This window comes from Pseudooceanicola sp. DL12 (genome assembly GCF_056270665.1).
In genome coordinates this window covers 4149534-4374765 of the sequence record NZ_CM149884.1, presented here as the reverse complement: position 1 = coordinate 4374765, position 225232 = coordinate 4149534, and the positions used below count along the sequence as shown (strand labels likewise).

213 protein-coding genes and 3 tRNA genes (2 of these 216 only partly in view) are annotated in these 225232 nt (G+C 65.3%); 108 read left to right on the top strand and 108 right to left on the bottom strand.

The features are described 5' to 3' along the window. From folD to AC0WR5_RS20465, 3 genes are all read right to left on the bottom strand, one after another. Window positions 1–467 carry the 5' portion of a bifunctional methylenetetrahydrofolate dehydrogenase/methenyltetrahydrofolate cyclohydrolase FolD gene (folD, locus tag AC0WR5_RS20475; protein ID WP_475869085.1) on the bottom strand. Its footprint begins 433 nt before the window's first position, so 467 of the gene's 900 nt are visible here — the first part of the coding sequence; it begins with the start codon at window positions 465–467; the stop codon falls past the left edge of the window. Window positions 468–683: 216 nt separating this feature from the next. Further along, complete coding sequence (locus tag AC0WR5_RS20470) at window positions 684–1460, bottom strand: PhzF family phenazine biosynthesis protein (protein WP_475865778.1); 777 nt, start codon at window positions 1458–1460, stop codon at window positions 684–686. 54 nt (window positions 1461–1514) lie between these two features. Beyond that, a complete protein-coding gene (locus AC0WR5_RS20465; RefSeq protein ID WP_475865776.1) occupies window positions 1515–2666 on the bottom strand; it encodes a CaiB/BaiF CoA transferase family protein in 1152 nt (383 codons plus the stop codon). Window positions 2667–3050: 384 nt separating this feature from the next. On the opposite strand from AC0WR5_RS20465, the gene AC0WR5_RS20460 reads away from it, so the two are divergent. After that, window positions 3051–4295, top strand: coding sequence for an MFS transporter (locus AC0WR5_RS20460; RefSeq protein ID WP_475865774.1), 1245 nt, complete (start codon window positions 3051–3053; stop codon window positions 4293–4295). Window positions 4296–4623: 328 nt separating this feature from the next. Further along, window positions 4624–5625, top strand: coding sequence for an Ldh family oxidoreductase (locus AC0WR5_RS20455; RefSeq protein WP_475865772.1), 1002 nt, complete (start codon window positions 4624–4626; stop codon window positions 5623–5625). Here AC0WR5_RS20455 and AC0WR5_RS20450 read toward each other — a convergent pair. From AC0WR5_RS20450 to AC0WR5_RS20440, 3 genes are read right to left on the bottom strand one after another with little or no spacing between them, the layout of a single operon-like run. After that, a complete protein-coding gene (locus AC0WR5_RS20450) occupies window positions 5622–6383 on the bottom strand; it encodes a sulfite exporter TauE/SafE family protein (protein WP_475865770.1) in 762 nt (253 codons plus the stop codon). The genes AC0WR5_RS20455 and AC0WR5_RS20450 overlap by 4 nt on opposite strands. After that, window positions 6380–7357, bottom strand: coding sequence for a D-2-hydroxyacid dehydrogenase family protein (locus tag AC0WR5_RS20445; protein ID WP_475865768.1), 978 nt, complete (start codon window positions 7355–7357; stop codon window positions 6380–6382). The genes AC0WR5_RS20450 and AC0WR5_RS20445 overlap by 4 nt, the downstream gene beginning before the upstream one ends. A gap of 12 nt (window positions 7358–7369) precedes the next feature. After that, the gene (locus AC0WR5_RS20440; RefSeq protein ID WP_475865766.1) at window positions 7370–8464 is read right to left on the bottom strand and encodes an AbrB family transcriptional regulator; all 1095 of its coding nucleotides are present in this window, start codon (window positions 8462–8464) and stop codon (window positions 7370–7372) included. A 67-nt stretch (window positions 8465–8531) separates the two neighbouring features. Here AC0WR5_RS20440 and AC0WR5_RS20435 point away from each other — a divergent pair, with 67 nt between their 5' ends. Beyond that, window positions 8532–9203: a GntR family transcriptional regulator gene (locus AC0WR5_RS20435; RefSeq protein WP_475865764.1), complete on the top strand. Its 672-nt coding sequence runs from the start codon at window positions 8532–8534 to the stop codon at window positions 9201–9203. Here AC0WR5_RS20435 and AC0WR5_RS20430 read toward each other — a convergent pair. From AC0WR5_RS20430 to AC0WR5_RS20410, 5 genes are all read right to left on the bottom strand, one after another. Beyond that, the gene (locus AC0WR5_RS20430; RefSeq protein WP_475865762.1) at window positions 9194–10063 is read right to left on the bottom strand and encodes an NAD(P)-dependent oxidoreductase; all 870 of its coding nucleotides are present in this window, start codon (window positions 10061–10063) and stop codon (window positions 9194–9196) included. The two genes, AC0WR5_RS20435 and AC0WR5_RS20430, sit on opposite strands and share 10 nt — an antisense overlap. Before the next feature lie 4 nt (window positions 10064–10067). Next, complete coding sequence (locus tag AC0WR5_RS20425) at window positions 10068–11126, bottom strand: 4-oxalomesaconate tautomerase (protein WP_475865760.1); 1059 nt, start codon at window positions 11124–11126, stop codon at window positions 10068–10070. Between the two features lie 98 nt (window positions 11127–11224). Beyond that, window positions 11225–11899: a 4-carboxy-4-hydroxy-2-oxoadipate aldolase/oxaloacetate decarboxylase gene (locus AC0WR5_RS20420; RefSeq protein WP_475865758.1), complete on the bottom strand. Its 675-nt coding sequence runs from the start codon at window positions 11897–11899 to the stop codon at window positions 11225–11227. Between the two features lie 12 nt (window positions 11900–11911). Then, a complete protein-coding gene (locus tag AC0WR5_RS20415) occupies window positions 11912–12865 on the bottom strand; it encodes a VOC family protein (RefSeq protein WP_475865756.1) in 954 nt (317 codons plus the stop codon). An 89-nt stretch (window positions 12866–12954) separates the two neighbouring features. Then, window positions 12955–13686: a PIG-L deacetylase family protein gene (locus AC0WR5_RS20410; RefSeq protein ID WP_475865755.1), complete on the bottom strand. Its 732-nt coding sequence runs from the start codon at window positions 13684–13686 to the stop codon at window positions 12955–12957. A gap of 300 nt (window positions 13687–13986) precedes the next feature. On the opposite strand from AC0WR5_RS20410, the gene AC0WR5_RS20405 reads away from it, so the two are divergent. Together AC0WR5_RS20405 and AC0WR5_RS20400 are read left to right on the top strand one after the other, a co-directional pair. Then, window positions 13987–15165, top strand: coding sequence for a LysR family transcriptional regulator (locus AC0WR5_RS20405; protein ID WP_475865753.1), 1179 nt, complete (start codon window positions 13987–13989; stop codon window positions 15163–15165). A gap of 168 nt (window positions 15166–15333) precedes the next feature. Then, complete coding sequence (locus AC0WR5_RS20400; RefSeq protein ID WP_475865751.1) at window positions 15334–15822, top strand: MarR family winged helix-turn-helix transcriptional regulator; 489 nt, start codon at window positions 15334–15336, stop codon at window positions 15820–15822. A 148-nt stretch (window positions 15823–15970) separates the two neighbouring features. On the opposite strand, the gene AC0WR5_RS20395 is transcribed toward AC0WR5_RS20400, so the two are convergent. The 6 genes from AC0WR5_RS20395 to AC0WR5_RS20370 all read right to left on the bottom strand — a co-directional run bounded on the left by AC0WR5_RS20395 (window position 15971) and on the right by AC0WR5_RS20370 (window position 24013). Next, a complete protein-coding gene (locus AC0WR5_RS20395) occupies window positions 15971–18415 on the bottom strand; it encodes a GcvT family protein (RefSeq protein WP_475865749.1) in 2445 nt (814 codons plus the stop codon). Between the two features lie 62 nt (window positions 18416–18477). Further along, window positions 18478–19476, bottom strand: a complete 999-nt coding sequence (locus AC0WR5_RS20390; protein ID WP_475865748.1) for an ABC transporter ATP-binding protein — start codon at window positions 19474–19476, stop codon at window positions 18478–18480. Further along, window positions 19473–20471 (bottom strand): ABC transporter ATP-binding protein, encoded by a 999-nt coding sequence (locus AC0WR5_RS20385; protein WP_475865746.1) that lies wholly within the window; start codon window positions 20469–20471, stop codon window positions 19473–19475. Before AC0WR5_RS20385 ends, AC0WR5_RS20390 begins: the two co-directional genes overlap by 4 nt. Then, the gene (locus tag AC0WR5_RS20380) at window positions 20471–21352 is read right to left on the bottom strand and encodes an ABC transporter permease (protein ID WP_475865744.1); all 882 of its coding nucleotides are present in this window, start codon (window positions 21350–21352) and stop codon (window positions 20471–20473) included. Before AC0WR5_RS20380 ends, AC0WR5_RS20385 begins: the two co-directional genes overlap by 1 nt. After that, window positions 21349–22353 (bottom strand): ABC transporter permease, encoded by a 1005-nt coding sequence (locus AC0WR5_RS20375; protein ID WP_475865742.1) that lies wholly within the window; start codon window positions 22351–22353, stop codon window positions 21349–21351. The genes AC0WR5_RS20380 and AC0WR5_RS20375 overlap by 4 nt, the downstream gene beginning before the upstream one ends. A 58-nt stretch (window positions 22354–22411) precedes the next feature. After that, window positions 22412–24013: an ABC transporter substrate-binding protein gene (locus AC0WR5_RS20370; RefSeq protein WP_475865741.1), complete on the bottom strand. Its 1602-nt coding sequence runs from the start codon at window positions 24011–24013 to the stop codon at window positions 22412–22414. 138 nt (window positions 24014–24151) lie between these two features. Between AC0WR5_RS20370 and AC0WR5_RS20365 the strand changes: the two genes are divergently transcribed. The 3 genes from AC0WR5_RS20365 to AC0WR5_RS20355 are packed head-to-tail and all read left to right on the top strand — an operon-like array spanning window position 24152 to window position 27354. Then, window positions 24152–24778: a helix-turn-helix domain-containing protein gene (locus AC0WR5_RS20365; protein ID WP_475865739.1), complete on the top strand. Its 627-nt coding sequence runs from the start codon at window positions 24152–24154 to the stop codon at window positions 24776–24778. A gap of 15 nt (window positions 24779–24793) precedes the next feature. After that, window positions 24794–26446 (top strand): amidohydrolase, encoded by a 1653-nt coding sequence (locus tag AC0WR5_RS20360; RefSeq protein ID WP_475865738.1) that lies wholly within the window; start codon window positions 24794–24796, stop codon window positions 26444–26446. Then, the gene (locus tag AC0WR5_RS20355; protein ID WP_475865736.1) at window positions 26443–27354 is read left to right on the top strand and encodes a CobW family GTP-binding protein; all 912 of its coding nucleotides are present in this window, start codon (window positions 26443–26445) and stop codon (window positions 27352–27354) included. Before AC0WR5_RS20360 ends, AC0WR5_RS20355 begins: the two co-directional genes overlap by 4 nt. A 56-nt stretch (window positions 27355–27410) precedes the next feature. On the opposite strand, the gene AC0WR5_RS20350 is transcribed toward AC0WR5_RS20355, so the two are convergent. From AC0WR5_RS20350 to AC0WR5_RS20335, 4 genes are all read right to left on the bottom strand, one after another. Next, window positions 27411–27486 (bottom strand) — tRNA-Thr (locus AC0WR5_RS20350). Between the two features lie 81 nt (window positions 27487–27567). Beyond that, window positions 27568–29229: a heme biosynthesis HemY N-terminal domain-containing protein gene (locus tag AC0WR5_RS20345; protein ID WP_475865734.1), complete on the bottom strand. Its 1662-nt coding sequence runs from the start codon at window positions 29227–29229 to the stop codon at window positions 27568–27570. A gap of 12 nt (window positions 29230–29241) precedes the next feature. Continuing rightward, the gene (locus tag AC0WR5_RS20340; RefSeq protein WP_475865732.1) at window positions 29242–30654 is read right to left on the bottom strand and encodes a COG4223 family protein; all 1413 of its coding nucleotides are present in this window, start codon (window positions 30652–30654) and stop codon (window positions 29242–29244) included. 49 nt (window positions 30655–30703) lie between these two features. Beyond that, window positions 30704–31429: a uroporphyrinogen-III synthase gene (locus tag AC0WR5_RS20335; protein ID WP_475865730.1), complete on the bottom strand. Its 726-nt coding sequence runs from the start codon at window positions 31427–31429 to the stop codon at window positions 30704–30706. Between the two features lie 121 nt (window positions 31430–31550). Here AC0WR5_RS20335 and tsaD point away from each other — a divergent pair, with 121 nt between their 5' ends. The 7 genes from tsaD (at window position 31551) to AC0WR5_RS20300 (ending at window position 37419) form a co-directional block, all read left to right on the top strand. Further along, the gene (tsaD, locus tag AC0WR5_RS20330) at window positions 31551–32657 is read left to right on the top strand and encodes a tRNA (adenosine(37)-N6)-threonylcarbamoyltransferase complex transferase subunit TsaD (RefSeq protein ID WP_475865728.1); all 1107 of its coding nucleotides are present in this window, start codon (window positions 31551–31553) and stop codon (window positions 32655–32657) included. Next, window positions 32654–33613 (top strand): NAD(P)H-dependent glycerol-3-phosphate dehydrogenase, encoded by a 960-nt coding sequence (locus AC0WR5_RS20325; protein ID WP_475865727.1) that lies wholly within the window; start codon window positions 32654–32656, stop codon window positions 33611–33613. The genes tsaD and AC0WR5_RS20325 overlap by 4 nt, the downstream gene beginning before the upstream one ends. A gap of 4 nt (window positions 33614–33617) precedes the next feature. Next, entirely contained in the window at window positions 33618–33890 is a 273-nt protein-coding gene (locus AC0WR5_RS20320; protein ID WP_475865725.1) for a YciI family protein, read from the top strand. Then, entirely contained in the window at window positions 33890–34312 is a 423-nt protein-coding gene (locus tag AC0WR5_RS20315; RefSeq protein WP_475865723.1) for an EVE domain-containing protein, read from the top strand. The genes AC0WR5_RS20320 and AC0WR5_RS20315 overlap by 1 nt, the downstream gene beginning before the upstream one ends. Window positions 34313–34899: 587 nt before the next feature. Beyond that, a complete protein-coding gene (locus AC0WR5_RS20310) occupies window positions 34900–35337 on the top strand; it encodes a universal stress protein (RefSeq protein WP_475865721.1) in 438 nt (145 codons plus the stop codon). 17 nt (window positions 35338–35354) lie between these two features. Next, entirely contained in the window at window positions 35355–36926 is a 1572-nt protein-coding gene (locus AC0WR5_RS20305; protein ID WP_475865719.1) for an alanine/glycine:cation symporter family protein, read from the top strand. Between the two features lie 145 nt (window positions 36927–37071). Beyond that, entirely contained in the window at window positions 37072–37419 is a 348-nt protein-coding gene (locus AC0WR5_RS20300; protein WP_475865718.1) for a hypothetical protein, read from the top strand. Between the two features lie 13 nt (window positions 37420–37432). Here AC0WR5_RS20300 and AC0WR5_RS20295 read toward each other — a convergent pair whose 3' ends face one another. Both AC0WR5_RS20295 and AC0WR5_RS20290 read right to left on the bottom strand, forming a co-directional pair. Beyond that, window positions 37433–37702 carry a DksA/TraR family C4-type zinc finger protein gene (locus AC0WR5_RS20295; RefSeq protein ID WP_475865716.1) on the bottom strand — a complete coding sequence of 90 codons (270 nt, stop codon included), beginning with the start codon at window positions 37700–37702 and terminating at the stop codon, window positions 37433–37435. A gap of 83 nt (window positions 37703–37785) precedes the next feature. Next, the gene (locus AC0WR5_RS20290; RefSeq protein WP_475865714.1) at window positions 37786–38100 is read right to left on the bottom strand and encodes a hypothetical protein; all 315 of its coding nucleotides are present in this window, start codon (window positions 38098–38100) and stop codon (window positions 37786–37788) included. 214 nt (window positions 38101–38314) lie between these two features. Between AC0WR5_RS20290 and AC0WR5_RS20285 the strand changes: the two genes are divergently transcribed. Next, the gene (locus AC0WR5_RS20285) at window positions 38315–38788 is read left to right on the top strand and encodes a GNAT family N-acetyltransferase (protein ID WP_475865712.1); all 474 of its coding nucleotides are present in this window, start codon (window positions 38315–38317) and stop codon (window positions 38786–38788) included. A gap of 17 nt (window positions 38789–38805) precedes the next feature. Here the strand turns inward: AC0WR5_RS20285 and AC0WR5_RS20280 are convergent, their stop codons facing one another. After that, window positions 38806–39672: an SAM-dependent methyltransferase gene (locus AC0WR5_RS20280; RefSeq protein ID WP_475865710.1), complete on the bottom strand. Its 867-nt coding sequence runs from the start codon at window positions 39670–39672 to the stop codon at window positions 38806–38808. Between the two features lie 149 nt (window positions 39673–39821). Between AC0WR5_RS20280 and AC0WR5_RS20275 the strand changes: the two genes are divergently transcribed. Further along, a complete protein-coding gene (locus AC0WR5_RS20275) occupies window positions 39822–40835 on the top strand; it encodes an alpha/beta hydrolase family protein (RefSeq protein WP_475865709.1) in 1014 nt (337 codons plus the stop codon). 130 nt (window positions 40836–40965) lie between these two features. Here AC0WR5_RS20275 and ahcY read toward each other — a convergent pair whose 3' ends face one another. Then, window positions 40966–42360 (bottom strand): adenosylhomocysteinase, encoded by a 1395-nt coding sequence (ahcY, locus tag AC0WR5_RS20270; RefSeq protein WP_475865708.1) that lies wholly within the window; start codon window positions 42358–42360, stop codon window positions 40966–40968. Window positions 42361–42469: 109 nt separating this feature from the next. Between ahcY and AC0WR5_RS20265 the strand changes: the two genes are divergently transcribed. Together AC0WR5_RS20265 and AC0WR5_RS20260 are read left to right on the top strand one after the other, a co-directional pair. Continuing rightward, window positions 42470–43063: a hypothetical protein gene (locus tag AC0WR5_RS20265; RefSeq protein ID WP_475865706.1), complete on the top strand. Its 594-nt coding sequence runs from the start codon at window positions 42470–42472 to the stop codon at window positions 43061–43063. After that, window positions 43063–43557 (top strand): N-acetyltransferase family protein, encoded by a 495-nt coding sequence (locus tag AC0WR5_RS20260; RefSeq protein WP_475869083.1) that lies wholly within the window; start codon window positions 43063–43065, stop codon window positions 43555–43557. The genes AC0WR5_RS20265 and AC0WR5_RS20260 overlap by 1 nt, the downstream gene beginning before the upstream one ends. On the opposite strand, the gene AC0WR5_RS20255 is transcribed toward AC0WR5_RS20260, so the two are convergent. Together AC0WR5_RS20255 and AC0WR5_RS20250 are read right to left on the bottom strand one after the other, a co-directional pair. After that, window positions 43554–43703 (bottom strand): hypothetical protein, encoded by a 150-nt coding sequence (locus AC0WR5_RS20255; RefSeq protein ID WP_475865704.1) that lies wholly within the window; start codon window positions 43701–43703, stop codon window positions 43554–43556. The two genes, AC0WR5_RS20260 and AC0WR5_RS20255, sit on opposite strands and share 4 nt — an antisense overlap. 102 nt (window positions 43704–43805) lie before the next feature. Continuing rightward, window positions 43806–44750 carry a LysR family transcriptional regulator gene (locus AC0WR5_RS20250; RefSeq protein ID WP_475865703.1) on the bottom strand — a complete coding sequence of 315 codons (945 nt, stop codon included), beginning with the start codon at window positions 44748–44750 and terminating at the stop codon, window positions 43806–43808. 136 nt (window positions 44751–44886) lie between these two features. Between AC0WR5_RS20250 and AC0WR5_RS20245 the strand changes: the two genes are divergently transcribed. Then, window positions 44887–45888 (top strand): aldo/keto reductase, encoded by a 1002-nt coding sequence (locus AC0WR5_RS20245; protein WP_475865702.1) that lies wholly within the window; start codon window positions 44887–44889, stop codon window positions 45886–45888. Window positions 45889–46110: 222 nt separating this feature from the next. Here AC0WR5_RS20245 and AC0WR5_RS20240 read toward each other — a convergent pair whose 3' ends face one another. After that, window positions 46111–46659, bottom strand: a complete 549-nt coding sequence (locus AC0WR5_RS20240) for an ActR/PrrA/RegA family redox response regulator transcription factor (protein ID WP_475865700.1) — start codon at window positions 46657–46659, stop codon at window positions 46111–46113. Window positions 46660–46759: 100 nt separating this feature from the next. Then, window positions 46760–47389, bottom strand: coding sequence for an SCO family protein (locus AC0WR5_RS20235; protein WP_475865698.1), 630 nt, complete (start codon window positions 47387–47389; stop codon window positions 46760–46762). Between the two features lie 123 nt (window positions 47390–47512). Here AC0WR5_RS20235 and regB point away from each other — a divergent pair, with 123 nt between their 5' ends. From regB to trxA, 8 genes are all read left to right on the top strand, one after another. After that, the gene (gene regB / locus AC0WR5_RS20230; protein WP_475865696.1) at window positions 47513–48907 is read left to right on the top strand and encodes a sensor histidine kinase RegB; all 1395 of its coding nucleotides are present in this window, start codon (window positions 47513–47515) and stop codon (window positions 48905–48907) included. A 118-nt stretch (window positions 48908–49025) separates the two neighbouring features. Then, window positions 49026–50600: a PAS-domain containing protein gene (locus AC0WR5_RS20225; RefSeq protein ID WP_475865694.1), complete on the top strand. Its 1575-nt coding sequence runs from the start codon at window positions 49026–49028 to the stop codon at window positions 50598–50600. A 70-nt stretch (window positions 50601–50670) separates the two neighbouring features. Next, window positions 50671–51159: a tRNA (adenosine(37)-N6)-threonylcarbamoyltransferase complex ATPase subunit type 1 TsaE gene (gene tsaE / locus AC0WR5_RS20220; protein WP_475865693.1), complete on the top strand. Its 489-nt coding sequence runs from the start codon at window positions 50671–50673 to the stop codon at window positions 51157–51159. Next, a complete protein-coding gene (locus AC0WR5_RS20215; RefSeq protein WP_475865692.1) occupies window positions 51146–52165 on the top strand; it encodes an aminoglycoside phosphotransferase family protein in 1020 nt (339 codons plus the stop codon). Before tsaE ends, AC0WR5_RS20215 begins: the two co-directional genes overlap by 14 nt. After that, on the top strand, window positions 52141–52827 hold the full coding sequence (locus tag AC0WR5_RS20210; protein WP_475865691.1) for a nucleotidyltransferase family protein: 687 nt from the start codon (window positions 52141–52143) through the stop codon (window positions 52825–52827). The genes AC0WR5_RS20215 and AC0WR5_RS20210 overlap by 25 nt, the downstream gene beginning before the upstream one ends. Further along, window positions 52787–55750 carry a double-strand break repair protein AddB gene (gene addB / locus AC0WR5_RS20205; protein WP_475865689.1) on the top strand — a complete coding sequence of 988 codons (2964 nt, stop codon included), beginning with the start codon at window positions 52787–52789 and terminating at the stop codon, window positions 55748–55750. Before AC0WR5_RS20210 ends, addB begins: the two co-directional genes overlap by 41 nt. Beyond that, entirely contained in the window at window positions 55747–59130 is a 3384-nt protein-coding gene (gene addA, locus AC0WR5_RS20200) for a double-strand break repair helicase AddA (RefSeq protein WP_475865687.1), read from the top strand. The genes addB and addA overlap by 4 nt, the downstream gene beginning before the upstream one ends. 60 nt (window positions 59131–59190) lie before the next feature. Further along, entirely contained in the window at window positions 59191–59511 is a 321-nt protein-coding gene (gene trxA, locus AC0WR5_RS20195) for a thioredoxin (RefSeq protein ID WP_475865686.1), read from the top strand. A 63-nt stretch (window positions 59512–59574) separates the two neighbouring features. Here trxA and AC0WR5_RS20190 read toward each other — a convergent pair whose 3' ends face one another. Then, window positions 59575–60540: a phosphotransferase gene (locus tag AC0WR5_RS20190; protein WP_475865684.1), complete on the bottom strand. Its 966-nt coding sequence runs from the start codon at window positions 60538–60540 to the stop codon at window positions 59575–59577. Between the two features lie 65 nt (window positions 60541–60605). Here AC0WR5_RS20190 and hslV point away from each other — a divergent pair, with 65 nt between their 5' ends. Together hslV and hslU are read left to right on the top strand one after the other, a co-directional pair. Beyond that, a complete protein-coding gene (gene hslV / locus AC0WR5_RS20185; RefSeq protein ID WP_475865683.1) occupies window positions 60606–61163 on the top strand; it encodes an ATP-dependent protease subunit HslV in 558 nt (185 codons plus the stop codon). 24 nt (window positions 61164–61187) lie between these two features. Next, window positions 61188–62495: an ATP-dependent protease ATPase subunit HslU gene (gene hslU / locus AC0WR5_RS20180; RefSeq protein WP_475865681.1), complete on the top strand. Its 1308-nt coding sequence runs from the start codon at window positions 61188–61190 to the stop codon at window positions 62493–62495. A 59-nt stretch (window positions 62496–62554) separates the two neighbouring features. Here the strand turns inward: hslU and AC0WR5_RS20175 are convergent, their stop codons facing one another. The 4 genes from AC0WR5_RS20175 to AC0WR5_RS20160 all read right to left on the bottom strand — a co-directional run bounded on the left by AC0WR5_RS20175 (window position 62555) and on the right by AC0WR5_RS20160 (window position 66003). Further along, on the bottom strand, window positions 62555–63445 hold the full coding sequence (locus AC0WR5_RS20175) for an NAD-dependent epimerase/dehydratase family protein (protein ID WP_475865679.1): 891 nt from the start codon (window positions 63443–63445) through the stop codon (window positions 62555–62557). Window positions 63446–63515: 70 nt separating this feature from the next. Then, window positions 63516–64124, bottom strand: a complete 609-nt coding sequence (locus AC0WR5_RS20170; protein WP_475865677.1) for a Smr/MutS family protein — start codon at window positions 64122–64124, stop codon at window positions 63516–63518. After that, a complete protein-coding gene (mltA, locus tag AC0WR5_RS20165; protein WP_475869081.1) occupies window positions 64121–65152 on the bottom strand; it encodes a murein transglycosylase A in 1032 nt (343 codons plus the stop codon). Before mltA ends, AC0WR5_RS20170 begins: the two co-directional genes overlap by 4 nt. Window positions 65153–65343: 191 nt before the next feature. After that, on the bottom strand, window positions 65344–66003 hold the full coding sequence (locus AC0WR5_RS20160) for a Tim44/TimA family putative adaptor protein (RefSeq protein WP_475865675.1): 660 nt from the start codon (window positions 66001–66003) through the stop codon (window positions 65344–65346). Between the two features lie 104 nt (window positions 66004–66107). Here AC0WR5_RS20160 and AC0WR5_RS20155 point away from each other — a divergent pair, with 104 nt between their 5' ends. Both AC0WR5_RS20155 and secB read left to right on the top strand, forming a co-directional pair. Then, window positions 66108–66590 carry an FxsA family protein gene (locus AC0WR5_RS20155; RefSeq protein WP_475865673.1) on the top strand — a complete coding sequence of 161 codons (483 nt, stop codon included), beginning with the start codon at window positions 66108–66110 and terminating at the stop codon, window positions 66588–66590. 138 nt (window positions 66591–66728) lie between these two features. After that, complete coding sequence (secB, locus tag AC0WR5_RS20150; RefSeq protein WP_475865672.1) at window positions 66729–67226, top strand: protein-export chaperone SecB; 498 nt, start codon at window positions 66729–66731, stop codon at window positions 67224–67226. Between the two features lie 22 nt (window positions 67227–67248). Here secB and dnaQ read toward each other — a convergent pair whose 3' ends face one another. The 4 genes from dnaQ to AC0WR5_RS20130 are packed head-to-tail and all read right to left on the bottom strand — an operon-like array spanning window position 67249 to window position 69968. After that, window positions 67249–67941: a DNA polymerase III subunit epsilon gene (dnaQ, locus tag AC0WR5_RS20145; protein WP_475865670.1), complete on the bottom strand. Its 693-nt coding sequence runs from the start codon at window positions 67939–67941 to the stop codon at window positions 67249–67251. Continuing rightward, window positions 67934–68527, bottom strand: coding sequence for a dephospho-CoA kinase (gene coaE, locus AC0WR5_RS20140; protein ID WP_475865668.1), 594 nt, complete (start codon window positions 68525–68527; stop codon window positions 67934–67936). The genes dnaQ and coaE overlap by 8 nt, the downstream gene beginning before the upstream one ends. Next, window positions 68524–69372, bottom strand: coding sequence for a shikimate dehydrogenase (locus AC0WR5_RS20135; protein WP_475865667.1), 849 nt, complete (start codon window positions 69370–69372; stop codon window positions 68524–68526). Before AC0WR5_RS20135 ends, coaE begins: the two co-directional genes overlap by 4 nt. Continuing rightward, the gene (locus AC0WR5_RS20130; protein ID WP_475865666.1) at window positions 69369–69968 is read right to left on the bottom strand and encodes a Maf family protein; all 600 of its coding nucleotides are present in this window, start codon (window positions 69966–69968) and stop codon (window positions 69369–69371) included. Before AC0WR5_RS20130 ends, AC0WR5_RS20135 begins: the two co-directional genes overlap by 4 nt. Before the next feature lie 433 nt (window positions 69969–70401). On the opposite strand from AC0WR5_RS20130, the gene hemJ reads away from it, so the two are divergent. The 7 genes from hemJ (at window position 70402) to AC0WR5_RS20095 (ending at window position 77785) form a co-directional block, all read left to right on the top strand. Further along, window positions 70402–70848: a protoporphyrinogen oxidase HemJ gene (hemJ, locus tag AC0WR5_RS20125; protein WP_475865664.1), complete on the top strand. Its 447-nt coding sequence runs from the start codon at window positions 70402–70404 to the stop codon at window positions 70846–70848. 126 nt (window positions 70849–70974) lie between these two features. Beyond that, window positions 70975–72246: a transcription termination factor Rho gene (gene rho / locus AC0WR5_RS20120; protein WP_475865663.1), complete on the top strand. Its 1272-nt coding sequence runs from the start codon at window positions 70975–70977 to the stop codon at window positions 72244–72246. A 45-nt stretch (window positions 72247–72291) separates the two neighbouring features. Beyond that, window positions 72292–73575: a tRNA uridine-5-carboxymethylaminomethyl(34) synthesis GTPase MnmE gene (mnmE, locus tag AC0WR5_RS20115; RefSeq protein WP_475865661.1), complete on the top strand. Its 1284-nt coding sequence runs from the start codon at window positions 72292–72294 to the stop codon at window positions 73573–73575. A gap of 12 nt (window positions 73576–73587) precedes the next feature. Next, window positions 73588–75456, top strand: coding sequence for a tRNA uridine-5-carboxymethylaminomethyl(34) synthesis enzyme MnmG (mnmG, locus tag AC0WR5_RS20110; RefSeq protein WP_475865659.1), 1869 nt, complete (start codon window positions 73588–73590; stop codon window positions 75454–75456). Beyond that, window positions 75453–76076: a 16S rRNA (guanine(527)-N(7))-methyltransferase RsmG gene (gene rsmG, locus AC0WR5_RS20105; RefSeq protein ID WP_475865657.1), complete on the top strand. Its 624-nt coding sequence runs from the start codon at window positions 75453–75455 to the stop codon at window positions 76074–76076. Before mnmG ends, rsmG begins: the two co-directional genes overlap by 4 nt. A 1-nt stretch (window position 76077) precedes the next feature. Next, on the top strand, window positions 76078–76869 hold the full coding sequence (locus tag AC0WR5_RS20100; RefSeq protein WP_475869080.1) for a ParA family protein: 792 nt from the start codon (window positions 76078–76080) through the stop codon (window positions 76867–76869). A 16-nt stretch (window positions 76870–76885) separates the two neighbouring features. After that, window positions 76886–77785 carry a ParB/RepB/Spo0J family partition protein gene (locus AC0WR5_RS20095; protein ID WP_475865655.1) on the top strand — a complete coding sequence of 300 codons (900 nt, stop codon included), beginning with the start codon at window positions 76886–76888 and terminating at the stop codon, window positions 77783–77785. Here the strand turns inward: AC0WR5_RS20095 and AC0WR5_RS20090 are convergent. The 4 genes from AC0WR5_RS20090 to rph are packed head-to-tail and all read right to left on the bottom strand — an operon-like array spanning window position 77769 to window position 80611. Next, the gene (locus tag AC0WR5_RS20090; protein ID WP_475865653.1) at window positions 77769–78128 is read right to left on the bottom strand and encodes a YbaN family protein; all 360 of its coding nucleotides are present in this window, start codon (window positions 78126–78128) and stop codon (window positions 77769–77771) included. The genes AC0WR5_RS20095 and AC0WR5_RS20090 overlap by 17 nt on opposite strands. 3 nt (window positions 78129–78131) lie before the next feature. Further along, complete coding sequence (gene hemW / locus AC0WR5_RS20085; protein WP_475865650.1) at window positions 78132–79304, bottom strand: radical SAM family heme chaperone HemW; 1173 nt, start codon at window positions 79302–79304, stop codon at window positions 78132–78134. Next, window positions 79297–79902: an RdgB/HAM1 family non-canonical purine NTP pyrophosphatase gene (rdgB, locus tag AC0WR5_RS20080; protein ID WP_475865648.1), complete on the bottom strand. Its 606-nt coding sequence runs from the start codon at window positions 79900–79902 to the stop codon at window positions 79297–79299. The genes hemW and rdgB overlap by 8 nt, the downstream gene beginning before the upstream one ends. Further along, window positions 79895–80611 (bottom strand): ribonuclease PH, encoded by a 717-nt coding sequence (gene rph / locus AC0WR5_RS20075; protein WP_475865647.1) that lies wholly within the window; start codon window positions 80609–80611, stop codon window positions 79895–79897. The genes rdgB and rph overlap by 8 nt, the downstream gene beginning before the upstream one ends. A gap of 112 nt (window positions 80612–80723) precedes the next feature. Between rph and hrcA the strand changes: the two genes are divergently transcribed. Together hrcA and AC0WR5_RS20065 are read left to right on the top strand one after the other, a co-directional pair. After that, window positions 80724–81785 (top strand): heat-inducible transcriptional repressor HrcA, encoded by a 1062-nt coding sequence (gene hrcA, locus AC0WR5_RS20070; protein ID WP_475865645.1) that lies wholly within the window; start codon window positions 80724–80726, stop codon window positions 81783–81785. A 20-nt stretch (window positions 81786–81805) separates the two neighbouring features. Further along, window positions 81806–82363 carry a nucleotide exchange factor GrpE gene (locus AC0WR5_RS20065; RefSeq protein WP_475865644.1) on the top strand — a complete coding sequence of 186 codons (558 nt, stop codon included), beginning with the start codon at window positions 81806–81808 and terminating at the stop codon, window positions 82361–82363. 126 nt (window positions 82364–82489) lie between these two features. Here the strand turns inward: AC0WR5_RS20065 and mutS are convergent, their stop codons facing one another. Then, window positions 82490–85150 (bottom strand): DNA mismatch repair protein MutS, encoded by a 2661-nt coding sequence (mutS, locus tag AC0WR5_RS20060; protein ID WP_475865643.1) that lies wholly within the window; start codon window positions 85148–85150, stop codon window positions 82490–82492. A gap of 135 nt (window positions 85151–85285) precedes the next feature. Here mutS and AC0WR5_RS20055 point away from each other — a divergent pair, with 135 nt between their 5' ends. The 3 genes from AC0WR5_RS20055 to AC0WR5_RS20045 all read left to right on the top strand — a co-directional run bounded on the left by AC0WR5_RS20055 (window position 85286) and on the right by AC0WR5_RS20045 (window position 88948). After that, a complete protein-coding gene (locus tag AC0WR5_RS20055) occupies window positions 85286–87541 on the top strand; it encodes an NADP-dependent malic enzyme (protein ID WP_475865642.1) in 2256 nt (751 codons plus the stop codon). Window position 87542: 1 nt separating this feature from the next. Then, window positions 87543–88400, top strand: coding sequence for a ribokinase (locus AC0WR5_RS20050; protein WP_475865640.1), 858 nt, complete (start codon window positions 87543–87545; stop codon window positions 88398–88400). A 134-nt stretch (window positions 88401–88534) separates the two neighbouring features. Then, window positions 88535–88948: a DUF7282 domain-containing protein gene (locus AC0WR5_RS20045; RefSeq protein WP_475865639.1), complete on the top strand. Its 414-nt coding sequence runs from the start codon at window positions 88535–88537 to the stop codon at window positions 88946–88948. A 606-nt stretch (window positions 88949–89554) separates the two neighbouring features. On the opposite strand, the gene AC0WR5_RS20040 is transcribed toward AC0WR5_RS20045, so the two are convergent. Together AC0WR5_RS20040 and AC0WR5_RS20035 are read right to left on the bottom strand one after the other, a co-directional pair. Next, complete coding sequence (locus AC0WR5_RS20040) at window positions 89555–90157, bottom strand: SAM-dependent methyltransferase (protein ID WP_475865638.1); 603 nt, start codon at window positions 90155–90157, stop codon at window positions 89555–89557. Window positions 90158–90820: 663 nt separating this feature from the next. Then, on the bottom strand, window positions 90821–92047 hold the full coding sequence (locus tag AC0WR5_RS20035) for an argininosuccinate synthase (protein ID WP_475865636.1): 1227 nt from the start codon (window positions 92045–92047) through the stop codon (window positions 90821–90823). A gap of 146 nt (window positions 92048–92193) precedes the next feature. Between AC0WR5_RS20035 and AC0WR5_RS20030 the strand changes: the two genes are divergently transcribed. Both AC0WR5_RS20030 and ilvA read left to right on the top strand, forming a co-directional pair. Beyond that, window positions 92194–92955, top strand: a complete 762-nt coding sequence (locus AC0WR5_RS20030; RefSeq protein WP_475865635.1) for a hypothetical protein — start codon at window positions 92194–92196, stop codon at window positions 92953–92955. A 54-nt stretch (window positions 92956–93009) separates the two neighbouring features. Then, the gene (ilvA, locus tag AC0WR5_RS20025) at window positions 93010–94248 is read left to right on the top strand and encodes a threonine ammonia-lyase IlvA (RefSeq protein WP_475865633.1); all 1239 of its coding nucleotides are present in this window, start codon (window positions 93010–93012) and stop codon (window positions 94246–94248) included. On the opposite strand, the gene AC0WR5_RS20020 is transcribed toward ilvA, so the two are convergent. After that, complete coding sequence (locus tag AC0WR5_RS20020) at window positions 94249–94572, bottom strand: Hpt domain-containing protein (RefSeq protein ID WP_475865631.1); 324 nt, start codon at window positions 94570–94572, stop codon at window positions 94249–94251. A 193-nt stretch (window positions 94573–94765) separates the two neighbouring features. Here AC0WR5_RS20020 and AC0WR5_RS20015 point away from each other — a divergent pair, with 193 nt between their 5' ends. Continuing rightward, the gene (locus tag AC0WR5_RS20015) at window positions 94766–96043 is read left to right on the top strand and encodes a PP2C family protein-serine/threonine phosphatase (protein ID WP_475865630.1); all 1278 of its coding nucleotides are present in this window, start codon (window positions 94766–94768) and stop codon (window positions 96041–96043) included. A gap of 4 nt (window positions 96044–96047) precedes the next feature. Here AC0WR5_RS20015 and AC0WR5_RS20010 read toward each other — a convergent pair whose 3' ends face one another. Further along, window positions 96048–96482 carry an NUDIX hydrolase gene (locus AC0WR5_RS20010; protein WP_475865628.1) on the bottom strand — a complete coding sequence of 145 codons (435 nt, stop codon included), beginning with the start codon at window positions 96480–96482 and terminating at the stop codon, window positions 96048–96050. 79 nt (window positions 96483–96561) lie between these two features. On the opposite strand from AC0WR5_RS20010, the gene hslO reads away from it, so the two are divergent. From hslO to AC0WR5_RS19980, 6 genes are all read left to right on the top strand, one after another. After that, a complete protein-coding gene (gene hslO / locus AC0WR5_RS20005) occupies window positions 96562–97563 on the top strand; it encodes an Hsp33 family molecular chaperone HslO (RefSeq protein WP_475865626.1) in 1002 nt (333 codons plus the stop codon). Beyond that, a complete protein-coding gene (locus AC0WR5_RS20000; protein WP_475865624.1) occupies window positions 97553–98161 on the top strand; it encodes a CoA pyrophosphatase in 609 nt (202 codons plus the stop codon). The genes hslO and AC0WR5_RS20000 overlap by 11 nt, the downstream gene beginning before the upstream one ends. Further along, window positions 98158–99315: a CCA tRNA nucleotidyltransferase gene (locus AC0WR5_RS19995; RefSeq protein WP_475865622.1), complete on the top strand. Its 1158-nt coding sequence runs from the start codon at window positions 98158–98160 to the stop codon at window positions 99313–99315. Before AC0WR5_RS20000 ends, AC0WR5_RS19995 begins: the two co-directional genes overlap by 4 nt. Window positions 99316–99393: 78 nt before the next feature. Next, window positions 99394–101250, top strand: coding sequence for an ABC transporter ATP-binding protein (locus AC0WR5_RS19990; RefSeq protein WP_475865620.1), 1857 nt, complete (start codon window positions 99394–99396; stop codon window positions 101248–101250). 38 nt (window positions 101251–101288) lie between these two features. Beyond that, on the top strand, window positions 101289–102515 hold the full coding sequence (locus tag AC0WR5_RS19985) for a class I SAM-dependent RNA methyltransferase (protein ID WP_475865618.1): 1227 nt from the start codon (window positions 101289–101291) through the stop codon (window positions 102513–102515). A gap of 86 nt (window positions 102516–102601) precedes the next feature. Further along, window positions 102602–103087 carry a L,D-transpeptidase family protein gene (locus AC0WR5_RS19980; protein WP_475865617.1) on the top strand — a complete coding sequence of 162 codons (486 nt, stop codon included), beginning with the start codon at window positions 102602–102604 and terminating at the stop codon, window positions 103085–103087. A gap of 79 nt (window positions 103088–103166) precedes the next feature. Here AC0WR5_RS19980 and dalA read toward each other — a convergent pair whose 3' ends face one another. After that, window positions 103167–103709: a divisome-associated lipoprotein DalA gene (gene dalA / locus AC0WR5_RS19975; protein ID WP_475865616.1), complete on the bottom strand. Its 543-nt coding sequence runs from the start codon at window positions 103707–103709 to the stop codon at window positions 103167–103169. Between the two features lie 169 nt (window positions 103710–103878). Here dalA and AC0WR5_RS19970 point away from each other — a divergent pair, with 169 nt between their 5' ends. Together AC0WR5_RS19970 and AC0WR5_RS19965 are read left to right on the top strand one after the other, a co-directional pair. Further along, complete coding sequence (locus tag AC0WR5_RS19970) at window positions 103879–104502, top strand: L,D-transpeptidase (protein WP_475865614.1); 624 nt, start codon at window positions 103879–103881, stop codon at window positions 104500–104502. Window positions 104503–104647: 145 nt separating this feature from the next. Then, window positions 104648–104827, top strand: coding sequence for a hypothetical protein (locus tag AC0WR5_RS19965; protein ID WP_475865612.1), 180 nt, complete (start codon window positions 104648–104650; stop codon window positions 104825–104827). 84 nt (window positions 104828–104911) lie between these two features. Here the strand turns inward: AC0WR5_RS19965 and hemH are convergent, their stop codons facing one another. Both hemH and AC0WR5_RS19955 read right to left on the bottom strand, forming a co-directional pair. Further along, window positions 104912–105961: a ferrochelatase gene (hemH, locus tag AC0WR5_RS19960; RefSeq protein WP_475865611.1), complete on the bottom strand. Its 1050-nt coding sequence runs from the start codon at window positions 105959–105961 to the stop codon at window positions 104912–104914. A gap of 83 nt (window positions 105962–106044) precedes the next feature. Beyond that, on the bottom strand, window positions 106045–106872 hold the full coding sequence (locus AC0WR5_RS19955) for a methyltransferase domain-containing protein (RefSeq protein WP_475865610.1): 828 nt from the start codon (window positions 106870–106872) through the stop codon (window positions 106045–106047). Between the two features lie 19 nt (window positions 106873–106891). Here AC0WR5_RS19955 and AC0WR5_RS19950 point away from each other — a divergent pair, with 19 nt between their 5' ends. From AC0WR5_RS19950 to AC0WR5_RS19935, 4 genes are read left to right on the top strand one after another with little or no spacing between them, the layout of a single operon-like run. After that, the gene (locus tag AC0WR5_RS19950; protein ID WP_475865609.1) at window positions 106892–107629 is read left to right on the top strand and encodes a ComF family protein; all 738 of its coding nucleotides are present in this window, start codon (window positions 106892–106894) and stop codon (window positions 107627–107629) included. 33 nt (window positions 107630–107662) lie between these two features. Continuing rightward, window positions 107663–107923: a glutaredoxin 3 gene (grxC, locus tag AC0WR5_RS19945; protein ID WP_475865607.1), complete on the top strand. Its 261-nt coding sequence runs from the start codon at window positions 107663–107665 to the stop codon at window positions 107921–107923. Beyond that, window positions 107920–108753 carry a carbon-nitrogen hydrolase family protein gene (locus AC0WR5_RS19940; protein ID WP_475865605.1) on the top strand — a complete coding sequence of 278 codons (834 nt, stop codon included), beginning with the start codon at window positions 107920–107922 and terminating at the stop codon, window positions 108751–108753. Before grxC ends, AC0WR5_RS19940 begins: the two co-directional genes overlap by 4 nt. Further along, the gene (locus AC0WR5_RS19935; RefSeq protein WP_475865604.1) at window positions 108750–109193 is read left to right on the top strand and encodes a MarR family winged helix-turn-helix transcriptional regulator; all 444 of its coding nucleotides are present in this window, start codon (window positions 108750–108752) and stop codon (window positions 109191–109193) included. Before AC0WR5_RS19940 ends, AC0WR5_RS19935 begins: the two co-directional genes overlap by 4 nt. Before the next feature lie 6 nt (window positions 109194–109199). Here the strand turns inward: AC0WR5_RS19935 and ubiG are convergent, their stop codons facing one another. Continuing rightward, the gene (gene ubiG / locus AC0WR5_RS19930; protein ID WP_475865603.1) at window positions 109200–109946 is read right to left on the bottom strand and encodes a bifunctional 2-polyprenyl-6-hydroxyphenol methylase/3-demethylubiquinol 3-O-methyltransferase UbiG; all 747 of its coding nucleotides are present in this window, start codon (window positions 109944–109946) and stop codon (window positions 109200–109202) included. Window positions 109947–110014: 68 nt separating this feature from the next. Between ubiG and pip the strand changes: the two genes are divergently transcribed. From pip to infB, 5 genes are all read left to right on the top strand, one after another. After that, window positions 110015–110983, top strand: a complete 969-nt coding sequence (pip, locus tag AC0WR5_RS19925) for a prolyl aminopeptidase (RefSeq protein WP_475869078.1) — start codon at window positions 110015–110017, stop codon at window positions 110981–110983. A 168-nt stretch (window positions 110984–111151) separates the two neighbouring features. After that, entirely contained in the window at window positions 111152–111736 is a 585-nt protein-coding gene (gene rimP / locus AC0WR5_RS19920) for a ribosome maturation factor RimP (protein ID WP_475865601.1), read from the top strand. A 4-nt stretch (window positions 111737–111740) separates the two neighbouring features. Continuing rightward, on the top strand, window positions 111741–113372 hold the full coding sequence (nusA, locus tag AC0WR5_RS19915; RefSeq protein ID WP_475865600.1) for a transcription termination factor NusA: 1632 nt from the start codon (window positions 111741–111743) through the stop codon (window positions 113370–113372). A gap of 23 nt (window positions 113373–113395) precedes the next feature. Then, entirely contained in the window at window positions 113396–113986 is a 591-nt protein-coding gene (locus AC0WR5_RS19910) for an RNA-binding protein (protein WP_475865598.1), read from the top strand. A 46-nt stretch (window positions 113987–114032) separates the two neighbouring features. Next, window positions 114033–116540: a translation initiation factor IF-2 gene (gene infB, locus AC0WR5_RS19905; protein ID WP_475865596.1), complete on the top strand. Its 2508-nt coding sequence runs from the start codon at window positions 114033–114035 to the stop codon at window positions 116538–116540. A gap of 161 nt (window positions 116541–116701) precedes the next feature. Here infB and AC0WR5_RS19900 read toward each other — a convergent pair whose 3' ends face one another. The 4 genes from AC0WR5_RS19900 to AC0WR5_RS19885 form a co-directional block, all read right to left on the bottom strand. Continuing rightward, on the bottom strand, window positions 116702–116842 hold the full coding sequence (locus AC0WR5_RS19900; RefSeq protein WP_475865595.1) for a hypothetical protein: 141 nt from the start codon (window positions 116840–116842) through the stop codon (window positions 116702–116704). 290 nt (window positions 116843–117132) lie between these two features. Further along, the gene (locus AC0WR5_RS19895; RefSeq protein WP_475865593.1) at window positions 117133–117537 is read right to left on the bottom strand and encodes a (deoxy)nucleoside triphosphate pyrophosphohydrolase; all 405 of its coding nucleotides are present in this window, start codon (window positions 117535–117537) and stop codon (window positions 117133–117135) included. Beyond that, entirely contained in the window at window positions 117534–118763 is a 1230-nt protein-coding gene (gene argJ / locus AC0WR5_RS19890) for a bifunctional glutamate N-acetyltransferase/amino-acid acetyltransferase ArgJ (protein WP_475865591.1), read from the bottom strand. The genes AC0WR5_RS19895 and argJ overlap by 4 nt, the downstream gene beginning before the upstream one ends. A 5-nt stretch (window positions 118764–118768) precedes the next feature. Beyond that, complete coding sequence (locus tag AC0WR5_RS19885) at window positions 118769–119671, bottom strand: peptidylprolyl isomerase (protein WP_475865590.1); 903 nt, start codon at window positions 119669–119671, stop codon at window positions 118769–118771. A 175-nt stretch (window positions 119672–119846) separates the two neighbouring features. Here AC0WR5_RS19885 and secA point away from each other — a divergent pair, with 175 nt between their 5' ends. Further along, the gene (gene secA / locus AC0WR5_RS19880) at window positions 119847–122570 is read left to right on the top strand and encodes a preprotein translocase subunit SecA (RefSeq protein ID WP_475865588.1); all 2724 of its coding nucleotides are present in this window, start codon (window positions 119847–119849) and stop codon (window positions 122568–122570) included. A 151-nt stretch (window positions 122571–122721) separates the two neighbouring features. Then, window positions 122722–124281 (top strand): phosphate ABC transporter substrate-binding/OmpA family protein, encoded by a 1560-nt coding sequence (locus tag AC0WR5_RS19875; RefSeq protein ID WP_475865586.1) that lies wholly within the window; start codon window positions 122722–122724, stop codon window positions 124279–124281. On the opposite strand, the gene AC0WR5_RS19870 is transcribed toward AC0WR5_RS19875, so the two are convergent. Further along, window positions 124278–125060 (bottom strand): IclR family transcriptional regulator, encoded by a 783-nt coding sequence (locus AC0WR5_RS19870; protein ID WP_475865584.1) that lies wholly within the window; start codon window positions 125058–125060, stop codon window positions 124278–124280. The genes AC0WR5_RS19875 and AC0WR5_RS19870 overlap by 4 nt on opposite strands. Before the next feature lie 115 nt (window positions 125061–125175). Between AC0WR5_RS19870 and AC0WR5_RS19865 the strand changes: the two genes are divergently transcribed. After that, a complete protein-coding gene (locus AC0WR5_RS19865; protein ID WP_475865583.1) occupies window positions 125176–127329 on the top strand; it encodes a malate synthase G in 2154 nt (717 codons plus the stop codon). After that, window positions 127326–127754, top strand: a complete 429-nt coding sequence (locus AC0WR5_RS19860; RefSeq protein WP_475865581.1) for a GlcG/HbpS family heme-binding protein — start codon at window positions 127326–127328, stop codon at window positions 127752–127754. The genes AC0WR5_RS19865 and AC0WR5_RS19860 overlap by 4 nt, the downstream gene beginning before the upstream one ends. Here the strand turns inward: AC0WR5_RS19860 and radC are convergent. The 4 genes from radC to AC0WR5_RS19840 all read right to left on the bottom strand — a co-directional run bounded on the left by radC (window position 127751) and on the right by AC0WR5_RS19840 (window position 133434). After that, on the bottom strand, window positions 127751–128512 hold the full coding sequence (gene radC / locus AC0WR5_RS19855; RefSeq protein WP_475865579.1) for a RadC family protein: 762 nt from the start codon (window positions 128510–128512) through the stop codon (window positions 127751–127753). The genes AC0WR5_RS19860 and radC overlap by 4 nt on opposite strands. Before the next feature lie 421 nt (window positions 128513–128933). Beyond that, window positions 128934–130076, bottom strand: a complete 1143-nt coding sequence (dnaJ, locus tag AC0WR5_RS19850; RefSeq protein ID WP_475865576.1) for a molecular chaperone DnaJ — start codon at window positions 130074–130076, stop codon at window positions 128934–128936. A gap of 86 nt (window positions 130077–130162) precedes the next feature. Further along, window positions 130163–132082, bottom strand: a complete 1920-nt coding sequence (dnaK, locus tag AC0WR5_RS19845) for a molecular chaperone DnaK (protein WP_475865575.1) — start codon at window positions 132080–132082, stop codon at window positions 130163–130165. Between the two features lie 350 nt (window positions 132083–132432). Beyond that, window positions 132433–133434: an SDR family NAD(P)-dependent oxidoreductase gene (locus AC0WR5_RS19840; protein WP_475865573.1), complete on the bottom strand. Its 1002-nt coding sequence runs from the start codon at window positions 133432–133434 to the stop codon at window positions 132433–132435. A gap of 111 nt (window positions 133435–133545) precedes the next feature. On the opposite strand from AC0WR5_RS19840, the gene AC0WR5_RS19835 reads away from it, so the two are divergent. Both AC0WR5_RS19835 and AC0WR5_RS19830 read left to right on the top strand, forming a co-directional pair. Further along, window positions 133546–134160, top strand: a complete 615-nt coding sequence (locus tag AC0WR5_RS19835) for a TetR/AcrR family transcriptional regulator (RefSeq protein ID WP_475865571.1) — start codon at window positions 133546–133548, stop codon at window positions 134158–134160. Next, a complete protein-coding gene (locus tag AC0WR5_RS19830) occupies window positions 134157–134762 on the top strand; it encodes an alpha-ketoglutarate-dependent dioxygenase AlkB family protein (RefSeq protein ID WP_475865569.1) in 606 nt (201 codons plus the stop codon). Before AC0WR5_RS19835 ends, AC0WR5_RS19830 begins: the two co-directional genes overlap by 4 nt. Before the next feature lie 15 nt (window positions 134763–134777). Here AC0WR5_RS19830 and AC0WR5_RS19825 read toward each other — a convergent pair whose 3' ends face one another. Further along, on the bottom strand, window positions 134778–135599 hold the full coding sequence (locus tag AC0WR5_RS19825) for an ABC transporter permease (protein WP_475865568.1): 822 nt from the start codon (window positions 135597–135599) through the stop codon (window positions 134778–134780). Between the two features lie 581 nt (window positions 135600–136180). On the opposite strand from AC0WR5_RS19825, the gene galU reads away from it, so the two are divergent. The 5 genes from galU (at window position 136181) to AC0WR5_RS19800 (ending at window position 142630) form a co-directional block, all read left to right on the top strand. Next, the gene (galU, locus tag AC0WR5_RS19820) at window positions 136181–137074 is read left to right on the top strand and encodes a UTP--glucose-1-phosphate uridylyltransferase GalU (protein WP_475865566.1); all 894 of its coding nucleotides are present in this window, start codon (window positions 136181–136183) and stop codon (window positions 137072–137074) included. A 174-nt stretch (window positions 137075–137248) separates the two neighbouring features. Continuing rightward, complete coding sequence (locus AC0WR5_RS19815; protein WP_475865564.1) at window positions 137249–138298, top strand: glycosyltransferase family 2 protein; 1050 nt, start codon at window positions 137249–137251, stop codon at window positions 138296–138298. Between the two features lie 200 nt (window positions 138299–138498). Continuing rightward, window positions 138499–139485 carry a glycosyltransferase family 2 protein gene (locus AC0WR5_RS19810; protein WP_475869077.1) on the top strand — a complete coding sequence of 329 codons (987 nt, stop codon included), beginning with the start codon at window positions 138499–138501 and terminating at the stop codon, window positions 139483–139485. Between the two features lie 12 nt (window positions 139486–139497). Then, window positions 139498–141201, top strand: coding sequence for a DUF5927 domain-containing protein (locus AC0WR5_RS19805; protein WP_475865562.1), 1704 nt, complete (start codon window positions 139498–139500; stop codon window positions 141199–141201). Window positions 141202–141226: 25 nt separating this feature from the next. Further along, entirely contained in the window at window positions 141227–142630 is a 1404-nt protein-coding gene (locus tag AC0WR5_RS19800; protein WP_475865560.1) for a nodulation protein NodH, read from the top strand. Here the strand turns inward: AC0WR5_RS19800 and AC0WR5_RS19795 are convergent. The 17 genes from AC0WR5_RS19795 to AC0WR5_RS19715 form a co-directional block, all read right to left on the bottom strand. Continuing rightward, a complete protein-coding gene (locus AC0WR5_RS19795; RefSeq protein WP_475865558.1) occupies window positions 142597–143271 on the bottom strand; it encodes a DUF2268 domain-containing putative Zn-dependent protease in 675 nt (224 codons plus the stop codon). The genes AC0WR5_RS19800 and AC0WR5_RS19795 overlap by 34 nt on opposite strands. 67 nt (window positions 143272–143338) lie before the next feature. Continuing rightward, on the bottom strand, window positions 143339–143803 hold the full coding sequence (locus AC0WR5_RS19790) for a PTS sugar transporter subunit IIA (RefSeq protein ID WP_475865557.1): 465 nt from the start codon (window positions 143801–143803) through the stop codon (window positions 143339–143341). Window positions 143804–143853: 50 nt separating this feature from the next. After that, window positions 143854–144423 (bottom strand): ribosome hibernation-promoting factor, HPF/YfiA family, encoded by a 570-nt coding sequence (gene hpf, locus AC0WR5_RS19785; protein ID WP_475865555.1) that lies wholly within the window; start codon window positions 144421–144423, stop codon window positions 143854–143856. 378 nt (window positions 144424–144801) lie between these two features. Then, window positions 144802–145572 carry an LPS export ABC transporter ATP-binding protein gene (gene lptB / locus AC0WR5_RS19780; protein ID WP_475865553.1) on the bottom strand — a complete coding sequence of 257 codons (771 nt, stop codon included), beginning with the start codon at window positions 145570–145572 and terminating at the stop codon, window positions 144802–144804. A gap of 5 nt (window positions 145573–145577) precedes the next feature. Continuing rightward, on the bottom strand, window positions 145578–146081 hold the full coding sequence (locus tag AC0WR5_RS19775) for an LptA/OstA family protein (protein WP_475865551.1): 504 nt from the start codon (window positions 146079–146081) through the stop codon (window positions 145578–145580). A 6-nt stretch (window positions 146082–146087) separates the two neighbouring features. Next, window positions 146088–146696 carry an LPS export ABC transporter periplasmic protein LptC gene (gene lptC / locus AC0WR5_RS19770; protein WP_475865550.1) on the bottom strand — a complete coding sequence of 203 codons (609 nt, stop codon included), beginning with the start codon at window positions 146694–146696 and terminating at the stop codon, window positions 146088–146090. Between the two features lie 10 nt (window positions 146697–146706). Beyond that, window positions 146707–147321 (bottom strand): ribonuclease D, encoded by a 615-nt coding sequence (locus AC0WR5_RS19765; protein WP_475865548.1) that lies wholly within the window; start codon window positions 147319–147321, stop codon window positions 146707–146709. Between the two features lie 193 nt (window positions 147322–147514). Then, on the bottom strand, window positions 147515–148507 hold the full coding sequence (locus AC0WR5_RS19760) for an ABC transporter ATP-binding protein (protein ID WP_475865546.1): 993 nt from the start codon (window positions 148505–148507) through the stop codon (window positions 147515–147517). Beyond that, on the bottom strand, window positions 148504–149532 hold the full coding sequence (locus tag AC0WR5_RS19755; RefSeq protein ID WP_475865545.1) for an ABC transporter ATP-binding protein: 1029 nt from the start codon (window positions 149530–149532) through the stop codon (window positions 148504–148506). Before AC0WR5_RS19755 ends, AC0WR5_RS19760 begins: the two co-directional genes overlap by 4 nt. Before the next feature lies 1 nt (window position 149533). Continuing rightward, entirely contained in the window at window positions 149534–150439 is a 906-nt protein-coding gene (locus tag AC0WR5_RS19750) for an ABC transporter permease (RefSeq protein WP_475865543.1), read from the bottom strand. Further along, window positions 150436–151446 carry an ABC transporter permease gene (locus tag AC0WR5_RS19745; RefSeq protein ID WP_475865542.1) on the bottom strand — a complete coding sequence of 337 codons (1011 nt, stop codon included), beginning with the start codon at window positions 151444–151446 and terminating at the stop codon, window positions 150436–150438. Before AC0WR5_RS19745 ends, AC0WR5_RS19750 begins: the two co-directional genes overlap by 4 nt. Before the next feature lie 93 nt (window positions 151447–151539). After that, a complete protein-coding gene (locus tag AC0WR5_RS19740; RefSeq protein ID WP_475865541.1) occupies window positions 151540–153105 on the bottom strand; it encodes an ABC transporter substrate-binding protein in 1566 nt (521 codons plus the stop codon). A 40-nt stretch (window positions 153106–153145) separates the two neighbouring features. After that, entirely contained in the window at window positions 153146–153874 is a 729-nt protein-coding gene (locus AC0WR5_RS19735; RefSeq protein ID WP_475865539.1) for a sulfite exporter TauE/SafE family protein, read from the bottom strand. Further along, window positions 153875–155365: an aldehyde dehydrogenase family protein gene (locus AC0WR5_RS19730; protein WP_475865537.1), complete on the bottom strand. Its 1491-nt coding sequence runs from the start codon at window positions 155363–155365 to the stop codon at window positions 153875–153877. A 90-nt stretch (window positions 155366–155455) separates the two neighbouring features. Next, on the bottom strand, window positions 155456–156361 hold the full coding sequence (locus tag AC0WR5_RS19725) for a CobW family GTP-binding protein (protein ID WP_475865536.1): 906 nt from the start codon (window positions 156359–156361) through the stop codon (window positions 155456–155458). After that, window positions 156358–158061 (bottom strand): amidohydrolase, encoded by a 1704-nt coding sequence (locus AC0WR5_RS19720; protein ID WP_475865535.1) that lies wholly within the window; start codon window positions 158059–158061, stop codon window positions 156358–156360. The genes AC0WR5_RS19725 and AC0WR5_RS19720 overlap by 4 nt, the downstream gene beginning before the upstream one ends. Before the next feature lie 133 nt (window positions 158062–158194). Beyond that, on the bottom strand, window positions 158195–159640 hold the full coding sequence (locus AC0WR5_RS19715) for an aminotransferase-like domain-containing protein (protein WP_475865533.1): 1446 nt from the start codon (window positions 159638–159640) through the stop codon (window positions 158195–158197). A 213-nt stretch (window positions 159641–159853) separates the two neighbouring features. Here AC0WR5_RS19715 and AC0WR5_RS19710 point away from each other — a divergent pair, with 213 nt between their 5' ends. Then, the gene (locus tag AC0WR5_RS19710) at window positions 159854–161227 is read left to right on the top strand and encodes an aminotransferase family protein (RefSeq protein WP_475865532.1); all 1374 of its coding nucleotides are present in this window, start codon (window positions 159854–159856) and stop codon (window positions 161225–161227) included. Between the two features lie 387 nt (window positions 161228–161614). Here the strand turns inward: AC0WR5_RS19710 and AC0WR5_RS19705 are convergent, their stop codons facing one another. Then, complete coding sequence (locus tag AC0WR5_RS19705) at window positions 161615–163153, bottom strand: bifunctional aminoglycoside phosphotransferase/ATP-binding protein (protein WP_475865530.1); 1539 nt, start codon at window positions 163151–163153, stop codon at window positions 161615–161617. A gap of 165 nt (window positions 163154–163318) precedes the next feature. Here AC0WR5_RS19705 and AC0WR5_RS19700 point away from each other — a divergent pair, with 165 nt between their 5' ends. The 7 genes from AC0WR5_RS19700 to AC0WR5_RS19670 all read left to right on the top strand — a co-directional run bounded on the left by AC0WR5_RS19700 (window position 163319) and on the right by AC0WR5_RS19670 (window position 172606). Beyond that, complete coding sequence (locus tag AC0WR5_RS19700; protein ID WP_475865529.1) at window positions 163319–164074, top strand: SDR family NAD(P)-dependent oxidoreductase; 756 nt, start codon at window positions 163319–163321, stop codon at window positions 164072–164074. A 142-nt stretch (window positions 164075–164216) separates the two neighbouring features. Beyond that, window positions 164217–165983: an ABC transporter ATP-binding protein/permease gene (locus tag AC0WR5_RS19695; RefSeq protein WP_475865528.1), complete on the top strand. Its 1767-nt coding sequence runs from the start codon at window positions 164217–164219 to the stop codon at window positions 165981–165983. Continuing rightward, window positions 165980–167692: an amino acid ABC transporter ATP-binding/permease protein gene (locus AC0WR5_RS19690; protein WP_475865527.1), complete on the top strand. Its 1713-nt coding sequence runs from the start codon at window positions 165980–165982 to the stop codon at window positions 167690–167692. Before AC0WR5_RS19695 ends, AC0WR5_RS19690 begins: the two co-directional genes overlap by 4 nt. A gap of 12 nt (window positions 167693–167704) precedes the next feature. Next, a complete protein-coding gene (locus AC0WR5_RS19685; RefSeq protein ID WP_475865525.1) occupies window positions 167705–169324 on the top strand; it encodes a cytochrome ubiquinol oxidase subunit I in 1620 nt (539 codons plus the stop codon). Window positions 169325–169330: 6 nt separating this feature from the next. Next, the gene (gene cydB, locus AC0WR5_RS19680) at window positions 169331–170491 is read left to right on the top strand and encodes a cytochrome d ubiquinol oxidase subunit II (protein WP_475865523.1); all 1161 of its coding nucleotides are present in this window, start codon (window positions 169331–169333) and stop codon (window positions 170489–170491) included. Between the two features lie 12 nt (window positions 170492–170503). Next, a complete protein-coding gene (gene cydX, locus AC0WR5_RS19675; protein WP_475865522.1) occupies window positions 170504–170626 on the top strand; it encodes a cytochrome bd-I oxidase subunit CydX in 123 nt (40 codons plus the stop codon). Window positions 170627–170878: 252 nt separating this feature from the next. Beyond that, window positions 170879–172606, top strand: a complete 1728-nt coding sequence (locus AC0WR5_RS19670; protein ID WP_475865520.1) for a PHA/PHB synthase family protein — start codon at window positions 170879–170881, stop codon at window positions 172604–172606. 21 nt (window positions 172607–172627) lie between these two features. Here the strand turns inward: AC0WR5_RS19670 and AC0WR5_RS19665 are convergent, their stop codons facing one another. From AC0WR5_RS19665 to atpD, 10 genes are all read right to left on the bottom strand, one after another. Further along, window positions 172628–173476, bottom strand: coding sequence for a hypothetical protein (locus AC0WR5_RS19665; RefSeq protein WP_475865519.1), 849 nt, complete (start codon window positions 173474–173476; stop codon window positions 172628–172630). Window positions 173477–173569: 93 nt separating this feature from the next. Continuing rightward, the gene (locus AC0WR5_RS19660; protein ID WP_475865517.1) at window positions 173570–174400 is read right to left on the bottom strand and encodes a F0F1 ATP synthase subunit gamma; all 831 of its coding nucleotides are present in this window, start codon (window positions 174398–174400) and stop codon (window positions 173570–173572) included. Continuing rightward, a complete protein-coding gene (locus AC0WR5_RS19655) occupies window positions 174397–175962 on the bottom strand; it encodes a F0F1 ATP synthase subunit alpha (RefSeq protein WP_475865515.1) in 1566 nt (521 codons plus the stop codon). The genes AC0WR5_RS19660 and AC0WR5_RS19655 overlap by 4 nt, the downstream gene beginning before the upstream one ends. Further along, window positions 175943–176680 (bottom strand): F0F1 ATP synthase subunit delta, encoded by a 738-nt coding sequence (locus tag AC0WR5_RS19650; RefSeq protein ID WP_475865514.1) that lies wholly within the window; start codon window positions 176678–176680, stop codon window positions 175943–175945. Before AC0WR5_RS19650 ends, AC0WR5_RS19655 begins: the two co-directional genes overlap by 20 nt. A 4-nt stretch (window positions 176681–176684) precedes the next feature. Then, window positions 176685–176927, bottom strand: a complete 243-nt coding sequence (locus AC0WR5_RS19645) for a F0F1 ATP synthase subunit C (RefSeq protein WP_475865512.1) — start codon at window positions 176925–176927, stop codon at window positions 176685–176687. A 12-nt stretch (window positions 176928–176939) separates the two neighbouring features. Next, window positions 176940–177671 carry a F0F1 ATP synthase subunit A gene (locus AC0WR5_RS19640; protein WP_475865510.1) on the bottom strand — a complete coding sequence of 244 codons (732 nt, stop codon included), beginning with the start codon at window positions 177669–177671 and terminating at the stop codon, window positions 176940–176942. Continuing rightward, a complete protein-coding gene (locus tag AC0WR5_RS19635; protein WP_475865508.1) occupies window positions 177671–177964 on the bottom strand; it encodes an N-ATPase subunit AtpR in 294 nt (97 codons plus the stop codon). Before AC0WR5_RS19635 ends, AC0WR5_RS19640 begins: the two co-directional genes overlap by 1 nt. Further along, the gene (locus AC0WR5_RS19630) at window positions 177961–178251 is read right to left on the bottom strand and encodes an AtpZ/AtpI family protein (protein ID WP_475865507.1); all 291 of its coding nucleotides are present in this window, start codon (window positions 178249–178251) and stop codon (window positions 177961–177963) included. Before AC0WR5_RS19630 ends, AC0WR5_RS19635 begins: the two co-directional genes overlap by 4 nt. Beyond that, window positions 178248–178667: a F0F1 ATP synthase subunit epsilon gene (locus AC0WR5_RS19625; RefSeq protein ID WP_475865506.1), complete on the bottom strand. Its 420-nt coding sequence runs from the start codon at window positions 178665–178667 to the stop codon at window positions 178248–178250. Before AC0WR5_RS19625 ends, AC0WR5_RS19630 begins: the two co-directional genes overlap by 4 nt. Continuing rightward, window positions 178664–180112, bottom strand: coding sequence for a F0F1 ATP synthase subunit beta (gene atpD, locus AC0WR5_RS19620; RefSeq protein ID WP_475865504.1), 1449 nt, complete (start codon window positions 180110–180112; stop codon window positions 178664–178666). Before atpD ends, AC0WR5_RS19625 begins: the two co-directional genes overlap by 4 nt. 442 nt (window positions 180113–180554) lie before the next feature. Between atpD and AC0WR5_RS19615 the strand changes: the two genes are divergently transcribed. After that, window positions 180555–181049 (top strand): acyl-CoA thioesterase, encoded by a 495-nt coding sequence (locus AC0WR5_RS19615; protein WP_475865502.1) that lies wholly within the window; start codon window positions 180555–180557, stop codon window positions 181047–181049. A gap of 65 nt (window positions 181050–181114) precedes the next feature. Here AC0WR5_RS19615 and AC0WR5_RS19610 read toward each other — a convergent pair whose 3' ends face one another. Both AC0WR5_RS19610 and AC0WR5_RS19605 read right to left on the bottom strand, forming a co-directional pair. Further along, on the bottom strand, window positions 181115–182026 hold the full coding sequence (locus AC0WR5_RS19610; protein WP_475865500.1) for a nucleoside hydrolase: 912 nt from the start codon (window positions 182024–182026) through the stop codon (window positions 181115–181117). A 266-nt stretch (window positions 182027–182292) separates the two neighbouring features. Continuing rightward, window positions 182293–182378: transfer RNA gene (locus AC0WR5_RS19605), tRNA-Leu, on the bottom strand. Window positions 182379–182535: 157 nt separating this feature from the next. Here AC0WR5_RS19605 and AC0WR5_RS19600 point away from each other — a divergent pair. Then, window positions 182536–183486: a complex I NDUFA9 subunit family protein gene (locus AC0WR5_RS19600; protein WP_475865499.1), complete on the top strand. Its 951-nt coding sequence runs from the start codon at window positions 182536–182538 to the stop codon at window positions 183484–183486. Between the two features lie 128 nt (window positions 183487–183614). On the opposite strand, the gene AC0WR5_RS19595 is transcribed toward AC0WR5_RS19600, so the two are convergent. Then, window positions 183615–184442 carry an undecaprenyl-diphosphate phosphatase gene (locus AC0WR5_RS19595; RefSeq protein ID WP_475865497.1) on the bottom strand — a complete coding sequence of 276 codons (828 nt, stop codon included), beginning with the start codon at window positions 184440–184442 and terminating at the stop codon, window positions 183615–183617. Window positions 184443–184673: 231 nt separating this feature from the next. On the opposite strand from AC0WR5_RS19595, the gene AC0WR5_RS19590 reads away from it, so the two are divergent. The 4 genes from AC0WR5_RS19590 (at window position 184674) to AC0WR5_RS19575 (ending at window position 192375) form a co-directional block, all read left to right on the top strand. Then, window positions 184674–186146, top strand: coding sequence for an NAD(P)-dependent oxidoreductase (locus AC0WR5_RS19590; protein ID WP_475865495.1), 1473 nt, complete (start codon window positions 184674–184676; stop codon window positions 186144–186146). A gap of 216 nt (window positions 186147–186362) precedes the next feature. Further along, window positions 186363–186809: a GFA family protein gene (locus tag AC0WR5_RS19585; protein ID WP_475865494.1), complete on the top strand. Its 447-nt coding sequence runs from the start codon at window positions 186363–186365 to the stop codon at window positions 186807–186809. A gap of 23 nt (window positions 186810–186832) precedes the next feature. Next, entirely contained in the window at window positions 186833–191371 is a 4539-nt protein-coding gene (gene gltB, locus AC0WR5_RS19580) for a glutamate synthase large subunit (protein WP_475865492.1), read from the top strand. Between the two features lie 383 nt (window positions 191372–191754). Then, window positions 191755–192375, top strand: coding sequence for a class I SAM-dependent DNA methyltransferase (locus tag AC0WR5_RS19575; RefSeq protein ID WP_475865490.1), 621 nt, complete (start codon window positions 191755–191757; stop codon window positions 192373–192375). Window positions 192376–192418: 43 nt separating this feature from the next. Here AC0WR5_RS19575 and AC0WR5_RS19570 read toward each other — a convergent pair whose 3' ends face one another. Both AC0WR5_RS19570 and AC0WR5_RS19565 read right to left on the bottom strand, forming a co-directional pair. Beyond that, complete coding sequence (locus tag AC0WR5_RS19570; RefSeq protein ID WP_475865489.1) at window positions 192419–192670, bottom strand: hypothetical protein; 252 nt, start codon at window positions 192668–192670, stop codon at window positions 192419–192421. 42 nt (window positions 192671–192712) lie between these two features. Continuing rightward, on the bottom strand, window positions 192713–193054 hold the full coding sequence (locus tag AC0WR5_RS19565; RefSeq protein WP_475865487.1) for a DUF4342 domain-containing protein: 342 nt from the start codon (window positions 193052–193054) through the stop codon (window positions 192713–192715). Window positions 193055–193179: 125 nt separating this feature from the next. Here AC0WR5_RS19565 and mtgA point away from each other — a divergent pair, with 125 nt between their 5' ends. The 6 genes from mtgA (at window position 193180) to queG (ending at window position 197974) form a co-directional block, all read left to right on the top strand. After that, window positions 193180–193929 (top strand): monofunctional biosynthetic peptidoglycan transglycosylase, encoded by a 750-nt coding sequence (gene mtgA / locus AC0WR5_RS19560; RefSeq protein ID WP_475865486.1) that lies wholly within the window; start codon window positions 193180–193182, stop codon window positions 193927–193929. Window positions 193930–193979: 50 nt separating this feature from the next. Further along, on the top strand, window positions 193980–194651 hold the full coding sequence (gene fzlA / locus AC0WR5_RS19555; RefSeq protein WP_475865484.1) for an FtsZ-binding protein FzlA: 672 nt from the start codon (window positions 193980–193982) through the stop codon (window positions 194649–194651). A gap of 247 nt (window positions 194652–194898) precedes the next feature. Continuing rightward, window positions 194899–194974, top strand: a tRNA-Lys gene (locus AC0WR5_RS19550). A 267-nt stretch (window positions 194975–195241) separates the two neighbouring features. Continuing rightward, window positions 195242–195439: a heavy-metal-associated domain-containing protein gene (locus tag AC0WR5_RS19545; RefSeq protein WP_475865483.1), complete on the top strand. Its 198-nt coding sequence runs from the start codon at window positions 195242–195244 to the stop codon at window positions 195437–195439. Between the two features lie 213 nt (window positions 195440–195652). Continuing rightward, on the top strand, window positions 195653–196888 hold the full coding sequence (gene sbmA, locus AC0WR5_RS19540) for a peptide antibiotic transporter SbmA (protein WP_475865481.1): 1236 nt from the start codon (window positions 195653–195655) through the stop codon (window positions 196886–196888). 39 nt (window positions 196889–196927) lie between these two features. Continuing rightward, window positions 196928–197974 (top strand): tRNA epoxyqueuosine(34) reductase QueG, encoded by a 1047-nt coding sequence (queG, locus tag AC0WR5_RS19535; protein WP_475865480.1) that lies wholly within the window; start codon window positions 196928–196930, stop codon window positions 197972–197974. Window positions 197975–198005: 31 nt separating this feature from the next. On the opposite strand, the gene AC0WR5_RS19530 is transcribed toward queG, so the two are convergent. Further along, entirely contained in the window at window positions 198006–198548 is a 543-nt protein-coding gene (locus AC0WR5_RS19530; protein ID WP_475865478.1) for a hypothetical protein, read from the bottom strand. A gap of 313 nt (window positions 198549–198861) precedes the next feature. On the opposite strand from AC0WR5_RS19530, the gene msrB reads away from it, so the two are divergent. After that, the gene (gene msrB / locus AC0WR5_RS19525) at window positions 198862–199311 is read left to right on the top strand and encodes a peptide-methionine (R)-S-oxide reductase MsrB (RefSeq protein WP_475865476.1); all 450 of its coding nucleotides are present in this window, start codon (window positions 198862–198864) and stop codon (window positions 199309–199311) included. After that, a complete protein-coding gene (msrA, locus tag AC0WR5_RS19520) occupies window positions 199308–199817 on the top strand; it encodes a peptide-methionine (S)-S-oxide reductase MsrA (protein ID WP_475865475.1) in 510 nt (169 codons plus the stop codon). The genes msrB and msrA overlap by 4 nt, the downstream gene beginning before the upstream one ends. A 58-nt stretch (window positions 199818–199875) precedes the next feature. On the opposite strand, the gene AC0WR5_RS19515 is transcribed toward msrA, so the two are convergent. Then, window positions 199876–200502: a hypothetical protein gene (locus AC0WR5_RS19515; protein ID WP_475865473.1), complete on the bottom strand. Its 627-nt coding sequence runs from the start codon at window positions 200500–200502 to the stop codon at window positions 199876–199878. 4 nt (window positions 200503–200506) lie between these two features. Continuing rightward, window positions 200507–201097, bottom strand: coding sequence for a HupE/UreJ family protein (locus tag AC0WR5_RS19510; RefSeq protein ID WP_475865472.1), 591 nt, complete (start codon window positions 201095–201097; stop codon window positions 200507–200509). Window positions 201098–201427: 330 nt separating this feature from the next. Here AC0WR5_RS19510 and AC0WR5_RS19505 point away from each other — a divergent pair, with 330 nt between their 5' ends. Then, window positions 201428–202351, top strand: coding sequence for a DMT family transporter (locus AC0WR5_RS19505; RefSeq protein ID WP_475865470.1), 924 nt, complete (start codon window positions 201428–201430; stop codon window positions 202349–202351). Window positions 202352–202496: 145 nt separating this feature from the next. On the opposite strand, the gene AC0WR5_RS19500 is transcribed toward AC0WR5_RS19505, so the two are convergent. The 5 genes from AC0WR5_RS19500 to AC0WR5_RS19480 all read right to left on the bottom strand — a co-directional run bounded on the left by AC0WR5_RS19500 (window position 202497) and on the right by AC0WR5_RS19480 (window position 208093). Beyond that, window positions 202497–203867, bottom strand: a complete 1371-nt coding sequence (locus AC0WR5_RS19500) for an NAD(P)/FAD-dependent oxidoreductase (RefSeq protein WP_475865469.1) — start codon at window positions 203865–203867, stop codon at window positions 202497–202499. A 40-nt stretch (window positions 203868–203907) separates the two neighbouring features. Next, window positions 203908–204723: an ABC transporter permease gene (locus AC0WR5_RS19495; RefSeq protein ID WP_475865467.1), complete on the bottom strand. Its 816-nt coding sequence runs from the start codon at window positions 204721–204723 to the stop codon at window positions 203908–203910. After that, complete coding sequence (locus tag AC0WR5_RS19490) at window positions 204720–205610, bottom strand: ABC transporter permease subunit (RefSeq protein WP_475865466.1); 891 nt, start codon at window positions 205608–205610, stop codon at window positions 204720–204722. The genes AC0WR5_RS19495 and AC0WR5_RS19490 overlap by 4 nt, the downstream gene beginning before the upstream one ends. 179 nt (window positions 205611–205789) lie before the next feature. After that, the gene (locus AC0WR5_RS19485) at window positions 205790–206911 is read right to left on the bottom strand and encodes an ABC transporter ATP-binding protein (protein WP_475865465.1); all 1122 of its coding nucleotides are present in this window, start codon (window positions 206909–206911) and stop codon (window positions 205790–205792) included. 96 nt (window positions 206912–207007) lie between these two features. Then, window positions 207008–208093, bottom strand: a complete 1086-nt coding sequence (locus AC0WR5_RS19480; RefSeq protein ID WP_475869075.1) for a polyamine ABC transporter substrate-binding protein — start codon at window positions 208091–208093, stop codon at window positions 207008–207010. A 146-nt stretch (window positions 208094–208239) separates the two neighbouring features. On the opposite strand from AC0WR5_RS19480, the gene AC0WR5_RS19475 reads away from it, so the two are divergent. Together AC0WR5_RS19475 and AC0WR5_RS19470 are read left to right on the top strand one after the other, a co-directional pair. Then, a complete protein-coding gene (locus tag AC0WR5_RS19475) occupies window positions 208240–208932 on the top strand; it encodes a GntR family transcriptional regulator (protein WP_475869073.1) in 693 nt (230 codons plus the stop codon). Between the two features lie 100 nt (window positions 208933–209032). Beyond that, entirely contained in the window at window positions 209033–210424 is a 1392-nt protein-coding gene (locus AC0WR5_RS19470) for an aspartate aminotransferase family protein (RefSeq protein ID WP_475865464.1), read from the top strand. An 88-nt stretch (window positions 210425–210512) separates the two neighbouring features. Here the strand turns inward: AC0WR5_RS19470 and AC0WR5_RS19465 are convergent, their stop codons facing one another. The 3 genes from AC0WR5_RS19465 to AC0WR5_RS19455 form a co-directional block, all read right to left on the bottom strand. Next, on the bottom strand, window positions 210513–211913 hold the full coding sequence (locus AC0WR5_RS19465) for an NHL repeat-containing protein (protein ID WP_475865463.1): 1401 nt from the start codon (window positions 211911–211913) through the stop codon (window positions 210513–210515). A gap of 435 nt (window positions 211914–212348) precedes the next feature. Continuing rightward, window positions 212349–213908 (bottom strand): alkaline phosphatase D family protein, encoded by a 1560-nt coding sequence (locus AC0WR5_RS19460; RefSeq protein ID WP_475865462.1) that lies wholly within the window; start codon window positions 213906–213908, stop codon window positions 212349–212351. A 216-nt stretch (window positions 213909–214124) separates the two neighbouring features. Next, window positions 214125–214991: a branched-chain amino acid aminotransferase gene (locus tag AC0WR5_RS19455; RefSeq protein ID WP_475865461.1), complete on the bottom strand. Its 867-nt coding sequence runs from the start codon at window positions 214989–214991 to the stop codon at window positions 214125–214127. A gap of 216 nt (window positions 214992–215207) precedes the next feature. Between AC0WR5_RS19455 and AC0WR5_RS19450 the strand changes: the two genes are divergently transcribed. After that, window positions 215208–215705, top strand: a complete 498-nt coding sequence (locus tag AC0WR5_RS19450; protein WP_475865460.1) for a MarR family winged helix-turn-helix transcriptional regulator — start codon at window positions 215208–215210, stop codon at window positions 215703–215705. Next, a complete protein-coding gene (locus AC0WR5_RS19445; protein WP_475865459.1) occupies window positions 215702–216415 on the top strand; it encodes a response regulator in 714 nt (237 codons plus the stop codon). The genes AC0WR5_RS19450 and AC0WR5_RS19445 overlap by 4 nt, the downstream gene beginning before the upstream one ends. On the opposite strand, the gene AC0WR5_RS19440 is transcribed toward AC0WR5_RS19445, so the two are convergent. After that, window positions 216412–217467 (bottom strand): phosphotransferase family protein, encoded by a 1056-nt coding sequence (locus tag AC0WR5_RS19440; protein WP_475865458.1) that lies wholly within the window; start codon window positions 217465–217467, stop codon window positions 216412–216414. The genes AC0WR5_RS19445 and AC0WR5_RS19440 overlap by 4 nt on opposite strands. Window positions 217468–217567: 100 nt before the next feature. Between AC0WR5_RS19440 and AC0WR5_RS19435 the strand changes: the two genes are divergently transcribed. From AC0WR5_RS19435 to dxs, 3 genes are read left to right on the top strand one after another with little or no spacing between them, the layout of a single operon-like run. Continuing rightward, window positions 217568–217810 (top strand): exodeoxyribonuclease VII small subunit, encoded by a 243-nt coding sequence (locus AC0WR5_RS19435; RefSeq protein ID WP_475865457.1) that lies wholly within the window; start codon window positions 217568–217570, stop codon window positions 217808–217810. A gap of 51 nt (window positions 217811–217861) precedes the next feature. Continuing rightward, window positions 217862–218671, top strand: coding sequence for a polyprenyl synthetase family protein (locus AC0WR5_RS19430; protein WP_475869071.1), 810 nt, complete (start codon window positions 217862–217864; stop codon window positions 218669–218671). Between the two features lie 35 nt (window positions 218672–218706). Further along, window positions 218707–220635 carry a 1-deoxy-D-xylulose-5-phosphate synthase gene (dxs, locus tag AC0WR5_RS19425; RefSeq protein ID WP_475865456.1) on the top strand — a complete coding sequence of 643 codons (1929 nt, stop codon included), beginning with the start codon at window positions 218707–218709 and terminating at the stop codon, window positions 220633–220635. A 12-nt stretch (window positions 220636–220647) separates the two neighbouring features. Here the strand turns inward: dxs and AC0WR5_RS19420 are convergent, their stop codons facing one another. Both AC0WR5_RS19420 and AC0WR5_RS19415 read right to left on the bottom strand, forming a co-directional pair. Beyond that, window positions 220648–221268 (bottom strand): exopolysaccharide biosynthesis protein, encoded by a 621-nt coding sequence (locus AC0WR5_RS19420; RefSeq protein ID WP_475865455.1) that lies wholly within the window; start codon window positions 221266–221268, stop codon window positions 220648–220650. A 45-nt stretch (window positions 221269–221313) separates the two neighbouring features. Continuing rightward, a complete protein-coding gene (locus AC0WR5_RS19415; protein ID WP_475865454.1) occupies window positions 221314–222180 on the bottom strand; it encodes an SDR family oxidoreductase in 867 nt (288 codons plus the stop codon). Window positions 222181–222293: 113 nt separating this feature from the next. Here AC0WR5_RS19415 and AC0WR5_RS19410 point away from each other — a divergent pair, with 113 nt between their 5' ends. The 3 genes from AC0WR5_RS19410 to AC0WR5_RS19400 all read left to right on the top strand — a co-directional run. Next, the gene (locus AC0WR5_RS19410; RefSeq protein ID WP_475865453.1) at window positions 222294–223763 is read left to right on the top strand and encodes an AMP nucleosidase; all 1470 of its coding nucleotides are present in this window, start codon (window positions 222294–222296) and stop codon (window positions 223761–223763) included. Between the two features lie 141 nt (window positions 223764–223904). Continuing rightward, entirely contained in the window at window positions 223905–224192 is a 288-nt protein-coding gene (locus AC0WR5_RS19405; RefSeq protein WP_475865452.1) for an HU family DNA-binding protein, read from the top strand. Between the two features lie 186 nt (window positions 224193–224378). After that, window positions 224379–225232 carry the 5' portion of a DMT family transporter gene (locus AC0WR5_RS19400; RefSeq protein ID WP_475865451.1) on the top strand. The gene runs 19 nt beyond the window's last position, so the window shows 854 of its 873 coding nt (coding positions 1–854); the start codon lies at window positions 224379–224381; the stop codon falls past the right edge of the window.

Below are 225232 nucleotides of genomic sequence, written 5' to 3'. Positions count from 1 at the left end.
AGGCTGCCCAGCTGGTCGCGCAGCATCATCAGGCAGCCCAGCGGCGTGCAGGGCACCATGGCCTTCTGCCCCGTGGCCAGCAGCCCGACGTTGGAAATGTGAAACCCGTCGACATCCTTGGCCGGATCGATCGCGGCCAGCACCTTGTCCTCGTCGATGTGATCGGGCAGCGGCAGCTGCACAAGGATGCCATGCACCGCCGGGTCGGCATTCAGCTTCGCCACCAGCGCCAGCAGATCGGCTTCGGGCGTCGCCACATCCAGCTTGTGCTCGAAGCTGTTCATCCCCGCCTCGACGGTCTGCTTGCCCTTGTTGCGCACATAGACCTGGCTGGCGGGATCCTCGCCCACCAGCACCACGGCAAGGCCGGGGGTGATGCCAGCCGCCTTCACGCGGGCCACCTCTTCGGCCACGCGGGCCCGTACATTGGCTGCGAATGCCTTGCCGTCGATGATCGTTGCGCTCATGTCGTCCTCGGGGTCCTGTTCCACTCGCGTCTCGGGTAGCGGAAATTCACTCCGGAAAACAGGGGCACGCACGGCCATGCACGACACCTTGACGCTCTGAAACGGCGTTCGGCGGAACGGCTGGTTCCGTTAAGGGGCTTTGTTTCCGATAGGAGACCCGGCGTTCCCCCGGCCGATGCAGCCCGAACCTGAGCCCGGCCCCGCGCCCGCCCCCGCCTAGACCCGGATCGTCGCGGCCATATAGGTCACCGCCTGGCCGAAGAGGATCACGTTCTCCTCCGTCAGCTCGCAGCCAAGCACCCCGCCCCGCGCCGAAACCTGCCGCGCCTGCAGCACGTTGCGGCCCAGCCGCCCGGCCCACCAGGGCACCAGCGTGGCGTGGTTCGAGCCGGTCACCGGGTCCTCGTCGATCCCCGCGCCCGGCGCGAAGTAGCGCGAGACGAAATCGCATTCCACGCCCTTTGCCGTGATGCAGAGCCCCTCGCGGCCCAGTGTCGCGATGGCGCCCAGGTCGGGCACGAACTCGCGCACCTCGGCCTCGCTCTCCAGCTCGACGAAGATGTTCCCTAAGCTGCGGAACACCGGCGCCCCCACCGGCAGCATGGCCGCGATCGCCTCGGGCGCGCGCGCCATGGGTTCGGGCAGCAGCACCGGCAGCTCCATGCGGTAATGGTCGCCCTCGCGGCTCACCCGCAGCTCGCCCACCTCGCGGGTGGCAAAGCGCATCTCGCCGCGAAACCCGTATTCCGTCGTCAGCACATGCGCCGTGGCCAGCGTCGCATGGCCGCAAAAGGCCACCTCCACCGCCGGCGTGAACCAGCGCAGGGCGAAACTGTCGCCCTCCACCTTGCAAAACGCCGTCTCGGCCAGGTTGTTCTCCAGGGCGATCTGCTGCATTCGCGCCTCGGGCAGCCAGTCCTCCAGAACCAGCACCGCCGCCGGATTGCCGCAGAACAGCACATCCGTAAAGGCATCGACCTGAAACATCTTCATCCGGCACACTCCGCTTGGATCCGGCACAGGATTTTCACGTCCCAGGCCGAATGTCTATTCGTCGCGCCATCCCCAGGTGCCATTGCCCAGCGCCGGCCCCGCGCGGTCCAGGCTCAGCGGCGAGCGGCTGAACTGCACCGGGGTGCGCAGCCCGGCAATGCCCTCGGGTTCGATCACCATGCCCCGCGCGGCGATCTGCGGCTCGTCCAGCGCCTCTGCCACCGTGTTGATCGGCCCGCCCGGCACGCCCGCGCGCTCCAGCCCGGCAATCAGATCGGCCTTGCTCATCGCGCCGGTCTTCTCCGCGATCATGGCACAGAGCCCCTCGCGGTGCGCCACCCGCGCCGGGTTGGTGCCATAGCGCGCGTCATCGGCCAGCCCCTCCAGGCCCAGCATCCCGCAGAGCGCGCGGAACTGCCGGTCATTGCCGCAGGCCACGATCAGGTGGCCGTCGCTGGCCGGAAACACCTGATAGGGCACGATATTCGGATGCGCATTGCCAAGGCGCGTCGGCGTCACGCCGCCCAGCAGCTGGTTCATCGCCTGGTTGGCCAGCACCCCCACCCCGGTATCCAGCAGCGACAGGTCCACGTGCTGGCCACGGCCAGAGCGCTCGCGCTCGGCCAGCGCCGCCTGCACCCCGATCACCCCGTATAGCCCGGTAAAGATGTCGATCCAGGCCACCCCGATCTTCTGCGGTTCGCCTTGCGGGTCACCGGTCAGGTCCATGATCCCGCACATCCCCTGGATCAGGAAATCATAGCCCGGCTGCGCCGCCCGCGGCCCGGTCTGGCCAAAGCCCGTGACGCTGGCATAGACCAGCCGAGGGTTCAGCTCGGCCAGCGTCTCGTAGTCGAGGCCGAACTTCTTCAGCCCGCCGAGCTTGAAATTCTCCACCAGCACGTCGGCCCCGGCGATCAGCTCGCGCAGCCTTGCCATGTCCTCAGGGTCGGCGAAATCGCAGGTCACGCTGGTCTTGCCGCGGTTGGCGGCGTGAAAGTAGGCCGCCACCGTCTCGGTGCCGCCCCGGCCGTCATCACGCTCGATGAAGGGCGGGCCCCAGCGGCGGGTATCGTCGCCGCCCGGCGCCTCCACCTTGATCACCTCGGCCCCCAGGTCTGCCAGCGTCTGGCCGATCCAGGGCCCGGCCAGGATCCGCGCCAGTTCGACCACCTTCAGCCCCTTCAGGGGTGCCTGCTCCGCCATCTTCCGCCCTTTCCTCACCTCCGGTGCACCCGCCGCCCAGCGCCGGCCACACCATGACATCGCCGCATATCTACCCAGTGCGCAGCACCGTTTGAAACGAGGAATTGTCATCGGGTCATGCGCAAAACGCATCAACTGCCTGCGTCAGGCCAATCCCGCATTGGGCGCAGACCCGTCCCGAGGCCCACGCAGAGACCCGCTTGTCGCCCTGGCTGTGCCGAAAAAACATGCGTCAGCTCCACAGATGTCGATCTCCAGACACGCCGCGCAGGAAACATGCACATCGCGCACATGCCCATGCAGAATTGCCACAAGGCCGGACATCTCCCTGTTCGTATTGCAGAAAGTCATGATTCCAACCCGGATCCCCCCTAGAGCGAGCGCATGATCACGATCATCAAAAAACAGGACATCCGGCCCCTGGGCACCCTTGCGCTGACCCGGACCGCCGGCTGGGGCATGCTCTGCTTCACCCCCGTGCTCGGCCCGGCGATGGCCGCCGACCTGGGCCTCTCGCTGCCGCTAGTCTTTGCCGGGATCAGCCTGCTCTTCATCACCATCGCGCTGGCCACCTCGGCGGCCGGACGCCTGATCGCCCGTCATGGGCCGCGCGCGGTGATGCTGCGCGCCGCGCCGGTGAGCGCCGCCGGCCTCGCCCTGATCGCCGTCAGCCACGGCGCCACGGCCCTCTTCACGGGATGGGGGCTCTGCGGCCTGGGCGCCGCCGGGCTGCTGACCACCGCCGCCCGGGATTACCTCTCCCGCATGGCGGGCCCGCGGGCGCCCGGCCTGGGCCGGCTGCTGACCCTGGTCGCGGGCCTCTCCACACCGCTCTTCTTCGTCATCTCGGCCCTGCTCGGGCAATGGCTCGGCTGGCGGCTCACCCTGCTCTGCTACGCCTGCGCATACGCCTGCGTGCTGCCCCCGATCCTGTTCCTCGGCCTGCGGCCCCTGCCGCACCGTCCTGCCGCCCCGCCACAGCTGCCGCTGCCCTGGCACCACCTGCCGAGCGACAGCCCGGCCATCGCGCCACCTGCCATGGCCTGCGCCCCGCTTGCCCGAAGCCCGCTCTTCTGGACCTTCACCCTGGTCATCGCGCTCAACGCCTTCATCACCCTCGGGGTCAGCGCCCTTGCCATCCCGCTCTTTCTCGCCATGGGCAGCGCCCCGCAGATGGCCGTGGCCGCCGGTGCCGCGCTCGGGCTCTTCAAGATCGGCGGCCGGCTGCTCGACCCGCTCGGCCTGCATGCCTGGGGCGGGCTCTCGGCGGCACTGACCGCGGCGGCGATGATGCCCTGCGGCCTGGCGCTGCTGCTGCTCTGCGGCAACACGCTGCCCGGGGCCGGCGCCTTCCTGCTGTTCTTCGGCCTCGGCAGCGGCGGCTTCGCCGTGGCCCGCGCCGGCCTGCCCGGCCTCTGTCAGCTGCACGGCCAGGATCCCTCCGCGGCCCGCACCATCGCCCTGCCACTGACCCTGGGCAATGCCCTCGCACCACCCCTCCTGGCCCGGCTCCTCGTCACCAGCGGCCCGCTGCCGCTGCTGATGACCCTCACCGGGCTCAGCCTCGTCAGTTTCCTCATCCTCCTCGCCCTCGGCCGCGCCATCACCCCGGGCCTTGCACGCGGGTAAAGGTGCAGGGGGCTCTGCCCCCTCGGGCCCCTGGCCCTCCCCCCGGGATATTTATGGCCAGATGACAAGGGAGCCTCCGCGCTCTTTCATCTGGCCATAAACATCCCCGCCGGAGGCTTCGGGGCGCGCCCGCGCGGCCCGAAATGGCACCGTCGCAATACCGACGCGATACCGACGTAATACCGACGTTGGAATCCGGCCTTTTCAGCCACTTGCAGATATTCCGGAAATGGAATTCCATAGCCCGATTTTCCCTTGCTGCGGCCTTGACCTTCCCGGGTCTCTCCTGTCCTCTGCGCGGGTCGATTTCCCCTGAAAGGTAGCCCGGATGAGCGTTTCCCACCTGTCCCTCGACGCGGCGCGCAGCCTCGTGACCGAGACCCTGATCCGTTGCGGCACCAGTGCTGAAAACGCCGATTGCGTGGCCAGCGGCCTGATCGATGCCGAGCTCGCCGGCCAGTTCGGCCATGGCCTCCGCCGCATCCCGCCCTATGCAAAACACGTGCTCGTCGGCAAGGTCGACGGTCAGGCGCGCCCCCGCGCCGAGCAGGTCCGGCCCGGCGTCCTGGCCGTGGATGCCGCCGGCGGTTTCGCCTTTCCGGCCATCGACATGGCCATCGACTGGCTGCCCGGCGCGGCCAGGAAGCAGGGTATCGCCATGGCCGGCATCTATCGCTCGCATCATTGCGGCGTCGCCGGCGTGCCGGTGGAAAAGCTGGCAAATCAGGGACTTCTGGCCATCATGGTGGCCAATGCCGCGGCCTCCATGGCGCCCTGGGGCGGGCGCGAGGCCACCTTCGGCACCGACCCCCTGGCCTTTGCCGCACCGGTCGAGGGCGCCGAGCCCGTGGTTGTCGACATCTCGCTCTCCAAGGTCGCCAAGGGCAAGATCATGGCCGCCGCGCAGAAGGGCGAGGAGATCCCCGAGGGCTGGGCCGTGGACGCCGATGGCAAGCCCACCACCGATCCACGCGCCGCGCTGAAGGGCAACATGCTGCCCATGGGCGATGCCAAGGGCACCGCCCTGGCCCTCATGGTCGAGATGCTCTGTGCCGGGCTGACCGGCGCGAACTACGGCTATGAATGCGGCACCTTCTTCGAGGGCGACGAGAAGCCCATCGGCTCGGGGCACACGATCATCGCCATCGATGCCACGGCCTTCCACCCCGCCGCCGCCGCCCGTTTCGCCGACATGGCCACCCGGATCGAGGGCATGGAGGGCGCCCGCCTTCCCGGCCGCCGGCGTCAGCAGATCCGCGAGGACGTTCTGAAGACCGGCATCGAGGTCGACGAGAAACTGTTGAAAAGCATCGACAAACTGGGGCGCTAGCCGAAGAGCGCCCAGCCGCCGATCAGGATCAGCCGCAGGGCGATCAGCACCAGCACGACGTCCAGGATGCGCTTGAAGTTGCGGTCGCTCAGCCGCTCCAGCAGGGCGCGGCCGGTCACTGTGCCCAGGAATCCGCAGGCGATCATCGCCAGGATGAACCCGGCCCAGGGCGCAAAGGCAAAGCCCAGCGTGCCGAAGGCCAGCACCTTGAGCAGGTGCTGCATGGTCATCAGCACTGCGTTGGTGGCCACGTATTGCTGGCGTTTCAGGTCCAGCGCGCGGGTGTAGCTGGCCACGAAGGGGCCGGTGGCACCGAAGAACATCGTCAGGAAGCTGGAGACGAGCCCGGTAAGTGCCGGCCAGCGGGTCAGCCATTTCGGCGGCCTTGCCAGCACCGACCAGAGCACGAAGAGCCCCACGCCCACCATCAGCAGCGCCGGCGGCAGGTTCACCGCAACGCTGCCCCCGATCAGCACCCCGGCGACGGAGCCCGCCAGGAAGGCCGCGAAGGGCTTCCACCAGACGTGTTTCAGCATCAGAGCCGCGCGAAAGAAGTTCGACCCGAGCTGCACCACTCCGTGCACCGGGATCAGTGCCAGCGGCGGCATGGCATTGGCCATGAGCGCCAGGAGCAGCACCCCGCCGCCGATCCCGAGAGAGGCCGTCAGCATCGAGCAGAAGAAGCTGCTCGCCATGAGGAACAGGCCCTCGCCCGGGCTCAGCGTGTTGAAGAGAAAAGGGAAAATCTCTCCTGTCACGCGCCGCTGCCGACCTCCGGATTGACCGCATAATGCGGATCGCCGGCGACGAAGGCATTGATCTGGTCATAGATCGCGGTGAACTGCCGCGACAGTTCCTCCTCGGTGACAAAGCCGATGTGCGGCGTCGCCGTAACCGCGGGATGCGAGATCACCGGGTCGTTCGGATCCACCACGGGCTCCTCGTCGAAGACGTCGAGGGCGAACTTGCCAGGCCGCCCCACCTCCAGCGCCCTGAGCAGCGCGCCGGGCTCCAGGATCGCCGCGCGGGAGGTGTTCACGAAATGCGCCCAGGGCCGCATCGCCAGCAGGTCATCGGCGGTGATCACGCCACGGGTTTCCGGCACAAGCCGCACGTGAACCGAGACGATGTCGCTCTCGGCAAAGAACTGGCGCCGGCTCAGCGCCACGGCTTCGTCCTCGCGCTCGGCACGCGCGCGGCCCTCCTCGCTGCCCCACCACCAGACCTGCATGTCGAAGGCGCGGGCATAGCGGGCCACCTGCCGCGCGATCCGGCCATAGCCATACAGGCCCAGCCGCCGCCCCTCCAGCGCCTGGCCGACGCCGGTCTGCCAATTGCCGGCCTTCAGGCTCGCCATCTGCTGCGGTATCTGCCGGGTCGAGGCCAGGATAAGGCCAAAGGCCAGTTCCGCCGTGGCATTCGGGGGCGTTCCGCCGCTGGGCTTGGAACAGAACATCACGCCGTGCCGGGTACAGGCCTCGACGTCCACGTGCGGATAGGGGCCGTGCATGCTGATCAGCTTCAGCTTCGGCAGCCGTTGCAACAGCGCCTCGGTGATGGCGGTGCGTTCCCTGAACAGCACAAGCGCCTCGGCCTCGGCCAGGCGCTCGGCGAGAATGTCGACATCCTCGCTGTGATCCGTCCAGATGGTGACGTCGTGGTCCTTCAGCCGGGCATAGCCGGGCAGGTTGCGCAGGGTGTCGAACCAGTCATCGAGGATATGGACCTTCATTATGGGGAGCTCCTATAAGTCCTTGCCCGTCCCCGTTTTCTTCCTGTCCAAGCGGACGTCCTCGCGGGCCATGATCTTGCCCGCCAGCGGCGCGCAGGTGATCACCAGGAAGACGCGAACGAGGTGATGTACCACGACAAAGCCCAGATCCGCGCCGGAGACAATGGCCAGAACCGTCATTTCCGCCTGTCCACCGGGTGCAAATGACAGAAGTGCCTCCACCGGGTTGGCAAAGCCGAGCTCGACCACGAGCACCGTCATCAGCACCGACATCACCGCCAGGATCAGCACGAACATCACCCCGGCCAGCACGTCCTTGCGCAGCTCGTGCAGCGTCACGCCCACATAGCCCACGCCGATCCCGGTGCCGATCATGAACTGCGCCAGCAGGATCGCCTCGGCCGGCGGCCGGTGATGGATCAGCCCGGTCAGGCTCAGGATCGCCGTCACGACCATGGGCCCGATGATCGTCGCCCCGAAGAGCCCGATCTTCTCGCCGCCCTTCCAGCCGATCCAGGCCGCCGCGATCATCAGCACGATCTCCCGCAGCGGCAGGGCGCTGGCCGGTTCGCCGATCGGATTGTCCAGCTGGGCCCCAAAGCCCCAATGCAGGATCATCGGCGCCACGGTCACGATGATCGCCACCCGCGTGGCATGGATCAGCGACAGCGCCCGCGGGTCGCCCCCCGCCTCGGTGCCGAAAATCACCATGTCCTGCAGCCCGCCGGGCATAGAGGCATACCAGGAGGTCGCCCTGTCGAACCCCGCAAAGCGATGAAAATAGGGCATGCCCACCAGGCCGATGGACAGGATATAGAAGGGGATGAAAATCAGAGACCCCGCCATCTGCGGCAGCTGATGCGCGACCTCGGGCGTCAGGGTCGCACCGACCGCCACGCCAAGGATCGTCCGGGCCGCCTTCGACACTTCGCCAAAGGCCAGCAGGGGCCGCCGCGCCAGCGCCGCGACCAGGCTGGCCAGCAAGGGCCCGAACAGGAAGGGCAACGGCAGGTTCAAGAGCCAGAAGGCCGCCGTGCCCATCGCTGCGATGGCCAGGGTTTCCAGGCGGCGCGACAGCAGCGAGCGGGGTTCGAGACGGTTTGGCATGCATCGGTCCTAGCGGGATTGCATCCGATTGTATACGCGTGTATCCAATAAGCAAAGGAGGGTTTGCATGACCCGAGAGCCAAGGCCGGAAAAATCCGATCTGCCGCAGGGGCAGGATGCCTATCGCCGGATCATCACCGAGATCCGCGCCGGCAAGCTGCGCCCCGGCGACCGCCTGACGGAAACCGACCTTGCCGCCCGCTTCGGCATCTCGCGCACCCCCGTGCGCGAGGCGATCCGTCAGTTGGAAAGCGACGGCCTCGTGGCCCATGTGCCGCGTGTCGGCGCCACCATCCGCAAGCTCGATTACGCCGAGATTTCAGAACTCTACGACATGCGCACGGTGCTTGAGGGCACCGCGGCCCGTTTTGCCGCCCGTGCCTCCAGCGCGGTCGAGCTCGACGAGCTGGATGACCTCAACGCCGCCCTTGCCCGGGTCGGCTCGGGCCGTCAGGCCTTCGAGCTGAATACCCAGTTTCACCAGGCCGTGCTGCATGCCGCCCGCAACCGCTTCCTGATCAAGGCCGTCAGCGCGATCAACACCACCATGCTGATCCTCGGCCCTTCGACCCTGCTCGAGGAGGCCCGCGCCGGGGCCGCCGTGCGCGAGCACGAGGAGCTGATCGCCGCCCTGCGCGCCCGCGATGAACAGGCCGCCGAAAAGGTCATGCAGCGCCATATCGAGGGTGGTCAGAAGGCCCGCCTGCGGCTGCTCCGCGGCACCGATCTTCAGTCCTGATCGCGCCGGAGCGCGGGCATCAGCGCCTCGGCAAAGGCGTGGTAATCCGCCCCCTCCGGCACCTCGGCCCCGCTTGCCGCAATCGCCCGCTGCCAGGTGACCGTGGCCGCTGCCATCCCGTTGGGCAGGCCAAGGTCGGCCAGGGTTCGGGCCACTTCCTCCATCTCCGCCGCGCGCCGTGTGCCATGCACCAGAGACCGCTCGAAGTTGTAGGCCGCCCGCGCCGCCACATCGAGCTTCGGATGCCCCTCCTTCAGCGAGGGCAGTACCTCCTCGTCGACGCCCGCCGCCACGGCGGCCATGACGCATTCCGCCGTCAGCGCCTCCAGGCCCTTCACCATGACGGACCGGATCATCTTGATCGCGCTGGCGCGCCCCACCGGCCCCTCTACCACCCGCGGCGCCATGGGCAGGGCCTCAAGCACCGGGGCAATTTCCGCGGCATGGGGCCCCGAGATCAACAGCGGCACCATGTTCCGTTTCGGATGAACCGGCGCCATCACGGCCACGTCCACGTAACGCCCGCCCGCCGCCTCTATCACCCCGGCAGAGCGCAGCTTCGACGAGGGCGCACAGCTGTTGAGGTCAAGCCATGTGGTGCCCTGGTCCAGCAGCGGCGCTGCGGTCTCGGCCGCGGCCACCGCCTGGTCGGCAGTCACCGTGCAAAACACCAGGTCCACCCCCTCCAGCGCCGCCTCCAGGCTCTCGCAGCAGGTCACCCCCAGCGCCGCACAGCGCGCCCGGATCGCCTCCGCCCCGGCGCCGTGGATCTTGATGTCATAGGCCCGGATGTCCGCCCCGGTCCAGCCAGAGGCCAACGCCGGCCCCGCCTCGCCAAATCCGATGAAACTGATCCGCATGGTGCTACCTGTCGAAAACCAGGCCATCGAAGAGCTTGCGCGCCGTGCGCAGCGTGCCGGCCCCGGTGACCTCGCCCGCGTCATCCACCTCGATCAACACCTCGGCCGCTCCCGAAGGGTGTTCGATCACGAAACGCCCGTCCTCCGGCAGCACCGCCAGCGCCGCCGCGGGGCTGCCCTCCACCAGGCAGGCCGAGGCCACGGTCACCGCGGCGAACACCCCGATCGAGGCATGACACCGATGGGGGATGAAACTCCGCGTCGAGATCACGCCCCCCGACTTCGGCGCCGAGACCAGCGTCATCTTGGGCACCGATTTCTCCGTCACGTCGCCCAGGTTCATCAGCGGCCCTGCCTGCAGCCGGATCGCCTCGATGCGCGCCTTCAGGGCTTCATCCGCCTCCAGATCCTCGCGGCTCTCCTCGCCGGTCGCGCCCAGGTCGCTCGCCCGCAGGATCACGCAGGGCATGCCGTTGTCGATCAGCGTGCAGGCCACGCCGTCGATCACGTCCACGCCCCGTCCGGTGGGCAGCATCACTCCGCCGCCGGTCATCGATCCGGCGATGCCGGTGAACATCAGCGGCACCGGCGCATGGGTGCCGGGCACCCCGTCGATCGCCGCATCCCCGGCATAGCTCACGCGCCCGCCGGGCGTCTGCACCCGGGCCACCGCCACCTCGCCGGTGTTCAGCATGTGGATCCGCACCCGCGTCTCCTCGCCGGCCACCGGCACCAGACCGCGTTCGATGGCCGCCGGCCCCACGCCGGCCAGGATATTGCCGCAGGCCTGCGCCCCGCTCACCAGTGGCTGACCCACGAAGACCTGCAGGAACAGGTAATCGACATCCGCATCCTCCCGGCTCGGCGGGCCCAGCACCGCCACCTTCGAGGTCAGCGGATCCGCCCCGCCGATGCCGTCGATCTGCCGCACGTCCGGACTGCCCATCAGCCGCAGCAGCAACGCATCCCGCTCGGCCTCCTCCGCCGGCAGGTCCGATTTCAGGAAATACGCCCCCTTCGACGTGCCGCCGCGCATCCAAAGGCAGGGAATACCATCACTCATCTCGCGCGCCCTTCCATTTCATCTTTCCACAAATATGGCGGGGGAATCGGCCGCAGGCCGATGGGGGCAGCGCCCCCGCCCCACCCGCGTCAGGCGCGTCAGATGTACTTCAGCCCCTTCGCCTCGAGCCGCGGCCGCATCTCGTAGATGTCGAGGCCCAGCTCACCATTCGCCAGTCGCACCCGCTTGGCCTCCTCCAGCTCGAGCCGCTTCTCGGCCGCTTTCAGCACCTCTTCCGCATCGCCGCTCTTCACCACGCAGACGCCGTCGTCATCGGCCACGATCACGTCACCCGCCTCGATATGGGCCCCGGCGCAAACCACCGGTACGTTCACCGAGCCGAGCGTTTCTTTCACCGTGCCCTGGGCGTGGATGGCCCTGGCCCAGACGGGAAAGCCCATCTGCTCCAGGTCCCGGGTGTCGCGCACGCCTCCGCCTGTGATCAGCCCCCGGCAGCCCCGCGCCAGCGCCGAAGTCGCCAGCAGGTCACCGAAATAGCCGTCTTCGCAGGGCGAGGTCGGCGCCAGCACCAGCATGTCGCCCGGCTTCACCTGCTCGATGGCCACATGCAGCATCCAGTTGTCGCCCGGCGGTGCACTGATGGTCACGGCACTGCCTGCCACCTGCGCGCCGCGGTATATCGGCCGCATGTAGCTCGCCAGCAGGCCGATGCGACCCTGCGCCTCGTGCACCGTGGCCACGCCCGCCCGGCCCAGCGCCTCGATCACCGCCGGATCGGCCCGGGGAATGTTCTGTACGACGACGTTCTTCATGACGCTCTCCTGTTATTTCCCTACCGGCGGCGTGCCGTGGGTGTGGAAGCTTTCGATGGTCTTCAGCCCCCAGGCCTGGCCTTTCCGGCGGTCCGCCTCTGTCCAGACGATCGGCTCCCAGTCGGGCGCCAGGATCAGCCGCGCCCCGGCATTGGCCAGCTCCACGCGGTTGCCGGCGGGCTCCCAGACATAGAGGAAAAAGGTGTTCTGGATCGCGTGCTTGTGCGGCCCGGTCTCGATATGCACGCCGTTTTCGAGGAAGATATCGGCGGCCCGCAGGATGTCCTCGCGCTGGTCGCAGGCATAGGTCACGTGGTGGAACCGCCCGTGCCCGCCGCCGTGCTCCTCGGTGCAGGCCAGGTCATAGCCCTTGTTGTTCACAGTGAACCAGCAACCGCCCAACCGACCGTTGTCGAGGCGGATCATCTCCGTCACCGCCGATCCGAGGCATGTCTCCATGAAGCGGCGAAACTCGGTCACGTCCTCCGACAGCAGGTTCAGGTGATCCAGCCGCCGCGGCGCCGCCCCGGTGTGATGGAACCGGCTCGCGTTGTTCTTCAGCGCCGGCTTGTCGGCCTCGCCATGCTGGTATTTCACCGTGTCGAAATAGATCTCGAAGACATGGCCAAAGGGATCCTCGAAGCGAAAGGCGCGCCCGTGGCTCATGTCGCCCTCGGTCCAGCCGATCACCTTGAAATCGCTCTCCTCGATGATCTTCACCCGCCGCTCCAGCGCCTCGGCGCTGGTGGCGCGATAGCCGATATGGCCCACGCCGGTGGTCTCGCTCCGGGTCAGTTTCAGGGTGCAGAACTCGTAATCGTCCCAGGCCCTCAGATAGGCGCTGGTCTCGTCCTGCCCGCTGATCGTCAGGCCATAGACACGGGTAAAGAAATCGAGGCTCTCGTCGAACCTGTCGGTCAGCATCTCGACATGGCCGAGGTGGGCGATATCACCGGAACCGGGCATCTGGGTCTTCCTTCTCTCGTTCCCGGGCACGCGGTCCCGGGCATTCTTTCTGGGGCGGGCCGGCGGCGTCCCGGCGGCCCGTCAACAGGTCACAATTCGTCGACGGTGCGCGGAAAGATCGATTGGAAGCCTTCCGCGTACCTGCAATCGCGCCCGCCGGACATGCCGCCCGAGTTGCGCTTGAAATGGTTCGCCCGTTGCTGTGCGACGCGGGTGTAATAATCCCACAGGTGCACCTGGCCGTTCATGCATTCCATCGCGGCGCGCTTCTTCTCCCAGACCGGGGTGATGTCGAGGAAGACATCGGGCTTCCATCCCATCTGCTCGGTCTGATGCGGCTCGAAGAGGTAGAGCTGCGGCGCGCCCAGCACCTTTTCACCGGGGTTGTGCCCCCAGGCCTGCGCGATCATCCGCGCCTCCAGGGCCACCTGCGTCATGTACATGTGGTCGGTGTTGTAGGGGTCGTACTGACTGTGGCTCATCATGAACTTCGGCTGAACCTTGCGGATCAGGTCGACCAGCTTGAACTTGTCGTCCCTCTCCAGGTGCAGCGGGTAATCCCCCAGGTCGAAGCATTCGAGCTGCGCCACGCCCAGCGCCTCGGCGGCGGCCTCGGCCTCGCCGCGGCGGATGTCCTTGACCTCCTGCAGGCTTCGGCCTTCCTTCCACAGCCGGGCGCTCTCGCCACGCTCGCCAAAGGACAGGCAGGCCACCGTCACGTCATAGCCCATCTCGGCATGCAGGGCGATCGCCCCGCCACAGCGCCAGACAAAGTCGGCCGCATGGGCGGAAATCACGAGGGCGGTGGGTTTGTCGGACATCGCAGGGCTCCTTTGCGCTTTGCCCGCACCATGCGTCTCCCCGCCCCGATTGCCAAATTTGAACCCTGCAAGGTCATATAAGTTTTTGCTATAGTGGTTTCTCATATCGCGGATTGTGCCGGCCCTGGGACGGCGCTTTCCCGCCGGAAATCCGGTATTTCCGGGTCTTTTCCGCCGCCGCTCTCTCCGCGCCCTAGCGCCGGAAGAAAAAGACACTAGCTGCCGGGAAGGCCCATCCGAGGGCCACCATCGCACAGGAGCCGCCACCATGATCGACCGCGACAGCACGAGGCCCGCGCCGTGAAGTGGAACCTCCGCCACCTGCGTGTCTTCCTCTCGGTGGCGCGTCATTCCTCCGTGTCCCGCGCCGCCGAAGAATGCCACCTGTCCCAGCCCGCCGTGACCCAGGCCATTGCCAAGCTCGAGCGTGCGCTCGGTCAGCCGCTCTTCCTGCACCAGTCGCAGGGGCTCTTTGCCACCCCGGCCGGCACCGCTCTCGCCCGCCGGGTCCAGCGGGCGCTCGAGCGCCTGGACGAAGCCGCAGAGCCGCTGTCCCAACGCCTGGCGCTCAATGCCACCGCGGCGCAGCTCGAAGCCCTGATCGCCGTGCGCGAGACCGAGAACTTCACCCTGGCCGCCCGGCGCCTCGGGCTTGCACAGCCCACGGTGCACCGTGCCGTCTCCCACCTCGAATCCGAGAGCCGACGCCCCCTCTTCGAACGTGGCGCCGCCGGCATCCGAGCCACCCGCCCCTGCCAGCAGCTTGCCGATGCCGCACGCCTGGCCTTTGCCGAACTCGATCAGGCCGTCATGGAGCTTGCCGAACTGGCCGGCACCGAGACCGGCGAGATCGTCGTGGGCGCCATGCCGCTCTCGCGCTCCTACATGCTCTCCGATGCCATCGTCGCCTTTCGACAGGCGCATCCGCGCGTGCTGCTCCGGATTGAGGAGGGCCCCTATCCGGATCTGCTCTCGGGATTGCGGCACGGCGAGATCGACTTTCTGATCGGCGCCCTGCGCGACCCGCTGCCGGTACCCGACATCAGCCAGCGGGCGCTCTTCTCCGACGACCTGATCCCGGTGACCGGGCCCGACCACCCGCTGGCGCATCGCACCGGGCTGACCACCGCGGACCTCGCCGGCTATCCCTGGGTGCTGGCCCGCAAGGGAAGCCCGGCGCGGCAGATCTTCGACCGGCTGCTCTCCGAAACCATCCGCCCCGACAGCCTCGTCGAGACCGGGTCGATGATCCTTATGCGTCAGCTCCTGATGAAGTCCGACCACATCGGGTTCATCTCCCGATTGCAGGCCGCCGCCGAGATCGAGCTTCGCCTGATGGTCCCGCTTCGCATCGACCTGGGCGATACCGCGCGCCCCATCGGCATTACCACCCGTGCGGGCTGGTTCCCGACCGCCGGACAGCAGGCGCTGATCGATGCTGTTGAAAATGCCATCGACAACGCAGCGTCATTCCGCTGAACAGAATATTTTGAGGGCGTACAGAACAACTAAAGGTTGATATGTGTTCGTAGCCCGATGTAAGAAAAATGTCAGAAATCACCCGGCGGGGAGACTTCGGTTGCAGGTTGGTTGGCCTGGGCCGTTGTCTGACGCTTTAACTCAACCACAAAAAAATGGTGTGATCTCATGACCCTGGAAGCCACAATGACTGACCGCAAAGAACTAGACCGACAGATCGCCGCGGTCGCCAAGGAAATTACGTTGCTCGACACCCTGTCGCATCTCCTCCGGCGATCGCATTTCCACTCTGAGGCGATTTTCACCAGCATGTACGGCGACATGGATCTGACGTCCCGTCAGATGTCTCTGCTGGTGGCCATCGCCCAGAACCCCGAGGCCTCGCAAAAGGTGATCGGTGATGCCGTCGCGCTCGACGTCAACACCGTCAGCGACACGCTGCGCCGGATGGAGCGCAAGCACCTCGTGGAACGCAACGCATCGGCCTCGGATGGCCGTTCCGTCTCGGTTCGATTGTCGGAGCTGGGCTACGAGGTCCTGCGCAAGGCCGCCGAGAACAACGCCCGCCTTCAGAGTCGCGTCGCCGGACGCCTGACTCAGGAAGAAACGGGCGAGCTCAAGCGCCTCGTGCGCAAGCTTCTCGGTCTCGTGAACTGACCGTCGGAAGCGACGCGGCGGACCGCCTCGCAGTCCGCGCCTGAAAACAGCGCCGTGTCGGGGGGCACGGCATCCTGGCCCCGCCAGCCGGCCGCGACAGCGGCCATTCAAACCGGCGAACGTTTCACGTCACCTGCATCACCGGGCCTCAGGCCTTCACCCGTGCCGACATCGGATCGTAGATCGGCCGGACCGATGCGCGCGCCGCCACCCGTGCGCCCGCCACCTCGATCTCATAGCTCGAGGCCAGCACCTCCTTCACGCTCTCGCCGCGGCACGGCACGTATCCCATGCCCACCGCACCGCCCAGGCTGTGTCCGTAGGCGCCCGAGGTCAGGTGCCCTACCACCTCGCCGTTCCGCAGCACCGGCTCGCCGTGATAGAGCATCGGCTCGGGATCGCTCAGCAGGAATTGCACCATCCGCCGGTCCAGCCCCGCCTCGCGCTTGCGCAGCACCGCGGCGCGGCCGATGAAATCGCCCTTGTCCAGCTTCACCGCAAAACCCAGCCCCGCCTCAAGCACGTGATCCTCACAGCTGATGTCGTGCCCGAAGTGGCGAAATCCCTTCTCGATGCGGCAGCTGTCCATGGCGTGCAGCCCGCAGAGCCGCGCGCCCATTCCCGCCCCGGCCGCCTGCAGCACCTCGAAGACATGCGCCGCCATGTCGGTCTGCACGTAGATCTCCCAGCCGAGCTCGCCGACATAGGTCACCCGGTGCGCCCGGGCCACCGCCATGCCGATCTCGATCTCGCGCATCGTGCCGAACGGATGCGTAGCGTTGCCGAAGTCATCGGGCGAGATCGCCTGCATCAGGCGCCGCGCCTCCGGGCCCATGACGCAGATCACGGCCTCGCCGGCGGTCACATCCGTCACCACCACCCGCGCATCACCGATCTCTCGCTGCAGGCGGGTCATGTCGGCCAACCGTGTCGCCGCCGGCGTCACCATCAGATAGGCCGTCTCCGACAGGCGCGTCACCGTCACGTCCGCCTCGATCCCGCCCCGGCTGTTCAGCATCTGGCTATAGGTGATCTTTCCCACCGGCCCGGAAAAATCACCCCCCGCCACGCGGTTCAGAAAGGCCTCGGCCTCCGGTCCCTCGATCCGCAGCTTGCCAAAGGACGACATGTCGTAGATCCCCACGCCCTCTCGGATCGCCATGTGCTCCCGCGCGCTGTTCCCGAACCAGTTCTGCCGCTTCCAGCTATAGTCGTACCGCGGCGCCTGCCCCGGATCGGCAAACCAGTTCGCCCGCTCCCAGCCCGCGAACTCGCCCATCACCGCGCCGCCCTTCAGCAGCGCCCCATGCAGGGCCGAGCGCCGGATGCCCCGCGCCGTGGCCTTCTGGCGATAGGGGAAGTGATCGGCAAAAAGCAGGCCCAGCGTCTCCTTCGAGCGTTCGAAGAGATAGTGCCGGTTGCCCTGAAACGGCTCCATCCGCGCGATGTCCACATCGCCCAGGTCAAAGGGTTTCTCGCCCTTGTCCATCCATTCGGCCAACGCCATGCCGGCACCGCCCGCCGACTGGATCCCGATGGAGTTGAAGCCTGCGGCGACCCAGACGTTGTCCATCTCCGGCGCCTGGCCCAGGTGATAGGCATCGTCGGGGGTAAAGCTCTCGGGCCCGTTGAAGAAGGTATGGATGCCCGTCTTGGCCAGCATCGGCATGCGGTTCACCGCCGCCTCCAGGATCGGTTCGAAATGGTCGAAATCCTCGGGTAGCTGATCGAACTCGAAATCCTCGGGGATCCCCGCCATGCCCCAGGGCTTGGCCTGCGGCTCGAAGGCGCCCAGCAGGATCTTGCCCGCGTCCTCCTTGTAATAGGCGCATTCATCCGGCACCCGCAGCGTCGGCAGCTGGGTCAGCCCGGGCACCGTGTCGGTGACGATATAGAAGTGCTCGCAGGCATGCAGGGGCACGTTCACACCCATCTGCCGGCCCACCTCGCGGCCCCACATGCCGGCGCAGTTCACCACATGATCGCATTCGGTCACGCCGGTCTCCGCACCCGCCTGCCATTCCACCGCCGTCACCCGCCGCCCGGTCCTGCGATAGCCGGTCACCTTGACCCGCTCCAGCACCTGCGCCCCCCGCATCCGTGCACCCTTTGCCATGGCCAGCGCGATATTGGCCGGGTCGCCCTGCCCGTCCTTTGGCAGCCAGACACCCGCCGTCACGCCCTCGATGTTCACATGCGGATAGCGCGCCTGCACCTCTTCGGCCGTGATCTCCTCCACCTCGACACCAAAGGCCCGCGCCATCGAGGACTGGCGAAAGATCTCCTCGCGGCGCTCCCCGGTCAGCGCCACGGTGATCGAACCATTGCGGCGAAACCCGGTGGCCACGCCCGTCTCCTCCTCCAGGCTGCCATAGAGCTCCTGGCTGTATTTCGCGAGGCGGGTCATGTTCTGGCTCGCCCGCAGCTGGGCGATCAGCCCCGCCGCATGCCAGGTGGTGCCCGATGTCAGCTGCCTGCGCTCCAGCAGCACAACGTCCTGCCAGCCGAGTTTCGTCAGGTGATAGGCCAGCGAGCAGCCGATGACGCCACCGCCGACGATGACGACGCGGGCCTTGGAGGGAGGGGTAGCCATTCAGGAGGTCCTTCTAGTCGCGCGCATGCGGCGCGCCGGATCGTTCGGGGATCGTTCGGGGATCAGAGAGAGGCGGCCAGGGCCTGCCGCGCGGCCTCCAGCTCGGGATCGTCGGCGCGGTGACAGGCCACCGCATGCCCCCCGCCCATGTCGCGCAATGCGGGCGGCACGGCACGGCACTGATCGGTGGCGAACATGCAGCGCCCGGCAAACCGGCAGCCCTCGGGCGGAGAGATCGGACTCGGCGGGTCGCCCTGCAGCCGGATGCGCCCGTCGCCGCCCAGGTCGGCCTCGGGCACCGGCACCGCCGAAATCAGCGCCATCGTGTAGGGGTGCAGTGGCCGGCTGAAGATGTCGCGCCGCGCACCCGTCTCCACGATCTGGCCCAGGTACATCACCCCGATGTGGTCACACAGATGCTGCACCACCGCCAGGTCATGGCTGATGAACAGGTACGACAGCCCCAGCTCCGCCTTCAGCCGCGCCAGAAGGTTCAGGATCTGCGCCTGGATCGCCACGTCCAGCGCGCTGACCGGCTCGTCGCAGACAAGCAGTTTCGGCCGCGTCGCCAGCGCCCGTGCAATCCCGATCCGCTGCCGCTGCCCGCCGGAAAACTGATGCGGAAACAGGGCTTTCTGCTCCGGGCGCAGGCCCACGGTGGCAAACAGCTCGTCCACCCGCGCCTCGCGCTCGGCGGCGCTCCCGATCCCCATCAGGTCGAGCGGCCGGCGCACGATGGCCCCCGCCCGCTCGCGCGGGTTCAGCGAGGCATAGGGATCCTGGAAGACCACCTGCACCGCCCGCCGGGCCTTCCGCATGGCATCGCCCTTCAGCGCCGTGATGTCCTGCCCCGACAGGCGGATCGCCCCGGCGGTCACCTCGGTCAGCCGGGCACAGGCCATGGCGGCGGTGGTCTTGCCCGAGCCGCTCTCGCCGACCAGGCCATAGGCCACGCCTTCGGGAATCTCGAGGCTGACACCGTCGACCGCATGCACCACCTGCCCCTTGCCGGCGGAGAAATGCACCTTCAGCCCGGTGACGGAGAGCGCGGGTGCGTTCATGCCGCAGCCTCCTCTGCCTGCAGCCAGCAGGCCACGGCCCGGCCGCCGCCGAGCGGCGTCAGAACGGGATCGGCCTCCCGGCAGCGGCCCATGGCCCGGGCGCAGCGGGGCGCAAAGGCACAACCCGCCGCCGAAAGCTCCTTCGGCGAGGGGACAACGCCCGGGATCTCGAAAAGCGGCTGCGGCGCCGCATCGGGGTTCATCGACAGCCGCGGGATGCAGCTGATCAGCCCCCGCGTATAGGGATGGCGCGGATCGCGGATGAAACTCTTCACCGGCCCCTCCTCGATCTTGCGCCCGGCGTACATGACCATCACCCGGTCGGTCATCTGGGCAACCACGCCGATGTCATGGGTGATCATGATGATCGCCGCGCCGATCCGCTCCTGCAGCTCTGCGAACAGGTCGAAGATCTGCGCCTGCACCGTCACGTCGAGCGCCGTGGTCGGCTCATCCGCGATCAGCACCTTCGGCTCGCAGACCAGCGCGATGGCGATCATCACCCGCTGCCGCATCCCGCCAGAGAGCTGGTGCGGGTAATTGTGCGCGCGCTTCTCCGGCGAGGGGATCCCCACCAGCTTCAGCATCTCCACCGCCCGGTCCCAGGCCTCGGCCTTCGAGGCGCCGAAATGCACCCGCGCGGTCTCGGCGATCTGTTCGCCCACGGTATAGACCGGGTTGAGCGAGGTCATCGGCTCCTGGAACACCATCGAGATCTCGTTGCCGCGCACCTGGTTCAGCCGCTGCTCGCCGGCCTGCACCAGGTCCTCGCCGTTCAGCAGGATCTGCCCGGCCGAGATCCGGCCCGGCGGGTTCGGCACCAGTCCGATCAGCGACAGCGCGGTGATCGACTTGCCGCAGCCGCTCTCGCCCACGATGCCCAGCGTCTCGCCGGCCTCGAGGTCAAAGGACAGGTCGCGCACCACGGGCACCTCGGCCCCCTTCATGCGAAACGAGATCTCCAGGTTGCGAACGGAAAGAAGGGGAGCCGTCATCAGCGCTGCCTCAGCTTCGGGTTGATTGCATCGTTCAGGCCGTCGCCCACCAGGCTGATCGCCAGCACCGTCAGAAAGATCGCCAGCCCCGGCAGGGTCACGCCCCAGGCGCTATCGAGGATGTAGGGGCGGTTGTCGCCGATCATCCGGCCCCAGCTCGTGACGTTCGGGTCCGACAGCCCGAGAAAGGACAGCCCCGCCTCGAAGAGGATCGCCGTGCCGATGGACAGCGCCGCCACCACCACCAGCGGCGGCGCCGCGTTGGGCAGGATCACCAGCCAGATCAGCCGGCCATTGCCCGCCCCGATCGAGCGCTCGGCCTTGATGTAGTCCATCTCGCGGATCCGCATGAACTCGGCCCGTGCCAGCCGCGCGGTCGAGGTCCAGCTGACCACCCCGATGGCGATGGAGATATTCACCAGCGACGGGCCAAACAGCATCACCACCACCATGGCGAACAGCAGGTTGGGCAGCACCTGGAAGAACTCCGTGACCCGCATCAGCAGGGTGTCGACCCAACCGCCGAAGAACCCGGCCAATGCCCCCACGGTGATGCCGATCAGGATGGTCAGCGCCGCGGCGGCAAAGCCCACGGTGATCGTCACCCGCCCGCCGCCGATCAGCCCGGCCAGCAGGTCGCGCCCCATGTAATCGGTGCCAAGGACATACTCCGACTGCCCCGGCGGGGTCAGCGGCATCCAGACCATCTCGCGCGGGTCGACCCGGTACAGCATCGGCCCGAGAACCGAGATCACGATGATCATCAGCAGGATGCCGAGGCCGATCATCGCCGCATGGTCGCGGCGGAACATCTGCCAGGCCTGCCGGGCGGGAGAGAGCGGCTGTTCAACTGCCCCGCCTGTTTCCGAAATCATGCTCATGCGGCTTTGATCCTCGGGTCGATGCGGCGATAGAGGATGTCGGTGAGGATGTTCATCACCACCACCATCAGCGCCGAGAAGAACAGGATGCCCAGCAGCGTGGGCGTGTCGCGCCGCAGGATGGAATCATAGGCCAGCGTCCCGAGGCCCGGCCAGGCAAAGACCGTCTCGACCAGCACCGCGCCCGAGATCACCTGCCCGAACTGCAGCCCGGCAAATGTCACCACCGGCAGCACTGCGTTGCGCAGCGCATGCTTGTAGATCACCAGCCGCTTCGGCAGCCCCTTGGCCCGCGCCGTGCGCACGTAATCGGTCTCCAGAACCTCCAGCATGCTGGTGCGCGACAGCCGGCTGTAGAAGGCCAGGTAGATCACCCCCAGCGTCAGGGCCGGCAACACCAGGTGCCAGGCCACGTCGAGCCAGTGCCCCACGCCATGGGCCGGCGCATCGGAACTGGTCATCCCCGAGATCGGGAACATCGGGATATCCACCGCAAAGACCAGGATCAGCATGATCCCCACCCAGAAGACCGGCGCCGAGAACCCGGCAAGCGAGATCACCGTCACCAGGTGGCTCAGCCAGGAGTTCCGCCGCTGCGCCGAGAAGACGCCCAGCACCGTGCCCACCACGATCGCCGCCACCAGCGCCGTGACCACCAGGAGCAGCGTCGGCCCGACCCGTTCCGCGATCAACTGCGTCACCGGCTGGTCGTAATAGATCGAATAGCCCAGGTCGCCGGTCGCCACGTTGCCCAGGTATGTGCCGATCTGGTGATAGAGCGGCTGGTTCAGCCCCATGTTCTCGCGCAGCTGTTCCACCAGCTCGGGCGTGGCACCGCCCATCTCGCCCACCAGCGATTCCACCGGGTCGCCCGGCGCCGCGTGGATCAGCGCGAAATTCAGGCCCAGGATGGCGATCAGCAGGATCACCACGTTGATGGCCTTTTTCAACAGTCCCGTCATGTCGGTGAAATCTCCGAAGTCCGTTGCGGGGCCGGTCATCCGGATCCGGCCCCGCCTGAATGCCTGGCCCGGGGGATGCCGGGCCCTGTGACAGGCTTCAGTTCTTGATGTAGACGTCGTCAAAGGGCGCCAGCGCGCCAAAGGGCGATGCCGGCAGCCCGCCCACCCGATCGCTGTAGACCGTGGCCGAGAAATCCTGCGGCATGTAGATAAAGACCTCGTCCTCGTCGATCTTCTGCTGCAGCTCGGCATAGAGCGCCGCGCGCTTCTCGAAATCGGGCTCCACCGCGGCCTGGTCCAGCAGGGCATCGACCTCGGAATTGCAATAACCCTCGGTGTTCGACCAGATCACGTTCTTGATGTTGTCGCAGTCGAAATGGCGATGCACGCCGATGGTCGGGTCGGGATAGTTGAAGGATCCGTTCATCGTCGCGTCGTAGTCCCAGCTCGCGATGCGCTGCACCCAGGTGCCGAAATCGGGCGCCCGGCGCAGCTCCACCGGTATGTCCAGCTTGGCCAGCTGGGCCTGGATGTATTCCGCCATGGGCACATGGGCCGCCGGCGCCCAGCTCGGCACGTCGAGGGTAAAGGAAAAGCGCGTGCCGTCCTCGCCCACCGGATAGCCGGCCTCGTCCAGCATCTTCGCCGCCAGGTCCATGTCCGGCGCATAGGTCGGCACGTCAGCGGTATAGAAGGGGTTGCCGGTGTGCAGCGGCCCGGTGCCCGGCTGCGTCCGCCCGCCAAAGATCACCTTGGACAGGAACCCGGTGTCGATGGCATGGGCCAGCGCCTTGCGCACCTCCGGCTTGCTGAAGGGCTCTTCGCGCAGGTTCATTTCCAGGTAGTGCACATAGCCGATGGCGTCATAGCCGTTGCCCGTCACCTCGACCCCATCGGCCTTTTCCAGCCGCGCGGCATCGTTCGGCCGTATCCCGGCAAAGGGCGCATAGTCGATGTCGCCCTTCTCCAGCATCAGCACCCGGGTCAGCGGATCCTTGACCACCGGATAGACGATCTTGTCCAGGTAGGGATGCCCCTCGATGAAGAAGTTCTCGTTCTTCACGAGGGTCAGCCGCTCGGCCGGGTTGTTCTCTTCCACCTTGAAGGGGCCGGAGCCGACAACGTCTTCCATGTTGCGCGGGTGGGTCTTCAGGTCCTGCCCGTCGCCATAGACATGCTCGGGCATCACCGGCATCAGCAGCGGCTGCAGCGACAGCAACAGCCCCGGCACCGGCTGATCGAGGTGCAGCACCACGGTGGTTTCGTCGGGCGTGTCGATGCTGGCCACGTGGCCGAACATCGCCGGGCCGAAGGGGTGGTTCGCCCGCACCGCCTCGATAGAGAATTTCACGTCCTCGCTGGTGATCGGCGTGTCGTCATGGAATGTCGCGCCCGGCACCAGGTCAAAGGTCACCGTCAGCTGATCCTCCGAGACCTGCCAGTCGCTGGCCAGGTAGGGTTCGATCTCGTAATCGGGGCCCACCTTGACCAGCCCGGCAAAGATCTGCGATCCCGGCCCGCCGGTGGCGGCGCCGGACTGCACCGCCGGATTCAGCGTGCGATAGCCCGAGGTGAATGTCTTCAGCGTGCCGCCCGGCACGGGGGCGTCCTCGGCCAGTGCAGCCCCCGCGCCAATGGTCAGGACGGCCAGCGCCACCGGCAGGATGCGGGGCAGCGATTTCGTGTGGTTCCGGTTCATGGTTTTTCCCTGTCGAGCTGCGGGCGCAATTTATTGGGGAGCGCCTCTTTGAAGTCACACCAGCAAGTGTTGCGTTGAGTCTGAAAAAATGCAACGATTTTTTCAGATCACCGAAATTGACGTCTGGAGAATTCAGGTTTGGCCAAGATTTCTGCAAGCATTCAGGGAACTTCCGCGCCCGTCGGCGCCGGTTTCGACAACAGCCCGAACAAGCCGGTCGGCCGCCAGATCCGCGAATTGCGCCGCGCCAGCGGCCTCACCCTCTCCGAGCTGGCCGGTGACATCGGCCGCTCCGTCGGCCACCTGTCGGAACTGGAACGCGGCGTCAGCCCGATCACCCTCGACACCCTCGACAAGATCGCCCGCCGCCTCGATGTCTCGATCAGCTGGTTCTTTTCCAGCCCCGATCCCGAGACCACCCCGGAGAGCGCCTATGTGGTGCGCGCCGACACCCGGCGAGAGATCAACCTCTCGCAATCGGGCGTCCGCGAACAGCTCCTCTCGCCGCATCTCTCCGGTCAGCTCGAGATGGTCATGACCACCTTCGCCCCCGGCGCCGGCACCGGCGAGGAAGGTCGCCAGCGCAAGGGCGACGAGGGCGGCTACATCGTCTCCGGTCAGCTCGAGATCGTGATCGACGGGCTCACCATGCTGCTGACGCCCGGCGACAGTTTCCAGCTGCCCGGCAGCGGCCGCCACTGGTGCCGCAACCCCGGCCCCACCGATGCCGTGATCGTCTGGGCCTTCGCCCAGGCCACCTTCTGACACCCGGAGCGCACCATGTCCGAGCTGACCGTCTTCACCGCCCGCAAGATCCGCACCATGACCTCCGCCATGCCCGAGGCCACCGCCGTGGCCGTCCGCGACGGCCGCATCATCGAGGTCGGCAGCCTCGAGACCCTGCGCCCCTGGCTCGCCGCCCACCCCCACCGCATCGACCGGCAGTTCGAGAACCACGTGCTGATGCCCGGCTTCATCGACCCGCACCTGCACCCGACCCTCGGCGCGCTGCTGCTGCCCTGCCATTTCATCACCGCCATGGAATGGACCCTGCCGGATCGCACCTGCCCCGCCGTCACCAGCCACGCGGCCTATGTCGAGCGCCTGTCGCAGATCGTCGCCACCGAGAGCCCCGACGAGGAGATCATCGTCACCTGGGGCTTCCACCGCATATGGCACGGCAATGTCGACCGCAGCGTGCTCAATGCCATCTCCGCCACCCGCCCGATCTTCGTCTGGCAGCGCTCCTTCCACGAGATCATCTGCAACGATGCGGCGCTCGACTGGATGGGCACCGCCCGCGAGGATCTCGAACGCCACCCTCAGATCGACCTCGCCGCCGGCCGCTTCTTCGAGACCGGCATGACGCTGGCCGCCCAGGCGATGAACCGGGTGCTGCTCGCGCCGAAACGCTTCCTCAGGGGCCTGGAGCTGGTCCGGCAGACGGTGCATCTCGGCGGCCATACCACCATCGGCGAGCTGGCCTATCCGATGATGAACGATGCCGTGGAATGGCAGATGCTGAAATCCAGCCTCGAGCAGGACAGCGTGCCCTTCCGCATGAAGCTGATCCCCCGCGGCCTGCAGCGCGGCAATTTCGAGGGCGGCGATCCCGCCGAGGATCTCGCCCGCATCGCCGAATACGAGACCCGCGGCACCCACCGGCTGTTCTTCGGCAACGCGGTGAAACTCTTTACCGACGGCGGCTTCTTTGCCGAGCTGATGCAGATGCGAGAGCCGGGCTTCATCGACGGGCACCATGGCGAATGGCTCATGGCCCCCGAGAGCTTCGAGGCCCAAGCCCGCGCCTTCTGGATGGCCGGCAAGCAGATCCACGTCCATTGCACCGGTGACATGGGCGTCGAACTGGCCCTCGACACCCTGGAGAAGCTCCAGGCCGAGAAGCCCCGCTTCAACCACCGTTTCACCATCGAGCATTTCGGCGTCTCGAACGAAGAGCAGGTCCGCCGGATCAAGGATCTCGGCGCCCTGGTCTCGGCGAATGTCTATTACCTGCACGAGCTGGGCGAGGCCTACTGGCAGGCCTCCATCGGCCACGAACGCGCCTCGCAGATGGCCCGCATGGGGTCGCTGGAGCGCGCCGGCATCCCCTTTGCGCTGCATTCCGATTTCACCATGGCGCCGGCCCTGCCGCTCAATTCCGCCTGGGTCGCGGTGAACCGCATCGCGGAATCGGGCGCCGTGCTCTGCCCCGAGGAGCGCTGTTCCCTCGACGCCGCCATGCGCGCCATCACCATCGACGCTGCCTACATCCTCGGGATGGAGGATCAGATCGGCTCGATCCGCGCCGGGAAAAAGGCCGACTTCACCGTGCTGGAGCAAGACCCCTGGGAGGTTGCCCCCGAGGCGCTCCGCGACATCCCGCTCTGGGGCACCGTCTTCGAGGGGCAGCCGTTTCCGATGCCGTCATGAGCCGGATCCCGATCACCCTGCTCACCGGCTACCTTGGAGCCGGCAAGACGACGGTGCTCAACCGCCTGCTGGCCGGGGCACTGGGGCTGCGCCTCGGCGTGCTGGTCAATGATTTCGGCGCCGTCAACATCGACGCCGCCCTGATCCGGCAGCGCGACGAGACCGCGGTCGAGCTCTCCAACGGCTGTGTCTGCTGCTCCGTGGGCGATGACCTGGGCGCGGCGCTCACCGCCATGGCCATGCGCCCCCGCCCGCCCGAGCGCATCGTGATGGAGGCCAGCGGCGTTGCCGATCCCGGCCGCCTTGCCATGAGCGTCGGCCACTGGCCGGGGTTCGAGCTCGACGCCGTGATCACCGTGGTCGATGCCCTCTCGATCCGCCAGCGCGCGCAGGACAAGTTCGTGGGACAGCTCGTGCGCAGCCAGCTCCGGCAGGGCGACATCCTCGCCCTCACCCACACCGATCTCATGCCCCCCCGGGCCCTCTCCGACACCCGCGACTGGCTCCGCGGCCTGCGCCCCGGTGTCCGCCTCCTCGATGCACCGCAGGGGCGCCTGCCGGCCCAGATCCTGCTCGGCCCCTCGGGCGCCATCGGCCCGCGCCTGCCCTCGCGGCCGCATGATCCCTTCCGCAGCCTGCTCTGGCGCCCCGAAGGCCCCGTCGACCGCAGCGCGCTGCACCGCGCGCTCTCCGCCCTGCCAGAGACGGTGCACCGCGCCAAGGGCACCCTCGCCGATACCTCGGGCCAGGGCGTCATGGTTCAGCTCGCCGGCAGCCGCCTCACCCTTGCCGGGGCCGCCCTGCCCGCGGATACGGTGCTGGTCCTGATCTCCGCCGATCCGGCCTTCGACCCGGCGCCGGTCCTCTCCGCCCTGCAGGCCTGCTGCCCGGCCATGACGCCCCGCTGAGGGCCGCCCCAAACGAAAAAGGCCGCCCCGAAGGGCGGCCATTTTCTTGCGGGAGGTGGTGCCGGTGAAGGGACTCGAACCCCCGACCCCATCATTACGAATGACGTGCTCTACCAGCTGAGCTACACCGGCACTTCCCGTGCGCGGCCCCGCATCACGGGGCCTCGTGGGCCGGGGCTATAGCACCCCCCGGCGCCTTGGGAAAGCGGTAATTTACCCCGCCTTCCCCGGTTCCTCGCTGACCACCTCGGCATCCGCAACCGGGGCGCCGGGGCGGGCATTGGGCCGGGCCTGCGGCGTGCGCTGCAGCTTCGAGGGCGGCACGGTCGCGGCCGGCGCGGCCGCCGCATCGGGCTCCACCACGAAGGGCGAAGCCTCGACCTCGGCTTTCGGCTTGGCCACTGCCGCTGCCGGGGCCGCCTCTGCCGGGGCCGCTGCGGGCTTCGGGGCATCCGGCGCCGCGGCATCGCCTGCCATGGGCATGTTCACCGCATCGTCGATCCGCCCCACGATCAGCGGCAGCATCAGCTGGCTCATCGGTGCGGTGTATTCCGCCGCCGGCGCCTCTTTCCAGGCCAGCGTGTCAAAGGCCCCGCAGCTGTCGCAGACCGGCACCCACTCCGCGTGCACATGGCCGCAGTTCTCGCAGGTCCACTGCGGGCCGCGCGGCGCGCTGACCGCCCGCGTCAGCCAGCCCTTGACGATGGCGTCCGGGCTGCCCTCGCCGCGCTCGATGGCGGCCATGATGGTCAGGGCGCGGGCATCGGGCTTTTCCGTCGCCAGCTCGCCCAGCACCCGGCGCGCCTCGGGGAAATCCCCCGCACCGATCAGCAGCTCGGCCAGCAGCAGCCGGGTCTCGCGGTGCTCCGGCTTGATCTTGGTCAGCATCCTGAAGCGTTTCAGGCGCTCCTCCGGGGTCTCGTCGGGCTCCAGCGCGGCAAAGGCCACCGCCAGGTCGGGGTGCGGTTCCGCCTCCCAGGCCTTCTTCAGCACCCGCATGGCATACTTGTTCTTGCCCTGCTCGTGATAGGCGCGCGCCGCGAAACAGGCCGCCGGGATCAGGTCGGGCGACAGGCGGTTGGCCTCGATCGCGGCCTCGCGCGCCTCGATGGTGCTGTCCTCGGCGATCACCACCTTGGCCTCGCTCAGGGCCAGAACGGCGTCGCGGCGCTTGTGCACGTCCTTGGGCAGGCTGCCGGTGCGCAGCTTGGTCTTCAGCGTGGCGCGGGCGCCCTGCCAGTCCTTCTTGCCGGCCTGCAGCTGCAACAGCGTGTCCTGCACCTGAACGTTGGCAGGCTTCAGCGCCAGCGCCTTCTCGGCCAGCTTCATCGCCGTCTCGGTATCGCCGTCTTCCAGCTTCTCGATCATCAAGCCACGGATGCCCACGAACCGCGTGGCGTCATTGCTCAGCAGCCGCTTGTAGGCCTCCTCGCGCTTGGCCTTGTCGCCAGAGAGCTCGGCCGCCTGCGCGGTGACAAGGTTCGTCAGCTCGGGCCGGTCGAGGTACTTCTCGGCCTTGGCGGCCTTGGCCATGGCCAGCCGCCCCTCGCCCGAGGCCAGCGCCACGAGGCTCTCGCTCAGGGCCTGCAGGCCCTTCTTGTTGCGATTGCGGTCGAAATACCGGCTGATGGCGGTCTCGTCACCGTTGATGAACTTCAGCGTGGCGATCAGCAGCCCGGCCAGTTTCAGCAACAGCCAGATGGCAAGGGCCAGCAGGATCAGCCCGATCGCGGTCTTGATCGGGGTCAGGTTGAACTCGTAGGCGCCGAAGGCGATCCGCACACCGCCGTCCAGGTCCATCAGATAGCTGGCCCCCATGGTGGCAGCCGTGACCAGGACGACAAAGAGGACGATTTTGAAAAGCGACCATAGCATACGGGATAATCCTTAGTTCGACTGGTTCGCGGACTGCATGTCATGCAGCCCCGCAACGGCCTTGGCCCGGGCAACGGCCTGGGTCAGCCAGGGTTCGATTTCCGCCTGCGCGGCCTCCGGCAGCGCCTGCAGCTCGTCCAGCGCCGCCTGCAGCTGACCCTTGCGCAGGTCATCCTCGGCACGGCTCAGCACGGCATCCGGATCGTCCCCCTCCCGCGGGGTCAGCGACCGCGCGCCCAGCTGGTTCTTCAGGAAACTGGTAAAGCTGCTGGTATCGCCAGTATCACGCGTCGCGTTCAGGGCGTCACGGGCATAATCGGGAAAATCGGCCCGAAGCTGCGCCATCGTGGCCACGCCGCTCGCCGCCGCCTGTTGCAGCGCCTCCGGGATCTGCAGGCCCAGCGCCATCAGCGCCTCGATCTGGCTGCTGAACGGGTCGCCGGAATCCAGCGCCGTGGCGATCTGCGTCAGGTTCGCCCGGATCGTCGTGTCGCGCGCCGTGGCCGCGGCATCCGCCTTCATCTGCTGGCTCTGATCGATCATGCTCTCGATCTCGGCGCGCTGGTTGGCCATGGTCTCCTGCAGCTTGCCCAGTGCGGTCTCATAGGCCTGCTGCGCCTGGGCCGAGACATTGTCCGCGATCCCCGAGGCCGAGACCTCTTCCAGCCGCGACCGCAGGTTCGACAGGTCGGCGGTGTTGCGGTCCAGCGTGTCCAGCGCCTGCTTCACGCTGTCGGTCACCTGTGTCACCTGCGTCTTCAGCGCGTCCAGCGCCGGCGTCGCACTGGCCTCGGCCAGGTCCGCCTTCAGCGCCTCGATCTCGGATTTCTGCGCGTCCAGCTGCTGTTGCAGCGCCGCGGTCATGTCTTCCTTCTTCGAAAACGGCGTGCCGTCCGGATAGAGCCAGACCGCCAGGCCAAAGCCGATCGCCGCCGCGGCCACGCCACCCAGAAGCGCGGCGCCAAAGCCGCCCTTCTTCTGTACCACGACCTCCTTCGGCGGGCTCGCCGGGGGTGTCGCAGGATGTGTCGGGGCCCGCGCCTCTTCGGGATCGGTCGCCGCCGCCGCGGGCATGTCCTCGGAGACGTCGGGCGCGGTATAGGGCTTGTCGTCACCCGCGTCCGCCGGGGTGGCGGCCCCCGCCATCAGCACCGCCTCGTCCACGCCGGTCACCGCTTCGGCCTCGTCGCGCGGGTCGTGCACCGGCGCCGTCAGCTCGGGTTCCGTCGCCGTGCTCGTGTCTTCGGGGGTCTCCTCGCCGTCTGCCGTCACCGGGTCGTCTGCCGTGGCTGCGGCCTCGTCCATCGGATTATGCTCCGGTGGCGTCAGCGCCGCCTCCTGCGTCTCCTCCTCCGGCAGTCCTGTTTCGGATACCTTCGGATCGACCTCGGCCTTGCCGGTCTCGTCGTCTTTCTTTTCGGCCACGGATCAACCCCTTTGATTCTGAAAATTACGCCAGGCGGCAATTTTAACCTTAGTGCCCGCCTGTCCCTGTCTCAAGCTGGTGCGCTGCGGCGATCAGTCCACAGGCCAGGCTCAGCATGGTTTCGCCGTCTGGTTGGGCGGCCCGCTCCAGGCGCAGCGGCCTCAGCCGAACCAGGGGCTCTGCCGCCGCCGCACTGATCGCCCCGAGCAGCAGCGGTGCGCTGCCCTGCCAGCCATCGGCAAACAGCTGCGCCGAGCGGGTCGAATAGACCGGGGCCACCACCGGCGCCGGTCCTGCCATCACCCCCCGCGCATCGCCGGAAAACGGGCAGGCGACCTGCTGATAGGCCTCCACGGCTTCCGCCCTCAGCCCCGCGGCCTGCAACCGCCCAGCCAGGTTGCCCTTGTGCACCCGCCCCCGCAGGTGCAGCAGCGGCACCGCCGGCGCCTCGTCGATCAGCCGCCGCATCAGGTCCTCCACCGTGCCGCCGACCGAAATCGCCTCGTGCCCGGCCGCAAGGGCCAGCTCCTGCGTCGCATCGCCCACGCAATAGGCCATGCGCGCCGGTCCGCCGACCCGCTGCCAGGCCCGCACGCCATTGCGCGAGGTAAAGATCAGCCGCTGGTCCGGGCCCGCATCGGGCAGGCTCGGCGCATAGAGGATCTGTTGCAGCGGACTCAGGATGATGCGCACCCCGGAAACCCTCTGCGCGATCCGCCGCGCCAGGGGGGCTCCGTCCTCTTCCGGCCGCGTGATCATCACGACGGGCTGCATGTCTCTACCCTCCACGGGCGGTCGTTACCGCCCCGGCGCCCAACCACCACAGTTGTTTGCGCCCCCCTCAGGTGTTACCTGCACCAGAGGATTTGCGCAACAAATGCGGCAGCAGACGACCATGGCCAAAGACCCCACCTCTCGTGACCTGATCTTTCTCGGCATCGAGAGCAGCTGCGACGATACCGGCGCCGCCGTGCTGCGCGGGCATCCCGGTGCGGCCCGGGTGCTCTCCTCCGTCGTTGCCGGACAGGCCGATCTGCATGCCCCCTTCGGCGGCGTCGTGCCCGAGATCGCCGCCCGCGCCCATGCCGAGAAACTCGACACCTGCGTGGCGCAGGCGCTGGCGCAATCGGGCCTCAGCCTCTCGGACATGGATGCCATCGCCGTCACCGCCGGCCCCGGCCTGATCGGCGGCGTGCTCTCCGGCGTCATGTGCGCCAAGGGCCTCGCGGTGGCCACCGGCAAGCCGCTGATCGGGGTCAACCACCTCGCCGGCCATGCGCTCACGCCGCGGCTTACCGATGGCGTGGCCTTTCCCTACCTGATGCTGCTGGTCTCCGGCGGGCATTGCCAGTTCCTGCTGGTGAAAGGCCCGCAGGAGTTCACGCGCCTCGGCGGCACCATCGACGACGCGCCCGGAGAGGCCTTCGACAAGACCGCCCGCCTGCTCGCCCTGCCCCAGCCCGGCGGCCCCGCCGTTCAGGCCGAGGCCGCAAAGGGCGATGCGAAGCGTTTCGCCTTCCCGCGTCCGCTGCTCGACCGCCCGGGCTGCGACATGAGCTTTTCCGGGCTGAAAACCGCCCTGCTGCGCACCCGCGACAGCGTCATGCAGGGCGATGCCCTGCGCGAGGGCGACCGCGCCGACCTCTGCGCCGGCTTCCAGGCCGCCGTCACGGACGTGCTGCGCGAAAAGACCCGCCGCGCGCTCGATATCTATCTGGCGGAAAAGCCGGCACAGCCGCTGCTGGCCGTGGCCGGCGGCGTGGCGGCCAATACCGCGATCCGCGCCGCGCTTCAGGATCTCTGCGACGAAATGGGCACTGTCTTTACCGCGCCGCCTCTGGCGCTCTGCACGGATAACGCGGCCATGATCGCCTATGCCGGCATGGAGCGTTTCGCCGCCGGCGAGGTCGACGGCATGGCGCTCTCGGCCCGCCCGCGCTGGCCGCTCGACAAACAGGCCGCGCCGCTCCTCGGCAGCGGCAAGAAAGGGGCAAAGGCATGATCTCGGTTCTCGGCGCAGGCGCCTTCGGCACATCGCTCGCCATCTCCATGCGCAAGGGTGGCGCCGATGTCTGGCTCTGGGGCCGCAACCCCGAGACCATGGCCCGCATGCAGGAGACCCGCGAAACCGCCCGCCTGCCCGGCGTGCCCCTGCCCGAGGGCCTCGTCTGCTCCGGCGACATCTCCGCCCTGCCCGCCGATGGCCCGGTGCTCATGGTCACCCCCATGCAGACCCTGCGCCAGATGCTCACCGATCACGCCGACCTGCTCTCGGGCCGCACCCTGGTGACCTGCTGCAAGGGGATCGAGCTCTCCACCGGCCTGCGCGCCTCCGAGGTCATGGCCGAGGTGCTGCCCGATGCCACGCCGGCGGTGCTCTCGGGCCCGAGCTTCGCCCATGACATCGCCTCCGGCCTGCCCACCGCCGTCACGCTGGCCTGCGGCGATGCCGCCAAGGTCAGCGAGCTTCAGGAACAGCTCGCCACCCCCAACCTGCGCCCCTACCGCTCCACCGATGTCACCGGCGTCGAGCTCGGCGGCGCGCTCAAGAACATCATCGCCATCTCCTGCGGCGCCGCCATTGGCGCCGGTCTCGGCCACAGCGCCCGCGCCGCGCTGATCACCCGCGGCTATGCCGAGATGCAGCGCATGGCCGAGAGCCTCGGCGCCCAGCACGAGACCCTCGCCGGCCTCTCCGGCTTCGGCGACCTCTGCCTCACCTGCACCTCCGAAGGCTCGCGCAACTACCGCTTCGGCCTGTCCATCGGCCAGGGCGAGGCCTTCGACCCCTCCGTCACCGTTGAGGGCGCCGCCACCGCCCGTGCCACCCATGCGCTGGCGCAGGCCCGCGGGGTCGACATGCCGATCACCGAAATCGTCACCGGGCTTGTCGAAGCCCGCATCGACGTGGAAAAAGCTCTGCAGATCCTGTTTGCACGGCCCCTTAAGGAGGAATGACCCCATGCCCTACGTCCTGATCGCCCGCGACAAACCCGGCGCCCTCGAAACCCGCAAGGCCAACCGCGACGCGCACCTCGCCTATGCCAACGACAGCGGCGTCGTCCTGATGGGCGGGCCCTTCCTGGACGAGAACGGCGACATGTGCGGCTCCATGGCGATCCTCGACGTCGAGACCCTGGCCGAGGCCGAGGCCTGGGCGGCCAACGATCCCTACGCCAGGGCCGGCCTCTTCGAAGGCGCCGAGATCAAGCCCTGGAAACGGGTGATCGGCTGATGCGCTACTGGCTGTTCAAGTCCGAACCGAACACCTGGGGCTGGGACGACCAGGTCGCAAAGGGTGACGCCGGCGAGGAATGGGACGGCGTGCGCAACTACCAGGCGCGCAATTTCATGCGCGAGATGACCCTCGGCGACCGCGGCTTCTTCTATCACTCGGTGAACGAGAAGCAGGTCGTCGGCATCGTCGAGGTCTGCGCCGAGGTCCACCCCGACAGCAAGGCGGGCGATCCGCGCTGGGAATGCGTGGATATCAGGGCCCTCCGCCCCTTCACCCGTCCCGTCACCCTCGACGAGATCAAGGGCGATCCCGCGCTCTCCGAGATGGTGCTGGTGAAGAACTCGCGCCTCTCCGTGCAACCGGTGACCGAGGCCGAATGGCGCCGCGTCTGTGCCCTGGGCGAGACCGACCCCGACTGAACCACCCCCGTGCGCCGCGCTTCCTGCCCCGTCGGATGCCTCCGGCGGGGATATTTACGGCCAGATGAAAGAGCGCCATCGCACTCTGTCACCAGGCGCTGTCACCTGGCCGGAAATATCCCGCTCATCGAAGTGCTGTTCTGAAATGAAAACGGAGGGCCGGCCATACCCGTAACCCTCCGCTACCCCACGTGCTCCCTACACACCACACGTGATCTCTGAAAGGTTCGGGCCATCCTAGCCGCCCTGATGGGATACCCCGAAACCCCGCCACCGCGCAATTTCCAAGTATTTAGAATGCTGCCGATTCCCCGGGCCCCGACCGCCGCGGACGGGGTTCCGCAGGGGCAACCGCCGAAATTCCACCGCAAAAACAACCTTGAAAAGAATTAATTTACACTAATCCCGTGGTTTTCCCGCCCTCACTCCGGAAAAGCCATGACATTGCCGTGACACGGGGGGCAGGTTGAAGGGGCAGCGGCCCGGAGAGGTCGCCGTGAAACCGATCCGAACGCCCCTGGCAGGGGAGATGTCGTTCTTCGGCCACGTCTGCCGCATGGGGCTTCCGAACGAGACGGGGGTACAACATGCCAAAGGAAACATTCGTCGTCGCCTACGAGAGCGAGGACGACAGCGCCAAGCTCTTGACCTATGCGATCGAGAGGGCGCGCAAGGAAAATGCCGCACTGCATATCGTCCACGTGCTGGAATGGTCGCCCTATTCCTTCCTCACGCCACAGGAGATCGAGGAGCGCACCGGGCGCCGCAAGCAGGAGCTTGCCCGCGCCGAAGAGGTGATCACCGCGCCGGCTGTCGCCCGCGCCACCGCCGAGGGGGTCGAGACCACCTTCGAGATCCGCTACGGCCAGGTGGTCGAGCTGATCGTCGAGATCTCGATCCGGACGAGCGCCACGATGATCTTCGTGGGCCGCTCCGGCTCGAATTCGATGACCAGCCGGATCTTCGGCTCCGTGCCGCTCGGCCTGGCCCAGGTCGCGCCCGTTCCCACCGTCATCGTTCCCTGAGCCAAGAGGCAGAAATCATGAAGAAATTCGTTAATTTCGCCGCCTTCTCGGCGGCAACCGCGGCCTCGGCCGTGCTCATGGCGGGGCCCGCCGCGGCCCAGTCCATCGACGAGACCATCAACAACGCCTTCGCGAAATACACCGGCTGGTACGTGGGGCTGATCTTTGCCAACGTGCCGGGCACCGATTTCTCATGGATCGCCCTCTGGCTGGTCGTGGCCGCCGCGGTCTTCACGCTCTATTTCGGCTTCATCCAGTTCAAGGGCTTCAAGCATTCGATCCAGCTGGTGAAGGGGGATTATTCCGATCCCGACGACGCCGGCGAGGTCAGCCATTTCCAGGCGCTGGCTACCGCGCTCTCGGGCACCGTTGGCCTCGGCAACATCGCCGGCGTGGCGGTGGCCGTGGGCATCGGCGGCCCCGGCGCCACCTTCTGGATGATCCTGGCCGGGCTCTTCGGCATGGCCACGAAATTCACCGAATGCACCCTCGGGGTGAAATACCGCAACGAGTATGAAGACGGCCATGTCTCGGGCGGGCCGATGTATTACATGACCAAGGGCTTCGCCGAGCGCGGCTTCCCCCTGGGTGGTGCTTTTGCCATTCTTTTCAGTATCTTCACGATCCTCGGCGCGCTTGGCGGCGGCAACATGTTTCAGGCCAACCAGGCCCATGCCCAGCTTGCAAACGTGCTCTCGACACCCGATGGCTTCTATACCAACAACGGCTGGATCACCGGGCTGATCCTGGCGGTGGTCACCTTTGCGGTCATCGTCGGCGGCATCAAGTCGATCGCCTCGGTCACCGAAAAGGTCGTGCCCTTCATGGGCGTCTTCTACGTCGTCGTATCGCTGATCATCCTGGCGATGAACTGGCAGATGATCGGCTGGGCCATCGGCCAGATCTTCGCCGGCGCCTTCACCGGGCTGGGCATCGCGGGCGGCATGGCCGGCGCGCTGATCCAGGGCTTCCGCCGCGCCGCCTTCTCGAACGAGGCCGGCGTTGGCTCCGCTGCCATCGCCCACTCGGCGGTGCGCACCCGCGAGCCGGTCACCGAGGGCTATGTCGCCCTGCTGGAACCCTTCATCGACACGGTGGTGATCTGTACCATGACGGCGCTCGTCATCGTGATCACCGGGGTTCTGGTCGTCGATCCCGCCACCGGGCTCTATGTCTGGGACGGCGAGGCGGGCCGCATCGCCACCGAGGGCAATGTCTCCGGGGTGGAACTCACCTCTGCCGCCTATGCCCAGGCCTTCTCCTGGTTCCCCTACCTGCTGGCCATCGCGGTTGTGCTCTTTGCCTTCTCCACGATGATTTCCTGGAGCTATTACGGGCTGAAGGCCTGGACCTACATCTTCGGCGAGGGCAAGGCGACCGAGACGATCTTCAAGCTGATCTTCTGCCTCTTCATCGTGATCGGCTCGGCGGCCAACCTCGGGCCGGTGATCGATTTCTCCGATGCCATGCTCTTCTCGATGGCGATCGTGAACATCATCGCGCTCTACATGCTGATGCCGATCGTGAAGCGCGAGCTGACGACCTATGTCGGCAAGCTGAAGTCGGGCCAGATCAAGAAGTTCAAGTAAGCCTGCTTCCCGGGCACTCCGCTGCTCCGCCGTCCGCGGGGCAGCACCTTTTCGCCGGTTTTCCATTCTCCTGCACGCGGGGGTCTGGAAAGCCGGCGAAATACTCTCATCTCCTTTCGGTAATCAAACCGCCGATGAGACCCCGATGCGCCTGCCATCCGCCCTGACCGCCCTCGCCCTGGGCCCCGCCCTCAGCGCCACCGCCGCCCTCGCGGATCAGCCCTTTGCCGGCTCCTGGGCCCACGAGGACGCCGCCTGCTCCAATCCCTGGCTCACCGTCACCGACGACACGCTGCGCGATGGCGCCACGCTCTCCTGCACCTTCTCAGACATCACCGAGACCGCGCCCGGCACCTTTGCCGTCATGGCGTCCTGCAACGGCGCCGAGGCCGAGGACTGGACCATCCGGGTGCACGACGGGGTGCTGACCCTGATCAACGCGGTGGATTTCGGCGACGGCCGCATCTCGCGCTGGCATCACTGCGGCGGCTGAGCCCGGCCGGCCGCTATTTCAGCTGGCTGTCCTTGCTGCCGCGCCGGTTGATGCCGCCGCGCAGGGCAGGGCGCGCGTCGCGCTCCTGCTGGCACTCGATGCAGAGTTTCACGCCCGGGATCGCCCGGCGCCGCGCCTCGGGGATCGGCTCCTCGCATTCCACGCAGTGGGTCGCGCTCTCGCCCAGGGGGCGGCGCTGCGCCTTCATGCGCTGCAGCTCGTCGTTGATCGAGGCTTCGATCTGTTCGTTCACCGCGCCGTCGCGCGACCAGCCTCCGGCCATGGCTCTCTCCGATCATCCGGATCCTTCACGGGCTTCAGCCTGTCTCCCCGCGGGGGATCCGTCAAATCCGGCTTCAAATCCGCTCACTTGTTCATCTGCTGCTGATAGAACATCGTGCCGCTCTGCTTCTGCCGCGTGCTGTTCTGCTGCTGACGCTGGCGATATTTCAGCCAGCTCTCAGAGGCGACGTTGCCCTCCCGCAGCTCCCGCGACAGCTCCTCCTGCGCCCGGCGCCGCTCGCGCTCGGCCTCCAGCGCCTGCTGGGTCTGTTCGATCCGGTCCTGCAGCGTCGCGCTGCTGTCGCTGCCGTCGCTGCCCGTCGTCGTCTGCGCCGTGGCCGCGCCGGCGGCCAGCACCGCCGACATCACCAATGCGGCGCCAAGATGTGACCGAGACATGATGCTCTCCTCTGCCTGCCTCACATATAGGAAGCGCCCGGGCCCCCAGGAAGGTTTCATCCGCCGTCATCACGGGCGCGTGGGCGCCGCTCCGCCCATCCTCCGCATGTTCACGCGTCGGGGAACACATGTCAGGGATTTGTGAGTTACGGCGTCCGCCACAACCGGAGATACTGGACGCCATTGCCCCGCCCCCTCAGTCACGGACCGTCCCTTGCCGCCCGAAATCACCTTTGCCCGCCTGCCAGAGATCGCCCCCGCGCAGATCATCGCCCATATGTCCGATCCCCGGGTGGCCGAACACATGCCGCTGCTCACCTGGCAGTGGGACGCCGAGACCGTCGCCACCTTCGTCGCGGCCAAGGAGGCCTGCTGGCAGCGTGACGGCCTCGGCCACTGGGCCTTCCTGGTCGATGGCGCCTATGCCGGCTGGGGCGGCTTCCAGAAGGAGGGCGAAGACTGGGACTTCGGCCTCGTCCTGCGCCCCGAACACTTTGGCGCCGGCATGGCGATCACCCGCCGCGCCATGGACTTTGCCCGCGCCGATCCGCGCATTCCCCATGTCACCTTCCTGCTGCCGCCCTCGCGCCGCGCCTTCGGGGCGCTCGCACGCATGGGCGCCACCTGCACCGGAGAGGTCCGCTACGACGGCGCCGCCTTCCTGCGCTTCCTGGTCGAAACCGCCTGAGACCACCCCGGCTTCGATCACCCCGGCTTCACCGCCACCATCCGGCCCACCTTCAGCGCGCCGATGCGCAGGTTGTGCTCCATCGCGCGCGAGGCCGCGACCCGCTGGCGCAGCACCTCCGGCGACAGCCCGGCCAGGGGCGCGCCGGCATCGGCCGCCGGCCCCCATTGCGCGATGACCTTCTGGTGAAACCGCTGCCCGGCGGCGCTGTCATCGACGAAGCCCCCCGGGCTCAGGCCCAGCGCCTGCAGCCGCTCCCGTGCCGCCGGCAGCCCCTCGAGCGCCGACATCGCCGGATCGGTGGCCCAGGGCAGGGGCCATTTCAGCGCCCCGGTGCCGGCAAAGATCTCGTGCAGCGCCAGCCGCCCGCCGGGCGCCAGCACCCGCGTCAGCTCGCCGAACAGCCGGTCCTTTTCCGCGATCTGCATCGCCACGTGCTGCATCACCACCACCTCGGCGCTGGCCTCCGGCACCGGCAGGGCCAGGGCGCTCGCGGTCAGCACCTCCACCCGCTCCGACAGGCCCACCAGCGCGTTCAGCTGTCGCGCCGTCCCGGCCAGCACCTCCGACAGTTCCACCGCCGTCACCTGCGCGCCATGGCGATCGGCAAAGCGGCGCGAGGATCCGGCCAGCCCGGCGCCCACGTCCAGCACCCGCACGCCCGGCCCGATGCCCGCCATCGCGGCCAGGTCATCGGTGGCCTGCAGCCCGCCCATGTGGATCATGTCGATGCCGTGCAGGTCCGCGGGCACCGCCTGCGCCGGGTCCACGCCCGCATCGCGCAGCGCCTGCAGCGCCGCATCATAGCCGATCACCTGCTTCGCCCAATGCGCGGCCACCCTGCGCCCCTGGTCGGTCACCGCCTCTGCCCGCTCCTCCGTCATCGCATCCTCCGTGGTCCTCTTCCCGGGCACAGGCTACGCCCATCCTCCCGTTTTCCCAAACGAAACCGCCGTGCATGGTTGCACCCGCCGCGGCCCCGGGCCAACCTGCCGCCGGGCGTCAGATCGCGCCCCACATGCAAAGGCACGCCATGTTCTCACGTCTCTTTCCGGCGCTCTGCGCCACCGCCCTGGCTCTTCCCATCCTCTCAGGTGCAGCCCTGGCCGATCCGCTGATCGGCGTCACCTCGGCCACGGTTGCCGCACCTGAAACGGGTGAAGAAGAAGGGCAGGGCGAGCGCCCGCTGTCCCTCACGCTCTGGTATCCCGCCACCGGCGGCACTGCCGCGCCCGAAACCGGCAACGCCGTCTTCCGGGGGCCTGACGCGGTGCGCGACGGCACGCCCGTCGCGGGGCCGCTGCCGCTGGTGCTCGTCTCGCACGGCGGGCTGCGCTCTGCCGCCGACAGCGGCGCCTGGCTCGCCGCCGGTCTCGCCGCACAGGGGATGATCGCGGTCGAGGTCTCGGCCCCGCGCCCTGCCAGCGCCGAGGCCGCGCTCGAGGAGATCTGGCGCCGCCCGCAGGATCTCTCCGACGCGCTCACCGCGCTGCTGAACGATCCTCAGTTCTCCGGCTACATCGACACCTCGCGCATCGGCGCCGTGGGCTTTGCCCTGGGCGGCACCGCCGTGGCGCGCCTGGCCGGTGCCGAGATCGACGCCCCGGGCTATGCCGCCGCCTGCGATCCGGGCGCCGAGGATGCCGGCAACGGCCCCGATTGCGGCTGGTTCGCGGGGCAGGGCGTCTCGCTCGCCGCAACCGATCCCGCGCGTCTCGCGGCCTCGCAGGCCGATCCCCGGATCACCGCCGCGCTGGCCATCGCACCGGAATATGCCGGGCTGCTCACCCTGCCGCAGGGCGCCGCGCCGCTCACCGTGCTGGGCCTCGGGGCGCTGCCGGGGCAAGTCGCCGGGGCAGGGGATCCCACCCTGTTGCCCGGTGCCACGCCCATGGATGCCTTTGCGCTCTGCACGCCCAAGGGGGCCGCGATTCTGGCCGAGGATGACGGCGATCCGGCCATCTGCGGCAACGATTCCGCGGCCCGGCAGGCGGTGCATGACCGCATCGTCGCCCTCGCGGCCCAGGCGCTGAAACCGCAGTCCTGAGCCCTGCAAACCGGGGCTTGCCTCGCGGGCCCCGGGACCATTCACCCGGAAACCCGCAGCTGCCTGCATGGCAAAAGAAAACCCCCGCCACTGGCGGGGGTTTCCAAATCGTCCGGTCTGCTGGTGCAGATCAGTAGCGGTAGTGGTCCGGCTTGAACGGGCCTTCCGGCGTCACGCCGATATAGGCGGCCTGTTCCGGGCTCAGCTTGGTCAGCTTGGCGCCCACCTTCTCCAGGTGCAGCGCGGCAACCTTCTCGTCCAGATGCTTGGGCAGAACATAGACTTCGTTCTTGTACTGGTCGCCCTTGGTCCACAGTTCGATCTGGGCCAGCGTCTGGTTGGTGAACGACGCCGACATCACGAAGCTGGGGTGGCCGGTGGCGTTGCCCAGGTTCAGCAGACGGCCTTCGGACAGCAGGATGATGCGGTTGCCCGAGGGCATCTCGATCATGTCCACCTGGTCCTTGATGTTGGTCCACTTGTGGTTCTTCAGGTTGGCCACCTGGATCTCGTTGTCGAAGTGACCGATGTTGCCGACGATGGCCATGTCCTTCATCGCGCGCATGTGCTCGATGCGGATGATGTCCTTGTTGCCGGTGGTGGTGATGAAGATGTCGGCGCTGTCGACCACGTCTTCCAGCAGCACCACCTCGAAACCGTCCATGGCGGCCTGCAGGGCGCAGATCGGGTCGGCTTCGGTCACCTTCACGCGGGCGCCGGCACCGGCCAGCGATGCGGCAGAGCCCTTGCCCACGTCACCATAGCCACAGACCACGGCAACCTTGCCGGCCATCATGGTGTCGGTGGCGCGGCGGATACCGTCGACCAGCGATTCCTTGCAGCCGTACTTGTTGTCGAACTTCGACTTGGTGACGCTGTCGTTGACGTTGATCGCCGGGAAGGGCAGGTGGCCCGCCTTCTGCAGCTCGTACAGGCGGTGCACGCCGGTGGTGGTTTCCTCGGACACGCCCTTGATCAGCTCGCGCTGCTTGGTGAACCAGCCCGGGTTGGCCGCCATGCGCTTCTTGATCTGCGCGAACAGGAAGGTTTCCTCTTCGCTCGTCGGGGTCTCGATCAGGTCGGTCTCGCCGGCTTCGACGCGGGCACCGATCAGGATGTACATGGTGGCATCGCCGCCGTCATCCAGGATCATGTTGCAGAAACCGTCCTCGAAATCGAAGATCTTGTCGGCGTAATCCCAATATTCTTCCAGGGTCTCGCCCTTGATGGCGAAAACAGGCGTGCCGCCGGCGGCAATGGCCGCGGCCGCATGGTCCTGGGTCGAGAAGATGTTGCAGCTCGCCCAGCGCACGTCCGCGCCGAGGGCAACAAGCGTCTCGATCAGGACGGCCGTCTGGATCGTCATGTGGAGAGACCCGGCAATCCGCGCGCCCTTCAGGGGTTTGCTGTCGCCAAACTCGGCGCGCAGGGCCATCAGGCCGGGCATCTCGGTTTCCGCGATGTCCAGTTCCTTACGGCCGAAGGCTGCGAGGTTAATGTCCTTTACGATATAGTCCTGGGTCATATAGTCCGGTCTCCTGGTGGGTCGGTCCCGAGGGGTGTTAGCAGGTGACCGATGGAACGACAATGGCAGCGCCCGAGATGTAGGGCCTCAGGATGACCAAGGTGTAAACATGAAGCAACCCAGAGCCTGGCAGCGCATGTTATCCGGTCGCCGCCTCGATCTGCTCGATCCCACGCCGGTCGACATCGAGATCGAGGACATCGCCCATGGCCTGGCCTTCGTCGCCCGCTGGAACGGTCAGACCGCCGGCGATTACGCCTATTCCGTCGCCGAACATTCCCTGCTGGTCGAAACCCTCTTCGGCCGGCTCTGCCCCGGGGCCTCCGCCGCCGATCGCCTCACCGCCCTGCTGCACGATGCGCCCGAATACGTGATCGGAGACATGATCTCCCCGGTCAAGGCCGCCGTCGGGCCCGACTACGGCGCCCTCGATGCCCGCCTCGCCGCCGCCATCCACATCCGCTTCGGGCTGAACGCCGTGCCCACCAAGGCGCTGAAATCCCGCATCAAGCGGGCCGACCGGATCTCCGCCTGGATGGAGGCCACCCGCATCGCCGGCTTCTCCGAGACCGAGGCCACCGGCTTCTTCGGCCGCCCCGACCCGGCGCTGATGGAGGGGCTCGACATCGTGCTGCGCCCCGCCGCCGAGACCCGCCGCGATTTCACCGCCCGCCACGCCGCCCTCATGGCACAGCTGCCATGATGATCCGCCCGATCATCCGCCGCGCCGGCCGGCTCGACTGCACCCAAGTCGCCACGCTGCTGAACGAGGTGATCGCCCAGGGCGGCACCACCGCGCTGACCGACCCGGTCACCGGCGCCGAAATCGCCGCCTGGATGGCCCGCAGCCCCCGCGCCATCTGGCACCTGGCCGAGGACGAGGCCGGCACGCTGCTGGGCTTCCAGTACGTCGAACCCCATGCCACCTACGGCGATCACGTCGCCCAGATCGCCACCTTTGCCCGGGTGGGCCGCACCGGTCTCGGCATCGGCTCGGCGCTCTTCGAGGCCACCGCCGCCGCCGCCCGCCAGGAGGGCTATGCCTGGATCAATGCCGAGATCCGCGCCGACAACACCGGCGGGCTGATCTACTACCAGAGCCGCGGCTTCGAGGATCATGGCCGCATCAACGGCTACCGCCTCGGCGATGGCACCCAGGTCGACAAGGTGCTCAAGCGCTACGACCTTCAGCCCTAGCGGCGCTCGCCGGCCCCCACGGGCGCCTGCACCACGACCTCCGCCTCTGCCGCCGCCCGCGCCCGGGCCGCATCGCGGTCGATCAGCAGCGCCGCGCCCGTGACGCTGACGATCAGGAAAAACCCGCCCATGACAAACCCGTGCATCCGCACCCCCGTTTCAGCTGTGGTGATCCGCCGATCCTGACACGTCAGCCGCCGCAGGGCGCGCCTTACCGGGGCGCATGGTTTCCCGCGTCCTAACCCGCCTCATTCCCCGGCCGCGGGCCCGCGCAGCAGCGCCCGGTTCTCCTCCACCAGGGTCCGGCAGAAATCGGCAACCACCTTCACCCGCCGCGCCTGCGCCAGGTCGGCCTGCGTCACCAGCCAGATCTGCTGATCCACGCCCAGGTCCGCCTTCAGGCAGACCAGCCGCGGTTCCGCCAGGCAATGCGGCAGCACCGCAAGGCCCTGGCCCGCCAGGCAGGCGCTCAGCTGCGCCGCCACCGATGTGGTGATCAGCCCGGGCCGCCGCCCCTGCATCACCCGGTCCATCCATTGCGCCGCCGGCAGATGCGCCTGCCCCTCCGACCAGCCGATGAAATCGTCGCCCTCGAAATCCGCCGCATCCGCGCCGGGCCGCCGCGCGGCGACATAATCGCGCGATCCATACAGGCCGAAACCCAGCCGCCCCAGCCGCTGCAGGCTCACGTGGCCGCGCTCGGGCTTGACCATGCGCAGGGCGATATCGGCATCGCGCCGGTGCAGGTTCACCGTGGCGATATCGGTCAGCACCTCCAGGTGCAGCTGCGGATGCGCCGCCCTCAGCCGCCCGATCTGCGGCAAGATCAGGTGGGTGGCGAATGTCTCGGCCGTGGCCAGGCGCACCGTGCCCGTCACCTCCGCCGTCTGCCGCACCCCCGATGCGAGCGAGAGCGCCATGGCCTCCATGTCCTCGGCCCGCTCCATCAGGGCCCGGCCATCCTCGGTCAGCGGGTATCCCGTCTGGGTCCGCAGGAACAGCGGCTGGCCGATCTCGCCCTCCAGCCGCTCGATCCGCCGCGAGACGGTGGCAATGCCCAGGCTCGTCGCCTGCGCCGCACCGCTCAGGGTGCCGGCCCGCGCCACGCTCAGGAACACCCGCAGGTCATCCCAGATCAGGCCGCCGCCGGCCGGTTTCGAAAAGGGGCTCTTCGGCAAAGGGTTTCCGCTCATGGAAATCTGCTCTCCGTTTTCGTGCCTGTGTTCCGCTCCTGAAAGGTGCCACCTCTGTGCCGCGTCCACAACCGCCCCCACCTGCCGCACCCCACCTGCCGCACCTTTCCGGGGCGCCACACCGAAAGGACCTCCCATGGATCTTCCCCGTCTTCCCCGCCGCACCCTCGGCCAGGGCTTCGAAACCTCCGCCCTCGGCCTCGGCTGCATGGGCATGAGCGAATTCTACGGCCCCCGCGACGACGAAACCTCCCTGCAGGTGCTGCACGCCGCCGTCGATCAGGGCATCGACATGCTCGACACCGCCGACATGTACGGCGCCCATCACAACGAGACCCTCATCGGGGGCTTCCTGCGCGGCCTGCCCGCCGGTGACCGGCCGAGGATCGCCACCAAGTTCGGCATCGTCCGCGCCCCCGGCGAATATGCCCGCGGCATCGACAACAGCCCCGCCTATGCCCGCGCCTCGGTCGAAGGCTCGCTGCGCCGTCTTGGGATCGAGCAGATCGATCTCTACTACGTCCACCGGGTGAACCCCGATCGGCCGGTCGAAGGGGTGATGGAGGCGCTCTCCGCCCTGGTCGCCGAGGGCAAGATCGCCCATATCGGCCTCTGCGAGGTCAGCGCCGCCACCCTGCGCCGGGCCCATGCGGTGCATCCGGTCACCGCCGTGCAGTCGGAATATTCCCTCTGGGAACGCGGCGCCGAGGCCGAGGTGCTGCCTGCCTGCCGTGCGCTGGGGGTGGGTTTCGTGCCCTATTCGCCGCTCGGCCGCGGCTTCCTGACCGGCCGCATCGGCAAGAGCGAGGATCTCGACGCCACGGATTTCCGCCGCGCCCTGCCGCGCTTCCAGGCCGGGGCCCTGGCGGTCAACCGCTCCATCGCCGATCGCGTCTCTGCCGTGGCCGCCCGCCATGGTCACAGCCCGGCGCAGGTGGCGCTGGCCTGGCTGCTGGCGCAGGGCCCCGACATCGTGCCGATCCCCGGCACCAAGCGGCTGCGCTGGCTCGCCGACAACCTCGGCGCCGCCCGCGTGGTTCTCACCCCCGATGACCTGGCCGAGCTCGACGCCCTGCAGGCGCTGCCGGTCTCCGGCGACCGCTACACCCCAGAGGGCATGAAGGGCGTCGGCACCTGACCGCGCCCTCCCGTTTCATCTTTCCGAAAATACTCCCGCCGGAGGCGGAAAAACCGCCCCGGCACGGGTTAACCGGCCGCACGCTGCCCCGGGCGCGCCGGCTGCGCGTCAACCTCTTGTCAGCCTTGGTAAATCCCTACCCGCGCAAATTTCGCACCGACGTAATACCGACACGATACCGACGTAATACCGACGTTGGAAATTTACCCCTTTCCGGGGGCGTTAACGGGGCGAACGCTTGGCCAGGATCCGCTGCAGGGTCCGGCGGTGCATGTTCAACCGGCGGGCAGTTTCGCTGACATTCCGGTCACATAGCTCGTAGACCCGCTGGATATGTTCCCAACGCACCCGGTCGGCGCTCATCGGGTTTTCCGGCGGCGGCGGCAGCGCATCGCCATTGGCCAGCAGCGCATTCGTGATATCCGTAGCATCCGCCGGCTTCGACAGATAATCCGTCGCTCCGATCTTCACCGCGGCAACGGCGGTGGCGATGGCGCCATAGCCCGTCAGAACCACGACACGGCAGTCGGGCCGGACCTCTCGCAGCACCTCCACCACGTCCAGTCCGTTGCCGTCTTCCAGCCGCAGGTCACAGACTGCAAAGGCCGGCGGGCGGGCCAGGGCAATGGCCTTGCCCTCGGCGACCGTCTCGGCGGTTTCAACCTCGAAACCGCGCTTCTCCATGGCCTTGGCCAAGCGCCTCAGAAAGGGCTCGTCATCGTCCAGCAGCAGCAGGCTCTTGTCTGCGCCGATCTCCAGGGTGTCGTCCATGGCAAACAGTACCTCTCCTTTGAGAGCAAGGGGCAGGGCGGCGTTCCGCCCTGCAGAATTGTTCTAAGGCTCCGTGAATACCGCGTCAAATCGCAGGGTGTCACGAAGCCGCGTCGATGAAACATGACATCTTTTCAGCCATTTGTGCAGGCGTGATGTCACGGCGATAGAAATCCGCAAAGCCCCGGTCCGGAAACATCAAGTAGCTGAAGGTCAAGTGATCCACGAGGTAGTAATCCTCGTCGCCGTCCTCTGGCGCGTTCTTGCGGTAATAGGTCCGATAGGCCTGGCTTGCGGCCTTAACCTGGGCGTTGCTGCCCGTCAGGCCCAACAGGTCGGGGTGCAGGTAATCTGTATATTCGGCCAATTGCTCCGGGGTGTCACGCTCCGGGTCGATCGAGATGAAGACAGGCTTCACCACCTTGCCATCGCCGGCAAGGATCTCCACCGCCTCGACATTGCGCGCGATGTCCATGGGGCAGACATCAGGGCAGTAGGTATAGCCGAAATAGATCAGCGTCGGTCCGGTGATGACGTCCCTGTCGGTCACCGTATGCCCGGTCTCGTCGACCAGCTCGAAAGGTCCGCCGATCTTGCCCACGCCCCCTGCCACGGTCCCTGCGCGACAGGCAGCGAAGGCATCCCCGGTCCCGACCCTGGTATAGTACCACAGCCCCCCGAGCATCCCCAGAACCGCGACGCTCGCCGCAATGGCATAGAGGCGCATCATGTGCAGAAATCCCGTTTCCAGACCGTATCCAGATTGCCTGACGTCTGCCGGACTACTATCAAACCCCGACATGGTGCAATGCAATCCTCGTGACAAGTTTCGCGACCGGCCGAAAGGATCCCGATGACCGACGGCGATTTTCCCATTCTCGCAGGGCGCCAGCGCGGCAACTGGATCCGCCTGAGAACACTCACCCTTTTGCGGTGGGGCGCGATCACGGGCCAGCTCTCCGCGTTGCTTGTCGCCGGCGAAGTCTACCAGCTTCAGCTCGAATACGGGCTGTGTTTCCTGGTGGTCGGCATCTCTGTCATCGCCAATCTCATCATCAGTTTCGTATTTCCCGAGAACAAGCGCCTGACCGAGGCGGAGAACCTCGTGATGGTGCTCTTCGACCTGGTCCAGCTGGCACTGCTGCTCTATCTCACGGGCGGTTTGCACAATCCGTTCTCGATGCTCATCGTCGGGCCCGTCATGGTCTCGGCGGCGGCGCTTTCCGGCCGTTCGACGCTCTTTGTCGGCGCCACGACCATCGTCATCGTCACCCTGCTGGCCAAGTTCCACCTGCCCCTGCGCGCCTCAGACGACACGATCCTGCAGGTCGCGCAGATCTTTCTTTTCGGCACCTGGCTGGCCATCGTGATCGCGGTGATCTTCCTCGGGATCTACTCGCGCTGGATCGTAACCGAGATGCATTCCATGTCTGATGCCCTGCAGGCCACGCAGATGGCTCTCGCCCGCGAGCAAAAGCTGACCGACCTCGGCGGCGTCGTCGCCGCCGCCGCTCATGAGCTCGGCACGCCGCTGGCCACCATCAAGCTGACCTCCTCCGAGCTTATAGAGGAGCTCGACGATTATCCCGAGCTGCGCGAGGATGCCCAGCTGATCCGGGATCAGGCCGACCGCTGCCGCGACATCCTCCGCTCCATGGGCCGCGCCGGCAAGGACGACCTCCACCTGCGCCAGGCGCCGCTCTCTGCGGTGCTGGAAGAGGCCGCCGATCCGCACCGGGACCGCGGCAAGGCGATCCACTTTGAATACGACGGCAGCCCTTCGCCCCTGCCCCCCACCATCCTGCGCTTGCCGGAACTGATCCATGGCCTGCGGAACCTGGTGCAGAATGCCGTCGACTTCGCCGCATCCGACGTCTGGGTCGAAGGCAGCTGGAACGAGACGGAGATCACCATCCGCATCATGGACAATGGTTCCGGTTTCTCGCCCACGATCCTCGGCCGGATCGGCGACCCCTTCATGCGTCAGCGCCGCCATACCGCGGAGGAAGGCACTGCCCGTCCAGAGTACGAGGGCATGGGCCTCGGCCTCTTCATCGCCAAGACGCTGCTCGAACGGACCGGCGCCGTTTTGACATTTGCAAATGGCAGTGACCTTTTCCTTGCCGGCAATCCCGACCGGCAACGTTGCGGAGCCATCGTCGAGGTGACCTGGCCTCTCGAACGCCTCAGGCCTCCACTTCCAGCCCCCGGTAAGGGTCTTGGAGAAAATCAGCCCATTACCGGATGAAATGTGGCATGATCCCTGCCACGGACGGCCTCCGGCAGAGAGGGCGCGCGATATAGTGGTTAATTAAATCTTTACCACTGCGTCTCAATTCTGGGTCCGATCCGGATGGGAGTCCGCTTTGAACCTGGATAACGGTGCAGAATTGGCCGGATTGAGCCTGTATCAGATGCTGATTGCGGTCTCGCTCAGCATCGCAGTATCTCTTGTGTGCATCGGCCTCCTGCTGCTCTTTTCACGCCGTGCCGAAGCCCGCCGCGACAGCGAGAGCGAGCTGGTCCTTCCGAGCAATTCCGTCTTCGTATTTGATGAACAGCGCCTGGTCAGCGCTCCGAACGACTGGCGCGAGGTGCTGGAATCCTCTGATTTTGAAGGCTCCGACTGGGAGCGCCTGCGGATGCGACTGGCACCGCGCTTTCCCGGGCTGCCACTGCTGCCGGAGTTGCCGCGCGGCGAGAGCTTCCGCAGCCTGAATTCCCGTACCTCGAATGACGGTGCCGTACTCCGGTTGCGGCAGATCGGCAGCCGGCTGCGCCTGACCCTGCGCGAACCCGCGCCCGCCAGTGCCATCGACCTGCATGATGCCCAGGTCGGCCGGCTGAACGTGCTGCAATTATCCTCGGTCATCGAACAGCTGCCCATCCCCGTTTGGACGATGAACAGCGACGGCCTGGTGATGAAGAAGAACGCCGCCTACCGCTCACTGGAAGAACAGCTCGCAGGCACCCCCGACGTGACCGCTCCGCTCGTGCGCACCACGGAAAGCGTGCCCGACCAGCCGCTTTTCACCTATCGTGTCATGCTCGACCCGCGCGGCCGCCTGCCCGAACGCTGGTTCGATGTCTCCGCCCGGCGCATCGAAGACGGCTGGCAATGCTCGGCCCAGGATGTCACCGCCCTGGTTAAAGCCGAGATGGCGCAGCGCAATTTCGTGCAGACACTCACGAAGACCTTCGCCCAGCTATCGACCGGGCTCGCGATCTTCGATCGGGACCGTCAGCTCATCCTGTTCAATCCCGCCCTCGTGGATCTTACCTCGCTGTCGCCCGAATTCCTGACCTCACGCCCGAGCCTGTCGCAATTCTTCGACAATCTCCGAGATCAGCAGATCATGCCCGAGCCGAAGAACTATGCTTCCTGGCGCGAACAGCTCAATGCGCTGGTCACCGCCGCGGCCGACGGCCGGTACCAGGAAACCTGGAGCCTGGCCACGGGCGCGACATATCGGGTCACGGGGCGTCCGCATCCCAATGGTGCCGTGGCCTTCCTGCTCGAGGATATTACCGACGAAATCTCGATGACCCGCCGCTTCCGTCAGCAACTCTCGCTGTCGCAATCGGTGCTGGACGCGATGACCGACGCAATCGTCATTTTCGATGCGCAAGGCATGATGAGCTATTGCAACGCCTCCTATCGCCACCTCTTCCGCATCGACCGTGATGCCGACCTCAGCGAGGTAGCGATCCGGGATGCACACCGCATGTGGTGCCGAAAGGCGGCTGCACCCCACGGTCTGGACGAATTGCTCAGCCGTCTCCTGACCCGTAACGAGCGTCAAAACTGGGCACACCCGGTGTCCCTGAAGGACGTCGGCGAGGTCTCGTGCCGTGTCCTGCCCCTGGTTTCGGGCGCCTGCATGGTGACCTTCGGGACCGTGAGAGAACCCGCCCTGCCGGTCGACGCCACCGCCGAATGAACCACGCCATTCCGGCCGGTTGCCGCGTTTCCCCGCTTGCGGCAGGAGACCCGCATTGTAATGTCGCGGCATGACCAGCCCGGCCTTTGCCCAAACCCTCACCCTTGCCTCGCCAGAGGCCACCACCGCCCTTGCCCGCAGGCTCGGCGCGGTTTTGCACCCCGGCGACGTGATCCTCATGTCGGGCGACATCGGCGCCGGCAAGACGCATTTCGCCCGCAGCCTGATCCAGTCGCTCCTCGCAGAACCCGAAGACGTACCCTCTCCGACCTTCACCCTCGTTCAGGAATACGACACCCTCGCGGGCCCGGTCTGGCATGCCGACCTCTACCGCCTGTCCGATCCGCTGGAAGCCATCGAGCTCGGCCTGGAAGAGGCCTTTGCCGATGCCATCTGTCTGATCGAATGGCCCGACCGACTTGGCGACCTTGCGCCGGAGGATGCGCTTTGCCTCGACTTTGCCGTGCTGCCCGATCAAGAAGAGGGACGGCGCCTTAACATCCGCGCCGAAACGATAAGAAACGATATCAGAGAGGCGCTCGCCGATGGATCGCAGTGAGCTGAAGAGGACTTTCGTAACCCGAACCGATTGGGCCAATGCAAGGGTCGACCTGCTGGCAGGCGATGCCTCGATGCGGAAATATGACCGCCTGACGAGACCTGACGGCAGCACGGCCGTGCTGATGGACGCCCCCACAGACAAGGGCGAAGATGTCCGCCCTTTTCTGCGCATTGCGCGGTTCCTGCTCGATACCGGCCTCTCGGCACCGCGAATTCTGGCCGAGGACACGGCCCATGGCTTCCTGCTGCTCGAGGACCTGGGCGACGCGATCTATGCCCGTGTGATGGAGCAGACCCCCGATCGCGAGCTGACGCTCTACGAGGCGGCCACCGACGCCTTGGTTGCCCTGCATCACGGCGCACCGCCTGAAGGGCTGAAAACCTATGATGCGCCCGTCATGACCGACCTGGCCGCGCTGGCCTACGAATGGTACCAACAGGGCATAAGCGGGGCCGAGCCGCGCGGTGTGCGGGTGTTCCGTGCAGTACTGGAGCCCATGCTGGCAACCGATGTCACCCCGCTCGACGTGGTGATCCTGCGCGACTACCACGCCGAAAATCTCCTCTGGCTGCCTGACCGTCACGGCGTTGCCCGGGTCGGCCAGCTCGACTTCCAGGATGCGATGATCGGTCATCGGGCCTATGATCTCGTGTCGCTCTTGCAGGATGCCCGCCGCGACGTTCTTCCCGCGATCGAGGAAGAGATGATCCAGCGTTTCGCTGCGGCCTCTCACCTCGACGAGGCACGGTTCCGGCGGGCCTACGATCTCCTGGGGGTACAGAGAAACCTGCGCATCCTGGGCGTCTTCGCGCGCCTTTCCCTTGCCTATGACAAACCCCATTACGTCGACCTGCTGCCCCGTGTCTGGGGTTATCTGATGCGCAGCCTAGATCGACCCGGCATGGAAGACCTGCGCGAAATCATCACCTCCGACCTGCCCTGGCCGACCAGGGAAAACCTTCAGATTCTCAAGGACAAATGCGCCACACGCCCGCTGCACTGATGCTCTTTGCCGCCGGGTTCGGTACCCGAATGCGGCCGCTGAGCGATACCCGACCGAAGCCGCTGATCGAGGTGGCCGGCAAGCCGCTGATCCGCCATGCGCTGGATCAGGCAGCAGGCTTTCCCTATCTGCGCAAGGTGGCCAACGCCCATTACCTCGCCGACCAGGTCGAGGCCTATTTCGACGGCACGGACGTACTCGTGAACCGTGAGGAGCCCGATATCCTCGATACCGGCGGCGGTCTGCGCAACGCCTTGCCCCTGCTGGGAGACGGGCCAGTCTTCACGCTGAACTGCGACTATGTCTGGAAGGGGCCCTCGCCGCTGCAGGTCTTGCTGGCAAACTGGGATCCCGAGCAGATGGATGCCCTTCTTCTGGGCATCGAACCCGGACGTGCCCTTGGCACCGACAGCGCCGGCGACTTTACCGTCGATGCCGCCGGGCACGCGATCCGGGGCCCGGGGCTCGTCTATGTAGGTGCCCAGATCACCTCCACCACCGAGCTGATGGAAGTCGGCGAGCCTGCCTTTTCCATGAACGCGGTCTGGGATCGGATGATCGTGCGCGAGCGGCTCTTCATGGTTCCGTACCCTGGCGAATGGTGCGTTCTGGACAGGCCGGATGCCATTCCCCTGGCCGAAGCGATGCTGCAGGATGTTTGAACCGGAAGATACCCCTCGCCTGTTCGGATTGCCATCAGGCGCCGACTTTCCCGCAGAGCTTCTGCGTGGCCTTCAAGCCCGCATGACGGGCTTGATGCCACACGAGGTCGCTCAGGTTCAGATCGTCGTCAACACCCGGCGCATGCAGCGCCGCATCCGGGCGATCTTCGATGATGGCCCTGCCGCCCTGTTGCCACGCGTCGACCTGCTGACAGATCTGGCCGGCCCCAATCCGGTGCCCCGCGCCATCTCCCCCATACGTCGCCGTCTTGAATTGATCCGGCTTATCTCCGCCCTCCTCGAAGCAGAACCAGAGCTGGCACCACGCGCCGCGCTCTACGACCTGGCGGACAGCCTGGCCAAACTCCTGGACGAGATGCAGGGCGAAAAGGTCACAGCCGAGGATATTGCAGCACTGGATGTCTCCGACATGTCGGGTCACTGGGCCCGCGCTCAGAAATTCCTGAACATTGTCAACATGATAGAGCGGGATGGCGATTTGCCAGATCCGGAGGAACGGCAGCGCCGGGTGGTCGAGGATCTTGTTGCCGGCTGGCAGGTCAGGCCGCCCCGGCATCCGATCCTGCTGGCCGGTTCCACCGGCTCGCGCGGTGCCACGCACCTTTTGATGCAGGAGATTGCAAAGCTGCCCCAGGGCGCCGTGATCCTGCCCGGCTTTGATTTCCACCTGCCTGATCCGATCTGGGAAAAGCTCGATGATCCGCTCACCGGAGAGGATCACCCACAGTATCGTTTTCGCAAGCTGATGCTCAGCCTCGGTGTGTCACCGCAAAATGTCGGTAGCTGGGTGGACGACGTCCCCTGCAACAGTGCGCGCAACAGGCTGGTTTCCCTGGCCCTGCGCCCGGCGCCCGTGACGCACCAGTGGCTCGAAGAAGGGCCGCGCCTGGGCGATCTCGACACCGCCACGCGCGATGTCACCTTGATCAAGGCGCCATCCCCCCGGGCCGAGGCCATGGCCATCGCGTTGCGCCTGCGCAAGGCAGCAGAAACCGGCCAGACCGCCGCCCTGATCACGCCCGACCGCATGCTTACAAGGCAGGTCAGCGCAGCCCTCGGACGATGGGGCATCGTGCCCGATGACTCGGCCGGTACCCCGCTGCAACTCTCGCCACCGGGGCGGCTGCTACGGCAGGTGTCGGCACTGCTTGACCATGTTCCCTCGGCCGTGGAACTGCTCACTCTGCTCAAGCACCCGCTTGTACATACGGGGGCGTATCGTGGCCGGCATCTTGAACTCACCCGCTACCTCGAGCTGCATCTGAGGCGCCACGCACGCCCTCAGCCAACAGCTGCCGATATCCTGAAATTCGTGCATGGCCAGAAGGCGCAGAAAGGAGATTTCCCCCTGAAATGGGGTGAATGGGTCTGCGACCTCATCCTTGGCTCTGCCGATCCCGCGCCCCGGGCGCTGGACGAGCGCGTCGCACGGCACATCTCCTTGGCCGAGGCCGTTTCGCAGGGCTGCGAAGGCGAGGGGCAGGGCACCCTCTGGGACAAGGACGCGGGCGAGGAAGCCCGCAAGCTCATGGCAAGCCTGGAAGAGGACGCCCCGCATGGAAGCGCCTTTTCCCCGCGCGACTACGGAGACCTAGCCGGGGCGATCATCGCCGGGGGCGAGGTGCGCAACCCCGACGAGCCGCACACCGATATCCTGATCTGGGGCACCCTGGAGGCGCGCGTTCAAGGCGCAGATCTGGTGATCCTGGGGGGGCTGAACGAGGGAAGCTGGCCGGAGGCCCCTGATCCCGATCCATGGCTGAACCGCAGGATGCGCAAGGATGCCGGCCTTCTCCTGCCGGAGCGTCGGATCGGTCTTTCGGCGCATGACTTCCAGCAGGCCATCGCGGCAAGAGAGGTCTGGCTCAGCCGCTCCATCCGCTCGCAGGATGCAGAGACGGTGCCCTCGCGCTGGCTCAATCGTCTGACCAACCTGCTCAGTGGCCTGCCCGATACGGGGCCCGACATACTTGAGCGTATGGAACGTCGCGGAGAGCACTGGCTTGCCATGACGCGCCTCGTCGAAGAGCCGCTGCGGAGCCCTCCGGCGCCGCGCCCGGCGCCCTGCCCACCACTGGAGGCGCGTCCGCGTCAGCTCTGGGTGACAGACATCCAGCGCCTGATCCGCGACCCCTATTCGATCTATGCAAAGCGCATCCTGCGCCTGTCCCGCCTGAATCCCCTGATGCGCGAACCCGATGCCATGATGCGCGGTATCGTCAGCCACGCCGTGATCGAACGTTTCGTGAAGGGCGTGACCGAGGGGCACCTGCCCAATACCCCCGAGGCCCTGCTTCAGATCACCACGGAGGTTCTGGACCACGAGGTGCCATGGGCCGAGACGCGCGCGCTGTGGCAGGCCCGAATGGGCCGTATCGCTGCCTGGTTCACCGCCCAGGAAGACGCCCGCCAGCAGGCCGCCTCAAGGGTATTGAACGAGCAGAAGGGCAGGGCGGAGATCCCCGAGCTGGGCTTTACCCTGGCCGCCAAGGCCGACCGGATAGACGAAGACCGCGACGGCCGCGTGCATCTGTTCGACTACAAGACCGGCGCACCGCCGAACGAGAAAAAGCAGAAGTACTTCGACAAGCAGTTGCTTCTGGAATCCGTCATCGCCGAGCGATCCGGCTTCGGCGAGATGGGCCCACGCGACGTGGCCCGCGCCGTCTACATCGGGATCGGCTCGAATCCGGTCGAAGCGCCCGCACCGCTGGACGAGGAACCAACGGCAAAGGTCTGGGAAGAGTTCACCGAGCTGATGCGCCACTGGCAACGCCCGGACCAGGGCTATACCGCGCGCCGCGCCATGTTCGAGATGACCGACGAGAGCGATTATGACCTCCTGGCGCGTCACGGCGAATGGGACGTGACCCAGGACCCCGACAGGAGGCCCGTCGAATGATCGCCCGCGACCCCGCCTCGGCCCGCCAGATCCAGGCCGCCCAGCCCGACCGCTCCACCTGGCTCTCGGCCAATGCCGGCTCGGGCAAGACCCGCGTGCTGACCGACCGGGTCGCCCGGCTGCTGCTCAATGGCGTCTCTCCTCAGAACATCCTCTGCCTGACGTACACCAAGGCCGCCGCCTCCGAGATGCAGAACCGCCTGTTCCAGCGCCTGGGCGAATGGGCCATGCTGGAGGACGGCAAACTACGCGATGCCCTGGCCCGCCTCGGGATCGAGGACCGGATAGACGGCGACAGGCTGGCCCGCGCCCGCACCCTCTTTGCCAGCGCCATCGAAACCCCCGGCGGTCTGAAAATCCAGACCATCCACTCCTTCTGTGCCGCGCTGCTCCGGCGCTTCCCGCTCGAGGCAGGTGTCAGCCCGCAGTTCCAGGAGGTCGACGACCGCAATGCCCTGATCCTCCGCGATGACGTGGTCGAGAGCATTTCCGCGGGGCCCCATGCAGAGGTCCTCGACCGGGTCGCGTGGTACCTTAAGGATGAAAGCCTGCGCAGCCTGACGCAGGAAATTGCCTCGAACCGAGATCTCTTCCTGACACCGCTCGATGTCGCTGCGCTCGACGCCACGCTGGGCCTGCCCGACGGCACGAACGAGCAGCAGATCCTCGACACCGCCTTCACGCCGGCCGATTTCGCCCTGCTGCCCTCGCTGCTGGAGATGCTGCGCGCCGGCACCACCCAGGCCGATCAGAAATCCCTGGAACTTCTCTCCGGCATCACGGAACGCTCGCTTGATGCACTCGCCGTTCTGGAGGACCGCTTCCTGACGGGCGAGGGGGCCAAACAGCCTTTCAGCCCCGCTAAATTTCCCGGCGCCGCCGCAAAAAAGGCCTATCCCCACCTGGTGCCCGAGATCGAGGACTGGCAGGCGCGCGTTGCCGAATGCCGAGATGCGCGCATGGCCCTGCGCGCCCGGGACAAGGCTCTGGTGCTCAACGATTTTGCCCGTGTCTTCCTGCCCGCATATGCGGCGGCAAAGGAGGCCCGTGGCTGGCTCGACTTTGATGACCTGATCCTGCGCACCCGCGACCTCCTGACGAATACCGTGGTGTCACAGTGGGTCCTCTGGCGCCTTGACGGAGGGATCGACCATATCCTGGTGGACGAGGCCCAGGACACCAGCCCGGTACAATGGCAGGTGGTCGCGGCCCTGGCCCGAGAGTTCACCTCCGGCGACGGGGCCCGTGACGACGTCCTGCGCACGCTCTTCGTGGTGGGGGACAAGAAACAATCGATCTATTCCTTCCAGGGCGCCGACCCGGGAGAGTTCGACCGTATGCGCGATGAGTTCGGCGCCCAGCTTCAGGATACCGGCGAGCCGCTCCAGTCGCTCGAACTCCAGTATTCCTTCCGTTCCGCCGCCGCGATCCTGGGCCTGGTCGATCAGGTGTTCGACGGGCGGGAAGAGGCCGGCTTTACCACCGATCAGCGCCACCGGGCCTTCAAGGATCAGATGCCGGGCCGCATCGACCTGTGGCCTCTGGTCGACAAGAGCAGCGCCGAGGACGACCGCGAATGGTTCGATCCCGTCGACAAGCTGGCAGACACGGACCACAACGTCGTGCTGGCACAGCGCATCGCCGGCGCCATCCGCGAGATGCTGGACCAGGGTCAGATGCTGCCCGAGGAGATCGGCCATTCGGGCAGCTACAACGCCCGCCCGATCCGCGCCGGCGACATCATGATCCTGGTACGGCGCCGCTCGACCCTCTTCAACGAGCTGATCCGTGCCTGCAAGCAGGCCGACCTGCCCATCGCCGGCGCCGACCGGCTCAAGGTGGCCGCGGAACTGGCCGTGCGGGACATCCTCGCACTGCTCAGTTTCCTCGCCCTGCCAGAGGATGACCTGTCGCTTGCCTCGGTGCTCAAGTCGCCGCTTTTCGGCTGGGACGAACAGGCGCTCTTCGATCTCGCCTGGCGCCGCGGCGAACATGCCAACCTCTGGGAGGCGATGCAGACCCGCGGCGGCGAATATCCTGCCTCGATGGCCATCCTCAACGATCTGATGGACAACGCCGATTTCCTTCGGCCTTTCGACCTGATCGAACGCATCCTCACCCGCCACGATGGTCGGCGCAAATGGCTGGGCCGGTTGGGCGAAGAGGCCGAGGACGGTATCGACGCCCTGCTGGATCAGGCCCTCGTCTATGAACAGACAGAGGTGCCCAGCCTGACCGGGTTCCTGGTCTGGATGGAGGCCGACGAACTGCAGATCAAGCGTCAGATCGACAGTGCGAGCGACCAGATCCGCGTGATGACGGTGCATGGCTCCAAGGGGCTCGAAGCGCCCATCGTGATCCTGCCGGAAACCCTCGGCGGCACGCCCAAGTTCGACGACAAGGTCGTGCCCGCCGGCGCTGTCGCCCTGTGGTCCGTCTCGCAGAAGGAGGCGCCAGCCGCGTATCGCGATCTCCGCTCCGAGAAGATCGCCAAGCTGAACCAGGAGCGTGACCGGCTGCTCTACGTTGCGATGACACGGGCCGAGAAATGGCTGATCGTCGGTGGCGCCGGCAAACTCGCGAAGTCGGGCGAAGATTGGTACGCCCGCATTGCCGCCGCGATGGAGGAGATGGGCGCGGGCGAACATGAACATCCGGGAGGGCAGGGGCTTCGCCTTGAAAACGGCGACTGGACCGGCCTTATGCCGGAACTGCCGGAGGCCAAGGTCGCCGAGACCCATGCACTGCCCGACTGGGCCCATCAAAAGGCCGCCAAGCCGCCCACCGCCGAGAAGACGCTCAGCCCATCCGACCTGGGCGGGGCAAAGGCCCTTCCGGGCGAAGAGGGCCTCGACGAAGAGGCTGCCAAGCGGCGAGGCCGCCAGGTGCACCTGCTGCTGGAACATCTCGCGGCCCTGCCGCAGGGCGAATGGCAGGCCCGTGCCGACCTTCTGCTGGGCGAGGGGCCGGACATGGCCACCGAAACCGAGCGCACGGCCCTGCTGGCAGAGGCTACCGCCGTGCTGACAGGCGAGGCCACGCGTCCCTTCTTCACCGGCGAGGCCTTGGCCGAGGTTTCGGTCACCGCCGCGCTGCCAGAGCTTCAAGGGCGCCGCATCCATGGCACGATCGACCGGCTGATCATCACGCCAGATTACATACTGGCGGTCGATTTCAAGACCAACGCCACAGTTCCCGCACGGGTCGAAGACGTCCCCGAAGGTCTTCTAAGGCAGATGGGGGCCTATGCGGCGGCGCTGACGCAAATCTATCCCGACATGCCCGTACGCACGGCACTCTTGTGGACCAGTAGTGGTACCCTCATGCCTCTGCCACACGATATGGTAATAGCAGCCTTGCAGAGAGCGACCCCTTCTTGACCGCCTGCCGGTAGACACATAGGTTCAGTTCAAACCCGCTTTCCCCTATGGAGAATAATCATGGCTACCGTTCCTGTTACGGACGAGACCTTCGACGCCGAAGTCAAAAACTCCGATATCCCCGTACTGGTGGATATCTGGGCCGAATGGTGCGGCCCCTGTAAACAGATCGCTCCCGCCCTTGAAGAAATCGCGGAAGAGATGGAAGGCAAACTGAAAATCGTCAAGGTCGACGCCGATTCCAACCCGAACTCGGTGATGTCGATGGGCGTGCGCGGCATTCCCGCGCTGTTCATCTTCAAGGACGGCGAGATCATCTCGAACCGCACCGGCGCCGCCCCCAAGGCCGCACTGCAGAGCTGGATCAACGATTCGATCTGATCCCCCGGATCCTTTCGGTTTCTCGGAAAGGGCGTCCCTAGCGGGCGCCCTTTTCCTTTGCCCTCAGTCGAGCAGGGCGGTTTCCGCGATCCGCTTCAGGCTTTCGAACCGCATGACCTCCGGGAGGGTCATCCTGCCCGGATCCGCCGGCAGCTTGCGCCAATCGCTCAGCAACCGGACAGGCATCAGGAACCCAACAGACGGGTCTTCTGGTCCGACCAGCTCATAACCGCGAAAGAACGCCTTCATCAGCTTGCCGGGCACCATCTCGCCAGGCAAAAGCACCTCTGGGGCGGGAAAGAGCGCGGCAAAATGCATCAGCAGCCGCGCAATGTCGAAGCCGACCGGCGCATCGTGTTCTGCCACGAAATCGATCCCCGCCGCACCGCCTTCGAACAACAGGATGTTACGCAGGTTCATATCCCCGTGCGTCCGCGCCGAAACCGTCTCGCGCCCCTCGAAATCGCCCGCCATCTCAAGGACCGTCGCGGCATGGCGGCGGAACAGCTCCGGCTCGGCCACGGCAAGGGCACCGGCCTCGAGATCGGCCAGAACCCGGTGCAGGTGATCCACCATGAAGCGCGGCTGGAAGACCCGCCGCACGGCCCCGGTCGCACGATGAAAATCAGCCATCCAGGCCCCGGCCCGGCGCAGCTGTCGCCCGCGGTGCCCCTCCTCTGTCAGCATTTCATAAACACTTGATCCGGATATATATTCCATGATCATGGCCGCGTGTTCAGCGTCAAAGGAAAGCACCCTCGGCACCCTGTGGGCGCCTCCGCCCATCGCCTCTGCCGCGGCCTGCTGTGCGCGGACAGCGCGGTCAAATGTCTCGCCGTCGCCTCCCCTCAGCACCCTCTTGAAAACCACGCTGTGACCCTCAGATGACAGGACCTGAACGAGGTGCTCTCTGCCCGGCTCGGCTTTGCGCCAGCTCCGGATCACGCTATAGCGCTGCGGGTCCAGACCGGCACGGCGGGCCAGATCCGGCCAGCAGACGTCGGCGGCAGACGGCTCCTGCAGCGGCATTGCTCCTCCCGGGCGGTTGCAATGGCAGATCGATGCACAGATATACGGGAAAAGAAAGGTTTGACATGAGCAACGAAGATTTCCCCGGTTGGCACGGCACGACGATCATCGGCGTTCGCAAGGGCGGCAAGGTCGTCATCGCGGGCGACGGCCAGGTCTCTCTCGGCCAGACCGTGATCAAGGGCACGGCCCGCAAGGTTCGGCGCCTGTCGCCCGGCGGCTATGACGTGCTCTGCGGCTTTGCCGGCTCCACCGCAGATGCCTTTACCCTGCTCGAGCGTCTCGAAGGCAAGCTCGAGGCTACGCCCGGCCAGCTGGCCCGCGCCAGCGTCGAACTGGCCAAGGACTGGCGCACCGACAAGTACCTGCAGAAACTCGAGGCGATGCTGATCGTCACCGACGGCAAGGATCTCTTCGTGATCACCGGCGCCGGCGACGTGCTGGAGCCCGAACACGATATCGCGGCCATCGGCTCGGGCGGCAACTTTGCCCTCGCCGCCGCACGCGGCCTCTACGACCACGAGGATGACGCCGAACAGATCGCCCGCAAGGCCATGGCCATTGCCAGCGACATCTGCGTCTACACCAATGGCAACCTGACCGTGGAGACGATCGGCGCCTGAGCCGATTGCCCTGAAAGGATCCCCATGACCGACCTTACCCCCCGGGAAATCGTCTCGGAACTCGACCGTTTCATCATCGGCCAGAAGGACGCAAAGCGTGCCGTGGCCGTGGCCCTGCGCAATCGCTGGCGCCGCAAGAAACTGTCGGATGACATCCGCGACGAGGTCTATCCCAAGAACATCCTGATGATCGGCCCGACCGGCGTCGGCAAGACCGAGATCAGCCGCCGCCTGGCAAAGCTCGCCCGCGCGCCTTTCATCAAGGTCGAGGCCACCAAGTTCACCGAGGTGGGCTATGTCGGCCGCGACGTCGAGCAGATCGTGCGTGACCTTGTCGATGCCGCCATCGCCATGACCCGCGAGCACATGCGCGAGGACGTCAAGGCCAAGGCCCATGACGCCGCAGAGGAGCGCGTGATCGACGCCATCGCCGGCAAGGACGCCCGTGAACAGACCCGCGAGATGTTCCGCAAGAAGCTCCGCGACGGTCAGCTGGACGATACCGAGATTTCCCTGGAGATGGCCGATACGTCCAACCCTCTGGGAATGATGGAAATTCCCGGTCAGCCCGGCAGCCAGATGGGGATGATGAACCTGGGCGACATCTTCGGCAAGGCCTTTGGCGGCCGCACCGTGACCAAGCGCGTCAAGGTGAGTGACAGCTACGAGATCCTGATCGGCGAAGAGGCCGACAAGCTGCTGGATGACGAAACCGTCAACCGCGCGGCCCTCAAGGCGGTTGAGGAGAACGGCATCGTCTTCCTGGACGAGATCGACAAGGTCTGCGCCCGCACCGACGCCCGTGGCGGCGACGTGTCCCGCGAAGGCGTGCAGCGCGACCTGCTGCCGCTGATCGAAGGCACGACCGTCTCGACGAAATACGGCCCGGTCAAGACCGACCACATCCTCTTCATCGCCTCTGGTGCCTTCCACATCGCCAAGCCGTCGGATCTCCTGCCCGAGCTGCAGGGCCGTCTGCCGATCCGCGTGGAACTCCAGGCCCTGACCGAGGGCGATTTCGTCCGGATCCTGAACGAGACCGACAACGCCCTGACCCGGCAATATGCCGAGATGATGGAGACCGAAGAGGTTAAGGTGAGCTTCACCGAGGACGGGATTGCCGCCATCGCGCGCATTGCCGCAGAGGTGAACACCTCGGTCGAGAACATCGGCGCCCGCCGTCTCTACACGGTGATCGAACGGGTCTTCGAAGAGCTCTCCTTTACCGCCCCTGATCGCGGCGGCGAGGAAATCTCGATCGACGCGGCCTTTGTAGAGAAGAACGTCGGCCAGTTGGCTGCAAGCGCCGATCTCAGCCGCTACGTTCTGTAACTTGCAGCCATAGAAACATAAAAGCCCCCGGTGCCCACGGCACCGGGGGCTTTTTCATGTCAGCGGCCCATCTCTTCGCGCCAGTTGTACCGCGGAGCAAACCCCACCATGTCGCGCGCCTTGCGATTGCAATAGAAGCTCTCGCCTGGCCCCATCTCCCGTTTCAGTGGCACGCCGTCGTAGAACCGCTGGATCAGCTCCGGCGTCGACAGATCGACGGAGTGATCGTCATTGGCCACGTTGAACACCTGATACCCCAGGCCATCGGTCTTCAGGCAGCAATCGACCATCTGCCCCAGGTCGCGCGCATCGATATAGGCAAAGATGTTGCGCCGCCGCAGGGCGGGATCGGCGACATAGGCCGGAAAATCGCGGGCATATTCATGCGGCTCGATCACGTTGTTGATCCGCAGCCCGTAGATATCGATGCCGGACCGCCGCTGGAACGCGCGGGCCGTCACCTCGTTGACCACCTTAGAGGTGGCATAGCTGTCCTCCGGCTCGGTCGGATGGGCCTCGTCAATGGGCAGGTACTCCGGCTTGCGCTCGCCATCCGCAAAACAGACGCCATAGGTCGTCTCGGAGGAGGCAAAGATCACCTTCGGCACCCCGAGCTTAACCGCCGCATCCAGCAGGTTGTAGGTGCCCAGCGTGTTGATCCGATAGCATTCGTTGTCCGAGGTCACCAGGATCCGCGGGATCGCCGCGAAATGCACCACCGCATCGAAACGCGGCACGCCCGTACCCGGCTCAAGCTCATCCAGGCCGGCGTAACTGGCCATGATATCAAAGACCTGTCCGGCCTCGGTGATGTCGGCAATCCGCGTCTCTACCCCCGGCAGCTCCAGCGGCACGCGGTCGACGTTCAGCACCCTGTGGCCCTGCTCCACAAGGTGGGCAATGGCGTGGCGTCCGGCCTTTCCGGAACCGCCGGTAAAGAGAATGCGCATGTTGGGTCCTCCTGCTCCTGGCCTCAGCCTGCAGGCCCGAACCCGGGATTACAACCGTGCTATCGGCGCCCTATCGGTTGCGCCGCAGATAGATGTAGTAAGCCCCCGTGCCGCCATGCCGCGCATGGGCCGAAGTGATCTGAAGCACCAGTTGCGACAGCGGCGGCACAGAGAGCCAGTGCGGCAGCTGGTGGCGCAGGATACCGTGCCGCACCGGGATCGGTCCATCGTCGTCCTGATGCCTGCCCTTGCCGGTGATCACCAGTACCAGCCGCATGTCGTTCTGCACGGCCCGCAGGATAAAGGCCCGCAGCGCCTGATGCGCACGGTCCACCGTCATCCCATGCAGGTCGATCCGCGCCTCGGGCACCATCTTGCCCTTCTTCATCTTGCCGTGGGTCTTCTTGTCCATCCGCACCGGCGCGGCCTGCAAACGCTCGTGGATCGGCGCCAGGATATCGTGCGGTGCCCGGCTGCCGCCGGCCTTCTGGCCCAGGCGGAACGGCTCGATGTCGCGGCGCGGGGCAGGGGTGTCATCCTCGGGGATCTGCCGCCGCTCCTTCTTCGGCGCGGCGGGCGGCACCAGGGATTTCTGATCCGGGGTCAGACGCTCTGCCGTGCCCGCCACCTTCTGCCACAGCTCGATCTCTTCGGGTTTCAGGCGTCGGCGACGGCTCACAACGCGTCCTCCACCAACATCGCATAGGCGCGCTGGATTGGCATCAGAACGACCATCCGCCCGGCATCGCGCATCCGCGCCGCCTCACGGCCCGCACCTTCGCCGGTGCCCATGAAGACATCGGCCCGCTGCGGCCCCTTGATGGCCGAACCGGTATCCTGTGCCACCATCAGCCGGCGCATGTCGCGAAACCCCTTCTTCTCGATCCAGACAGGTGCCCCCAATGGCACATAGGCCGGATCGACGGCAACCGTCCGCTGGGTTGTAATGGATCGGTTCATCGCGCCCCTTGGGCCGTCATCCTGATCCATCCCTTTGATAACGCGAAAGAAAACATAAGACGGATTGTGGCGCAGCAATTCCGCCCCATCCACCGGATTCCGCTTTACCCAATTCGCGATCACGGTTGCCGAAACCTGATGCGGTTCGTAGATGCCGCGCGTCACCATCTCCTGACCGATGGACTTGTATTCGTGACCGTTGTTGCCGGCATAGCCAAGGCGGATCTGCGTGCCATCCTCGAGATCGATACGCCCGGAGCCCTGGATCTGCAGGAACATCAGCGCCACCGGATCGTCGACCCAGGCGATCTCGTAACCGGAGAGCGCATTGCTCTCCTCGATCTCGCGGCGGGACATGAAACGACCGGGACTGCTTTCGGGTGGCAGGCGATATACCGGATAGCGGAACCGCGGTGTGCGGTGTCGCGATCCGTTCAGCTCCGGCTCATAGTATCCGGTGAACAGCGCCGGCGTGCCGTTCTGGATCAGCACCGGGGTAAAGAACAATTCGAAGAAGGTCTGCGCCTTGCCATGGCTCTCTGCCTGGTCCCGCGCCACCCGGCAGATCGCGCGCCAGTCGACGTCCCGCATATCCCCGCAGGTATTCAGAAAGACCTGCAGCGCGGCTTCCTGATCGTCCGCCTTCCAACCCTGCAGATCAGCAAAGCTCAGCACGGTGTAGGTCAGCTCGGTGACCGGTGGCGGGCTTTCGGGATGTTCAACCTGCGGCGGCCGCAACTCGGGCATGTCGTTTTCAGAGAGACCATCCAGCCCCAGCTCTTCCACCGGATCCTCGTCCAGGAAGATGCTGTTGGGCATGATGTTCGCAGGTGGGCGTACCTGCGTGACCCCGGCGGCATCCTGCGCCGTCAGCGGCCCCGGCAGAAGGAGCGCGGCAGCAAGGGCACATGCCACATATGCCGCCGCACCCCTGGCCGTCATTCGCCCGTTGCGGCCAACTGCCAGTTCAGGTCGTCGCTGCCCATGACACGTTCAAAGGTCCAGCTGTCCTTCTGGGTCTTGATGCGGTCGGGCGCGCCTTCGACGACCGTGCCCTGGGCATCCTTGACCACCTCGGTCAGCTGACCGTGATAGCGTACCATCAGCTCGGCGCGACGGGTCACCGGGTCGAACTCGGCACCGGCCAGGCTCATTTCCTTGACGCCGATGAACTCGGCCTCGACGGTCAGGCCCTGGGTCGCGCGGGCGGCAACCACCTCGGCAAAGCTGTCATAGACATCCGGCGCCAGGAAGGGCTTCACGTCTTCCAGTTCGCCCTTTTCAAAGGCCATCAGGATCATTTCATAGGCGGCACGTGCGCCGGCCAGGAATTCCGAAACGCTGAACGACGGCTCGATGGCCTTCATCTGCGCCAGTGCATTCGCTTCGGGAGAGTTCTCGGCAACGTGATCGGTGATATCCGGGTCGGGGCCACCCTCGATCACTTCAAAGGCCCCCGTCCGTGCGGCGGGCTGCGGGTGTTCGGTCACGGGCGGTTTCTCGAAGCCTTCTCGTGTACCCAGGACATTTTTCAGCCGCAGGATGAGAAAGACAGCGATCCCCGCAAGAACCAGAAGCTGGAGAATAGGCGAATTCATTGGAACCTCTCGGGCCTCCGGGCATGGTAACAATAACGTCTTGCCCCTATGTAGGTGACAGGTAGGGTTGAGTCCACTCTGCCACCAAGAGAGGAGAAGGTTTCATGTGGCTTCTTTTGAGCTTTATTGCGATACCGATCATTGAAATCGCTCTGTTCGTGACCGTTGGTGCGATGATCGGCCTCTGGTGGACCCTTGCCATTGTCTTCGGTTCGGCCTTCCTGGGCATCTGGCTGCTGCGCAACGAGGGCACCCATGCCGTCGAGCGTATCCAGAAAAGCCTGAACGAGAATACCGATCCGGCCGCGCCCATGGTGGATACCGCGATGTTCCTGCTAGCCGGTATCCTGCTAATTATTCCGGGCTTTTTTACCGATACCGTCGGCCTTCTGATGCTGATCCCCTTCGTCAGGCACATGACCTTCAAGGCGCTGCGCAAACGCGCCAACATCCAGGGCTACACCGTCAATGCCGGTGGCATGCAAGGTCGCTACTATGAGGACTCCGACGTGATCGAGGGCGAGTTCACCGAACTGGACAGCCCCAAGAGCCCCACGCACAATCCCTCGGGCTGGACCCGCCACTGAGTGACGCTGCGTTCCCCTTTTTTTCTCGGGCAAAGCCAGGATCTCGGGGGCGGCTTCTCCCAATGGAACGTTGAGGCGGGTTGCCCAAGCTGCTAGGACAACGCGCAACAACTCGAAACTCCGCAGGAGCAGTCCAACATGGCCGACGAACAAACCAACGGCGCCGCACCGCAGCAGGCCCCCCAAGTAAAGATGAACGTCCTGACGCAGTACATCCGCGACATGTCGTTCGAGAACATCCTTGCCCGCAAGCCGGCCACCGGCTCCGTCACGCCCGACGTCAAGGTTCAGGTGGCCCTGGACGCCAAGAAGCGTGAAGCCGAAAACCAGTACGAAGTGCTGATGAAGCTGACCGTCAACTCGGTGGCCAAAGACAGCGGCGACCCGATGTTCCTGCTCGAACTGGAATATGTGGGTGTCTTCAACATCTCCGGCGTGCCCGAAGATCAGCTGCACCCCTTCCTGCTCATCGAATGCCCGCGGATGCTCTTCCCCTTCGTGCGTCGCATCGTTTCCGATGTCACCCGCGATGGTGGCTTCCCGCCGCTGAACCTCGATACGATCGATTTCGTTCAGCTCTACCGTTCGGAGCTGCAGCGCCGCGCCGCTCAGCAGCAGACCGCACCCGCAAACTAATTGCAGATAACCGGCTGATCTCTCAGCCGAGTTTCTTCCACAACGCGGCGTCGCCCATCTTGTCGATCATGGCATCATGGGCGGCGCGTTCCTCCTCCGTCAGGCGCGAGGGCAGGGCGACGGGCCGCGGACGCGGCCGCCAGTCGGCATCGGCCACCTCGGTGGTCACCTTCTTCTTCTCAGGTGCAAGAACCAGGTCGGGCTGACGCCCACCGATCAGCTCCAGGTAAACCTCGGCCAGGATCTCGGAGTCGAGAAGGGCGCCGTGCAGTGTCCGCGAGGAGTTGTCGATGCCGAAGCGGCGGCAGAGCGCATCCAGCGAGGCCGGCGAGCCAGGGTACTTCTTCCGCGCGATGTCGAGCGTATCGAGCGCCTGGTTCATCGGGATCCGCGGCAGGTTCAGCCACCCCAGCTCGGCATTGAGGAATTTCATGTCGAACTGGGCGTTATGGATGATCAGCTTGGAGTCCTGGATGAAATCCAGGAAGCTCTGCGCGACCTTGGCAAAGACAGGCTTGTCGGCCAGGAAATCATTGCCCAGCCCGTGCACCTTGAAGGCCTCGTCGGGCATGTCCCGCTCGGGGTTGATATAGACGTGATAGGTCTCGCCGGTGGGTATATGGTTGAACAGCTCCACCGCACCGATCTCGACCAGGCGGTCGCCCTGTTCGGGTTCGAACCCGGTCGTCTCGGTATCGAGGACGATCTCACGCATCTGTCATACCCTTCCGAATTTCACTAACAATTTCAGATACCTGCTGCCTTGCATGCGCCTCGGTATCTGTGATCACCACGTATGTGGCGCGCCGGCGCTTTTCCGCGTCGGGCATCTGTTTCGCCAGGATCATCTCGAACTGCGCCTCGCTCATGGTGCCCCGTGCAAGCACCCTGCGGCGCTGTTCCGCGGCATCCACCGAGACACAGACTGTCGCATCGCAGGCGCTGGCATAGCTGCCCTCGAAGAGCAGCGGGATATCCAGCACCACGATATCAGCGGCGGCGCCGACGATGAAGTCCTGCCGATCCGAGGCCACCAGCGGATGCACGATCGCCTCGATACGCGTCAGGGCGGTGGGATCGGCGCCGATGATCCGTTTCAGTGCTTCACGTGAAACAGCGCCGTCCCGCACCGCATCGGGAAATTCAGCCGCCATGGGCGCCACAGCGGCGCCCCCCGGACCATAGAGGCGGTGCACCGCCTCGTCCGCATCCCAGAGCGCACAGCCCTCCTCGACGAACATGCGGCCCGTCGTCGACTTGCCCATGCCGATGGATCCCGTCAGGCCGAGGATGAAGCTCATGCCAACGCCGCGGCGCGCAGGTCCTGGTCCACCACGGGTCTCTGGCCAAACCAGCTCTCGAAGCCCGGCACCGCCTGGTGCAACAGCATCCCGAGGCCGTCGACAACCGTGCAACCGGCCTCGCCCGCAGACCGAAGAAGGTGCGTTGTCAGGGGGTTATAGACAAGATCCGTCACCACCTGCCCCTTGTGCAGCCCATCGAGCGGCACCCGAAGCTGACTCTTGCCAACCATCCCGAGAGAGGTCGTGTTCACCACGAGCGCGGCATCCTCGATCATGTTTCCGGCCTGCACCCAATCGATCACGCGGATCCGGTTGCCAAAATCCTGCTGCAGCCGCTCGGCCCGGTCGCGGGTGCGGTTCGACACCTGGATCTCCGGCGTACCGGCATCGAGCAGGGAGGAAATCACTGCCCGGCAGGCGCCGCCAGCGCCCAGAACCGCCGCGGGTCCGGCCGCAGGATCCCAGTCTGCCGCAGACTGCCTCAGGTTCTCGATGAAACCGTATCCATCTGTATTATCTGCATGAATCGTACCGTCCGGGCGGAACGCGATGGTGTTCGCCGCACCGATCAGGCTGGCGCGGTCGGTCACCTCGTCGGCCAGCTCCAGCACAGCTTCCTTGTGCGGGATGGTCACGTTGATACCGACAAAGCCCATTTTCGGCAGTGCGCGCAGCACTTCGGCAAGGTTGTCGGGGTGCACGTCCATGGGAACATAGTGCCCGGCGATGCCCAGCGTCTTCAGCCAGTGACCATGCACCAGCGGCGAGCGCGAATGCGCGATCGGATGGCCGATCACGCCGGCCAGGGGCACGCGGGCAGGGGTATCGCTCTCCAGGGTCATGACTCTATGGCTCCTCTGAGGGCAAGGTAGTCGAGAATTTCCAGAAGCGGCAGGCCGAGCACCGCGAAATAGTCGCCATCGATGCGATTGAACAGGCGCGCGCCCTCGGCCTCGACCTGGTAGGCACCGCAGGAGTACCCGATCTCGGGCCAGTTCCGCGTCACGTAATCCTCCAGGTAGGCGTCGGAAATCTCGCGCATGGTCAGCTTCACGTCGCTCACCTTGCGCCAGACCGGCTTGCCCTCGTGACAGATCACCGCAGCACTGTGCAGCGCATGACGCTTGCCCGACAGGGCACGGATCTGCGCCCGTGCCTCCTCCTGGCTTTCCGGCTTGGAAATAATTTTACCTTCAAATTCAAGTGTTTGATCGCATCCGATCGTGAACGCCTCGGGGGACTTGAGCCCGACCTTCTCGGCCTTCATCTGGGCCAGGGCATCGGCCACGTTGCGTGGGCTCTCGCCTTCGGCAACCAGCGCCGCACGCACCATCTCTTCGTCGACGCGCGCGCGTTTCACCGAAAAGGGCACACCGGCACGGCGCAGCAGCTCTGCGCGGATCTCCGAACCGGAGGCAAGGATGATGGCTGACGACATGGGGATAAACCCGTGAAAAACTCTGCGATAACGGCCCGTCTTCTTCTGGGAAAATTCGGGATAAAGCGCAAGGGGGCGGGGTCAGCGTGGATAAACCCCCGATTCCCGCACAGCAGCGCAGGATTCCTCCCTCCGTGGACAGGGATAACCCGATTTGTCCTTCCGCACGATTCCCCCCGGATTCAATCCCCACCGGCTGTCCACAGTTATCCCCAAGGTTTTCACAGGATAAGGCCTTGGAATCGCGAGATGAAAAAAAATCCGAGAAAAGTTGTGCAGAGCGGACTCCAGATTCGCCCCCAGGTTTTCCCCATGTGGAAAAGCGGGAGGACAAACAAAGGATCCACAGGTTCGGAGCTGCCTACATCTCACAACAAATCTTTTTTAAAAAAGATATTAAGGTTATGTGGGATGCCTGAACCGGAGCCAAACCATGTCTGACTTCCTCGCCTGGGCCTACCCGTGGACAAAAACCCTGCATATCATCTCGGTGATCAGCTGGATGGCAGGGCTGTTCTACCTTCCAAGGCTCTTCGTGTATCACGTGGAACAGGTTAAGGACGGCGACACCGACGCGCTCTTTCAGACGATGGAGTACAAATTGCTCCGCGCAATCATGAATCCGGCGATGATCGCCACCTGGATCTTCGGTCTGGCCCTTGTTTTCACGCCGGGAATCGTCAACTGGCACATGGTCTGGCCCTATACCAAGGGCGCGGCCGTGCTGGGGATGACCTGGTTTCATCACTGGCTCGGCCTGCGCCGCAAGGATTTCGCCAAAGGCGAGAACACTTTCACCGGCCGGCGCTACCGGATGATGAACGAAGTGCCCACCTTGCTGATGATCGTCATCGTGGCTTCCGTCGTCGTGAAATTCTGAGAGAATTGACTCAACAGGTCACAGCGCCTATCTAGGCCTCAGTTGCCCGTCCGGGCGATAGAATCTCCCGTTCCGAAAAGAATCCCTGTACCCCCCTACGTGGGTGTGCGTGGCACAAGGTGTGACATGACCGAGAACAGTCTCAATCTCTCCGATCTCAAGGCGAAAAGCCCCAAGGCGCTTCTGGCGATGGCCGAAGAGCTCGAGATCGAGAACGCCTCGACCATGCGCAAGGGCGAGATGATGTTCCAGATCCTCCGCGAGCTCGCGGACGAGGACTGGCAGATCGGCGGCGACGGTGTGCTCGAGGTGCTTCAGGACGGTTTCGGCTTCCTGCGCTCGCCCGAGGCGAACTATCTGCCCGGTCCCGATGACATCTACGTCTCGCCCGACATGATCCGTCAGTTCTCGCTGCGCACCGGCGACACCGTCGAGGGCCTGATGAAGGCTCCGGACGACAACGAACGCTATTTTGCGCTGACCTCCGTCACCTCGATCAACTTCGAGGATCCGGAGAAGGCCCGTCACAAGATCGCCTTCGACAACCTGACGCCGCTTTACCCCGACGAGCGCCTGAAGATGGAAATCGAGGATCCGACGATCAAGGACCGCTCTGCGCGCATCATCGACCTGGTCGCACCGATCGGGAAGGGCCAGCGGAGCCTGATCGTGGCCCCGCCGCGCACCGGCAAGACCGTCCTGCTGCAGAACATCGCCTCGAGCATCGAGAAGAACCACCCCGAGTGCTACCTGATCGTCCTGCTGATCGACGAACGCCCGGAAGAAGTCACCGACATGCAGCGTTCGGTGAAGGGCGAGGTGATCTCCTCGACCTTCGACGAACCCGCCACGCGCCACGTTGCCGTCTCGGAAATGGTCATCGAAAAGGCCAAGCGCCTGGTCGAGCATAAACGAGATGTGGTGATCCTGCTCGACTCGATCACAAGACTTGGTCGTGCCTTCAACACCGTCGTGCCGTCTTCGGGCAAGGTTCTGACGGGTGGTGTCGACGCAAACGCCCTGCAACGGCCCAAGCGCTTCTTCGGTGCCGCACGGAACATCGAAGAGGGTGGTTCGCTCACCATCATCGCCACCGCGCTGATCGACACCGGCTCGCGGATGGACGAAGTCATCTTCGAAGAATTCAAGGGCACCGGTAACTCGGAAATCGTCCTCGACCGTAAGATCGCCGACAAGCGCGTCTACCCGGCGATGGACATCCTCAAGTCCGGCACCCGGAAGGAAGACCTGCTCGTCGACAAGGGCGACCTGCAGAAAACCTTCGTTCTGCGCCGTATCCTGAACCCGATGGGCACCACCGATGCCATCGAGTTCCTGATTTCCAAGCTGAAGCAGACCAAGACCAACTCGGAATTCTTCGACTCTATGAATACTTGATCGGGAAATACCCGATCCTGGGGCTTCCCGGAGAGGAGAGGCGCGATGGACACGATCTTTGCCCTGGCTTCGGCTCCGGGCAGGGCCGGGGTATCCGTGGTTCGGATGTCCGGCCCTTCCGTTTTACCGGCTCTTGAACAGCTGGGCGTCTCGGCGCCGGCGCCGCGTCAGGCGATCCTGCGCAATATCCGTGATGAACGGGGTGATCTGCTCGATCAGGCACTGATCCTGCATTTCGCAGCTCCGGCCAGTTTTACCGGGGAAGATGTCGTCGAACTGCATTTGCACGGCAGCCCGGCGATCATCACCTCGGTCCTGCGGGTTCTGGGCGAAATGCCGGGCCTTCGCATGGCCGAAGCCGGCGAATTTACCCGTCGTGCGCTCGAAAACGGCAAGATGGACCTCGCTCAGGTCGAAGGTCTTGCCGATCTCATTGATTCCGAGACCGAGGCGCAGCGCCGCCAGGCACAGCGTGTCTTTTCCGGCAAGCTCGGCGATATCGTTCAGACCTGGCGCGCCGACCTGATCCGCACCGCGGCTCTGCTAGAGGCCACGATCGATTTCGTCGATGAAGATGTGCCCGTGGACGTGCGCCCCGAGGTGCGCGAGCTGCTTGCGAAAACCCGCGACAGCCTGAAGATCCAGGCCGAGGGCGCCGCCGTGGCCGAACGCGTGCGCACCGGTTTCGAGGTCGCCATTCTCGGCGCGCCGAACGCCGGAAAATCGACCTTGCTCAATTGCCTTGCGGGCCGCGATGCGGCGATCACGTCATCGGTTGCCGGCACCACACGCGACGTGATCGAGGTGCGGATGGATCTGAAGGGGCTGCCTGTCACGCTCCTCGATACCGCCGGTCTCCGCGAAACCGAGGACGAAGTCGAAGCCATCGGCATCGAGCGCGCCCGCAGCCGTGCAAAGCTTGCCGATCTGCGCATCTATCTTCTAGAGCCCGGCGAAGATCCCCAGTTCGACCTCGATGCCGAGGATATCGTGCTGCATGGCAAGGCCGACATCACCGGCGATCCCGAGGGGATCAGCGGCGCGACGGGGCAGGGGGTTGATCGTCTTGTCTCGCGACTGTCCGAGATTTTCGCGACCCGCACCGCACTCGTTGCCACGGCCACGCGGGAGAGGCACCGTCTGGCCATTTTCCGCGCGCTGGAGTATCTGGGCCAGGCGGAATCGCTGCTGGACAATCCGGCCTATGGTGAAGACGTGATCGCCGAGGAACTTCGCTCTGCTATCCGGGCCCTCAATTCTCTGGTAGGACTCGTCGACGTCGAGTCTCTTCTGGACGAGATCTTCTCCAGTTTCTGCATCGGCAAGTAGGAGTTGTTTCACGTGAAACATTCGGAATTCGATGTTGTCGTCGTTGGCGGTGGCCACGCGGGTTGCGATGCGGCCCACGCCGCCGCGCGCACAGGTGCCAAAACGGCGTTGGTGACATTGAAAATGGAGGGTATCGGCGTGATGTCCTGCAATCCGGCCATCGGTGGCCTGGGCAAAGGGCACCTGGTGCGCGAAATCGACGCCCTCGATGGTGTCATGGGCCGCGTGGCCGACAAGGCCGGGATCCAGTTCCGTTTGCTGAACCGGCGCAAGGGGCCGGCCGTTCAGGGGCCGCGGGCCCAGGCCGATCGTGCCGTCTACCGTGCCGAAATGCTGCGGGAAATGACGAATTTCCCCGGTTTGAGCGTGATTCAGGGTGAAGTTGTCGATTTTCGCATGGATGGCGGCCGCGTTGCCGGCCTGATCCTGGCCGATGGCAGCGAGATTTCCGCCCGCGCCGTGGTCCTGACCACCGGCACCTTCCTGCGCGGCATCATCCACATCGGGGATCAGCACTATTCCGGCGGCCGCATGGGCGACAACGCCGCAAACCGCCTCGGTGAACGCATGGATGGCTTCGGGCTGCCGCTCGGCCGTCTGAAAACCGGCACGCCGCCGCGTCTCGACGGCAAGACGATCAACTGGGATATCCTCGAGGAACAACCGGGCGATGAAGAGCCGGTGTTGTTCTCCTTCCTCAGCACCTCGGTCAATCTGGCCCAGGTGCCCTGCGGCATCACCCATACCAACGCGAAAACGCACCAGATCATTCGCGACAATCTCTCGCGATCGGCCATGTACGGTGGCCATATCGAGGGGGTAGGGCCCCGCTACTGCCCTTCGATCGAGGACAAGGTGGTGCGTTTCGCCGACAAGGAGTCGCATCAGGTCTTCCTGGAACCTGAAGGGCTGAACGACGACACCGTTTATCCCAACGGGATTTCCACTTCGCTGCCTGCCGATGTGCAGGAGGATTACGTGCGGTCGATGAAGGGCCTGGAAGAGGTCACGATCCTTCAGCCGGGCTATGCCATCGAATATGATTACGTCGATCCTCGCGCGCTCGACACGCGCTTGGCGCTGCGGGATGTGCCCGGGCTCTTCCTAGCCGGTCAGATCAACGGCACCACGGGCTATGAAGAGGCGGCGGCCCAGGGGCTGGTGGCCGGGCTGAACGCGGCGAGAGCGGCGCTCGATCTAGATCCTGTGGTTTTCGGACGCTCTGACAGCTATATAGGCGTCATGATCGACGATCTGACGACCCGCGGCGTCTCGGAACCTTACCGGATGTTTACCTCGCGTGCCGAATATCGTCTGTCGCTGCGTGCCGACAACGCGGATCAGCGCCTGACCGAAGTAGGCATTGCCGCCGGCCTCGTTGGAGAACGGCGCCGCGCAGCCTTTGCCGAGAAGATGGAGAAGCTCTCCGCCGGGCAGAAGATCCTCGAGGAAACGGTCGTGACGCCCAAGGTTCTGAACGGCAATGGCATCAAGGTGGGCGAAGACGGGAAACAGCGCAGCCTCTACCAGGTTCTGGCGTTCCCGGAGGTCGAGATACAGCATATGGTGTCTATCGAACCTCAGCTTGAAGTGCTGGATCAGGATACCCGCGAGCAGCTGAAAAAGGATGCCCTTTACGCCACCTATATCCAGCGCCAGCAGCAGGATGCCGCTGCGCTGAAAAAGGACGAGGCGCGCGGCATTCCCGATGATTTCGACTATGCGCTTCTCGAAGGGCTGTCGAACGAGCTGAAGAGCAAGCTCGTGCGTATTCGCCCCTCGAATCTGGGGCAGGCGGGCCGGATCGAAGGTATGACGCCGGCGGCTCTGGCGCTGATCCTGGCCCGGCTGAACAAGGAAAAGCGGGAAAAGACGGCGTGAGCAGGCATATCCTGGAACAGAGTGTTTCACGTGAAACATTCCGCAAACTCGAGATCTACGCCGATCTGCTGATCCAGTGGAATCCGAAGATCAACCTGGTCTCGAAATCCACGATCCCGGATCTCTGGGATCGTCACATGCTCGATTCCGCTCAAATTTATGAAAATGCGCCAGAGAAATTCGCTTCCTGGCTCGATATCGGCAGCGGCGGTGGCTTTCCCGGCCTGGTCGCCGCCATCTACGCCGCAGAGAAACAACCCGAAGCGGCGTTCACGCTGATCGAATCGGATCAGCGCAAATGCGCTTTCCTGCGCACTGTCGCGCGGGAATGCGGGCTGAAGGTGACCGTCACCGCGAAACGCATCGAGGCCGTCGATCCGATCGGCGCGGATGTGCTCTCTGCGCGGGCACTTTCCGCGCTGCCAGAGCTGCTGGACTTCGCGGATCGGCATCTCGCTGCCGATGGCGTGGCACTTTTCCCCAAGGGCGCCCGCTGGAAAGAGGAAGTTGCCGCCGCAGAGGCGCATTGGCGCTTTCGCTGCGAGGCCCTGCCGAGTAAAACGGAAACCGAGGCCGTCATCCTGAAAATCGGAGGAATCGAACGTGTCCAGCCTGCTTGATATGCGTGGTCCCCGGATCATCGCGGTTGCGAACCAGAAGGGTGGGGTCGGCAAGACGACAACGGCCATCAACCTCGGCGCCGCATTGGCAGAGCAGGGTATGCGCGTGCTGCTGATCGACCTCGATCCGCAGGGGAATGCTTCCACCGGCCTGGGGATCGAATCCGATCGTCGCGAGAATTCCGCCTACGAATTGCTGCTTGAAAATGCCGCCCTTCAGGAGGTGATCCAGCCGTCCAGCGTCGAGGGGCTCGATATCGTGCCCGCCACCGTCGACCTCTCCTCTGCGGATATCGACCTCGTGGCCAATGAAAAGCGGTCCTTCCTGCTCCATGATGCCTTGAGGCAGCAGGCGATGGAGGATTACGCCTATGATTTCGTGCTGATCGACTGCCCGCCGTCGCTCAGCCTGCTGACGGTCAACGCCATGGTGGCCGCGCATTCCGTTCTGGTGCCCCTGCAGAGCGAGTTTTTCGCCCTGGAAGGTCTGTCCCAGCTGATGCTGAGCGTCCGGGAAGTGCGCCAGAGCGCGAACCCGGGCCTGAAGATCGAGGGGATCGTTCTGACGATGTACGATTCCCGCAATAATCTCAGTCAGCAGGTCGAGGAAGACGCGCGCGACAACCTCGGCGACCTGGTCTTCCGCACCATCATCCCGCGCAACGTCCGGGTCAGCGAGGCGCCGTCCTTTGCGGTGCCGGTGCTGGAATTCGACAGCCTCTCGAAAGGGGCGATGGCCTATCGCGCACTGGCCCAGGAATTGCTGAAGAGATACGAACCCGCAGCGGCCTGACCGAGGAGAGAGCAGTATGGAAAAGAAGAAGACACGCGGCTTGGGACGCGGGCTGTCGGCCCTGATGGCGGATGTGAACCCCGAGGAGACCGCAGCAGCCGGGAATTCCTCTCGCAGGCCCGACATGATGGTGCCGATCGAGAACGTGGTACCAAATCCTGATCAGCCGCGGCGGACATTTACCCCTGCACAGCTGCAGGAACTGTCGGCTTCCATTGCAGAGAAGGGCGTGATCCAGCCCCTGATCGTGCGTCCGAAGCCCGATGCACCGGGCAAGTACGAGATCGTTGCCGGGGAACGCCGCTGGCGCGCCTCGCAGATGGCACAGCTGCACGAGCTGCCGGTGATCGTGCGTGATTTCGACGATACCGAAGTGCTCGAGATCGCGATCATCGAGAACATCCAGCGCGCCGATCTGAACCCGATCGAAGAGGCGGCCGGCTATCGACAGCTGATGGAGAAGTTCGGCCATACGCAGGAAAAGATGGCCCAGGCGCTCGGCAAGAGCCGCAGCCACATCGCAAACCTCCTGCGCCTGCTCAGCCTGCCGGAAGAGGTGCGCGAACTGCTGCAGGACGGGCAGCTCTCGGCGGGTCACGCCCGCGCCCTGATCACCTCGGACGACCCTGTGACCCTGGCCTATCGCGTGGTCGACAACGGCCTCTCCGTGCGGGCCACGGAGCAGCTGGCCAAGAAAAAGACCCCTGAGGAGGGCGCCAAGGCCCCGAAGGCGCCGAAGTCGATGACCGAAAAGGATGCCGACACCCGCGCGCTGGAGGCCGATCTCTCGGCCGCGCTCGGGATGAAGGTTTCCATCGACCACATGCCGGGGCAGGGCTCTGGCAAGCTGACGATCAGCTACGGTTCCCTGGAGGGGCTCGACGACCTCTGCCAGATCCTCAGCGCTTCGCGCTAGGCCGGGTCCAGAGGAAGGTCAGCACCGCCACGAGCGTGATCCCCTGGATCACCAGCAGCAGCGGTCGCAGCCCCATCATGATCGAGATCAGGTAGACGCCTCCCACCATGACGGTGGCGAGGCGTTTTGCCTTCAGGGAGATGGCGCCGCTCTCGTGCCAGTCGCGGATCGCCGGGCCAAAGGTCGGGTGATGCACCAGCCAGTCGTGCAGCCGCTCCGAAGAGCGCGCGAAACAGAAGGTGGCGAGCAGCATGAAGGGCACGGTGGGCAAAAGTGGCAGCACCACCCCGATCAGGCCCAGCCCGAGGCAGAAAAACCCGGATATGAGCCAGAACACCCGCATTCCCTATGAATCCAGCAGTTTGTTTAAGATCGCATTTAGAAGCATACGGCCCTGATTTGTAACGAAAATCTGCGATTTTTCGCGTTTCAGAAGATCCATCTCGTCGAGCTCGTTCAGAATGCCTGTGTCGATGGGCGTTCCGCTCAATCTCTCGTACCGGTTCAGATCGATCCCTTCCAGCAGCCGCAGCCCCATCAGCAGGTACTCCTGCGCCTGCTCCGGTCCGGACAGCGCATCGCGCACCACGTCGCCGGATCCGGCCTCGGCGGCGGTGATCCACTTGCCGGGGGCGCGGTGCGCCTCGGTGGCGTACTTCTGCCCGTCGATGGTCACGCGGCCATGGGCACCGGGCCCGACGCCCACGTAATCTCCGTAGCGCCAGTAGAGCACGTTGTGCCGCGACCGGGCACCATCACGGGCATGGTTGGAGACTTCGTAGCAGTCAAAGCCATGGGCCGCCGTCACCTCCTGGGTCAGCTCGTACATGTCGGCGGCCAGGTCATCCTCGGGCAGGCCCTTCAGCCCGCCGCGATTGTAGCGGTCGCCAAAGGCCGTGCCCTGTTCGATCGTCAGCTGGTAGAGCGACAGGTGGTCGATGGCCAGTGACAGCGCCCGGTTCAGCTCGTCCTCCCAGGCGGCGAGGGTCTGGTCCTGCCGTGCATAGATCAGGTCGAAGCTCACGCGGTCGAACTGGTTGCGGGCCACGTCGAAGGCGCGCAGGGCCTCGTCGACGGAATGCAGCCGCCCCAGGCGCCGCAGGTCGGCATCGTTCATCGCCTGGAACCCCATCGAGACCCGGTTGACCCCGGCCATGGCATAGCCACGGAACCGCTCCGCCTCCACCGAGCCCGGATTGGCCTCCAGCGTCACTTCCACGTCGTTCGCCTGGGGCCAGAGCCGCCGTATGGCGCTCAGGATGCCCTCCACGGTGGCAGGTTCCATCAGCGAGGGGGTGCCGCCCCCGAAGAAGACGGATTGCACCACACGGCCCTGTGTGAGGGCCGCGTGGCGTTCCAGTTCGGTGATGTAGGATTTCAGCCAGCGGGCCTGGTCGACCCTGTCCCAGACATGGGAGTTGAAGTCGCAATAGGGGCATTTCGACTGACAGAAGGGCCAGTGGACATAGATGCCAAAGCCCGCGTTCTGCCAGTCGTCAAATGCCGCCACCTCACTCAAAGCAGGTCTTCAGCTTGGCAAAGGCATCCGCGCGGTGCGAAATGCTGTTCTTTTCGTCCGGATCCATCTCGGCAAAGGTGATGTCGTAGCCTTCGGGCACGAACATCGGATCATAGCCGTGGCCATGGTCTCCGCGCATGGGCCAGGTCAGGCTGCCGGGCATCTTGCCGGCAAAGATCTCGTCGTGGCCATCGGGCCAGGCCAGGCAGAAGGTACAGTTGAACGTGGCCGTGCGGGGCAGGGGCGCGTTCTTCTCTTCCAGCTTGTCCCAGACCTTCTTCATCGCCATCGGAAAATCGCGGCCCTGCGGCGTCTCGGCCCAGTCGGCGGTATAGACCCCGGGCGCCCCGTCGAGCGCATCGACCGAGATCCCGCTGTCGTCCGACAGCGCCGGCAGGCCGGTGGCCTTGGCGGCGTAATGCGCCTTGATCCTTGCATTGCCGACAAAGGTATCCTGGTCTTCCACGGGCTCTTCCAGCCCGTGATCGGCGGCCGAGGTCACGGTGATGCCGAAGGGCGCCAGAAGCTCCGAGATCTCGCGCAGCTTGCCCTTGTTGTGGCTGGCAATCACCAGCTCCTTGCCGTCGAACTTACGCATTGCAGGCCTCTTTCTGGATCGCGACGAGCTCGCTCACGCCCTTTTCGGCCAGGTCGAGCAGCTCGTTCATCTGGGCGCGGGAAAACACCGAACCCTCTGCAGACATCTGCACTTCGATCAGGTTTTTCGACCCCGTCATGATGAAGTTTCCGTCAACGCCGGCTTCGCTGTCCTCGGGGTAATCGAGGTCGAGCACCGGCTGGCCCGCGTAGATCCCGCAGGAAACCGCGGCCACCGGATCGATCAGCGGATCGGTGATCACCTCGCCGGTCTTCATCAGCTTGTTGACCGCCAGGCGCAGCGCGACCCAGCCGCCGGTGATCGAGGCACAGCGGGTGCCGCCATCGGCCTGGATCACGTCGCAGTCCACGGTGATCTGGCGCTCGCCCAGGGCCACGCGGTCGACGCCGGCACGCAGCGAACGGCCGATCAGGCGCTGGATTTCCACCGTGCGGCCACCCTGCTTGCCCATGGCGGCCTCGCGGCGCATCCGGCTCGAGGTCGAGCGCGGCAGCATGCCGTATTCCGCCGTCACCCAGCCGAGGCCCGAGCCCTTGATGAAGGGCGGCACGCGGGGTTCGATCGTGGCCGTGCACAGCACGTGGGTGTCGCCGACCTTGATCAGGCAAGAGCCTTCCGCATGTTTCGTTACGCCTGTTTCGATTGAAACCGGGCGCATTTCGCCTAAATCTCTTCCTGAAGGTCGCATAAAATTCCCCTTTTGATGCGACCCCAGATATTCAAGCCGGTGGTGGCATGGCAAGCCCCGTTGACCTTTCCGCGGGGCAGACTTTAATGACATTCCGGTACAGGCTGTGGGCATGGCAGAGACAAACTCGATCCTAGACGAGATGAACGACCGCTCGCGCGAAGTGTTTCGCCGCGTGGTCGAAGGCTACCTGGAGAGCGGCGAGCCGGTTGGGTCGCGCACCCTGACCCGCATGATGAGCGAGAAGGTCAGCGCCGCCACCATCCGCAACACCATGCAGGATCTCGAGTACATGGGCCTGCTGGACAGCCCCCATGTCAGCGCCGGCCGCGTGCCCACGCAGCAGGGGCTGCGCATGTTCGTGGATGGCCTGCTCGAGGTCGGCGACCTGGGCCAGGAGGACCGCCAGAAGATCGATGCCACCGTCGGCAACGGCGGCGACGTGGGCGCCATGCTCGATCGCATCGGCTCGGCCCTCAGCTTTGCCACGCGGGGCGCCTCGCTTGTGCTGGCGCCCAAGCACGAGGCCCCGATCAAGCACATCGAATTCGTCGGTCTCGGCGGGGATCGCGCCCTGGTGGTGCTGGTCTTCGGCGATGGCCACGTGGAGAACCGCATCTTCACGCCGCCGCCGGGTCAGACCCCCAGCTCGATGCGCGAGGCGGCGAACTTCCTGAACTCGATCATCGAGGGCGAGACGATCTCGGATGTGCGCCGGATTGTTTCACGTGAAATAGAGGCCCGCCGTCAGCAGATCGACGGGCTTGCCGCCGCGCTTGTGGAAAGCGGCCTGGCGGTCTGGGGCGGTGAGGGCGAGGGCGAGAGCCAGGAAAGGCTGATCGTCCGCGGCCGCTCCCATCTGCTCGACAGCGAGGAAGCGGACCTCGACAGGATCCGCATTCTCTTCGACGATCTGGAGCGCAAGCGGGACATTGCCGAGTTCCTGGAGCTGACCGAGGAGGGCGAAGGCGTTCGCATTTTTATCGGGTCGGAGAACAAACTTTTCTCACTTTCGGGTTCCTCTTTGGTGGTGTCTCCCTATATGAACGCGGATCGAAAGATTATCGGCGCGGTCGGGGTCATCGGGCCCACGCGGCTCAACTATGGGCGGATCGTTCCGATAGTGGATTACACGGCACAGCTCGTGGGGCGGATGATTTCCGACCGCAGCTGAGCTGGCGATAGAGGTGAAGTATGGCAGAGCCGAAAGACGAGGAATTCCTGGACGATCTGGAGCAGGCCGAAGCAGAGGCCTACGAGATCGATGAGGAAGAGATCGACGCCGAAGAGGCCGAGCTGGAAGCGCTGAAAGCGGAACGCGATGCGCTGAAGGACAAGTTCATGCGTGCGCTTGCAGATGCGGAGAACTCGCGCAAGCGGGCCGACAAGCAGCGCCGCGAAGCCGAGATGTACGGCGGGTCGAAACTGGCCCGCGACATGCTGCCGGTCTACGACAACATGAAACGTGCGCTCGAGGCCGCCGGCGACAAGAACGAGCAAAACGAAGCGCTTATCGAGGGGATCGAGCTGACCATGCGCGAGCTGGTCAACACCTTCCGCAAGCACGGGATCGAGCCGATCGCGCCCGAGGTGGGCGACCGTTTCGACCCGAACCTGCACGAGGCGATGTTCGAGGCCCCGGTGCCCGGCACCAAGGCCGGCGACATCATCCAGGTCTCGGCCGAGGGCTTCATGATCTCCGACCGCCTGCTGCGTCCGGCGCAGGTGGGCGTAAGCTCGAACCCGGCCTGACCGGGGCCTGATAGGGGCCTGATTTCCGGCTGCGCCGGAGCCTCCGGCGGGGATGTTTGAGACAGGAAAATGAGAATGGGGCGCCCCGCGGTAAGCAGGGCGCCCCTTTTCACATTCCTCGCGGGCCTATTCGTCCCGTGCGGCATCCTTCAGCCGATAGAGCATGTCCAGGGCCTCGCGCGGGGTCAGGTCGTCCGGATTCGTCTGCGCCAGCATCTCGGCCACCTGGGCGTAATGCGCGGGCACCGGGGCGGCCCTTGCCGGTGCCGCGGCCACGGCGGCAAAGAGCGGCAGGTCGTCGATCACCGCGCGCGGGTTGCCGCCGCCGGTGCGCGCGTTTTCCTCCAGCGAGGCCAGGACGTCGCGCGCCCGGGCCACCACGCTCTCTGGCAGGCCGGCCAGCTTGGCCACCTGCACGCCATAGGAGCGGTCGGCGGCCCCCATGCGCACCTCGTGGAGGAAGATCACCTCGCCCTCGTATTCGCGCACTGCCACGGTGGCGTTCTCCACCCCGTCCAGCCGCTTCGCCAGGTCTGTCATCTCGTGGTAATGGGTGGCAAAGAGCGCCCGAGAACGGTTGACCTCATGCAGGTGTTCCAGCGTTGCCCAGGCGATCGAGAGACCGTCGTAGGTGGCCGTGCCGCGCCCGATCTCGTCGAGGATCACCAGCGCGCGGTCGTCCGCCTGGTTCAGGATTGCCGCCGTTTCCACCATCTCCACCATGAAGGTCGAGCGCCCCCGGGCCAGGTCGTCGCTGGCGCCGACGCGGCTGAAGATCTGGCTGACCAGCCCGATATGCGCCGAAGTGGCGGGCACGTGGCTGCCCATCTGCGCCAGCAGCGCGATCAGCGCGTTCTGCCGCAGGAACGTCGACTTACCGGCCATGTTGGGGCCCGTCAGCAGCCAGATCGAGGCCTCGCCCTCGCGTGCCGAGAGGTCGCAGTCGTTGGCGATGAAGGGCGCGCCCTCGCGGCGCAGCGCCTGTTCCACCACCGGGTGGCGCCCGCCGGTGATCTCGAGTGCGCGCGAGCTGTCGACCTCGGGCCGGGTCCAGTCCTCGGCGCGCGACAGGTCGGCCAGCGCGGTGGCAAGGTCGAACTCGGCCAGCGCCTGTGACAGCTGCGTGATCGCCGGGCCGTCGTCCAGGATCCGCTCGCGCAGGTGGGCATAGAGCCCCTGTTCGATGCCCTGCGCCTGGCCGGCCGCATTCAGGATGCGCGTCTCCAGGCTCGACAGCTCAGGCGTGGTGAAGCGCACCTGGTTTGCGGTCGTCTGGCGGTGCTTGAACTGCTCGGAATGGGGCGGGTTCAGCATCTTGTCGGCATGGGTGGCCGTCACCTCGACGAAATAGCCCAGCACGTTGTTGTGCTTGATCTTCAGCGCCGAAATGCCGGTCTGCTCGGCGTATTCGCTCTGCATGCCGGCGATGATTCCGCGGCCCTCGTCGCGCAGCCGGCGCACCTCGTCCAGCTCCTCGTCGAAGCCCGGCGCGATGAACCCGCCATCGCGCGCCAGCAGCGGCGGTTCCGCCACCAGCGAGGCATCCAGCAGCGACAGCAGCGCCTCGAGCCCGGTCAGCCCCTGGCTTGCCCGGCCCAGCAGCCCTGGCAGCTGGGCATCGGCCAGCCGCACCGCGATCACCCCGGCCTGGCCGAGGGCATTGCGGATCGCCGCCAGGTCACGCGGGCCGCCACGATCCAGCGACAGCCGCGACAGCGCCCGGTCTAGGTCGGGGACCTTGCGCAGCATCTCGCGCAGGTCAGCGGCGAGCCGGGGATGCTGGATGGCGAAATCCACCGCGTCCAGCCGCTCGGTGATGGTGCCCAGGTTGCGCGAGGGCGAGGAGATCCGCCGTTCCAGCAGCCGCGCGCCAACAGCCGTCACCGTACGGTCGATGGACGACAGCAGCGACCCGGCGCGACCGCCGTTCATCGCATGGGTCACCTCGAGGTTTCGCCGCGTTGCAGCGTCGATCTGTACGGTACCGTCCAGTGCCTCGCGCTGCGGTGCGCGCAGCAGAGGCAGCTTGCCCTTCTGGGTGATCTCCAGATAGTCGACCAGCGCCCCCATGGCCGAGATCTCGGGCCGGGTGAACTGCCCGAAGCTCTCCAGCGTGCCGACGCGGAACAGGTCGGTCAGCCGCTTGGCGGCACCCGCGCTGTCAAAGCTCGCCTTCGACAGCGGCGTCAGGGAAATACCGAACTCCTCGACCAGCGTTCGCAGCTCGGTCTCCTCGCCATCGCTCACCAGCAGCTCCGAGGGCGACAGCCGCGCAAGCTCCGGCCCCAGCTTGACGCGGGCCAGCGGCATGACGTGGAAATCGCCGGTAGAGATATCGACCCAGGCCAGGGCGCTCTCATTCCGTACGGTGCCGTATGCAGCAAGGAAGTTGTGGCGCCGTGCCTCCAGCAGGCTGTCCTCGGTCAGCGTGCCGGGGGTGACGAGGCGAACCACGTCGCGTTTCACCACGGATTTCGCGCCGCGCTTCTTGGCTTCGGCCGGGTCTTCCATCTGTTCGCAGACGGCGACGCGGAAGCCCTTGCGGATCAGCGTCAGCAGGTAGTTTTCCGCCGAATGTACGGGTACCCCGCACATGGGGATGTCTTCGCCAAGGTGCTTGCCGCGCTTGGTCAGGGCGATGTCCAGCGCCGCCGAGGCCGCCTCGGCATCGTCAAAGAACATCTCGTAGAAGTCGCCCATCCGGTAGAACAGCAGGGCGTGCGGATATTGTTCCTTTATTTCAAGGAATTGCGCCATCATCGGTGTGACTGCGGCAGCGGTATTCATGGGGCCCCCGGACTGGTTTGGCACAAGGTACAAATTGCCGCCGCGCAGCGAAAGTCGAAACCTCCCGAAGGCGTGTCGAGCATTGAGAAGCGACCGCCCGTTGTGTAAGAGGCTCTGGCCCTGAAGGAGAATGTCATGAGCAAGTCGAGGATCAATCGCGAAGACGCGCTGGCCTTTCACCTGGAACCCACGCCCGGCAAATTCGAGATTCAGGCCACCGTGCCGATGACGACCCAGCGGGACCTCAGCCTGGCCTACAGCCCCGGCGTGGCCGTCCCCTGCGAGGTGATCGCCGAACAGCCCGAGACGGCCTATGACTATACCAACAAGGGCAACCTGGTGGCCGTCATCTCCAATGGTACCGCGGTGCTCGGCCTCGGCAACTTGGGCGCGCTGGCCTCCAAGCCGGTGATGGAAGGCAAGTCGGTGCTCTTCAAGCGCTTCGCCGACGTCAACTCGATCGACATCGAGCTCGATACCGAGGATCCCGAGGAGATCATCAAGGCGGTCAAGCTCATGGGCCCGACCTTCGGTGGCATCAACCTCGAGGACATCAAGGCGCCCGAGTGTTTCATCATCGAGCAGCGCCTGAAGGAGGAGATGGACATCCCCGTCTTCCACGACGACCAGCACGGCACCGCCGTGATCTGCGCCGCCGGCCTCATCAATGCGCTGCATATCTCCGGCAAGAAGATCGAGGACGTGAAGATCGTGCTGAACGGGGCAGGGGCCGCCGGCATCGCCTGCCTCGAACTGCTCAAGGCGATGGGCGCGCGCCATGACAACTGCATCATGTGCGACACCAAGGGCGTGATCTACCAGGGCCGCCAGGAGGGCATGAACCAGTGGAAGTCGGCCCATGCCGCCGCCACCGATGCCCGTACCCTGGCCGAGGCCATGGAGGGTGCCGACGTCTTCCTCGGTGTCTCGGTCAAGGGCGCCGTGACCCAGGAGATGGTCAAGAGCATGGCCCCGAACGCCGTGATCTTCGCCATGGCGAACCCCGACCCCGAGATCACCCCCGAGGAGGTCCACGAGGTCCGCGAGGATGTCATCGTCGCCACCGGCCGCTCCGATTACCCGAACCAGGTCAACAACGTCCTGGGCTTCCCCTATCTCTTCCGCGGGGCGCTCGACATCCACGCCCGCGCGATCAACGACCAGATGAAGATCGCCTGCGCCGAGGCCCTGGCCGGGCTGGCCCGCGAGGACGTGCCCGACGAGGTCGCCCTGGCCTATGGCAAGGCGCTGACCTTCGGCCGGGACTACATCATCCCCACGCCCTTCGATCCGCGGCTGATCTGGCGCATCCCGCCCGCCGTGGCCCAGGCCGGCATGGAAACCGGGGCCGCCCGCCGGCCCATCGTCGACATGGAGGGCTATACCGCCACGCTGCGCGCCCGCCTCGATCCCACCGCCTCGATCGTCCGCGGCCTGCATGCCCGCGCCCGCAACGCCCAGGCCCGCATGATCTTTGCCGAGGGCGACGATCCCCGGGTGCTCCGCGCCGCCGTCTCCTATCAGCGCTCCGGCTTCGGAGAGGCCATCGTCGTGGGCCGCGAGGCCGACGTCCGTGAAAAGCTGAACGCCGCCGGCCTCGGGGATGCCTACGACGACCTGCGCATCGTCAACGCCGCCAACACCGAGCATCTCTCCGACTACAAGGCCTTCCTCTACGACCGGCTGCAGCGCAAGGGCCACGACATGCAGGACGTGCACCGCCTTGCGGCCCGCGACCGCCATGTCTTTGCCGCGCTGATGCTGGCCCATGGCCACGGCGATGCGATGATCACCGGTGCCACCCGCAAGTCGGCCCACGTGATGGAGGCGGTCAACCACGTCTTCGACGCCGACAGCGAGCATGGCGCCGTCGGCACCACCGCCATCCTGCACAAGGGTCGGATCATCCTGATCGGCGACACCCTCGTGCATGAATGGCCGGACGAAAACGACCTGGCCGATATCGCCGAACGCTCCGCCGAGGTCGCCCGTGACCTGGGGCTGGAGCCCCGCGTGGCCTTCGTCTCCTTCTCCACCTTCGGCTACCCGGTCTCCGAACGCGCCGAAAAGATGCACCTTGCCCCCAAGGTGCTGGAGAAACGCGGCGTCGATTTCGAGTTCGAGGGCGAAATGACCGTCGACGTGGCGCTGAACGCCCGTTCGCGCGCCCATTACCCCTTTGCCCGGCTCACCGACAACGCCAACATCCTCGTCGTGCCCGCCCGCCATTCCGCCAGCATCAGCGTGAAACTGATGCAGGAAATGGCCGGTGCCACGGTGATCGGCCCGATCCTGTCGGGCGTCGACAAGCCGGTACAGCTCTGCTCCACCGGCTCCACCGTGAACGACATCGTCAACATGGCCGTCATGGCCGCCTGCAAGGTCAAGTAACATGGCAGTCTGGAACCTCGGCTCGATCAACGCCGACCTGGTCTTTCGCGTCCCCCACATGCCCGCCCCGGGCGAAACGCTGATGGCCACCGGCCACCAGCGCGGCCTGGGCGGCAAGGGCGCGAACATGGCAGTCGCCGCGCATCGGGCCGGGTCCACCGTGCACCACATCGGCGCCGTCGGGGCCGATGGTGTCTGGATGAAGGACCGCATGGGCCAATACGGTGTCCTCGTCGAACACGTGGCCGAGCTGCCGGGCCCCAGCGGCCAGGCCATCATCTACCTCGACGAGGAGGGCGAGAACGAGATCGTCATCCTCGCCGGCGCCAACCGCGAGATCACCGGCGAGATGCTCGCTGCCGCCATGCAGGCCGCCGCCCCCGGCGACATCGCCGTGACCCAGAACGAGACCAGCCAGCAGCGTGCCTTTGCCGAGGCCGCAAAGGCCGCCGGCCTGCGCATGGCCTATGCCGCCGCCCCCTTCGAGGCCGCGGCGGTTTCGCAGGTGCTCGACCTGCTCGACATCCTGGTGATGAACGAGGTCGAGGCGCAGCAGCTCGAAGCGGCGCTGGGCCTCAAACCCGAAGCGCTGCCCGTGGCCCATGTGGTGATCACCCTGGGCGCCAGGGGCTGTCGCTGGATCGACACCGCTGCCGGCACCGCCCGGGATTTCCCCGCGCCAAAGGTCACGCCCGTCGATACCACCGGCGCCGGCGATACCTTCACCGGCTACCTGCTCGCCGGCCTCGACCAGGGGCTCGACATGCCCGCGGCCCTCGACCTCGCACAGCGCGCCGGCGCGCTCATGGTCACCCGCGTCGGCACCGCCGACGTGATCCCCACCCGCGCCGAGCTCTGATCACCGGCCCCTCCTGACGAAAACGTGAGGCACCTTTTCGGTGCTTCACGTGAAACCTTTCGCGCCTGCTCTCGTGTCTTCCTGCAACCGGGTCCTCCGATCCGGGTCACGCAATCAACAGAGAGAGACCCGAAATGAACCGCATTCTTGCCAGTACCGCCGCCGTCCTGCTCCTTGCCACCCCCGCGCTGGCCGATGATCACGCCATGCCCATGGTAAAGGCCATGGACCAGGACGTCTCGAACGGCGTGGTCAGCGCCTCGATGATCATGGCCCCGGAAAACGGCTGGATGGTGGTGCACCGCACCGATGCCGAGATGGCCCCCGGCCCGGTGGTGGGCTATGCCCCCCTGCGCGCCGGCGAAAACACCGATGTGGCCGCCCTGCTGCAGGAAGATGTCATGCCCGGCGAGATGCTGATGCTGATGGTCCATTCCGAGGCCGGCGGCATGAAGACCGGCATGTTCGAATACACCCTCGGCGCCAGGGAAGACGGCCCCATCAAGCCCGACGGCAAGCTGGTGATGACCACGATCACCGCAAGGTAGGCGCGGGATCGCGGCTCTGCATGCCAATGGAATATTGCGCCAGCTGCTGGCGGCGCGTGTCATGCAGGGCCGATGCGCGGTCAAAACGCCACGGCCCTGTGCTACACATCGCGACGGACCGCCTTCGCGTCTTCAAATTGGAGAAATTTGCTAAGATTGTGTACTTATTGACCTCGCCTTAAACGCCGTCGAGCCCATAGTTTGATGTCAGGTCGGCCGACTTCCACAACTTGGCCGAGCAGCGGGCAAGACGAGGGATGGCAATGTCGTTCAATAGGAATACTATTTTAGAAAATGTTTGGCGCATTGTTCTGACTTGTAGCCGTATCCTTTGGTCATGGTCTGGCCAGCTATGGAAGTGGTTTCGAGCCCGGAGTCTGTTTGTCCAATTCCTGATTGTCTTCCCGGTTCTTACTGGAGTGCTCGTTGTGCTCTTGATTGGCAATATGGGACTCGCTCTCCTGGGCACAGCTATTGCGTTACCAGCTTTCGTGGTTGGCTGGATCATCGCGGTTTCAGTTCTTATCTTCGGTCGGGCTGGACAGATCATCCTGCGCGACCGGCGCTGACGGTAGAACTTTTTTGGGGAGCGCCCCTACCTGACGTTCAGACCTTCCGCACCACCAGGTCGACCAGCGCCGACATGCCGGCGTGTCCGGCCCCCTCGTTCAGCTCGGTCTCGTAGCTCTTCAACTCCAGGATCTCCTGCCCTGCGAAGGTCTCGCGCAGGAACGCCTCGGTATAGAGGTTTTCCAGCTTGCCCGGGCCCCCGGTGCGATATTCGAGCTGCTTCGGCGTGTAGCCATGCAGCAGGATCAGCCCGCCGGGTGCCGTGGCATCGCTCATGCCGGCAAGCATCTCGTCGCGCAGGCCCGGCCCCGCGAACTGGATGAAGATCCCAACCACGGCATCGTATTGCCTTGCCGTCCAGGGGTATCCCTCGGCCTGGGCATGATGGAAGTCGACCTCGACACCGCGCGCCCGGGCCAGGCCGCGCGCCTTTTCCAGCCCCACGGCAGAGCCGTCCCAGGCGGTCACCTTCACCCCCTGTTCGGCCAGGTAGACCGAATTGCGCCCCTCGCCGTCGGCGACGCAGAGCGCGCTCTGCCCCGGGGCGATCAGCCGGGCATGGGCGCGGATGAACTGCGATGGCTCGGTCCCGAAGATGAAATCTTCGGTGTCATAGGGGGTGTCCCAGAATGCGGGCATGGGCGGTGCTCCTCTTGTCTGCCAGAAAGCTACGTATTCAGAAGAGAGAATTCAAACCCGCGCAAATCCGGCACCGCATCCCGCGCTCGACACGCCTCTCCACCGGCACGGTGAAGAGGCGCCCACGAGGTAGCAAGATTGACGCGGCTGCTGCACACGTCAACGTCACGTCTGGGCGAACTAGGGCGGGATCATTGTTCGGCAAGGGCAGGGGGCTCTGGCGCCCCGTCGCTGGACGTCGACGAATGATAAGGGAGAGGTGGCTCTGCCCCCCCGTCGCCGGATGGCGACGAATGATAAGATAGAGGGGGCTCTGCCCCTCGTCGCCGGACGGCGACAAATGATAAGATAGAGGGGGCTCTGCCCCCGTCTCCTGCGGAGCCTCCCCCGGGATATTTATGGCCAGATGACGGGGAGCCGCGCGCTCTTTCATCTGGCCCGAAATATCCCCGCCGGAGGCTTCGGACTCCGCGCGCGGAGTCCGAAATCGCACCGACGCAATACCGACGCGATACCGACGTAATACCGACGTTGGAATCCGGCCTTTTCAGGCACTTATGAATTTTTACCATCCGGTCCAAAATGGGAGTTTCGACCGACGACCGGGCATGAAAAACGGCGCCACAGGGGGCGCCGTTTCAGGATCGTTCGAAAGGGGGCGGATCAGCCTTTGACGCGCTTGTTCCGGGCCGCCAGCAGCTTCAGGCGCAGGGCGTTCAGCTGGATGAAACCGGCGGCGTCCTTCTGGTCGTAGGCGCCTGCATCCTCTTCGAAAGTCACGTGTTTTTCCGAATAGAGAGAGTAATCGGACCAGCGTGCAACCGTGCGGGCAGAACCCTTGAAAAGCATCAGCTTGACGGTGCCGGACACGAATTCCTGGCTCTTGTCGATCAGCGCCTGGAGCATCTCGCGCTCGGGACTGTACCAGAAGCCGTTGTAGATCAGCTCGGCATAGCGCGGCATGATCGAGTCCTTCAGGTGGCCGGCACCGCTGTCGAGCGTGATCTGCTCGATCCCCCGGTGTGCCTCCAGCAGGATCTCCCCGCCCGGCGTCTCGTAGACGCCGCGGGACTTCATGCCGACGAAGCGGTTTTCAACGAAGTCGAGGCGCCCGATGCCGTGCAGCTTGCCCAGCTCGTTCAGCTTGGTCAGCACCGTGGCGGGGCTCATCTCGACGCCGTTGATGGCAACCGCATCACCTTTTTCGAATGTGATTTCAATGTATTGCGGTGCGTCAGGCGCGGTGACGGGATCGTCGGTCCGCTGGTAGACATAGTCGGGGGCCATCTCGCCGGGGTTCTCGAGAACCTTGCCCTCGGAGGAGGTGTGCAGCAGGTTCGCGTCGACCGAGAAGGGCGCTTCGCCGCGCTTGTCCTTGGCGATCGGGATCTGGTTCTGCTCGGCAAAGGCCAGCAGTGCGGTGCGCGAGTGCAGGTCCCATTCGCGCCAGGGGGCGATCACCTTGATGGCCGGGTTCAGCGCATAGGCGCTGAGTTCGAAACGCACCTGGTCGTTGCCCTTGCCGGTGGCGCCGTGCGCCACGGCGTCTGCGCCGGTTTCTGCAGCGATTTCAACGAGGCGCTTGGAAATCAGAGGTCGCGCGATCGAGGTCCCCAGCAGGTATAGCCCCTCGTAGACGGCATTGGCGCGGAACATCGGGAAGACGAAATCGCGCACGAATTCCTCTCGGACATCCTCGATGAAGATGTTCTCGGGCTTGATACCCAGCATCTCGGCCTTCTTGCGGGCCGGCTCCAGCTCTTCGCCCTGACCGAGGTCAGCGGTGAAGGTTACGACTTCGCAACCGTACTCGGTTTGCAGCCATTTCAGGATGATCGAGGTGTCGAGGCCGCCGGAATAGGCCAGGACGACTTTCTTTGGCGCGGACATGCTTTTGTTTCCTTATTCAGGTCTGCCGCGCGATAGCGGGTTTTCGCACACGAGGCAAGCCGATGCCCTTGTTTTCATGTCCTTCGGGTTGACCCTCCGCCTGTCGCCGCCGATCTTGGCGCCAAGTCCAGAGGGAGAGGCCAGAAATGATCGGGTGGAAGATCTTCGTGCAGTCGTTGCGGCTGGTATTTGCCAACATCGGAATGGCCTTCCGCATCTCGGGGGTGCTCTATCTGATCGGAGCCGTGGCACAGGTTCTCTACGTGGAAACCGACAGCAGCCTGACTGCATCCGATGGGACAACCACTCTGTCTGATCCCACCGGTAGTGACCTTCTGATGTTGCTGCTCTCTGTAGTGGTTCAGGCCCTGGTTTATCTATGGATTGCAGTGGCCTGGCACCGTTTTGTCCTGCTGAGAGAGACACCGTTGGGCCTCATCCCCGCTTTTGACGGTGACCGGATGGTGGCCTATCTGGGCCTGGGGCTGCTGATCTCCCTGATTGTCGGTCTCGTCGCTGCCGTGCTGCTGATGCTCGGTATCGGTCTTGCCGCGGGCAGTGGCAGCGCCGCGCTGTTGGGGCTTGTGATGGCCGTCGTCATCGCGGTGGCTGCGATGATCTTCTATCGCCTGAGTGCGGTTCTTCCGGCGTCGGCGACCCATAACGGTATCGGGATCCGCCAGGCCTGGGAGAAGACCACCGGTGCCTCCGGCACTTTCATCTTGCTGGCCATCATCACCTCTCTTGCGTCGATTTTGCTGCAACTTCCGATGCTTGCCGGCGCCGCACCCGGCTCGCTCCTCAGCCTGATCTACAATTTGGTGGTGCAATGGTTCATACTGATGGTGGGTCTGTCGATCATGACCACGATCTATGGTCATTATGTCGAGGGGCGCAGCATCGATTGAACGTCAGGCCGCATCCCCCTTGCCAATGCTGCGCGCTTGCGCCAGTCATCCTGCATGGATCAGTTTCAGACAGCCGCCAAGGACGCCATGCAGGCCATGCGCGAGGTTTTCCCCGCGACGCCGCTGATGCGCAACGATCATCTTTCCGCCAAGTACGGGGCGGACATCTGGCTGAAGCGCGAAGACCTTAGCCCGGTCCGCAGCTACAAGCTGCGTGGGGCTTTCAATGCCATGCGCAAGGTCATGGCCAGCACGCCGGATGTCAGCGCCTTTGTCTGTGCCAGCGCCGGTAACCACGCCCAGGGCGTCGCCTTCATGTGCCGGCATTTCGAAGTGCCCGGCGTTGTCTTCATGCCGGTCACGACGCCGCAACAGAAGATCGACAAGACGCGGGTTTTCGGTGGTGAATTCATAGAGATACGTCTGATTGGCGACTATTTCGACGATACTCTGGCCGAGGCTCAGCGCTACTGCTCGGACACCGACGGACATTTCCTTGCCCCCTTCGACGATGCAGACGTGATGGAGGGTCAGGCGACGGTCGCGGCCGAGATCGAAGCGCAATTGCCGGAGCTTGCCGACATGATCGTGCTGCCGGTTGGTGGTGGGGGGCTCTCCTCGGGGATTCGAAGCTATTTTGGCGACCGGATGCAGCTGCGGTTTGTCGAACCGACGGGCGGGCAGTCCCTGCGTGCGGCCATCCAGGCGGGCGAGCCGGTGACCCTGAAAAAGGTGGATTCCTTTGTTGATGGTGCGGCCGTGGCCCGCATCGGGGCGCGTCCCTTCGAAGTTCTCCGTGATGTTAAAGTCGAAGAGGTTCTGGCGGCTCCGGAAGACCGGATCTGCATCACCATGTTGGAGATGCTGAACGTCGAAGGTATCGTTCTGGAACCTGCCGGTGCACTCTCGGTCAATGCGCTCGAGGATCTGAAGGATCAGATCGCCGGCAAGCGTGTAATTTGCGTAACCTCTGGTGGAAACTTCGATTTCGAGCGTCTGCCCGAGGTCAAGGAGCGGGCGCAGCGCTATTCCGGTGTGAAGAAGTACTTCATCCTGCGGCTGCCGCAACGCCCGGGCGCCCTGCGCGATTTTCTCGACATTCTGGGTCCGGAAGACGATATCAGCCGGTTCGAGTACCTCAAGAAGTCCGCACGCAATTTCGGTTCGGTCCTGATCGGGATTGAAACGAAAAAGGCGGAGAATCTCGATGCGCTCTATGCGCGAATGGATGCCGCCGGATTTACCTATCGTGACATCACGACCGACCCGGTCCTGTCCGAGTTCCTGATCTGATCAGGCGGCAAGTCGGGTGTCCAACTCGGCCATGAAGAGCGCCTTGCTGGCCTGGTAGCACAGGCGGATGCCGCCGAGCGAGACCTCGTCGCCGTCTCCGGTGGCCGCCATTTTCTCGCCATCGCTGCACAAGTGCGCAAACTCGAAGAATCCCAGGTTCAGCGCGCTGCCCTTGAGGGCGTGCAACTGGGATTCCAGGGCCGGTCCGTGTGCCAGATCCGCAAGGATAACTTCGACTTCCTCAAGGAACAGCTCGACGACATCACCGAAGTCCTCGGCACCGATATCATCTCTGAGATCCGTCACCTGCTTCCAGGAGATCATGGTGCTCAACCTTCTCGAATAGCCTTTCCACGATCCGAACACTGGGTCGAAAGGCTTAACCTGGGCTGAATTAACCCGCACAAATTGATGTTTAAGTGCCTCTTAAACCTGTCCCTCTATTCGGGTCGTTCGGTGTACCTTCTCGGTACGGACGTTCGCGCGGTAATTTCGGAAGGGCCAGGTGCAGGTTGATTTGAGCAAAACGGCACAGGAGGCGCAGGGGGCGTCGGATCCGGCACAGCTGCGCCGGGTCCTCGTGGTCGATGACAGTCGCCTGCAGCGGCGAATCCTCACCAATCTCCTCACCGGCTGGGGCTATGAGGTACTCGAGGCAGAGGGCGGCAAGGAGGCGCTGGATCTGTGCCGGGAAACACCACCCGACCTGGTGATCAGCGACTGGATGATGCCGGGGATGGATGGGCTCTCCTTTTGCAAGGCCTTTCGAAAGATCGAGCGCGAGCAGTACGGATATTTCATCCTGCTGACTTCCAAGAATGAGAAATTCCATGCCGCCGAGGGCCTTGATGCCGGGGCGGATGATTTTCTTACCAAACCGGTGAACAAGGCCGAGCTGCGCGCGCGTCTGAACGCGGGGGAGCGGATCCTCGACATGCAGCGGCAGCTCACCGAGAAGAACCGCATCATCCGGCAAACTCTCAGCAAGCTGCAGGCGGCGCATGACATTATCGACAATGACCTCATCGAGGCCAAGAAGCTCCAGCAATCTCTGGTGCGCGAGAGGTTCCGGGATTTTGGGGCAATGCGGCTCTCGCTTCTGCTCCGGCCGGCCGGGCGCGTAGGGGGCGACCTCGTAGGGTTCTATCCGATCAACGAGACGACTTTCGGGTGCTTTGCGATCGATGTCTCTGGGCATGGCATCAGTTCGGCCCTGATGACTGCGCGGTTGGCCGGCTATCTTTCTTCAGCCGCACCTGAGCAGAACGTGGCCCTGCGCCCGCTCCCGGACGGTGGCTTTGAAGCCCGCTCTCCGGCGAAGGTCGTGCGCCACCTGAACGAACTGGTTCTTGGTGAGGTCGAGACCGAACATTACTTCACCATGGTCCTTGCGCATATGGATCTTGCGACGGGCGAACTGTCGATGGTGCAGGCTGGCCACCCGCATCCTGTGCTGCACCGTGCCGACGGCAGCCTTCAGGAGGTTGGGCACGGAGGCGTGCCCGTCGGGCTGCTGCCCGATGTCGGCTTCGAGGAATTCCGCGTTCAGATGCAACCCGGCGATCGCCTGCTGATCCAGTCCGATGGCATCATCGAATGCCCGGACGAGAACGGCACCCTGCTGGGCACCGACGGGCTCGAGGTGATCATGCAGGAGTTACGTGGGCTGGAGGGCAATGCCTTGCTCGAGGCGCTGGTCTGGAAGCTGGGTGAATACGCCGGGGTAGAGGAATTCCCCGACGACATCTCCGCCGTGCTGATGGAATATTCAGGGCCGCTCGTTGAGGGCGGCTGATCGGTCAGAGCAGGTTGGCCAACAAGGCACGGTCACCCTCGCTTGCCGTTAATTCGGCAGCCATCTCGGGTGCCAGCCAGAGCGCGGTGTGGTCCGGTTCCATCGGAACGGTTCTTTGACAGAGAATCGGGCGGGCAAGGAATATATGACAGATCTTTTCCGCCATGATGTCGTATTCCGGCATGAACACGAACCGACGATATGTACCGAGGCGTCGCGGGTTCGCGATGGACCAGCCGGTTTCCTCCCAGACCTCGCGATGCAAAGCCTGCACGGGTGACTCTCCCGGATCGATACCGCCACCGGGCAGCTGGAACTCGGGCTCCGGGGTCGACTGGAAGGTCATCAGTAGCCTGCCCTCGCGGGGCAGGATGGCATATGCGCCGGGGCGAAGCGTGTAATTTTGCCCGGAAACCGGGGGTTTTCCATAACGGCGCATGGTCTATCCCTTGAAGGTGGCTCGCTTGCCCCTTACCTCGCACCCCTGTATGCCAAGAGCAAGCGCATAGGATATCCCCATGACCCTCAGCACCAAAATTGCCTGGGACGACACCGTTCTGCCGTTCCAGCTCGACAATGCAGACATCCGCGGCCGGATCGCGCGGCTCGACGGGGTGCTTGACGGCATCCTGAAGCAGCATGACTACCCGCCTGTGGTCGAGGCCCTCGTGGCCGAGATGGCCCTGCTAACTGCCCTGATCGGACAGACGATCAAGTTGCGCTGGAAGCTGCAACTGCAGGTCCAGAGCAAGGGCCCCGTCCGCATGATTGCCACCGATTACTATGGCCCGACGGAAGAAGGGCAGCCGGCGCGCATCCGCGCCTATGCCAGCTTTGATCGTGATCGCCTGACGGATGGCGCACCCTTCGACCAGGTTGGCGAGGGTTACTTCGCGATCATGATCGACCAGGGCAAGGGCATGCAGCCCTACCAGGGCATCACCCCTCTTGCCGGCACGGGGCTGACCGCCTGTGCAGAGGCCTATTTCGCGCAATCGGAGCAGATCCCGACGCGCTTTGCCCTGTCCTATGGACGCTCGACCGAAGCCGGTGGGCAGGAGCATTGGCGGGCAGGGGGCGTGATGCTTCAGACCATGCCCAAGGCTGGCATGCACGTCTCCGAGGGATCGGGCGCAGGTGGGCTTCTGACGGCGCAGGATCTCGTCTCCGGGGACGCAGAGGAGAACTGGAACCGCGTGAACATGCACCTCGACACCGTCGAACAGCTCGAGTTGATCGGCCCTAGCGTGGCGCCCACGGATCTTCTTGTGCGGCTGTTCCACGAGGAAGCCCCCCGCGTCTATGACAGCCAGCCGGTTCGCTTCGGATGTTCCTGTTCCGAGGACAAGGTGCGCCAGAGCCTGTCAATCTACTCGGCCAAGGACATTGAGAAGATGACCACCGAGGACGGGTTGGTGACTGCCGATTGCCAGTTCTGCGGCGCCCACTACGAGATGGACCCTGCGACGGTCGGTTTCGAGGCGCGCGATGATGGTGAGGCCGGAGAGAATGAAGGCTGATGCGGCCGTCTTTGATCGGATCCGGCAGGCGCTGACCGTCACGGGAGCGCCCTCGTCGGACTTCGACCTCAATGATGACAGGCATTTGCTGGCCGGGCGCAAGACGCGTCCGGCCAGTGTGCTTTGTGCCTTGGAGGATGTCGGTGGGGAACTGCATGTGATCCTGACGGTTCGCTCCTCGGCGTTGAAGCATCATCCGGGCCAGATTGCATTTCCCGGCGGCAAGCAGGAAGATAGCGACGCCGACGTGACCGAGGCAGCCCTGCGCGAGGCCCGCGAGGAGATTGGTTTGCCACCGGAAAATGTCGAGGTTCTGGGCTATCTGCCGGCGCACGAGACGGTTTCCGTCTTTGCGGTGACGCCCGTCGTCGCGCGGATCAAGGCACCCTTCATCGTTCGGCCTCAGGCAAGCGAGGTCGCACAGGTCTTCCGTGTGCCTCTCGATCATGTACTGGCAATTGAAAATTATTCCATCCAGTCGCGCCGCTGGCGTGGGCAGATGCGGCATTATTTTACCGTGCCCTATGGCCCCTACTACATCTGGGGCGCCACGGCGCGGATGTTGCGTGTCCTCGCCGAAAGGATGCAGGACGCATGACCCGGATCAGCGGCAGCTGGCTGTCTGCTCCGGGAACACAGGCGGTCTGTTCCATGCTGACGGAGGCCGACCATCAGGCCTATTTTGTTGGAGGCTGCGTGCGGGATGCGTTGATGGGCCTGCCGGTCGGCGACATTGACATCTGCACGGATGCCCACCCCGAAGAGGTACAGCGCCTTGCTGCCGCTGCAGGTCTGAAGCCGGTCCCCACGGGGATCGAGCACGGTACGATCACCGTTGTTTCGCAAGGTATCCCGCACGAAGTCACCACATTTCGCCGAGATGTCGAGACGGATGGGCGCCGCGCCGTCGTGGCCTTTGCCGATAACATCAAGGATGATGCGCGCCGGCGTGATTTCACGATGAATGCGCTCTATGCCGATCCGGCGGGAGAGGTATCGGATCCTCTGGGCGGTCTTGCAGATCTGAAGGCGCGCCGCCTCAGGTTCATAGAGGATCCGGATCGGCGAATTCGTGAAGATTACCTGAGGATCTTGCGGTTCTTCCGGTTTCATGCACGTTTCGGCGATCCGGCTCAAGGTCTCGACCCAGACGCGCTGGCTGCGATAGCGGCAAATGCCGAAGGGGTCGAGACCCTCTCGGCCGAGCGTGTAGGGGGAGAGATGATGCGGCTGCTTGCGACGCCTGACCCGGCTCCGGCGCTTGCGGCAATGCAGCAGACGCATGTTCTCATGCATGTCCTCCCCGGCGCCGAAGCCCGGACAGTTGCGCCGCTTGTTCATGTCGAGGAGCTGGCCGGTCTGGGCCCCGATGCGATCACCCGTCTGGCTGCGCTGGGCGGAGAGGACCCTACAGAGCGCTTTCGCCTTTCCAGGAAGGACACGGCGCGACTGTGCCTGATGCGGGACGCCATCGGCGGCATGCAGTCTGCGGGAGAGCTCGGCTATCGCCATGGTGCCGGTGAGGCGAAGCGCATTCTGGCCCTGCGTGTGGTCTTGCTCGAAATGCCTTTCGACGGGGCGCCTTTCGCCGCGGCTGATTTTGGTAGTGCCCAGAAATTTCCCGTTTCTGCACAGGATCTTATGCCAAGGTATTCCGGCGCAGAACTTGGCCAGCGGCTTCGGGCGCTGGAGGCACGCTGGATTGCTTCCGATTTCGCTCTGGACCGCGCCGCGCTGTTGAGAGAGGTTTGACCCGCGACCGGGGCCACGTCCGACGTTTGGCCTGATCCAGCTATTCGGCGGGGCCACGGTCGGTAAGGAAGACAGCCCATGCGACGCCCAGAAGACCTGATCGATCCCAACAGTCCCGCGGAGGGGAAGCCACCGCAATCTCTGCTGCGCTTCATGGCGTGGCTGACAAGGGGGGCTTGGGGGGTACTTGTCGTCGGGGCCCTGGTTTCTGCCTTTGCAGGCGGTATGGAGGCCGTGACCGCCTGGATTCTGGGCCGGATAGTCGACAGTGCCGATGCAGCAGGTCCGGAGAATTTCTTCAGTCTTGAAAACACGGCACTGGTGCTGGGGGGTGTTGCCTTCTTCCTGCTTATCAGGCCGGTCACATTCGGGCTGTCGACGATGGTGAACTCCATCATCATCCAGCCAAACGTTTTCGCCCTCGTGTTACAGCGGTTGAACCGCTGGACGCTGGGGCAGGCGGTTACCTATTTCGACAACGACTTTGCGGGGCGCATTTCCCAGAAGCAGATGCAGACGGCGCGCGCGGCAACAGACGTTGCAGTCGAGATGATCAATGTCGTTGCCTTCGCGCTGGCCTCGGTTGTCGGTGCGGCATTGCTCGTGATTTCCATCGACTGGTGGCTCGGGCTGATCTTCCTTCTGTGGATGGTGGGCTATGTCCTTTTGATCCGGGGCTACTTGCCACGAATCCGGAAAAAGGCCGCGGCTCGCGCTGCGTCGCGTGCCGCCGTTTCGGGGCAGATCGTCGACACGATCACCAACATCAAGACGGTTAAGCTGTTCGCCCACGCTGATCACGAGGACAAGGCCACGCTCCATTCCCTCGGGACCTATCGCAATGCGGCACTGGACTTTGGCTATCTTTCCACCTGGTTCCGACTCTGGCTGATGGCGATCGCAGGAGCTCTCCCGGTTCTGATGGTGGGGGCTTCGCTGCTCTTCTGGGTGAATGGACATGCGACCGTGGGGGATATCGTTTCCTCAGGTACCGTCGCGGTGCGGATGGCGCAGATGACCGGTTGGGTCAGTTTCGCGATGATGCAGATCTATGCGGCCATCGGCGAAGTCGAGGACGGGATGAACACCCTTGCGCGGCCAGTGCGCCTTGAGGATGCTCCAGACGCGCGTGAGTTGCAGGTGCCCGAAGGAGAGATCCACTACAAGGATGTCACCTTTGCCTACGGGCAGGAAAAGGGCGGCGTGCATGGCATCGATCTCTACATCCATCCCGGCGAGAAACTCGGCATTGTGGGGGCATCGGGGGCCGGGAAATCGACCATGGTATCGCTGCTCTTGCGTCTCTACGACGCCGAGAGCGGCGCTGTGCTTATCGACGGACAGGATATCTCGAAGGTCACGCAGGACAGCCTGCGCCGGCAAATCGCGCTCGTCACCCAGGACACGGCGATGTTCAATCGCTCGGCCCGCGAGAACATCCTCTATGGGCGCCCCGATGCGACGGACGCGGAAATGGTCGAGGCGGCGCGCAAGGCCGAGGCCGATCACTTCATCCGCGATCTGGTCGATAACAACGGGCTCAAGGGCTATGAGGCGAGGCTTGGGGAGCGGGGCGTAAAGCTCTCTGGCGGGCAGCGGCAGCGAATCGCCTTGGCTCGGGCGATCCTGAAGGATGCGCCGATCCTGGTGCTGGACGAAGCGACGAGCGCACTCGACAGCGAGGTCGAAGCGCAGATCCAGACCGCGCTGGAGCGTGTCATGGAGGGCAAGACCGTGCTGGCCATTGCCCACCGACTTTCGACGATCAGTCACATGGATCGGATCGCGGTCATGGAAGCCGGTCGGATCGTTGAGATTGGCAGTCACGTGGAACTGCTCGCGCTGGAGGGGGTATATGCCCGCTACTGGGCGCGGCAGTCGGGCGGTTTCCTGAACATCGAGGGCGACGAGAGCGATGCCAAGGCCGCGGAATAGGGCTATGCGCGCGGCGCGGCCCGCGCTAGGAGGCCGCTATGAACGATACCTATGACATCCTTCGATTGGGCCATCACGGCGACGGCGTGGCCGAGGGGCCCATCTTTGCACAGATGACCTTGCCCGGAGAAACCGTGAGCGGCGCCCTGAAGGGGCAACGCTTGGAAAACGTGAAGATCGTAACTCCCTCGCCTGAGCGCGTGGCGGCGCCTTGCCGGCATTTTCGGTCCTGCGGAGGCTGTGCGGTGCAGCATGCTGGCGATGGCTTCGTGGCCAGCTGGAAGCGCGGGATCGTCGAGGCTGCCCTGCAGGCACAGGGCATCGAGGCTGCGTTCCTGCCGGTTCACACCTCGCCCAGGCAATCACGGCGCCGCGCCGCCTTGTCGGCGCGCCGAACCAAGGGCGGAGCAATTGCCGGCTTTCACGGGCGAGCCTCGGGTGCCATCGTCGAGGTGCCTGATTGCCAGCTGCTACATCCGGAACTGATGCGTGCCTTGCCGGTGGCAGAGGCACTTGCCATGGCCGGTGGCGCCCGCAAGGGCGAGCTGAGTGTCCTTGTGACGCTATCGGAGGGCGGGCTGGACGTATCCGTGACTGGTGGCAAGCCGATGGACGAGGCTCTGCGCCTGTCCCTGACGGCCGAGGCGCAGACTCTCGACTTGGCGCGGCTGGCCTGGGATGGTGACGTGGTTGTGACCCGTCAGCAGCCGGTCCAACGCTTTGCGCGGGCTCAGGTCGTGCCACCCCCCGGTTCCTTCCTGCAGGCAACGGCCGACGGGGAAACGACGCTGCGCGATGCCGTTCTGGAAATGACACGCGGCGCCCGCAGGGTCGCGGATCTCTTTGCCGGCTGCGGCACTTTTTCGCTACCGCTCTCGGAAAGGGCCGAGGTTCTTGCTGTCGAGGGAGATCGCGCGATGACGGCCGCTCTCGAAGAGGGCTGGCGCAGGGTCGGAGGGTTGCACCAGCTGCGCGCCATGGCGCGCGACCTGTTCCGAAATCCGCTGACTGCCGAAGATCTGAAGGGGGTGGACGCGGTGGTGATAGATCCACCGCGCGCAGGGGCCGAGGCTCAGGTCCGTGCCCTGGCAGAATCAGGGGTTCGCATCATTGCCGCCGTGTCTTGCAACCCGGTCACCTTTGCGCGCGATGCCCGGATTCTGATCGCTGCCGGCTATGAAATGGGGCCCGTTCAGGTGGTGGATCAGTTCAGGTGGTCGCCACACGTGGAGCTGGTTACGAAATTTTCACTCACATCCGCGTGATATGGAAACTGCCTCTTCTGTCGTTGGCCAACCACTGGTAGAATTGTCCCCATAAGTCGATCCAAAAAACAACGACAGCAGAGCAGATGATACGGGCAGTGTTGATAGCGGTCATGGTTTTCACCTTGGCCGCGTGTTCCAGTAAGTTCCAATCCTACGACGGTCCCGAAGTGACCCAGATTCATGTCTTCAAGGAAGACAGGAAGATGTATCTGATGCATGGCAATCAGGTATTGAAGGCCTATGATATTGGACTGGGAAATGCCCCGGCGGGGCCCAAGCGCTTCGAGGGCGATGGCAAGACGCCAGAAGGCACCTATCGCATCGATCGTCGCAATCCGAATTCCACCTACCACCTCTCGATCGGGATTTCCTATCCCAATGTAAACGACATGGCCTTCGCCCAGTCTCAGGGCCGTAGCCCGGGTGGTGACATCTTCATCCACGGTGAAGACCAGAAGACCAAGCGCGGCGGTGACTGGACGGCAGGCTGCATCGCTGTCACGGATGACGAGATCGAGGAGATCTATGCCATGGTGCACGACGGGACGATCATTTCGATCCACCCCTGAGGCCTCCGGTCACGGAGCCGAACATGAAAAAGGCGGCCCAATGGCCGCCTTTTCTCTTTTCCAAACGGTTCGGTTGGGGTCAGCTCGCGGGGGAAGTCATGCTGGTTGAGCCCAATACCATGGTCCACCAGATCTTGCCGAGGTTGTCTTGGTACCAAGCAAACCCCATATCTGTCGCGCGCGGGTCGAGGATCACGCGTCGCGTGTCGTCCTGATCCATCCAGGCCGAGAGCGTCTCCATCTCGGTCTCGTATGTCTCGGAAATATTCTCTCCGATGAGATGTCCGGGGTATCCGACCCGCGCCACCCGATCGATAGGAGAGGAGCCGTCAGACCCGAAGTGCCATGGTCGATTCTGGTTTGCCATGTCACGGGAATGCGTTGCGGCAGCTGCCGTCAGCTGAGAGTTCAGCTGAACAGGTGCAGCCCCCGACGCGGCGCGCAGGGTGTTCACCGAGTCGAGAACCTCGTAGGGAATCGTACTATCGGCGTTGCGCGGAATTCTGTACAGCTTCGGCAAGGGTTTGCCGTCTGCTCCGAGCGTCGGCGGTTGCGACCCCATCGTCGAGGCGCAGCCCGAGAGCGCGATGAGAGCAGATGTGATGAGAATTGTTAAACGCATACGAGTCCCGCAGGTTTGAGTGCTTGTCTCCCCGAATATCCCGGGAACAGATCGTTTTCAAACGCACATCAATGTGATTCGGTTCATTAACACTTGTTTGAATTGCGACTGAGGCTTTCACGCCATAGACTTGATAGGTAAATCCGATGTGATCGACACGGAGATGAGAATGACGACCCCTCCTGACTACCGCAAGACCCGGCGTGCCTTTCTGGCAGGCGGCGCCGCACTGCTGGCCACCCCTGCGCTGGCACAGACCGAATCCGCAAGCTATTCGGCACCCTTTGAGAATTCGACCGAGGTCGAGCGCGATCCGACCGAAACGGTTCGTCGCAACATCTCGTCGTTCCGTGCCCTCGACTGGCAGCCGTACTTCGACAACACCAACAAGGGTGCAATCCTCGTGGACATCGATTCGCGGGCGCTGCACTTCTGGTCCGAGGATCAGAGCGTCTACAAGCTCTACCCGACATCGGTGCCCTTGACCGAAGATCTGACCCGTCGTGGGCGCACGTCGGTAATTCAGAAGGTCGAGAACCCGACCTGGCGTCCGACCCCCTCCATGATTGAGCGGAATCCGGAATGGCCGGCGGTTGTCGAAGGTGGAGATCCCATGAACCCGCTGGGCGTGCGTGCGCTTTACCTTGGCTGGACCTACTACCGGATCCACGGCACTCACGACACCCGCAAGATCGGCCGTAGGTCGTCCAACGGGTGCATCGGCCTCTACAATGAGCACATCCTAGAGTTGTACGACCTGGCCCAGGTCGGCACCCAAGTGTTGCTTATTTGACGACATTTCCTTCGCTCAAAGATGGTGGCCTATCTTGCAATTGCTTTTGGACCGGCAGCCCGACTATGACGGAATCACGAGGTAAGTCTTGGGCGCTTGCCGTTCGTATGCTGTTCGAACGGTAGGCTATTATCTGGAGGATAAAATGAAGAAACTCGCTCTCGCCGCCGTTCTGGCCGCAACCGCAACCGCAGCTTCCGCCGGCTCCTACGCCGAGCCCGTGATCGAAGCTCCGGTCATCGTTGAAGAAACCAGCAGCTCGTCCACCGGCATCGTTCTGCCGCTGATCGCTCTGGCAGTTATCGCAGCAGTCGTCGCCGACTAATCTCGTCGATGTCTCGGATTTCGGGAAAGGCGGTGGAGCAATCCACCGCCTTTTCTGTTTCTGCCTGTTGTGGGTGTGGCTGGCTCAGTCAAGCCAGCCAGCCAGGTTCGCCTCGATCCGCCCGGCGAGAGCCGCGATATGGGCATCGTCGTCATTGAGGCAGGGAATGTAGGTAAAGCGTTCGCCGCCCGCGTGTTCGAAGCTCTCGCGGATTTCCTCGCGGATTTCCTCCAGAGTTTCGATGCAATCGGCGGAAAACGCAGGGGCAATCACGGCGATCTTCTTGTTTCCGGCCTGTGCCTGCCGGGCAACCTCCTCGACGGTATAGGGCTGCAGCCACTCTTCCGGACCGAATTTCGATTGGAATGTCGTCATGATTCGGTCGTCGGACCAGCCGAGGCGTTCCTTCAACAGGCGCGTCGTTTTCTGGCACTGACAATGGTAGGGGTCGCCCTCAGTCAGGTAGCGGTGCGGCAGTCCGTGATACGAGCAGATGAGGATATCTGGCTTTTCATCGAGGGCATCGTAGGCCCGCTCGACTGACTGCGCCAAGGCATCCGTATAGGCGGGGTCGTCGAAATACGGGGGCAGGGTGCGCGATGCCGGCTGCCACCTCTCCTCCATCAGGGCGCGGAAGAACTGATCGTTTGCGGTCGCTGTGGTGGCGCCTGCGTACTGCGGGTAGAGCGGGCAGAAGAGGATCTTGGTGCAGCCGGATTCGACCATCTTGCGAACCTTGGATCGGGTCGAGGGATTGCCGTAACGCATGCAGAAATCGATCATCACGCTTTCGCCATAGCGGGCCTTGAGCGCGGCTTCCATCTTGACGGTCTGTTGCCTGGTAATCGTCATCAACGGGCTTTCATCGGCCTCGTTGTTCCAGATCGTCTTGTAGGCCGCGCCGGATTTCTGGGGGCGAACCGAAAGGACGATGCCCTGCAGGATCGGCTGCCACTTCCAGCTCGGGTAGTCGATGACCCGCTTGTCCGAGAGGAATTCGGACAAGTAACGGCGCATGGAGCGATAGTCTGTGCCATCGGGGGTGCCGAGGTTTGCCAGCAGAATTCCCACCTTTTCGCGTGGCAGCGCCGGATGGTCCGCGGGGGCGTGAGCGGGGCAGATCGCGTCGGTCATCTCTCAATCCTTCGGTGTTCGCTGGTTGCCGTCAGGCATGGGTGGTTCGTATACGTCTGTTGCGCCGATAGGGCGCAAAATTTCTAGGATTTTAGCGGCTTTTCAGCCGCATTTAGCGCATCGGCAAGCGAGGCCGTGGCCGAACCGGGCCGCAGCGGTTGCTGCTGCGATTCGTGCGGTGCCCAGCCCGTCAGGGTGATCAGTTCGAAGGTCGCTGGCACGCGGCCCTCCATATCCCCATGGGTCTGCTGGTACAGTTCCATCGCCCGCAGGAGGACCTTGCGCCTGGTCGGGTGCCTCAGCCGGTCATTGAGTGCGTTTGCCTCTCCCATGGCACGGAGATCATGGAAAAGGCGAAGCGGGCTGCTGAAGGAGACCGGCGTAGGATCGCTGTCGGCAACCGGCAGCGCAAAGCCCGCACGCTGTAGCAGAGCGCCAAGGTCCCTGACCTCGGCCATGGGCGCGATCCTAGGAGACAGGCCGCCGGTCACCTCTATTTCCGCCTGGCCCAGGCAGGCTCGGAGCTCCGCCAAGGTCTGGCCGCCAAACAGCACACCCAGGAAGAGGCCATCCGGTTGCAGCGCGCGGCGGCATTGGATCAATTGCCCGACGGGATCGTTGCGCCAGTGCAGGTCGAAGACGTGGATCACCAGGTCCGCAGTCCCGGGTTCAAGAGCCAGTACGTCTCCGGGGGCGACAAAATGCGGTGTCCCGGGAAATCCGTCGGCCAGACCTCGCCAATGCTCGGGAAATGGCGTGATCAGAACCGGAGCTGTAAACTGTCTGTTAACGAAGCTGATCCGATCCTGCAGGTCTTCGGCAACGAGGTCGTGCAGGAAAAGGCCATCTGAAGTGGCGCGAGCCCTGTTGCGGGCGAGGGCCGAAAGGTCGGTGAGGATCGGATGTGTCATGGCTCGATTAGATAGGACCTTGGGCAAGGCAGTTCAAACGGCATTACGGCTGGTCTATCCTCCGCGCTGCCTGGGCTGTGGCGGGCTGGTCGAGAGCGACTTCGGGCTCTGCGGCGCCTGCTGGCGCGATACGCCCTTTATCACCGGGCTGGTCTGCGATTGTTGCGGTGCTCCCCTTCCCGGCGGACGCGAGGGCGAGGTGGCGCGCTGCGACGATTGTATCGCCAACCCGCCGCCCTGGCAGATGGGCCGCTCGGCCATGGTCTACGATGGGATGGGACGGCAGCTGGTTCTGGCCTTGAAACATGGGAGCAGGCTCGACATTGCAGAGCCTGCCGCTGATTGGCTGGCCGAGGCGGGGGCACCCTTGATCGAACCAGGAATGATCGTGGCGCCGATTCCGCTGCATTGGCGGCGGCGCGTCAGTCGCGGCTACAACCAGTCCGCGCTTCTCTCGAGGGGGCTTGCGCGGCGACTGAAGCTGCTTGAGGCGCTGGATCTGCCGGACCTGTTGGAGCGACGCCATGCCACACCAACGCTGGGCAGAAAGAACCGCGAAGAGAGGTTCGCTGCCCTTTCTGGCCGGATCAGCGTGAACCAAAGGCACCGGGAAGCCTTGCAAGGTCGGCCCGTCCTGCTGATCGACGATGTGCTGACAACCGGTGCGACCTTTTCTGCCGCAACCGAGGCGTGCCGCATGGCCGGATCGGGAACGGTATCGGTGCTTGCACTGGCGCGCGCGACGAAAGACGCCTAGGTTATCCGCCGAAACCCGGTTACGGAGGCGGACATGCAGCCGATTGATATCTATACCACACCGATCTGCGGCTTTTGCCATGCAGCCAAACGTTTGCTGGCCGAGAAAGGCGCCGAATTCAATGAGATCGACGTGATGCGCGATGCCGAGCGCAAACGGGAAATGATGCAGCGCGCCCATGGGCGGCACACGGTGCCCCAGATCTTCATCGGGGGCGTTCACGTTGGCGGATGTGATGATCTCTACGACCTGGAAAGAGCGGGCAAGCTAGATGCCCTGCTGGCAACCGAATGAAGGCTGCACTTCTTCAGATCACCTCTCGTGACGACCCTGCGGAAAACCTTGCCATGGTTCAGCCCATGGTGGCAGAAGCCGCTGCGAACGGCGCGGGTTTCGTGCTGACGCCCGAGGTCACGAACTGTCTGTCGAACTCTCGGAAACGTCAGAACGAAGTGCTCTGTTTGCAGAAAGATGATCCGACGCTTGCTGCTCTCAGGGCGCAGGCGGCGCAGCTCAAGATCTGGATTCTGATCGGGTCGCTCGGGCTCAAGACCGGGGATGCCGACGGGCGTTTCGCCAACCGTTCTTTCCTGATTTCTCCGAAGGGCGAAATTGTTTCGTGGTACGACAAGATCCATATGTTCGACGTGGATGTGGACGCACACGAAACCTATCGTGAATCCGATGGCTATCGCCCTGGAGAACGTGCGGTTGTTGCCGAAACATCGTTTGGCAAGATTGGCATGACAATCTGTTACGATGTACGGTTTCCCTATCTGCATCGCGCGCTGGCGCATGCCGGTGCAACGATCCTTACCGGTCCGGCCGCCTTTTCGCCTGTCACGGGCGCTGCGCACTGGGAGCCGCTGCTGCGGGCCCGTGCCATCGAAACGGGATGTTACGTCCTGGCCCCGGCGCAAACCGGCCTGCACACGAAGCCGGGTGAAAAGGAGCGCCGCACCCATGGTCACGGGCTTGCCGTGGCGCCCTGGGGCGAGGTGCTGCTCGACATGGGAACGGAGCCAGGCATCGGATATGTCGAGATAGATCACGCAGAGGTGGAGAAGGCACGCGGTCGGGTGCCTTCGCTGCGGCATGATCGGGACTTTACGCTGGTCCGATGAGTGACGCCCGGAACTCGCTTGCCATCGCGCTTTTCTCCGAAATCCTGGCCTCTGACCAGATGATCCGGAACCGCTTGAGCCGTGTCCTGCCCAAGGGGATGGAGATCTCGCATTTCTCCGTCCTCAATCATCTGGCCCGGGCAAATGGAGAGAAGACGCCGGCTCAGCTGGCGCAGAGTTTCCACGTGACCCGTGGTGCAATGACCAATACGCTGAGCAAGCTGGAATGGGCGGGGTATATCCATATCCGCCCCGATTGGGACGATGCGCGCCGCAAGATGGTTGCGATCAGCCCGGCCGGCCGCATGGCTCGCGACACCGCCCTGACATCGATCGCGCCGATGATCAGCGGTGTGCTGAGCGAACTGGGCGAGGACAAGGTGCGCGCGGCCCTCCCCATTCTCCGCGATCTGCGCGGCAAGCTGGAAGAGGACCGCTGAAGCGCCTTATTCTGGGCGCAGGGCGGCGGTCACGTAGTTCACGCTCAGATCGCGATCCGAGATCTTCCATTGCCAGGAAATGGGATTGAAGACGTAGCCTTTCCGGTCGACTGGATTCATGCCGGCATTCCGGATCAGGTCGTAGAGTTCATCTGGTGTGATGAACTTGTTCCACTCGTGCGTGCCGCGAGGCAGCCAGCGCGTGACCACTTCGGCTCCGAAGATCGCCATCGCATAGCTCTTGGGGTTGCGGTTGATCGTGGAACAGAGGTGCAGCCCGGCGGGCTTCAGCAGGTCGTGACAGGCGGTCAGGTAGGCCTGCGGATCGGCCACGTGTTCCACCACTTCCATGTTCAGGACGACGTCGAATTGTTCACCCGCGGCGGCCATGGCCTCGGCCGTCGTGTGGCGATAGTCGATTTCGAGGCCGGACTGTTCCGCGTGGAGCTGGGCCACGGGAATGTTTCGCGGGGCGGCGTCGGCCCCGACAACCGTGGCCCCCAGGCGTGCCATCGGCTCGCAGAGCAGCCCCCCACCGCAGCCGATATCCAGCAGGCGCAGCCCATCGAACGGTTTTTCCGTGGAAAGGTCGCGGTCATACTCGGCTGCGATCTGAGTGGTGATGTAATCCAGCCGGACCGGGTTCATCATGTGGAGCGGCTTGAATTTGCCGGTCGGGTCCCACCATTCGGCGGCCATGGCTTCGAACTTTGCCACTTCTGCGGGGTCGATCGTGTTTATGTCGGTTTGCATTCCGCGCTCCTTGCGGTCATGGTGCGTCTGCCCAATGTGTTACGGGCCCCTCTTTATACGGGATGATGATGGATAGAAACTCGGGCCATAAGAGCGCAGGTCAGGTTCTTTACCCGCCGATCGATCCTTTTGATCAGCGGATGCTCGAGGTGGGCCAGGGTCACTCGGTCTACGTGGAGCAGTCGGGCAATCCCGAGGGGCAGCCCGTGATTGTCCTGCACGGGGGTCCCGGCGGAGGGTGTTCGCCGGCCATGCGGCGGTATTTCGATCCGGCACATTATCGTATCATCCTCTTCGATCAGCGCGGCTGCGGCAGGTCTCGCCCCCATGCCAGTGTTACCGACAATACCACCTGGGATCTCGTGCGGGACATCGAAACGATTCGAGAGACGCTGGGGATCGAGAAGTGGGTCGTCTTCGGCGGAAGCTGGGGCGCCACGCTCTCTCTGATCTACGCGGAGACCCATCCCGATCGCGCAAGCCATCTTGCGCTGCGCGGTGTCTTCATGATGACGCAGTCCGAGCTTGACTGGTTTTACGGCGGTGGGGCTGCGGCATTCTGGCCCGAAACCTGGGAGCGCTTTGCGTCGTTGATCCCGGAAGATGAGCGCGGCGACATGATCGGTGCCTATCACAAGCGTCTGTTCAGTGGTGTGCAGGCCGAAGAGGTCAAGTATGCCAAGGCATGGTCCGCCTGGGAAAATGCCTTGGCGTCGATCACCAGCAGCGGCAACGGTGGTGAACCCCCCGGTCAGTACGCGCGAGCCTTCGCCCGTCTGGAAAATCACTACTTCACGCATCTCGGCTGGCTCGACGAAGGCCAGATCCTGCGGGACATCGACCGTATCGCGCACATCCCCGGCTACATCGTGCAGGGACGATACGACATGATCTGCCCACCACACATGGCCTACAAGCTGGCAAGCCGCTGGCCCATGTCGGATCTGCGGATGATCGCCGACGCGGGCCATGCCCTTTCCGAGCCCGGAATATCGGCCGAGCTCGTACGGGTCATGAACCGGATCGCGACCGGCTGAACGAAGGTCGATAGCGGGGAAAGGCGCATTTTTCCCTTAGCTCTTGCGATTCGGGCAAGTCGGGCGTATATGCCCCTCAACAGCGGCGTGTCGGTCACCTCTGGGGCCAGGCATTCCACCGGATGTATCGACGGGCCGCGCGCCCGTTTTTTTGTACCCGGATCATTCATGACCGACCTTATCGCGAAAACCGCCATCGACCGCCGTCTGGCAGAGATCGTCACCCCCGTCATCGAGGACCTGGGTTTCGAGCTCGTCCGTATCCGGCTGCTCGGGGGGAACACCAAGACCGTCCAGATCATGGCCGAACGCCCCGGCGGCGGCATCGAAGTGGACGAATGCGCCGAGATTTCCAATGCGGTATCCGCCGTGCTGGATGTCGAGGACCCGATCGCAGACAACTACAATCTCGAAGTTTCGAGCCCCGGTATCGACCGGCCACTGACCCGGCTGAAGGATTTCGACACCTACGAAGGCTATGACGCCAAGATCGAGACCTTGGAGCTCGTGGGTGGCCGGAAGCGTTTCAAGGGTGTCCTGGCGGGGATCGAGGATAGCGAGGTCCTGATCAATATCGAGGATCAGGGTGAGGAAGTGACCGTCGGTCTGCAATTCGACTGGCTGGCGGATGCCAAGCTGGTGCTGACCGATGAGTTGATCAAGCAGATGTTGAAGGCCCGGAAGGACACGGGCGTTCTGAACGAAGACAGTTTTGACGAGATCGAGACCGATCAGGGTTCCCAGGAGGACTGAGACTATGGCCATTACTTCTGCCAACCAGCTTGAGCTGCTGCAGACCGCCGAGGCCGTCGCGCGCGAAAAGATGATCGACCCGGGCCTCGTGGTCGAGGCGATGGAAGAGTCGCTCGCCCGTGCCGCGAAGAGCCGCTACGGCTCGGAGATGGACATCCGCGTCAAGATCGACCGAAAGACCGGCCGCGCCACCTTTACCCGTGTGCGCACCGTCGTCGAGGACGAGGATCTGGAAAACTACCAGGCCGAGATGACCGTCCAGCAGGCCAAGCAGTACATGGCCGATCCGAAGGTGGGCGACACCTTTGTCGAGGAGGTGCCCCCGGTCGAGATGGGCCGCATTGCGGCACAATCCGCCAAGCAGGTTATTCTCCAGAAGGTTCGCGAAGCCGAGCGTGACCGCCAGTACGAGGAATTCAAGGATCGTGCCGGCACCATCATCAACGGTGTGGTCAAGCGCGAGGAATATGGCAACGTCATCGTAGACGTGGGCCGCGGCGAAGCCATCCTGCGCCGCAACGAGAAGATCGGCCGCGAGAGCTATCGTCCGAACGACCGCATCCGCTGCTACATCAAGGATGTGCGCCGCGAGACGCGCGGTCCGCAGATCTTCCTCAGCCGGACCGCGCCCGAGTTCATGGCCGAACTGTTCAAGATGGAAGTGCCGGAAATCTATGACGGCATCATCGAGATCAAGGCCGTTGCCCGTGACCCCGGTTCCCGTGCCAAGATCGGCGTGATCTCCTATGACAACTCGATCGACCCCGTCGGCGCCTGTGTCGGTATGCGTGGTTCGCGCGTGCAGGCCGTTGTGAACGAGCTGCAGGGTGAGAAGATCGACATCATTCCGTGGTCGGAAGATATGCCCACGTTCCTGGTGAACGCGCTGCAACCAGCCGAGGTCACCAAGGTGGTTCTCGACGAGGATGCCGAACGTATCGAGGTGGTGGTACCCGAGGAGCAGCTGAGCCTTGCCATCGGTCGCCGTGGTCAAAACGTACGTCTTGCGTCCCAGCTGACCGGTCTGGACATCGACATCATGACGGAGGAGGAGGAATCCGCCCGCCGTCAGAAAGAATTCGAGGAACGCACCAAGCTGTTCATGGACACGCTCGACGTGGACGAGTTCTTTGCCCAGCTGCTGGTCTCTGAAGGCTTCACCAACCTCGAGGAAGTCGCCTATGTCGACGTCGACGAACTCCTGGTGATCGACGGTGTCGACGAGGATACCGCCGGCGAGCTGCAGGCCCGTGCCCGCGACTTCCTGGAGGCCCAGGCCAAGGCTGCGCTCGAGCACGCCCGCGAACTGGGTGCCGAGGAGAGCCTCATTGACTTCGATGGCCTGACACCCCAGATGGTAGAGGCACTCGCTGAGGATGGCGTGAAGACCCTCGAGGACTTCGCCACCTGCGCCGACTGGGAGTTGGCGGGTGGTTGGACCACCGTCAACGGTGAGCGCGTCAAGGACGAAGGCCTGCTGGAGAAATTCGACGTTTCCATCGAAGAAGCGCAGCACCTCGTCATGACGGCTCGTGTTCTGTTGGGCTGGGTCGATCCCACCGAGCTGGAACCGGAAGTCGACGAAGATGCCGAGCTGTCCGAGGGAGACGGTGATGCCGAGGAGACCGAGGCCTGAGGCCTCGGATCGGAGGCGCCCGGATGACGCGCGGCGGTAAGGACAATGACCGGGACGACGGCCCGGAGCGGAAATGCATCGTCACGGGAGAGGCGCAGCCGAAAGGCGGTCTTGTCCGTTTCGTCGTAGGACCGGATGCAACCATCGTCCCGGATGTGCTCGAAAAGCTACCGGGACGCGGGATCTGGGTTTCGGCGAATCGCGTTGCGATCGAGACGGCGGTGAAAAAGAAACTGTTTTCACGCGCGGCCCGGACACAGGTGAACGTGCCCGACGGGCTGGCCGACACGGTCGATGCCCTTTTGGTGCGGCGGGTCACGGATCTGCTCGCGCTGGCACGCAAGTCCGGCGACGCGGTTGCCGGGTTCGAAAAGGTAAAGGACTGGTTGTCCAAGGACGTAGCCGATGTCCTGATCCAGGCTTCTGACGGATCGGGGCGCGGCAAGTCAAAACTCTCTACCCCCTATGGGGGCCATTTCATTGGCTGGCTCACCTCGGATGAGCTGGGCTTGGCCTTCGGAAGGGAAACTGTCATACACGCCGCCTTAGGAACTGGCGGTTTGAGCAAACGTGTTGTAGAGGAAGCCGCAAGACTTAAGGGTCTGCGGGTCTGACGACGCAGAGGCGGGAGGGTCCCGCCTGAAAGGAAGATAGAGCCATATGAGCGATAGTGACGGCAAAAAGACATTGGGTGTACGCGGTGGCGGGTCCCGTCCGGGGAACGTGAAGCAGAGCTTTAGCCACGGGCGCACCAAGAATGTCGAGGTGGTGACCAAGCGCAAGCGCGTGGTCGTGCCCAAGCCGGGCGCGGGCAAGTCGGGCGGCGGCAACCCTTCCCTTGGCGATCCCTCCAAGCGGCCCGCCGGCATCACCGATGCCGAGATGGAGCGTCGCCTGAAGGCTGTTCAGGCTGCCAAGGCCCGCGAAGCCCAGGAAGCCGAACAGCGTGAACGTGAAGAACGCGAACGCGAAGAAGAGCGTCAGCGCCGCCGGGAAGAGGCGGAGCAGAAAGAGCGCGAACAACGCGAAGCGGAAGAGAAAGCCAAGGCCAAGGCCGAGGAAGAAGAGCGCAAGCGCAAGGAAGAAGAGGAAGCGGCGAAACGCGCTGCTGCAGCTGCTGCCGCGCAACCCGCTGCCAAGGAAGATGGTGGCACGGCCTCGCGTACGCCCTCCTCCAAAGCGCCCTCCGGCCCGCGTGGCGCCAAGCCCGGTAACGACCGAACCGATCGCGATGACCGCGGCAGCCGCAACAAGGGTCGCGATGATGGTCGCCGGTCTGGCAAGCTGACGCTGAACCAGGCGCTGTCCGGTGGCGAAGGTGGTCGTCAGAAATCGCTTGCCGCGATGAAGCGCAAGCAGGAGCGCGCCCGCCAGAAGGCAATGGGCGGCCCGGTGCAGCGTGAAAAGGTCGTGCGCGATGTGCAGCTGCCTGAAACCATCGTCGTCTCCGAGCTGGCCAACCGCATGGCCGAACGGGTGGCGGACGTGGTGAAATCGCTGATGAACATGGGCATGATGGTCACGCAGAACCAGACCATCGACGCCGACACCGCCGAGCTGATCATCGAAGAATTCGGCCACAATGTGGTGCGTGTTTCCGATGCCGACGTCGAGGACGTGATCCATCAGGAGGAAGATGCTCCCGAGGATCTCAAGCCGCGCCCGCCGGTCATCACCATCATGGGCCACGTCGACCACGGCAAGACCTCGCTGCTGGACGCGATCCGCAACACCAAGGTTGTTTCGGGCGAAGCTGGCGGCATCACTCAGCACATCGGGGCCTATCAGGTCACGACGGACAGCGGTGCTGTTCTGTCGTTCCTCGACACTCCCGGCCACGCTGCCTTTACCTCGATGCGCTCGCGTGGCGCGCAGGTGACGGACATCGTGGTGCTGGTTGTTGCCGCGGACGACTCGGTCATGCCGCAGACGATCGAGGCCATCAACCACGCGAAAGCGGCTGGTGTGCCGATGATCGTTGCGATCAACAAGATCGACAAGCCCGCGGCCAATGCCGACAAGGTACGTGCCGAACTGCTGCAGCATGAAGTGGTCGTCGAGAAGATGTCCGGCGACGTCCAGGATGTCGAAGTCTCTGCCCTTTCCGGTCAAGGTCTTGAAGAACTGCTCGAAGCCATCGCGCTACAGGCGGAGATTCTCGAGCTGAAGGCAAACCCGAACCGTGCGGCGCAAGGCGCCGTGATCGAAGCACAGCTCGACGTGGGCCGTGGTCCGGTTGCCACCGTTCTGGTTCAGACCGGCACGCTGAAGCAGGGCGACATCTTTGTCGTCGGCGAGCAGTACGGTAAGGTCCGGGCGCTGGTGAACGACAAGGGTGAGCGCGTCAAGGAAGCGGGTCCCTCGGTTCCCGTCGAGGTGCTTGGCCTAAATGGTACTCCTGAGGCAGGCGACGTTCTGAACGTTGTCGAGACTGAGGCGCAGGCACGTGAGATTGCCGAGTACCGTCACGAGGTTGCCAAGGAAAAACGCGCGGCCGCAGGCGCCGGTACGACGCTCGAACAGCTGATGGCCAAGGCCAAGGCGGACGAGAATGTTACCGAACTGCCGATCATCGTGAAGGCCGACGTTCAGGGCTCTGCGGAAGCGATCGTTCAGGCGATGGAAAAGATCGGTAACGACGAAGTGCGCGTGCGTGTCCTTCACTCGGGTGTCGGTGCAATCACCGAGAGCGACATCGGCTTGGCAGAGGCGTCCTCTGCGCCGGTGTTCGGGTTCAACGTGCGGGCGAATGCGCCGGCACGTCAGGCCGCCAACCAGAAGGGTGTTGAGATCCGCTACTACAGCGTGATCTATGACCTCGTAGACGATGTGAAGGCTGCTGCTTCGGGCCTGCTCTCTGCCGAGATCAAGGAGCACTTCATCGGCTATGCCAACATCAAGGAGGTCTTCAAGGTCTCCAATGTCGGCAAGGTTGCGGGCTGCCTGGTCACGGAGGGTGTTGCCCGTCGGTCGGCCGGCGTGCGCCTGCTGCGCGACGATGTGGTGATCCACGAAGGCACGCTGAAGACCCTGAAGCGCTTCAAGGACGAAGTTGCCGAAGTTCAGTCCGGCCAGGAATGCGGTATGGCCTTCGAGAACTACGATGACATTCGCCCTGGTGACGTGATCGAGATCTTTGAACGTGAGGAAGTCGAGCGCCAGCTCTGAACCTCCTGTCGATGAGATAAGGAAAGGCCCGCCACTTTGGCGGGCCTTTTTTCGTGTTCGGGGCCGTCGTGATGAGGGGTTATTCCATGAAAATCGGTGCCTGAAACGTAAAAGAGCAGCTCTCCGAGCTGCTCTTTTAAATTCCGTAACCGGGCTGAATGTCAGGCCGCTGCTTCCTGGGAAACGGGCAGGCCAGCAAACAGTTTTTCGCCGACGCGGACTTCAACTTTGCCGTTAGGAAGCGACCGCACGTAGGTGCCCTGAACGGAGATGTAAGTGCCGAGCGTGATGGTCTTCAACATTTTCAAATCCTTCCCCTTCGAGACATACCCAATATATCCGATCGGCTGTTAATAAATCATCCAAAAATTACTCAGACGTTACGGAATTGTTGTGAAATCTGCATAAATTCTTGCCGCACTGCAGAATTTCCGCTGCGGGTGCGAGAAAACTCTTGGTTGGATAGGGTGCGTACATCCGAAAAGCAGTTCAATTGTTGAGCAGTCATGAAAATGTGCCCTCAAAATGCACAAAGCAACCCATTGATGGGCCGACGGTAGTTTCATGGCGCTCGAGATGCTTGATGATTCGGTCAGAGCCAATCGCGCAACAGTGGGACCAAAGGAATATCCGCCGGCGGCATCGGATAGTCGCGCAGCTGACCTGTCCTGACCCATTTCAGAACCTGGCCCTCGCGTGGCTGGGGCACGCCCTCCCAGCGACGGCAGGCAAAGAGCGGCATAAGCAGGTGGAAGTCATCGTATGAGTGGCTGGCGAAGCTCAGCGGAGCCAGGCAGGAGCTCCAGGTCTGGATGCCCAGCTCTTCATGCAGTTCGCGAATCAACGCTTCTTCCGGGCTTTCGCCAGGCTCTACCTTGCCTCCGGGAAACTCCCAGAGGCCTGCCATGGATTTCCCCTCTGGCCGCTGTGCCAGAAGCACGCGGCCATCGACGTCCACAAGGGCAACGGCGGAGACGAGGACGATTTTCTTTGTCACGAGCGATAGTCTGCGTTGATCGAGATGTAGCCGTGCGTCAGGTCACAGGTCCAGACGGTGCTGTGGCCTTCGCCAAGCCCCAAATCGACGGAGATGACGATTTCCTGCTGCTTCATAACCGCCGCGCCCTGCTCTTCGCGGTAGTCAGGCGAAACCCAGCCCTTTTCGGCGACAAGGATATCGTCGAAGCGAATGGTGAGAAGGTCACGGTCAGCGGCTGCGCCACTCTTGCCGATGGCCATGACGACACGACCCCAGTTGGGATCTTCGCCGGCGATGGCCGTCTTGATCAAGGGCGAGTTGGCGATCGCCATGGCATGGGTCCGGGCGTCTGCATCTGATGCAGCACCGGTCACGCGGATTTCGACGAATTTGGTTGCGCCTTCGCCGTCTTTCACGACCTGGTGCGCCAGATCCATCATCACAGCCCTGAGGGCCTCGACAAAGGTGGTGTCGCCTGGTTCGACGACGACGCCGGAGGCCCCCGTCGCACCCATGAGTAGCGTGTCCGAGGTCGACGTGTCACTGTCGACGGTAATGCAGTTGAAGGTCACGTCGGTCAGGGAGGAAAGCATTTCCTGCAGGACCGGGCGTGCGACCTTTGCATCGGTAAAGATGTAGACCAGCATCGTCGCCATGTCGGGCGCGATCATGCCGGAACCTTTGGCGATTCCTGCTATCCTGACCGTGCCACCGGGCAGGGTAACCTCGGCAGAAGCCCCCTTGGGAAAGGTATCGGTCGTCATGATCGCGCGGGCCGCTTCTTCGATCTTGCCGACGTCCAGCGCCTCAACCAGGTCGCTGAGCTTAGCGGTCACACGGTCATGGGGCAGCGGCTCGCCGATCACGCCGGTGGAGGAGGAGAACACGCGGCTCTCCTCGACCCCGAGTGCCGCGGCGGCGGCCGTGGTAACGGCGCGCGTTGCCTCGATGCCGTTCTTGCCGGTAAAGGCGTTGGCGTTGCCGGAGTTCACGATGATCGCTGCAGCGCCCTCGCCATCCAGGCCGATCTTTGCCTGGCAATCGAGCACAGGCGCGGACCGGGTGGCGGAACGGGTAAAGACCCCGGCCATTGTGGAACCGGGAGCGAGGGCGGCAAGCATCACGTCTCTTCGGCCCTTGTATCGGACCCCGGCCTCGACGGTGGCGAAACGCACGCCGTCAATGACAGGAAGCGCCGGAAAGGAAGCCGGTGCGAGAGGAGAGGTAGGATACTTGCCCGCCATTGGGGTCACTCCAGAGTGATGTTGTCCAGGGTTGCGGGGTCGACCTGATCGGCACCGCTCTTGTCGACATCCGCTTTTGAGGTCAGATCGTCAATATATTGCGTGGTCAGATCCTCCTGAAGTTTCTGGATGATCTCTCCGCGCACCTGGTCGAGCTCGGGGACCTGCTTGCGAGTGTCCTGCAGCAGGATCACGTGCCAGCCGAAATCGGTATGCACGGGTTCGCTGATCTCGCCGACTTCCATGTCCTTGACCGCGTCGGAGAAGGCCGGGATCATCTGATCGGCGGTAAACCACCCGAGATCACCGCCATTCGCGCCAGTCGGGCCGGTCGAATTGTCGCGGGCCAGTTTGGCGAAATCGACACCGTCGTTGTATTGCTTGATCAGATCCTTGGCCTCGTCCTCGGTCTCGACGAGAATGTGCGAGGCGTGATATTCTTCCTGCGGCTCGTAGCCGTCACCGTACATCTCGTTGTACTTTGCGGTGATCATGTCGTCGGTGATCGTGCTGTCGAGATAGTCGCCAAGAGCGACCGCGGCCAACATCGAACGCTCCGAATTCTCGAGCGAGACCTGCACGCCGTCGGGCACCGTTCCGGTGAAGGATTGCTTGAGAAGTTCCTGATTGATCAACTGGTTCAGCAGTCCGGAAAAGAGAACGCTGAGAGGCATTTGCTGGAACTGGTCGGGCAGGGAGCCCTTGGCTGCGATCAGGTTGCCGACGGTGATGTCGGTACCGCCCACGGTGGCCAGAACCGTCTGCGACGTGACCGGTGATCCTTGGGGGGCTGCGGTGGTCGCGGTGTCGGCAGAAGGCTGGCTCTCCGCTGCGGTACTGTCCTGGGCCAGGGCGAAGGCAGGAGCGGAGATCGCCAGTACGGCGGCGCAGGCAATACGATGCAACATGGATTTTCCTTTGGTTTGCCGCACCGGGGCGCGGCGTTGACACTTATGGGCCCGGCCACTACATCGCCTTATGGCAAAGGGCCGGCCGGCCTGTTCAGGCCTGTTGTATGGGCCGCGGACCTCACGCACAAGCAGGCCCCGAAACACGATGGCGTCAGAGAGCGGAAAATAGATCATGCTGGGTATCGGAACTATCGCCAAGAAGGTCTTCGGAACGCCGAACGACCGCAAGGTCAAGGCGACGCGCCCGCTGGTCGCGAAGATCAACGAGCTGGAAGAAGACTTCAAAGCGCTGAGCGACGACGAGCTGCGCGGCAAGACCGCCGAGTTCCAGAAGCGCATCGCCGAGGGCGAGAGCCTGGACAGCCTGCTGCCGGAGGCCTTTGCGAATTGCCGTGAAGGCGCACGCCGGGCCATCGGCCTGCGCGCTTTCGACGTTCAGCTGATGGGCGGCATCTTCCTGCATCAAGGCAATATCGCGGAGATGAAGACCGGCGAGGGCAAGACCCTTGTCGCGACTTTCCCCGCCTACCTGAATGCCCTCTCGGGCAAGGGCGTGCACGTGGTGACGGTGAACGACTATCTCGCCAAGCGGGATGCCGAGTGGATGAGCAAGGTCTACGGCTTCCTCGGACTGACCACGGGTGTGGTCCATCCCGGTCAGCCGGATGAGCAGAAGAAAGCCGCCTATCGGTGCGACATCACCTATGCGACAAATAACGAGCTAGGCTTCGATTACCTGCGCGACAACATGAAGTCGGACCTGAACGATCTATACCAGCGGGAACACAATTACGCGATTGTCGACGAGGTGGATTCGATCCTCATCGACGAAGCCCGGACGCCGCTGATCATCTCGGGCCCGGCCCAGGACCGCAGCGAACTCTACGTCACCATCGACAAGCTGATCCCCTCACTGAGCGAAGAGGATTTCACCGTCGACGAGAAACAGCGCCAGGTGACCTTTACCGAGGAAGGCAACGAGAAGCTGGAAACGCTTCTGCACGATGCCGGTCTGTTGCAGGAGGGTCAGACCCTCTATGACCCGGAAAGCACCACCATCGTTCACCACGTGAACCAGGCGCTGCGGGCCCACAAGATGTTCCAGAAGGACCAGCACTACATTGTCCGCGGCGGTGAAATCGTCCTTATCGACGAGTTCACCGGACGGATGATGTCCGGACGCCGTCTGTCCGAGGGCCTGCACCAGGCCATCGAGGCCAAGGAAGGCGTGGCGATCCAGCCAGAGAACGTGACGCTGGCTCAGGTGACCTTCCAGAACTACTTCCGCCTCTACGACAAGCTGGGTGGTATGACCGGCACTGCGATGACCGAGGCCGAGGAATTCCACGAGATCTACGGCCTTGGCGTGGTCGAGGTGCCGACGAACAGGCCGATTGCCCGCAAGGACGAGGATGACGCCATCTATCGGACCCAGCAGGAAAAATACGCGGCCATCGTCGAGGAGATCAAGGTTGCCCACGAGAAGGGCCAGCCGGTCCTGGTGGGGACGACCTCGATCGAGAAATCCGAAGTGCTGAGCCAGCTGCTGACCCAGGCGGGCCTGAAGCACAACGTGCTGAACGCGCGTCACCACGAGCAAGAGGCGCAGATCGTTGCCGAGGCCGGCAAGCTGGGGGCGATCACGATTGCCACGAACATGGCGGGACGCGGGACCGACATCAAGCTGGGCGGCAACGTCGAGATGAAGGTCATGGAAGCGCTGGCCGCCAACCCCGAGGCACATCCCGACGAGGTGCGTGCCCGGATCGAGGCAGAGCACGAGAAGGACGAGCAGGCGGTAAAGGACGCCGGCGGCCTCTTCGTTTTGGCCACCGAGCGCCACGAGAGCCGTCGGATCGACAACCAGCTGCGCGGCCGCTCCGGCCGTCAGGGTGACCCGGGGCGCTCAAGCTTCTTCCTGTCGCTGGAAGACGACCTGATGCGGATCTTCGGCTCCGAGCGCCTGGAAAAGGTTCTGTCGGGCCTTGGCATGAAGGAAGGCGAAGCGATCGTGCACCCTTGGGTGAACAAGTCGCTGGAACGCGCCCAGGCCAAGGTCGAGGGCCGCAACTTCGACATGCGCAAGAACGTGTTGAAGTTCGACGACGTGATGAACGACCAGCGGAAGCTGATCTTTGGCCAGCGCCGCGAGATCATGGAGGCGCAGGACATCTCCGAGATCGCGCAGGACATGCGCTATGACGTGATCCAGGATCTCGTGACGCAGTACATGCCGCCCAAGACCTATGCCGACCAGTGGGATACCGAAGGGCTGAAGACGGCCTGTATCGAGAAGCTGGGCATCGACGTGCCGGTCGTAGAATGGGCCGACGAGGAAGGTGTCGATGACGAGGACATCATCGAGCGCCTAGAGAAGGCCAGCGACGAGGCCATGGCGCGCAAGACCGCAGCCTTTGGTGCCGAGAACATGCGCCTGATCGAAAAGCAGATCATGCTGCAGACCATCGACAGCAAGTGGCGCGAACACCTGCTGACCATGGAGCACCTGCGTTCGGTCATCGGCTTCCGCGGGTATGCACAGCGCGATCCGCTGAACGAATACAAGAACGAGGCCTTTGCCCTCTTCGAGAACATGCTGGACACGCTGCGGGAAGATGTGACCACCACGCTTGCCCGAGTTCGTCCGATGACCGAGGAGGAGCAGCAGGCGCAGATCCGGGCACTGCAGGAGCGCATGGCGGTCCAGCAGGCGGCGGTGGACAGCGCTGTGCAGCAATCCGAGGCGGCTGTTTCAGACGAGGCCGAGGAGACACCCGAAGGTGCGGTCCCAGGCTTTGACGAAAACGATCCCTCGACCTGGGGCAACCCGGGACGCAACTCGCCCTGTCCCTGCGGGTCGGGGAAGAAATTCAAGCACTGCCACGGGGCACTCTGAGCCCCTGCCACCGGCAGCCTTTTCCGGTGGCACTTGCTTGCGCGAAAGCCACGCCGCGACCTCAGTGTCGCGGCGTGTTCTTTTCGCCGGTTGAAACGGAAGTCCGATCCGGAAACACTCGCGCCGGGACAAGCTGGGTGCCGGGGAACATATGCCGTCAATCCGCGCGGGGTGCCTTGCCGCACTTCTTTTGCTGAACGGAGCGATCCCTGCGTTGGCGCAGGACGTGACTCTGACCTCGCGCGACGGCGCGGTGGCGGTCAGCGGCGACCTGCTGGGCTTCGACGGCGAGTTCTATCGGGTTCAGACGGATTACGGCGAGCTGACACTGGACGGTTCCGGCGTGCTCTGTAACGGGCCGGGGTGTCCCGATCTGGAGGCCTTCGTGGCCGAGCTCTCGATTTCGGGTGCGGCGACGGTTGGCAATATCCTGATGCCCGCCCTTGTCGAAGGTTTTGGGTTGCGGCACGGCTATGGCGTGACGCGCAAGGCGCTGTCTCCGGGAGAGGTGCTCTATGCCCTGACTGATCAGGAAAGCGGGCGCCTGGTCGGCGAATTCACCATCCATAGTGCCAATACCGACGCCGGTTTCGATGATCTGCTGAATGCGGATGTCGACCTGGTGATGGCTCTGCGCGAGATCCGGCCGGCAGAGCTGAAAGCGGCGCGCGGGGCCGGCCTCGGAGACCTGACCCAGAAGGGACGGTCACGGGTTCTGGCGCTGGACGCGCTCGTGCCCATCGTGGCACCGGGCAATCCGGTGACACAGATTTCGCTGACCGATCTGGCGGGAGTGCTCTCGGGGCAGATCGACAACTGGATGGCGCTTGGTGGGCCGGATGCGCCGATTGACGTTCATGTGCGCGACCTGAGCAGCGGCATCGGTCAGGCGGTGTTCGACAAGCTCCTGGTGCCGGGGGAGACCCAGCTGTCGCGTACCGCGGTGCAGCACATTAGCGACGCGGAGCTGCGCAATGCCGTGCTGTCGGATCCCTTCGCTCTCGGCGTCTCCAGTGGCAGCGAGGTGGGAGATGCGCAGCCTCTGGGCCTTGGTGGCACCTGCGGTTTCGCCCTGCAAGCGACCAATCGGAATGCCAAGACCGAGGATTACCCGCTGACTGCGCCGGTCTTTCTCTATCAGCCTGCACGCCGCTTGCCGAAACTGGCGCGGGAATTCCTCGCCTATACCCGCAGCGACCAGGCGCAATACGTCATCCGACGGGCCGGATTCGGCGACCAGCTGCCAGAGGAGATCCCCATTGCCGAGCAAGGCACGCGGATTGCCAATGCGATCGACAAGGCGGGTCCGGAAATCAGCCTTGAGGAACTTCAGCGCATGATGCGCACCCTGCGCGGCATGGATCGCATCTCGACCTCCTTCCGGTTCAAGGCCGGCTCTTCGCAGCTGGATGCGCAATCGCGCAGCAACGTGGCCTTGCTCGCCCAGGCGCTGGAGGGCGGTCAGTACGATGGCCGCCAGGTGCTCCTCGTGGGCTTTTCCGATGGCGAGGGGGACGCCGAAGCCAACCGCGAGATCGCAGGCAGGCGGGCGCAGGCGGTGTTAACGGCGGTGCTCGCCAATGCCGAAACCCTTGATCCGGAACGGGTAACGCTCGACACGGAGGCCTTTGGCGAGGCGCTGCCCATGGCCTGTGATGACAGTGCCTGGGGGCGGCAGGCGAACCGGCGGGTCGAGGTCTGGGTGCGCTAGGGCCTACGCTCCGGGGGCAGGCCGTCGATCGCGTCCGTCAGGTCCGCAGCCATGCGACGTACCATTTCGCCACAGCGGGCGACCTTTTCGGGTGTCATCCGGGCGGCCAGGCCGGAGACGGAGATCGCGCAGGCGGGTTCGCCTTCCGGGCCCCAGACCACGGCGGCAACGCACCGCAGCCCGATCACGAACTCCTCGTCGTCGATGGCAAAGCCCTGCTGTCGGATGCGGGCAATCTCGGCTTGGACAGCCTCCGGGCGGGTCAGGCTGTGGGCCGTGGCGGCGCGAAAGCCGTGACGCCGGATCATTCGGTCGATCTCCTTGTCGCTTCGGGTGGCCAGGATGGCCTTGCCCATGCCGGAGCACAGCACCGGCACCCGTCCGCCGGGTGGCGAGATTGCCCGCATGATCTCCCGGCTCTCGACCTGGCTGAGGGTCACCACCTCGCCATCCTCGATCACGCCCAGGTTCGCGGTTTCCCGCGTTGCATCGCGCAGGCGCCGCAGAAAGGGCACCGCAGGAGCCACGAGGTTGCGCGACAGTACGTAGGCGGCGCCCACCGCATGTGCCCTGCGGCCCACATGCCAGTGGCCGGAGGCGGCATCAGACTGAAGGAAACCACGCAATTCCAGAGTGGTCATCAGGCGATGTGCGGTCGAGGCGGCCAGCCCCGCGCGACGGGCGGCCTCGGAGAGTTTCAGCCCGTCGGGTTCTGCCGCGACCAGTTCCAGCAGGTGCAGGGCCCGGTCCACTGATTGCACGCTTTGCGACTCTGCCATGGGGTAGCCTTTCCATTTCCGGTGGAGAGCTTTCCATATCGTGGAAAGCTGCGCAATTCCCGTCGCCTTGGGCCACCTGCGCGCTATGGTGCCGTCAACGATTCAGGAGAATGCCATGACCCAATATGTGACCCGCGCCGGTCTGTCGGTTGCCGCCCCGCTTGCCGACCTGGTGGAGGCGGAGGTTCTGCCCGGCCTGGAGGTTGAGGCCGAGGAATTCTGGGCCGGCTATGCCCGCATGCTGGGTGATCTCGTGCCCGAGAACCTGCGGCTGCTTGAGGTGCGTGAAAGCCTGCAGCAGCAGATCGACGATTGGCTGCTGGCCCGCAAGGGGCAGCCCTGGGATGCTGAGGGCTACAAGGCCTTTCTGACCGAGATCGGCTATATCGTGCCAGAGGGCGGCGATTTCACGGTTGGCACCGAGAATGTCGACCCGGAGATCGCCACAATTGCCGGCCCGCAGCTGGTGGTGCCGGTAATGAACGCGCGGTTCGCCCTGAATGCTGCCAACGCCCGCTGGGGCAGCCTCTACGATGCGCTTTATGGCACGGATGCCATTCCTGGCGCGCCGGAGGGCAATGGCTATGACCGGGCACGCGGCAAGCAGGTGATGGCCTGGGCGGCGGAGTTCCTCGACCTGGCGGTGCCGCTGAAGAGCGCAAGCCATGCGGAAGTCACAAGATATCGCCGCGAGGGCGAGGCACTGGTGGCTGAGGCAAACGGTGCCGTTCATGGCTTCAAGGACACCCATGTCTTTGCCGGCTACCGCGAGGACGGCGATACCGCGACCTACCTGCTGCGCCACCACGGGCTGCACATCGAGCTGAAGATCAACCCATCCAGCCCGGTCGGGCAGGACAGCCCCAGTGGCCTCTGTGACGTTGTCATGGAATCGGCCATCACCGCGATCCAGGACTGCGAAGACAGCGTCGCGGCCGTTGATGCCGAGGACAAGACCGACGTCTATGCCAAGTGGCTGGGCCTGATGAAGGGCGACCTGAGCGAGACTTTCGTCAAGGGTGGCAAGGAGATGACACGGAGCCTGAACCCGGATCCGGAATACCTCTCGCCTGCGGGTGAGACCTTTGCGCTGCCTGGTCGCGCGCTGATGCTTGTGCGCAACGTCGGCCACCTGATGACCACCGATGCGGTGCTCTTCGAGGGCGAAGAGACGCCCGAGGGCATGCTTGATGCGCTGGTGACCGTCGCCTGCGCCATGTACGACCTGAAAAAGACCGAAGGCCTGCGCAATTCCCGTTGCGGCTCGGTCTATGTGGTGAAGCCCAAGATGCACGGCCCGGAGGAAGCAGCCTTTGCCGAGCGTCTCTACTCCGAGGTCGAGGCGATCCTTGGCCTGCCGCGGAACACCGTGAAACTGGGCGTGATGGACGAGGAGCGCCGCACCTCGGTGAACCTGCGCGAATGCATCCGTGCCGTGAAGGACCGCTGCGTTTTCATCAACACCGGCTTCCTCGACCGCACCGGCGACGAGATCCACACCTCGATGCACGCCGGGGCCTTCGTGCCCAAGGGCGAGATGAAGGATGCGGCCTGGCTCTCGGCCTACGAGAACGGAAATGTCGATACGGGGCTTGAGGTTGGCCTGCAGGGCCGCGGTCAGATCGGCAAGGGCATGTGGGCGAAACCCGATGTCATGTCCGAGATGCTGAGCACCAAGATCGGCCATCCGATGGCCGGTGCAAACACTGCCTGGGTGCCCTCTCCGACGGCGGCGACCCTGCATGCGACGCATTACCACGAGGTCGATGTTGCAGCCCGCCAGGAAGAGCTGAAGAGCCGCGCGCATGCGTCGCTCGATGCGCTGCTGACGCCGCCGCTGCTGGGTGGCCGCAACCTGACCGACGAGGAAGTGAAGCGCGACCTGGACAACAACTGCCAGGGGATCCTGGGCTATGTCGTCCGCTGGATCGATCAGGGCGTGGGCTGCTCCAAGGTGCCGGATATCCACGACGTCGGCCTGATGGAGGATCGCGCCACGCTGCGGATCTCGTCGCAGTACCTGGCCAACTGGCTGTTGCACGGGCTGGTGACCGAGGACCAGGTGATGGACGCGCTGAAGCGCATGGCGGTGAAGGTCGATGCCCAGAACGCCGGTGATCCGGCCTATGTGCCCATGGCGCCCGGCTTTGACGGCGTGGCCTTCGCAGCGGCAAAAGACCTTATCTTCAAAGGGGTTGAGCAGCCGTCCGGCTATACCGAGCCGGTCCTTCATGCCCGCCGCCGCGAAGCCAAGGCGGCACAGGCATGATCACCGTCAAGCGGCTGGAGATCGCCGACGCCCGCGTGATGATCGCGGGCGCCAGGGCAAAGGCGGAGGAGATCGGCGTGCCGATGTGCATCGCTGTGACGGACGAGGGCGGCACGTTGCTGGCCTTCGAACGGATGGACGGGGGCAAGGTGCCCTCGGTCACCATCGCCATCGACAAGAGCTATACCGCGGCAGGGCTGCGCAAGGGCACGCACGAGCTGCAGGCCGGCGCCCAGCCGGGCGCGCCGGCCTATGGCATTGCAGGCGCGGCCGGCGGCCGGGTGATGGTCTTTGGCGGTGGGCTGCCGGTTCTGGTCGAGGGCGAATGCCTGGGCGGAATCGGCGTAAGTTCAGGCACTTCCACCCAGGACATGGAGGTGGCGCACGCCGGGCTCGCTGCCCTGGAGGAGATGCTCGGGGGCTAGAGATAGCCCTCGCCGCGAAAGCTCAGCTCTCGCGATTTTCCGATGATGATGTGGTCGTGCAGCGTGATGCCAAGCGCCTGCGCGGCCGCCATCACATGCTGTGTCATGTCGAGGTCCGCCTGCGAGGGCGACGGATCTCCTGACGGGTGATTATGTACCAGAATCAACGCACTGGCGTTATGGTGCAGGGCGCGTTTCACAACCTCGCGGGGGTAGACAGGCACGTGATCCACGGTGCCAGAGCCCTGTTCCTCGTCGGCGATCAGGGTGTTCTTGCGGTCCAGGTAGAGAACGCGGAACTGCTCGGTCTCTCGGTGCGACATGGCGGTGTGGCAATAATCCAGCAGCGCATCCCAGGAGGAAAGCACCTGGCGCTGCATGATCCGTGCCCGGGACAGGCGCCGCGCGGCAGCTTCGATCAGCTTCAACTCGCAGATCACGGCCTCGCCAACCTCCGGAACAGTGGCCAGCCTCTCTGGCGAGGCTGAAATCACCCCGTTGAAATCACCGAATGTTTCCAGGAGCTTGTGCGCCAGGGGTTTCATGTCCCGGCGGGCGTTGGCGCGAAATAGGACCAGCTCGAGCATTTCGTAATCGGGCAGGGCCTCGGCCCCGCCGGCCAGGAAACGGGTGCGCAGGCGTTGGCGGTGATCGCGGATATAGGAGGGCAGGCGCCCCTGCGGCAGTGCAACGGCGTCGGCCTCGTCCGGCTCGAAGAGGGGCAGGGATTTCTCATGGAATTCGCGCGGGTTACTCATCCCGCCAGCATCGCCAAAACTGGTTAGCAGGCAGTTAATTTCAGGCCCGCCAACGACGTCGGTATTCCGAAAATCGCATATCTGTAAGCCCCTGAAATCGCCAGATTCCAACGTCGGTATTACGTCGGTATCGCGTCGGTATTGCGTCGGTGCGATTTTGCTACGGGATGGGAGTATGCCGCCGTGAAAAGGGCGCTGTCCTCATGCCATTTTCCTGTTCCAAACATACCCGCCGGAGGCATGGTGGAGCGCATGCAAAAGGGCGGCACGATGGCCGCCCCTTGGGATCTGGTCCGAAGGCGAGAGGGCGTCGCCGGAGATGTCCCGGGACGACGCCCGTTTCATTCCCGGGGCTTCGCCCGTAATCTGACCAAAAGGTCCACTGGACCTTTTGCCGGCCCCGCAGGGCCGGTTTGTCAGATTACCCCTTCATCGAATCCCAGAAGTTCTTCACCGATTTGAAGAAGCCCTCGCTCTCCGGGTTGTTCTCGGCCGAAAGGTCGGAGAACTCGCGGAGCAGCTCCTTCTGGCGATGGGTCAGGTTCACCGGGGTCTCGACGGCCAGCTCGATGAACATGTCGCCATGCGAGGAGCCACGCAGCGCCGGCATGCCCTTGCCACGCAGACGCATCTGCCGGCCGGACTGGCTGCCCTCGGGGATCTTCACCCGCGAGCGCCCGCCATCGATCGTGGGCACCTCGATGTCGCCGCCAAGCGCGGCCGAGGTCATCGACACCGGCACGTGGCAGAACAGGTTGGTGCCCTCGCGCTCGAAGATCGGGTGCTTGGCCACGTCGATGAAGATGTAGAGATCGCCCGCAGGCCCGCCGCGCAGACCGGCCTCGCCCTCGCCGCCGAGGCGGATACGGGTGCCGGTTTCGACGCCGGCCGGGATGTTCACGGAAAGCGAACGATCCTTCTCGACACGGCCCTGGCCGCCACAGGACTTGCAGGGGTTCTTGATGATCTGGCCGAGGCCGCCACAGGTCGGGCAGGTGCGCTCGACCGTGAAGAAGCCCTGCTGGGCCCGCACCTTGCCCATGCCCGAGCAGGTCGGGCAGGTGGTGGGCTCGGCGCCGCCCTCGGCACCGGAGCCGTGGCAGGTGTCGCATTGCACCGAGGTGGGCACCTTGATCGACTTCTGCAGGCCGGTATAGGCCTCTTCCAGGGTCACGCGCAGGTTATAGCGCAGGTCGGCACCGCGGGTGGCGCGCTGGCGCCCGCCGGGCTGACGCCCGCCCATGAAATCTCCGAAGAGATCGTCGAAGACATCGGAGAAGGCAGAGGCGAAATCGCCCTGGCCGCCGGCACCGGGGCGCGCCCCGCCGCCCATGCCGCCCTCGAAGGCTGCGTGGCCATAGCGGTCATAGGCGGCCTTCTTGTCTGCGTCCTTGAGAACCTCGTAGGCCTCGTTCACTTCCTTGAACTGATCCTCGGCCTTGGGGTTGTCGGCGTTGCGGTCGGGGTGAAGCTCTTTCGCCTTGGTGCGATAGGCTTTCTTGATCTCGTCCGCGCTGGCCCCTTTGGAGATGCCGAGTACGTCGTAATAATCTCGTTTTGCCACTTCAGGTCATCCCTTCCTTGGAACGATGAAGGCCGGCCCGCCCGATGGGAGGACCGGCCCCAGAGGTTCCTCAGCGGCGGCTGGGGTCAGCCACGCTTGTTGTCATCCAGGTCCTCGAAGTCGGCGTCGACGATATCGTCGTCGTCCGAACCGCTTGCCTGATCGGCCGCGGCAGGTTCTTCCTCGTCGCTACCCTCGGAGGCCTGCGCCTTGTAGATCGCCTCGCCCAGACGCATGGCCGCTTCGGTCACGTTCTGGATGCCGGCCTTGATCTTCTCGGCGTTGTCGCTTTCCAGCTCGTCCTTGAGCGCGGCAATGGCCAGTTCGATGGCCTCGACGGTCGAGGGGTCGACCTTGTCGCCGTGTTCCTCGATCGACTTCTCGGTCGAGTGCACGAGGCTTTCGGCCTGGTTCTTGGCTTCGACGAGTTCCTTGCGGGCCTTGTCGGCCTCGGCATTTGCCTCGGCGTCCTTGACCATCTGTTCGATGTCCGCGTCGGAGAGACCACCGGAGGCCTGGATCGTGATCTTCTGTTCCTTGTTGGTGCCCTTGTCCTTGGCACCCACGGACACGATGCCGTTGGCGTCGATGTCGAAGGTCACTTCGATCTGCGGCATGCCGCGCGGTGCCGGCGGGATGTCCTCGAGGTTGAACTGGCCGAGCATCTTGTTGTCGGCAGCCATCTCGCGTTCACCCTGGAACACGCGGATCGTCACGGCGTTCTGGTTGTCCTCGGCGGTCGAGAAGACCTGGGACTTCTTGGTCGGGATCGTCGTGTTGCGGTCGATCAGGCGGGTGAAGACACCCCCCAGCGTCTCGATGCCGAGCGACAGCGGCGTCACGTCGAGCAGGACCACGTCCTTGACGTCACCCTGCAGCACGCCGGCCTGGATGGCAGCGCCGAGCGCCACGACTTCGTCCGGGTTCACGCCCTTGTGGGGTTCCTTGCCGAAGAACTTGGTCACTTCTTCCACGACGCGGGGCATCCGGGTCATGCCGCCGACGAGAACGACTTCGTCCACTTCGGAGGTCGAGATGCCGGCATCCTTCAGGGCAGCCTGGCAGGGCTTCAGCGAGGATTTGATCAGGTCGGCGACGAGGCTTTCCAGCTTGGCGCGGGTCAGCTTCATGACCATGTGCAGCGGCTGGCCGTTGGAGCCCATCGAGATGAACGGCTGGTTGATCTCGGTCGACTGGCTGGAGGAGAGCTCGATCTTGGCCTTTTCGGCGGCTTCCTTCAGACGCTGCAGGGCCATCTTGTCCTGGGTCAGGTCGACGTTGTGCTCTTTCTTGAACTCTGCGGCCAGGTAGTTGACGATCCGCATGTCGAAGTCTTCACCGCCGAGGAAGGTGTCGCCGTTGGTGGATTTCACTTCGAAGAGGCCATCGTCGATCTCGAGGATCGTGACGTCGAAGGTACCGCCGCCGAGGTCATAGACCGCGATGGTGTGGCTGTTTTCCTTGTCGAGACCGTAGGCGAGGGCAGCTGCGGTAGGTTCGTTGATGATCCGCAGGACCTCGAGCCCGGCGATCTTGCCGGCGTCCTTGGTGGCCTGACGCTGGGCGTCGTTGAAGTAGGCAGGCACGGTGATGACGGCCTGGGTCACTTCTTCGCCGAGGTAGCTCTCGGCGGTTTCCTTCATCTTGCCGAGGATGAAGGCGGAGATTTGCGACGGCGAGTATTTCTCGCCCTTGGCTTCCACCCATGCGTCGCCATTGCCACCGTCGATGACGGTGTAGGGCAGGTTCTTCTTGTCCTTGGCAAGGTGTGCGTCATCGGCGCGGCGGCCGATCAGGCGTTTCACGCCGAAGATGGTGTTGGAAGCGTTGGTGACGGCCTGGCGCTTGGCCGACTGGCCGACGAGGCGTTCTTCGTCGGTGAATGCGACGATCGAAGGCGTGGTGCGCGCACCTTCGGAGTTTTCGATGACCTTGGGTTGCGAACCATCCATGATGGCGACGCAGCTGTTGGTGGTGCCGAGGTCGATACCGATCACTTTAGACATGTATGTTATCCCTTCTACTTAAGGCGATGTTCCGGGCCGCAGACCCGTTACGGCATCAGCGTCCCGATCCGGTAGCGGCAGTCAGATGCCTGTCTGCCTGGCTTCTGGGCGTATATAAGGAGGGGGTTTCGGCCCTGCAAGCCGGTCACGAGCCGGAGAGCGGCAAAAAACCATTGTTTTGTCAGGTGGGGCTTCATCATGCGTCAAGGATTTGGCGCGGGAGGGGCGCCCCGCATGGTACTTGGCAGCATTTTGCCGGCAGCAGGTGGTGCGTGGCCGCGGGGCCGCCCGCAGGACGTGCGGACGGATTCGGGGCTGCAACCGGCCGAACGGGGCCGGTCAGGTCGGGGTCAGGCGAAGAAGTCTTCGAGCCCGGTGGCGCGGAGGCTGAGGGCCCAGAGCTTTTCCTCGGCCTCCGGGTCGCGTTCGGGAGGCAGCAGGAGAGCGGGGCCGGTGCGGGCCTTGGCATCGGGGCCGAAGAAATCGCCGCCCTTCGCCTCTGGGTCGAAGGTGGCGCGGGCGAGGCCGCAGGTGCCGTCCTCCTGGCTCTGGGCGATCTTCAGGGTGGACGACAGGATGTAGCGGTCGAGGATCGTGTCGCCGCCGGCCAGGGCCGTCTTGGCCTGGAGGCCGCTGTCGGCGGGGCCGGGATGGGCGCAGAGCGCCTTGACCGCATTGCCGGGGCGGGCGTCGGCGTGGGTCTGCAGCGCATAGGTGAAGAGGATGTTGGCGAGCTTTGACTGTCGGTAGCGGCGCCACTTGCCCATGCCGGGCCAGCCGTCCCCGCCGAGATCGCCGCCGCGGGCCTCGAGGAAGCGCGGCTCGAGGATGCCGCGCGGGGCGCTGCGCGACTTGCGCGCGCCGGAGGAATGGCTGACCACCCGCGCCTCGCCGCGCAGGGCGGCGGCATGATCGAGCAGGGCCCAGATCTCGTGCGTCAGCAGGAAGTGCGACAGGTGGTTGGCCTGCATCTGGATGTCGAAACCATCCTCGGTGGCCTGGTCGGGCAGGCCCATCAGCCCGGCGTTGCAGACCAGCGCGTCGATCCCGCTGTCGCCGAAGCCCGCGCGCAGGGCGGCGCCGGCGGCGCGCACCGAGGCAAAGCAGGTCAGATCGCAGTGCACGAGGGTGGCCGGGCCAATCTGCTGCAGTTCGGCGAGCGCGCGGTCGGCGCGCTCCGACGGGCGGTTGAGCATCACCACATGCGCCCCCTTCGAGGCCGCGGTGCGGGCGAGCACGAGGCCCATGCCGGAGGTGCAGCCGGTGATCGCCACCACCTTGCCGGCCTGGTCGGGCAGGCTCTCTGCCAGGGCGTGGTAGTGCAGCGTCTTTGGCGGGGTGCGCGGTGCCATCGGGGCCCTCCTGTCGGGATCGATAGATGTTTACACTGGAAATATCTGGCGGAGTCCGGACCCGTCAATGAAAATATTTACACTGGAAACATGATGCGGGATAAAGGCCCGATGACGCAGGATAAAAAGTATCACCACGGAAACCTGAAACCGGCGCTGGTGCGCGCGGGCCTGGACATTCTCGAGGCGGAGGGGCTGGAAAAGCTGTCGCTGAGGGCCTGTGCCGACCGCGTGGGTGTCAGCCATACCGCGCCCAAGAACCATTTCGGCAATGTCACCGGCCTGTTGAGCGCCATCGCCGCCGAGGGCTATCGTCAGCTGCATGTGCTGATGGAGGACGAGGCGGGCGAGGGCGCGGGCCCCGCAGAGCGGCGCGCGGCGGCCTTTCGCAGCTACGTGGCCTTTGCAAAGGCGCATCCGGCGCTCTTCGAGCTGATGTTCTCGCGCCGCAGGATCGATTTCGCGGACCCGGTGCTGAAGGCGCCGATGGCCGATTGCGCGGCGGTGCTGCGTGAGATCTCGGCGGGGATGATCTGGGACAAGGACGATACGCCCGAGGCGGAGAAGCGCGCCCAGATGCTGAACTGGTGCATCCTGCACGGCTTTGCGGTGCTGACCATCCAGGGTGTCTTTGACAAGGACGGCATGCGGCACCTGGGCATCGGGGACATCATGCCCGATTTCGCCTATCGGGGCCCGGAGGGAAGCGGGGAGGGCGCGGCATGAGCACGGCGCTGACGATCCGCGGGGTGGAGATCCACCAGCAGGCGCTGGACCGCGCCGCGCAGGAGGTGCTGCTGGAGGACCTGCGCGCGGTGCAGGCGGCGGCGCCGCTGTTTTCGCCCGAGACGCGCTGGGGCAGGAAGATGTCGGTGCGGATGACCTCGGCCGGCAAGTACGGCTGGTATTCCGACCGGCGCGGATACCGGTACGAGCGGCAGCATCCGCAGGGCAGCGACTGGCCACCGATTCCGGAGCGGGTGCTGGACCTGTGGCGCCAGGTGACGGGGCTGGAGCGGCAGCCCGACTGCTGCCTGATCAATTTCTACGGCGAGGGTGCGCGGATGGGTCTGCACCAGGACCGCGACGAGGCCAGCTTCGACTGGCCGGTGATGTCGGTGTCTCTGGGCGATGACGGGCTGTTCCGCATCGGCAACATCGAGCGCGGCGGCAGCACGGAATCGATATGGCTGAAGTCCGGCGACGTGGCGCTGCTGACCGGGCCGTCGCGGCTGATCCATCACGGGGTCGACCGGATCCGCCCGGGGTCCTCGACGCTGTTGCCGAAAGGCGGGCGGATCAACCTGACCTGCCGGGTGGTGGATTGAGCCGGAGCGGACCGCTCAGCGCTTGGCGCCCCAGCTGATCGAGACATGGCGGCTGGTGTAGAACTCGGCGATCAGCCCGATGCAGAAGATCGCCAGCGAGACCTTCAGCGCATAGGAGAGCGAGGTGTATTGCGGCGTGTAGTTGATGAACATGTAGCCGCGCGCCTGGTCGATGATGTGGAACAGCGGGTTCCAGTCGAAGATATTGCGCATGCTGGAGGGCAGGTCGTTGGCCAGGAACATCTTGCCCGAGGCCAGCATGTTGAAGCGGGTGTAGAAGGTCTGGAGGATGGCGCCAACGGCGGGGGCCCAGGGAATGAAGGCCTTGAAGCAGAGGCCGACGGCAATGCCGTAGAACCACGACAGCATGATGCAGCCCAGCACGCCGATCGGATCATAGATCGTGAAGGGCGTGACGATCACCCAGTAGCCGAAGAGCAGCACGAAGAGCGACAGGAACTGGATGTAGATCGAGGAGAGGGCGCCGGCGCAGATCTGGATCAGCGGGTTCATCGGCGCGTGCTGCATCATCGGGGAGGAGGCATCGCCGGCATGTGAAATCGCCGCCAGCGTCCGCACGTGGGTCATGTAGATGAAGACGCCGCTGAGCAGGAAGAGGAAGAAATCGCCCCGGATCGCCGAGCGCCGCACCCCGAGCAGCACGTAGAAGAGGTAGAAGACCAGCACCATGATCCCGATGGTCACCAGGTTCATCAAGATGGACATGAAGGCATTGGTATGGGTCGAGCGGACCTTGTGCGCGGCGGTGTGAAACGTGAGCTCGGACATCGACAGGACCGTCTGCAGCCTGTTGGTCGGTCGCTTCTGCTTGAACATTCGGGGTGGCTCCGCTCGCTTGGCCGTCTGCGCAGGGCTGCTGGCGGGGCCAGCCTGTCAGGGATGTGCTGCGATTTGGTTGCCGCGCGCGACCTGACTGCGGTGCAGCATAGGGCCAAGCGGGGGGCCGATCAATCGACCGCGGCGGCCGGGGCGGGGAAATCGGAGGGGCGGGAGGGCGTGTGCATCCGGGGGTTGAGTCGCGCCCGGGGCCACAGGGCGGGTCACAGGGCGGGCCGGAGGCGGCGCAGACCGTGGGCAGGGGGGGCGCCGGCGGACGGACAGGGCAAGGATGTTTGCCGAGTGGTCAGAAAATGCGCGAGAAGGCGTCAGCTGCGGAATGCGACCGGCAATGAAACGCCTGTGGCAAGATATCTGTCGCGTTTTTGCTCTTGCTGTGGAACTGATGCAGTCATTAAGCCATTGTACGATAGAATATTACGCAAGCGCGGCGCCCGATCCTAAATCCGTCACCGTTCCATGCTATTGAAGTGAGTTATTAGCGGGCCAAGTTTCTGGTTTGGGTTCGCATTTCAAAACCGGACGAGTCCGGTTTTATGCAAAGAAGTTGAGGACACATCGTGAAGACCAAAGTCACCAAAGCCATTTTCCCTGTCGCCGGTCTGGGCACGCGTTTTCTGCCCGCCACCAAGTCGGTCCCCAAGGAGATCATGACTCTGGTCGACCGTCCGCTGATCCAATACGCGATCGACGAGGCCCGCGCGGCCGGCATCACCGAGTTCATCTTTGTCACCTCGCGCGGGAAATCCGCGCTGGAGGATTACTTCGATCATTCGCCGACGCTCGAGGCCGACCTTGAGAGCAAGGGCAAGGACGCGCTGCTCGAAGTGCTGAAGAGCACCTACATGGACAGCGGCGCCATCGCCTATATCCGCCAGCACCAGGCGCTCGGCCTGGGCCACGCGGTCTGGTGCGCCCGTCGCCTGATCGGCGACGAGCCCTTTGCCGTGCTGCTGCCCGACGACGTGATCGCCGCCGACAAGCCCTGCCTGCAGCAGATGGTCGAGGCCTATGAGGAAAACCCGGCGTCGATGGTCGCGGCCATGGAAGTGCCGATGGAAAAGGCCAGCGCCTATGGCGTGCTGGACGTGAAGGAAGACATGGGCTCCGTCGTCTCGGTCAAGGGCATGGTCGAAAAGCCCAAGGCCGGCACCGCGCCGTCGAACCTGGCGGTGATCGGGCGCTACATCCTGACGCCGGACGTGATGAACAACCTCGACAAGATGAAGACCGGTGCCGGGGGCGAGGTTCAGCTGACCGATGCCATCGCCGACGAGCTTACCGCCGGTCGGCCGGTGCACGGCTTCCGCTTCAAGGGGCAGCGCTTCGATTGCGGCTCCAAGGCGGGCTTCCTGCAGGCAACCGTCGCCTTTGGCCTGGCCCGCGACGAGCTGCATGACGAGCTCTATGGCTACCTCCAGGACATCATGCACGTCGACCAGGCGGCGCAGTAAGCCGGGGCCGCACCCGCGGCTCTTCGCAATCTTGACGACAGGCGCCCCGCAACGGGCGCCTGTTCGCGTTTCGGGAGGCCGGTGGCGAATCGCATCTGTGCCCGAATCGCGAAACCGCCTATGGGTGGCCTTTGCGGGCCGCGCGGGATCGTGGTGCAAGCATGGAAGGCGGACGTGCAGGACGAGCAGCGAAATCCGACGGGCGTGGCGGAGCCGCTGACGCTGAGCCGGGCCGAGGCCTATCGCATGCGATGGAAGCGGCGGCGCCTGCTGTGGCGTTCGTTCCGCTCGCGCCACGGGCTGACGGTGCTGTCGGACCGCACCGGCGCGATCCGCCCGGGAGAGATCCTGGCGGTGATGACCCTGCGCAACGAAATGCTGCGGCTGCCATTTTTCCTGAAGTATTACAGGGATTTGGGCGTGTCCCATTTCCTGGTCGTGGACAACGGCAGCGATGACGGCAGCGCCGAGATGCTGGCACGGGAAGGTGATGTGTCGCTCTGGCAGACTGAAGGGAGCTATCGCGCTTCGCGCTTTGGCCTCGACTGGATGACCTGGCTGCAGATGCATTATTGCCACGGCCACTGGTGCCTGATGCTGGATGCCGACGAACTTCTGGTCTGGCCCGGAGCGCTGGGCGCGGACCTGCGGGCGGTGACCGCGACGCTGGAGCGGCGGGGGCAGGCGGGGCTGGGGGCGCTGATGCTGGATCTGTTCCCCAAGGGGCCGCTGGGCATGGCGCACTACCGCCCCGGGCAGGACCCGCGCGAGGTGCTGCAGTGGTTCGACGCGGGCCCCTACCGGGCGACGCGCCAGCGGCCGGTGAACAATCTCTGGGTGCAGGGCGGCACCCGCGAGCGCGCGCTGCTCTCGGCCACGCCGGAGCGGGCGCCGACGCTGAACAAGCTGCCGCTGCTGCGCTGGAACCGCCAATATGCCTATGTGAACTCCTGTCATTCGGCGCTGCCCCCGTGGCTGAACGGGCTCTACTCGGGGCCGGGGAGCGACCAGGCCTCGGGGATCCTGCTACATACGAAGTTCCTGCCCGATGCCCCGGAACGGGCCAACCGGGAGCGTCGGCGCGGCGAGCATTTTGCCCGGCCGGAGGAGTTTGCCGCCTACTACGAGGCCCTCGGCCGGGGGCCGGACCTGTGGCATCGGGGAGCGGTGAAGCTGGAAGATGCGGGGCAGCTGGAGCGGCTGGGCCTGATGTCTGCGGGCTGAGCCGCGCAGGGCCCCCGGCGCAGGGCGGCAACACCAGGATCCCGACGCGGGACATGATTCGTAAATGGATTGAAAATAGAGTGACTTGCGTGAGATAGTCTTAGGCATTCGGTGGGGATGCGTGACAAGGGCCGGGCGGCGCGACCGGTCTTTCGGACTTGGGGTACGGGACCATTCTGAAGTACTGGACTTCCTACAAGATGCGCATGCGCCGCCGCCGCAAGCTGGTGCGGGCGATGCGGAAATCCATGGAGCTGGCCGCGGTACAGGACCGCACGGCCACGATTCACCGCAATGACATCCTGCTGATCACCACGGTGCGGAACGAGAAGATCCGCATGCCCTATTTCCTGAGGTATTACAGGGATCTGGGGGTCAATCACTTCATCGTCGTCGACAACGGCAGCAGCGATGGCCTGCGCGAGTACCTGGCCGGGATGATGGATGTGAGCGTGTTTCACACCAAGGGCAGCTACAAGGACTCGGCCTTTGGCATGGATTGGGTCAACTACCTGTTGAGCCGCTATGCCCATGATCACTGGGCGCTGGTGGTCGATCCGGACGAGTTCTTTGTCTATCCGTTCTGCGACAGCCGCCCGCTGCAGGCGCTGACCGGGTGGCTCGACAATGCTGCGGTGCGCAGCTTTGCCGCCATGATGCTCGACGTCTACCCCAAGGGGCACCTGTCGGACACGCCCTATCACGAGGGGCAGAACCCGCTGGAGATCGCGAACTGGTTCGACAGCGGGAATTACTCGATCAAGCGCGATCCGCTGTACAAGAACCTGTGGATCCAGGGCGGGCCGCGGATGCGGGTTTTCTTTCCCGACGAGCCGGAGCAGGCGCCGGCGCTGAACAAGATCCCGCTGGTGAAATGGAACCGGCGCTATGCCTACGTCAGCTCGACCCACAGGCTGCTACCGCGGGGGCTGAACCTGGTCTATGATCAATGGGGCGGCGAGAAGGCCAGCGGCGTGCTGCTGCACACCAAGTTCCTCGACACGCTGACGGCCAAGGCCGAGGAGGAGCTGGAACGGCGCGAGCATTATGGCGCCAGCCGCGAATACCTTGCCTATCACGAGAAGCTGAAGACCGACCCCGAGCTGTGGTGCAAGTGGTCGGAGAAATACATCAACTGGCGCCAGCTCGAGATCCTCGGGCTGATGTCCAAGGGCAACTGGGCGTAGGGGGCCGCTGCGGTGAGCGTCGGGATCATCATGCTGGTGCATACCGCCCTGCGGCGGGCCGAGCAGGTCGCGCGCCACTGGTCCGCGGCGGGCTGCCCGGTGGTGATCCACTGCGACCGCAAGGTGCCGCAGAAGGTCTACAAGCGGTTCCGCAAGTCGCTGTCGGACGTGGAGAACCTGCGCTTTGTCGAGCGGCATCGCTGTGACTGGGGCACCTGGGGGATCGTGGCGGCCACCCAGCTGGCCTCGGAGGTGATGCTGAACACCTTTCCGGACGTGCGCCATGTCTACCTGGCCTCGGGCTCCTGCCTGCCGCTGCGGCCGGTGAGCGAGCTGATCGACTATCTGGAGGACCGGCCGCGCACCGATTTCATCGAGAGCGCGACCACGTCGGATGTGCCCTGGACCGTCGGCGGGCTGGACGAGGAACGGTTCACCCTGCGGTTTCCGTTCTCCTGGAAGGCCCGGCGGCGGGCCTTTGACCGCTATGTGAAGATCCAGCGGCGGCTGGGGTTCAAGCGGCGGATTCCGGAGGGGATCGTGCCGCACATGGGCAGCCAGTGGTGGTGCCTGACGCGGCAGACGCTGTCGGCGATCCTGCAGGACCCGCGGCGCCAGGAGCTCGACCGCTATTTCCGCAAGGTCTGGATTCCGGACGAGAGCTACTTCCAGACCCTGGCGCGGAACTACTCGACCCATATCGAGAGCCGGTCCCTGACCCTTTCGAAGTTCGACTACCAGGGCAAACCCTATGTCTTTTACGACGATCACCTGCAGCTGCTGCGGCGCTCGGACTGCTTTGTCGCACGCAAGATCTGGCCGCGGGCCAACCGCCTCTACAAGGCCTTCCTGACCGACGAGGCCGGGGCGATGAAGCGGACCGAGCCGAACCCGGGCAAGATCGACCGGATCTTCTCGCGTGCGGCGGAGCGGCGGACCCTGGGACGCCCGGGCCTCTACATGCAGAGCCGCTTTCCCAGGGACGGCCACGAGAACGGGCTGACCGGGGCGCCCTATTCGGTGTTCCAGGGGTTCACCGAGCTCTTCGAGGATTTCGAGGGCTGGCTGGCGCGGGCCAGCGGCGCGCGGGTGCATGGGCATCTCTTCGGCCCCGGCGATGCGCAGTTCGCCGGCGGGCAGGAGGTGATCAACGGCGCCATGTCGGCCTCTGGCGTGATGCGGGATTACAATCCGCGGGCCTTTCTGACCAATCTGAACTGGAACACCCGCGGCCAGCGCCAGTGTTTCCAGTACAGCCCCGCCGCCAACCAGGAGATCGCCTGGGACATGGCCAAGGACCCCAATGCGCAGATCACGGTGATCTCGGGCGCCTGGGCGGTACCGCTGTTTCGCACCAATGCCAATTTCGCCGATATCCGGGCCGAGGCGGCGCGGCTGCAGAAGATCGAGAGCGAGTTCCTGGGTACGCTGAAGTCGCATTACGCCAAGGCGCGCCATCGGGTCTGGACCATGGCGGACTTTGTCGAGGCGCCGATGGAGCCGCTGCAGTCGGCGGTGGACGAGATGGGCGGCCGCTCGGCGCGGCGCCTGTCGGAGGTGCCGCAGATGGTGGACCTGACGGGGTTTGGCCAGTTCCTGCAGAACCTGAAGAACCAGGGCATGCATCCCTACCTGATGGGGGATTTCCCGGTCACAACGGGCCAGGGGCCGCGCCGGGCGGAGACCCCGCGCAAACCCTACCTGGTGAAGAAGTGAAGAGGCCGCGCCCGCGCGGGATGGGATGAGCAGATACGATTACTTCATCGTCTTCGCCGAGATGCGGACCGGATCGAATTTCCTTGAGGCGAACCTGAACGCGCTGGAAGGCGTCGCCTGCCTGGGCGAGGCCTTCAATCCGCATTTCATCGGCTATCCGAACCGCGACGACTGCCTCGGGATCAGCCTGGCCGCGCGCGACGCCGATCCGTTGGCGCTGATCGCGGCGGTGAAGGCGGCGCCGGGGCTGAACGGGTTCCGGTATTTCCACGACCACGAGCCGCGGATCCTGCAACAGGCGCTGGACGATCCGCGCTGTGCCAAGATCGTGCTGACGCGGAACCCGGCCGAGAGCTATGTGAGCCGCAAGATCGCCCAGGCGACGGGACAGTGGAAGCTGACCGACGTGCGCCGCCGCAAGGAGGGCAAGGCGGTCTTTGATGCCGAGGGGTTCGAGGCGCACCTGGAGGAGTTGCAGGGGTTTCAGCTGAGGCTGCTGCGGGCGCTGCAGGTCACGGGGCAGACGGCATTCTACGTGGATTACGAGGACCTGCAGTCGCTCGAGGTGATGAACGGGCTGGCGATGTTCCTGGGGCTGGAGGCGCGGCTGACGGCGCTGGACGGATCGCTGAAGGTGCAGAACCCGGCGCCGCTGGAAGACAAGGTCGAGAATTTCGAGGAGATGGCGCAGGTGCTGGCCCGGCTGGACCGGTTCAACCTGTCGCGCACGCCGAATTTCGAGCCGCGCCGGGGGCCGCAGGCCAAGGGCTTTGTCATGGGCGAGCGGCTGCCGCTGATCTTCATGCCGCTGCGCGGCGGCCCAGAGGCCGAGGTGGAGGCCTGGATGCAGGCGCTGGAGGGTGGTGCGCTGCTCGGGGAGCTGTCGCAGAAGGGGCTGCGGCAGTGGAAGCGGGCGCGGCCGGGCCACCGAAGTTTCACCGTGCTGCGCCATCCGCTGGCACGGGCGCATGCGGTTTTCTGCAGCCGGATCGTGGCCCTGGGGCCGGGTGCCTTCGCCGACATGCGCAAGCTGCTGCGGCAGAAATACGACCTGCCGCTGCCGGGGCCCGCGCAGGAGTATCCAGCCGAGCAACACCGCAGCGCCTTCCTGGGGTTCCTGGATTTCCTGAAGGCGAACCTGTCGGGGCAGACCGGGGTGCGGGTGGACCCGCACTGGGCCAGCCAGGGCGCGCTGCTGGAGGGCATGGCGCAATTCACCCTGCCCGATGTTCTGATCCGGGAAGAGGACATGGCTCGGGACCTGCCGGCGCTGGCCCTGCGCCTGGGCGCCGGGGGCGCTGCGCCGGAGCGGGCGGCAGAGGACGTGCCGCATGCGCTGGCGGCGATCTACGATGCAGAGGTCGAGGCGCGGGCCCGCGACGTCTATCAGCGCGATTACATGATGTTCGGTTTCTCGGACTGGAGCTGAGCCAGCGCCGCGCGGAAGGGCGCGGCAGGGGCATCCGCCAGACCCAGGGCCGTGGTGCCGGGATGCGCGGCCAGGTGCCGGTCGACCATGGCCAGGCCAAGCGCATAGCCCGCCCAGACGGGCATCTGCCCGGCGCCGAAGAACCATTCCCCGTGGGCATAGGCGATATCGTCGAACTCGGCCTCGGCGCGCCGGGCGAGGGCGTCGAGCGCATGGCCGGTCACGGCGATCTCCCAGGGATCGGACGGCTCGTCGGTGATCTCGTGCACGAAGCGCTGGGCGAGGCCCTCGCTGACCAGAGCCTCTCCGAGGCTGCGGCCATAGCCCGGCCCCTCCCAGCGCAGGGCGTGATGATATTCATGCAGCAGAGTGCGCCGGAGCTGGCCGAGCCGTTCCGGCAGGGCGATGTCCTGGGCGAGATCCACCGTCACCTCGATCCGGCCGGGACCGGCGGCCATGCCGCTGACCGCGAGGGCGCGGGGCATCGGCAGATCGGCGGCGAGAAAGAGGACATCGAGGGCGAGTGCCGGTGCCTGTTCCTCGATCCGTGCCTGCAGGGCACGGGTTTCCGCGCGCAGGGCCTCTTCGATTTCGGTCAGGCGACCGCGGGCATTCAGGAAATGAAGGGTCCAGGGGACCATGTCAGGGCTCCGCCCGGCGAAGGGCCGGGGCGTGGGGGATATTGGGGGAGCGGTGAGGGCAGGCGGCTCAGGCCGCCTGCATGTCCTGATCCGAGGTCAGGATGGCATAGAGCGTCGCCGGATCGTGATTGGCGCGCAGCTTCTTGCAGAGCGCCTGATCCCGCAGGCTGCGCGACACCAGCGCCAGCGCCTTGAGGTGCTCGACCCCGGCGGCCTGGGGCGCGAAGAGCGCGAAGATCAGGTCGACCGGCTGTCGGTCGATGGCGTCGAAATCCACCGGCTTCTCCAGGAGGATGAAGGCACCGAGCACCTTGTCCATGCCGTCGAGACGGGCATGGGGCAGCGCGACGCCATGGCCGACACCGGTCGGGCCGAGGCTCTCGCGCTCCTGCAGGGCTTCCACGACACGCTGCTGGTCCAGCCCGTGTACGGACTGGGCCAGTTCGCCGATGTCATGCAAAAGGCGCTTCTTGCTCGACGCCGAAGCGATCACCTTGATCGCTTCGGGGCGGAGAATTTGTGACAGTTTCATTCTGCCTCTTATCTGGTTCGTGTGTGTCCACTGGCGAACCCGATCGGGCCCTAGCTACGTGGATCAATCCAGCCGATGTTGCCGTCGTCCCGACGATAGACCACGTTCACGCCGCTCTTGCCCTCGTTGCGGAAGACCAGCACGGGTGCGCCGGCCAGCTCCATCTGCATGACGGCTTCGCCGACCGAGAGCGACGGGATCTGTGTCTCCATCTCTGCAACGATAACGGGTTGCAGGGTTTCGGGTTCCGATTCCTCGCTGTCCTGATCCGAGGCGAGGATATAGGAGGATGCTCCGAGAAGTTCAACCGGCTGGACGCGGGTTTTCTGATGATCCTTCAACCTGCGCTTGTAACGGCGGAGCTGTTTCTCCATTTTCTCACAGCATGCATCGAATGCCGCATAGATTTCCGTGGCCTTTGCCTTGGCCTGGGCGGTCAGCCCGGTACTGAGGTGAACGGTGGCTTCGCAGATGAATTCATGTGCGCTTTTGGAAAAGATCACGGTGGCATCCGTGGGACGCTGTGCATATTTCTCGACCGCGATGTTCAGCTCCTGCTTGACGTGAGTCTGCAGGGCATCGCCGATATCGATCTGTTTTCCGGTAATTTGGTAGCGCATTCCGTCTCCTCTCATGACAATTCGGGCGTGGGCCGGCGCAATCGCGCCGCAACGCTCAGGTCCGAATGCTGCGGAAATAAGACAGTGCCGCGAGGGGCCATCGCTGTGCGATGACTTGGGCGGTCCCGCCGGAGCGGGCGCGGTATGTGTCACAACACAGGTTGGGGGTGCGTCGCGTAACTGTCATGTCCTCATTTGAGTGGCATGCGGTGATCCTGTCAACGGATTCCGGTAACCAGCCTTTCGGAAGCGTTTCCGCGCCGGGCGAAAACCGTGGCGGATCATCATGGTAAACGGGCCCCGGGCCAGGAGGGCGCCGCGGCTGAAACATGTTGTCGCAGGGAGGGTTAACCGGTGCCGGACGGCGGCGCGGCGGACCTAGCCGATGGAGAACGAATCACCGAGGTAGACGCGGCGCACGTTCTCGTCGGCCACGACCTCCTCCGGGGTGCCGGACATCAGGATGGTGCCGTCGTGCAGGATGTAGGCACGGTCGACGATCTCCAGAGTCTCGCGGACATTGTGATCGGTGATCAGCACGCCGATGCCACGGTTGCGCAGGTCCGCCACCAGGTGGCGGATGTCGGCAACCGAGATCGGGTCGACCCCGGCAAAGGGTTCGTCGAGCAGCACGTATTTCGGATCGGCGGCCAGGCAGCGGGCGATCTCGACCCGGCGGCGTTCCCCGCCCGAGAGCGCGAGCGAGGGGGCGCGGCGGAGGTGCTCGATCGAGAATTCCGAGAGCAGCTCTTCCAGGCGCTCACGCTTCTTGTGGCGGTCGGAATGGGTGATGTCGAGAATTGCGGCGATGTTGTCCTCGACGTTCATGCCCCGGAAGATCGACATTTCCTGTGGCAGGTAGCCGATGCCGAGCTTGGCGCGGCGGTACATCGGCAGGCCGGTCACGTCGATCCCGTCGAGGGTGACGCTGCCGGCCTCGGGAATGACAAGCCCCGCGACGGCGTAGAAGGAGGTCGTCTTGCCCGAACCGTTGGGGCCCAGCAGCGCCACCACCTCGCCCTGGTCGAGGGTCATCGAGATGTCGCGGATCACGACACGCTTCTTGTAGGACTTGCGCAGGTGATCGATGCGCAGGCCGGTGGAGCCGTCCTGTGCCCCGTGCCGGCCGCTGGATCTGTCTCGCGCCATCCGGGTCACTCGTCCTGCTGCAGAACGGTGCGGACGTTGCCCTGCATTTGGGCGGTCCCACCCTCGAGGTCGACGTTGAGCCGGTCGGAGGAGACGCTGGTATTGCCGCGCACCAGAAGCACGTCGCCGGTCATGATCACCTCGGCGGTGGTCAGGTCGTATTCGGCGCGGTCGGCCTCGGCGGCGTCCTCGCCGCTGACCAGCGTGACGTTGCCGATGGCGACCAGGCTGCTGATCTTCTTGCCGTCGAGGTCGTAGATCGCCTCGATCCGATCGGCGACGATGCGCATGTCTCCCTGTTCGACCAGGACGTTACCGGAAAACACCACGGCGCCGTCGGACTGGCTGACCGAGAGTGTGTCGGATTTCATCCGGACGGGGGCGGAGGTATCGGCATTGCCCGACCCGAAATCGAGCGCGTTGCTCTGGGCGAGGATCGGGCCGCAGGTTCCGGCGATGAGGACCGAAGCCAGCAGCAGGCTCCGGAGAGAAGACTTGGCTGCGAACAAGGGCAATCACTCCTGCGGTTTCTTGGGGTCGTACACCAGGTCGACGCCCTCGGTGAAGACCAAATACGCGTCACCCGTCCCGGGATCGGTGGTCAGTTGCATCTTGCCCGCGGTGAAGGTGCCCGGCGGCCCATTGGCGGCGACCGGGCCCAGGGTTTCGGCGCGCACCTCCTCCATCCCGGTTTCGAGCTGGTCCGTGGTGATCCGGTAGCCGGTCGAGGAGGTGATCACGACGTCCTGTTCCAGCAGCGCGGTATCGGTGTCGCGATCGACGAGCCCGGTGCCGGCGCTGAAGGCCACCGACTGGCCGCTGGTCAGGTCGATCTGCGCGGCGAGCGTCGTGGCCTTGAGCATGCCTTCGCCGAGAGGCTGGGCGCTTTCGGCGGTGAAGGCGATCAGGTCGCCGTCCTCGGTGGCACCGGCAAAGCTCGGCCGGGTGATGCGCTGGCTGCTGGCCAGTTCCTTGAGGTCGGTCTCGGAGAAGGGCAGCGAGGCGAGCGGATCGGCGCTGCGCGACAGCAGGAAGAGCGTCGACAGCAGGCCGATGGCGATCAGGGGCAGGATCACCTTGAGCCAGGAGACCAGCCGGGAATGGGATCTGACGCTCAACGCCATTTGGGGGCCCTCAGGAATGCGCGAAAATGTCGACGTCCGGCCAGCCGGCGAGATCCAGCCTTGCACGGGTCGGCAGGAAATCGAAGCAGGATTGTGCCAGATCCATCCGCCCCTCGCGTTCGAGCCGCTCGGTCAGCCTGTCGCGAAGCCGGTGCAGGTAGAGCACGTCGGAGGCGGCATAGTCGAGCTGTGCCGCAGTCAGCTCTGCCGCGCCCCAGTCCGACATCTGCTGCTGCTTGGAGATATCGACGCCGAGCAGCTCCTGGGTGAGGTTCCTAAGGCCATGGCGGTCGGTGTAGGTGCGCACCAGGCGGCTGGCGATCTTGGTGCACCAGACCGGCGCGGCCAGCGCCCCGAAGGCATTGTACATGGCGGCGATGTCGAAACGGCCATAGTGGAAGAGCTTGAGCACCTCGGGATCCTCGAGCATGCGGCAGAGGTTCGGCGCCTCGGTCTGGCCCGGGGCCACCTGCACCAGGTGGGCATCGCCGTCTCCCGCGGACATCTGGATCACGCAGAGCCGGTCGCGGGCGGGGTTCAGGCCCATGGTCTCGCAGTCGATGGCCACCACGGGGCCGAGGTCTAGCTCTTCGGGCAGGTCGTGCTGGTAGAGGTGGTTGGTCACGGGGAGCGTTCCTTGCAGGGGTGCAATTGATCTAGACCGTGACGCAGCCTGATGCAAACCGGAGGGCGCGGGGAAGGGGGCTCTGCCCCCATCGGCCCGGGGCCGATTCCCCCGGGATATTTGGGGCCAGATGACGGGGGAGAGGCCGCGCTCCTTCATCTGGCCGGAAATATCCCCGCCGGAGGCCTGGCCGTCACGCAGGGACGGCCAGTTCGGGCAGGGGCGGCGTCAGTTCGCCGGCATAGTGGCAGGCCACCCGGTGCCCGTTGCCGAAATCGCGCAGCGCCGGTTTCTCGCGGCGGCAGAGGTCGGTGGCAAAGGGGCAGCGGCCGGCAAAGCGGCAGGCCTTTGGCGGGTCGATGGGCGAGGGCGGCTCGCCTGTCACCGTGAAGCGGCTTTCGCTGCGGGAGCGGTCATCCGGCGAGAGTGCCGCGGCCATGAGTGACCATGTGTAGGGATGCTTGGCCGAGGCAAAGAGCTGTTCCGTGGGGGCCTGCTCGACGAACTCGCCCAGGTACATCACCGCGACCTGGGTGCAGAGGTGCTGCACCACGGCAAGGTCGTGGGAGATGAAGACATAGGTGAGTTTCTTCTCCTTCTGCAGCTTTTTCAGCAGGTTGAGGATCTGGGCCTGAATGGCCACGTCGAGGGCCGAGACCGGCTCGTCGCAGACGATGAGCCGGGGCTCTGTGACCATGGCGCGGGCGATGCAGAGCCGCTGGCGCTGGCCGCCCGAGAACTGGTGCGGGAAGAGCCGCTTGGCATCGGGGTGCAGGCCCACGGCGTTGAACATCTCGTCGACGCGGGCGTCGCGGCCGCGCACCGGGCCAAGGCCCATCAGGTCGAGCGGTTCGCGCACCGCGGCGCCGGCGCGCAGCCGGGGATTGAGCGAGGAATAGGGATCCTGGAACACCATCTGCATCATGTGCCGGATGGTCCGCAGCGCTTCGCCCTCGATAGCGGAGAGATCATGCTTTTCCAGTCGCATCGAGCCGCCGACAGGATCGACGAGACGCATCAGCGCCTGGGCGGTGGTGGATTTGCCGGAGCCGGATTCACCCACGATGCCGAAGCTTTCGCCCTCGTTCACGGAGAATGTGACGCCGTCGACCGCATGGACGGTCTGGCCGGAGGCGAGCGGGAAATGGACCTTGAGGTCGGTGACCTCGAGCAGGGGCTGTTTCATGCGAGTTCCTCCCGCAGGGATGCCGGGTTTGCCGAGGTTTTCCAGCAGAGCGCGTTGTGTCCCGGCGCGATGTCCACCAGCGGCGGGGGTGTTTCGTGGCAGCGGCCATCGGCGAGCGCGCAGCGGGGGGCGAAGCGACAGGCCTTCGGGAACCTGCCGAGAGGCGGCACCATGCCCGGGATCTCTCCGAGGCCCTCTGCCGCCGCGGTGGCCGCCGCGGCGCCGAGGCGCAGGCGCGGGGTGCAGGACATCAGCCCGCGGGTGTAGGGGTGGCTGGGCGCGCCGAGGATGTCGTCCACCGAGCCGCTCTCGACACATTTGCCGGCGTAGAGCACGGCAACCTCGTCCGCCATTTCAGCCACCGCACCGAGATCGTGGGTGATCAGCATGATCGCCGTTTCTGTATCGGACTGCAGCTCGCGCAGCAGGCGGAAGATCTGTGCCTGCACCGTCACGTCGAGGGCGGTGGTGGGCTCGTCCGCGATGATGACCTTGGGCCGGCAGGCCAGCGCGATGGCGATCATCACCCGTTGCCGCATGCCGCCCGACAGCTCGTGCGGATAGGCGGCGAGACGGTCTTCGGGCCCGGGGATCTGCACCGCGCGGAGCATTTCCAGCGCCAGCTCCCGGGCCTCGGCCGGGGTCTTGCCCTGGTGCAGCTCGATCACCTCGGTGATCTGGCGCTGCACGGTGAGCACCGGGTTCAGGGCGGTCATCGGCTCCTGGAAGATCATCGAGATTGCATTGCCGCGCAGCTCGCGCATCCGGGCGGGTTTCGCCGCCAGGAGGTCCTCTCCGGCCAACCGGATCGACCCGCCGGAGACGGCGAAGCGATCGGGCAGCAGGCCCATCGTGGACAGCGCGGTCATCGACTTGCCGCAGCCACTCTCGCCGACCACGCCGAGGGTCTTGCCCGGGTAGAGCTTCAGCGAGACGCCATCGAGCACGGAATGCACGGCATCGCCGGTGTCGACGCCGACCTTGAGGTCGGAGATTTCGAGGACGGGATCCTTTTCTGAAACCATGTCAGCGCCTCCGGAGCTTGGGGTTGAGGGCGTCGTTGATGCCGTCGCCGACAAGAGAGATCGACAGGACGGTGAGGAAGATCGCGATGCCGGGCAGGGTGACCGTCCACCAGGCGTCGAGCAGGTAGTTGCGGTTCTGCCCGATGATCAGGCCCCAGGAGACGGTGTTGGGATCGCCGAGGCCGAGGAAGGACATGCCGGCCTCGAAGAGGATGGCCGCGCCGACGGCGAGGCCCGCGGCCACCACCAGCGGTGGCATGGCGGCAGGCAGGATGACCCGGAAGATCAGGTAGGCGTTGCGCGCGCCGGAGGTGCGGGCGGCGTTGACGTAATCGTAGCGCCGGATCTTCATGAACTCGGCCCGGGCGAGGCGCGCGACCTGCGGCCAGGAGACGATGCCGATGGCGATGGTGATGGTCGAGAGCTTGGCGCCGAAGATGGTGACGAGCACCATGGCCAGCAGCAGCGGCGGCAGGATCTGGAAGAACTCGGTGACCTTCATCAGGGCGGCGTCTGCGCGGCCCTCGAAGAAGCCGGCGAGGGAACCCACCAGGATGCCTATCACCACCGAGATGACGGCGGCCGCGGCGCCCACGGCGAGGGTGGCACGGCCACCTGCGATGATCTCGGCAAGCATGTCGCGGCCGAGGTAATCGGTGCCCAGCGGCGCATAGGGGCTGCCCGGCGGGGTAAAGGGCAGGTCGACCATGTCATATGGGCTGACGGGATAGACCAGCGGGCCGAGGAAGGTCATGGCGAGGATCAGCAGGAAGAGCACCAGCCCGATGATCGCCGAGCCGTTGCGGGCGAAGGCCTTGAAGAATTCGGTCGCGGGATGCGCGGGCTTGGGCCCGAAGCTCTCTGGGGCGGCGGCCTTGGTGGCGGGAGAGGCAGAAGTATCCGTCATTGGGCGGCTCCTGTCGGTTTGGGGGCTTGCTTCTTCTTCTTGCGGGTGCCGCCCATGCGAGGGTCGATCCGGCGATAGGCCACGTCGGTCAGCGCATTGGCGACCATGACGAGGATGGCGGAGAAGAAGAGGATGCCGAGCAGGGTGGGGTAGTCGCGGCGCAGGATGGATTCATAGGCAAGGCGGCCCAGGCCGGGCCAGTTGAACACGGTTTCCACCAGCACGGCACCGGCGAAGAGCTGGCCGAACTGAAGGCCGACCATGGTGACCACGGGGATCAGCCCGTTGCGCAGGGCATGGCCGAAGACGACCTCGCGTTCGTTCAGGCCCTTGGCGCGTGCGGTGCGGATGTAATCGGAACCCAGCACGTCGAGCATGGAGGCACGCGACAGCCGGGAGTAGGTGGCGATGTAGATCGAGGCGAGGGTCACCGCGGGCAGGACAAGGTGATAGAGCACATCGAGGACGGTGCCGATCCAGGTGTCATTGCCGCGCACGTTCATCATGCCGGAGACGGGAAAGATCGGGAAGATCGAGGCAAAGAGGATCAGCAGCATCAGCCCGGTCCAGAAGACCGGCGCGGCATAGCCTACCAGCGAGAAGATGGTGACGAAGTGGCTGAGGACCCCCTTGGGTTTCTTGGCGGAATAGACGCCCATCAGGGTGCCGATCACCACGGCGATCGTCAGGGCTGAGACGACCAGCAACACGGTGGCGGGCAGCCGTTGCAGGATCAGGTCGAGGACCGGTTCCTTGAAGTAGTAGGAATAGCCGAAGTTGCCGGTGCAGATCTTGCCGATGTAGACGAAGAGCTGGACGATCACGGGCTGGTTCAGCCCGTATTCCTCGCGCATCTGGTCGATCAGTTCCGGCGAGGCGCCGCCCATTTCGCCCACGATCACCGAGACGGGGTCGCCGGGAGCGAGCTGGATCAGCAGGAAATTGAGGACGATCACGGCCAGCAGGAGGCCGAGGGCGGAGCCAAGTCTCGTCAGGATGGGGCGCATGGGAGGGTTCCTCTCTGGCGGAGGCTGGACAGGATTGCCCCGGCCGGCACGCGATGGCGCGGCCGGGGCAGGAAGTGCAGGGAGGTCAGAGGATTACTCGGACCATTCCACCTGATCCCAGGGCGAAACGGCGCCCCAGATCGTGTCGGGCAGGTCGGTCAGACCTTCCTTGTAGGCGGTATAGAAGGGCACTTCGTTGATGTAGAGGATCGGCGCATCGGCCACGACGATCTGCTGGAACTCCTTGTAGAGTTCGGCGCGCTTGGCGGCGTCCTTCTCGACGGCGGCATCGGCCAGCAGCTGGTCGACCTTTTCGTTCGAGTACTGCTGGGTGTTGGACCAGATCACGCCGGGACGGATGTTCGAGGAGATATAGGTGCGGTCGACGCCGATCACCGGGTCGCCCCAGTTGTAGACGCTGTCCTCGGTCATGTCGAAATCGTAGCTGGAGATGCGCTGGGCCCAGGTGGGGAAGTCGGGCGCGGTGCGCACCTCGATCTCGATGCCGACCTGCTTGAGCTGGGTGCGCAGGTACTCGGCCATGTTGCGGCCCATTTCCGGCATGCCGGGAATGAAGTCCATGGTGGCGGTGAAGCGCACGCCGTCGGCGTCGGGCGTCAGGCCGGCTTCGTCGAGCATGGCCTTGGCCTTCTCCAGGTCGAAGGGGTACTTTTCGACGTCATCGGTGGCGAAGGGCGAGGAGTTGGTGATCGGGCCGGTGGAATCGCCGGCGACGCCGCCCAGCAGGCGCTGCAGGATGAAATCCTTGTTGATGGCATAGCCGATGGCCTGACGGACCGCGGGGTTGTCGAAGGGCGCCTTCTTGGTGTTGAAGGCGATCCAGTTGAGCGGGCCGATGGCATCGTAGCCGTCACCCGAAACACCGACGCCGTCTGCCTTTTCAAGGCGTTGCACGTCGCGGACGCCGGAGAGGAAGGGCACCATGTCGACATCGCCGCGCTCGGTGGCCAGCACCAGGTTGGCCTGGTCGCCGATGATCTGCACGATCACCTCGTCCATCTTGGGATAGCCCTCGAGGAAGAAATCGGGGTTCTTCTCGAGCTTGTAGTATTCGCCCTGCTTGTACTCGACGAACTTGAACGGGCCGGAGCCGACGGGTGCCAGGTTGGCCGGGTTCTGCTGGATGTCTCCCTGACCGTAGATGTGCTCGGGGATGATCGGCATCAGCGCCGGCGACATCGCCAGCAGCAGCGCCGGGTGCGGCTGCGACAGCTTGATCACGGCGGTGTAGGGATCGGGGGTTTCCACGTCGACCACGGGGGCGAGCATGGTCTTGAACGGGTGGTTGGCCTTGATCGTCATGATCGAGAACTTGACGTCCTCGGAAGTCACCGGCTCGCCATCGTGGAAAGTGGCGTTTTCCACGAGGTGCAGGGTGACGGAGAGGCCGTCGTCGGAAACCTCCCAGCTCTTCGCGAGGTAGGGCTCGGGGTTCCAGTTCTCGTCATAGCGCAGCGGCGAGGCAAAGATCTGGGCCGTCGGCATCATGGTGGCGATGCCCGACTGGATGGCGCCGTTGAAGTGACGCGGCACCTGGGTGGTGCCGACGACGAGGGTTTCGGCCTGGGCGGGGGCAAGTACCCCACCGAGGGTCAGGGCCACGGCAGCGGCCAGGGCGGAAGTCCTGAAGATGTTCATTCGTCTGGTCCTGTTGGTTGCTTTGGTCTTGTTATGGTTTTCAGATGAGGCCGCCGATGCCGCGCCAGGCGGTCAGGGCGGCCGTGGCGCCCAGCAGGGCGATGGCGGCATAGCGATAGCCCCCTTCGTCGAGCCGCGCAAAGGCCAGACCGCCGGCCCAGGTGCCGATCAGCAGCGCGGGCAGGGCGATCAGGGAGGAGATCACGATGGATCTGTCGATCTCGCCCGCCCAGATCATGCCGGGGAGGGTGAGCAGGGAGGTCAGGAAGAAGAACACCATGAGCGAGGCGCGGGTGTTCCTTGCAGGGGTTTCGGTGCCCAGGAAATAGGCGATGGCGGGCGGCCCGGGCATGGCGGCCAGCCCGGAGAAGAGCCCGGCGGCAAAGCCCGCCCCGACGGCGTTGCGGCGGTTTTCCTGAAGCCGAACCCGCAGCAGCAGGGCCGCGAGACCGCCGGCGACCAGCACCGCCAGCACCACGCGCATGGCATCGGCGGAGAGTCGGGTGAGCGCGAGCGTGCCGATGGGCACGCCCACCGCCGCGCCGATGGTCATCAGTGCCAGGGCATTGCGGTTGACCAGCTTGCGCATCAGGATCGTGTCGCGCAGGCCCACCATGCATTGCAGCAGGATGGCCACCGCCACGGCCTGGGCCGGCGGCAGGAAGAGGCTCATCCCCGGCACGGCGGCCAGGGCAAACCCGAATCCGGTCAGGCCCCGCAGGACGGCGGCAATGAAGACCGCCAGGGATATCCAGAGGGCCTGATCCATTCAGTCGAAGTTCAGCACGATGGTCTTGGACCGCGTGAAATGCGCCAGCATCGCCTCGAGCGAGGCTTCCTTGCCCAGGCCCGAGCGGCCGAAGCCGCCATAGGAAACATTGGGCTGGATCGTCAGGTTCTGGTTCACCTGCACGTAGCCGGCATTCAGCCGTGCGGTCGAATCGAGCGCGACATGGAGAGAATCCGTCCAGACCGTCGCGGCCAGGCCGTAGTGCGTGGCGTTGGCGCGCGCGATGACATCCTCGTAATCGTCCCACTGCTGGATCACGGCGACCGGGCCGAAGATCTCGTATTTCACGCAGAGGTGATCCTCGGGCAGGTTCAGCAGCAGCGTGGGCTGCATGAAGAGATCGGGGGCCAGCGCCGCGTCCTCGGGCAGCTTGCCGCAGCGGATCACCTCGGCGCCCTCGGTGGCCTCGGCCTGGGCGACGTAGTCGGTGATCACCTTGGCCTGCTTGGCGTTGATGATGGTGCCGATGTCGGTGCCCTCGTCCAGCGGATCGCCGATGACCAGCTGGTTCAGGGCTTCCTGCAGGCGGGTGAGGAAGGCGACGTAGAGAGTGGAGTGCACGTAGATCCGGCTTGCGGCGGTGCAGCTCTGGCCCTGGCGGGTGAAGCGCATGCCGTTGATGGCGCCGGTGATGACCTTGTCGAGGTCGGCATCCTCGCAGACGATCATCGGGGACTTGCCGCCGAGCTCCAGCGAGACGGGGATGATCTTCTTGGCGGCGGCCTCGTAGACGGTCTGGCCCACGGCCTCGGAACCGGTGAAGGTGACCTTGGCCACATCCGGGTGCGAGGTGAGCGGCGCGCCGCAGGCGACGCCGGTGCCGTTGATCACGTTGACCACACCCTCGGGCAGGAATTTCGACAGGATCTCGACCATGGCGTAGGTGGCATATGGGGCCTCCTCGGAGGCCTTGACCACCACGGTGTTGCCGGCCACCAGCGCCGGCGCGATCTTCAGCATCATCAGCACCAGCGGCACGTTCCAGGGCAGGATCGCGGCGACCACGCCCAGCGGTTCGCGAGTGGTCACGGTCATAGAGCGCGGGTGGAAGGGCACGGTCTCGCCCTTCAGCTCGGAGCCGAGGCCAGAGTAGAATTCCAGGATGTCGCAGGCGGTCTTCACCTCGCCGCGGCATTCGGTGCGGATGGCCTTGCCGGTTTCCAGCGCCAGGACCTGGGCGATCAGCTCGGCTTCGGCCAGGATGGCGCGGGCGCCGGCGCCGACCATCTTGCCGCGTTCGCGGGCGGGCACGGCGGCCCAGGCGGCCTGTGCAGCCTTGGCGGCGGCCACGGCGGCGGCCGTTTCATCGGGGCCGGAGGCCGCGGCGGTGCCGATTTCCTGGCCGGTGGCCGGGTTCAGAACCGGCAGACTCTCGGCGGTGGCGACACGGGCCGCGCCGATCAGGTTGACCCGGGCGTAGCCGGCGATCAGCTCGGCAGGCGTGGCGGAGAGATAAGTTTGCTCAGTCATGTATGCATCATCCTTGCCGCGTTGCGGCATTGCTTGGGCCAGAGGGCAGCAACGGAATGGGCCACCGGCGGCGGGCCGGGGCGCTCTTGGTCAGTTGGCGGGGGCACGCCCCATCAGCAGGCGGGCCAGGGAAAAGTCGGGCAATGTGCCGATGCCGACGAGACGGGTGCCCGTCTTGGCGGCCTCGGCGCCGGTGGCGGGTGTCAGCTCCCACCGGCCGGAGACGAATTGCAGCAGCGTGGTCTGATCCTCGCCGGCAAAGCGCAGCCAGCCCTTGAGCCGGAGCACGCCCGGCGGCAGGGCCGGCAGGGCGGCCTCGACACTGGCGCGGTCGGGGGCCCGGTCCTCTTCCAGCAGGTAGCGATGGAAGACCTGGTCATGCAGGACCGGCTGCCCCTGGGGGGCCGAGAGGATCGCGAGGGTCGAGCCGCTGAGCAGCTCGAGCGGCAGGGCGGCGCGGGCGGTTTCCACCACGGTGCGACCGGGCGCGATGCGGCGCAGGGCGGCGCGCGAGGAGGCCAGCTGATCCGGGGTGGCGGCATCGGTGTGGTTCAGCACGATCAGGTCGGCGCCGTCGAACTGACGCGCGACCGTATCGCCGATGAGCATGTCGTCGAGCTGTCGCTGCAGTTCGACGGCATTGGCCAGGGTGACCACCATGTCGAGTTTCAGGCGACGGTCGAGCAGGGCGAACTCGGCCACCCGGCGCGGCTCGCCCACGCCGGAAGCCTCGATCAGGATCGCCTCGGGGTTCTTTTCCACCGCGCGAAAGATCGCGGGCCCGATGCCGTCGGCCATGGAACAGCAGATGCAGCCGCCGGAGAGTTCCAGCGTCAGCCCGTCATCGGCGGTGATAAGCGCGGCGTCCACGTTGATCTCGCCGAAGTCATTCACCAGCACGGCGGTCCGCGCCGGTGAAGCGGCCAGGATGCGGTTGACCAGCGTGGTCTTTCCCGCGCCGAGGAAGCCGCCGATGATGGTGACAGGGATGGTCATGCGTGCACCGGGGCCTCGAGGATGGTGACATCCGGAACCGGGCCGGTCGTGGCGGGGATATGGCTCTCGTGCCACTGGCCTCCGAGGACGGTGCCGAGGACGCGCACTTCGCGCAGGGCCAGCGGCTCGACCGCCATCGGGTCACGGTCGAGCACGGCGAAATCGGCGAACTTGCCCACTTCGATCGAGCCGACCAGGTGGTCGAGCTTGAGCTGGTAGGCGGCGTTGATGGTGATCGCCTTCAGCCCGTCCTCGACGGAGATGCATTCATCGGCGCCCATGGTGCGGCCGGTGGCGGTGAGGCGGTTGACGGCACACCAGGCGGTGAAGAGCGGGTTCAGCGGGGTCACCGGCACATCGCAATGCACCGAGAACTGCACCCCTTCGGCGAGAGCCGTGCCGCAGGCGTCCATGCGGCGCGCCTTGTCGGGGCCCATGGTCAGCTCGTAGTGCTGATCCCCCCAGTAGAAGATGTGGTTTGCGAAGAGGTTGGCCGAAAGGCCGAGGGCCTTCATGCGGCGGAACTGGGCCCGGTCGGCCATCTGGCAGTGCTGCAGCACGTGACGGTGGTCGGGGTTGGGCGCCTCGGCCAGGGCCTCCTGCATGACGTCGATGACGAATTCCGAGGCCTGGTCGCCGTTGACGTGGCAGTGCATCTGGATGCCTTCGGCGTTGTAGGCCTTGATCATCTCCCTGAGTTGCGCGGGCGGCACGTTCCACAAGCCGTTCGGGGCGCCATTGTGATAGCCCGGCCATTTCAGGCGGCCGGTGAAGCCCTGGATCGAGCCGTCGGTCATGATCTTGACCAGGCCCATGTAGAGCTTGTCGTTGCCCTTGGACCTGATCGCCTTGGCGCGGGCGACGCCCTCGGCCACGGACCACTGGATCGCGCCGAGTGCCGGCACGATGCGGATCGGGAAATCTTCCTCGGCGGTGGCGGTCAGGAAGGCCTGAAGGGAATCGTCGTTCAGTTTCTGGTGCAGGTCGGTGGTGGTGGTGACACCGGCGTTGGTCGCGGCCATGCCGTAGGTCTCGAGCGCCTTGACGGTGACATCGCGCATGTCCATCGCAGCGCCCACCACGCGCGCCGCCATCATCATCGCGGCCATTTCCTGCAGTTCGCCGGTGACCTCGCCTGTCGCGTCGCGCAGGATCCCCTCTACGTTGACCTGGTCGAGCATGTTGCCGCGTTCCAGGATCGGGGTGTTGACGTTCATCAGGTGCAGCGAGGCATGCATGATGGCGATCGGGCGGGTGGTGGAAACGGCATCGAGGTGCTTCCGCGTCATCCGCTCGGTATAGTAGATGGGGTCGAAGCCCCAGGCGACGAGAGGTTCGTCCGGATCGGTCATCTCGGCTTCGGCCTTCTTCAGGCGCTCGACCACCTCCTCGATGCTCTTCAGCCCGCCCTCGACATGGCCATCGGGGGCCGTGCGCTTGAAATAGCCGAGGAAGAGCGCATCCCAGAGGGTGCCTTCCATGGCGTGGCCATGGGCCTCGACAAAGCCCGGCATCAGCACCTGTTCCGCAAAGCGTTCATCCAGCGTGCAGTCCCATTTCGCCTGCCAGGCGGCGCAGTCCGCCGCGTCGCCGACGGCAAGAACCCGGTTCTCGCTGACCGCGACGTGAGTGGCCTCCGGGCGGTTCGGGTTCATCGTGCGGATCTTGGCGGCGCGAAAGATGGTGACGGCGGCGGGCATGCGGCAATTCCTGGCTGTTCGTTGTTGCGGCAAGCTAGGGCGCAATGCCGCGGCGCAGACAGGGCCAGACCGCTGCCACGGATTGGGCCAGGGTAAAACTCATGTAAATCAGTGGGAAAGCCGTGGTGGCCGGTCAGGCAAGGCTGGCTGCGGCCTCGCCCAGCAGGCGCAGGCCGGTCTCGATCTTGCGCTCGTCGATATAGCTGACGCCGAGGCGCAGGAAGCGGCCTGCCTGGTCCTCGGGGACGAAGGGATCCCCGGATTCCGTCAGCACGCCGCGGCTTGCGGCAGCCTTGAAGAGTGTCCGGGCATCGAGGCCCGCGGGGCATTCCAGCCAGACCGAGGAGCCGCCATGCGCGGTACTGCGGCGGAAGTCCGGCAGGTAGCGGTCGCAGCCCTCGGAGACCTTCTCCAGCCGCCGTTCCAGCGCCGCGCGCAGGGTGCGTTGCAGTGTCAGGTAATGGCCTTCGGCCAGGAAGATGCCGGCGGTGCGCTGATTGTTGAGTGGCGCCGAGCGGTGCATCAGGCGGCGTAGCCATCGGGCCTCCTCGACAAGGGCGGGATCGGCCACCATGAAGCCGAGGCGCACGCCCGGGGCGAGCACCTTCGAGAGCGTGCCGAGATAGGCCACATGGCCGCTGCGATCGAGGCTCTTGAGCGAGGTCGCATCACCGGCGGCGGCGGTCTCGCCCTCGTAGTCGTCCTCGATCAGGATGGTGCCATCCCGCTGAGCTTGTTCGAGAATCGCCTGCCGCCGGGCGGGCGACATGGTGACCATCGTCGGGCAATGATGCGCGGGCGTGACCACGGCAAGGTCGAGGCGCCCGGCACCGTCGAGACGCGCGCCCTCGCCATCGATGGGCAGGTCGACGATCTCGGCGCCCTCGGCCATCATGATGTTGCGTCCGTCGGGATACCCCGGCGCCTCGATCCCGGCGCGGGTGCCGGGACGGGCCAGCAGACGGCCCAGGAGGTACAGCCCCTCCTGGGTGCCGAGGGTGATCAGGATGTCCTCGGTGCGTGCGAAGATCCCGCGCTGGGGCAGGATCTGGGTGCGAATCTGCTCAACCAGCAGGGGGTCGTCCTCGGAGGCGCGGTCGGCGGTCCACCAGTCGATGGCCGAACGCCCGAGGGCGTCGCGCGAACAGGTGCGCCAAGTGTTCAGCGGAAAGAGGCCGGGGTCAACCTGCCCGTAGACAAAGGGAAAATCGTAATCCTGCCAGTTCGACGGCTTGATGATGTGGCGATGCTGCGAGGGGCGCTGCTTGAGCAGGGTGTTCCAGTCGGGGGTGGCGGTGCGGGGCTCGACCCCGACCGTCAGGTTGGCGGGATCCGGCTGAACCTCGCGCGCCACGAAGAAGCCGCGGCGCGGCACGGATTCGAGATATCCGCGAGCAACCAGCTCGTCGTAGACGGCGGTGACGGTGTTGCGGGCGATGCCAAGTTGACCCGCAAGTTGCCGGCAGGGCGGCATTTTCTGGCCGTGCTGCATCTGCCCGGCATGAATTGACTCGACGATCCGACGCCGTAGCTGCGACTGGATCGGCTCGTCACTGTCCCTGATGATGGCGTTCAGCATGGCGGTTTTCCTTGGGCGCGACCTTATGGGACGGAACCCGGGCCTTTCCAATGGCGATGCCGCAGTCCTATGCTATTTTACGCGGCAATGCTGAAATTTGCAGCGGGGACCAGAGCCTCTGGCCCCATCATTTTCGACCCTCTGGCCCTTTGACCGGGAATGACGCCCTGTCTTTGTGGCGCAAAGAGCCGAAGATTACCGGAGCACAACCCAATGTACGACAACGACATCTCCTCGGTGGTTGCAGACGACAAGGCACACGTCTGGCACCACCTGTCCCAGCACAAGGCCTACGAGACCGGTGACCCGCGCGTCATCGTCGAGGGCAAGGGCATCCACGTCTGGGATGCGACCGGCAAGCGCTATCTCGATGCCGTCTCGGGCGGTGTCTGGACGGTGAACGTAGGCTATGGCCGCGAGCAGATCGCGGACGCCGTGCGCGAACAGCTGGTCAAGCTGAACTACTTCGCGGGCTCTGCCGGCACCATTCCCGGCGCCATCTTTGCCAAGAAGCTGATCGAGAAAATGCCCGGCATGTCGCGGGTTTACTACACGAACAGCGGCTCGGAAGCGAACGAGAAGGCCTTCAAGATGATCCGCCAGATCGCGCACAAGCGCTATGGAGGCAAGAAGCACAAGATCCTGTTCCGGGAACGCGATTACCACGGCACCACCATTGGCACGCTCTCGGCCTGCGGCCAGCCGGAACGCCACATGCAGTACGGCCCCTTCGCGCCGGGCTTCGTGGAAGTGCCGCATTGCCTGGAGTATCGCGCCCAGTGGGATCTGACCGGCGAGGCCTATGGCCAGCGCGCCGCCGATGCCATCGAGGAAGTGATCCTGCGCGAAGGCCCCGATACCGTCGGTGGCATCTGCCTCGAGCCGGTCACCGCGGGTGGCGGCGTGATCACGCCCCCGCCGGGCTACTGGGAGCGCGTGCAGGAAATCTGCAAGAAGTACGACGTGCTGCTGCACATCGACGAGGTGGTCTGCGGCGTCGGCCGGACCGGCACCTGGTTCGGCTACCAGAACTACGGCATCAAGCCCGACATGGTGACCATGGCCAAGGGTGTGGCCTCCGGCTATGCGGCCATCGCCTGCCTGGTGACCACCGAGGAGGTCTTTGACATGTTCAAGGACGATGCTGCGGATCCGCTGAATTACTTCCGTGATATCAGCACTTTCGGCGGTTGCACGGCAGGGCCGGCCGCGGCGATCGAGAACCTGAAGATCATCGAGGATGAAGGGCTGCTCGACAACACGCTCAACATGGGGGCCCGCCTGATGACCCGCCTGGAAGAGCTGAAGGAAAAGCACGCCGTCGTCGGTGACGTGCGCGGCAAGGGCCTCTTCTGCGGGGCCGAACTGGTCTCCGACCGCGCCACCAAGGAGCCGGTGAACGAGAAGCTGGCACAGCAGGTCGTGGCGGAATGCGGCGCCCAGGGCGTGATGATCGGCGTGACCAACCGCTCGCTGCCGGGCTTCAACAACACCCTCTGCCTCAGCCCTGCGTTGATCGCCACCGAGAGCGACATCGACGAGATCGCCGCCTCCATCGACGTGGCGCTGGGCAAGGTCTTCGGCTGAGTCGATCGCGACGGGCCCGAACGCCCTGACCACTCATGAAGCATGCGAACGCCGCGACGGTCCCCCGTCGCGGCGTTTTGCCAAGACGCTGAAAACGCCGGATTCGAACGTCGGTATTACGTCGGTATCGCGTCGGTAATCCGTCGGTGCGAAATCACGCGGGTTAAGCACCCGATTTCGGACCGCGCGCTGCGCGGCCCGAAGCCTCCGGCGGGGATATTTCGAAACAGGGAAACAGCAGGAACGTCCTCCCGTTTCCCTGTTTCGAAATATCCCGGGGGAGGCTCCCGCAAGGGAGGCGGGGGCAGAGCCCCCTCTTGCCCCACATGTCGCAAGCGCCGACGTGAGGCAGCGCGGCCGACCCGTGCCGGTGAAATGGCGCCCGGATCAGAGACCGAGATCTCCGAGTGCGGTGGTCTTGCAGGCCTCGGGGGGACATTCCGCATCGATCACCAGCCAGTCCATCGCGCCGGGGCCAGCCGAGAGCTGTTGCGAGAGCACGGCGGCATCGGCATCCGAGGCATCGCCCTGGCGGGCCGCGATGCGGTCGTAGAGTACCCGGTCGGGGGCGGAGAGCCAGAATCCGGTGAAGCCGCATTCCGCGCGGGTGGTGACCCCGGCGGCGGCCCGGCGCAGCCCGGGATCGAGGAAGGTGGCGTCTAGCACCACGGATTGGCCGGCGGCCAGCAGGGCTGCCGCCCGGGACAGCATGGCGTCGTAGACCGCGTGCCGGCGGTCCTCGGCATAGGCACTCGCGGGCAGTTGCGCCTGCAGGGCCTTGCCGGTCTTGCGTTCGAGATCGGAGGAGAGCAGCACCGCGCCGGGCAGGGCGCCGAGGTGCGGGGGCAGGGCCCGGGCCAGCACGCTCTTGCCGCTGCCGGAGAACCCCCCGACGGCCACCAGCCGGGGGGGCGCGGGCTGAAGCGCGCGGCAGGCGAGCGAGAGATAGGTCGCGATTTCCTCGGCCGAGGCGCCGGGCGTGCCGCGGGCCGCATCCCCCTGCAGCGTCGTCATCGCGCGGATCACGGCGCGCACCGCGAGGAAGAGCGGCAGCGCGGCCAGGCCGGCATCCTCGGTGCCGCCGGCCCCGCGCAGCCAGGCATCGAGCACCCGGCAGGCCGGGCGCGCCAGGCCGCGGTGCAGCAGGTCCATGACCAGGAAGGCGATGTCGTAGAGCACGTCGCAGGTGCCCAGCACCTCGTCGAACTCCAGTGCGTCGAAGGGCACGGGGGCGCCGTCGATCAGCACGATGTTGCGCAGGTGCAGGTCGCCGTGGCCGCGCCGCACGTGGCCGTCGCGGGCGCGCTGGTCGAGCAGCGGGGCGATTCGGGACAGGGTGGTGCGGGCGGCGGCGAGGACGTCTTCGATCGCCTCGGTGCCCTCGGCGCCGGGAAATTCGGCAAAGACGCGGGTGAACTCGTCGAGGATGTCGGCCATCAGCCTGCTGCCCTGCAGGTCGCTGCGCCGGGGGGCCGCGGCATGGTAGCGGGCGAGCACCTCGCCGGTCTGTCCGGCCAGGTCGTCGCCGAAGGCGCCGCGTTCGGCGATGCGCTCCAGCTCGTCCTCGGCCGGGAAACGCCACATGCGCAGCACCCAGTCGACCGGTGTGCCCGCCCCGCCGAGGGTTAGGGAGCCGTCCGGGCCGCGGGTGACGGGCAGCACGTCGCGATAGATCTGTGGTGCCGCGGGGGCGTTCAGCTCGAGCTCGCGCTCGAGCAGGGCGTGGCGCAGCTCGGGCGTGGAGAGGTCCATGTAGTCATAATGTACCTGGCGCTTCAGCTTCAGCGCCTCGTCGCCGCAGAGAAAGACATGGGCGCCGTGGGTCTCGACCACCTCGACCGGGCCGGTGCCGGCAAAGGGCGCGGGGCTGGAGAGATAGTCGATGACGGGCTGTTGCGGGTCGCTCCGGGGGGCGGATCGGGGCACGAGATATTCCTCTTCGGGCTGTCGCATTGCCCCTGACACCCTAGGCCTCGGGGGCGCCGCGACCTTGAGCGAGGTCAAAATGTCGCAGAAAGCTAGGTTTGATTTGTATCAATGCGTATCCTTCTGCGCCGACCTAGGAAAGCTCAGACGCGAAGGAGATTTGCCATGAGCAAGGAATTCGAAGGCAAGGTTGCGATCGTCACCGGGGGTGCCTCGGGAATCGGCGCGGCCATTGCGACGGACCTCGCGGCCGGTGGTGCAAAGGTGCTGATCGCCGACCTGATCCTTGGAGATGCGGAGGGGCTTGCCGCCTCACTGAACTCTGCCGGGGGCACGGCCGAGGCTTGTGCCGTCGACGTGGCAGATGCGGCGCAGGTCGAGGCGATGGTGGCGCGGGCCATCGACAGTTTCGGCCGGCTCGACCTCGCGGTGAACAACGCCGGGATCGGAGCGCATCCCGTGCCGGTCGGCGAGGTGACGCTGGAAGACTGGCATCGGGTGATCAACATCAACCTGAACGGCGTCTTCTATTGTCTGAAGTACGAGATCGAGGCGATGCAGAAGACCGGCGGGGGGGCGATCGTGAATATGGCCTCCATCCTGGGGTCGGTGGGCTTCATGGGCGCGGCCTCCTACGTGGCGGCCAAGCATGCGCTGCTGGGGCTGACCAAGACCGCGGCGCTGGAATATTCCGCGCAGGGCATCCGCATCAACGCGGTGGGGCCGGGGTTTATCGAGACGCCGCTGCTGTCGAAGAACCTGGATCAGGCCGCGATGGACGGGCTGGTCGGGCTGCATCCGATCGGACGGTTGGGCCGACCCGAGGAGGTTTCGGCGCTGACATGTTTCCTGCTCTCTGGAAAGGCGAGCTTCATATCCGGCAGTTATTACCTGGTGGATGGAGCCTACACGGCACAATAGGCACGGACCAATGCGCGCGAACAGGACAGAAAGTGCGGGCCCGGCAAGGCCCGCCGAACGGCATTTTGACGCGTTGCCTCGCGGCGACGGCCTGTGGTCTGCTGGGCTTCGGAATGGACCTGACGTCCAAGGAAGCGCGCAAATGACCATGGCAGACAAGAGCGGGGCCGCCGAGAGGCAGGCCAGCAAGGATACGGCACGCGGGGCGAGCGGCCAGGCGACGGTTGCAGACGCCGACGACGAAGGCACCTCGGGGCAGGGCGGCGAGAGGGCCGCCCGCAAGGCCCGCGAGGCGCGGATCATCGGGCCGGTGGCCGGCGATCTCAAGTACGCCTCGGCGCTGAGCGTCACGGCGAGCCTGCTCTGGGTGGTGCAGGCCGGTTGCCTGGCCTGGGCCGTGGACGGCTGGGTGAATGGCGACGGGACCCTGCGGCAGGGCGTGATCGCGGCGGGGATCTTCCTCGGTGTGGCGCTGCTGCGGGCGGGGCTGGACTATCGCGCGGGCGGACTGCTCTTTGATGCGGCGGACCGGGTGATCGGGCGGGAACGCGAGGCTCTGATCGCCCGCGAGGCACTGGCGCCCGGGGCCGCCTCGGCGCGGATCGCGGCGCTGATCGCGCAGAAACTGCCGCTTCTGCAACCCTGGATCACGCGGTATCGGGTCGCAATGATACGTACAATGATCGTTCCGCTCGTCCTGCTGGCGATCACCTTCTACATCTCCTGGGCCGCGGGGCTCGTGCTGCTGGTGGCGGGGCCGCTGATCCCTGTGTTCATGGCCCTGGTGGGCATGGCCGCCGAGCAGGTCAGCCGCAAGCAACTCGACGAGATCGGCACCATGAACGAGATGCTGATGGACCGGCTGGCCGCCCTTCAGGACATCCGGCTGCTGGGCGCGACCGAGCGCGCGGCCGAGGATTTCGAGATCCGGGCCGAGACCCTGCGGGAACGCACCATGTCGGTGCTGAAGATCGCCTTTCTCTCCTCGACCGTGCTGGAGCTGTTCGCGGCGCTGGGCGTGGCCATGGTGGCCCTGCTGGTGGGCTTTGCCCTGCTGGGCGTCACCGGCTGGATCACCTGGGGCACGCCGCTGACCATGGCGCAGGGGCTGTTCATGCTGATCATCGCGCCCGACTTCTTCCAGCCGATGCGCGATCTGGCCGCGGCCTGGCACGACCGTGCCTCGGGCATGGCGGTGGCGGCCGAGCTGGAAGAGCTCGACGCCGCCCCGCGGCAGGCGCTGCTGGGCACGGGGGCACGGGTCGCCCCGCTGCCGGGCGCGCTGAGGATCGAGACTCGGGCCGCGATGGTGAACCTGGGCGGGCGGCGGCTGCGGCTGCCGGACATGGATGTGCGTCAGGGCGAGAGCATTGCGCTGACCGGGCCGAGCGGTGCCGGCAAGACCACGACACTGGCGGCCATTGCGGGACTGCTGCCGGTGGCCAGCGGGCAGCTGGACGTCTGTGGGCAGATCCTGGACGATACGACGGCGGATGGTTGGCGGGCGCGCATCGCCATGGTGCCGCAGCAGGTGCATTTCGCCGACGAGACCCTGGGAGATTTCCTGGACCCGGCGGGCACCGGGGCCGATCCGCGCGCGGCGCTGGAAGCGGCCGATGCCGTGCATGTCCTGGACCGTCTGCCCGAGGGACTTAAGACGCGCCTGGGCGAGACCGGTGGCGGTGTCAGCGGTGGCGAGGCGCGGCGGCTGATGCTGGCGCGGGCGCTGCTGTCGGGGGCCGAGCTGCTGTTGGTGGACGAACCCACGGCGGACCTCGACCCGGAAACGGCGGCGCGGATCATTGCCGCGCTGCAGCGTGCTCAACAAACTGGTCATACTCTTCTGGTAGCGACCCATGACGACCGGATGCGCGATGCGCTCGACCGTGTCGTGGAGGTGAAGCAATGACCCGCGCTCCGATCATGCAGATGCTGAAACTGCTGTTGCAGGCCTCTCCGGGCGCCATGTTCCGGGGTGCGCTTCTGAGTGTCATGGTTCTGATGATGGGGACCGCGCTGCTGGGCCTGTCGGGCTGGTTCATCACCGCCACCGGAGTGGCCGGCCTGGCGGGGATCGGCATTGCCTTCGACGTTTTCGTTCCCTCCGCCGGCGTACGGATGCTGGCCATCGGGCGCACCGCCGCACGCTATGGCGAGCGGGTGCTGACCCATGATGCCACGCTGCGGGCGCTTGCGGCGCTCCGCGTCGAGCTGCTGCGCCGTCATGCCCGGCAGGGTGCCGCGGCGCTGGCCCGGCTGCGTGGCGAGAGCGCGCTGACCCGGATCATCGCCGATGTCGACGTGCTCGACGGGCTGGTCCTGCGGGTGTTCCTGCCGATTCTCGCCGCGGTGCTGACCCAGCTGGCGGCCTTTGTCGCGCTGGGGCTGCTGGCCGGCTGGCCGGTGGCCTGGGCGCTGGCGGCCGGCTATGTGCCGGCGAGCCTCTTCGTGCTGATCCACCTCGGGGTCAGGAGCCGCGCACCCTCGGATGAGGGCGAGCGGCAATTGCAGGCGCTGCGCCGGGGCACGATCGACATGTTGCGCGACCGTCCGGCACTGGCCGTGGCGGGGCAGCTGCCCGCGCGGCAGGAGAGCCTGCGGACGCTCGACCGGGGCGCCCGCACCGCAGCCGCCACCCTGGACCGGGCCGACCGGCGCGCCGGGCTGCTTCTGCAGATGGCGGTTGCCCTGGCCACGGCGCTGACGCTGGTCGCCGGCGCCTGGATCTGGCAGCAGGGCGCGGCCAGCGCCAGTGCGGCTGCCATCGGCATCTTCGTGGCCCTCGCCCTGGGCGAGAGCGTGCACCCGCTGCGCCGGGGCATGACCGAGTTGGGCCGTATGCGCGGCGCTGCCGACCGCATCGTGGCCGATGCCGGGCAGGAGGGACTCGTTGCGAGGGGCCATGGCACCCCGGATTCCGCCGCTCCGCTGCTGCGACTTTCCGGCGCAGGCCTGCCCGAGCTCGAGCTTCGGGCCGGCGAGGCGGTGGCCCTGGTGGCCCCTTCGGGTGCCGGGAAAACCACCCTGCTGCTGGAGATCGCGGCCCTGCGCCCCATGCAGGAAGGACCGGAAAACATTATTGAAATCATGGGCCTGGCTCCGAGCGACTGGGACGATGCCGCCCTGCGCGAGGTCCTGGCCATGGTTCCGCAGCGTTCCGCGCTGATCGCCGGAACCGTCCGCGACAACCTGTCGCTTGGCTGCCCCCGTGCCTCTGACGCCGAAATGTGGGATGCCCTGCGAGCCGCGGCGCTCGACCGTGCCATTGCCGCCAAGGGCGGGCTGGACGCGCGGTTGGGTGAAGGTGGATCGGGACTGTCTGGCGGACAGGCCCGGCGGTTCGCCATCGCCCGCTCCCTATTGAAACAACCGAGACTGCTGATCCTTGACGAGCCCACGGAAGGGCTCGACGCGGAAACAGCCCAAGCCTTGTTGTCTGGCCTGCGCAATGCGCTGCCCGAGGCCGCGATCCTGGCCGCACTGCATCGCCACAACGATCACCCGATCTTTGGACGGCAGATCAAAATGGGTCTTCGCCCTGTGACCTGGTCACAGACGGAAAACACCAGCGATTGGTCTCGCGCCCCCTCCCGGCGCGGCACCGTTAATCTGGATTGAGGAGAGTACCTTATGGAGCTCGATATCGTCGATCTGTCACGACTGCAGTTTGCGTTGACAGCATTGTACCATTTCCTCTTCGTGCCGCTGACCCTGGGCCTGGCGCCCATCGTCGCGATCATGGAGACGGTCTATGTCATGACCGGCCGCCCGATCTGGCGGCAGATGACCAAGTTCTGGGGGACGCTGTTCGGCATCAACTTTGTGCTGGGCGTGGCCACCGGGATCACCATGGAGTTCCAGTTCGGCATGAACTGGAGCTACTACAGCCACTACATCGGCGATATTTTCGGGGCGCCGCTCGCGATTGAAGGCATGATGGCCTTCTTCCTCGAGGCGACCTTCGTCGGGCTGTTCTTCTTCGGCTGGGACAAGCTGTCCCGGGTACAGCACCTCGTGGTGGCCTGGCTGGTTGCCATCGGCTCCAACTTCTCGGCGCTGTGGATCCTGATCGCGAACGGCTGGATGCAGCACCCGGTGGGCGCAGAGTTCAACCCGATGTCGATGCGGATCGAGATGACCAACTTCTTCGACGTCGTCTTCAACGCCGTTGCCCAGGCCAAGTTCGTGCACACGGTTTCGGCCGGCTATGTCACGGCCTCCTTCTTCGTGATGGGCGTCAGCGCCTGGTACATGCTGAAGGGCCGTCACATCGACCTGGCCAAGCGCTCGATCGCCATTGCCACTTCCTTCGGCCTGATGGCGTCGATCTCCGTCGTCGTGCTGGGCGATGAATCCGGCTATGACGTGTCGGAAAACCAGAAGATGAAGATGGCTGCCATCGAGAGCATGTGGGAAACCGAGCCTGCGCCGGCCCCCTTCACCGCCATCGGCATCCCCTCCAACGAGGATCGCGAGACCAAGTACGCCATCAAGATCCCGTGGCTGATGGGCCTGATCGGCACCCGGTCGCTGACCGAGGAAATCCCCGGTATCGACCAGCTGCTCGCGCAGAACGTCGAACGGGTTCGCAACGGTATCGTCGCATATGACGCGCTGATGGACGTGCGCGCCCAGGGTGCGGATGCACCGCAGGCGGACATCGACGCCTTCAACGCCCATTCCGACGACCTCGGCTATGGTCTGCTGCTGAAACGCTACGTGGATGATCCGCGTGACGCGACCGAGGCACAGATCCAGCAGGCGGCCTGGGATACCGTTCCCCTCGTCTGGCCGATCTTCTGGGGCTTCCGCATCATGGCCGGCCTTGGCTTTGCGATGATCGCGGTGATGATGTACATGTTCTACCGCTCCTCGTTCCGCGGTCAGACCTTCCCGCGTTGGGCCCTGCGCATGGCGGTTATCGCCCTTCCGGCCCCCTGGATCGCGGTGGAAATGGGCTGGATCGTGGCCGAGTTCGGGCGTCAGCCCTGGACGGTGGACGGCATCCTGCCGACGGCGCTCTCTGTCAGCAGCCTGAGCGTTCAGGACGTGTTGCTCACCATCGCCGGCTTCGTGATCCTCTATACCACCCTGTTCATCGTCGAGATGGGCCTGATGCTGAAATACATCAAGAAAGGCCCGTACATGGACGTCGCCGAAACCGACGCCTGGATGGAACGCCACGAGAAACGCATGCTTGGCACCTCCGGTGACGACAGCCTGCGCTCGAACGTGGCCCCTGCGGAGTAAATACCAATGATTCTGCATGACCTAATCTCATACGACGTGCTTCGCGTGATCTGGTGGCTGCTGCTCGGCGTGCTGCTGATCTTCTTCACGCTGACGGACGGCTTCGACCTGGGTACGGCGACGCTGCTGCCCTTCGTGGGCAAGACGGACGCAGAGCGGCGGGTGGTGATCAACACCATCGGCCCGGTCTGGGAAGGCAACCAGGTGTGGTTCATCCTGGGTGGCGGCGCGATCTTTGCCGCCTGGCCGCCGCTCTACGCGGCCAGCTTCTCGGGGTTCTACCTGGCAATGTTCGTCATCCTGGCCTCGCTGATCCTGCGGCCCGTCGGCTTCAAGTACCGCTCCAAGCGCGATGGCGTGAAATGGCGGCGCAACTGGGACTGGGCGCTCTTCGTGGGCGGCACGGTTCCGGCCCTGCTCTTCGGGGTGGCCATCGGCAACGTGCTGCTGGGCGTGCCCTTCGAGCTGAACGCCGACCTGCACCTGTCGTTCGCAGGCCCCTGGTGGTACAAGTTCGTCATCCTGCTGCGGCCCTTCGCCCTGCTGGCTGGTATCGTGTCGCTGGCCATGTGCGTGACCCATGGCGCAACCTGGCTGATGCTGAAGACCGAAGGTGACGTGCAGCTGCGCGCCCGCCGCTATGGCGCGGTTGCCGGTGTCATCACCATGGTGGGCTTTGCCCTCGCCGGCCTGTGGCTGGCCGTGGGCATCGACGGCTATCACCTGGCGGCTCCGCATGTGCCCAACGGCCCGTCCAACCCGCTGATGAGCGAAGTGGTGCACGGCGGCAGCTGGCTCTCGGCCTATGGCGAACGTCCCTGGATCGCCATCGCACCGATCCTCGGCTTCCTGGGCATGGCGATGGCCGTGCGCGGCCTGCGCAAGGGCAACGAAGGCTCGACCATCCTGTGGTCGAAGCTGGGCATCCTGGGCGTCATCTCGACCGTGGGTCTGACCATGTTCCCGATGATCATGCCGTCCAACATTTCGCCGGACAGCTCCCTGACGGTCTGGGACGCCTCGTCCTCTCACCTGACGCTGTTCATCATGCTGGTTGCCGGCGTCATCTTCCTGCCGATCATCATCGCCTACACCTCCTGGGTCTATAAGGTCCTCTGGGGCAAGGTGACCGAGGAAGAAGTCGTCACCAGCGAAAGCGCTTACTAAGGAGACCCTACCATGTGGTATTTTGCCTGGATCCTCGGACTGCCGCTTGCTGCCGGCTTCGCCGTTCTGAACGCGATGTGGCTGGAAATGCAGAGCGACCGCAAGCTGCTCGCCCGTCACAAGGACAGCGAGTAACAGCACACCGGCCCGGCCCGTTGCCCTGTCACGGGGCGGCGGGCCGGGGCACCGGACCAACAGAACAGGCGCAGGGGCGGCATAGGTCGCCCCTGCGTTTTTCGTTTGCAGGGGAGGAGCCCCCGATGCGCGGGGTGCCATTCGGCCAGGCGTGCCGTGGGGGCATTGATCACCGTCAAGACGGGGTCATGGAGGGGATGCTAGGCTGATGGCGACTCGGGCAGGAGGCCCGGAGGCAAGAGGAGGGGCAAGATGGATCAACCGACCAGGCAGAGGAACAAGGAACTGGCCACGCCCGGGGCTCCGGAGGGCCGGGTGGCCACGGTGGACCGCAACTTCCACGCTGCCCTGGCCAATGTGACGGGGGGGCTCTCGCCCACCTCGGTGGGCATGGCGTGGTACGACTGGGCGATGCACCTGGTGGGCAGCCCGGCGAAACAGGCCGAGCTGGCGGGCCTTGCGGTGCAGGGCCTGGCCGAGCTGCCGCGCGAGATCGTCGATTGCGCGCTGGACCAGGAGGAGCGTCCCGAGCTGCAGGCCGACAGCCGCTTTGCCGCGCCGGAATGGCAGCGCTTTCCCTACAACCTCTGGGCCGGGTCGTTCCTGAAGACCGAGCAATGGTGGAATGCCGCCACCAGCGGGATGACCGGGGTGGATCCGCACCACGCCAGCGTCACCAACTTCGGCGCGCGGCAGGTGCTCGACATGGCCTCGCCCTCGAATTACCTGGCGACCAACCCGGTGGTCCTGAACCGCACCGCCGAGGAGCACGGCGCCAATCTCGTGCGGGGGTTCCGGCAGTTCCTGGCCGATGTGACCGAGCAGAACCCGGTGCCGGAGGGCACATTTGAAGTGGGGCGCGACGTGGCGCTGACGCCGGGAGACGTGATCTATCGCAACCGGCTGATCGAACTGATCCGCTATCGCCCGGCGGGCGACATGGTGCGGGCGCAGCCGCTGCTCTTCGTGCCGGCCTGGATCATGAAATACTACATCCTCGACCTGAGCGCGGGCAATTCCATGGTGAATTTCCTGCTGGCCCAGGGCTTCGAGGTCTACATGATCTCGTGGAAGAACCCGGACCGCGACGATGCCGACCTGTCGATGCAGGATTACGTCGACCTGGGCGTGCGCGCGGCGCTGGACGAGATCACCCGGCTGGTGCCGGAAGAGAAGATCCACGCGGCGGGCTATTGCCTTGGCGGGACGCTGCTGACCATAACCGCCGCCGCCATGGCGCGTGACGGCGATGACCGGCTGGCCAGCGTCAGCCTGCTCGCGGCGCAGACCGATTTCAGCGAGCCGGGCGAGATCGACCTGTTCATCGACGAGGCCCAGGTGGCCTTTCTCGAGGATATCATGTCGCAGCAGGGCTATCTCGAGGCCGGCCGGATGTCGGGGGCGTTTCAGATGCTGCGCTCGAACGACCTGGTCTGGGGCCGGATGGTGCGCGCCTACCTGATGGGCGAGCGTGGGCGGATGAACGACCTGATGGCCTGGAATGCCGATACCACACGGATGCCGGCCACGATGCATTCGCAGTACCTGCGCGAACTCTTCCTGAAGAATGCGCTGGCGCTGGGGTTCTATCACGTCGACGGGCGGCATGTGTCGCTCGACGACCTGAGCGCGCCGATGTTCGTGGTGGGCACAGAGGCCGATCACGTGGCGCCCTGGCGGTCGGTCTGGAAGATCACCCGGCTGACCGATGCGCCGCTGACCTTTGCGCTGACCAACGGCGGGCACAATGCCGGCATCCTGAGCGAACCGGGCCACCATCACCGCCGTCACCGGCAGGCCGAGGTGACCGACCGGCTGCAGCGGGCGGACGACTGGATGGCGGAAACACCGGCGGAAGAGGGGTCCTGGTGGCCGGGCTGGGCCGAATGGCTGGTGGCGCAGAGCCGCGGCATGCGCAAACCGGCAGTGCCGGAAGAGAGCCTCTGCCCCGCTCCCGGCACCTATGTGCTGCTGAAATGACGCGCCCGGCGCGCCGCGACCTCAGGACTTGATGAGGTCGTCGGCGCCCGGCAGCACGTGGATCATCGAGACCAGCTTGCCGGTCTCGTCATGGTAATCGTTGTAGGCCTTCTGCCAGTAGTCGATCGTCAGCTGCTGCAGGTCGAGCGGATGCTTGCACTGCATCAGCTCCTGCTGCGCCTTGACGTTTTCCTGCATGCGGCCGGTGGCGAAATGATAGATCTCGCTGCCGACGTCCATCCAGACCTCCATCGCCTGCATGCCGAAGGTCAGGCCCATCGGCTCGAGCAGGGAGCTCGAGGTGGTGGCGCCGGCGGAGGCTGTCGCGGCCTGTGCGGCCGTCTTTGTGGGGGGCTTGGCGGCGGGTTTCGGCACCGGGCGGCTGGACGTGCGGGCCGATTTTCGCGGCGCGGGTTTGGGCGCCGGTTTGGGGGCGGCACGGCTGGTCGATGTGGCGGGTTTTGCCGTCGTCTTGGCGGCGGCGGTCTTGGCCGGCGCCTTTGCCGCGGGTTTCTTGGCGGCTGGTTTGGCCGCGGCGGGCTTGGGCTCGGCGGCCTGTGCGGCGGTCTTGGCTGCCGGTTTCGGAGCGGGTTTGGCCGCGGGTTTGGGCGCCGGTTTCGCGGCGACCGGCTCGGGCTTCTTCTCCGGTTCCGGGGGGATGGTGGGCTTGGCTGCCTCGACGGGCTTGGGGGCCTCGGCGGATTTGGTTTCCACGGGCTTGGCCTCGGCCGGTTTCGCCGTGGCAGGAGGGGTGCTGGCCGCCGAGGAGGCGGTGGCATCCTTGCCCGTGCCTTCGTTTTCCGCTGCCATGACGCGTTTGCGCGGCGTGCGGGCCGTGTCGGTCGTCGGGGTGTTCCTTGGGGTTTTCATGAGGCCCTCCCTGTCTGAGGCTTCAGTGAGTGTATGGAGAGTGGGCCAAATTGCATTGATGCATGTCAACGGAAATGCATCGTGCCACCCGATTCAACCTGTGGTTATGTCGGGATCCGTGCCTCGGGCGGCGGTTTCTCCGGCGGCGAGCTCGATGATTTCCGAGGTGATCGTTTCCTGACGAACGAGTCGCTCCTCGGCGCGCAGCTCCTCCAGCTTCTTCTCGGTCTGCTTCTGCGCGGCGCCCATGGCGATCATCCGGGCCATGTTTTCCGCCGCCGTGGCATGGAGCGCGGCGCGGCAGAGACCGGCGTGAAGCGCCTCGGCCATCAGGTGCTCGAGCAGGACGTCGGGGGGCAGGTTGAGCAGCGGCGCGGTGGTGTCGGGGCCGGGCGCGGCGTCGAAGGGAAAGAGCTGAAGCCGCTCGGTGGTGACCCGCCCATCGGGGGCGGTGACCGGAAAGAGTGCATCGATCGGGCCGGGATCCTCGGAGAGCAGCAGGCGGGCCATGGTGTCGGCGGCGCGGGGAATCACCTCGGATTTCGCGGGCATGGCAGAGTGGCGCCATGGGGTGATGCCGCGCTCGGCCGCGACCGAGACGCCCCGGGTGCCCACCAGCCAGATGCGCGGCGGATCGGCCGGCAGGGCATCGAGCACCTTGTCGGAGAAGGCCCCCACGAAGCCCTGTTCGGCGAGAAAGAGCACCAGCGTCGGCGTGCCGGAGGGTGGCGGCGCGGGGGGCAGCTGGGCCAGGGTGCGCGAGAGCGCGCTGCGGATGGTCGCGGTGTAGCTGTCGACGGCGTGCAGCTGGGCCTCGGCCTGGCGGGCGCGGGCCGAGGCGATGCCGCGCATCGAGGAGACCACGGAGCCGAGCCGCTCGACCGAGGCGATATGCGCCGCGATATCGGAGAGGCGTTCGGTCATTCCGCCGGTTCCGGGGCGGCGGTGGCCCCGGTGGCCCCAGTGGAGGCGGGCGGCAGGGTGGCAAGCGCCTGATCGACGGCGGCGAGCAGATCGGCGCGCAGGTCGTCGGTGAGTTCGCCGGTACAGGCCTCGGCCGCATGGGGGGCGGCATGGTTCACCGCCTCGGGCAGCGCCGCGCGCAGGGCGGGGATGGCGGTGATCTCGATCCCGTCGAGCCGTCCCGACTGAACGGCGAGCACGAGGGCGATCTCGTCGGGCAGGCGCAGGGGGCGGTGCTGGCCCTGCTGCAGCACCTCGCGGATGCGGGCGCCGCGCGTCAGCTGTGCCTTGACGCGGGTGTCGGGCATGCCGCCGAAACGGGTGAACATCTCGAGCTCGAGGAACTGTGCGTAATCGAGGCGCAGCGTCTTTGCGGCGTCGCGCAGGGCACGGGCCTGCGTCTTGCCGCCAACGCGGCTGACCGAGGTGCCGACATCGACGGCGGGCTTCTGCCCCTCGTTGAAGAGCTTGGAATCGAGCACGATCTGCCCGTCGGTGATCGAGATAAGGTTGGTCGGGATATAGGCCGAGAGGTTGCCCGCGTCGGTTTCGGCCACGGGCAGGGCGGTAAGCGAGCCGCCGCCCTTTTCGTCGGACAGTTTCGCGGCCCGTTCCAGAAGCCGCGCGTGAACATAGAAGATGTCGCCGGGATATGCCTCGCGCCCCGGGCTCTGGCGGGTGAGCAGGGCGATCTCGCGGTGGCAGGCGGCGTGTTTCGACAGGTCGTCGAGCACCACCACGGCGTGGCGGCCGCTGTCGCGGAAATGCTCGGCCATGGTGGTGCCGGCAAAGGGGGCGATCCACTGCTGGCCGGCGGGGGCCGAAGCGGCGGCGACCACGACGATGGAGCGTTGCAGCGCGCCGCTGTCGCGCAGGGTGCCGATGACGCGGTCGACCGAGGAGGCCTTTTGCCCGATGGCCACGTAGACCGAGACGATGTCGCCCTCCTGCTGGTTCAGCATGGTGTCGAGGGCGAGGGTTGTCTTGCCGGTGGCACGGTCGCCCACGATCAGCTCGCGCTGGCCGCGACCCAGGGCAAAGAAGGTATCAACCACCAGCGTGCCGGTCTGCACCGGGCGGACGACGGGGGCGCGGTCGATGATGCCGGGGGCGGGGCGTTCGACCGGCAGCATGGCGAGGCTGTCGATGGGGCCGAGCCCGTCGAGGGGCCGGCCGAGCGGATCGACGACACGGCCCAGCAGGCCCGGCCCGGTGGGCACGCGCACCACTTCGCCGGTGCCGGAGACCCGGTCGCCCGCCTGCACCGGCTGATCGAGGTCGAGCAGAACCACGGAGACATTGCCGCGGTCGAGCCCCTGGACAAAGCCTGTCTGGCCGCGCTCGAAGGTGACCAGCTCGTCGATGCGGGCATCGGCCAGGCCGGTGACGCGCGCGATGCCGTCGGCCACCTGCGAGACATGGCCGAAACGCTCGACCTGGGGATCCAGCGGCGTCTCGGCGACGGCGTGTTTCGCGCGGTCGAGCCAGGCGGAGGCGGCGGGATCAGGCTGTTCCGGCATCATGGACCTCCTTGGTCATGCGGGTGAGGGCGGCGCGCCACGACAGGCCGACATGCAGATGCGGCGCCTGCAGGTCGATGCCCGCGACGAGCGCGGGATCGGTGCGGAATTCGAGGGTGAGCGGCTGGCCGAGGAGCGTTTCCAGACGCTGCCGCATGGTCGCGGCCTCGGCTTCGTCCAGCGGATGGGCCGTGGTCAGCACGAGAGGGGCGCGGGTCAGGTCGGTGCGTTCCTCCTCGGGCAGGGCGGCAAGGCGGCTGGAAAGACCCTCCAGCGTGGCAGCGCGCAGGGCGGGGCCGTCGACCTCGGCGCCGAGGCGCGCGGTCATGTCGGCGGCAAGATCGGCGGCGCGTGCGGCATAGGCGGCCTCGCGGCTGCCCGCCTCGGCATCCAGACGGGCGCGTGCGGCCTCTGCGGCCTGCTGCGCCTCGCCCTCGGCGACGGCGATCAGGCGGGCGCGCTCGGCCTCTGCGGCGCGGCGCTCCTCGGCCATGGCGGCGCGGCGCTGTGCCTCTATGCCGTCCCGGGCCGCCTGGGCCTCTGCCTTCAGGCGCTCCGCCTCGGCGCGGTCGGCCTCGGCCTCTCGCAACACGGCGGCGGCCTGTTCCCGGCGCGCGGCGATCATCGCCGAGACAGGCTTCCACAGGAAGCGCTGCAGCAGCCAGACAAGGACCACCACGTTGATTGTCTCCAGCGCCAGGGTTGCCCAGTCGAGCGTCATCGGATCAGGGCAGCAGCGGGTTGGCGAAGAGCAGCAGTAGCGCGATGACCAGGCAGTAGATCGCCATGGTCTCGATCATGGCGAGGCCGACGAAGAGCGTGCGCGAGATCGTATTGGCGGCCTCGGGCTGACGGGCGATGGCATCCATGGCAGCGGCGACGGCGCGCCCCTCGCCGAAACCGGGGCCAAGCGCCCCGAAGGAAACCGCCATGGCGGCGGAAAAGATGCTGACGGTGGTGGGGTCCATGGGAAACCTCTTTCAGGTTGCGGTGTCGGGATGGGGGGCTGCGTCGGCGTCGGTCTCCAGGGTGGTCTCCGCGTCGGCCTCGGGGGCGGATTCGGCGACCGTGGAAGAGATGAAGACCATTGCCAGGATCGCGAAGATATAGGCCTGGATCGCGCCGGTGAGCATGTCGAGCGCCATGAAGGGGATCGGCACCAGCAGCCCCGAGAGCGAGAGCAGGATGGCGATGACGAAGGCGCCGCTCATGATGTTGCCGAAGAGGCGGATCATCAGCGAGAAGATGCGGGTGACGGCCTCGACCAGGTTCAGCGGGATCATCACCAGCGTGGGCGCGGCGAAACTGTGCAGGAAGCCCCGGACACCCCCGGCACGGATGCCGTACCAGCCGATGGCGACGAAGACGATCAGCGCCAGGGCGGCGTCGACCTCGAGGTGCGCGGTGGGGGCCTCGATGCCCGGCACGAGAGAGATCCAGTTGGCTGCGAGCACGAAGACGAAGATCGTGCCGATCAGCGCGCGGTAGGGGGCCGGATCGGTCTGCATGGTGTCGCGGATCTGCCCGTCGAGGATCTCGACCATCATTTCCACAATGGCTTGTGGTGCGGATGGGATCTCCATCGACATGTTGCGTGTCACTGCGCGGGCCCCCAGCACCAGCGCGGCCATGATGCCCCAGGTCACCAGCACCGCCCAGGCGATCGGCAGCGGCCCGATGTGGAAGGCCACGGGGGTTTCCAGCGGTGACATCACGGCGCGGGATCCTGGTGTCGCCTCTCCTGTCGCAGCAGCACGGCGCGGCCGATGAAGAGCCCGATGGCGCAGGCCAGGAGCGGTGCTGGCCCGGCCCAGGCGGCGGCCGCGAGGATGGCGATGGTCAGCGCAAAGCGCGCCACCCCGAAAAAGACGGCCCGGCCCATGTGCTGTTCCAGGAGGATGGCGCTGGTGCCCTGCCGCAGCATGCGGAAATGCAGGTAGCCCGCACCGGCCCCGAGGGTCAGGAAGAGCAGGATGAGCGCGATGTCGAGAGAGGTCATGGTCATACGTTGTTCACCCAGTGCCAGGCCATGTAACAGCCGAGGATCAGGCCGAGAATCAGCCCCGGCAGCGTGAAGAAGATGCCGCCGGGGTCGAAGGTGGCATCGAGCCAGCGGCCCAGCAGCGCACCCCCGACCGTGGGGATCACCACCAGCCAGCCCAGCACGCCGATCTGCGCAAGGCGCCTGCCCGTGGACTGCCCCTCGCGGCGGAAACGGCCCTCGCGCTCGGCGCGCTTGCGGGCGGCCTCGGCCAGGGGTTCGTCACCGTCGTTGCGGGGCGTCGCGCTCACATCGGGATCCCCCGGCTGCCTTCGATGCCGCGCACGATCTGGCGGATCGCCTGCAGGTGCAGGCGGGTGCTGTCGACATGTTCGGTGCGTTCCTCGTCGTCCTGACGGTGAAATCGCTGCAGAACCTCCGATGCGAGGGCCTGCAGATCATCACTCGCCACCGCATCGCGGGTGGAGACATCGACCCTGCCGCCGCCGGTGACAGAGAGGACACCTTCGCGCAGGGCGACGTGATGACGGCTGCCATCGGCACAGGCATAGCTGAGCACCGAGATGTCGACGGCGGTGAGGAAATCGGCGTGGCGCGGCAGGATGCCGAAGCGGCCGCTCTCGTCCTCTGCCGTCAGGCTGACGACGTCGTCGCGCGCCACGACAACCTCCAGCGGGGTGACGATGGAGAGCGAAAGCGTGCTCATGCGGCGGCCTCCGCGCTGGCCTTCTCTTCCTTCTCGCGCGCCTCCTCCAGCGTGCCGACCATGTAGAGCGAGCTCTCGGCCCAATCGTCGGCCTCGCCCTCGAGTATGGCGCGACAGCCCTTGAGCGTATCGGCCCGCGAGACGGTGCGGCCCGGCGTGCCGGTAAAGCCCTCGGTGACGGTGAAGGGCTGGGTCAGGAAACGCTGAATGCGGCGGGCGCGAGCCACCACCTTGCGGTCGGCGGTGCCGAGCTCCTCGACGCCCAGCAGCGAGATGATGTCCTGCAAGTCGCGGAAGCGCGCCAGCACCTGGCGGACGTCGGAGGCGAGCTGATAATGTTCCTCGCCGACGATTTCCGGCGCCAGCAGCAGCGAGGAGGATTCGAGCGGGTCGATCGCCGGGTAGAAGCCTTCGGAGGCCAGCGCGCGCGACAGCATGATGGCGCTGTCCATGTGCGAGGACAGGGCCGTCACGGCGGGATCGGTGAAATCGTCGGCGGGCACGTAGACGGCCTGGATCGCGGTGACGGCGGCCCCGGCGACAGAGGCGATGCGCTCCTCAAGCGCGGCCACCTCGGTGGCGAGTGTGGGCTGATAGCCGACGCGACTGGGCAGGCGGCCCAGCAGGCCGGAAATTTCACTGCCCGCCTGGACGAAGCGAAAGACATTGTCCATCAGGAGCAGCACGTTGCGGTGATCGCGGTCGCGGAAATCCTCGGCGATGGCCAGCGCGGTATGGGGCACGCGCCAGCGCGCGCCCGGTGGTTCGTTCATCTGCCCGTAAACCAGCGCGGTGCGGGCGATCACGCCGCTCGCCGTCATGTCCGAGAGCATCTCCTGCCCCTCGCGCGAGCGCTCGCCGACCCCGGCAAAGACCGACAGCCCCTGGTACTTGGAGGCCATGGCGTTGATCAGCTCCATCACCAGGACGGTCTTGCCCACGCCGGCGCCGCCGAACATCGCCGACTTGCCGCCTTGGGCCAGCGGCATCAAAAGGTCGATCACCTTGATGCCGGTCTCGAAGAGCTGGGTCTCGGTGTCGCGGGCCGCGAGCGTGGGCGGCGCGCCATGGATCGAGCGGCGCGGCACGTCGGCCCCAAAGGGATCGCCACCATCGCGCGGCGTGCCGGTGACATCGACGAGACGGCCGAGCACGTCCTGTCCCACGGCCACCATCAGCGGTTCCATGGTGGCGCGCAGCTCCAGCCCGCGGCTCAGGCCCGAGGTCGACTGGAACGCGATCGCCCGCACGGTATGGGTATCTAGATGGGCATGGACCTCCAGCACCAGCGGCTCGTCTCCGGGCCGGTCGAGGTACATCACCGTTTCGGGCGGCGGCAGCCTCTCGGGGAAATGCACGTCCACCACCGGGCCATGCACGGCCTCGATACGCCCTGTGACGACAGGGCTGCCGAGTGGCGTAACGGTGTCTTCGGTAGGCTCCATGACAATGACCAATCCTGTTGGGAGCGCGTGGAAAGGTACGTCTTTCAAATATTATTCCACGAAAACAGCCGCATTGACGTGAGTCAATGACGAAGGGTCTGCATGCTGGATCCGGGGACAGCCCACGGATCGCGAATTCCGCCTGACGCCGCGTTCAAGGGCGAGTCATGGGCTCCGGCTGCTGAATCCCGTATCATCCGGCCCCGGGCCGGCGCCCCACTCCCCCCGTCGTTTCCCTGTTGGAAATATCCCGGGGGTGTCGCCGCAGGCGACGGGGGCAGAGCCCCCCTTCGACAGGGCACCCCGCGCGGCGATGGCTGCCCTCTTGCCGGGCGGGCCGTGGCGCAATGGGCGCAGCGGAACGGTCATGGCCCGGTCGCTGCTTGCCGTTGCCCACCGGGCAGGTAGTTTGGGCGAAACTGGCCAGCCTTCAGGAGCCCGCATGGACCATCGCAATCTGGAAATGACCGTACTGATGACGCCCGACATGGCGAATTTCAGTGGCAAGGTGCACGGCGGGGCACTGCTCAACCTTCTGGATCGGGTCGCCTTTTCCTGCGCCTCCCGATTCTCGCAGCGCTATGCCGTCACGCTCTCGGTGGACCAGGTGACCTTCAAGGAGCCGATCAACGTCGGCGAGCTGGTCACCTTCCGCGCCAGCGTCAACCACACCGGGCGAACCTCGATGGAGATCGGCATCCGGGTCGAGGCACAGGAGATCCGCACCGGCATCTCGCGGCACACCAACTCGTGCTATTTCACCATGGTGGCGGTGGATGACGCCGGCAAGCCGGTGACCGTGCCCGAGCTGAAGGTGGACAGCGGGCTGCGCGAGCAGCGCTGGCAGGCAGCCGAAGTGCGGCGCGCCCTGCGCCGGGAATTCTCGGAGCGCATGCAAAAGGCCTCGGAGAGCAGCGGCCCCGACGCGGGCATCTGAGACCACGCGGGCAATCGGGGAACTGCGGCGGGGCCCATGGGGCCCCGCGCGTCATTTTGCGGCGATCAGGCGATCCCGGCCAGGCCCTGCACGAAGAGGTCCTTCAGCCGGTCCGGTTCGCAGCCGGTGGCCACGCGCACCGGGCGCCGGTCGGCGATGCTGCGCTGCGTCTTTCCGATGGCCTCGCCCTGCAGCACGACCTCGAGCGGGGTCTCGGTGCAATCGAGCAGGTCGGGCATGATGCAGGCCATCACGGCCAGCGGGTCGTGCAGGCCACAGCCGGGCTGACCCATGCTGTTGTAGAACTTCAGGTAATAGTCGCTGATGTCGCGCAGGAAAGGGCCATGCTCTGGCGCGCGCGTCGCGATTTCCTCGAAATCGGGGGCGGTCAGCAGCACCTGCATGGTCACGTCGAGGCCGACCATCACGATGTCGGCGCCGCTGGCCAGCACCACGTCGAGCGCATGGGGATCATGCCATGTGTTGGCCTCGGCGTGTTCGCTGACGTTGCCGCGCACGTCCAGCGCGCCGCCCATGAAGACGATCCGCGCCAGGTTGGTGGCGAACTCGGGGTCGAGCGCGATTGCGTCGGCCACGTTGGTGATCGGGCCGATCGGGCAGAGCACCAGCTCGCCCTTGTGCTCGCGCGCCATGCGCACGAGGAACTCGGCCGCCGATTCGTGATGGGCACTGCCGGCGGGGGTCATGGCGGGCAGATCGCCGAAGCCCTCGGGGCCATGCACCACGTGGGCGGGTTCGAAGGGCGGCAGGGCCATGGGTTTTTCCGCGCCATGGGCGACCGGAATGTCGAGGCCGGCGCGCTCCGCGAGGTAGAGCGCGTTGCGGGTGGCCTGCGCGGTGGTGACATTGCCGAAGACGGTGGTCATTCCGAGCAGCTCGATGTCGGGATGTGCGGCGGCGTAGAGAATCGCGAGGGCGTCATCCACGCCCGGATCGGTATCGATGATCAGCTTCATGAGGCGGCTTTCTGTTCTTGTTCTTCTTGCGGCGTACACGCGGCGGGGAGCGGAGTGACGCCTTGCTGGAAGGCTGCCTACTGCGCGCGCAGGGCATAGTCCAGCAAGGGGAATCGCGCCTGTCCGCCGACCGGGGAATGGCCGGAAGGGCGGGATGGGATCCAGGGAGCACGATGCGGTCGCGGCCAGTGGAGTGGCCTGTGAATTGGCCCTGAAAACCAAAAACCCCAGGGCGCCGGAGCGACCTGGGGTTTTCTGTAGAACGATGGTGCCCAGGAGAGGACTCGAACCTCCACGTCCATACGGACACTAGCACCTGAAGCTAGCGCGTCTACCATTCCGCCACCTGGGCCGGTGTCGTGGAGCGCCGTATATGGGGAGGGGAAAAGAGTGTCAACGGCGATTTTTGACATTTTTCACAAGTCCTTCACGTAAAGCGCCATATCGCCTTGCCCGGAAGGTTCACCGGGGCTAGGAACAAGGTGAATTGGCTAGCCGGAGGTCACCCAATGTCCAAGCTCGTCACCATTTTCGGCGGATCGGGATTCGTCGGGCGCTACATTGCACAGCGCCTGGCCCACCAGGGATGGCGCGTGCGCGTCGTCACCCGCCGCCCGGACGAATCTCTTTTCGTGAAAACCTATGGCAACGTCGGACAGGTGGTTCCGGTGTTCGGCAACATCCGCGATGACGCCTCCGTGCGTGCCGCGATGCTTGGCGCCGACGCGGTGGTGAACTGCGTGGGCACCTTCGATTCCAAGGGCAAGAACAACTTCGAGGCCGTTCAGGTCGAGGGTGCGGGCCGCGTGGCTCGGATCGCCAGCGAGCTGGGCCTTGCAACCATGGTGCACATCTCCGCGCTCGGGGCGGATGCCCAGGGCGAGAGCGAATATGCCCGCACCAAGGCCAAGGGCGAAGAGGCCGTTTTGGCCGGCTTCCCGGGCGCGATGATCCTGCGGCCCTCGATCATCTTCGGCAGCGAGGACCAGTTCTTCAACCGTTTCGCCGACATGTCCAAGTTCACCCCCTTCGTTCCGGTGGTGGGTGCAGAGACGAAGTTCCAGCCGGTCTGGGTGGATGATGTGGCCGCGGCCGCCGAGATGGGCGTCCTGGGCGCTGCGCCCGGCGGCATCTACGAGCTGGGCGGCCCACACGTGGGTACCTTTGCCGAGTGGATCAAGGACATGCTGGCCGTGATTCGCCGTCGGCGCGCGATCTTCCCGATGCCCTTCTGGATGGCGCGCATCGTGGCCGCCGTGACATTCGGTACGGTGATCACCCGCGACCAGATCAGGCAGCTGGCGCAGGACAATGTGTTGAGCGGCACTGAGAAGGGCTTTGCCGATCTCGGGATCGAACCGGTTTCGGTGCAGGCAGTCCTGCCGGATTACCTCTGGCCCTACCGTCCGTCGGGCCAGTACGCCGCGATCAAGGAATCGGCCAAGAACCTGAAAATCTGAGGTCTGTGCCTCCCCTCGATCGGGGGCGGAAGGTCATGAAAAAACCCGGCGTCGCGGCGCCGGGTTTTTTTCTGTCTCGATCCTGGCACGGGGCCGGGCCGAGCAGGCCGGCCCCGTTCGGGCGCCGCTCAGGCGATCGGTGTCTGGTAGAAGTAGGCGTACCAGAGCAGGAAGGCGCCCAGGATCACGCGGTAGATCACATAGGGCGTATAGCTGACCGATTTCAGCAGCTTCATCATCAGCGACAGCGCCAGCAGGGCCGAGAGGAAGGAGAAGAGCGCGGCAATCGACCCGTCGATCAGCGCCTGGTAGTTGGCCGTATGCACCACGTCGCCGATCTCGAACACGGCGGCGGCGATGATCGTTGGGATCGACATCAGCATCGAGAGCTTGGCCGCGGAGGTGCGGTCATAGCCGAGAAACAGTGCCGAGGTGATGGTGATGCCCGAGCGCGAGGTGCCGGGGATCAGGGCGATGGCCTGCCAGAAGCCCATCTTCATGGCATCCTTCAGGGTCCAGTCACTGTCGGCCTTCTCGCCGCCGTTGTCGGCGCGGCGGTCGGCGATATAGAGCACGATGCCGAAGCCCAGCATGGTCCAGCCGATCACGGCGACCGAACGCAGTTTTTCGTCGATGCCGGTAAGGGCCAGGAAGAGGCCGAAGATCATCACCGGGATTGTCGAGAGGATGAGCAGCAGCGCCAGCTTGGCGCCGGGCGTGTCGGCCTTGCCACGCGCCAGTCGGGGCAGCCCGCAGAGGGCCTCGAGGACATCGGACCAGAAGAAGATGATGACCGCGACCAGCGTGCCGACATGCACGGCAACGTCGAGGATCTGTCCCTGGTCGGTCATGCCGGTGAGGCCCGGCAGCAGAATCAGGTGACCGGACGATGAGATGGGAAGAAATTCGGTAATCCCCTGAATGATGGCGAGGATGAGAATCTGGTACAATGGCATAAGAGCACAGGCCTTTCGTCGTGCCGTCAAATGGATGGGTTCAGGTTTAATCCCTGACGACAAAGAGGGAAGCGGTTAAATGGGTCCGGTTTGGTACATAAATTCGGACCTCTCGATCACTTTTTGTGGTCGGTGGGGGCAAAAAGGTGCAATATAGGTCAGCACTTTTGACTTTTATTCCATTTCGCCTTGCTTTAAAAAGCCGCGACTGATGCGAGAAGGAGCTAGGCCGTGGCGAAGCAACCGATGCTGAAATTCGTGAACGTGGAACGGGACATGCCCGAGAAGCGGGATGCGAATGTGCGCGCACACGACTTCAACGAGATCTATGCCGAATTCGCTGCCGTGAAAGCAGAGGAACAGGCAAGCCGCTGCAGTCAGTGCGGTGTGCCCTATTGTCAGAGCCACTGCCCGCTGCACAACAATATTCCCGACTGGCTGCGCCTGACGGCCACCAACCGCCTGCAGGAAGCCTATGAAATCAGCCAGGCGACCAATACCTTCCCCGAGATCTGCGGCCGCATCTGCCCGCAGGACCGGCTGTGCGAAGGCAACTGCGTGATCGAACAGTCCGGACACGGAACTGTGACCATCGGCGCTGTCGAAAAATACATCACGGATACCGCCTGGGAAGAAGGCTGGGTCAAGTCGATCACCCCCAAGGTTGAGCGTGACGAGAGCGTGGGAATCATCGGCGCCGGCCCTGGCGGCCTGGCCGCGGCAGACATGCTGCGCCGCGCCGGCGTGCAGGTCACCGTCTATGACCGCTACGACCGCGCCGGCGGCCTGCTGACCTATGGCATCCCGGGCTTCAAGCTCGAGAAGGAAATCGTCATGCGGCGGATCCAGCAGCTCGAGCAATCGGGCGTGGAATTCCGGCTGAACTGCAATGTCGGCGAGGACCTGAGCTTTGACGCGATCCGCGGCAAGCACGACGCCGTGCTGATCGCCACCGGCGTCTACAAGACCCGCGACCTGAAGGGCCCGGGCAGCGAATCCACCGGGATCGTGCGCGCCATCGACTATCTGACCGCCTCCAACCGGGTGTCCAACTTTGGCGACGAAGTGGCCGAGTTCGAAAGCGGCGAGCTGAACGCCGCGGGCAAGAAGGTGGTGGTGATCGGCGGTGGCGACACCGCGATGGACTGTGTCCGCACCGCCATCCGCCAGGGCGCCGAGAGCGTGAAATGCCTGTATCGCCGTGACCGTGCCAACATGCCCGGCTCGCAGCGCGAAGTGAAGAACGCCGAGGAAGAAGGCGTGGAATTCGTCTGGCTGAGCGCCCCCGTGGGCTTTACCAGCGGCGTGGTCGAGCCGGGTGCCGCAGGCGCCGGGGCCGGTGCGGTGAAAACCGCCCTGGTGCAGAAGATGCGCCTGGGCGCGCCGGATGCCAGCGGCCGCCAGAGCCCCGAGGTGATCGAGGGCAGCGACTATCACGAAGAGGCCGACCTGGTGATCAAGGCCCTGGGCTTCGAGCCCGAGGACCTGCCCAAGCTCTGGGACACCGAGGGCCTGGAAGTGACCCGCTGGGGCACCGTCCGCGCCGAGTTCGGCAGCGGCCGGACCAGCCTGGATGGCGTTTACGCGGTGGGTGACATCGTGCGCGGCGCCTCCCTGGTGGTCTGGGCGATCCGCGACGGCCGTGACTGCGCCGAAGCGATCCTGGCCGACCTGGACGCCGCCGGCGCCATCGCAGCCGAGTAATCCGCCCCCGCGGACCCCTTCGGACAGGGGCAATACCCCCCTGTCCGCCTCCCAAATATGAATGACACGTTAAGAAACCCTAAGCCCCTGAATTCCCGGCATTCCGACGTCGGTATTACGTCGGTATCGCGTCGGTAAAGCGTCGGTGCGAGAGACGGCACGCAACGCACGGGGCAAAGGTTAAGAGTAAGCAAGGCTGACCTGAAAGGGCGCGCGATGACAGGGACGGAGAGGAAAGGGATCACGGGGCGCTGCCTCTGCGGATCCGTTCACGTCCGGGTCACGGAGCACCGGACCGACATCGGCATCTGCCATTGCAGCATGTGCCGCCAGTGGACCGGAAGCGCCTATGCCTTCTTTACCGCGCCCGACACCGCGGTGGAGATCGAGGGCGAGGTGAAGGCCTATCGGTCGTCGTCGTTCTCGCAGCGGGGCTTCTGCCCGACCTGCGGCAGCGGCATCTGGCTGAAGGACGACGGGTCGGACGAATATGAACTCTGCGCGGGATTGTTTGAGGACGCGCGAAATTATGCGGCGATCAGCGAGGCATATGTTGATCAACGCCTGGTTGCACTGACGATTCAGGGTGACCACAAGCGGGTGACCGCAGCAGAATATGAAGAGAAGTTTCCCTTCGTCGCTTCGGCTGATCTGCCGGACTGACGCGCCTGATGAAGGAGATAGCCATGACGACCTATGATGCAAACTGGGCCGCAGCCGAAGAAGCCAAGCGCAAGCACATGGAAGAGAATGGCATGTTCCGCGAGGAGCATGAGCATTCGTCCTGTGGTGTGGGCCTTGTCGTGTCCATCGACGGCAAGCCGTCGCGCAAGGTCGTGGAGGCCGGGATCACCGCGCTGAAGGCGATCTGGCACCGCGGAGCCGTCGACGCCGACGGCAAGACCGGCGACGGCGCCGGCATCCACGTGCAGATCCCCGTGCCGTTCTATCACGACCAGATCCGCCGCACCGGCCACGAGCCGCGCGAGAACGAGGCCCTGGCCGTGGGCCAGGTGTTCCTGCCGCGCACCGATTTCGGCGCCCAGGAAACCTGCCGGACCATCGTGGAGACCGAGGTCCTCCGCATGGGCTATTACATCTATGGCTGGCGCCACGTGCCCGTGGACATCGACTGCCTGGGTGAAAAGGCCAATGCGACCCGTCCGGAAATCGAGCAGATCCTGATCTCGAACTCCAAGGGCGTGGACGAGGAAACCTTCGAGCGCGAGCTCTATGTCATCCGCCGCCGCATCGAGAAGGCCGCCACCGCCAACCACGTCGGCGGGCTCTACATCGCGTCGCTCAGCTGCCGCAGCGTGATCTACAAGGGCATGATGCTGGCCGAGCAGGTTGCCGTCTTCTATCCCGACCTGCTGGACGAGCGGTTCGAGTCGACCTTTGCGCTCTATCACCAGCGCTATTCGACCAACACCTTCCCGCAGTGGTGGCTGGCGCAGCCCTTCCGCATGCTGGCCCACAACGGCGAGATCAACACGCTGAAGGGCAACGTCAACTGGATGAAGAGCCATGAGATCCGCATGGCCTCCTCTGCCTTTGGCGACATGGCCGAGGAGATCAAGCCGATCATCCCGCAGGGGTCTTCGGACTCGGCGGCGCTGGACGCTGTCTTCGAGGTGCTGGTGCGTGCCGGGCGGTCCGCGCCCATGGCGAAGACCATGCTGGTGCCCGAGAGCTGGTCGAAGCAGGCGATCGAACTGCCGCAGGCCTGGCGCGACATGTATTCCTACTGCAACGGCGTGATGGAACCCTGGGACGGCCCCGCCGCCCTGGCCATGACCGACGGCCGCTGGGTCTGTGCCGGCACCGACCGCAACGGCCTGCGCCCGATGCGTTACGTGGTGACGGGTGACGGCCTGCTGATCGCGGGCTCGGAAGCGGGCATGGTGCCCACGGACGAGGCCACTGTGCGCGAGAAGGGCGCCCTCGGCCCGGGCCAGCTGCTGGCCGTGGATACCGCCGAAGGCAAGCTCTACCACGACGTCGAGATCAAGGACCGCCTGGCGGCGAGCCAGCCCTTCGGCGAATGGGTGGGCAAGATCGTCGAGCTGGACGAGAAGCTGGCGCATGTGGAAGAGGCCCCGATGTACGAGGGCGCCGACCTGCGCAAGCGTCAGATCGCGGCCGGCTATTCCATCGAAGAGCTTGAAAACATGCTCTCTCCGATGGCCGAGGACGGCAAGGAGGCCCTGGCCTCGATGGGCGACGACACGCCCTCTGCCGTGCTGTCGAACAAGTACCGCCCGCTGAGCCACTTCTTCCGCCAGAACTTCTCCCAGGTGACCAACCCGCCGATCGACAGCTTGCGCGAATTCCGCGTGATGAGCCTGAAGACGCGCTTCGGCAACCTGAAGAACGTGCTGGACGAGAGCAGCGCGCAGACCGAGATCCTGGTGCTGGACAGCCCCTTCGTGGGCAACGCCCAGTTCGAGGAGCTGAAGAGCCATTTCCGCGCCGAGATGGTGGAGATCGACTGTACCTTCCCCGTCGACGGTGGTGACCACGCCCTGCAGGAGGCGCTGGAGCGCATCCGTGCCGAGGCCGAGGACGCCGTGCGCTCCGGCGGTGGCCACGTGGTGCTGACCGACCATCTGCAGAGCGAGACCCGCGTGCCGATGCCGATGATCCTGGCCACCAGCGCGGTGCATTCCTGGCTGACCAAGAAGGGCCTGCGGACCTTCTGTTCGATCGGCGTGCGCTCGGCCGAGTGCATCGACCCGCATTACTTCGCGGTGCTGATCTCTGCCGGTGCGACCATCGTGAACCCCTACCTGGCCGAGGACAGCCTGGCGGACCGCATCCGCCGCGGGCTGCTCGACGGCAGCCTGACCGAGAACATGGGCCGCTATCGCGAGGCCATCGACCAGGGCCTGCTGAAGATCATGGCGAAGATGGGGATCTCGGTGATCTCCTCCTATCGCGGTGGCCTGAACTTCGAGGCCGTGGGCCTGAGCCGCGCCATGTGCGCCGAGTTCTTCCCGGGCATGCTGAGCCGGATCTCCGGCATCGGCGTGAGCGGCATCCAGAAGAAGGTGGAAGAGGTGCATGCCCTCGGCTGGCTGAGCCAGCAGGACGTGCTGCCGATCGGCGGGTTCTACAAGGCGCGCAAGTCCGGCGAGACCCATGCCTGGGAAGCGCAGACGATGCACATGCTGCAGGCGGCCTGCAACCGCGGCTCCTTCGAGATCTGGAAGCAGTTCAGCGCCCGGATGCAGGCGAACCCGCCGATCCACCTGCGCGACCTGCTGGCGATCAAGCCGCTGGGCAAGGCGATCCCGATCGAAGAGGTGGAGAGCATCACCTCGATCCGCAAGCGCTTCGTGACGCCCGGCATGTCGCTCGGCGCGCTCGGCCCGGAGGCCCACAAGACGCTGAACGTCGCCATGAACCGCATCGGTGCGAAATCCGACAGCGGCGAGGGCGGCGAGGATCCGGCACACTTCGTGCCGGAGCCCAACGGCGACAACCCCTCGGCCAAGATCAAGCAGGTGGCCTCGGGCCGTTTCGGCGTGACCGCGGAATACCTGAACCAGTGCGAAGAGCTGGAGATCAAGGTGGCCCAGGGCGCCAAGCCCGGCGAGGGCGGCCAGCTGCCCGGCATGAAGGTGACCGACCTGATCGCCCGTCTGCGCCACTCGACCAAGGGCGTGACGCTGATCAGCCCGCCGCCGCACCACGACATCTACTCGATCGAGGACCTGGCCCAGCTCATCTATGACCTGAAGCAGATCAACCCGACCGTGAAGGTGACGGTGAAGCTGGTGTCCTCCTCGGGCGTCGGCACCATCGCCGCGGGCGTGGCCAAGGCCAAGGCCGACGTCATCCTGATCTCGGGGCACAACGGCGGCACCGGCGCATCGCCGGCCACCTCCATCAAGTTCGCGGGCCTGCCCTGGGAGATGGGGCTGACCGAGGCGCACCAGGTGCTGGCGATGAACCACCTGCGCGACCGCATCACCCTGCGGACCGACGGCGGGCTGCGCACCGGCCGCGACATCGTCATGGCCGCCATGATGGGCGCCGAGGAATACGGCATCGGCACCGCCGCGCTGATCGCGATGGGCTGCATCATGGTGCGTCAGTGCCAGTCCAACACCTGCCCGGTGGGCGTCTGCACCCAGAACGAGGCGCTGCGCGCCAAGTTCACCGGCACGGCGGACAAGGTGGTGAACCTCATCACCTTCTACGCCCAGGAAGTGCGCGAGATCCTGGCCTCGATCGGGGCGCGCAGCCTCGACGACGTGATCGGCCGCGCCGATCTGCTGCACCAGGTCAGCCGTGGCGCCGAGCATCTCGACGACCTCGACCTGAACCCGCTGCTGCTGACCGTCGATGGCGCCAAGGACATCGTCTACAACCGCCTGAAGGACCGCAACGCGGTGCCGGACACCCTCGATGCCGAGATCGTCCGCGACGCGGCGCGCTTCCTGCGCGACGGCGAGAAGATGCAGCTGTCCTATGCGGTGCAGAACACGCACCGCACCGTGGGCACCCGCACCTCGAGCCACATCGTGCAGAAGTTCGGCATGCGCAACGCGCTGCAGCCCGATCACCTGACGGTCAAGCTGACCGGCTCTGCCGGCCAGTCGCTGGGCGCCTTTGCGGCCCCGGGCCTGAAGATCGAGGTTTCGGGCGAGGCCAACGACTATGTCGGCAAGGGCCTGTCGGGCGGCACCGTGGTGGTGCGTCCGTCGATGTCGAGCCCGCTGGTGGCCAGCGAGAACACGATCATCGGCAACACCGTGCTTTACGGTGCGACCGACGGCTACCTCTTTGCGGCGGGCCGCGCCGGCGAACGTTTCGCGGTGCGCAACTCCGGCGCCAAGGTGGTGATCGAGGGCTGTGGCTCGAACGGCTGCGAGTACATGACCGGCGGCATCGCGGTGATCCTGGGCAGCATCGGGCCGAACTTCGGCGCCGGCATGACCGGGGGCATGGCCTATCTCTATGACCCCGAGGGCAAGGCGGCCGACATGATGAACATGGAGACCCTGGTGACCAACCCGGTGACCGTGCAGCACTGGATCAGCCAGCTGGAAACCCTGATCGAGCGGCACGCCGAGGAAACCGGCAGCCGCAAGGCACAGGACATCCTGCAGCACTGGGACCTGGAGCTGGCGAATTTCGTCCAGGTCTGCCCGAAGGAGATGCTGGCGCACCTGCCGCATCCGCTGAGCGAGGAAGAGGCCGCCGTTCCGGCGGAGTGACCTGCGGGTTCGAAGACAACGGGAAGGGCGGCCGCGGGGCCGCCCTTTTTCGTTGGGCGGTGTGGCGGAAAGGGCGGCGCTGCCTCCGGCGGGAGTATTTCGGGAAAGACGAAGGGGGCGGCGAGGGGGGGCGTCGCCGCGCTTCGGGAGGGGGAGCGCAGGCCGTATTTCTGGAAAGATGAAAGCGGACAGGCCCCTATGCGGGAGGCGGCGCGGCGGCTTTGCGCGGGAGGCGCGAAGGGGCCGTGGGCCGGGGCGGGAAATATGTGCAGGGGGCAGCGCCGGGGCGCTCCCGGCGGGGCGTGAGGCGGGGGATCGTTTGGAACGCCCCGGGGGCGGGTGCTAGGCTTTGTCCGAATGCAAGACGCCAGAGGAGAAGCCGAATGACCGCAGACACCACCTACATGGACGCGATCTATGAGACCGAGACCGGCGAGGACATGCGTCAGTACTACAACCAATGGGCCAAGAGCTATGACAGCGAGCTGACCGACAACGCCTATGCCACCCCCGGGCGGATCGCGGCGGCGCTGGCGCGTTTCCTGGAGGACAGGACGGCGCCGGTGCTGGATTTCGCCTGTGGCACGGGGATGTCGGGCCTGGCCATGGCCGAGGCCGGGTTCACCGTGATCGACGGCATGGACATTTCCGAGGGGATGCTGGAGCAGGCGCGGGCCAAGGGGGTCTATCGCAAGCTGATCCGCGCCGATCCGGAGGCGCGGCTGGACGTGCGCGGCAAGGGATATGCCGCGATCACCGCAGTGGGGGCCATCGGCGCCGGTGCGGCGCCCGGCCATTACATCGACGATGCCATTGCCAGCCTGGCGCCCGGCGCGCTCTTCGTGGTGTCGCTGAACGACCACACGCTCGAGGATCCCGGCTTCGAGGCGCGGCTGACCGACCGGGTGGCCGATGGCACGGTGGAGCGGCTGATGACCGAGGATGGTCCGCACCTGCCGCAGATCGACCTTGGCGCCCGGGTCTGGGTGGTGCGCCGGCTGTAGCGGGCCGGGGGGCGGAAAGGGGCCGGGGCAGGAGGGCCAGCGCTCACTCGCCCGCGGTCTCTTCCTCCATCTTCCTCAGGCGCATGGCCGACCAGAGCGTGTAGCTGACGTAGATGCCGGCAAAGACCGACAGGAAGCCGAGAAAGGTGATCACCCCCTCGGAGGCGCCCAGAAGATAGGCGATCCAGCCGACGATCAGGGCCGGCACGCTCATCAGCACGAGGAACAGCGGGATGGCCAGCACCATGCCGTAGAGCACGAGGTAGCTGACGAGGAAGGTGCCGAGGGTTTTCATCGGGGGAGCCTTTCTGGCTTGGGTCTTGTCTGTCGGGCCGGCTCAGCCGGCGTCGCTGGGCTCTTCGGCCCCGGTGTCTTCGGATGCAGTGGCTTCGGATGCAGTGTCTTCGGGCTCTGCCGCCTCTTCGGCGTCGTCTTCGCGCTCGACCTCGATCTTGACGTCGGTGAAGAAGGCGGCGGCGGCGCCGATCACGGCCAGCCAGGGCGCGGCCAGCACCAGCGCGCCGCCCACGACGGCGCCCACGGTGACGGGCATCTCGAGGCTGAAGTCGCCGTCCACCTGCTTGATCCGGAGGTGGGTGACATTGCCCTGCCTGATCAGGCTCTTGACCTTCTCGACGGCCTGGCTGCCGCTGACGTGGAACTCTTCCTTGTAGGACATCGCGTCTCTCCTCTCGCGGTGGTGAGTGCCCGTAGTGTACACCTTTGAGGGTGGTCGAGGATTTGCTGTGGATCAAGCCGCTTCGAGACTTTGCCGCGGGCAAAAGCGGCGGTATAGGTGGCGGCGTGGCAAAGCAGGCAAAACCCGCAAGAAAGAGCACCGCGAAGACACGCGGCAAGGGCGCGGCAAAGGCGCCGAAACGGCATCCGGTGAAATGGATGGTCCGCTGGGGCCTGCGTGTGCTGGCCGTGGTGGTGGTGCTCTTCGTGCTGCTGATCGCGGTGAACTCGGTGGTGCGGCCCTGGGGCGGGATCTATCGCACCCAGGAAGAGATTCGCCTGGGCGAGGTGCAGCAGCAATGGGTGCCGATGGATCAGATCGCCCCGGTGATGGCGCGGTCCGCCGTGGCGGCGGAGGATGCCAATTTCTGCCTGCACTGGGGCGTGGACATGCGCGCGGTGCGCGACGCCATCGCCTCCGGGATGAAGCGCGGCGGCTCGACGATCTCGCAGCAGGTGGTGAAGAACATCTATCTCTGGCACGGTCGCAACTACGTGCGAAAGGCGCTGGAGACCACGATCACCCCGGTGGTCGAGCTGTTCTGGACCAAGCGGCGGATCCTGGAGGTCTATCTGAACGTGGCCGAGTTCGACGAGGGCGTCTTTGGCGTGCAGGCGGCGGCGCAGCATTACTTCGGCGTCGATGCGGCGGATCTGACACCGCGGCAGGCGGCGCTGCTGGCGGCGGTGCTGCCGGCGCCGCAGGCCTGGTCGGCGAGCAATCCGACGGAATACGTGAAACGCCGGGCGCGCCAGATCGAGGACGGGGCGGCCACGATTCGCAAGGATGGCCGGGCGGCCTGCTTCGAGGATTGAATCTTGGCCCCCGGAGGGGCATCAGGGAGGAGAGTTGACGGATGGTGACGATGACGACTGCTGAACTCTACCACGTTCCCCTTTCCCCCTTCTGCCGCAAGGTGCGCCTGTCGCTGGCCGAGAAGAAGATCGAGTGCAAGCTGATCGAGGAGCGCTACTGGGAAAAGGACACCGATTTCCTGCGCCGCAACCCCGCGGGCAAGGTGCCGGTGCTGAAGCTCGACGGCCGGGTGCTGGCCGAGAGCGCGGCGATCTGCGAATATCTCGAGGAGGTCTATCCCGAGCCCTCGCTGATGCCCGACGATCCGATGGGCCGGCACGAGGTGCGGCGGCTGGTCTTCTGGTTCGACGACAAGTTCCACCACGAGGTGACCTCCAAGCTGCTTTACGAGCGGGTCAACAAGAAGGTCACCGGCCAGGGTTTTCCCGACAGCAAGAACGTGCGCGCCGGCCTCTCGGCGATCAAGTTCCACCTGGATTACCTGACCTGGCTGCTGGATCACCGGCGCTGGCTGGCGGGGGACCGCATGACGCTGGCGGATTTCGCCGCCGCCGCGCATCTGTCGAGCCTCGATTACATCAGCGACGTCGACTGGAACCGTTCGGCCCCGGTCAAGGACTGGTACGCCAAGATCAAGTCGCGCCCGGCCTTCCGCAACATCCTGATGGACCAGGTGCCGGGCTTTCCGCCGCCGGCCCATTACGCCGACCTGGATTTCTGAGCGCGGGTTTCGCGCCCGGCGAGAGGCGGAGAAAAGGGGGCTGCCTGCCCCCTCTTTCACCTGCGCTGAAATTTACCCCCGAGAGTATTTTCGGAAGGATGAACGGGACGGCGGCCCGACGCCCCCGGAGGCCTGAAGCGGCCCGCGGCGGCTCCCGCGGGAAAAATCCCGCATTGCAGCAATATCATGGCACCTATGACCTTGACCCTCCCCGCGTCTGGGTGCATGGAGAGGGCCTGCCTGAAGTGGGCCGTTAGCTCAGTTGGTAGAGCAGCTGACTCTTAATCAGCGGGTCATAGGTTCAAATCCTATACGGCTCACCACTTCACCCCCCGAAAATACGGAAAAGACCGGCCCCCGGGCCCGGGACGGGCGATATTCCCGTCCTTGGCCCCGTCCTTGGCCCCGTGCTGTGCGGTCCTGCCTGCGCCCTTGTCCCTGATGGGGTCTCTTGTCGGGTGGGGGCGATTCGGTGGGGGGCGATCGGCCAAGGGGCACGAAAGCCGTGGGCAAGGGGTTGACCCTCCAGCAGGTGGAGGGATTACCTGACCGGTCATCGGACGAAGACCAGATGACGAAAGGAGCCCGAGATGAGTCTCTACAAGGTCGAGGACATGAGCTGCAATCACTGCGTCGCCACCATCGAGAAGGCGGTGGCCGCCGCCGACCCCGCGGCCAGCGCGACCTGCGACCTGGATGCAAGGACGGTGACGATCACCGGTGCGGCCGACGAGGCCGGGGTGCTGCAGTCGATCCGCGCCGCAGGCTACGAGCCCGTGCCCGCCTGAGGCGGCACGCGCCAATCGCCCGCAAGGAAGGGTGCACGGATGCGAGGGGGCCGGCCAATGTGCCGGCCCCTTGCCGTTCCGGCCTCGTGTCTCGGGACCCGCGGCAATCCGCGCGCGGCGGATCACCCTCTCTCACTTCCCCGTGCCCCCCGTTGCCGCCCCGGCGGCGCCGATTTACGCCAAGTCAACCGTTCATCAGAAGCGAGACAGCGCGTGTTCAGGTCCTTCTTCCCCGCTCCCCGGCCCTTCTTCCTCTCCGTCGTGCTCTGGACGGCGATCGTGGTGGGGGGCTGGTACGGCGGCGTCGATCATCTCGACCGGATCCTGGGCCTGGCGCCGGAGACGCCGCCGGAGCAGATCATCGGGGTCTCGATCTTCTGGTCTGAGCCCTTCCTGTGGTTTTACGGCTATTACATCCTGGCGGCGGGGCTGTTTTTCGGCTTCTGGGCCCTGGTGCGGCCGCACCGATGGCAGATGTGGTCGATCCTGGGCTCGGCGCTGATCATCTTCACCACCTATATCTCGGTGCAGGTCAGCGTGGCGATCAACGCCTGGTACGGGCCCTATTACGACCTGATCCAGCAGGCCCTGACCGAGGTCGGATCGGTGCCGGCGAGCGCGCTCTACTCCGGAATCCTGCAGTTCATGGGCATCGCCTTTTTCGCGGTGACGGTCAGCGTGCTGAACCACTTCTTCATCAGCCACTACGTGTTTCGCTGGCGCACGGCGATGACCGGGCATTTCATGCAGTTCTGGCCGCAGCTGCGCCATATCGAGGGGGCATCGCAGCGGATCCAGGAGGATTCGATGCGCTTTGCCACCACCGTCGAGGGGCTTGGCGTGCAGCTGATCAACGCGGTGATGACGCTGATCGCCTTCCTGCCGGTGCTGTTCACCTTTTCCGACACGATCACCACCCTGCCGCTGATCGGCGAGGTGCCCCATGCGCTGGTCTGGGCGGCGCTGTTCTGGGCCGTCTTCGGCACCGGGCTGCTGGCGCTGGTGGGGATCAAGCTGCCGGGGCTGGAGTTTCAGAACCAGCGGGTCGAGGCGGCCTTCCGCAAGGAGCTGGTCTATGGCGAGGACGATCCCGAACGCGCCAGCCCGCCCAGCGTGCAACAGCTCTTCGGGGCGGTGCGGCACAGCTATTTCCGGCTCTATTTCCATTATATCTATTTCAACGTCGCGCGGGTCTTCTACCTGCAGGCCGACAATGTCTTTGGCACGGTGGTGCTGATTCCGTCGATCGTGGCGGGCAAGGTGACGCTGGGCCTGATGAACCAGGTGCTGAACGTCTTCGACCAGGTGCGCGGGTCGTTCCAGTACCTGATCACCTCCTGGTCGACGATCGTCGAGCTGATGTCGATCTACAAACGCCTGCGCGCCTTCGAGATGGAGATCCCCGCAGGCGGTGATGACAGCGGGCTGGGGCTGCTGGCGGCGGAATAGCCCCTCCCGCCGGGCGGCGGTTTCTGGCACAAGGCGGGGATGACCCGAACGACAGACGAGCTGACCGAGACGATACGCGCCATGGCCCTCGACGAGGGGTTCTCGGCCGCGCGCATCTGCCGGCCCGGCGACGTGCCTCAGGTGGCGGCGCGGCTGCGGGCGTTCCTGGCGGCGGGATACCACGGGCAGATGTCCTGGATGGAGGAGCGCGAGAGCTGGCGCGGTGATCCGCAGGTGCTCTGGCCCGAGGCGAAGAGCATCCTGATGCTGGCCGAGAACTACGGCCCCGAGGCGGATCCCCGCACGGTGCTGGGCCGTCCCGACCGGGCGGCGATCTCGGTCTATGCCCAGAACCGCGATTACCACGACGTGGTGAAGAAGCGCCTGAAGCGGGTGGCGCGGCGGATGATGGCGCATCGGCAGCCGCAGGAGCTGAAGGTCTTCGTCGATACCGCGCCGGTGCCGGAAAAGGCGCTGGGACAGGCGGCGGGGCTGGGCTGGCAGGGCAAGCATACCAACCTGGTCAGCCGGGGGCTTGGCAGCTGGTTCTTCCTGGGCGCGATCTTCACCACGCTGGATCTTGCCCCCGACGGCGCCGAGGTGGATCATTGCGGCGGCTGCACGCGCTGTCTCGCGGCCTGTCCGACGGATGCCTTTCCGGCGCCCTACCGCCTCGATGCGCGGCGCTGCATCTCCTATCTGACGATCGAGCACCGGGGGCCGGTGGAGGAGGAGCTGCGCGCGCTGATGGGCAACCGGATCTACGGTTGCGACGACTGCCTGGCGGTCTGCCCCTGGAACAAGTTCGCGCAGCGGGCGCAGGAACAGAAGTACCACGCCCGCGACGACCTGCAGGCCCCGGCGCTGGCCGAGCTGGCCACTCTTGATGATGCGGCCTTCCGGGCGCGGTTTTCCGGCAGCCCGATCAAGCGGATCGGGCGCGACCGTTTCCTGCGCAACGTGCTTTACGCGATCGGGAATTCCGGTGACGGGGCGCTGCGCCCGGTGGCGCAGGGCCTCTGCGGCGATGCCGATGCCACCGTGGCCGATGCCGCCCGCTGGGCCGTGGGGCGCCTGCCGGGCTGAGGGGCCGGGGCGAGGGGCCCTGACGTGGGCGTCAGACGTTGTCGACCAGCAGGGTGTAGTTCCTGTCGTCGATCTTGAACAGGCCCAGCACCCGGTCGATGCTGCGGCCGTCCAGTGCAGCCGTCAGGATCGGGTTGCTGTCGACCAGCTTGCGCAATTTTGCCAGCAGGGGCTGTGCCCCGAGACGGGCGTCTTCGAGTTCGGGCAGGAAAACGCCCGGATCGAGCCACTCGGCGCTTTCCAGGTCGCTGATGCTGACCAGCTTCACGAAGAAGTCGGAGGGCAGGTGGTCGGGCACCGTGCCGCTGTCGAGGAAGGTCAGCACCTGCTTCTTGCTCGGCAGGCCCCGGTTCTCTGCGGGGCTGCCCTCGTGCGGGGCGGAGGGCAGCGTATCGGAGAGGGTGACGGTTTCATCAGCCAGGGCGGAGGACGAGATCCCGGAGGTGGCGGCGTGGGCCCAGGCGGGCAGCAGCACGAGCGCGAGCCCGGCGGCAAGGAAAGCCGTCAGGGCGTGCGGGGCGGTCTGCGGCAGGGCAGGCCTGTGCGGGGTGGAACGGGGAAACGGCGGATGCATCTGAGGGTCTTTCGTCGGCTTGGGGGCGGGCTGAAGCGGAAGTGCCCGACCGCGAGCATCGCGCTGCAGGCCGGAATGCTCAATGCCGCTCAAGCAGTGTTGATCCGGGGCGGGCGGAGCCTTGCCGGTTCTGTGCCCCCCAGTACCAGTTTGTACCAGGTTGTGCCGGATGGGGCCGCACCCCCGGCCGGAAAACCTGCATCTCGGCCATCGCTTTTCCCGCAGGCCCTTTCCCTTTGCCGCCGGAAGGCCCACATTGTGCCCATACCACGAACGTCCGCCCGCAAGGGCGGGCCGGCAGAACGGAGGCGTCATGACCGAGTATCGGAAGACCGAGGAAGCCCTCGCCCGGCTTACCCCCGAACAATATCGCGTCACCCAGGAGAGCGGCACAGAGCGCCCCTGGACCGGCGAGTACAACATGGAAAAGCGCAGCGGCATCTATGTCGACGTGGTGTCGGGAGAGCCGCTCTTTGCCAGCGCCGCGAAATACGAGAGCGGCTGCGGCTGGCCCAGTTTCGTGAAACCCATCGAGCCCGAGAACGTGATCGAGCTGCGCGATGTCTCGCACGGGATGGTGCGGGTCGAGGTGCGCTCGAAACACGGCGACAGCCACCTGGGCCACGTCTTTCCCGATGGCCCGCAGGAGATGGGCGGGCTGCGCTATTGCATCAACTCGGCCTCGCTCCGCTTCATCCCCAAGGAGGAGATGGAAGCCGAGGGCTATGGCCAATACCTTGAACAAGTGGAGGAACTGACATGAGCAGCGAACGCGCCGTCCTTGCAGGCGGATGTTTCTGGGGCATGCAGGACCTGATCCGCAGGCTGCCCGGGGTGCTCGACACCCGCGTGGGCTATACCGGCGGCGATGTCCCCCATGCGACCTACCGCAACCACGGCACCCATGCCGAGGGGATCGAGATCCTCTTCGATCCCGAGAAGATCTCCTATCGCCAGATCCTGGAGTTCTTCTTCCAGATCCACGATCCGACCACGCCCAACCGCCAGGGCAACGACATCGGGATGAGCTATCGCAGCGCGATCTACTATGTCGACGAGGCGCAGAAGGCCGTGGCCGAGGAGACCATCGCCGACGTCAACGCCAGCGGCCTCTGGCCCGGCGTGGTGGTGACCGAGGTGGAGCCCGTGGGCGATTTCTGGGAGGCCGAGCCGGAGCATCAGGATTACCTGCAGCGCATCCCCAACGGCTATACCTGCCACTTCCCGCGCCCCGACTGGGTGCTGCCCCGCCGCGCCGCGGCGGAGTGAGCCTTTCCGACGTGGGGGCCTGGCCCCCCCGTCCGAGACCCCGGTGCGAATCCCCGCCTTAGCCCCCCACCGGGGGGGCGGGCATGGCCATGACGAAGGCCAGCAGGATCAGCAGCAGGGCGGCGAGCCAGCTTGCCGCCACGCGCAGCGCGATCCCCGTCCAGCGATAGGGCAGGCGCCGCAGCATGACGGCACCGCCCCAGGTGACGGCGGCCAGGATCGCCCCCGCGACCACCGATCCCAGGATCATCAACTCCGGCGCCCCGCCGCCGTGAAAGAGCGCCGCGGTAACCGAAGCGCTCAGCAGCGCGGTGCAGGCCGCGGCCATCACCGCCGGCAGGGGCAGGCCCATGGCCGCGACGACCACGCCCGCGAGACAGCCCAGCCCCAGCGCCAGCAGCGTGGCGGTATCGCCCAGCCAGGGCGCCGCCAGCAGCCCCGCCCCGAAGCCGCCGAGCGCCCAGACCAGCGGGATGCGGCGCTGACCGGCCAGGCAGAGGCCCAGCACCAGCAGCGGCAGGAGCGCCTCGACATAGGAGAGCGGCAGCATCAGCCCGCTGGAGAGCGCCTGCAGCGGCGTGTCCGAGGGGCCGAGATCATGGGCCATCAGCGCAGGCGGGGCGGCGGGCAGCAAAACGGCGGGCGCAAGGGCCCGCCGGATCAGGGTGCGCAGTGCGGGGCGCAAGGGCTCAGGCCACCCCGAGCAGGAAGGCCCCGCCGACGCCGGCGATGCCCAGGCCCGCGGCGCGGATCGCCATGCGGCCCCGAGGAGAGCCTGCAACCTCGCCCAGCACGATGCCGCAGAGGTGCAGCAGCCCGGTGGCCAGCACGAAGCCTACGCCATAGGCGATCGGGTTGGCGGCAGTGGGCAGCTCGACGCCATGGGCGTGGCCGTGGAAGATGGCAAAGATGCCGACGATGATCCCCGACATCCAGAGCGGCGCGCGGACGGCGAAGGCGATCAGCAGGCCCAGCACGATGGAGGAGAGCGCAATGCCGGTCTCGACATGGGGCAGGGGCACGCCGATGATGCCGAGCGCGGCGCCAAAGGCCATGACCAGCGGAAAGACGACGGGCAGGATCCAGATCGCGGGCTTGCCCAGCACCGCGCCCCAGAGGCCGACGGCCACCATGGCCACCACGTGATCCCAGCCCAGGATCGGGTGGAGGAAGCCGGCGGAGAAGCCGCCTGCCGTTCCGGTGCCGGTATGGGCCTGGGCCGCGCTGGCCGCCAGCATCAGCAGCGGTACGGCGGTCAGAAGGGGGCGAATGGGTTTCATGTCTCTAGGGCCTCGCAGATCAAAGCCCGGCAAACCTGCTGCCGGGCGCGGGAAAGGTCAATCCTGCCGCATCATGCGGGGCCGAAACATCTATGGGCCTCCCGGTTTGGGTCAGGCAGCACCGGCGGCTGTGCCAGCCGGCCCCGACGTTCTGAAGCACAGCTGGCCCCGATGCAACCCATTTGACAGGCGGGAAAAATTTCGGCCGGGCCCTGCCGCCTCGGCGCGCGTGCCGCCGTCATGCCATTGACCCCGCCGCACAAAGGCAGGATTGTCGCGCCGGGCCGCATGTCGCCGCCCCACCGGTCGGAGCCCCCCATGCAGCCCCCAATGCAGCCTCTCAAAGGCATCCTGCTCAAACTCGTGGCAGTGGTCTGCTTCATCACCATGCAGGCGCTGATCAAGGCCGCCTCGGAACATGTGCCGGCCGGGCAGACCGTCTTCTTCCGCTCCTTCTTTGCCCTGCCCGTGATCTTTGCCTGGCTGGCGGCCAAGGGCACCCTGCGCACCGGCTGGCGCGTCAAGAAGCCCATGGCCCATGTCTGGCGCGGCTTCATCGGCACCACCTCCATGGCCTGCGGCTTTGCCGGGCTGGCCTACCTGCCGCTGCCCGAGGTCACGGCGCTGGGCTATGCCATGCCGCTGATGGTGGTGGTCTTTGCCGCCATGTTCCTGGACGAGAAGGTGGGGCTCTTCCGGCTCTCGGCGGTGGGCCTCGGCTTTGTCGGGGTGATCATCGTGCTGGCGCCGCGGGTGACCGCGCTTGAGCACGGCACGATCGAGATGACCATGGCGGCGGGCGCCGGGCTGGTGCTCTTCGGGGCGATGTGCGGGGCGCTGGCCCAGGTCCATATCCGCAACATGGTGCGCACCGAGGAGACCAGCGCCATCGTCTTCTGGTTCACCGTCACCTCGACCGTCATGTCGCTGGCCACCATCCCCTTCGGATGGGTCCTGCCCAGCCGGCCCGAGGCGATCTGGCTGATCCTCGCCGGGCTGATGGGCGGTATCGGGCAGATCTTCCTGACCTCCTGCTACCGCTTTGCCGATGCCAGCGTCGTGGCGCCCTTCGACTATGCCTCGATGATCTTTGCCATCGTCATCGGCTATTTCATCTTCGGAGAGGTGCCGACCCTGCAGATGCTGCTGGGCTCGGCGGTGATCATCGCCGCCGGCGTGATCATCATCCTGCGTGAACGCCACCTGGGCCTGCAGCGCGGCAAGGCACGGGCGGCAAAGACCCCGATGTCCTAGGGGGCTCTGCCCCCATCGCCTGCGGCGATCCCGCCGGGATATTTCCGACAAGAGAATGAGGGGGACTTCCTGACCATTCTCTTGTTTCGGATATCCCCGCCGGAGGCATCCGACGGGGAAGAGTTCGCATCCGTTGCAGGGGGGCTCAGCGGTCGAAGAGCAGCGCCATGCCGTATTCGGCGGCGAGCGCCAGACGCCGGGCGCGGCCGGCCGGGAAACGGCGCGGCGGCGCGGCAAAGGCCTTTGGCAGCAGCGCCCTTGGCGCCTCGTCACGGGCCAGGTCACCCAGGATCGCGCCGATGTAGCTTGCCATGGCCACGCCGTTGCCGTGATAGCCGAAGCCGGCGAAGGCGCCCGGCAGATCCGGTACGGGCCCGCAATAGGGCGTGAGCGAGGAGGTCAGGCAGACCATGCCGGACCAGTGATAGGGGCTCTCGACGTGTTTCCAGGCCGGGAAGGTGCGCTCGAAATCTGCGCGCACCTTGCGGGCCACCTTGGCCTCGTTCTCGGGCGAGGAGACCAGCGCGCCGCGCTGGCCGAAGATCATGCGCCCGTCCGGCGTGAGGTGGAAGTAATGCAGCAGGCGGCGGTCCTCGTAGGACATCTGCCGCGAGGTGAAGCCCTGGGCCTGCAGTTCCTCCTCGGTCATCGGCCGGGTGGCCAGCACCGAGCTCTGCGCGGGCAGGGTGCGGCCGCGGAACCAGGGGATCAGGTTCTCGGCGACATAGCCGTTGGTGGCAAAGATCACCCGGTCGGCCTCGATCGTGGCGCCGGGTGTCGTGACGGTCAGCGTGGCGCCGGTCTTTTCCACCGAGAGCGCCGGGCTCTCGCCGTGGATGCGCGCGCCGGCGGCCAGGGCGCCGGCGACCAGGCCCGCCACGTACTTGCGCGGGTGCAGGGCAAAGCCCAGGGGCGTTTCCAGCGCGCCGTGCCAGGTGGGCCCGTAGAGGCCGTTGGCGGCCAGGTCCTCGCGTTCGATGATCCGGGCCGGGGCGCCGAAATCCTTCTCGAACTTGCCGGCCTTCTTCCGCAGGTCCGCCATGGCCTTTGCCGAATGGGCCAGGATCACCTCGCCGCGGGAATGGCGGTCGACGTCGAGGGCAAGCTCTCCGATCACCGCCTCGACATGGGCGACGGCGGCGGCCTCGGCGCGGTTGACCTCGGCCGGGGCGTCCTCTCCGAAGCGTTTCAGCATGGCGGTTGAGGCGCGGTGCGAGCCGATGCAGCAGAAGCCGCCGTTGCGCCCCGAGGCGCCGAAACCGGGGAACTGCGCGTCGATCAGCGTGACCTCGACGCCGGCGCGGGCCAGGGCCAGGGTGGCGTTCAGCCCGGTATAGCCGGCGCCGATCACCGCCACGCGGGTGCGGATCTGCCCCGTCGCCGGCGGAAAGGCGAGCGCCGCCTCGGGCACTGCATCGGCCCAGTAACAGCCTTCGATCGGGGCTTTCGTGTAGGTGAACGGGGGATAGATGCCGCGCAGGCCGCTGTGGGTGCCGCTGTTTCCGGGGGTATTCACGTCAGGACTTTCAGAGTTTGGGGGAGGGGGCCGCACCGCATCAGCTGCGTTCGGCGGCCCGTTCCTCCTGTTGCTGGCGCAGGGTGGCACGCTTGGTGATCAGCGAGAAGATAATCACGCCGACCGCCACAATCGAGATCATGATCGTCGAAAGGGCGTTGATCTCCGGGGATACCCCGAGGCGCACGGCCGAGAAGATCTTCATCGGCAGGGTGGTCGAGGAGGGGCCGGCGGTGAAGGAGGCGATCACCAGGTCGTCGAGCGACAGGGTGAAGGCCAGCAGCCAGCCCGAGATCACCGCCGGGGCGATGATCGGCAGGGTCACCAGGCGGAAGGCCGACCAGGGCGAGCAGCCGAGATCGAGCGCCGCCTCTTCCAGCGACTGGTCGAAGGAGACGAGCCGCGAGGAGACCACCACCGAGACGTAGCACATCGAGAAGGTGGTATGGGCCAGCACGATGGTGAAGATGCCGCGGTCGATGTTCAGCCCGATGAAGAGCAGCAGCAGCGACAGGCCGGTGATCACCTCGGGCATCACCAGCGGCGCATAGATCATGCCCGAGAACATGGTGCGCCCCCAGAACCGCCCGATCCGCACCAGCACGAAGGCTGCCATGGTGCCCAGGATCGTGGCCAGCGTCGAGGAGATCACGCCCACCTTGAGCGTGACCAGCGCCGCATCGAGGAAGGCCTCGTTGCGCATCAGCTCGCCGTACCACTTGGTGGAAAAGCCCGCCCAGACGGTCACCAGCTTCGACTCGTTGAAGCTGTAGACCACCAGGATGACCATCGGCAGGTAGAGAAACGCCAGGCCGAAGGTGACCGAGACGATATTGAAGCCGGACATGCGCCTCATTGGTCTGCCTCCCGTTCCTTCTGCTGGTTGCGCTGGAAGAGCACGATCGGGATGATCAGGATCAGCAGCAGCACGACGGCCACCGCCGAGGCCACCGGCCAGTCGCGGTTGTTGAAGAATTCCTCCCAGAGCACCTTGCCGATCATCAGCGTGCCCGAGCCGCCCAGCAGCGAGGGGATGACGAATTCACCGATGGCGGGGATGAAGACCAGGAAGCAGCCGGCGATGATGCCGGGCCGCGACAGCGGGATCGTCACCAGCCAGAAGGCCGAGGTGCGCGAGCAGCCCAGGTCTTCGGCCGCCTCGATCAGGGATTCGTCGAGCTTTTCCAGCGTGGCGTAGATCGGCAGGATCATGAAGGGCAGGTAGGTGTAGACGATGCCGATGTAGACGGCGATCTCTGTGTTCAGGATGATCAGCGGCTCGTGGATCAGCCCGGTCCAGAGCAGGAAGTTGTTCAGCACCCCGGTCTGCCCGAGGATCCCCATCCAGGAGTAGACCCGGATCAGGAAGGAGGTCCAGAAGGGCAGGATCACCAGCATCATCAGGGTCGGGCGCCATTCGGCCCGGGCCGAGGCCATGCCGTAGGCGATGGGATAGCCGATGATCAGGGTGATGACCGTGGAGACCAGCGCGATCCGCAGCGAGGAGAGATAGGCCTTCCAGTAGAGATCATCGGTGGTCAGGAAGATGTAGTTCTCGAAATCCAGCTCGCCGAAGAAATCGCGCACCCCTGCCCATCCGGCCGAGAGGTCGAAATGCGGGTAATAGGGCGGCCGCGCCAGGGCGGCGTCCGACAGCGAGATCTTGAAGACGATCAGGAAGGGGATGAGGAAGAGCGCCAGCAGCCAGACATAGGGCACGGCGATGAGGAAGAAACGGCGCATGTCAGCCCTCCTCCCCGCGGGTCAGGGGGCTCTGCCCCCCGCCTTCGGCGTCCCCCGGGATATTTCGCAACAGGGAAACATGCAGGTCGGTCCTGTCGTTTCCCTGTTCCAAATATCCCCGCCGGAGGCGGCGCGACGGATCGGAGGGGTGGGGGCTGTGCATGGGGGCACCTGTCATCTCAGCGCTCCAGCACGATGGCGGCGGTGTCGGTCCAGCTCAGCCAGACCTTGTCTTCCCAGGTGAAGTGCCGGCGCGAGATGCGGCGGGTGTTGGTGGACTGTGCCTTGATGATGTGCCCGGTGGGCAGCTTGACGTGATAGGTCGAGATATTGCCGAGATAGCCGATGTCGAGGATCTCGCCCTGCACCGCGTTGGGGGCCTCGGGCTGATCGGCGCTGATGGTGATCTTTTCCGGGCGGATCGCCAGGTAGCAGGCCTGGTCCTTCTGAAGCAGCGCATCGGTGGTGGCGACCAGCGGCGAGGCACCCTCGGCCCAGTTCAGCAGCACCTTGTCGCCGGTCTGCGTCGCGGTGCCCTCGATGATGTTCACGTCGCCGATGAAATCGGCCACGTAGACCGAGTTCGGCGTCTCGTAGATGCGGTCGGGCGTCGCCACCTGTACCAGGCGGCCCTCGTCCATCACCGCCACGCGGGAGGCGACGGTCATCGCCTCTTCCTGGTCGTGGGTGACGATCACGAAGGTGGTGCCGGTCTTTTCCTGGATGTCCATCAGCTCGAACTGCGTCTCTTCGCGCAGCTTCTTGTCGAGCGCGCCCAGCGGTTCGTCGAGCAGCAGCAGTTTCGGCGCCTTGGCGAGGCTGCGCGCCAGCGCCACCCGCTGGCGCTGGCCGCCGGAGAGCTGGTGCGGCTTGCGGCGGGCGAATTTCTCCAGCCGGGTCAGGCGCATCATGTCGGCGACGCGGGTTTCAACGGTGCCCTTGTCGGCGCCCTCGCGCTTCAGCCCGAAGGCGATGTTCTCCCAGACCGACAGATGTGGAAACAATGCGTAGCTCTGGAACATCATGTTCACCGGACGCTTGTTCGGGGGCACGGCGGCAATGTCCTCTCCGCCCAGCATGATCTTGCCGGAGGTGGGGGCCTCGAAGCCCGCGAGCATCCGCATCAGCGTCGTCTTGCCACAGCCCGAGGGCCCCAGCAGGGCAAAGAATTCGCGCGTGTAGATGTCGAGGTCGAGATTGGCGATCGCGGTAAACTCACCGAATTTCTTGGTGACGTTCCTGAACTGGATCAGGGGTTTCTCGTCCGGGTTTTCCCACGGCGCGAAGACATTCTGGGGCATAAGCAATTCCGGAGGATCAGGGTAAGGGCAAGGGAGCGGATTGCGCGCCGCCCGGGGTCGCTCCGGGCGGCGCGCGATGCGTCGGTGCTCAGGCGATCAGGTGCCCGATTTCACCTTGGTCCACAGGCGCGTCAGGTTGCGCTGTTCCTTCACGCCGAAGGGGGTGACGGTATAGAGGTTGTCCAGCGTCGCCTCGTCCGGGTAGATCGCCGGGTCGCCGATCACGTCCTCGTTCAGGAATTCCTGCGAGGCCTTGTTGCCGTTGGCGTAGTAGACGTAGTTCGACGCCGCCGCCATGTTGTGCGCATCCATGATGAAGTTCAGGAACTTGTGCGCGGCATCGGGGTTCGGCGCGTCGACCGGGATCGCCATCTGGTCGAACCACATCAGGGCGCCTTCCTTGGGAATGTAGTATTCCACGTTCACGCCGTTGTCGGCCTCGGCGGCGCGGTCACGGGCCTGCAGCACGTCGCCGGACCAGCCGAAGGCCACGCAGATGTCGCCGTTGGCCAGGGCGTTGATGTATTCCGAGCTGTGGAACTTCTGCACGTAGGGACGCACGGCGGTCAGCACTTCCTCGGCCTTGGCCAGGGCTTCGTCATCCTTGGCGTCGGGGTCCATGCCGGCGTATTTCAGCGCCGCGGGCACCATCTCGGTGGGGGCATCGAGGAAATGCACGCCGCAGGAGGCCAGCTTTTCCATGTTGGCCGGGTCGAAGACCAGGCTGAGGCTGTCCATGGGCGCATCCTCGCCCAGCACTTCCTTCACCTTGTCGACGTTCACGCCGAGGCCGGTGGTGCCCCACATGTAGTTGATGGAATATTCGCCGCCCGGATCATAGGCGTCGGTGCGTTCCGAGACGACATCCCACATGTTTTCCAGGTTCGGCAGTTTCGACTTGTCCAGCGGCTGGAAGGAGCCGGCCGCGATCTGGCGCTGCAGGAAGGTGCCGGTGGGCACCACAACGTCATAGCCGGAGCCGCCGGCCAGCATCTTGGTTTCCAGCAGTTCGTTGCTGTCGAACACGTCGTAGACCAGGTCGATGCCGGTTTCCTCTTCGAACTGGTCGAGCAGCGATTCATCGATATAATCGGACCAGTTGTAGACATGCACTTCCTCGGCCTGGGCCGCGGCAGCGGTCAGGGCGATGGTTGCAGTCAGACTCAGCAGAGATGTCTTCATCATGAGCTCCCGTTGGATTGTCAGGGTCTTTGGCCCCTTGGGTCGGAATTTGATCAAAATAATTCCGGCATGGCAACATGAAGATGTTTTCATGGGCGTCTGACCCGTGCAAGATGTGCCCCGGGGGCGGCCAGAACAGAGAGATGATGAATTTGCAGGCAGTGACGGACGAGAGTGCAACCGAGGGTACAACGGGGCGCGAGGGCGGTGCCGGCCTGCCGGCGCATGAGGTGGTCTATCGCGCGTTGCGCGGCCAGGTGCTCTATGGCGAGCTGGAGCCGGGGCAGGCGGTGACCATCCAGGGGCTGGTGGCGGAGCTGGGCGCGGGCATGACCCCCGTGCGCGAGGCGCTGCGCCGGCTGATGGCGGAAGGAGCGCTGGAATTCCGGGGAAATCGCCGCATTTCCGTGCCCATGCTGGGCGCCGGCGACGTGCAGCAGCTGCTCTATGCCCGTCGCGCGCTGGAACCCGAGCTGGCGCGGCTGGCCTGTCGCAACATCCGGCCCGCCGACATCGAGGCGCTGGAGCAGATCGACGCGGCGCTGGACGAGGCCATCCGGCGCGGCAATGTCCATGCCTACCTGGTCGAGAACCACCGGTTTCACACCCGGCTGAACGCCTGTGCCCGCGCGCCGATCCTGATCGGCCTGGTCGAGGGTCTCTGGCTGCGATTCGGCCCGTCGTTGCGGGTGGTCTGCGGCCAGTTCGGCACGCGCAACCTGCCGGATCTGCACAAGGACCTGATCTCTGCCCTGAAATCGGGCGATTGCGAGGCCGCGGCGGCGGCCATCACCGGCGATCTGGAACAGGGCATGGAGATGGTGGCCCAGGCCGTCTGATTCGATTGACATGGCATAATTTGATCATATTCTGACGGCAAAGCATTCCCGGCCCGCCGGTTCCCGCCGCCTGCGTGCCCCCCGTCAGAAAGGATCTGCCATGAACAAGATCACCAATCACCTGCCCACGGCAGAGCTGCAGGCGCTGGACTCGGCCCACCACGTCCACCCCTTCACCACCCAGAACGAGCTTGCGACGCGCGGTGCGCGCATCATCAAGAGCGCGAAGGGCGTCTGGCTGACCGACAGCGAGGGCGAGGAGATCCTCGACGCCATGGCGGGCCTGTGGTGCGTCAACATCGGCTATGGCCGCGAGGAGCTGGCCCGGGCGGCCTATGAGCAGATGAAGGAACTGCCCTATTACAACACCTTCTTCATGACCTCGCACACCCCGGTGATCGCGCTGGCGGCAAAGCTGGCCGAACTGGCACCGGGCGACCTGAACCACGTGTTCTTCGCCTCCTCCGGCTCCGAGGCCAACGACACCAACATCCGCCTGGTGCGCACCTACTGGCAGGAAAAGGGCAAGCCCGAGAAGACCGTGATCATCAGCCGCTGGAATGCCTACCACGGCTCCTCCGTCGGCTCGTCCAGCCTCGGCGGCATGAAGAGCATGCACGCCCAGAGCGGCTATATCCCCGACATGCACCACATCGACCAGCCGCACTGGTGGGCCGAGGGCGGCGACATGTCCCCCGAGGACTTCGGCCTCGAGCGCGCGCAGCAGCTGGAGAAGGCGATCCTGGAGATCGGCGAGGACAAGGTTGCCGCCTTCATCGCAGAACCGATCCAGGGCGCCGGCGGCGTCATCGTGCCGCCCTCGACCTACTGGCCCGAGATCCAGCGCATCTGCAAGAAGTACGAGATCCTGCTGATCGCCGACGAGGTGATCTGCGGCTTCGGGCGCACCGGCAACTGGTTCGGCTGTCAGACCATGGACATCCAGCCCGACATCATGACCATCGCCAAGGGTCTCTCCTCCGGCTATCAGCCGATCGGCGGTTCGATCCTGTCGGACGAGGTCGCCGCGGTCATCGCCGGCACCGAGTTCAACCACGGCTACACCTACTCCGGCCACCCGGTGGCCTGTGCCGTGGCGCTGGAAAACCTGCGCCTGATGGAGGAAGAGGGTATCGTCGCGCGCTTCGGCAGCGAGATCGCCCCCTACCTGAAGGAAAAGTTCGAGAGCCTGGCCGAGCACCCGATGGTGGGCGAGGCAAGGATCGTCGGTGGCATGGGCTCCATCGCCCTGACCCCGAACAAGGCCACCCGCGCCACCTTCAAGGCCGATGCCGGCACCGTCGGCTACATGGTCCGCGAGCGCTGCTTTGCCAACAACCTGATCATGCGCCACGTCGGTGACCGCATGATCATCTCGCCGCCGCTGGTGATCTCGAAGGAAGAGGTCGACATCCTGATCGACCGCGCCTGGAAATCCCTCGACGAGGGCATGGCCAAGGTCAAGGAGGCGGGCCTCTTCGAAGAGGCCTGACCGCCCCGCGCCAGCACCGCGGCCGATGAAATGAAAACAGCCCGGACCGCATGGCCCGGGCTGTTGCCGTTTCAGATCCCCGGGCGGATTACTCCGCCGGGGTGATCCGCGTCACCGTGCCGGTGGCATCCTCGTCGCCCTGGGCGCCGTTCATCGTCACAAGGTAGACGGCATCCGGCCCCGCGGTCAGCTCGTTGGGCAGGTCGCCCGCCGGCAGGTTGGCCAGCAGAGTGCCGTCCTCGTCCAGCACCGAAACCGTGCCCGCCGCCCGCGCGGCGGCATAGATGTGGCCCGTCGCCGGGTCGCGCACCACGCTCAGCCCGCCGGCCCCGATCGTGGTATCGGCCAGCACCGTACCGGCCTCGTCCAGCACGATCACGTTGTCGGAATCCTGCCCCGTCACGAACATCCGCCCGGTCTCCGGGTCATGGGCAATGCCCGAGCCCGACAGCAGCCCCGGCACGTCGAAGACATGGCTCTCGCCGGTCTTCAGGTCGATCCAGCCGGCCCATCCGGCCTCCTTGCTGACGGAATAGAGCCGGCCCTGATCCGCATCGAGGTCGAGCGTCATGGTGGCAAAGTACCCCTTGCCGTCGGGGGTCTCGAAGCGCAGCGTGTCCAGGTGCTCCAGGCTCGCGGTGTCATAGACCTCGATCTTGTTGCTCAGCGCGTCGTTCACATAGGCGCGGCCCGTGGCCTGATCCACCACCACGTCGCGGGGATGGCCCACGCTGCCTTCCGGGAACACCTTCACCGGCTGCAGGGTCTCGGCATCGTAGACGGTCACCGTCTGGCTCTTGGTGTTGGTGGTCCAGACCTGGCCATGGGCATCGTCCACCGCCACGCCGAAGACCTCGATCAGCTTGCCGGCGTCATCCGTGGCGATCTCGGCGCTGGCTTCCTCGGCCAGGGTCGTGGCGTCCAGGCGCAGCAGGCTGCTGGGCGCTTCCTTGCCCCGCGCCGAGGTGACGAACAGCTTGCCGTCCCGGCTCAGCGCCGCCTGGTAGGCGCGTTCGCCCACCTCGGCGCTCGCCATGGCAAAGCCTTCCTCGTTCATCGGGGCGATCACCCGCGACAGCTTCAGGTCGGTCACCGCCACGCCGGCGGGATTGGCGGAAATCACCGTCAGCGGCTGATGGCCGAACTCGGCCTCGGCGGGCACCTGCAGCGGGATCACCACGCTGCCGTTCTCGCCCACCACGGCGGGGGTGTCGGTCAGCACCTCGGTGCCGCGCATCACGGTGATCTCGGCGCCGGCGGGCATGCCGCGCACCAGCAGGCTGGTCCTGTCGCCGGGTTCCACGGGCATTTCGCGGGAACCGGCGCGCAGGCTGCCGGCAAAGCCGTCGCTGGCGGTCCAGGGGCCATCGGTCACGGCGTCATTGGCCAGGGCCGCGGTGGCGCCACAGGCCAGCGCGGCCGTGGTCAGCAAGATGCGAAGAGAGGAGAGGGGGGCAGGGCGGTGGCCCTGCAGCGGACGATATGTCATGGTCTAACCTGTCGTGACTGAAGGTCCGGCCCGGGCTTGCACCGAGGGGGGGCGCGCGGCAGGGCCGGACTTCCTCCCTCAAATACCTTAGTGAAAATGTCAACTATGGGCGGCGGTTATCCGCCTCTGCCCCGCCTCCGCGCCGCAGCAGGGCCGCGCTCCGTTTCCGCATCCCCGCTCACCTTCGTCGTCGTCCCTCGCTGCTGTCCGGCCAGGGCGCGGCTGCCCCGGAGGGAGCCTCCGGCGGGGATATTTCCGGCCAGATGAGAGAGCCGTTTCGCACCGACGCAATACCGACGTAATACCGACGTTGGAATCCGGCCTTTTCAGCGGGTTAAAGATATTCCACTTTTGGAATGCCGACGTGGATTTCCGCCATGGAAAACGGGGCGGCCCGATGGCCGCCCCGCGCAATTTCATCAGCGTTTTCAGCGCTCAGAAGGTCTGGCCCTCGGGATCGAGCGTCACCGACCACAGCTCGGTATTGCCGACGTCCATCAGGCGCACCTTCATCTGCTGGGTGGCCCCGTCGATGTCCACCAGCCCGAAGAACTGCAACCCCGCCGACGGCGGCAGGTTGACCTGTCCCTCGCCCGGCGCCTTCATGAAAACCTCTTCCGGTCCGAAGGTTGCGTCGAGCTTGTTGGGGCCGAAGGTGCCGGCGTGGAGCGGGCCGGAGACGAACTCCCAGAAGGGTTCGAAGTCCTGGAACTGGGCGCGCTCCGGGCTGTAGTGATGGGCGGCGGTATAATGCACGTCGGCGGTCAGCCAGACGGTGTTCCTGATGCCGGCATCACGGATAAATCCAAGCAGATCAGCTACTTCCAGCTCGCGACCCTTTGGGATGCCGTTGTCGCCCTGGGCGATGGCCTCGATCTTGTCGCCATCCGGAACCACCAGGCCGATGGGCATGTCCGCGGCGATGACCTTCCACGTCGCGGTGGAATTGGTCAGCTCGCGCTTCAGCCAGTCGATCTGCTCGCGGCCCATGAACTGGCTGTCGGCGTTGATCTCGGTTTCCAGGTCGGCGCCGTTCGGGCCGCGGTAGGAGCGCATGTCGAGGAAGAAGATGTCGAGCATCGGGCCGTAGTTGATCTTGCGGTAGATCCGGCCGGGTTCGTCGGCGACATAGCTGATCGGCGTCATCTCGTGGAAGGCGCGGGCCGAGCGCTGGGCCAGAGTCCAGATCGACTTCTCGGTATAGCGGTCATCGGCGGTGAGATCCTTGGAGGCGGACCAGTTGTTGATCACCTCGTGATCGTCCCACTGGTAGAAGGTCGGCACCTGCGCCGAGAGCGCCAGCACATGCTCGTCCATCATGTTGTACTTCCACTGCCCGCGGTATTCTTCCAGCGTTTCCGCCACCTTGGACTTCTCTGGCGTGACGATCACGTTGGCCCAGGTGCTGCCGTCGCCGGCCTCCATCTCGTCGGTCAGGGCGCCGTCGGCATAGATCGTGTCGCCGGAATGCAGGAAGAAATCGGGATCGTGCTGATTGATCGTGGCATAGGTGCGCATGCCCTGCTCGTCGATGCCGTAGCCCTGGCCCGCGGTGTCGCCGGACCAGGCGAAGCGGATCGAGCGGCGCGAGGTGGGAGCGGTGCGGAAGTGTCCCACGATCGGGTCGGAGACGGCATTCACGTCGGCCACGTCATGGGCGGTGAAGCGGTAGAAGATGTCCTGGTCGGCGGGCAGGTCGGAGACCATCCGCTTGACGGTCATGTCGGCCGAGGGGCCCGAATAGAGCGGTGCGAGCTGGCGGGCATTTCCGAAGCTCTCGGTGGTCGAGACCTCCATGAAGACGCGCGAGGGCCGGTCGGTCCGCGTCCAGATCATGCCGGAATTCGCGGTGACGTCGCCCGATTGCACGCCATGGGTGAACATGGGGCGCGAGGCGGCGCGCGAAATCGAGGGCATGGCGAGGGTGGCGGTGGCGGCGGCGCTGCCGATGAGCATCGAGCGGCGGGTCAGGCGGGGCTGGATCAGCTTGGCCATGGGAGCTTCCTTCGGTTCTGGGAACATGGTCGGGATGACGATGCGAAGGAGATGCCGCCGGAATGAAACGGGAAATTATCGGTTTGCCGACAAACTCCCGAAGCTTTTGTAACAGGCTGAGGTAGTGCGGCTTTTCCAGGGAGAAGCCGCCAGGAAAAAGCAAAACGGCCCGCGCGATGGCGGGCCGTTTGGGAGTGTTTCACCGTTGCGTGGGGATCAGCTGCGGACCAGTTTCTCGTAGGCGGTAACCGTGTCCTTGGTCAGCGCGCCAACCTCGAAGGTGTAGTCGCCGATCTGGGCCACCGGTGTGACTTCGGCCGCAGTGCCGGTCAGCCAGCATTGCTCGAAGCCCTCGAGCTCGTAGGGCTCGATGTGGCGTTCCCATACGCGGATGCCCTTTTCCTTGAGCATGGTGATCACGGTCTGACGGGTGATCCCGTTCAGGAAGGCATCGGCCAGGGGCGTATGCACTTCGCCGTCCTTGACGAAGAAGATGTTGGCGCCGGTGCATTCGGCCACATAGCCGCGGTAATCCATGAAGAGCGCGTCGGAGCAGCCCTTGGCCTCTGCCGCATGCTTGGACATGGTGCAGATCATGTAGAGGCCGGCGGCCTTGGCGTGCACCGGGATCGTTTCCGGCGAGGGACGCTTCCACTTCGCGATGTCGAGCTTGGCGCCCTTCATCTTGGCGTCGCCGTAGTAGTTGCCCCATTCCCAGCCGGCGACGGCAAAGCGCACCGGGTTCTTGGCCGAGGAGACGCCCATGTCTTCGCCGGCGCCGCGCCAGGCGACGGCACGCACATAGGCGTTGGTCCAGCCGTTGGCTTCCAGCATGGCGTACTTGGCGGCCTCGATTTCCTCGACGGAGTAGGGGATCTCGAAGTCCAGGTAGTTCGCGGATTTCTTCAGGCGCTTGGAATGTTCCACGCCCTTGAAGATCTTGCCGTCGTAGCAGCGCTCGCCCTCAAATACCGAGGAGGCGTAATGAAGCGCATGGGTCAGCAGGTGTACCTTGGCATCGCGCCACTCAACCAGCTTACCGTCCATCCAAATCTTGCCGTCGCGGTCGTCATATGCACTCATCGCGAACCTCCTGATACCATCGTGGTTTTCCATATGTTGCGCCCAAATCGCCGCTATCGGACATAAAGTTTCGTCGCAACGGGGTCTGGGTATCCATTGATTCCCGGAAAGTCAACAAGTCTGACTTATTTTTGCCGCAGCCCTTGATCCGGGCGGGTTTCGCGGCCAAGACTGTTTGTCGCACGCTGCAGCTGCCGGGGAGTCAACGGAGGGAACATGTCTGATACGCAACTGGGTGACAGCCTTCTGTTCCTGACCGACGAGCAATTGCGCCAGGGAATCGAGGCGATGTACTTTGCGTATCGGGGGTTTACCGCCGCGCCTGACGAGATCCTGGAGGGCATGGCCTATGGCCGGGCCCACCACCGCGCGCTGCATTTCATCGCCCGCAGCCCGGGCACCAACGTGAACCGGTTGCTCGCCCTGCTGGGGGTGACCAAGCAGAGCCTGAACCGCGTGCTGCGCACCCTGATCGCGGATGGCCTGGTCGAGAGCCGGGTCGGGCGAATCGACAAGCGCGAACGTCATCTCTACCTGACGGAGGAGGGAGCAGCGCTGGAGGCGCGCCTTGCCGAGGTCCAGCGCAAATGGGTGCGCGATGCCTATCGCAAGGCCGGCCCCGATGCCGTCACCGGTTTTCGGCAGGTGCTTGAGGCGATGATGGACAGCGAAATGCGCAAGATCTACGTCAGCCTGCGGGATGGCAGCGCATGAGCGATCCCGATCCCCACCTGCTGGTCGTCGACGATGACGAGCGTATCCGCGAACTGCTGGCGCGTTTTCTGAAGCGCAACGGATTCCTGATTTCGGTCGCGCGCGACGCGGCGCAGGCCCGGCGCCTGCTGGGCGGGCTCGAGTTCGACCTGATCGTGCTCGACGTGATGATGCCGGGCGAGGACGGCATCAGCCTGACTGCCAGCCTGCGCGAACGCATGCAGACGCCGATCCTGTTGCTGACCGCGCGGGGCGAGGCCGAGGATCGGATCCGGGGGCTTGAGGCCGGTGCCGATGATTACCTGGTCAAGCCCTTCGAGCCGCGGGAGTTGTTGTTGCGGATCAATGCCATCCTTCGGCGCGTGCCCGATGCGCCGGCGGCGGCAAGCCTGCCCAAGGTACTGCACATGGGCGAGGTGCGATACGACATGGACCGCGGTGAGCTGTGGCGCGGCGATGCGCCGGTGCGGCTGACCGCGACGGAGGTGCAGCTGATGCGGATCTTCTCCTCGCATCCGGGCGAGCCGCTCTCGCGGCTGCAGCTTGTCGAGGAGATGGGCCGCAGCGGGTCACAGGAACAGCCCGGCGCGCAGGAGCGCGCGGTGGACGTTCAGATCACCCGGCTGCGCCGCAAGATCGAGACCGATCCGAAACAGCCGCGCTATCTGCAAACGGTCCGCGGTGCGGGGTACATGCTGGCGCCGGACTAGGCGCCCATACGGTCGCGCAGGGCATCGGGTCCCTGTTTCAGCAAAATCTTCATGTCGTCGAAGAGGGCCTCGGTCAGATCTCTTGCCCGGTTGATCCGCCGCTGCGGCAGCCGGGGGTGCTCGACCCGCACAAGTGTCTCGTAACACAGAAAGAATGGCAGGTGGCCCCAGGTTTCGCTCTCGCTCAGGGCGAAAGACCGGCAGAAGGCGGCATAGGCGGCGGCGTCCACGCCGAAGAGCCGCGTCTCGCCGAGGGTCAGGTTGCGCCGGGCGAGATGAACGAGGAAGCGCGCCATGTCGCGGTAAATGGGGGCGGTGTTGGCGGCGCTCAGGTCGACCCCCCAGAGCGTGCCACCGCTGTCGCGCAGCAGGTTGTTGGGGTGAAAGTCGCCATGGGTCTGCGCGACGCGCCAGGTTTCGCGGTGCGGCCGGGCCCGCGCGAGGGCATGCATCTTCTTCAGTAACTTCTCCTCGGATCGCCGCAGCTTGGGATGCGGTTGCCGGGCCACCGCCTCTTGCGCCCAGTTTCGCCAGGGGCGGCGGCGCTCCGGGCGCCAGTCCATGCTGGGCCGCGCATAGGTCAGAAGCCAGTCCGCCGACTGCGCGGTGAGGGCTGCCCGTTCTGAGGGCGCCGCCGCCCAGAGCTGTTCCATCAGCGGGGCGGCTTCGATGCGCCGGGTGACCGAAACGCTACCCTCGGCCAGCAGGGCCAGGGGCTCTGGCACCTGCAGGGCGCCGTCGTGCATGTAGCTTCGCACCCGTTGCAGTTCCTTCATCCGGTCTGCCTGGTCGGTGCGGGTGCGGGTGCGGGCCGAGAGCGAGAGGCGGAAGATCGCGGGCTGTCCGCCGAAACGGCCGGAAAAGATCGCCCGGAGGCCGGGGACGAACCGCAGAATCTCCTCCAGCTCGGCATCCTGCTCCTCGAGCAGGCTCTCCAGCCGCTCGGTGGCGCGCAGGGCCTTCATCGGCTGGGTTTCGATCGGATCTTCGCGCAGCACGTTCATGGCGGCAGGATGCGCCCCCGCGCCCGGCCAGGTCAACCGGCAGGTCAACGCGCAGCGCCCAGCCGACAACCGCCCCACGCCGATTGAACCCTGCGGCGCCGGGGGGTAAGGTGCCGCGAAACCAAGCGCGCCAGCCCGGAGCCTATTGATGAGCGATACCCCCATTTCCGAAATGTCCTTCGAAGCTGCAATGAAGGAGCTGGAAACCGTGGTCGGCCAGCTGGAGCGCGGGGACGTGGAACTTGAAGCCTCGATAAAGCTCTACGAACGCGGCGCCGAGCTGAAGAAACACTGCGAGAAGAAGCTGGCCGAGGCCGAGGAGAAGGTCGCCGCGATCACGCTGGACGGCGAGGGCAACCCTGCTGGGCTGAAGCCGGTCGAGGGCCTCTGAGTGTTCCGGAACGTACTGGCCAGTACTGCCGATGCGGTTGCGGCTCACCTGATGACGGCACTGGCCCCCTTCGAGGGCGAGACCGGGGCCGCGATGCGCTATGCCTGTGCCGGGGGCAAGCGCCTGCGGGGCTTCCTCGTGCTCGAGGGTGCACGTTTGCACGATGTGCCGGAGGCGCCCGCGATGGACGCCGCGGCGGCGATCGAGGCGCTGCATGCCTACAGCCTGGTGCATGACGACCTGCCCTGCATGGATGATGATGACCTGCGGAGGGGGCAGCCCACGGTGCACGTGAAATGGGATGAGGCCACCGGCGTTCTGGTGGGCGATGCCCTGCAAACCGTGGCCTTCGGCCTGCTGGCCGATGCGGATCTGCCTTCAGAGCGGCGGCTGTCCCTGATTTCGGGGCTGGCGAGGTCCGCCGGCGGCCAGGGCATGGTCCTGGGACAGGCGCTCGACATTGCCGCCGAGACGGCTGAAGTGCCGCTGACGCTGGAGCAGATCAAGCGGCTGCAGGCGCTGAAGACCGGCGCACTTTTCGAGTGGTCGGCCACTGCCGGGCCGCTGATGGCGGGGGCAGATCCTGCGCCCATGGCCCGCTATGCCGAGGCCCTTGGCCTTGCCTTCCAGATTGCCGACGACATCCTTGATGTCGAGGGCGACGAGGCGCAGACCGGCAAGCGGCTGAACAAGGACAGCGAGGCGGGCAAGGCGACCTTCGTGTCGCTGATGGGCCTTGAACCGGCCCGGAGCGAAGCGAAACGTCTGACAGAGGCTGCCTGCGATGCACTGAGTCTTTACGGTTCGCGGGCAGAAACCTTGCGAGAGGCCGCGCGCTTCGTTATTGCGCGCCAGAACTGAGCCTTGCGCCAGAACAGCGACCCGCGGAGGCGGACATGAGCCAGAGACCAGATACCCCCCTTCTCGACAAGGTCGTGACCCCTGCCGACATGAAGGCCCTGAGCGATGCCGAGCTGCGACAGCTGGCCGGGGAACTGCGGGCCGAGACGATTTCCGCGGTATCGGAAACAGGTGGTCACTTGGGGGCGGGCCTGGGCGTGGTGGAACTGACCGTGGCGCTGCACGCGGTTTTTGACGCGCCACGTGACAAGATCATCTGGGACGTCAGCCATCAGTCCTATCCGCACAAGATCCTGACCGGGCGGCGGGACCGTATCCGCACCCTGCGCCAGAAGGACGGGCTGTCCGGCTTCACCAAGCGCTCCGAGAGCCCCTTTGACCCCTTCGGGGCGGCTCACAGCTCCACCTCGATCAGCGCGGCGCTCGGGTTTGCCGTGGCGCGCGACCTCGGCGGTCAGGTGCCCGAGGGGCTTGGTGATGCGATCGCGGTGATCGGAGACGGCGCCATGAGTGCCGGCATGGCCTTCGAGGCGATGAACAACGCAGGCCACCTGAAAAAGCGGATGATCGTCATCCTGAATGACAACGAGATGTCCATCGCGCCGCCGACCGGCGCCCTGTCGAGCTATCTTTCGCGTCTCTACTCCGGCGATCCCTTCCAGCAGTTCAAGGCCGCCGCCAAGGGCGCAGCCAGCCTGCTGCCGCCGCCCTTCAAGGAAGGGGCCAAGCGCGCCAAGGAAGTTCTGAAGGGCATGGCCGTGGGCGGCACCATGTTCGAAGAGCTCGGCTTTTCCTACATCGGGCCGCTGGATGGCCACGACCTCTCGCAGCTGCTGCCGGTGTTGCGAACGGTCAAGGCGCGGGCCGAGGGGCCGGTGCTGATCCACGTCGTGACCAGGAAGGGCAAGGGTTATGCCCCCGCCGAGACCGCCGACGACAAGGGTCACGCCACCGCCAAGTTCGATGTGCCCTCGGGCAAGCAGTTCAAGGCGCCCTCGAATGCGCCGAGCTATACCAGCGTCTTCGGCAAGGAGCTGGTGCGGCTGGCGGCAGAGGACAGCCGGATCTGTGCCGTCACGGCCGCCATGCCCGACGGTACAGGGCTGCAGCTGATGGCCGAACGGTTCCCGTCGCGCACCTTTGACGTGGGGATCGCGGAACAGCATGGGGTGACCTATGCTGCGGCGCTGGCCGCGGGCGGTATGCGCCCCTTCTGCGCGATGTATTCTACCTTCCTGCAGCGCGGCTATGACCAGGTGGTGCACGACGTGGCAATCCAGCGCCTGCCGGTGCGTTTCGCCATCGACCGGGCCGGGCTGGTTGGCGCCGACGGGGCCACTCATGCCGGTAGCTACGATATCGCCTTCCTGGCCAATCTGCCGGGCATGGTCGTGATGGCCGCCGCGGACGAGGCGGAGCTGAAACACATGGTCGCCACGGCCGCCGCGCATGACGAGGGGCCGATTGCCTTCCGCTATCCCCGTGGTGAGGGCGCCGGGGTCGACATGCCGGAGAAGGGCGAAGTTCTCGAGATCGGCAAGGGGCGGATGATCGTCAAGGGCAAGGGGGTTGCGATCCTAAGCTTTGGTACCCGCCTGGCCGAGGTGATGCAGGCGCGCGAGGCGCTGATGGCCAAGGGGATCTCTCCGACGGTGGTCGATGCCCGGTTTGCCAAACCGCTGGACCGTGACCTGATCCTGAAGCTGGCCGACGAGCATGATGCCCTGATCACCATCGAGGAAGGTGCCATCGGTGGCTTTGGCAGCCACGTGGCGCAGCTCCTCGCGGAGGAAGGGGCCTTTGACGGCGGGTTGAAGTTCCGTTCGATGGTGCTGCCCGACATCTTCATCGATCAGGCAAGCCCGGCGGACATGTACGCGGTGGCCGGCCTGAATGCCGAAGACATCGAGGCCAAGGTCCTGGATGCCCTGGGCGTCGAACGCCTGAACCGCGCCCGGAGCTGAGGCCGGGTTGCCTCAGCCGCCTGTGATGCTGGCGCCGGTCGTGACCAGCCACCAGACAAGCGTGACGCTGATCGCGACTTCGATATAACCGAGCAGGGTAAAGAGCCCGTCACGGGCCAGGAAGCCGATCGCGAAAAACGAAATGGCCCCGGCAAAGACCGAGGTGACCATCGGCAGCAGCTCCAGCGCGGGAATGATCATGCAGATCGCCATTATGGTCAGCAGCGTCACGGTATTGGCCGGGCGGCTGACGAGGCTGGTCAGGCGCTTGTGCGTATGCCGGTCGATCCAGCCGCCGGGCTTGCGTAGCCAGGACACGGCCTTTGCCAGCTTGGCGCCCTTGACCTGACGGCGACGCAGGATGCCCGGCATCCAGACATGGGGCCGGCCGAGCAGTTTCTGGATCGTGATCAGGAAGATGAAGGTCGCCCCGATGGTGGGCAGCCCGAAGATTCCGGACAGCGGCGAGACGAGGATCAGGGCCGGCACCAGGATGATCGGCGCGAAGGAGCGCGTTCCCACCTCCGAGAGCACGTCCTCGACAGAGACGATCTCGTTCCCGGCGACGTGGTCAAGCGCGTCGAGGATATCGCTCAGCGAGCGGAGCCTGGGGGTGTCGTCGATCATGGTCATGGTTGCATCAGACATGCCATGGAAACGCGCGACACGGCATAAGGTTCAGAGGGCACGGCCGTTTTCCGCCTGCAGCAGGGCGGCCAGCCCTTCGCGGTAGGTCGGATAAAGCAGGGAAACCCCCAGATCTTCCTTGATGCGGTCGTTCCGGACCCGCTTGCTCTCGGCATAAAAGGAACGGGCCATGGGGGTCATCTCCGCGGTGGCGAAATCCTCTTCGGGCGGCAGCGGCAGGCCAAGCAGTTCGGCAGCATGGGCGATGACATCCTGAGGGGGCGCCGGATCATCGTCGCAGAGGTTGTAGATCGCGCCGGGGTCTGGCCGGTTGATCGATGCCGCGACAACCTGCGCGATGTCGTCGACGTGAATGCGGCTGAAGACCTGTCCCGGCTTGATGATCCGCCGGGCGGTACCGTTGCGTACCTTGGAAAACGGGCCGCGGCCGGGGCCGTAGATACCGGCGAGCCGGAAGATGTGCAGTGGCAGGCCGGGGATCGCCTGCCACTCGGCTTCGGCCTTTGCGCGCCATTGCCCCCGGCGGGTGCTGGGGGCGACGGGCGTTTCCTCGTCGACCCAGTCACCGGCGTGATCGCCGTAGACCCCGGTGGTCGAAAGGTAGCCCACCCAATCATAGCGGGTGGCATTTTCCGCGATGACCTCGCGCAGTTCGCGCAGGACCGGGTCTCCCTCTGCGTCGGGGCCCGCGGAAATCAGCAGGTGGGTGGCGTCTGCGGCCAGTTCCGTCAGGCCGGGGCCGGGGAACAGGTGTGGCGCGATGCCGGTTTCGCGCAGCTGCGCGAGCCGCGAGGCGCTGCGTGTCGTGCCATGGATCTGCATGCCGCGGGGCAGCAGCAGTCGGGCGGTGGCGCGGGCCGAGTAGCCGTGGCCGAAAGAGAGCATCATTTCAGTCATGGCAGGAGCTTGGCTCCTGGGCGGGTGGCTTGCAAGAGGCCGCATGTCACTCTCTCTTTGCTTGAAGTGTGGCGCCAGTCGGGAGAGAAAGGGCAGAAAGGAGTCTCCGAATAATGAACGAAAGCATTTTGACCCCGGACAGCCCCGCCGCGGAGGGTTTCACCAATGCCGAAGCGGCCGTTGACCGGCTCTGCGAGCTTTACGATCAGGCGACAAGATTTCTGACGGATCATTTCCTCAAGGCCATGTCGGAAGGCCGCCCCGATGGTCGGGTACGGGCCTTTTATCCCGAGGTCCGCATCACCACGACCAGCTTTGCGCAGATCGACAGCCGGCTGAGTTTTGGCCATGTGTCAGCGCCCGGCACCCATGCGGCCACGATCACCCGGCCTTCGCTGTTTCGGTATTACCTGAAGCAGCAGATCGAGCAGCTGATCCGCAATTACGGCGTCGAGGTGATGGTCGGCCCGTCCGATACCCCCATGCCGGTGCACTTTGCCGTTGCCCAGGACGCCACGGTGACCGTTCCGCACGAAGGTGCGGCATCCTTCATCCTGCGCGATGTCTTCGATGTGCCGGACCTGACGACGACCAACGATGACATCGTCAACGGCACCTATGTCGCGGGCCCCGGCGGTGCAGAGCCCCTGGCACCCTTCACGGCGCAGCGGGTGGATTATTCGCTGGCTCGGCTAACGCATTACACCGCGACGGATCCGGAACATTTCCAGAACCACGTGCTGTTCACCAACTACCAGTTCTACGTCAGCGAATTCGAAGCCTATGCCCGGCGCATGCTAGCCGATCCCGACAGCGGCTACACCAGCTTCGTCAGCACCGGCAATGTCGAGATCACGGATGCCGCGGGGGAGATCCCCGAGACGTCCAAGATGCCCCAGATGCCCACCTATCACCTGAAAAGGCCGGGCGGCGCGGGCATCACGCTGGTCAACATCGGTGTCGGGCCGTCGAATGCCAAGACCGCGACCGACCACATCGCCGTGCTTCGCCCCCACGCCTGGATCATGGTTGGTCATTGCGCCGGGTTGCGCAACAGCCAGACCCTCGGCGATTTCGTCCTGGCCCATGCCTACCTGCGCGAGGACAAGGTGCTGGACGATGACCTGCCCGTCTGGGTCCCGATCCCGGCGCTCGCGGAAATCCAGGTCGCGCTGGAAGAGGCGGTCGAGAAGGTGACCGAGCTGGAAGGCTATGACCTGAAGCGGATCATGCGCACCGGCACCGTTGCCAGCCTCGACAACCGCAACTGGGAGTTGCGCGATCAGCGTGGCCCGGTGCAGCGGCTTTCGCAGTCCCGGGCGGTTGCCCTCGACATGGAAAGCGCCACGATCGCCGCGAACGGTTTCCGGTTCCGGGTGCCCTATGGCACACTCCTGTGCATCTCCGACAAGCCGCTTCATGGCGAATTGAAGCTGCCCGGCATGGCCAGCGACTTCTACAAGACGCAGGTCAGCCGCCATCTGATGATCGGTATCCGGGCCATGGAAAGCCTCCGCGACATGCCTCTGGAACGCCTGCACAGCAGGAAGCTGCGCAGTTTCGACGAGACTGCCTTCCTCTAGGCGTCAATTCGCCGTTTTCGGTGGCCGAAAAAGCGCAAAAAAGCCAAGAAAACATACGCTATTTGTTGTGCCGTCCACCTACATCCGGTTATATGCCCCGCACGAGGCCCAAGACATCGGGCAGAACAAGGAGACCATCGAATGGCAAAGCCGATGACCAAGACCCAGCTCGTGGCCGCCCTGGCCGAGGAAATGGGCGAAGACAAGAAAACCGCTTCGGCCGCTCTGGACGCCGTTGTGGCTATCATCACCAAGGAAGTTTCCGAAGGTGGCGCAGTGACCCTGCCCGGCGTTGGCAAAATCTACTGCCGCGAGCGCCCCGAGCGCATGGTGCGTAACCCCGCCACCGGCGAACAGATCAAGAAAGAAGCCGACAAGGTGGTCAAGATGACCATTGCAAAGGCTCTGAAGGACAGCGTCAACGGCTGAGGCCTGACGCGCGGAACGTCTGATTTGAGACAGTGAAAGGCTGCCCTTGCGGGTGGCCTTTTTCATTTTCCGGGGGAGTGGGCGCGAGGCGAGGGCTGGGCCTTTCCTTTCCTTGCACGGTGCGTTCTGGTTTTCTCGCGTCCGGGTCATTTGCCGTGCGATTTGCCGGCCAAGGGGAGGGGCGCATTGGATTTCCGAGCCATTGCGATGGGGCTGTGTTTTGCCCTGATGTGGTCGAGTGCCTTCACCTCGGCGCGGATCATCGTCCAGCACGCGCCACCGCTGACGGCACTTTCGCTGCGCTTTCTGATCTCCGGGCTGATCGCCATCGGGCTTGCATCGGCCATGGGGCAGACGCCGCGACTGTCCCGGGCCCAGTGGCGCGCAACGGTGATCTTCGGCATCTGCCAGAACGCGCTCTATCTTGGCCTGTTCTTCGTGGCGATGCAGTGGATATCCGCCTCTCTCGCGTCGATCATCGCCTCCACGATGCCGCTGATGGTCGGACTTTTCGGTTGGCTAGCAATGGGCGACCGGCTGCGCCCCATGGCGATTGCCGGCCTCGCGCTCGGTGTCTTGGGAGTGGCCCTGATCATGGGCACACGTCTCGGGGGTGGTGCGGATCTGCTCGGTATCTCGCTTTGTTTCCTTGGTGCTGGGGCCCTCAGTCTCGCAACGCTCAGCGCCCGGGGCGCATCGGGCGGCGGAAACGTGATGATGGTCGTGGGGCTGCAGATGCTGGTGGGATCCGCATGCCTGGGGGGGGCCGCATTGTTCCTGGAAACCTGGCGTGTCGAATGGAGCCCGGGGTTTGTCGTGGCCTTTGGTTACACCGCACTGGTGCCGGGTGTCCTTGCGACCTGGTTGTGGTTCGTCCTGGTGAATCGCATCGGCGCGGTACGGGCCTCGACCTTTCACTTTCTCAACCCCTTCTTCGGCGTGGTGATCGCGGCCCTGGTGCTGGGAGAGGCGCTCGGCCCCCTTGATCTGCTTGGGGTTACCGTGATTGCCGCGGGGATCCTGATGGTTCAGCTGTCGCG

Bases quoted from the DNA above. Each gene is read 5' to 3' on its own strand.
- AC0WR5_RS20470 (WP_475865778.1), bottom strand. From the start codon at position 1,460: ATGAAGATGTTTCAGGTCGATGCCTTTACGGATGTGCTGTTCTGCGGC.
- AC0WR5_RS20465 (WP_475865776.1), bottom strand. From the start codon at position 2,666: ATGGCGGAGCAGGCACCCCTGAAGGGGCTGAAGGTGGTCGAACTGGCG.
- AC0WR5_RS20460 (WP_475865774.1), top strand. From the start codon at position 3,051: ATGATCACGATCATCAAAAAACAGGACATCCGGCCCCTGGGCACCCTT.
- AC0WR5_RS20455 (WP_475865772.1), top strand. From the start codon at position 4,624: ATGAGCGTTTCCCACCTGTCCCTCGACGCGGCGCGCAGCCTCGTGACC.
- AC0WR5_RS20445 (WP_475865768.1), bottom strand. From the start codon at position 7,357: ATGAAGGTCCATATCCTCGATGACTGGTTCGACACCCTGCGCAACCTG.
- AC0WR5_RS20440 (WP_475865766.1), bottom strand. From the start codon at position 8,464: ATGCCAAACCGTCTCGAACCCCGCTCGCTGCTGTCGCGCCGCCTGGAA.
- AC0WR5_RS20435 (WP_475865764.1), top strand. From the start codon at position 8,532: ATGACCCGAGAGCCAAGGCCGGAAAAATCCGATCTGCCGCAGGGGCAG.
- AC0WR5_RS20430 (WP_475865762.1), bottom strand. From the start codon at position 10,063: ATGCGGATCAGTTTCATCGGATTTGGCGAGGCGGGGCCGGCGTTGGCC.
- AC0WR5_RS20425 (WP_475865760.1), bottom strand. From the start codon at position 11,126: ATGAGTGATGGTATTCCCTGCCTTTGGATGCGCGGCGGCACGTCGAAG.
- AC0WR5_RS20420 (WP_475865758.1), bottom strand. From the start codon at position 11,899: ATGAAGAACGTCGTCGTACAGAACATTCCCCGGGCCGATCCGGCGGTG.
- AC0WR5_RS20415 (WP_475865756.1), bottom strand. From the start codon at position 12,865: ATGCCCGGTTCCGGTGATATCGCCCACCTCGGCCATGTCGAGATGCTG.
- AC0WR5_RS20410 (WP_475865755.1), bottom strand. From the start codon at position 13,686: ATGTCCGACAAACCCACCGCCCTCGTGATTTCCGCCCATGCGGCCGAC.
- AC0WR5_RS20400 (WP_475865751.1), top strand. From the start codon at position 15,334: ATGACCCTGGAAGCCACAATGACTGACCGCAAAGAACTAGACCGACAG.
- AC0WR5_RS20395 (WP_475865749.1), bottom strand. From the start codon at position 18,415: ATGGCTACCCCTCCCTCCAAGGCCCGCGTCGTCATCGTCGGCGGTGGC.
- AC0WR5_RS20390 (WP_475865748.1), bottom strand. From the start codon at position 19,476: ATGAACGCACCCGCGCTCTCCGTCACCGGGCTGAAGGTGCATTTCTCC.
- AC0WR5_RS20385 (WP_475865746.1), bottom strand. From the start codon at position 20,471: ATGACGGCTCCCCTTCTTTCCGTTCGCAACCTGGAGATCTCGTTTCGC.
- AC0WR5_RS20380 (WP_475865744.1), bottom strand. From the start codon at position 21,352: ATGAGCATGATTTCGGAAACAGGCGGGGCAGTTGAACAGCCGCTCTCT.
- AC0WR5_RS20375 (WP_475865742.1), bottom strand. From the start codon at position 22,353: ATGACCGGCCCCGCAACGGACTTCGGAGATTTCACCGACATGACGGGA.
- AC0WR5_RS20370 (WP_475865741.1), bottom strand. From the start codon at position 24,013: ATGAACCGGAACCACACGAAATCGCTGCCCCGCATCCTGCCGGTGGCG.
- AC0WR5_RS20360 (WP_475865738.1), top strand. From the start codon at position 24,794: ATGTCCGAGCTGACCGTCTTCACCGCCCGCAAGATCCGCACCATGACC.
- AC0WR5_RS20355 (WP_475865736.1), top strand. From the start codon at position 26,443: ATGAGCCGGATCCCGATCACCCTGCTCACCGGCTACCTTGGAGCCGGC.
- AC0WR5_RS20345 (WP_475865734.1), bottom strand. From the start codon at position 29,229: ATGCTATGGTCGCTTTTCAAAATCGTCCTCTTTGTCGTCCTGGTCACG.
- AC0WR5_RS20335 (WP_475865730.1), bottom strand. From the start codon at position 31,429: ATGCAGCCCGTCGTGATGATCACGCGGCCGGAAGAGGACGGAGCCCCC.
- tsaD (WP_475865728.1), top strand. From the start codon at position 31,551: ATGGCCAAAGACCCCACCTCTCGTGACCTGATCTTTCTCGGCATCGAG.
- AC0WR5_RS20325 (WP_475865727.1), top strand. From the start codon at position 32,654: ATGATCTCGGTTCTCGGCGCAGGCGCCTTCGGCACATCGCTCGCCATC.
- AC0WR5_RS20320 (WP_475865725.1), top strand. From the start codon at position 33,618: ATGCCCTACGTCCTGATCGCCCGCGACAAACCCGGCGCCCTCGAAACC.
- AC0WR5_RS20315 (WP_475865723.1), top strand. From the start codon at position 33,890: ATGCGCTACTGGCTGTTCAAGTCCGAACCGAACACCTGGGGCTGGGAC.
- AC0WR5_RS20310 (WP_475865721.1), top strand. From the start codon at position 34,900: ATGCCAAAGGAAACATTCGTCGTCGCCTACGAGAGCGAGGACGACAGC.
- AC0WR5_RS20305 (WP_475865719.1), top strand. From the start codon at position 35,355: ATGAAGAAATTCGTTAATTTCGCCGCCTTCTCGGCGGCAACCGCGGCC.
- AC0WR5_RS20300 (WP_475865718.1), top strand. From the start codon at position 37,072: ATGCGCCTGCCATCCGCCCTGACCGCCCTCGCCCTGGGCCCCGCCCTC.
- AC0WR5_RS20295 (WP_475865716.1), bottom strand. From the start codon at position 37,702: ATGGCCGGAGGCTGGTCGCGCGACGGCGCGGTGAACGAACAGATCGAA.
- AC0WR5_RS20290 (WP_475865714.1), bottom strand. From the start codon at position 38,100: ATGTCTCGGTCACATCTTGGCGCCGCATTGGTGATGTCGGCGGTGCTG.
- AC0WR5_RS20280 (WP_475865710.1), bottom strand. From the start codon at position 39,672: ATGACGGAGGAGCGGGCAGAGGCGGTGACCGACCAGGGGCGCAGGGTG.
- AC0WR5_RS20275 (WP_475865709.1), top strand. From the start codon at position 39,822: ATGTTCTCACGTCTCTTTCCGGCGCTCTGCGCCACCGCCCTGGCTCTT.
- ahcY (WP_475865708.1), bottom strand. From the start codon at position 42,360: ATGACCCAGGACTATATCGTAAAGGACATTAACCTCGCAGCCTTCGGC.
- AC0WR5_RS20265 (WP_475865706.1), top strand. From the start codon at position 42,470: ATGAAGCAACCCAGAGCCTGGCAGCGCATGTTATCCGGTCGCCGCCTC.
- AC0WR5_RS20260 (WP_475869083.1), top strand. From the start codon at position 43,063: ATGATCCGCCCGATCATCCGCCGCGCCGGCCGGCTCGACTGCACCCAA.
- AC0WR5_RS20255 (WP_475865704.1), bottom strand. From the start codon at position 43,703: ATGCACGGGTTTGTCATGGGCGGGTTTTTCCTGATCGTCAGCGTCACG.
- AC0WR5_RS20250 (WP_475865703.1), bottom strand. From the start codon at position 44,750: ATGAGCGGAAACCCTTTGCCGAAGAGCCCCTTTTCGAAACCGGCCGGC.
- AC0WR5_RS20245 (WP_475865702.1), top strand. From the start codon at position 44,887: ATGGATCTTCCCCGTCTTCCCCGCCGCACCCTCGGCCAGGGCTTCGAA.
- AC0WR5_RS20240 (WP_475865700.1), bottom strand. From the start codon at position 46,659: ATGGACGACACCCTGGAGATCGGCGCAGACAAGAGCCTGCTGCTGCTG.
- AC0WR5_RS20235 (WP_475865698.1), bottom strand. From the start codon at position 47,389: ATGATGCGCCTCTATGCCATTGCGGCGAGCGTCGCGGTTCTGGGGATG.
- regB (WP_475865696.1), top strand. From the start codon at position 47,513: ATGACCGACGGCGATTTTCCCATTCTCGCAGGGCGCCAGCGCGGCAAC.
- tsaE (WP_475865693.1), top strand. From the start codon at position 50,671: ATGACCAGCCCGGCCTTTGCCCAAACCCTCACCCTTGCCTCGCCAGAG.
- AC0WR5_RS20215 (WP_475865692.1), top strand. From the start codon at position 51,146: ATGGATCGCAGTGAGCTGAAGAGGACTTTCGTAACCCGAACCGATTGG.
- AC0WR5_RS20210 (WP_475865691.1), top strand. From the start codon at position 52,141: ATGCGCCACACGCCCGCTGCACTGATGCTCTTTGCCGCCGGGTTCGGT.
- addB (WP_475865689.1), top strand. From the start codon at position 52,787: ATGCCATTCCCCTGGCCGAAGCGATGCTGCAGGATGTTTGAACCGGAA.
- addA (WP_475865687.1), top strand. From the start codon at position 55,747: ATGATCGCCCGCGACCCCGCCTCGGCCCGCCAGATCCAGGCCGCCCAG.
- trxA (WP_475865686.1), top strand. From the start codon at position 59,191: ATGGCTACCGTTCCTGTTACGGACGAGACCTTCGACGCCGAAGTCAAA.
- AC0WR5_RS20190 (WP_475865684.1), bottom strand. From the start codon at position 60,540: ATGCCGCTGCAGGAGCCGTCTGCCGCCGACGTCTGCTGGCCGGATCTG.
- hslV (WP_475865683.1), top strand. From the start codon at position 60,606: ATGAGCAACGAAGATTTCCCCGGTTGGCACGGCACGACGATCATCGGC.
- hslU (WP_475865681.1), top strand. From the start codon at position 61,188: ATGACCGACCTTACCCCCCGGGAAATCGTCTCGGAACTCGACCGTTTC.
- AC0WR5_RS20175 (WP_475865679.1), bottom strand. From the start codon at position 63,445: ATGCGCATTCTCTTTACCGGCGGTTCCGGAAAGGCCGGACGCCACGCC.
- mltA (WP_475869081.1), bottom strand. From the start codon at position 65,152: ATGCCCGAGTTGCGGCCGCCGCAGGTTGAACATCCCGAAAGCCCGCCA.
- AC0WR5_RS20160 (WP_475865675.1), bottom strand. From the start codon at position 66,003: ATGAATTCGCCTATTCTCCAGCTTCTGGTTCTTGCGGGGATCGCTGTC.
- AC0WR5_RS20155 (WP_475865673.1), top strand. From the start codon at position 66,108: ATGTGGCTTCTTTTGAGCTTTATTGCGATACCGATCATTGAAATCGCT.
- secB (WP_475865672.1), top strand. From the start codon at position 66,729: ATGGCCGACGAACAAACCAACGGCGCCGCACCGCAGCAGGCCCCCCAA.
- dnaQ (WP_475865670.1), bottom strand. From the start codon at position 67,941: ATGCGTGAGATCGTCCTCGATACCGAGACGACCGGGTTCGAACCCGAA.
- coaE (WP_475865668.1), bottom strand. From the start codon at position 68,527: ATGAGCTTCATCCTCGGCCTGACGGGATCCATCGGCATGGGCAAGTCG.
- AC0WR5_RS20135 (WP_475865667.1), bottom strand. From the start codon at position 69,372: ATGACCCTGGAGAGCGATACCCCTGCCCGCGTGCCCCTGGCCGGCGTG.
- AC0WR5_RS20130 (WP_475865666.1), bottom strand. From the start codon at position 69,968: ATGTCGTCAGCCATCATCCTTGCCTCCGGTTCGGAGATCCGCGCAGAG.
- hemJ (WP_475865664.1), top strand. From the start codon at position 70,402: ATGTCTGACTTCCTCGCCTGGGCCTACCCGTGGACAAAAACCCTGCAT.
- rho (WP_475865663.1), top strand. From the start codon at position 70,975: ATGACCGAGAACAGTCTCAATCTCTCCGATCTCAAGGCGAAAAGCCCC.
- mnmE (WP_475865661.1), top strand. From the start codon at position 72,292: ATGGACACGATCTTTGCCCTGGCTTCGGCTCCGGGCAGGGCCGGGGTA.
- AC0WR5_RS20100 (WP_475869080.1), top strand. From the start codon at position 76,078: ATGCGTGGTCCCCGGATCATCGCGGTTGCGAACCAGAAGGGTGGGGTC.
- AC0WR5_RS20095 (WP_475865655.1), top strand. From the start codon at position 76,886: ATGGAAAAGAAGAAGACACGCGGCTTGGGACGCGGGCTGTCGGCCCTG.
- AC0WR5_RS20090 (WP_475865653.1), bottom strand. From the start codon at position 78,128: ATGCGGGTGTTCTGGCTCATATCCGGGTTTTTCTGCCTCGGGCTGGGC.
- rdgB (WP_475865648.1), bottom strand. From the start codon at position 79,902: ATGCGTAAGTTCGACGGCAAGGAGCTGGTGATTGCCAGCCACAACAAG.
- rph (WP_475865647.1), bottom strand. From the start codon at position 80,611: ATGCGACCTTCAGGAAGAGATTTAGGCGAAATGCGCCCGGTTTCAATC.
- hrcA (WP_475865645.1), top strand. From the start codon at position 80,724: ATGGCAGAGACAAACTCGATCCTAGACGAGATGAACGACCGCTCGCGC.
- AC0WR5_RS20065 (WP_475865644.1), top strand. From the start codon at position 81,806: ATGGCAGAGCCGAAAGACGAGGAATTCCTGGACGATCTGGAGCAGGCC.
- mutS (WP_475865643.1), bottom strand. From the start codon at position 85,150: ATGAATACCGCTGCCGCAGTCACACCGATGATGGCGCAATTCCTTGAA.
- AC0WR5_RS20055 (WP_475865642.1), top strand. From the start codon at position 85,286: ATGAGCAAGTCGAGGATCAATCGCGAAGACGCGCTGGCCTTTCACCTG.
- AC0WR5_RS20050 (WP_475865640.1), top strand. From the start codon at position 87,543: ATGGCAGTCTGGAACCTCGGCTCGATCAACGCCGACCTGGTCTTTCGC.
- AC0WR5_RS20045 (WP_475865639.1), top strand. From the start codon at position 88,535: ATGAACCGCATTCTTGCCAGTACCGCCGCCGTCCTGCTCCTTGCCACC.
- AC0WR5_RS20040 (WP_475865638.1), bottom strand. From the start codon at position 90,157: ATGCCCGCATTCTGGGACACCCCCTATGACACCGAAGATTTCATCTTC.
- AC0WR5_RS20035 (WP_475865636.1), bottom strand. From the start codon at position 92,047: ATGTCCGCGCCAAAGAAAGTCGTCCTGGCCTATTCCGGCGGCCTCGAC.
- AC0WR5_RS20030 (WP_475865635.1), top strand. From the start codon at position 92,194: ATGATCGGGTGGAAGATCTTCGTGCAGTCGTTGCGGCTGGTATTTGCC.
- ilvA (WP_475865633.1), top strand. From the start codon at position 93,010: ATGGATCAGTTTCAGACAGCCGCCAAGGACGCCATGCAGGCCATGCGC.
- AC0WR5_RS20020 (WP_475865631.1), bottom strand. From the start codon at position 94,572: ATGATCTCCTGGAAGCAGGTGACGGATCTCAGAGATGATATCGGTGCC.
- AC0WR5_RS20010 (WP_475865628.1), bottom strand. From the start codon at position 96,482: ATGCGCCGTTATGGAAAACCCCCGGTTTCCGGGCAAAATTACACGCTT.
- hslO (WP_475865626.1), top strand. From the start codon at position 96,562: ATGACCCTCAGCACCAAAATTGCCTGGGACGACACCGTTCTGCCGTTC.
- AC0WR5_RS20000 (WP_475865624.1), top strand. From the start codon at position 97,553: ATGAAGGCTGATGCGGCCGTCTTTGATCGGATCCGGCAGGCGCTGACC.
- AC0WR5_RS19995 (WP_475865622.1), top strand. From the start codon at position 98,158: ATGACCCGGATCAGCGGCAGCTGGCTGTCTGCTCCGGGAACACAGGCG.
- AC0WR5_RS19990 (WP_475865620.1), top strand. From the start codon at position 99,394: ATGCGACGCCCAGAAGACCTGATCGATCCCAACAGTCCCGCGGAGGGG.
- AC0WR5_RS19985 (WP_475865618.1), top strand. From the start codon at position 101,289: ATGAACGATACCTATGACATCCTTCGATTGGGCCATCACGGCGACGGC.
- AC0WR5_RS19980 (WP_475865617.1), top strand. From the start codon at position 102,602: ATGATACGGGCAGTGTTGATAGCGGTCATGGTTTTCACCTTGGCCGCG.
- dalA (WP_475865616.1), bottom strand. From the start codon at position 103,709: ATGCGTTTAACAATTCTCATCACATCTGCTCTCATCGCGCTCTCGGGC.
- AC0WR5_RS19970 (WP_475865614.1), top strand. From the start codon at position 103,879: ATGACGACCCCTCCTGACTACCGCAAGACCCGGCGTGCCTTTCTGGCA.
- AC0WR5_RS19965 (WP_475865612.1), top strand. From the start codon at position 104,648: ATGAAGAAACTCGCTCTCGCCGCCGTTCTGGCCGCAACCGCAACCGCA.
- hemH (WP_475865611.1), bottom strand. From the start codon at position 105,961: ATGACCGACGCGATCTGCCCCGCTCACGCCCCCGCGGACCATCCGGCG.
- AC0WR5_RS19955 (WP_475865610.1), bottom strand. From the start codon at position 106,872: ATGACACATCCGATCCTCACCGACCTTTCGGCCCTCGCCCGCAACAGG.
- grxC (WP_475865607.1), top strand. From the start codon at position 107,663: ATGCAGCCGATTGATATCTATACCACACCGATCTGCGGCTTTTGCCAT.
- AC0WR5_RS19940 (WP_475865605.1), top strand. From the start codon at position 107,920: ATGAAGGCTGCACTTCTTCAGATCACCTCTCGTGACGACCCTGCGGAA.
- AC0WR5_RS19935 (WP_475865604.1), top strand. From the start codon at position 108,750: ATGAGTGACGCCCGGAACTCGCTTGCCATCGCGCTTTTCTCCGAAATC.
- ubiG (WP_475865603.1), bottom strand. From the start codon at position 109,946: ATGCAAACCGACATAAACACGATCGACCCCGCAGAAGTGGCAAAGTTC.
- pip (WP_475869078.1), top strand. From the start codon at position 110,015: ATGGATAGAAACTCGGGCCATAAGAGCGCAGGTCAGGTTCTTTACCCG.
- rimP (WP_475865601.1), top strand. From the start codon at position 111,152: ATGACCGACCTTATCGCGAAAACCGCCATCGACCGCCGTCTGGCAGAG.
- nusA (WP_475865600.1), top strand. From the start codon at position 111,741: ATGGCCATTACTTCTGCCAACCAGCTTGAGCTGCTGCAGACCGCCGAG.
- AC0WR5_RS19910 (WP_475865598.1), top strand. From the start codon at position 113,396: ATGACGCGCGGCGGTAAGGACAATGACCGGGACGACGGCCCGGAGCGG.
- infB (WP_475865596.1), top strand. From the start codon at position 114,033: ATGAGCGATAGTGACGGCAAAAAGACATTGGGTGTACGCGGTGGCGGG.
- AC0WR5_RS19900 (WP_475865595.1), bottom strand. From the start codon at position 116,842: ATGTTGAAGACCATCACGCTCGGCACTTACATCTCCGTTCAGGGCACC.
- argJ (WP_475865591.1), bottom strand. From the start codon at position 118,763: ATGGCGGGCAAGTATCCTACCTCTCCTCTCGCACCGGCTTCCTTTCCG.
- AC0WR5_RS19885 (WP_475865590.1), bottom strand. From the start codon at position 119,671: ATGTTGCATCGTATTGCCTGCGCCGCCGTACTGGCGATCTCCGCTCCT.
- secA (WP_475865588.1), top strand. From the start codon at position 119,847: ATGCTGGGTATCGGAACTATCGCCAAGAAGGTCTTCGGAACGCCGAAC.
- AC0WR5_RS19875 (WP_475865586.1), top strand. From the start codon at position 122,722: ATGCCGTCAATCCGCGCGGGGTGCCTTGCCGCACTTCTTTTGCTGAAC.
- AC0WR5_RS19870 (WP_475865584.1), bottom strand. From the start codon at position 125,060: ATGGCAGAGTCGCAAAGCGTGCAATCAGTGGACCGGGCCCTGCACCTG.
- AC0WR5_RS19865 (WP_475865583.1), top strand. From the start codon at position 125,176: ATGACCCAATATGTGACCCGCGCCGGTCTGTCGGTTGCCGCCCCGCTT.
- AC0WR5_RS19860 (WP_475865581.1), top strand. From the start codon at position 127,326: ATGATCACCGTCAAGCGGCTGGAGATCGCCGACGCCCGCGTGATGATC.
- radC (WP_475865579.1), bottom strand. From the start codon at position 128,512: ATGAGTAACCCGCGCGAATTCCATGAGAAATCCCTGCCCCTCTTCGAG.
- dnaK (WP_475865575.1), bottom strand. From the start codon at position 132,082: ATGTCTAAAGTGATCGGTATCGACCTCGGCACCACCAACAGCTGCGTC.
- AC0WR5_RS19840 (WP_475865573.1), bottom strand. From the start codon at position 133,434: ATGGCACCGCGCACCCCGCCAAAGACGCTGCACTACCACGCCCTGGCA.
- AC0WR5_RS19835 (WP_475865571.1), top strand. From the start codon at position 133,546: ATGACGCAGGATAAAAAGTATCACCACGGAAACCTGAAACCGGCGCTG.
- AC0WR5_RS19830 (WP_475865569.1), top strand. From the start codon at position 134,157: ATGAGCACGGCGCTGACGATCCGCGGGGTGGAGATCCACCAGCAGGCG.
- AC0WR5_RS19825 (WP_475865568.1), bottom strand. From the start codon at position 135,599: ATGTTCAAGCAGAAGCGACCGACCAACAGGCTGCAGACGGTCCTGTCG.
- AC0WR5_RS19810 (WP_475869077.1), top strand. From the start codon at position 138,499: ATGCGCATGCGCCGCCGCCGCAAGCTGGTGCGGGCGATGCGGAAATCC.
- AC0WR5_RS19800 (WP_475865560.1), top strand. From the start codon at position 141,227: ATGAGCAGATACGATTACTTCATCGTCTTCGCCGAGATGCGGACCGGA.
- AC0WR5_RS19795 (WP_475865558.1), bottom strand. From the start codon at position 143,271: ATGGTCCCCTGGACCCTTCATTTCCTGAATGCCCGCGGTCGCCTGACC.
- AC0WR5_RS19790 (WP_475865557.1), bottom strand. From the start codon at position 143,803: ATGAAACTGTCACAAATTCTCCGCCCCGAAGCGATCAAGGTGATCGCT.
- hpf (WP_475865555.1), bottom strand. From the start codon at position 144,423: ATGCGCTACCAAATTACCGGAAAACAGATCGATATCGGCGATGCCCTG.
- lptB (WP_475865553.1), bottom strand. From the start codon at position 145,572: ATGGCGCGAGACAGATCCAGCGGCCGGCACGGGGCACAGGACGGCTCC.
- lptC (WP_475865550.1), bottom strand. From the start codon at position 146,696: ATGGCGTTGAGCGTCAGATCCCATTCCCGGCTGGTCTCCTGGCTCAAG.
- AC0WR5_RS19760 (WP_475865546.1), bottom strand. From the start codon at position 148,507: ATGAAACAGCCCCTGCTCGAGGTCACCGACCTCAAGGTCCATTTCCCG.
- AC0WR5_RS19755 (WP_475865545.1), bottom strand. From the start codon at position 149,532: ATGGTTTCAGAAAAGGATCCCGTCCTCGAAATCTCCGACCTCAAGGTC.
- AC0WR5_RS19750 (WP_475865543.1), bottom strand. From the start codon at position 150,439: ATGACGGATACTTCTGCCTCTCCCGCCACCAAGGCCGCCGCCCCAGAG.
- AC0WR5_RS19745 (WP_475865542.1), bottom strand. From the start codon at position 151,446: ATGCGCCCCATCCTGACGAGACTTGGCTCCGCCCTCGGCCTCCTGCTG.
- AC0WR5_RS19740 (WP_475865541.1), bottom strand. From the start codon at position 153,105: ATGAACATCTTCAGGACTTCCGCCCTGGCCGCTGCCGTGGCCCTGACC.
- AC0WR5_RS19735 (WP_475865539.1), bottom strand. From the start codon at position 153,874: ATGGATCAGGCCCTCTGGATATCCCTGGCGGTCTTCATTGCCGCCGTC.
- AC0WR5_RS19730 (WP_475865537.1), bottom strand. From the start codon at position 155,365: ATGACTGAGCAAACTTATCTCTCCGCCACGCCTGCCGAGCTGATCGCC.
- AC0WR5_RS19725 (WP_475865536.1), bottom strand. From the start codon at position 156,361: ATGACCATCCCTGTCACCATCATCGGCGGCTTCCTCGGCGCGGGAAAG.
- AC0WR5_RS19720 (WP_475865535.1), bottom strand. From the start codon at position 158,061: ATGCCCGCCGCCGTCACCATCTTTCGCGCCGCCAAGATCCGCACGATG.
- AC0WR5_RS19715 (WP_475865533.1), bottom strand. From the start codon at position 159,640: ATGCTGAACGCCATCATCAGGGACAGTGACGAGCCGATCCAGTCGCAG.
- AC0WR5_RS19710 (WP_475865532.1), top strand. From the start codon at position 159,854: ATGTACGACAACGACATCTCCTCGGTGGTTGCAGACGACAAGGCACAC.
- AC0WR5_RS19700 (WP_475865529.1), top strand. From the start codon at position 163,319: ATGAGCAAGGAATTCGAAGGCAAGGTTGCGATCGTCACCGGGGGTGCC.
- AC0WR5_RS19695 (WP_475865528.1), top strand. From the start codon at position 164,217: ATGACCATGGCAGACAAGAGCGGGGCCGCCGAGAGGCAGGCCAGCAAG.
- AC0WR5_RS19690 (WP_475865527.1), top strand. From the start codon at position 165,980: ATGACCCGCGCTCCGATCATGCAGATGCTGAAACTGCTGTTGCAGGCC.
- AC0WR5_RS19685 (WP_475865525.1), top strand. From the start codon at position 167,705: ATGGAGCTCGATATCGTCGATCTGTCACGACTGCAGTTTGCGTTGACA.
- cydB (WP_475865523.1), top strand. From the start codon at position 169,331: ATGATTCTGCATGACCTAATCTCATACGACGTGCTTCGCGTGATCTGG.
- cydX (WP_475865522.1), top strand. From the start codon at position 170,504: ATGTGGTATTTTGCCTGGATCCTCGGACTGCCGCTTGCTGCCGGCTTC.
- AC0WR5_RS19670 (WP_475865520.1), top strand. From the start codon at position 170,879: ATGGATCAACCGACCAGGCAGAGGAACAAGGAACTGGCCACGCCCGGG.
- AC0WR5_RS19665 (WP_475865519.1), bottom strand. From the start codon at position 173,476: ATGAAAACCCCAAGGAACACCCCGACGACCGACACGGCCCGCACGCCG.
- AC0WR5_RS19660 (WP_475865517.1), bottom strand. From the start codon at position 174,400: ATGACCGAACGCCTCTCCGATATCGCGGCGCATATCGCCTCGGTCGAG.
- AC0WR5_RS19655 (WP_475865515.1), bottom strand. From the start codon at position 175,962: ATGATGCCGGAACAGCCTGATCCCGCCGCCTCCGCCTGGCTCGACCGC.
- AC0WR5_RS19650 (WP_475865514.1), bottom strand. From the start codon at position 176,680: ATGACGCTCGACTGGGCAACCCTGGCGCTGGAGACAATCAACGTGGTG.
- AC0WR5_RS19645 (WP_475865512.1), bottom strand. From the start codon at position 176,927: ATGGACCCCACCACCGTCAGCATCTTTTCCGCCGCCATGGCGGTTTCC.
- AC0WR5_RS19640 (WP_475865510.1), bottom strand. From the start codon at position 177,671: ATGTCACCGCTGGAAACCCCCGTGGCCTTCCACATCGGGCCGCTGCCG.
- AC0WR5_RS19635 (WP_475865508.1), bottom strand. From the start codon at position 177,964: ATGACCATGACCTCTCTCGACATCGCGCTCATCCTGCTCTTCCTGACC.
- AC0WR5_RS19625 (WP_475865506.1), bottom strand. From the start codon at position 178,667: ATGAGCACGCTTTCGCTCTCCATCGTCACCCCGCTGGAGGTTGTCGTG.
- atpD (WP_475865504.1), bottom strand. From the start codon at position 180,112: ATGGAGCCTACCGAAGACACCGTTACGCCACTCGGCAGCCCTGTCGTC.
- AC0WR5_RS19615 (WP_475865502.1), top strand. From the start codon at position 180,555: ATGGACCATCGCAATCTGGAAATGACCGTACTGATGACGCCCGACATG.
- AC0WR5_RS19610 (WP_475865500.1), bottom strand. From the start codon at position 182,026: ATGAAGCTGATCATCGATACCGATCCGGGCGTGGATGACGCCCTCGCG.
- AC0WR5_RS19600 (WP_475865499.1), top strand. From the start codon at position 182,536: ATGTCCAAGCTCGTCACCATTTTCGGCGGATCGGGATTCGTCGGGCGC.
- AC0WR5_RS19595 (WP_475865497.1), bottom strand. From the start codon at position 184,442: ATGCCATTGTACCAGATTCTCATCCTCGCCATCATTCAGGGGATTACC.
- AC0WR5_RS19585 (WP_475865494.1), top strand. From the start codon at position 186,363: ATGACAGGGACGGAGAGGAAAGGGATCACGGGGCGCTGCCTCTGCGGA.
- gltB (WP_475865492.1), top strand. From the start codon at position 186,833: ATGACGACCTATGATGCAAACTGGGCCGCAGCCGAAGAAGCCAAGCGC.
- AC0WR5_RS19575 (WP_475865490.1), top strand. From the start codon at position 191,755: ATGACCGCAGACACCACCTACATGGACGCGATCTATGAGACCGAGACC.
- AC0WR5_RS19570 (WP_475865489.1), bottom strand. From the start codon at position 192,670: ATGAAAACCCTCGGCACCTTCCTCGTCAGCTACCTCGTGCTCTACGGC.
- AC0WR5_RS19565 (WP_475865487.1), bottom strand. From the start codon at position 193,054: ATGTCCTACAAGGAAGAGTTCCACGTCAGCGGCAGCCAGGCCGTCGAG.
- fzlA (WP_475865484.1), top strand. From the start codon at position 193,980: ATGACGACTGCTGAACTCTACCACGTTCCCCTTTCCCCCTTCTGCCGC.
- AC0WR5_RS19545 (WP_475865483.1), top strand. From the start codon at position 195,242: ATGAGTCTCTACAAGGTCGAGGACATGAGCTGCAATCACTGCGTCGCC.
- queG (WP_475865480.1), top strand. From the start codon at position 196,928: ATGACCCGAACGACAGACGAGCTGACCGAGACGATACGCGCCATGGCC.
- AC0WR5_RS19530 (WP_475865478.1), bottom strand. From the start codon at position 198,548: ATGCATCCGCCGTTTCCCCGTTCCACCCCGCACAGGCCTGCCCTGCCG.
- msrB (WP_475865476.1), top strand. From the start codon at position 198,862: ATGACCGAGTATCGGAAGACCGAGGAAGCCCTCGCCCGGCTTACCCCC.
- msrA (WP_475865475.1), top strand. From the start codon at position 199,308: ATGAGCAGCGAACGCGCCGTCCTTGCAGGCGGATGTTTCTGGGGCATG.
- AC0WR5_RS19510 (WP_475865472.1), bottom strand. From the start codon at position 201,097: ATGAAACCCATTCGCCCCCTTCTGACCGCCGTACCGCTGCTGATGCTG.
- AC0WR5_RS19505 (WP_475865470.1), top strand. From the start codon at position 201,428: ATGCAGCCTCTCAAAGGCATCCTGCTCAAACTCGTGGCAGTGGTCTGC.
- AC0WR5_RS19495 (WP_475865467.1), bottom strand. From the start codon at position 204,723: ATGAGGCGCATGTCCGGCTTCAATATCGTCTCGGTCACCTTCGGCCTG.
- AC0WR5_RS19490 (WP_475865466.1), bottom strand. From the start codon at position 205,610: ATGCGCCGTTTCTTCCTCATCGCCGTGCCCTATGTCTGGCTGCTGGCG.
- AC0WR5_RS19485 (WP_475865465.1), bottom strand. From the start codon at position 206,911: ATGCCCCAGAATGTCTTCGCGCCGTGGGAAAACCCGGACGAGAAACCC.
- AC0WR5_RS19480 (WP_475869075.1), bottom strand. From the start codon at position 208,093: ATGAAGACATCTCTGCTGAGTCTGACTGCAACCATCGCCCTGACCGCT.
- AC0WR5_RS19475 (WP_475869073.1), top strand. From the start codon at position 208,240: ATGAATTTGCAGGCAGTGACGGACGAGAGTGCAACCGAGGGTACAACG.
- AC0WR5_RS19470 (WP_475865464.1), top strand. From the start codon at position 209,033: ATGAACAAGATCACCAATCACCTGCCCACGGCAGAGCTGCAGGCGCTG.
- AC0WR5_RS19465 (WP_475865463.1), bottom strand. From the start codon at position 211,913: ATGACATATCGTCCGCTGCAGGGCCACCGCCCTGCCCCCCTCTCCTCT.
- AC0WR5_RS19460 (WP_475865462.1), bottom strand. From the start codon at position 213,908: ATGGCCAAGCTGATCCAGCCCCGCCTGACCCGCCGCTCGATGCTCATC.
- AC0WR5_RS19455 (WP_475865461.1), bottom strand. From the start codon at position 214,991: ATGAGTGCATATGACGACCGCGACGGCAAGATTTGGATGGACGGTAAG.
- AC0WR5_RS19450 (WP_475865460.1), top strand. From the start codon at position 215,208: ATGTCTGATACGCAACTGGGTGACAGCCTTCTGTTCCTGACCGACGAG.
- AC0WR5_RS19445 (WP_475865459.1), top strand. From the start codon at position 215,702: ATGAGCGATCCCGATCCCCACCTGCTGGTCGTCGACGATGACGAGCGT.
- AC0WR5_RS19435 (WP_475865457.1), top strand. From the start codon at position 217,568: ATGAGCGATACCCCCATTTCCGAAATGTCCTTCGAAGCTGCAATGAAG.
- AC0WR5_RS19430 (WP_475869071.1), top strand. From the start codon at position 217,862: ATGACGGCACTGGCCCCCTTCGAGGGCGAGACCGGGGCCGCGATGCGC.
- dxs (WP_475865456.1), top strand. From the start codon at position 218,707: ATGAGCCAGAGACCAGATACCCCCCTTCTCGACAAGGTCGTGACCCCT.
- AC0WR5_RS19420 (WP_475865455.1), bottom strand. From the start codon at position 221,268: ATGACCATGATCGACGACACCCCCAGGCTCCGCTCGCTGAGCGATATC.
- AC0WR5_RS19415 (WP_475865454.1), bottom strand. From the start codon at position 222,180: ATGACTGAAATGATGCTCTCTTTCGGCCACGGCTACTCGGCCCGCGCC.
- AC0WR5_RS19410 (WP_475865453.1), top strand. From the start codon at position 222,294: ATGAACGAAAGCATTTTGACCCCGGACAGCCCCGCCGCGGAGGGTTTC.
- AC0WR5_RS19405 (WP_475865452.1), top strand. From the start codon at position 223,905: ATGGCAAAGCCGATGACCAAGACCCAGCTCGTGGCCGCCCTGGCCGAG.